At 42.0% G+C, this 230,686-nt stretch carries 188 protein-coding genes, 2 tRNA genes, 3 rRNA genes, 1 pseudogene and 1 riboswitch (2 of these 195 running past the window's edge); of the genes and pseudogenes, 79 read left to right on the top strand and 115 right to left on the bottom strand.

Going from position 1 to position 230,686, the window contains the following annotated elements; translation table 11 throughout:
* From ACWPW6_RS02220 to ACWPW6_RS02190, 7 genes are all read left to right on the top strand, one after another.
* Nucleotides 1-469, top strand: the 3' end of a protein-coding gene (locus tag ACWPW6_RS02220) for a hypothetical protein (protein WP_154621809.1). The gene continues 533 nt to the left of window position 1, outside the view; only the last 469 of its 1,002 coding nucleotides appear in the window; its start codon lies beyond the left edge, outside the window; its stop codon occupies nucleotides 467-469.
* Nucleotides 469-1,614, top strand: coding sequence for a BamA/TamA family outer membrane protein (locus tag ACWPW6_RS02215; RefSeq protein ID WP_154621808.1), 1,146 nt, complete (start codon nucleotides 469-471; stop codon nucleotides 1,612-1,614). The genes ACWPW6_RS02220 and ACWPW6_RS02215 overlap by 1 nt, the downstream gene beginning before the upstream one ends.
* On the top strand, nucleotides 1,614-2,759 hold the full coding sequence (locus ACWPW6_RS02210; protein ID WP_249999740.1) for a DUF4056 domain-containing protein: 1,146 nt from the start codon (nucleotides 1,614-1,616) through the stop codon (nucleotides 2,757-2,759). The genes ACWPW6_RS02215 and ACWPW6_RS02210 overlap by 1 nt, the downstream gene beginning before the upstream one ends.
* Nucleotides 2,760-3,232: 473 nt before the next feature.
* Nucleotides 3,233-4,039 (top strand): protein bax, encoded by an 807-nt coding sequence (locus ACWPW6_RS02205; protein WP_154621806.1) that lies wholly within the window; start codon nucleotides 3,233-3,235, stop codon nucleotides 4,037-4,039.
* A 257-nt stretch (nucleotides 4,040-4,296) separates the two neighbouring features.
* The gene (locus ACWPW6_RS02200; RefSeq protein ID WP_154621805.1) at nucleotides 4,297-5,715 is read left to right on the top strand and encodes an MBOAT family O-acyltransferase; all 1,419 of its coding nucleotides are present in this window, start codon (nucleotides 4,297-4,299) and stop codon (nucleotides 5,713-5,715) included.
* The gene (locus ACWPW6_RS02195; protein WP_196713977.1) at nucleotides 5,702-6,889 is read left to right on the top strand and encodes an SGNH/GDSL hydrolase family protein; all 1,188 of its coding nucleotides are present in this window, start codon (nucleotides 5,702-5,704) and stop codon (nucleotides 6,887-6,889) included. Before ACWPW6_RS02200 ends, ACWPW6_RS02195 begins: the two co-directional genes overlap by 14 nt.
* Nucleotides 6,840-8,072 carry an SGNH/GDSL hydrolase family protein gene (locus ACWPW6_RS02190; protein ID WP_163860596.1) on the top strand — a complete coding sequence of 411 codons (1,233 nt, stop codon included), beginning with the start codon at nucleotides 6,840-6,842 and terminating at the stop codon, nucleotides 8,070-8,072. The genes ACWPW6_RS02195 and ACWPW6_RS02190 overlap by 50 nt, the downstream gene beginning before the upstream one ends.
* 399 nt (nucleotides 8,073-8,471) lie before the next feature.
* Here the strand turns inward: ACWPW6_RS02190 and gntU are convergent, their stop codons facing one another.
* The 3 genes from gntU to gntR form a co-directional block, all read right to left on the bottom strand.
* On the bottom strand, nucleotides 8,472-9,830 hold the full coding sequence (gntU, locus tag ACWPW6_RS02185; RefSeq protein ID WP_154621802.1) for a gluconate transporter: 1,359 nt from the start codon (nucleotides 9,828-9,830) through the stop codon (nucleotides 8,472-8,474).
* Nucleotides 9,827-10,369: a gluconokinase gene (gntK, locus tag ACWPW6_RS02180; protein WP_154621801.1), complete on the bottom strand. Its 543-nt coding sequence runs from the start codon at nucleotides 10,367-10,369 to the stop codon at nucleotides 9,827-9,829. Before gntK ends, gntU begins: the two co-directional genes overlap by 4 nt.
* Nucleotides 10,370-10,562: 193 nt before the next feature.
* Complete coding sequence (gntR, locus tag ACWPW6_RS02175; RefSeq protein WP_154621800.1) at nucleotides 10,563-11,558, bottom strand: gluconate operon transcriptional repressor GntR; 996 nt, start codon at nucleotides 11,556-11,558, stop codon at nucleotides 10,563-10,565.
* Nucleotides 11,559-11,761: 203 nt separating this feature from the next.
* Here gntR and ACWPW6_RS02170 point away from each other — a divergent pair, with 203 nt between their 5' ends.
* From ACWPW6_RS02170 to ACWPW6_RS02135, 8 genes are all read left to right on the top strand, one after another.
* The gene (locus tag ACWPW6_RS02170) at nucleotides 11,762-12,799 is read left to right on the top strand and encodes an ABC transporter substrate-binding protein (protein WP_154621799.1); all 1,038 of its coding nucleotides are present in this window, start codon (nucleotides 11,762-11,764) and stop codon (nucleotides 12,797-12,799) included.
* A complete protein-coding gene (locus ACWPW6_RS02165; protein WP_249999739.1) occupies nucleotides 12,796-13,800 on the top strand; it encodes a FecCD family ABC transporter permease in 1,005 nt (334 codons plus the stop codon). Before ACWPW6_RS02170 ends, ACWPW6_RS02165 begins: the two co-directional genes overlap by 4 nt.
* Nucleotides 13,797-14,564, top strand: coding sequence for an ABC transporter ATP-binding protein (locus tag ACWPW6_RS02160; protein ID WP_247047407.1), 768 nt, complete (start codon nucleotides 13,797-13,799; stop codon nucleotides 14,562-14,564). Before ACWPW6_RS02165 ends, ACWPW6_RS02160 begins: the two co-directional genes overlap by 4 nt.
* Before the next feature lie 10 nt (nucleotides 14,565-14,574).
* Complete coding sequence (locus tag ACWPW6_RS02155; protein WP_249999737.1) at nucleotides 14,575-15,393, top strand: class I SAM-dependent methyltransferase; 819 nt, start codon at nucleotides 14,575-14,577, stop codon at nucleotides 15,391-15,393.
* Nucleotides 15,390-16,235, top strand: coding sequence for a ModD protein (modD, locus tag ACWPW6_RS02150; RefSeq protein WP_154621795.1), 846 nt, complete (start codon nucleotides 15,390-15,392; stop codon nucleotides 16,233-16,235). The genes ACWPW6_RS02155 and modD overlap by 4 nt, the downstream gene beginning before the upstream one ends.
* A gap of 125 nt (nucleotides 16,236-16,360) precedes the next feature.
* The gene (locus ACWPW6_RS02145; protein WP_249999735.1) at nucleotides 16,361-18,367 is read left to right on the top strand and encodes a TonB-dependent receptor plug domain-containing protein; all 2,007 of its coding nucleotides are present in this window, start codon (nucleotides 16,361-16,363) and stop codon (nucleotides 18,365-18,367) included.
* Between the two features lie 476 nt (nucleotides 18,368-18,843).
* Complete coding sequence (locus ACWPW6_RS02140) at nucleotides 18,844-19,824, top strand: winged helix-turn-helix domain-containing protein (protein ID WP_154621983.1); 981 nt, start codon at nucleotides 18,844-18,846, stop codon at nucleotides 19,822-19,824.
* Complete coding sequence (locus ACWPW6_RS02135; protein WP_154635631.1) at nucleotides 19,825-20,304, top strand: FidL-like protein; 480 nt, start codon at nucleotides 19,825-19,827, stop codon at nucleotides 20,302-20,304.
* Nucleotides 20,305-20,387: 83 nt separating this feature from the next.
* Here ACWPW6_RS02135 and ACWPW6_RS02130 read toward each other — a convergent pair whose 3' ends face one another.
* From ACWPW6_RS02130 to ACWPW6_RS02055, 16 genes are all read right to left on the bottom strand, one after another.
* A complete protein-coding gene (locus tag ACWPW6_RS02130) occupies nucleotides 20,388-21,440 on the bottom strand; it encodes an isoaspartyl peptidase/L-asparaginase family protein (protein ID WP_196713969.1) in 1,053 nt (350 codons plus the stop codon).
* 102 nt (nucleotides 21,441-21,542) lie between these two features.
* Nucleotides 21,543-22,319, bottom strand: a complete 777-nt coding sequence (locus ACWPW6_RS02125) for a fimbrial biogenesis chaperone (protein ID WP_163860589.1) — start codon at nucleotides 22,317-22,319, stop codon at nucleotides 21,543-21,545.
* 39 nt (nucleotides 22,320-22,358) lie between these two features.
* Nucleotides 22,359-23,567 (bottom strand): hypothetical protein, encoded by a 1,209-nt coding sequence (locus ACWPW6_RS02120; RefSeq protein ID WP_163860588.1) that lies wholly within the window; start codon nucleotides 23,565-23,567, stop codon nucleotides 22,359-22,361.
* Between the two features lie 58 nt (nucleotides 23,568-23,625).
* Nucleotides 23,626-26,181 (bottom strand): fimbria/pilus outer membrane usher protein, encoded by a 2,556-nt coding sequence (locus ACWPW6_RS02115; protein ID WP_163860587.1) that lies wholly within the window; start codon nucleotides 26,179-26,181, stop codon nucleotides 23,626-23,628.
* Between the two features lie 93 nt (nucleotides 26,182-26,274).
* Nucleotides 26,275-26,997 carry a fimbrial biogenesis chaperone gene (locus ACWPW6_RS02110; protein ID WP_163860586.1) on the bottom strand — a complete coding sequence of 241 codons (723 nt, stop codon included), beginning with the start codon at nucleotides 26,995-26,997 and terminating at the stop codon, nucleotides 26,275-26,277.
* Between the two features lie 10 nt (nucleotides 26,998-27,007).
* Nucleotides 27,008-27,571 carry a fimbrial protein gene (locus tag ACWPW6_RS02105; RefSeq protein WP_163860585.1) on the bottom strand — a complete coding sequence of 188 codons (564 nt, stop codon included), beginning with the start codon at nucleotides 27,569-27,571 and terminating at the stop codon, nucleotides 27,008-27,010.
* Between the two features lie 16 nt (nucleotides 27,572-27,587).
* On the bottom strand, nucleotides 27,588-28,169 hold the full coding sequence (locus ACWPW6_RS02100) for a fimbrial protein (RefSeq protein WP_163860584.1): 582 nt from the start codon (nucleotides 28,167-28,169) through the stop codon (nucleotides 27,588-27,590).
* A complete protein-coding gene (locus ACWPW6_RS02095) occupies nucleotides 28,144-28,890 on the bottom strand; it encodes a fimbrial biogenesis chaperone (protein WP_163860583.1) in 747 nt (248 codons plus the stop codon). Before ACWPW6_RS02095 ends, ACWPW6_RS02100 begins: the two co-directional genes overlap by 26 nt.
* A gap of 71 nt (nucleotides 28,891-28,961) precedes the next feature.
* Nucleotides 28,962-29,513 carry a fimbrial protein gene (locus ACWPW6_RS02090; protein ID WP_163860582.1) on the bottom strand — a complete coding sequence of 184 codons (552 nt, stop codon included), beginning with the start codon at nucleotides 29,511-29,513 and terminating at the stop codon, nucleotides 28,962-28,964.
* A 1,970-nt stretch (nucleotides 29,514-31,483) separates the two neighbouring features.
* Nucleotides 31,484-32,344: an MrpH family fimbial adhesin gene (locus ACWPW6_RS02085; protein WP_163860581.1), complete on the bottom strand. Its 861-nt coding sequence runs from the start codon at nucleotides 32,342-32,344 to the stop codon at nucleotides 31,484-31,486.
* 71 nt (nucleotides 32,345-32,415) lie between these two features.
* A complete protein-coding gene (locus ACWPW6_RS02080) occupies nucleotides 32,416-32,949 on the bottom strand; it encodes a fimbrial protein (RefSeq protein ID WP_154623779.1) in 534 nt (177 codons plus the stop codon).
* On the bottom strand, nucleotides 32,949-33,443 hold the full coding sequence (locus ACWPW6_RS02075; protein ID WP_154623778.1) for a fimbrial protein: 495 nt from the start codon (nucleotides 33,441-33,443) through the stop codon (nucleotides 32,949-32,951). The genes ACWPW6_RS02080 and ACWPW6_RS02075 overlap by 1 nt, the downstream gene beginning before the upstream one ends.
* 11 nt (nucleotides 33,444-33,454) lie before the next feature.
* Complete coding sequence (locus tag ACWPW6_RS02070) at nucleotides 33,455-33,949, bottom strand: fimbrial protein (protein WP_230085856.1); 495 nt, start codon at nucleotides 33,947-33,949, stop codon at nucleotides 33,455-33,457.
* Nucleotides 33,950-33,958: 9 nt separating this feature from the next.
* The gene (locus ACWPW6_RS02065) at nucleotides 33,959-34,696 is read right to left on the bottom strand and encodes a fimbria/pilus periplasmic chaperone (protein ID WP_154623777.1); all 738 of its coding nucleotides are present in this window, start codon (nucleotides 34,694-34,696) and stop codon (nucleotides 33,959-33,961) included.
* 33 nt (nucleotides 34,697-34,729) lie between these two features.
* Nucleotides 34,730-37,222 (bottom strand): fimbria/pilus outer membrane usher protein, encoded by a 2,493-nt coding sequence (locus tag ACWPW6_RS02060; RefSeq protein WP_163860578.1) that lies wholly within the window; start codon nucleotides 37,220-37,222, stop codon nucleotides 34,730-34,732.
* An 83-nt stretch (nucleotides 37,223-37,305) separates the two neighbouring features.
* On the bottom strand, nucleotides 37,306-37,887 hold the full coding sequence (locus ACWPW6_RS02055; protein WP_154623775.1) for a fimbrial protein: 582 nt from the start codon (nucleotides 37,885-37,887) through the stop codon (nucleotides 37,306-37,308).
* Between the two features lie 1,062 nt (nucleotides 37,888-38,949).
* Here ACWPW6_RS02055 and zur point away from each other — a divergent pair.
* The gene (zur, locus tag ACWPW6_RS02050; RefSeq protein ID WP_154623869.1) at nucleotides 38,950-39,465 is read left to right on the top strand and encodes a zinc uptake transcriptional repressor Zur; all 516 of its coding nucleotides are present in this window, start codon (nucleotides 38,950-38,952) and stop codon (nucleotides 39,463-39,465) included.
* Nucleotides 39,466-39,650: 185 nt separating this feature from the next.
* Here zur and lexA read toward each other — a convergent pair whose 3' ends face one another.
* The gene (lexA, locus tag ACWPW6_RS02045; RefSeq protein WP_154623870.1) at nucleotides 39,651-40,274 is read right to left on the bottom strand and encodes a transcriptional repressor LexA; all 624 of its coding nucleotides are present in this window, start codon (nucleotides 40,272-40,274) and stop codon (nucleotides 39,651-39,653) included.
* A gap of 136 nt (nucleotides 40,275-40,410) precedes the next feature.
* Nucleotides 40,411-40,785, bottom strand: coding sequence for a diacylglycerol kinase (locus tag ACWPW6_RS02040; RefSeq protein WP_154623871.1), 375 nt, complete (start codon nucleotides 40,783-40,785; stop codon nucleotides 40,411-40,413).
* Between the two features lie 114 nt (nucleotides 40,786-40,899).
* On the opposite strand from ACWPW6_RS02040, the gene plsB reads away from it, so the two are divergent.
* From plsB to ACWPW6_RS02020, 4 genes are all read left to right on the top strand, one after another.
* Complete coding sequence (gene plsB, locus ACWPW6_RS02035) at nucleotides 40,900-43,368, top strand: glycerol-3-phosphate 1-O-acyltransferase PlsB (RefSeq protein ID WP_454209255.1); 2,469 nt, start codon at nucleotides 40,900-40,902, stop codon at nucleotides 43,366-43,368.
* A gap of 753 nt (nucleotides 43,369-44,121) precedes the next feature.
* Nucleotides 44,122-46,218, top strand: a complete 2,097-nt coding sequence (locus ACWPW6_RS02030) for an inverse autotransporter beta domain-containing protein (protein WP_249999731.1) — start codon at nucleotides 44,122-44,124, stop codon at nucleotides 46,216-46,218.
* A gap of 41 nt (nucleotides 46,219-46,259) precedes the next feature.
* Nucleotides 46,260-47,027 (top strand): ZirU family protein, encoded by a 768-nt coding sequence (locus tag ACWPW6_RS02025; protein ID WP_249999729.1) that lies wholly within the window; start codon nucleotides 46,260-46,262, stop codon nucleotides 47,025-47,027.
* An 80-nt stretch (nucleotides 47,028-47,107) separates the two neighbouring features.
* On the top strand, nucleotides 47,108-48,187 hold the full coding sequence (locus tag ACWPW6_RS02020; RefSeq protein WP_249999727.1) for a hypothetical protein: 1,080 nt from the start codon (nucleotides 47,108-47,110) through the stop codon (nucleotides 48,185-48,187).
* A gap of 80 nt (nucleotides 48,188-48,267) precedes the next feature.
* On the opposite strand, the gene ubiA is transcribed toward ACWPW6_RS02020, so the two are convergent.
* From ubiA to pgi, 3 genes are all read right to left on the bottom strand, one after another.
* A complete protein-coding gene (gene ubiA, locus ACWPW6_RS02015) occupies nucleotides 48,268-49,122 on the bottom strand; it encodes a 4-hydroxybenzoate octaprenyltransferase (protein WP_167520930.1) in 855 nt (284 codons plus the stop codon).
* A gap of 32 nt (nucleotides 49,123-49,154) precedes the next feature.
* The gene (gene ubiC / locus ACWPW6_RS02010; protein WP_249999725.1) at nucleotides 49,155-49,661 is read right to left on the bottom strand and encodes a chorismate lyase; all 507 of its coding nucleotides are present in this window, start codon (nucleotides 49,659-49,661) and stop codon (nucleotides 49,155-49,157) included.
* Nucleotides 49,662-49,919: 258 nt separating this feature from the next.
* Nucleotides 49,920-51,566 carry a glucose-6-phosphate isomerase gene (gene pgi, locus ACWPW6_RS02005; protein ID WP_154623878.1) on the bottom strand — a complete coding sequence of 549 codons (1,647 nt, stop codon included), beginning with the start codon at nucleotides 51,564-51,566 and terminating at the stop codon, nucleotides 49,920-49,922.
* 265 nt (nucleotides 51,567-51,831) lie between these two features.
* Here pgi and lysC point away from each other — a divergent pair, with 265 nt between their 5' ends.
* Nucleotides 51,832-53,208, top strand: a complete 1,377-nt coding sequence (gene lysC / locus ACWPW6_RS02000; protein WP_154623879.1) for a lysine-sensitive aspartokinase 3 — start codon at nucleotides 51,832-51,834, stop codon at nucleotides 53,206-53,208.
* A 58-nt stretch (nucleotides 53,209-53,266) separates the two neighbouring features.
* Here the strand turns inward: lysC and ACWPW6_RS01995 are convergent, their stop codons facing one another.
* The 3 genes from ACWPW6_RS01995 to metH all read right to left on the bottom strand — a co-directional run bounded on the left by ACWPW6_RS01995 (nucleotide 53,267) and on the right by metH (nucleotide 59,202).
* Nucleotides 53,267-54,733, bottom strand: coding sequence for an SEL1-like repeat protein (locus ACWPW6_RS01995; RefSeq protein ID WP_154623881.1), 1,467 nt, complete (start codon nucleotides 54,731-54,733; stop codon nucleotides 53,267-53,269).
* Between the two features lie 143 nt (nucleotides 54,734-54,876).
* Entirely contained in the window at nucleotides 54,877-55,464 is a 588-nt protein-coding gene (locus tag ACWPW6_RS01990; RefSeq protein ID WP_154623882.1) for a hypothetical protein, read from the bottom strand.
* A gap of 54 nt (nucleotides 55,465-55,518) precedes the next feature.
* Entirely contained in the window at nucleotides 55,519-59,202 is a 3,684-nt protein-coding gene (gene metH, locus ACWPW6_RS01985; RefSeq protein ID WP_249999724.1) for a methionine synthase, read from the bottom strand.
* Between the two features lie 209 nt (nucleotides 59,203-59,411).
* On the opposite strand from metH, the gene iclR reads away from it, so the two are divergent.
* Nucleotides 59,412-60,242, top strand: coding sequence for a glyoxylate bypass operon transcriptional repressor IclR (gene iclR, locus ACWPW6_RS01980; protein WP_004925895.1), 831 nt, complete (start codon nucleotides 59,412-59,414; stop codon nucleotides 60,240-60,242).
* Here iclR and ACWPW6_RS01975 read toward each other — a convergent pair whose 3' ends face one another.
* The 3 genes from ACWPW6_RS01975 to ACWPW6_RS01965 form a co-directional block, all read right to left on the bottom strand.
* Complete coding sequence (locus ACWPW6_RS01975) at nucleotides 60,243-61,127, bottom strand: N-acetylmuramoyl-L-alanine amidase (protein ID WP_247047175.1); 885 nt, start codon at nucleotides 61,125-61,127, stop codon at nucleotides 60,243-60,245. It lies immediately after the preceding gene.
* Nucleotides 61,128-61,928: 801 nt separating this feature from the next.
* Nucleotides 61,929-62,204, bottom strand: a complete 276-nt coding sequence (locus tag ACWPW6_RS01970; protein ID WP_196713961.1) for a helix-turn-helix domain-containing protein — start codon at nucleotides 62,202-62,204, stop codon at nucleotides 61,929-61,931.
* A gap of 482 nt (nucleotides 62,205-62,686) precedes the next feature.
* Nucleotides 62,687-63,469 (bottom strand): N-acetylmuramoyl-L-alanine amidase-like domain-containing protein, encoded by a 783-nt coding sequence (locus tag ACWPW6_RS01965; protein ID WP_154623062.1) that lies wholly within the window; start codon nucleotides 63,467-63,469, stop codon nucleotides 62,687-62,689.
* 300 nt (nucleotides 63,470-63,769) lie between these two features.
* Here ACWPW6_RS01965 and edd point away from each other — a divergent pair, with 300 nt between their 5' ends.
* Both edd and ACWPW6_RS01955 read left to right on the top strand, forming a co-directional pair.
* Nucleotides 63,770-65,611 carry a phosphogluconate dehydratase gene (edd, locus tag ACWPW6_RS01960; protein ID WP_163860571.1) on the top strand — a complete coding sequence of 614 codons (1,842 nt, stop codon included), beginning with the start codon at nucleotides 63,770-63,772 and terminating at the stop codon, nucleotides 65,609-65,611.
* 26 nt (nucleotides 65,612-65,637) lie between these two features.
* Nucleotides 65,638-66,282 carry a bifunctional 4-hydroxy-2-oxoglutarate aldolase/2-dehydro-3-deoxy-phosphogluconate aldolase gene (locus tag ACWPW6_RS01955; RefSeq protein WP_154623064.1) on the top strand — a complete coding sequence of 215 codons (645 nt, stop codon included), beginning with the start codon at nucleotides 65,638-65,640 and terminating at the stop codon, nucleotides 66,280-66,282.
* A gap of 50 nt (nucleotides 66,283-66,332) precedes the next feature.
* Here the strand turns inward: ACWPW6_RS01955 and aceK are convergent, their stop codons facing one another.
* The 4 genes from aceK to metA all read right to left on the bottom strand — a co-directional run bounded on the left by aceK (nucleotide 66,333) and on the right by metA (nucleotide 72,443).
* The gene (aceK, locus tag ACWPW6_RS01950; protein ID WP_196713959.1) at nucleotides 66,333-68,084 is read right to left on the bottom strand and encodes a bifunctional isocitrate dehydrogenase kinase/phosphatase; all 1,752 of its coding nucleotides are present in this window, start codon (nucleotides 68,082-68,084) and stop codon (nucleotides 66,333-66,335) included.
* A gap of 104 nt (nucleotides 68,085-68,188) precedes the next feature.
* Entirely contained in the window at nucleotides 68,189-69,496 is a 1,308-nt protein-coding gene (gene aceA / locus ACWPW6_RS01945) for an isocitrate lyase (protein WP_154623066.1), read from the bottom strand.
* 53 nt (nucleotides 69,497-69,549) lie between these two features.
* Nucleotides 69,550-71,148 (bottom strand): malate synthase A, encoded by a 1,599-nt coding sequence (gene aceB, locus ACWPW6_RS01940; RefSeq protein WP_154623067.1) that lies wholly within the window; start codon nucleotides 71,146-71,148, stop codon nucleotides 69,550-69,552.
* A 365-nt stretch (nucleotides 71,149-71,513) separates the two neighbouring features.
* Complete coding sequence (gene metA, locus ACWPW6_RS01935) at nucleotides 71,514-72,443, bottom strand: homoserine O-acetyltransferase MetA (RefSeq protein WP_154623199.1); 930 nt, start codon at nucleotides 72,441-72,443, stop codon at nucleotides 71,514-71,516.
* A gap of 937 nt (nucleotides 72,444-73,380) precedes the next feature.
* Here metA and ACWPW6_RS01930 point away from each other — a divergent pair.
* Nucleotides 73,381-73,578 carry a hypothetical protein gene (locus tag ACWPW6_RS01930; RefSeq protein ID WP_249999720.1) on the top strand — a complete coding sequence of 66 codons (198 nt, stop codon included), beginning with the start codon at nucleotides 73,381-73,383 and terminating at the stop codon, nucleotides 73,576-73,578.
* Between the two features lie 6 nt (nucleotides 73,579-73,584).
* Here ACWPW6_RS01930 and rrf read toward each other — a convergent pair.
* The 4 genes from rrf to ACWPW6_RS01910 all read right to left on the bottom strand — a co-directional run bounded on the left by rrf (nucleotide 73,585) and on the right by ACWPW6_RS01910 (nucleotide 78,826).
* A 5S ribosomal RNA gene (gene rrf, locus ACWPW6_RS01925) occupies nucleotides 73,585-73,700 on the bottom strand.
* 119 nt (nucleotides 73,701-73,819) lie between these two features.
* Nucleotides 73,820-76,725 (bottom strand): 23S ribosomal RNA (locus ACWPW6_RS01920).
* 351 nt (nucleotides 76,726-77,076) lie between these two features.
* A tRNA-Glu gene (locus ACWPW6_RS01915) sits at nucleotides 77,077-77,152 on the bottom strand.
* Between the two features lie 134 nt (nucleotides 77,153-77,286).
* Nucleotides 77,287-78,826 (bottom strand): 16S ribosomal RNA (locus ACWPW6_RS01910).
* Together the 16S, 23S and 5S rRNA genes with 1 tRNA gene alongside form the textbook arrangement of a ribosomal RNA operon.
* An 809-nt stretch (nucleotides 78,827-79,635) precedes the next feature.
* On the opposite strand from ACWPW6_RS01910, the gene purH reads away from it, so the two are divergent.
* Entirely contained in the window at nucleotides 79,636-81,225 is a 1,590-nt protein-coding gene (gene purH, locus ACWPW6_RS01905) for a bifunctional phosphoribosylaminoimidazolecarboxamide formyltransferase/IMP cyclohydrolase (protein WP_154624805.1), read from the top strand.
* Nucleotides 81,226-81,244: 19 nt separating this feature from the next.
* Complete coding sequence (purD, locus tag ACWPW6_RS01900; protein ID WP_163860569.1) at nucleotides 81,245-82,528, top strand: phosphoribosylamine--glycine ligase; 1,284 nt, start codon at nucleotides 81,245-81,247, stop codon at nucleotides 82,526-82,528.
* Between the two features lie 232 nt (nucleotides 82,529-82,760).
* On the opposite strand, the gene ACWPW6_RS01895 is transcribed toward purD, so the two are convergent.
* From ACWPW6_RS01895 to nudC, 6 genes are all read right to left on the bottom strand, one after another.
* Nucleotides 82,761-83,384: a DUF1481 domain-containing protein gene (locus ACWPW6_RS01895; RefSeq protein WP_154624803.1), complete on the bottom strand. Its 624-nt coding sequence runs from the start codon at nucleotides 83,382-83,384 to the stop codon at nucleotides 82,761-82,763.
* A gap of 89 nt (nucleotides 83,385-83,473) precedes the next feature.
* Nucleotides 83,474-83,746, bottom strand: coding sequence for an HU family DNA-binding protein (locus ACWPW6_RS01890; protein WP_004924821.1), 273 nt, complete (start codon nucleotides 83,744-83,746; stop codon nucleotides 83,474-83,476).
* 200 nt (nucleotides 83,747-83,946) lie between these two features.
* A complete protein-coding gene (locus tag ACWPW6_RS01885) occupies nucleotides 83,947-84,534 on the bottom strand; it encodes a YjaG family protein (RefSeq protein ID WP_154624802.1) in 588 nt (195 codons plus the stop codon).
* 74 nt (nucleotides 84,535-84,608) lie between these two features.
* Complete coding sequence (nfi, locus tag ACWPW6_RS01880; protein ID WP_196714209.1) at nucleotides 84,609-85,280, bottom strand: deoxyribonuclease V; 672 nt, start codon at nucleotides 85,278-85,280, stop codon at nucleotides 84,609-84,611.
* A gap of 95 nt (nucleotides 85,281-85,375) precedes the next feature.
* Entirely contained in the window at nucleotides 85,376-86,440 is a 1,065-nt protein-coding gene (hemE, locus tag ACWPW6_RS01875) for a uroporphyrinogen decarboxylase (RefSeq protein ID WP_154624800.1), read from the bottom strand.
* 222 nt (nucleotides 86,441-86,662) lie between these two features.
* Nucleotides 86,663-87,442 (bottom strand): NAD(+) diphosphatase, encoded by a 780-nt coding sequence (nudC, locus tag ACWPW6_RS01870; RefSeq protein ID WP_154624799.1) that lies wholly within the window; start codon nucleotides 87,440-87,442, stop codon nucleotides 86,663-86,665.
* Between the two features lie 354 nt (nucleotides 87,443-87,796).
* On the opposite strand from nudC, the gene ACWPW6_RS01865 reads away from it, so the two are divergent.
* The 13 genes from ACWPW6_RS01865 (at nucleotide 87,797) to ACWPW6_RS01805 (ending at nucleotide 99,884) form a co-directional block, all read left to right on the top strand.
* Entirely contained in the window at nucleotides 87,797-88,849 is a 1,053-nt protein-coding gene (locus ACWPW6_RS01865) for an ABC transporter substrate-binding protein (RefSeq protein WP_154624798.1), read from the top strand.
* A 25-nt stretch (nucleotides 88,850-88,874) separates the two neighbouring features.
* Nucleotides 88,875-89,693 (top strand): alkaline phosphatase family protein, encoded by an 819-nt coding sequence (locus ACWPW6_RS01860; protein WP_154624797.1) that lies wholly within the window; start codon nucleotides 88,875-88,877, stop codon nucleotides 89,691-89,693.
* On the top strand, nucleotides 89,693-90,598 hold the full coding sequence (locus ACWPW6_RS01855) for an ABC transporter permease (RefSeq protein WP_257759951.1): 906 nt from the start codon (nucleotides 89,693-89,695) through the stop codon (nucleotides 90,596-90,598). Before ACWPW6_RS01860 ends, ACWPW6_RS01855 begins: the two co-directional genes overlap by 1 nt.
* Entirely contained in the window at nucleotides 90,585-91,403 is an 819-nt protein-coding gene (locus ACWPW6_RS01850) for an ABC transporter permease (protein WP_154624795.1), read from the top strand. The genes ACWPW6_RS01855 and ACWPW6_RS01850 overlap by 14 nt, the downstream gene beginning before the upstream one ends.
* Entirely contained in the window at nucleotides 91,403-92,419 is a 1,017-nt protein-coding gene (locus ACWPW6_RS01845; protein WP_163860566.1) for an ABC transporter ATP-binding protein, read from the top strand. Before ACWPW6_RS01850 ends, ACWPW6_RS01845 begins: the two co-directional genes overlap by 1 nt.
* 21 nt (nucleotides 92,420-92,440) lie before the next feature.
* Nucleotides 92,441-93,103, top strand: a complete 663-nt coding sequence (locus tag ACWPW6_RS01840; protein WP_154624793.1) for an HAD family hydrolase — start codon at nucleotides 92,441-92,443, stop codon at nucleotides 93,101-93,103.
* A 238-nt stretch (nucleotides 93,104-93,341) separates the two neighbouring features.
* A riboswitch (TPP riboswitch) is annotated at nucleotides 93,342-93,453 on the top strand.
* Between the two features lie 200 nt (nucleotides 93,454-93,653).
* Nucleotides 93,654-95,603, top strand: a complete 1,950-nt coding sequence (gene thiC, locus ACWPW6_RS01835; RefSeq protein ID WP_163860565.1) for a phosphomethylpyrimidine synthase ThiC — start codon at nucleotides 93,654-93,656, stop codon at nucleotides 95,601-95,603.
* Entirely contained in the window at nucleotides 95,587-96,225 is a 639-nt protein-coding gene (gene thiE, locus ACWPW6_RS01830; protein WP_154624791.1) for a thiamine phosphate synthase, read from the top strand. Before thiC ends, thiE begins: the two co-directional genes overlap by 17 nt.
* 62 nt (nucleotides 96,226-96,287) lie before the next feature.
* Nucleotides 96,288-97,046 carry a HesA/MoeB/ThiF family protein gene (locus ACWPW6_RS01825; protein WP_249999717.1) on the top strand — a complete coding sequence of 253 codons (759 nt, stop codon included), beginning with the start codon at nucleotides 96,288-96,290 and terminating at the stop codon, nucleotides 97,044-97,046.
* Complete coding sequence (thiS, locus tag ACWPW6_RS01820) at nucleotides 97,034-97,234, top strand: sulfur carrier protein ThiS (RefSeq protein ID WP_196714216.1); 201 nt, start codon at nucleotides 97,034-97,036, stop codon at nucleotides 97,232-97,234. The genes ACWPW6_RS01825 and thiS overlap by 13 nt, the downstream gene beginning before the upstream one ends.
* Before the next feature lie 2 nt (nucleotides 97,235-97,236).
* Complete coding sequence (locus tag ACWPW6_RS01815) at nucleotides 97,237-98,007, top strand: thiazole synthase (RefSeq protein WP_154624788.1); 771 nt, start codon at nucleotides 97,237-97,239, stop codon at nucleotides 98,005-98,007.
* Nucleotides 98,004-99,125, top strand: coding sequence for a 2-iminoacetate synthase ThiH (thiH, locus tag ACWPW6_RS01810; RefSeq protein WP_196714217.1), 1,122 nt, complete (start codon nucleotides 98,004-98,006; stop codon nucleotides 99,123-99,125). Before ACWPW6_RS01815 ends, thiH begins: the two co-directional genes overlap by 4 nt.
* A 108-nt stretch (nucleotides 99,126-99,233) precedes the next feature.
* Nucleotides 99,234-99,884, top strand: a complete 651-nt coding sequence (locus tag ACWPW6_RS01805; protein WP_249999715.1) for a hypothetical protein — start codon at nucleotides 99,234-99,236, stop codon at nucleotides 99,882-99,884.
* Between the two features lie 53 nt (nucleotides 99,885-99,937).
* Here the strand turns inward: ACWPW6_RS01805 and ACWPW6_RS01800 are convergent, their stop codons facing one another.
* Entirely contained in the window at nucleotides 99,938-101,251 is a 1,314-nt protein-coding gene (locus ACWPW6_RS01800; protein WP_247047220.1) for a uracil/xanthine transporter, read from the bottom strand.
* Nucleotides 101,252-102,033: 782 nt separating this feature from the next.
* Here ACWPW6_RS01800 and pepT point away from each other — a divergent pair.
* Together pepT and dcuC are read left to right on the top strand one after the other, a co-directional pair.
* The gene (pepT, locus tag ACWPW6_RS01795; RefSeq protein WP_249999713.1) at nucleotides 102,034-103,287 is read left to right on the top strand and encodes a peptidase T; all 1,254 of its coding nucleotides are present in this window, start codon (nucleotides 102,034-102,036) and stop codon (nucleotides 103,285-103,287) included.
* Nucleotides 103,284-104,657 (top strand): C4-dicarboxylate transporter DcuC, encoded by a 1,374-nt coding sequence (dcuC, locus tag ACWPW6_RS01790; protein ID WP_154624916.1) that lies wholly within the window; start codon nucleotides 103,284-103,286, stop codon nucleotides 104,655-104,657. Before pepT ends, dcuC begins: the two co-directional genes overlap by 4 nt.
* Nucleotides 104,658-104,939: 282 nt before the next feature.
* On the opposite strand, the gene rpoC is transcribed toward dcuC, so the two are convergent.
* From rpoC to fkpA, 17 genes are all read right to left on the bottom strand, one after another.
* On the bottom strand, nucleotides 104,940-109,160 hold the full coding sequence (gene rpoC / locus ACWPW6_RS01785; protein ID WP_163860562.1) for a DNA-directed RNA polymerase subunit beta': 4,221 nt from the start codon (nucleotides 109,158-109,160) through the stop codon (nucleotides 104,940-104,942).
* Between the two features lie 114 nt (nucleotides 109,161-109,274).
* On the bottom strand, nucleotides 109,275-113,303 hold the full coding sequence (gene rpoB, locus ACWPW6_RS01780) for a DNA-directed RNA polymerase subunit beta (RefSeq protein WP_154624917.1): 4,029 nt from the start codon (nucleotides 113,301-113,303) through the stop codon (nucleotides 109,275-109,277).
* 348 nt (nucleotides 113,304-113,651) lie between these two features.
* Nucleotides 113,652-114,020 carry a 50S ribosomal protein L7/L12 gene (gene rplL / locus ACWPW6_RS01775; RefSeq protein WP_004924778.1) on the bottom strand — a complete coding sequence of 123 codons (369 nt, stop codon included), beginning with the start codon at nucleotides 114,018-114,020 and terminating at the stop codon, nucleotides 113,652-113,654.
* Nucleotides 114,021-114,080: 60 nt separating this feature from the next.
* On the bottom strand, nucleotides 114,081-114,578 hold the full coding sequence (gene rplJ / locus ACWPW6_RS01770; protein ID WP_004924776.1) for a 50S ribosomal protein L10: 498 nt from the start codon (nucleotides 114,576-114,578) through the stop codon (nucleotides 114,081-114,083).
* Nucleotides 114,579-114,882: 304 nt separating this feature from the next.
* Nucleotides 114,883-115,584, bottom strand: coding sequence for a 50S ribosomal protein L1 (gene rplA / locus ACWPW6_RS01765; protein WP_154624918.1), 702 nt, complete (start codon nucleotides 115,582-115,584; stop codon nucleotides 114,883-114,885).
* Between the two features lie 3 nt (nucleotides 115,585-115,587).
* The gene (gene rplK / locus ACWPW6_RS01760) at nucleotides 115,588-116,016 is read right to left on the bottom strand and encodes a 50S ribosomal protein L11 (protein WP_154624919.1); all 429 of its coding nucleotides are present in this window, start codon (nucleotides 116,014-116,016) and stop codon (nucleotides 115,588-115,590) included.
* Between the two features lie 161 nt (nucleotides 116,017-116,177).
* Nucleotides 116,178-116,723 (bottom strand): transcription termination/antitermination protein NusG, encoded by a 546-nt coding sequence (gene nusG / locus ACWPW6_RS01755; protein WP_154624920.1) that lies wholly within the window; start codon nucleotides 116,721-116,723, stop codon nucleotides 116,178-116,180.
* Nucleotides 116,724-117,110, bottom strand: coding sequence for a preprotein translocase subunit SecE (gene secE, locus ACWPW6_RS01750; protein ID WP_154624921.1), 387 nt, complete (start codon nucleotides 117,108-117,110; stop codon nucleotides 116,724-116,726).
* A 622-nt stretch (nucleotides 117,111-117,732) separates the two neighbouring features.
* Nucleotides 117,733-118,917 (bottom strand): elongation factor Tu, encoded by a 1,185-nt coding sequence (gene tuf, locus ACWPW6_RS01745; RefSeq protein ID WP_154624778.1) that lies wholly within the window; start codon nucleotides 118,915-118,917, stop codon nucleotides 117,733-117,735.
* A gap of 77 nt (nucleotides 118,918-118,994) precedes the next feature.
* A complete protein-coding gene (gene fusA / locus ACWPW6_RS01740) occupies nucleotides 118,995-121,121 on the bottom strand; it encodes an elongation factor G (RefSeq protein WP_154624192.1) in 2,127 nt (708 codons plus the stop codon).
* Between the two features lie 83 nt (nucleotides 121,122-121,204).
* Nucleotides 121,205-121,675 (bottom strand): 30S ribosomal protein S7, encoded by a 471-nt coding sequence (gene rpsG, locus ACWPW6_RS01735; RefSeq protein ID WP_004262486.1) that lies wholly within the window; start codon nucleotides 121,673-121,675, stop codon nucleotides 121,205-121,207.
* Nucleotides 121,676-121,773: 98 nt separating this feature from the next.
* A complete protein-coding gene (gene rpsL / locus ACWPW6_RS01730) occupies nucleotides 121,774-122,148 on the bottom strand; it encodes a 30S ribosomal protein S12 (RefSeq protein ID WP_163860560.1) in 375 nt (124 codons plus the stop codon).
* Nucleotides 122,149-122,285: 137 nt separating this feature from the next.
* Complete coding sequence (tusB, locus tag ACWPW6_RS01725) at nucleotides 122,286-122,573, bottom strand: sulfurtransferase complex subunit TusB (RefSeq protein WP_154624190.1); 288 nt, start codon at nucleotides 122,571-122,573, stop codon at nucleotides 122,286-122,288.
* A gap of 20 nt (nucleotides 122,574-122,593) precedes the next feature.
* The gene (tusC, locus tag ACWPW6_RS01720; protein ID WP_249999711.1) at nucleotides 122,594-122,953 is read right to left on the bottom strand and encodes a sulfurtransferase complex subunit TusC; all 360 of its coding nucleotides are present in this window, start codon (nucleotides 122,951-122,953) and stop codon (nucleotides 122,594-122,596) included.
* A 111-nt stretch (nucleotides 122,954-123,064) separates the two neighbouring features.
* Entirely contained in the window at nucleotides 123,065-123,466 is a 402-nt protein-coding gene (tusD, locus tag ACWPW6_RS01715; RefSeq protein WP_163860558.1) for a sulfurtransferase complex subunit TusD, read from the bottom strand.
* Complete coding sequence (locus ACWPW6_RS01710; RefSeq protein WP_154624187.1) at nucleotides 123,463-124,167, bottom strand: helix-turn-helix transcriptional regulator; 705 nt, start codon at nucleotides 124,165-124,167, stop codon at nucleotides 123,463-123,465. The genes tusD and ACWPW6_RS01710 overlap by 4 nt, the downstream gene beginning before the upstream one ends.
* A 533-nt stretch (nucleotides 124,168-124,700) precedes the next feature.
* The gene (gene fkpA, locus ACWPW6_RS01705) at nucleotides 124,701-125,453 is read right to left on the bottom strand and encodes an FKBP-type peptidyl-prolyl cis-trans isomerase (RefSeq protein WP_154623262.1); all 753 of its coding nucleotides are present in this window, start codon (nucleotides 125,451-125,453) and stop codon (nucleotides 124,701-124,703) included.
* A 209-nt stretch (nucleotides 125,454-125,662) separates the two neighbouring features.
* Between fkpA and ACWPW6_RS01700 the strand changes: the two genes are divergently transcribed.
* Nucleotides 125,663-125,884 carry a SlyX family protein gene (locus ACWPW6_RS01700; protein WP_154623261.1) on the top strand — a complete coding sequence of 74 codons (222 nt, stop codon included), beginning with the start codon at nucleotides 125,663-125,665 and terminating at the stop codon, nucleotides 125,882-125,884.
* Between the two features lie 65 nt (nucleotides 125,885-125,949).
* Here the strand turns inward: ACWPW6_RS01700 and slyD are convergent, their stop codons facing one another.
* The 4 genes from slyD to kefG form a co-directional block, all read right to left on the bottom strand.
* Nucleotides 125,950-126,558: a peptidylprolyl isomerase gene (slyD, locus tag ACWPW6_RS01695; RefSeq protein WP_154623260.1), complete on the bottom strand. Its 609-nt coding sequence runs from the start codon at nucleotides 126,556-126,558 to the stop codon at nucleotides 125,950-125,952.
* An 87-nt stretch (nucleotides 126,559-126,645) separates the two neighbouring features.
* Nucleotides 126,646-126,849 carry a YheV family putative zinc ribbon protein gene (locus ACWPW6_RS01690; RefSeq protein ID WP_163860557.1) on the bottom strand — a complete coding sequence of 68 codons (204 nt, stop codon included), beginning with the start codon at nucleotides 126,847-126,849 and terminating at the stop codon, nucleotides 126,646-126,648.
* A gap of 11 nt (nucleotides 126,850-126,860) precedes the next feature.
* On the bottom strand, nucleotides 126,861-128,666 hold the full coding sequence (gene kefB, locus ACWPW6_RS01685) for a glutathione-regulated potassium-efflux system protein KefB (protein ID WP_154623258.1): 1,806 nt from the start codon (nucleotides 128,664-128,666) through the stop codon (nucleotides 126,861-126,863).
* Nucleotides 128,666-129,220, bottom strand: coding sequence for a glutathione-regulated potassium-efflux system ancillary protein KefG (gene kefG, locus ACWPW6_RS01680; protein WP_154623257.1), 555 nt, complete (start codon nucleotides 129,218-129,220; stop codon nucleotides 128,666-128,668). The genes kefB and kefG overlap by 1 nt, the downstream gene beginning before the upstream one ends.
* A gap of 300 nt (nucleotides 129,221-129,520) precedes the next feature.
* Between kefG and ACWPW6_RS01675 the strand changes: the two genes are divergently transcribed.
* Nucleotides 129,521-131,458 (top strand): ABC transporter ATP-binding protein, encoded by a 1,938-nt coding sequence (locus ACWPW6_RS01675; protein WP_163860556.1) that lies wholly within the window; start codon nucleotides 129,521-129,523, stop codon nucleotides 131,456-131,458.
* A 128-nt stretch (nucleotides 131,459-131,586) separates the two neighbouring features.
* On the opposite strand, the gene adiA is transcribed toward ACWPW6_RS01675, so the two are convergent.
* Both adiA and ACWPW6_RS01665 read right to left on the bottom strand, forming a co-directional pair.
* Nucleotides 131,587-133,863, bottom strand: coding sequence for an arginine decarboxylase (adiA, locus tag ACWPW6_RS01670; RefSeq protein WP_163860555.1), 2,277 nt, complete (start codon nucleotides 133,861-133,863; stop codon nucleotides 131,587-131,589).
* 118 nt (nucleotides 133,864-133,981) lie between these two features.
* Complete coding sequence (locus ACWPW6_RS01665) at nucleotides 133,982-134,842, bottom strand: MurR/RpiR family transcriptional regulator (protein ID WP_154623254.1); 861 nt, start codon at nucleotides 134,840-134,842, stop codon at nucleotides 133,982-133,984.
* A 236-nt stretch (nucleotides 134,843-135,078) separates the two neighbouring features.
* Here ACWPW6_RS01665 and murQ point away from each other — a divergent pair, with 236 nt between their 5' ends.
* Nucleotides 135,079-135,990 carry an N-acetylmuramic acid 6-phosphate etherase gene (gene murQ / locus ACWPW6_RS01660; protein WP_154623253.1) on the top strand — a complete coding sequence of 304 codons (912 nt, stop codon included), beginning with the start codon at nucleotides 135,079-135,081 and terminating at the stop codon, nucleotides 135,988-135,990.
* 27 nt (nucleotides 135,991-136,017) lie between these two features.
* On the top strand, nucleotides 136,018-137,490 hold the full coding sequence (gene murP, locus ACWPW6_RS01655; RefSeq protein WP_163860554.1) for a PTS N-acetylmuramic acid transporter subunit IIBC: 1,473 nt from the start codon (nucleotides 136,018-136,020) through the stop codon (nucleotides 137,488-137,490).
* A 69-nt stretch (nucleotides 137,491-137,559) separates the two neighbouring features.
* Here murP and ACWPW6_RS01650 read toward each other — a convergent pair whose 3' ends face one another.
* Nucleotides 137,560-138,165, bottom strand: a complete 606-nt coding sequence (locus ACWPW6_RS01650; RefSeq protein ID WP_154623251.1) for a LysE family translocator — start codon at nucleotides 138,163-138,165, stop codon at nucleotides 137,560-137,562.
* A 95-nt stretch (nucleotides 138,166-138,260) separates the two neighbouring features.
* On the opposite strand from ACWPW6_RS01650, the gene ACWPW6_RS01645 reads away from it, so the two are divergent.
* The 3 genes from ACWPW6_RS01645 to ACWPW6_RS01635 are packed head-to-tail and all read left to right on the top strand — an operon-like array spanning nucleotide 138,261 to nucleotide 140,385.
* Nucleotides 138,261-139,235: a hydrolase gene (locus ACWPW6_RS01645; protein WP_163860553.1), complete on the top strand. Its 975-nt coding sequence runs from the start codon at nucleotides 138,261-138,263 to the stop codon at nucleotides 139,233-139,235.
* A gap of 5 nt (nucleotides 139,236-139,240) precedes the next feature.
* On the top strand, nucleotides 139,241-139,459 hold the full coding sequence (locus tag ACWPW6_RS01640) for a YheU family protein (RefSeq protein WP_154623249.1): 219 nt from the start codon (nucleotides 139,241-139,243) through the stop codon (nucleotides 139,457-139,459).
* Between the two features lie 59 nt (nucleotides 139,460-139,518).
* Nucleotides 139,519-140,385, top strand: a complete 867-nt coding sequence (locus ACWPW6_RS01635; protein WP_154635710.1) for a phosphoribulokinase — start codon at nucleotides 139,519-139,521, stop codon at nucleotides 140,383-140,385.
* A 71-nt stretch (nucleotides 140,386-140,456) separates the two neighbouring features.
* On the opposite strand, the gene ACWPW6_RS01630 is transcribed toward ACWPW6_RS01635, so the two are convergent.
* Complete coding sequence (locus ACWPW6_RS01630) at nucleotides 140,457-140,861, bottom strand: OsmC family protein (RefSeq protein WP_154635684.1); 405 nt, start codon at nucleotides 140,859-140,861, stop codon at nucleotides 140,457-140,459.
* 306 nt (nucleotides 140,862-141,167) lie between these two features.
* Between ACWPW6_RS01630 and crp the strand changes: the two genes are divergently transcribed.
* Together crp and ACWPW6_RS01620 are read left to right on the top strand one after the other, a co-directional pair.
* On the top strand, nucleotides 141,168-141,800 hold the full coding sequence (crp, locus tag ACWPW6_RS01625) for a cAMP-activated global transcriptional regulator CRP (RefSeq protein ID WP_004923862.1): 633 nt from the start codon (nucleotides 141,168-141,170) through the stop codon (nucleotides 141,798-141,800).
* Between the two features lie 182 nt (nucleotides 141,801-141,982).
* Nucleotides 141,983-143,077, top strand: coding sequence for a hypothetical protein (locus tag ACWPW6_RS01620; RefSeq protein ID WP_249999709.1), 1,095 nt, complete (start codon nucleotides 141,983-141,985; stop codon nucleotides 143,075-143,077).
* Between the two features lie 66 nt (nucleotides 143,078-143,143).
* Here ACWPW6_RS01620 and ACWPW6_RS01615 read toward each other — a convergent pair whose 3' ends face one another.
* The 12 genes from ACWPW6_RS01615 to ppiA all read right to left on the bottom strand — a co-directional run bounded on the left by ACWPW6_RS01615 (nucleotide 143,144) and on the right by ppiA (nucleotide 154,445).
* Nucleotides 143,144-144,364, bottom strand: a complete 1,221-nt coding sequence (locus tag ACWPW6_RS01615) for an aspartate aminotransferase family protein (RefSeq protein ID WP_249999706.1) — start codon at nucleotides 144,362-144,364, stop codon at nucleotides 143,144-143,146.
* A 130-nt stretch (nucleotides 144,365-144,494) separates the two neighbouring features.
* A complete protein-coding gene (locus ACWPW6_RS01610) occupies nucleotides 144,495-145,070 on the bottom strand; it encodes an aminodeoxychorismate synthase component II (RefSeq protein ID WP_154622466.1) in 576 nt (191 codons plus the stop codon).
* A gap of 325 nt (nucleotides 145,071-145,395) precedes the next feature.
* On the bottom strand, nucleotides 145,396-146,544 hold the full coding sequence (nagA, locus tag ACWPW6_RS01605; RefSeq protein ID WP_454209254.1) for an N-acetylglucosamine-6-phosphate deacetylase: 1,149 nt from the start codon (nucleotides 146,542-146,544) through the stop codon (nucleotides 145,396-145,398).
* Between the two features lie 44 nt (nucleotides 146,545-146,588).
* A complete protein-coding gene (locus ACWPW6_RS01600) occupies nucleotides 146,589-147,443 on the bottom strand; it encodes a tagatose bisphosphate family class II aldolase (RefSeq protein WP_196713869.1) in 855 nt (284 codons plus the stop codon).
* A 9-nt stretch (nucleotides 147,444-147,452) separates the two neighbouring features.
* Entirely contained in the window at nucleotides 147,453-147,887 is a 435-nt protein-coding gene (agaF, locus tag ACWPW6_RS01595; RefSeq protein WP_249999701.1) for a PTS galactosamine/N-acetylgalactosamine transporter subunit IIA, read from the bottom strand.
* 11 nt (nucleotides 147,888-147,898) lie between these two features.
* A complete protein-coding gene (locus ACWPW6_RS01590; protein ID WP_250000482.1) occupies nucleotides 147,899-148,792 on the bottom strand; it encodes a PTS system mannose/fructose/sorbose family transporter subunit IID in 894 nt (297 codons plus the stop codon).
* Nucleotides 148,782-149,564 (bottom strand): PTS N-acetylgalactosamine transporter subunit IIC, encoded by a 783-nt coding sequence (gene agaW / locus ACWPW6_RS01585; protein WP_154622080.1) that lies wholly within the window; start codon nucleotides 149,562-149,564, stop codon nucleotides 148,782-148,784. Before agaW ends, ACWPW6_RS01590 begins: the two co-directional genes overlap by 11 nt.
* A 10-nt stretch (nucleotides 149,565-149,574) precedes the next feature.
* Nucleotides 149,575-150,057 carry a PTS N-acetylgalactosamine transporter subunit IIB gene (gene agaV, locus ACWPW6_RS01580; protein ID WP_196713870.1) on the bottom strand — a complete coding sequence of 161 codons (483 nt, stop codon included), beginning with the start codon at nucleotides 150,055-150,057 and terminating at the stop codon, nucleotides 149,575-149,577.
* 14 nt (nucleotides 150,058-150,071) lie between these two features.
* Nucleotides 150,072-151,226 carry an SIS domain-containing protein gene (locus tag ACWPW6_RS01575; protein ID WP_196713871.1) on the bottom strand — a complete coding sequence of 385 codons (1,155 nt, stop codon included), beginning with the start codon at nucleotides 151,224-151,226 and terminating at the stop codon, nucleotides 150,072-150,074.
* On the bottom strand, nucleotides 151,223-152,518 hold the full coding sequence (locus ACWPW6_RS01570) for a D-tagatose-bisphosphate aldolase, class II, non-catalytic subunit (RefSeq protein WP_154622083.1): 1,296 nt from the start codon (nucleotides 152,516-152,518) through the stop codon (nucleotides 151,223-151,225). Before ACWPW6_RS01570 ends, ACWPW6_RS01575 begins: the two co-directional genes overlap by 4 nt.
* Before the next feature lie 70 nt (nucleotides 152,519-152,588).
* Nucleotides 152,589-153,362 carry a transcriptional repressor AgaR gene (gene agaR, locus ACWPW6_RS01565; protein ID WP_154622084.1) on the bottom strand — a complete coding sequence of 258 codons (774 nt, stop codon included), beginning with the start codon at nucleotides 153,360-153,362 and terminating at the stop codon, nucleotides 152,589-152,591.
* 510 nt (nucleotides 153,363-153,872) lie between these two features.
* The gene (gene ppiA, locus ACWPW6_RS01560) at nucleotides 153,873-154,445 is read right to left on the bottom strand and encodes a peptidylprolyl isomerase A (protein ID WP_154622085.1); all 573 of its coding nucleotides are present in this window, start codon (nucleotides 154,443-154,445) and stop codon (nucleotides 153,873-153,875) included.
* Nucleotides 154,446-154,823: 378 nt separating this feature from the next.
* Here ppiA and yihA point away from each other — a divergent pair, with 378 nt between their 5' ends.
* Nucleotides 154,824-155,435 carry a ribosome biogenesis GTP-binding protein YihA/YsxC gene (yihA, locus tag ACWPW6_RS01555; RefSeq protein ID WP_154622086.1) on the top strand — a complete coding sequence of 204 codons (612 nt, stop codon included), beginning with the start codon at nucleotides 154,824-154,826 and terminating at the stop codon, nucleotides 155,433-155,435.
* A gap of 112 nt (nucleotides 155,436-155,547) precedes the next feature.
* On the opposite strand, the gene ACWPW6_RS01550 is transcribed toward yihA, so the two are convergent.
* Both ACWPW6_RS01550 and ACWPW6_RS01545 read right to left on the bottom strand, forming a co-directional pair.
* Nucleotides 155,548-155,595 carry a hypothetical protein gene (locus ACWPW6_RS01550; protein WP_438361642.1) on the bottom strand — a complete coding sequence of 16 codons (48 nt, stop codon included), beginning with the start codon at nucleotides 155,593-155,595 and terminating at the stop codon, nucleotides 155,548-155,550.
* Between the two features lie 372 nt (nucleotides 155,596-155,967).
* Nucleotides 155,968-156,750, bottom strand: a complete 783-nt coding sequence (locus tag ACWPW6_RS01545) for an SDR family oxidoreductase (RefSeq protein ID WP_454209253.1) — start codon at nucleotides 156,748-156,750, stop codon at nucleotides 155,968-155,970.
* A 455-nt stretch (nucleotides 156,751-157,205) separates the two neighbouring features.
* On the opposite strand from ACWPW6_RS01545, the gene ACWPW6_RS01540 reads away from it, so the two are divergent.
* Complete coding sequence (locus tag ACWPW6_RS01540; RefSeq protein ID WP_249999697.1) at nucleotides 157,206-158,345, top strand: TolC family outer membrane protein; 1,140 nt, start codon at nucleotides 157,206-157,208, stop codon at nucleotides 158,343-158,345.
* Between the two features lie 357 nt (nucleotides 158,346-158,702).
* On the opposite strand, the gene polA is transcribed toward ACWPW6_RS01540, so the two are convergent.
* The 4 genes from polA to ACWPW6_RS01520 all read right to left on the bottom strand — a co-directional run bounded on the left by polA (nucleotide 158,703) and on the right by ACWPW6_RS01520 (nucleotide 163,809).
* Nucleotides 158,703-161,492, bottom strand: coding sequence for a DNA polymerase I (gene polA / locus ACWPW6_RS01535; RefSeq protein ID WP_247046719.1), 2,790 nt, complete (start codon nucleotides 161,490-161,492; stop codon nucleotides 158,703-158,705).
* A 388-nt stretch (nucleotides 161,493-161,880) separates the two neighbouring features.
* The gene (dsbA, locus tag ACWPW6_RS01530) at nucleotides 161,881-162,504 is read right to left on the bottom strand and encodes a thiol:disulfide interchange protein DsbA (RefSeq protein WP_154624382.1); all 624 of its coding nucleotides are present in this window, start codon (nucleotides 162,502-162,504) and stop codon (nucleotides 161,881-161,883) included.
* A gap of 33 nt (nucleotides 162,505-162,537) precedes the next feature.
* Entirely contained in the window at nucleotides 162,538-163,533 is a 996-nt protein-coding gene (locus ACWPW6_RS01525) for a serine/threonine protein kinase (protein WP_249999695.1), read from the bottom strand.
* 6 nt (nucleotides 163,534-163,539) lie between these two features.
* Nucleotides 163,540-163,809, bottom strand: a complete 270-nt coding sequence (locus tag ACWPW6_RS01520; RefSeq protein WP_154624380.1) for a YihD family protein — start codon at nucleotides 163,807-163,809, stop codon at nucleotides 163,540-163,542.
* A gap of 215 nt (nucleotides 163,810-164,024) precedes the next feature.
* On the opposite strand from ACWPW6_RS01520, the gene mobA reads away from it, so the two are divergent.
* Together mobA and mobB are read left to right on the top strand one after the other, a co-directional pair.
* Nucleotides 164,025-164,618 carry a molybdenum cofactor guanylyltransferase MobA gene (mobA, locus tag ACWPW6_RS01515; protein WP_249999693.1) on the top strand — a complete coding sequence of 198 codons (594 nt, stop codon included), beginning with the start codon at nucleotides 164,025-164,027 and terminating at the stop codon, nucleotides 164,616-164,618.
* Nucleotides 164,615-165,136, top strand: a complete 522-nt coding sequence (gene mobB / locus ACWPW6_RS01510; protein ID WP_247046722.1) for a molybdopterin-guanine dinucleotide biosynthesis protein MobB — start codon at nucleotides 164,615-164,617, stop codon at nucleotides 165,134-165,136. The genes mobA and mobB overlap by 4 nt, the downstream gene beginning before the upstream one ends.
* A gap of 117 nt (nucleotides 165,137-165,253) precedes the next feature.
* Here mobB and ACWPW6_RS01505 read toward each other — a convergent pair.
* The 4 genes and pseudogenes from ACWPW6_RS01505 to ACWPW6_RS01490 form a co-directional block, all read right to left on the bottom strand.
* Nucleotides 165,254-165,328 (bottom strand): annotated as a pseudogene (locus ACWPW6_RS01505) (hypothetical protein); the annotation flags it as partial.
* A 961-nt stretch (nucleotides 165,329-166,289) separates the two neighbouring features.
* Nucleotides 166,290-170,975, bottom strand: a complete 4,686-nt coding sequence (locus ACWPW6_RS01500) for an NACHT domain-containing protein (RefSeq protein WP_249999689.1) — start codon at nucleotides 170,973-170,975, stop codon at nucleotides 166,290-166,292.
* 257 nt (nucleotides 170,976-171,232) lie between these two features.
* Nucleotides 171,233-172,588: a glutathione-disulfide reductase gene (gorA, locus tag ACWPW6_RS01495; RefSeq protein ID WP_249999687.1), complete on the bottom strand. Its 1,356-nt coding sequence runs from the start codon at nucleotides 172,586-172,588 to the stop codon at nucleotides 171,233-171,235.
* A gap of 259 nt (nucleotides 172,589-172,847) precedes the next feature.
* A complete protein-coding gene (locus ACWPW6_RS01490) occupies nucleotides 172,848-173,690 on the bottom strand; it encodes a 23S rRNA (adenine(2030)-N(6))-methyltransferase RlmJ (RefSeq protein ID WP_154624376.1) in 843 nt (280 codons plus the stop codon).
* A gap of 234 nt (nucleotides 173,691-173,924) precedes the next feature.
* On the opposite strand from ACWPW6_RS01490, the gene ACWPW6_RS01485 reads away from it, so the two are divergent.
* Both ACWPW6_RS01485 and yhjD read left to right on the top strand, forming a co-directional pair.
* Nucleotides 173,925-174,326 carry a DUF1090 domain-containing protein gene (locus tag ACWPW6_RS01485; RefSeq protein WP_196713878.1) on the top strand — a complete coding sequence of 134 codons (402 nt, stop codon included), beginning with the start codon at nucleotides 173,925-173,927 and terminating at the stop codon, nucleotides 174,324-174,326.
* Between the two features lie 177 nt (nucleotides 174,327-174,503).
* On the top strand, nucleotides 174,504-175,499 hold the full coding sequence (gene yhjD / locus ACWPW6_RS01480) for an inner membrane protein YhjD (RefSeq protein ID WP_249999685.1): 996 nt from the start codon (nucleotides 174,504-174,506) through the stop codon (nucleotides 175,497-175,499).
* Nucleotides 175,500-175,559: 60 nt separating this feature from the next.
* Here yhjD and ACWPW6_RS01475 read toward each other — a convergent pair whose 3' ends face one another.
* Complete coding sequence (locus ACWPW6_RS01475; RefSeq protein WP_454209252.1) at nucleotides 175,560-176,621, bottom strand: NAD(P)H-dependent flavin oxidoreductase; 1,062 nt, start codon at nucleotides 176,619-176,621, stop codon at nucleotides 175,560-175,562.
* 85 nt (nucleotides 176,622-176,706) lie between these two features.
* Between ACWPW6_RS01475 and ACWPW6_RS01470 the strand changes: the two genes are divergently transcribed.
* Together ACWPW6_RS01470 and ACWPW6_RS01465 are read left to right on the top strand one after the other, a co-directional pair.
* The gene (locus ACWPW6_RS01470; protein ID WP_454209251.1) at nucleotides 176,707-177,579 is read left to right on the top strand and encodes a LysR family transcriptional regulator; all 873 of its coding nucleotides are present in this window, start codon (nucleotides 176,707-176,709) and stop codon (nucleotides 177,577-177,579) included.
* Between the two features lie 108 nt (nucleotides 177,580-177,687).
* Entirely contained in the window at nucleotides 177,688-178,692 is a 1,005-nt protein-coding gene (locus ACWPW6_RS01465) for a serine hydrolase domain-containing protein (RefSeq protein WP_154624371.1), read from the top strand.
* Between the two features lie 56 nt (nucleotides 178,693-178,748).
* Here ACWPW6_RS01465 and ACWPW6_RS01460 read toward each other — a convergent pair whose 3' ends face one another.
* From ACWPW6_RS01460 to glyQ, 11 genes are all read right to left on the bottom strand, one after another.
* Nucleotides 178,749-180,245 (bottom strand): M16 family metallopeptidase, encoded by a 1,497-nt coding sequence (locus ACWPW6_RS01460; RefSeq protein WP_249999681.1) that lies wholly within the window; start codon nucleotides 180,243-180,245, stop codon nucleotides 178,749-178,751.
* Nucleotides 180,246-180,413: 168 nt separating this feature from the next.
* A complete protein-coding gene (locus ACWPW6_RS01455; RefSeq protein WP_154624369.1) occupies nucleotides 180,414-181,109 on the bottom strand; it encodes a HAMP domain-containing protein in 696 nt (231 codons plus the stop codon).
* 403 nt (nucleotides 181,110-181,512) lie between these two features.
* On the bottom strand, nucleotides 181,513-182,517 hold the full coding sequence (gene dppF, locus ACWPW6_RS01450; RefSeq protein ID WP_154624368.1) for a dipeptide ABC transporter ATP-binding subunit DppF: 1,005 nt from the start codon (nucleotides 182,515-182,517) through the stop codon (nucleotides 181,513-181,515).
* Nucleotides 182,514-183,494, bottom strand: a complete 981-nt coding sequence (gene dppD / locus ACWPW6_RS01445) for a dipeptide ABC transporter ATP-binding protein (RefSeq protein WP_154624367.1) — start codon at nucleotides 183,492-183,494, stop codon at nucleotides 182,514-182,516. The genes dppF and dppD overlap by 4 nt, the downstream gene beginning before the upstream one ends.
* A gap of 12 nt (nucleotides 183,495-183,506) precedes the next feature.
* A complete protein-coding gene (gene dppC / locus ACWPW6_RS01440) occupies nucleotides 183,507-184,409 on the bottom strand; it encodes a dipeptide ABC transporter permease DppC (RefSeq protein ID WP_154624366.1) in 903 nt (300 codons plus the stop codon).
* Nucleotides 184,410-184,420: 11 nt separating this feature from the next.
* A complete protein-coding gene (gene dppB / locus ACWPW6_RS01435) occupies nucleotides 184,421-185,440 on the bottom strand; it encodes a dipeptide ABC transporter permease DppB (protein ID WP_154624365.1) in 1,020 nt (339 codons plus the stop codon).
* A 177-nt stretch (nucleotides 185,441-185,617) separates the two neighbouring features.
* A complete protein-coding gene (dppA, locus tag ACWPW6_RS01430) occupies nucleotides 185,618-187,228 on the bottom strand; it encodes a dipeptide ABC transporter periplasmic-binding protein DppA (protein WP_154624364.1) in 1,611 nt (536 codons plus the stop codon).
* Between the two features lie 534 nt (nucleotides 187,229-187,762).
* Nucleotides 187,763-189,388, bottom strand: coding sequence for a ShlB/FhaC/HecB family hemolysin secretion/activation protein (locus ACWPW6_RS01425; RefSeq protein WP_196713881.1), 1,626 nt, complete (start codon nucleotides 189,386-189,388; stop codon nucleotides 187,763-187,765).
* A 293-nt stretch (nucleotides 189,389-189,681) separates the two neighbouring features.
* Nucleotides 189,682-189,758, bottom strand: a tRNA-Pro gene (locus ACWPW6_RS01420).
* Nucleotides 189,759-189,970: 212 nt separating this feature from the next.
* Nucleotides 189,971-192,040 (bottom strand): glycine--tRNA ligase subunit beta, encoded by a 2,070-nt coding sequence (gene glyS / locus ACWPW6_RS01415; RefSeq protein ID WP_154624362.1) that lies wholly within the window; start codon nucleotides 192,038-192,040, stop codon nucleotides 189,971-189,973.
* 9 nt (nucleotides 192,041-192,049) lie between these two features.
* On the bottom strand, nucleotides 192,050-192,958 hold the full coding sequence (glyQ, locus tag ACWPW6_RS01410; RefSeq protein WP_154624361.1) for a glycine--tRNA ligase subunit alpha: 909 nt from the start codon (nucleotides 192,956-192,958) through the stop codon (nucleotides 192,050-192,052).
* A 204-nt stretch (nucleotides 192,959-193,162) separates the two neighbouring features.
* Here glyQ and ACWPW6_RS01405 point away from each other — a divergent pair, with 204 nt between their 5' ends.
* Complete coding sequence (locus tag ACWPW6_RS01405; protein ID WP_154624360.1) at nucleotides 193,163-193,726, top strand: DNA-3-methyladenine glycosylase I; 564 nt, start codon at nucleotides 193,163-193,165, stop codon at nucleotides 193,724-193,726.
* 205 nt (nucleotides 193,727-193,931) lie between these two features.
* A complete protein-coding gene (locus ACWPW6_RS01400; protein WP_154622815.1) occupies nucleotides 193,932-195,188 on the top strand; it encodes a valine--pyruvate transaminase in 1,257 nt (418 codons plus the stop codon).
* 224 nt (nucleotides 195,189-195,412) lie between these two features.
* On the opposite strand, the gene ACWPW6_RS01395 is transcribed toward ACWPW6_RS01400, so the two are convergent.
* Complete coding sequence (locus ACWPW6_RS01395) at nucleotides 195,413-197,071, bottom strand: putative transporter (RefSeq protein ID WP_163860540.1); 1,659 nt, start codon at nucleotides 197,069-197,071, stop codon at nucleotides 195,413-195,415.
* Between the two features lie 356 nt (nucleotides 197,072-197,427).
* On the opposite strand from ACWPW6_RS01395, the gene ACWPW6_RS01390 reads away from it, so the two are divergent.
* Complete coding sequence (locus ACWPW6_RS01390; protein ID WP_154622813.1) at nucleotides 197,428-197,778, top strand: YceK/YidQ family lipoprotein; 351 nt, start codon at nucleotides 197,428-197,430, stop codon at nucleotides 197,776-197,778.
* 238 nt (nucleotides 197,779-198,016) lie between these two features.
* On the opposite strand, the gene ACWPW6_RS01385 is transcribed toward ACWPW6_RS01390, so the two are convergent.
* Nucleotides 198,017-199,345, bottom strand: a complete 1,329-nt coding sequence (locus tag ACWPW6_RS01385; protein ID WP_208852755.1) for a DUF3748 domain-containing protein — start codon at nucleotides 199,343-199,345, stop codon at nucleotides 198,017-198,019.
* 126 nt (nucleotides 199,346-199,471) lie between these two features.
* Between ACWPW6_RS01385 and ACWPW6_RS01380 the strand changes: the two genes are divergently transcribed.
* The gene (locus ACWPW6_RS01380; RefSeq protein WP_154622481.1) at nucleotides 199,472-200,086 is read left to right on the top strand and encodes a trimeric intracellular cation channel family protein; all 615 of its coding nucleotides are present in this window, start codon (nucleotides 199,472-199,474) and stop codon (nucleotides 200,084-200,086) included.
* A gap of 75 nt (nucleotides 200,087-200,161) precedes the next feature.
* On the opposite strand, the gene ACWPW6_RS01375 is transcribed toward ACWPW6_RS01380, so the two are convergent.
* On the bottom strand, nucleotides 200,162-200,347 hold the full coding sequence (locus tag ACWPW6_RS01375) for a hypothetical protein (protein WP_154622480.1): 186 nt from the start codon (nucleotides 200,345-200,347) through the stop codon (nucleotides 200,162-200,164).
* 407 nt (nucleotides 200,348-200,754) lie between these two features.
* On the opposite strand from ACWPW6_RS01375, the gene gmk reads away from it, so the two are divergent.
* The 6 genes from gmk to ACWPW6_RS01345 all read left to right on the top strand — a co-directional run bounded on the left by gmk (nucleotide 200,755) and on the right by ACWPW6_RS01345 (nucleotide 207,286).
* Nucleotides 200,755-201,378, top strand: a complete 624-nt coding sequence (gmk, locus tag ACWPW6_RS01370) for a guanylate kinase (RefSeq protein ID WP_154622479.1) — start codon at nucleotides 200,755-200,757, stop codon at nucleotides 201,376-201,378.
* 57 nt (nucleotides 201,379-201,435) lie between these two features.
* Nucleotides 201,436-201,711, top strand: coding sequence for a DNA-directed RNA polymerase subunit omega (gene rpoZ / locus ACWPW6_RS01365; protein WP_004262665.1), 276 nt, complete (start codon nucleotides 201,436-201,438; stop codon nucleotides 201,709-201,711).
* Between the two features lie 19 nt (nucleotides 201,712-201,730).
* On the top strand, nucleotides 201,731-203,854 hold the full coding sequence (gene spoT / locus ACWPW6_RS01360; RefSeq protein WP_154622478.1) for a bifunctional GTP diphosphokinase/guanosine-3',5'-bis pyrophosphate 3'-pyrophosphohydrolase: 2,124 nt from the start codon (nucleotides 201,731-201,733) through the stop codon (nucleotides 203,852-203,854).
* Nucleotides 203,855-203,856: 2 nt separating this feature from the next.
* On the top strand, nucleotides 203,857-204,570 hold the full coding sequence (gene trmH, locus ACWPW6_RS01355; RefSeq protein ID WP_154622477.1) for a tRNA (guanosine(18)-2'-O)-methyltransferase TrmH: 714 nt from the start codon (nucleotides 203,857-203,859) through the stop codon (nucleotides 204,568-204,570).
* 10 nt (nucleotides 204,571-204,580) lie between these two features.
* Complete coding sequence (gene recG, locus ACWPW6_RS01350; protein WP_154622476.1) at nucleotides 204,581-206,662, top strand: ATP-dependent DNA helicase RecG; 2,082 nt, start codon at nucleotides 204,581-204,583, stop codon at nucleotides 206,660-206,662.
* Nucleotides 206,663-206,737: 75 nt separating this feature from the next.
* Nucleotides 206,738-207,286, top strand: a complete 549-nt coding sequence (locus ACWPW6_RS01345) for an NADPH-dependent FMN reductase (RefSeq protein ID WP_154622475.1) — start codon at nucleotides 206,738-206,740, stop codon at nucleotides 207,284-207,286.
* Nucleotides 207,287-207,377: 91 nt separating this feature from the next.
* Here ACWPW6_RS01345 and gltS read toward each other — a convergent pair whose 3' ends face one another.
* Complete coding sequence (gltS, locus tag ACWPW6_RS01340; RefSeq protein WP_154622474.1) at nucleotides 207,378-208,592, bottom strand: sodium/glutamate symporter; 1,215 nt, start codon at nucleotides 208,590-208,592, stop codon at nucleotides 207,378-207,380.
* 235 nt (nucleotides 208,593-208,827) lie between these two features.
* Between gltS and ACWPW6_RS01335 the strand changes: the two genes are divergently transcribed.
* Nucleotides 208,828-210,210, top strand: a complete 1,383-nt coding sequence (locus ACWPW6_RS01335) for a uracil-xanthine permease family protein (RefSeq protein WP_163860537.1) — start codon at nucleotides 208,828-208,830, stop codon at nucleotides 210,208-210,210.
* Nucleotides 210,211-210,326: 116 nt separating this feature from the next.
* The gene (locus ACWPW6_RS01330) at nucleotides 210,327-212,126 is read left to right on the top strand and encodes an AsmA family protein (protein WP_249999677.1); all 1,800 of its coding nucleotides are present in this window, start codon (nucleotides 210,327-210,329) and stop codon (nucleotides 212,124-212,126) included.
* A gap of 62 nt (nucleotides 212,127-212,188) precedes the next feature.
* On the opposite strand, the gene fabY is transcribed toward ACWPW6_RS01330, so the two are convergent.
* From fabY to ACWPW6_RS01310, 4 genes are all read right to left on the bottom strand, one after another.
* Complete coding sequence (gene fabY / locus ACWPW6_RS01325) at nucleotides 212,189-213,112, bottom strand: fatty acid biosynthesis protein FabY (protein WP_154622471.1); 924 nt, start codon at nucleotides 213,110-213,112, stop codon at nucleotides 212,189-212,191.
* A gap of 22 nt (nucleotides 213,113-213,134) precedes the next feature.
* Nucleotides 213,135-213,572: a D-aminoacyl-tRNA deacylase gene (gene dtd, locus ACWPW6_RS01320; protein ID WP_154622470.1), complete on the bottom strand. Its 438-nt coding sequence runs from the start codon at nucleotides 213,570-213,572 to the stop codon at nucleotides 213,135-213,137.
* Nucleotides 213,573-213,632: 60 nt separating this feature from the next.
* A complete protein-coding gene (gene yihX, locus ACWPW6_RS01315; RefSeq protein ID WP_154622469.1) occupies nucleotides 213,633-214,247 on the bottom strand; it encodes a glucose-1-phosphatase in 615 nt (204 codons plus the stop codon).
* Between the two features lie 87 nt (nucleotides 214,248-214,334).
* Nucleotides 214,335-215,258, bottom strand: a complete 924-nt coding sequence (locus ACWPW6_RS01310) for a LysR family transcriptional regulator (protein WP_163860535.1) — start codon at nucleotides 215,256-215,258, stop codon at nucleotides 214,335-214,337.
* Between the two features lie 269 nt (nucleotides 215,259-215,527).
* On the opposite strand from ACWPW6_RS01310, the gene ACWPW6_RS01305 reads away from it, so the two are divergent.
* The 3 genes from ACWPW6_RS01305 (at nucleotide 215,528) to abgT (ending at nucleotide 219,911) form a co-directional block, all read left to right on the top strand.
* Entirely contained in the window at nucleotides 215,528-216,853 is a 1,326-nt protein-coding gene (locus ACWPW6_RS01305) for a M20 family metallo-hydrolase (RefSeq protein WP_163860534.1), read from the top strand.
* A complete protein-coding gene (locus ACWPW6_RS01300) occupies nucleotides 216,846-218,294 on the top strand; it encodes a M20 family metallopeptidase (protein WP_163860533.1) in 1,449 nt (482 codons plus the stop codon). The genes ACWPW6_RS01305 and ACWPW6_RS01300 overlap by 8 nt, the downstream gene beginning before the upstream one ends.
* An 87-nt stretch (nucleotides 218,295-218,381) precedes the next feature.
* On the top strand, nucleotides 218,382-219,911 hold the full coding sequence (abgT, locus tag ACWPW6_RS01295; protein WP_154624406.1) for a p-aminobenzoyl-glutamate transporter: 1,530 nt from the start codon (nucleotides 218,382-218,384) through the stop codon (nucleotides 219,909-219,911).
* Nucleotides 219,912-219,984: 73 nt separating this feature from the next.
* Here abgT and typA read toward each other — a convergent pair whose 3' ends face one another.
* Nucleotides 219,985-221,808 (bottom strand): ribosome-dependent GTPase TypA, encoded by a 1,824-nt coding sequence (typA, locus tag ACWPW6_RS01290; protein ID WP_163860532.1) that lies wholly within the window; start codon nucleotides 221,806-221,808, stop codon nucleotides 219,985-219,987.
* A gap of 421 nt (nucleotides 221,809-222,229) precedes the next feature.
* Between typA and ACWPW6_RS01285 the strand changes: the two genes are divergently transcribed.
* The 4 genes from ACWPW6_RS01285 to glnG all read left to right on the top strand — a co-directional run bounded on the left by ACWPW6_RS01285 (nucleotide 222,230) and on the right by glnG (nucleotide 227,349).
* Nucleotides 222,230-222,886: a PadR family transcriptional regulator gene (locus ACWPW6_RS01285; RefSeq protein WP_231131838.1), complete on the top strand. Its 657-nt coding sequence runs from the start codon at nucleotides 222,230-222,232 to the stop codon at nucleotides 222,884-222,886.
* Nucleotides 222,887-223,263: 377 nt separating this feature from the next.
* Nucleotides 223,264-224,673, top strand: coding sequence for a glutamate--ammonia ligase (gene glnA, locus ACWPW6_RS01280; protein ID WP_154624404.1), 1,410 nt, complete (start codon nucleotides 223,264-223,266; stop codon nucleotides 224,671-224,673).
* 171 nt (nucleotides 224,674-224,844) lie between these two features.
* A complete protein-coding gene (gene glnL, locus ACWPW6_RS01275; RefSeq protein ID WP_154624403.1) occupies nucleotides 224,845-225,894 on the top strand; it encodes a nitrogen regulation protein NR(II) in 1,050 nt (349 codons plus the stop codon).
* A gap of 9 nt (nucleotides 225,895-225,903) precedes the next feature.
* Nucleotides 225,904-227,349 (top strand): nitrogen regulation protein NR(I), encoded by a 1,446-nt coding sequence (gene glnG, locus ACWPW6_RS01270; RefSeq protein WP_154624402.1) that lies wholly within the window; start codon nucleotides 225,904-225,906, stop codon nucleotides 227,347-227,349.
* Between the two features lie 7 nt (nucleotides 227,350-227,356).
* On the opposite strand, the gene ACWPW6_RS01265 is transcribed toward glnG, so the two are convergent.
* The gene (locus ACWPW6_RS01265) at nucleotides 227,357-228,235 is read right to left on the bottom strand and encodes a LysR family transcriptional regulator (RefSeq protein ID WP_154624401.1); all 879 of its coding nucleotides are present in this window, start codon (nucleotides 228,233-228,235) and stop codon (nucleotides 227,357-227,359) included.
* A gap of 193 nt (nucleotides 228,236-228,428) precedes the next feature.
* On the opposite strand from ACWPW6_RS01265, the gene ampC reads away from it, so the two are divergent.
* Nucleotides 228,429-229,562 carry a class C beta-lactamase gene (gene ampC, locus ACWPW6_RS01260; RefSeq protein WP_410242007.1) on the top strand — a complete coding sequence of 378 codons (1,134 nt, stop codon included), beginning with the start codon at nucleotides 228,429-228,431 and terminating at the stop codon, nucleotides 229,560-229,562.
* Between the two features lie 38 nt (nucleotides 229,563-229,600).
* Here the strand turns inward: ampC and hemN are convergent, their stop codons facing one another.
* Nucleotides 229,601-230,686, bottom strand: the 3' portion of a protein-coding gene (hemN, locus tag ACWPW6_RS01255) for an oxygen-independent coproporphyrinogen III oxidase (protein WP_154624399.1). 288 nt of this gene lie beyond the right edge of the window; 1,086 of the gene's 1,374 nt are visible here — the last part of the coding sequence; its start codon lies beyond the right edge, outside the window — the gene reads right to left on this strand; it ends in the stop codon at nucleotides 229,601-229,603.

Here is a 230,686-nt window from a genome sequence, read left to right as displayed (position 1 = left end):
ATTAGATTATGAAGGGAAAACCTATGGTGGTGGCGTGACCTTTGCTGGGGGCTATAACCAATTCTTTACAACTCTAGATGCTAACTATACTAGAACAAATCTAGATATTTTAGATGGTAATATTTCAGCCCTAGTCATTACCCCACGTATTGGTTATGAGTTTATTTTTGATCCTCTGATCAGTGGTCAAGGAAATACAAAAATTCAAGTTTGGACGGGTGCTATGTACCAAGATATTACCCAACGTTTTAAAGGGGATGTCAGCAAACTTAATCTCCCTCCCGAGTTAAGTAAATTTATGGCATTAGCGCCTAATGACATGAAATTCGATGTCAAACAGCACCTTGCCCATAAATGGAATAACACGGTAGGGGCGCGTGTCGAACTAACACGTCACTTTAATGTGTTAACTGAAATTGGTTTCAATAACCGTAATAGCTTCTATATTTCAGGTGAGTTCCGTTTTTAATGCTCCAGCAACAATATTTGCAAAGGCTGACACTGCTCAGCCTTTTTATTACCCTACCCATTCAAGCGGAATTATTGCCTGATCGGCAAAAAATCGATGTTTGGTTAAACCAACTCGGTGGCTCAAATAGTTTTGATGAAAGCAAAACCATCGACTGGGGCATATTACCCGGTCCATTTTATACGCCAGAAATGGGCGTAGGAATTGGTACTGCACTCGTTGGTTTATATCGCATCGATAAAGACGATAAAACGACTCAGCCCTCCTCTGTTGGTTTAAGTGGATTTGCTTCCTCTACTGGCGCATTTGGCGTTAATTTCACCAATTATAATTTTATCGACCACGACCAGTGGCGATTATTTATTTCAGGTACTTTAAATAACATCCCTACTTATTATTGGGGGAAGGGGTATGCCGCGGGAAAAAATGACCATAATAAAGAAAAGTATCATTCCCAAGAATTCCAAATAACGCCCCGAGCGCTATATCGTCTGGCAGATGCTACCTATGTGGGATTAGGTTGGCAGTTCTCCTCTATTAATGCGAGTGATCCTGATGAAGGTGCTAAACGCTATTTTCAGCAAGCTATTGGGGGTCGTTCAGTGATCAACTCAGGTATCAGTGCTTATTTTAGCTATGATACACGCGATTTCTTACCTAACGCTCACCACGGGCAGACTTTCGAAGCCATCTATACCTATTTTTCCCCTAGCCTAGGCAGCGATACGCGTTTTCAGAGTACACAACTACAGTATGCTTATTATCATGAGATAACAGAAAAAACCGTCATTGCACTTGATAACTACGCACGATTTACCACTGGTGAAGTACCGTGGAATCAACTCTCTTTATTAGGTAACACGAATCGTATGCGAGGCTATTACGAAGGGCGCTATCGAGATAACAACATTTTTACGACCCAATTAGAGCTACGGCATAAACTTGATTGGCGTCATGGTGTCGTTGGTTGGCTCGGTACTGGAACGATGAGTGACAGTCCATCTGAATTAGGTGAAGGCCATTGGCTGCCGACTGTCGGTGTCGGCTATCGATTTGAATTCAAACCTAGAATGAATGTACGCCTCGACTTTGGTGTCGGCCGTAATAGCACAGGTTTCTATTTCCAAGTAGGGGAAGCGTTTTAATGCTGAAACCATTAATAGTCACTATTGGTATTCTGTTGCTCACAGCCTGTCAAAATAGTGCACCTTCTAAACTTGCAGCTGTATCACCTGAACTTAATAGTGATACTCATGAATTTGCGTCACAGTCATGGCCTGTCCTTGAGCCTTTAGAACCACCTCAAGGTTTACGCGCCTGTTGCGCTTTTGGCTATGACCTGCAAGCACAACTTTGGGGGATCCCAGTTCCTTTCTACACTATCGATAATATTGTTGAAGCCGATAAATTAGGTGAACATCATTACAATGATAGCTTCTTAGGTGCTACCGCCGCACTAATGGGCGTCAGTGATGAAAAAGTGGGCCTTTTATACACGGATAAAGGGGGATTCATTGATATTTCCCATGTTAGAGACACTGCTGACTATACCATCTTTTTGTTTAGCCAAATTTATCCAAGGCTCGGTGAAAGCTGGACGCTCAAATTAAGTGACGAACTCGCTAGCAGGCAAATTGTTTTTAAGCCGTTTACACCACCGGTTTCCACCGAACAGCGATATACTCTCAGTGCTTACTTAGCTGCAAAGCTCGCATTCCAACTTGCCGCTTGGCATGAAATAGCCCAATGGTATGGCTATCAATCTGTGCCCGGTTTTTCAGAAGGGATTTCTGCTTTTTCTCCGGAGGATTTATATTCCAATCTACTCGGCGCTCGCCTATCCATGACACTGATCTTACAAGGTAGAGCCCAGTCACTGCCTTTATTTTCCCAATCTATGGAAGATATACTCCCTACGGCATTGGAACAACTTGGTGCCAATACTAAGCAACAGACCCGCACTATGTTCGATAGAATCGATGGATTGTGGTGGAATAGCTACCAGCGCGTTCCTGAAAAATTCCTCGTATTAACTCGCGATTATGATACTAGCGATAACCGCTATCCTTTAATGCCTTTGCAAATGGTGCCAACAGAAAGCTTACGTTTAAGCTTACCTAATGAATATCAAGGATATTCTTTGCAAGAGCTTGCTCAATTTAGGTTATTACCTACATCAAAAATGGCACACTTACCGACTCCGCAGACATACTGGACAGTGGCTGATTTTTCAACGCTCTCTGAAGCAGCAAAACAACAAGATCAGCAGCAACAGATATTATCATTTTGACCGTTTTTAAAGGTAGGTAGAAATTGTACGATTGAACACTTTTTCGCCTACCCTTTCCTCAACACGACACACTTTTTCGTTTAATATCGAATCAACACAAAGAGACATTTTTGTATCTTCATCTTCTGACAAACGGTTAAATTTCTTATTTTGCCTAAAAAATAGGCTATCAACCGCTTAATAAATAACCAAATTAACCCCATAATAACTCATGTAACTGCATGTATTTTGACCACATTTAGGATAAGTAACATGTTTTCACTCGCATAAACGTTAGCATTATTTATTAATTTCAAATCAAACACAAAAAAAAGGAATTAAAACTGATTTTAAATCAATTAAATACAAAAGATACACTTTAAAGACAAAACAATACAGTAATTTAGCTAAAGTCAGCCGGATAAAAGTAGCTCCCCCAAAATTATTCTGCTACTATTCGCTCGATTTTTGTTCAGAGAAATTAGGAGAAGCAAATGCCCTCTCGAACGATGAGGACAAACGCCGTCTTCGCTTTCTTACTGTTATTGTTATTTTCGGGTTTGAGTTTCGGCTCAACAAGTACCAGTACCACACTCAAGAAAGAGTATTCTCACAAGGCCGTGCAGAGCTCAAATCAGGCTCAAACCTCTCTGCCTGATTTGCGAAAATACCCGTCCGGTACACCACGTAAGAAAGCGTTTTTAAAAACGATTGTCCCAGTGATTGAAAAGGTCAATCAAGAAATAATGGCGGAACGTAAATGGTTACTTTCTGTTCGCTCGAATAAAAAATGGAGCGCTCAGGAGCTACGCCGTCTTGCTCAAATTTGTAAAAGCTACGGTATGACCTGTACCACCCCAAATAAAATGAATTGGGATAAGCTATTGAGTCGTGTTGATATCATGCCTACCCATTTGGTTGCAACTCAAGCAGCGACGGAGTCAGGTTGGGGAACATCACAGCTAGCACAGCAAAATGGTAACCTATTTGGTATGAGATGTGGCAGCGGTTGCCAACTAAAACAAGGAAAGATTAAAGGCTATTCCGCATACGATTCTGTTGAAGAAACAGTTTCAGCCTACATGAAGAACATGAATACTCACAATGCTTATGAGTCGCTACGTTCGTCTAGAGCGAAACAGCGTCTATCAAAAGATGAGTTGGATACAACAAAACTTATCAATGATATGAAAGGGTATTCACAGTTAGGTTCATCTTATAACCGCTATCTACAAGAGATGTACGTGAGCAATGAAGAACTGATTACACAGGCTCAAAAAACGGCATCAAATCGTATTTAATTTGTATCACCAGGTACACGTTCCTACTAAAAATCCACTTTTTTATAAAGTGGATTTTTTCTTATTGCAACAATGCTGATTATTAATATGATGTAAATATTCATTTATACTTCAAATGATTCGAGATGCAGCTAAACAATCGAGGTAAAGGATCGAGAAAACATGTGGATGTCGACGATTCGAGAGTCTCCTCTATCAGTCACGCTACAGTTCGGCCTTAACGAGTATACAACAATAATTAACAACCTGAGTCTTATATGAATTTTTTCTCATTCGAGTTTCTTGGCTCTTTTTTGGTGTTTTTCCTCATTTATTGGAGTTGCCAGCCTAGTGCAAAGCTTCAAAATGGGCTATTAATTACCGCGAGTTATTTTTTTGTTTATTCATTTAATCCTGATTTCGCCTATATATTATTCGGCTATACCCTCTTTATTTATTTTCTCACTAATTGGGTTTCGAATTGGCTTTCCAACAAATGGGTATTTACACTCCTCGCGCTTGGCATCATCGGTTGTTTTACTGCGTTTAAATACTATTCATTCTTTCAAGAAACACTCCAACAAACTTTCGATAAATTAGGCCTTAATGTCGGGCTGCCTATTATCGAATTATTAGCTCCACTTGGACTGTCTTTTTATGCATTCCATTCTGTAAGCTATACCGTTTCCGTATGTCGTAAAGAAATTCCTAAAGCGGACTTTTTTGATGTTGTGCTATACCTGAGCTTTTTTCCTAGTATTGTTGCAGGCCCCATCAACCGCGCTAAAAATTTTATTCCCCAGATCCAAACAGAGAGTCGTGAGATACTCGACGCTAGAAAAGCAATTTTGCTGATTTCATTAGCGCTGGTTAAATTGTTTCTCTTTAGTGCTTATTTATCTGAAAACTTTGTGAACCCCGTGTTCGATGCTCCAGCAGGTTTCAAGGCAGGCGAAATCTTAGTTGCTACCTATGCTTATGCATGGAACATCTATTTTAATTTTTCGGGGTATACTAACTTAGTCACAGGTATCGCCTTACTATTAGGTTTCCGCGTTCCTGTGAACTTTAATGCCCCTTATATGGCCGCAAACTTAAAAGAGTTTTGGGCTCGCTGGCACATTAGCCTATCAACCTTCATTCGCGACTATATCTACATTCCATTAGGTGGCAATCGAAAAGGCTTCAGCCGTATGAACACCAATGTCTTTTTAGCCATGGTAATTTCAGGACTATGGCATGGTGCTGCGATGACCTTTGTCATTTGGGGAGCAATACACGGCTTAGGGATCGTACTGCTTAACCTTAAGAATTTATGTATGGAAAAGTTAGGGTGGACAAAAAGCTTTCCTAATAAAACCGTCACAACGCTATTATCGCGGATCATCACATTCCATTTTGTCTGTTTTGCTTGGATATTTTTCCGTAGCCAAACTTTTGATGATGCATTAATGATGGTGTCACAGTTCGCCTCTCCTGACCTTATTGCCTCCATTAGGGCAAGTATTGGTTTATTGGTCGCATTTTGGGCTTTACTGTTGCTTTATCCCTATTTCGTCCAGTCGTATCATTATGTTGCAAGGAAATACCAAAATATTGCTTGGTATTATTACCCTATACCACTGGCTATTGTACTAACGATTATGTTTATGCTTTCACCTTCTGGGATGCCGGGATTTATTTATGCTAACTTCTGAGTTTAAAAAAAATCTAATAAAAACCGGACAAGTCTTTTTTATTGTTTTGGTGGCAGGAATATTATTAGTTTGGCTGAATCAAGCCTCATTAGAACGCTTCTGGCAACAAAAATATCATCGAGATCCACCTTGGGCTGGCATGTCAGGTCATCCTGTTTGGGATTATGGTGCTTATTTGTATGATGGTACGCTGGCTGCGGGAAGTACCTTTGCCTACCACGCTTCGGGGCAGCATGCCAAAGACGTCGAAGAAGCTGAGGCGCTTGCTAATGCTTCTGCTCGCAGTAAAGCTGTTTTTCCTGAAGGTTATCAAGTTGGATTACATTTTCTAAATGGTTATATTTATCCTGCAAAATCATTGTCAGTGACCTTTCCTGAGCTATTGAAACGCCAACAGCAAAGAGCATCGTTGCAAACGGAAGGGGTCAGTCCAATAACCGTATTGCAAAACGATCCTATTGTCCCCAAAAGTATCGCGAAATTAGAAAAAGGTGACCAAGTTCTGTTTGCGGGCGACTCAATGATGCAAGGGGTCGCACCACATGTGAAGAACATGCTATTGAAAAAATATAATATAGATAGCATTAATCTTAGTAAGCAAAGTACTGGCCTTGCTTATCCGCGCTTTTTTAATTGGCCACAAACGATTGCGGACACATTGAATAAAAACCCTAAAATCAAAGTATTAGTTGTATTTCTCGGTCCTAATGACCCATGGGATATGCCACCCGATACGGGTTATAAGTATGTGAAATTTAAAAGTGAAATGTGGGAGCAGGTGTACCGTTCACGCATTAATGATATATTAATGACAGCGCGCCAACATCATGTTGATGTTATTTGGGTTGGCCCTCCCAACATGCGTAAAACGAGCCTATCAGAAGGTATGCAGTTCCTAAGAGATCTCTACCAGTCCGAAGTCAAAAATAATGGCGAAATTTATTTTTCTGTCAATGATGTCTTTAAATACAAGGACCTGACTTACTCTGATTATTTCGGCGATGAAAGCAGCAAAATTAAGCTTAGAAGTGGTGATGGGATCCATTTCAGTCCCAAAGGACAACAAGCGATTGCGGAAAAAGTGTTTTCATTAATTCATTTTGAAGAGGAAGAAAAGGTTCTTCATGAAGCAAAACAAACTGCGTCAGGCCAAGTCCAAATTAGCGGCAGCTAGTGCCATCGCATTGTTATCACTCAGCTTATTATCTTGTCAGCAGGATACAGAGCAGACACGTCACGGCTCGGCAGGCCATAGAACATCCATCAATGTGGATGTTCAAGGGCAGCTTATCAATAATGGGGAGCCGAATCTCCAGCAGTTTGCCAATAAGCTCAAGCAAGGTAATCAGCAGGTTCATATTGTCCAAATTGGCGATTCTCATACTGCCGCTGACTTTTTTAGTGGTGAGTTAAGAACGATGTTCCAGCAACGTTATGGTGATGCTGGCCCAGGATTTGTTCCTGCCATCTCAATACCCGGACAGCGTACCGCGACTATCAATCGTAAAAGTGATAAGCATCAATGGGAACTGTTCAGTAGCCGTAAAGATGAACGATTTGACTACCCTCTTGGAGGCTTAATCGCTCTACCCATGGCTTCACAGAGCTCTGTACAATTAATGCCATTACAGGTGGCTAATGGGACGTATCAGTTACAGGCTCTGTACCAAAACACCTCGGGTAGCCAGATGAGTATCTCTCCAGCTTCATCGTCTCCTATCGCATTACCAGCAACAGGGAACTCTTGGCGTTTTTCTTCCCCTGTTAGCACTCAGCTACCGTCTGACGTGACGGTGAGCAAGGATAACAATCTTAAATTAGGGGGTTGGTTGCTACGTGCCAATCATCCTGGGGTGATGTTATCAGCGATAGGAATTAATGGGGCGACCATCAATATGTTCGATAAATGGCAACCACAATGGGTGGATACGTTAGCACAGATGTCACCGGATATGGTGGTCTTAGCCTATGGGACCAATGAAGCATTTAACGACAATCTGGATTTAGTGGCCTATCAGCAAAGCCTACGTGAAAAAATTCATCTCATACGCCAGCGTATGCCTGAAGCCGTGATTCTGCTGATTGGACCTAATGATTCCATCAAATTTAGCAATGCGCCGAGCTGCGAAGCGAAAATGCCTGTTCACCTAACCAATGTGATCAAAATCCAAAAAGCTGTCGCAGCCCAAGAAAACGCTCTGTTTTGGGATTGGCAAGCCTTTATGGGTGGGCCTTGTTCAATACGCTCATGGGCAGCACAAGACCTTGCACGACCCGATAACGTGCATTTATCTGCCGATGGCTATAAGAAGAGCGCCCAAGGCCTCTATCGTCAACTTAGCCAAATGTTAAACTAATCAAATCAAAGATGGTGGGAAACTTTCTCGCCATCTTTGATTGCAACCTTTAAGATATCGCACGTTCCCCCCTTCAAGAGTCGCTATAGACTCTCAAACTCAGCAAAGAGTCATCAAGGCTTACTAATAAGTATCCTGTCGCGATGCCTGCCCTCAACAATTGCGGATTATTAGAGGAATACTAGAAAATTAACGTCCTTTATTCGTCATAGTCAATCCTAATGAAGATTGGGATGAACTATTACAAAGTCAGTTAGAAGAGCTGCAAAATACAGAGTTCGGTACTGCACTCGCTCAAGCTTACCGTTTTACTAGACGGTATTAACGATCAAAAACCCGCTCAATCCCCTCTGACTATCAGAGTAAATTGAACGGGTTACTGTTACTTAGAAATCTAAATTATAAGAAGGCAAAGAAAATCATTCCCACGATGGCACCTGTCGTACCCAGAATGGTTTCCATGACGGTCCAAGTCTTCAATGTTTGAGCTTCAGTTGCGCCGGTGAATTTACCAAATAACCAGAAACCAGAGTCATTCACATGGCTGAGGATTAAAGAACCACCAGAAATACAGGTCGCAAGCGCGGCTAACTGTGCACCTGAATACCCTAATTCACCAATCACAGGCAGGACTAGACCCACGGTCGTTAAACACGCCACGGTTGCCGAACCTTGAATGACACGAACAGCACCTGCCAGCACAAAACACGCGACTGCGATCGGTAAACCTGCACCGATTAATGAATCCCCTAGAGCAGGACCCACCCCTGAATCAACGAGTATTTGCTTAAACACACCACCCGCACCGGTGACTAATAAGATGATACCTGCGGGTTGAATCGCGGCTGAACACACTTCCATCACTTTTTCTTTATTCATGCCATAGCGGAAACCTAAACCATAGATAGCCAGCAAACACGCAAGCAACAAAGCAGTAAATGGATGTCCGATAAACTCTAGCCAATGTTCAAGATTCGAACCCTTTTCAACAAAATGGGTACCAATGGTCTTTAAACCCACCAAAACCAGCGGAAACAGGACTAAACTCAAGCTAAAGCCAAAACTAGGCATTTTGCCATGTTCCATGTTTGGCGCTTGATAATCAGCGGGAATATCGATGGTTACGTGTTTACTGATAAAGCTACCGAATAAAGGGCCCGCAAGTAGCATTCCGGGGATTGCCGCACACAAGCCAATCAGGATCATCCAACCATAGTCAGCTCCCATTTGCGAAGCCACCAACATGGGGGTTGGGCCTGGCAACAAGAAAGCCGCGGCGGCTGCGACCCCAGCAAATAAAGGAATTGCCATACGAACAACGTTATGGCCCGTACGGTTTGCCACCGCAAATACCACCCCAATCAAGAGAACAATGGCAACGTCAAAAAAGAGTGGTAATGCACAAATTAACCCAGCGATACCAACTGCGTAGTGAGCTCGCTTTTCACCGAACAAATTCAGTAACTTCGTTGCAACCTGATCGAGTGCACCGGTTTCATGTAAAATTTTACCGAACATGGCACCCAATGCGACAACAATCGCCAAGAAGCCTAACGTTCCTGCCATACCTTTTTGCATCGTTGCCGTAATATCTTGAATTGGCATACCTGAAAATAGCCCTGCACCAATCGATACAATCATCAGTGCAACAAAGGCATGCAAACGTGCATACATGACAAGGAACAATAATAAGACAACCGAGCCGACGGCCGTCAGAACTAAAGTGAGCGTGCTTAATGCTTCAACAGGGGGGTTCATGGATTGCCTCCAGATACGATTTGGTGAATAGCTGTACAAGTATTCTCAATTACTTCATCGAGAGATGGGCGAATATCAATAACATGAACATCCTGTTCTTCTAATGTAGGTTCTTGTAATGCCTGAAATTGTGAAATTAGCATTTCAGGTTTAAAAAAGTGACCTTTACGTACTTTGAGACGTTCCGCAATGAGCTCTGCATCCCCTTTCAGGTAGATAAAATAGAGATTTTTATTTCCCTCTCTTAATCTATCGCGATAACTCTTCTTCAGTGCTGAACACACAACGAGAGAAATAGGGTTAGTCCGCTGCATAGCAAAAATAGCGTCATTTAATGCGGCAAGCCAAGGCTGACGGTCTTCATCATTTAATGCATGACCAGAAGACATTTTCTGAATATTCGCTCTCGGATGTAAAAAGTCGCCATCTAAAAAAACCGCATTGGTTTTTTGAGCGACACCGTTCGCGACTGCCGATTTACCGCTACCCGATACCCCCATGAAAACAAATGTATAATTTTGTGTTTGGGTATCACTCATTGGAAACTCCTCAGGTGTTAAATAATAAAAGGTACTTATTTTTTTGTTTACCGATAGTAGACATTCGATTGTTACCGGTAACAGTTACCAGTAACATTATCGGCAGCGCTGTTATTTTTAGCAATTATCTTTATGGGGAAATAAAGAGATCTGTGATGCTTCTCTCACTAATGTGATGCATCATTTTTGAATTCTAAATACTTTCACCTGGTAGTAACTCAAAACCAACATCAAATAACGTCTGTGGTAACTTTTTACCATTAATACGCGCCAGTAAAACTTCGGCCGCTTTACGTCCAATACTATCTCTAGGGGTGAGAATACTGGCTAATTTCGGTGTCATCACTTGGCCAACATCATGGCCATGGAAGCCTGAGATGGCTAAGTCATTCGGCACTTTAATACCAAGGCGTTGGCATTCAAAGATCGCCCCGATCGCCAAGTCATCATTGGTACAAAATAAACCATCTGTTTCAGGGTATTTTTGTATGCAATCATGAAGTAGCTTAGCGCCTAATGAATAAGAAGAGCTCACCTGTGTCATCACATTACGCGGCTCGAGACCAGCATCACGCATAGCTTGCTCATAACCTTGTAAACGAATCACAGTTCGCTCATCATGACGGGCTCCGAGATAGACAACATGTTGGCATCCACGTGTTAACATTGCCGCCGTCATTTGTCGTGAGGCTTCAAAGTTATCAATACCAACCGCAACATCGAGACATGGAGAAACGCTATCCATGATTTCAACGACAGGGATCCCTGCTGTCTTTAACATCCTGAGCGTTCGCTCTGTATGGGTACGTTCCGCTAAAATGACCCCATCGATATTATAAGAGAGTAAAAAAGTGAGGCGCTCTTCTTCTTTTTCAGGGAGATAGCCATAATGCGCAAGCATTGTTTGGTACCCATGACGATCTGTCACAGCTTCAATGCCACGAATGACTTCCGCAAAAACTTGGTTAGTTAACGAGGGTAATAGCACACCAATAGCGTGACTCGTTGCATTGGAGAGCAGATCCGGTGCCTTATTTGGAATATAGCCTAATTCATCAACCGCTTGCGCTATTTTACCACGTAACACTTCAGAAACCTGCTCAGGGTTTCGTAGAAAGCGGCTAACGGTCATCTTCGTGACACCGACTTTGTCGGCAACATCCTGTAGTGAGGGTCTTTTTTTCTTCATATATTCCAATATTTCTAGCACATGCAATGTCTAAGACTATGTTCAGCGATCTTTTTATGGATAGCAATGTTTGTTACTGATTTACATCACAGAATAGTCGAGTTTTCCTATTAATGTCTCTTTTGTGGTTGACTCTAAGGTATGACTTCGCTAACTTTCCGCGCTATATACCAATAAATATAACGAACCTTATTTTTAATACTATGGGAATTAACCGCAGACAGTTTATCAAATCCTGTGCAGCGTTCATGGCACTTTATTATTTTCCTGCCTATGGGAAGAGAAATAATCACGTCGAACAAGCACTATTTGGTGTCATCCCCCAGCCAAGTAAAATCCAGCGCGTCATTAGTGCCGGTCCGCCTTCTGATCTGCTGTTGTTCGCTTTAGCACCTGAAAAAATGGTGGGATTTTCTTCAATTAATTTACAAAAAGGCCATTCTCATTTATTCGCTAAGCAATGGCGAAATTTACCTATATACGGACGCTTAGCGGGTCGTGGTAGCACATTATCGCTAGAAAAGCTGATTGATTATAACCCCGAATTGATTATAGACACTGGTAATATTGACGATACCTATCGTTCTCAAGCCGAAAAAATCGCGAAACAAACAGGAATTCCTTATTTGCTGATTGCAGGAGGGCTGCATGATTCACCACAGCAGTTACGCCAATTAGGTGAATTATTAGAGGTTCAGCAACCTGCCAAACAACTAAGTGAGGTTGCCCAACATTATCTCCAAGACGCCAAAACCTTTGCTGAAAAATACCATGCTAATGCGCCTAGTTTCTATCTAGCCAGAGGGGCCAAAGGGCTACAAACAGGTACTAAAGGCTCGATTCATACTGAAGCTATAGAAATATTGGGTTTACGCAATGTTGTCGACATCCCTAACTTTAAAGGTTTAACTGAAGTTTCTATGGAGCAGCTGTATGATTGGAACCCTGACATTATCATTACGCAATATCCCGAAGCCGCTGAGTTTATTAGGCATTCAACATTATGGAAAGGCTTGCATGCAGTCTCCTCTGAGCATTTGCTGACTTTTGGTGGTCTGCCATTTGGTTGGATTGATGGCCCTCCTGGCATTAACCGCTTGTTAGGCATGCGCCGTTTACAAAGTCATTTTGATCAACACGTAGAATCAATCATAGGTGATGACATAAAACAATTTTTCCATCTGTTTTATCACTCACCTCTGACTGACGCTCAAATTAATAAATTACTGGAAATGTCATGAGTCGCGTAATGATATCGGGTCTACTCTTAGTGGTTTTTATTATCTGTTTTGTCACAGCATTAAACAGTGGTAAGTATTCACTAACATTTAACCAGTTCCTCAATTTATTGATGGCTGAACTGAGTACTTCCACAACGATTGATGACCCACGTACTGCTACTGTATTTTGGCAAATTCGTTTTCCTCGAACATTAGCTGCCATCATCATCGGTGGCGGGCTAGCCATTGCAGGCGCTGCTTATCAAGGCATGTTTCGTAACCCGTTGGTTTCGCCTGATATATTAGGGGTATCTGCTGGCGCTGGGGTGGGTGCCGTCATTGCTATTTTTTTAGGGCAATCATTGGTCTATATCCAGTTAGCTGCCTTTATCGGCGGTTTACTCGCCGTGACCTTAGTCTGCTTGATCGCTCGAATGGCACGCCAACATGATCCTATCTTATCCCTCGTCTTAGTGGGTGTGGCGATCAGCGCGCTATGTGGTTCTGCCATCTCTCTTATGAAAATTTTAGCTGACCCTTATACACAACTGCCTTCGATTACTTTTTGGTTATTAGGTGGACTTTCATCGATCACACACCATGACCTGCTTTCCGCCTTCCCAATCATGCTGCTGGGCATTATCCCACTACTCCTGCTGCGCTGGAGAATGAATTTACTCAGCCTCTCCGATGAAGAAGCAAAAAGCTTAGGTATTAATGTCAGTTTGCTGAGGGCGGTCTTCATTATTTCCGCCACCTTAATTACTGCGAGTGCAGTGTCAATTGCGGGAATTATTGGTTGGATTGGATTAATCGTTCCCCATATCACTAGAATGATAGTAGGCGCTAACTTTCGCTATCAGTTACCAGCCTCTATGGCTATAGGGGCGATTATGCTACTTATCACCGATACATTAGCACGTAGCATCGCCGCCATTGAACTGCCCCTTGGTATATTAACCTCGGCTGTCGGTGCGCCTTTCTTTTTGGCTATCCTGTTGCAAACTCGGAGAGTCAAATGAACCTGATAACCTTAGAAAACGTGGCTATTGGCTATCATCGTCAAGCGATTTTAACGCAACTTTGCTTAGCACTAGAAACGGGCGCAATAACATGTCTTCTCGGGGCCAATGGTTGTGGTAAAACAACCTTAATGAAAACGTTGTTAGGACTTATACCTGCTATTGAAGGGCGTATTTTATTAAAAGAAAAACCGCTCAGCACTTATAAATCAAGCGATATCGCCAAAGTGATCGCTTACGTACCTCAAGCGCATGATACGCCTTTCACCTTTACTGTTATTGATATGGTGATGATGGGACTCAGCCCTCATATTTCATTATTTTCAGCGCCTAGAGCCAAAGAACGCGCACTGGGATTACAGCAACTCAACAAGTTGGGCATTGCTCACCTTGAATCACGTTTATACTGCACACTCAGTGGTGGTGAGAAACAGTTAGTATTGATAGCCCGCGCCTTAATCCAAAACCCAATTATGCTGATTATGGATGAACCCGCCGCGAGTTTAGACTTTGGCAACCAAATTCGTTTGTTAACACAAGTTGAACAATTAAAAGCGCATGGAATGACCATTTTCATGTCAACTCATCATCCACAACATGCTGCCGCTATCGCCGATAACGTCATTTTGCTTGATAAAGCGTATGGAGCAAGACAAGGTTCAGCTCAGAGTATGTTAACACTCACTAACTTAGCAAAACTCTATTCTACAGACGAAAAGAGTATTGCTACTCATTTTCAGTTTCCTACTCATTTTACTTGCTAAGGCCACAGTTATGCTTATTGACCAATTAGATTTTGCCAAAATGTATCAAGATCATATGCAAAAGGCACAACGTTCACGTAAAGAACCCGAGCATTGGGATAAAAAAGCCCAAAAAATGGCACAAACTTGTGCAAATCCACACGACCCTTATTTAATACATTTTCGTGAGTTAATGGATTTTACAGATGCAGAAACACTACTCGATGTTGGATGTGGCCCCGGTTCTGTGTGTTTAAATCTTGCAAACCAATTGACATCGGTCATCGGTATTGATTACAGCCAAGGCATGTTAGACGCGGCCAGAGAACGCGCTAGCGCGCTGAATATTAATAATGCGCAATTCGAACAATTAGCATGGGAAGACGATTGGACTCACTTACCAAAAGTCGATATCGCGATTGCATCACGCTCAACGTTAGTCGATGACCTTAAAGCTGCTTTACTGAAGCTTAACCGCCAAGCCAACTTACGCGTTTACACAACCCATACCGTGAACCCAACCTTTATTGATGAAAATATCATTCACTCTATTGGTCGTGAAGTGGTGCGCCTGCCAACTTATATCTATGCGGTTAATATCTTGCATCAGATGGGGATCAATGCTCGCGTTGATTTTATTAATAGCTCCGATAATAGCGGCTTTGCGAGTGTCGATGCTTTTATCGATAGCGTCAATTGGTCACTAAAAAACTTAACCACTGACGAGATAACTAAATTACATCAATACTATGCACAGCACATCAGCTCAGGAAAACGCATCCCTTATCCTTCACGTACTTGGGCGATGGTCTCGTGGGACGTGGTCGATGAAGCGAGTCTTACACTATGATATATCTCTCTGATAGCATAATCGATCAGTTGCTCCTTGATGATATTCTGTATGGTGATTTAACCACACGCTCTTTAGGTCTACACAACCAACGAGGTACTATGACGTTTACCTCTACACAAGGTGGTTGTATTAGTGGTATTGAAATCGCCTTACGAATGCTCAAGAAATTAGGTCTTGATTGCCAAGGCTATTTTCGCGATGGTGAAATCGTTGCAGAGAATAGCGGCCTCATTAAGGCCACAGGCGCTGTAGAAGCCCTTCATCAAGGATGGAAAGCGGTACAAAATATACTTGAATGGTGTTGCGGAGTCAGCCACTACACCCACCAAATGGTTTCTATACTTAAGCACCATCAGCCCAATGCACAATTAGCCTGCACAAGAAAAACCGTACCAGGAACAAAATTATTTGCCCTCACCGCAATACTGGCAGGCGGCGCAATGATTCATCGAGCAGGCTGTGCTGAAAGTATTTTATTATTTACCAATCATCGCAATTGTCTCGCAGCACCTAATGACTGGCATGCACATATTAATACATTAAAAATTGCCGCGCCCGAACAGCAAATTATTGTTGAAGCGGATGATATCGAACAAGCGAATCTAGCCATTCAAGCAGGGGCTGATATTGTGCAATTAGATAAATTTACACCACAACAGATCCGCCAGTTACAGCAAGATATTTATAAACAAAACAGCTTATGCCGTTTATCCGCGGCCGGTGGCATCAATTTACAAACAATAGAAGAATATGCGCAAACAGGCATTTCTTTATTTGTCACATCGGCTCCCTACTACGCCCCACCGAGAGACATTAAGGTAAAAATTTCCGTAGCGTGAACCTAGCAATCATACAAACCCAGAGCATCATCCACCTAATTTGATGGATGATCTCGCTTATCAATAAACACCAACATCGTTATATAAAAAGTTACATATTGCATTTAATCAACTGGAATTTAACTATGAAAATAAAAAAGATTAGCTATTTGATTGGGATGGCATTATTCACAGCATCGAGTTTCGCCGCCACAGAAGACCAAACAAGCCGTGATGTCATGACGGTTTGGAGTACGCCTCTTGCTGCTGATGCGAATGTCATTACACAATCGCAAATGCAACAATTAAATCGAACGAATGTTGCACAAGCCCTGAATACCATGCCAGGCGTTGTGATTCAAAAATCAGGTAATCGTAATGAAACTCAGGTGAATGTGCGTGGCTTCGACAGTCGCCAAATACCTGTTTTTTTCGATGGCATCCCAACCTACGTCCCCTATGATGGCACATTAGACCTCGGGCGTTTTATGACCAGTGAACTCGCAAGCGTCGAGTTATCCACCGGGTATACATCTCTGTTGCAAGGCCCAAACTTGATGGGGGGCGCGATAAACTTAACAACGGCAACACCGAAAAAACCTCTTGAAGTGAATATTAACCTGAATCAAGGTTTTGCTCGGGGTGCAGATAATGCACATAATATGAGTGCCCGCTTGGGTGGACGTAACGACCTTGGCTTTATTCAAGTCAGCGGTAGTCAATATCAGCAACGGTTTATGGGATTACCTCATTCCGCTGATAATAATCCGTTGGCGGGGAGCCATGGGAGACGCACTAACTCTGCAACTGATGATAAACGCCTAACGCTAAAGATGGGTTGGACACCACGTGAAACTGACGAATATGTGCTGACTTATTTAAAACAAGATGGTGATAAAAATAGTGCGCCAAGTGCAGATAATAAGAAACAACAAATTTGGCAATGGCCAGAATATAATAAAGAGAGTCTTTACTTTAATGGCACCACACAACTCACCAGTGATATTGCCTTACAAAGTCGACTCTATCACGATAAGTTCAAAAATACGCTGCACCAATATAAATCCGTTCAAGACTATAAAGCCGGCAAGTACAACTACAGCCATTATGATGATTACAGTAATGGTGTTGATATGCGAGTGGACTTTACGTTACGTGAATTAGACATGTTATCTTTTGCGGCGCATTGGAAAGAAGATACCCATCGCGCACGTAGCAATAAAGTCGTTCCTTATGATCGCTATCAAGATCAAACATGGTCAATCGCCACCGAATATCAATGGGTCGCAACGGATAAGCTCGATATTATTGGTGGGATAAGTTATGACTGGCGTCGCAGTGATGAAGGAAAACGTTATTTATACAATAACAAGAATGTAGTGACTGGCATTGAGAATTATGAAGATAACCACCAGCAGGCTTTTAACTGGGAATTCATGGCTCGTTACCACTTAGAAAATAGCGACACCGTCCAGCTCTCGGTTTCAGATCGGAGCCGTTTCCCAACACAAAAAGAGCGTTATACTAAAAACAAGATGAAAAATAATGACAGCTTCATCATTAACCCTCATCTTGATGCAGAACGCGCGCTGACCTTTGATGCCACTTATAAAGGCCATATCACACCAACTTGGTTTTATAATGCTAGCGCCTATTATAATCATGTCTCTGACGCCATTATGGCACACCATATGTATTATGATAGCGTGGCAGGTTCTGACGTATATCAAAATCGTAATAGCGGTAAAATTAACTATGCTGGTATTGATCTAGGCACTCATGGAGAAATCACCGATTGGATGAGTGTAGGCATAAATTACAGCTATATTCATGCAGATCCCAAACATAAAAGTGTGAAACATGTTGCGGAATTGCCAACACATAAAGCTTTTGCTTGGGTGCAATTTACCCCATATGAATCTCTCAGTATCACGGCAACAGAAGAAGCAAGAAGCTGGGCTTTTAATTATATTGATAAAGATGACAAAATTCACGATTTTGCAAAAACAGATATTCGCATGGATTATGATCTAAATCATGGTTTATCTATAAATTTATCAATTAACAATTTGTTTGATAAATCATACCAATACACAAAAGGGTATATTGAAGAAGGGCGTAACTACTGGTTAGGTATTGAATACAACTATTAAATAAAATTAAATTAGGCGAGATATTCTCCCTCTCGCCTAATAATAAAAAAAGCACTTATCATTTTTATTAAATTGACATTTTCAAAAACAATTTAATAATTAAGCAGTATCACTTAGGATTTCTCTCAATTAATCTCCTTTTTTAAGACCGCTAACTAACCAAAAGCCACATTTTAGAAATATATTGTTTTTTACACACAAAAAATGCACCTCGACAAAATATAAAACTAAAAAACAATAAAAAAACAAACCATAGCTCCATTACATCACTTAGATCAATATATTTGATAGCAAGATACAAAAAAGCTCACTTCTATATACTTGAAGTTAATTCAATCCGTATTTAGACTATATGCATTAAAAATATTTATAAAAATATAAATTAATTAAATTTTTCTAAAAATTATAAACTGATTCAGTTGATTATAATAATTTCGCTGTTCTAGAGTTAGAATTAGAGAGAGCAAACCGTGTTTATGACAAATAACAAAGATTATCTGATTAACGATACATTTATCTTTGAGACAAGCAAAAGTATTGTTTTCTTAAAAGATGAAAGCGATAAATTTGTAGAGTTATCAAAGCCTGCATCACGCTTATTGAGTGAAATCATCACTCTTAATCAACGTGCAAAAATCGCCACAAGAGAAGAATTACTGACTAATGTTTGGGAGGAGTATGGCCTTGTAGGGTCAAACAATAATCTCAATACTTATGTTAGCGAGATAAGAAAAAAATTCGAACTCATCGGCTTAGATCCTAAATCTATCATCACTGTTCCTAAAAAAGGTTTTCGCTTTGATTGTGAGTCATTAGAAATAATCACTAATGAAAACAATTCTGACCTTTTACAGGAAGAAATGGTGGTTCACAATGACAACAACATTATTTTAAGTAAAAATAATTATATATTGTCAGACCCTTCCCCTCAGCAAAATATTGAGCATAGTCGCGAAGAATTGCTCACTAATCCCATTGATAGTCAGCCACCTGTGACTGAATATCCCCCAAGGAACACACAGCATCATGAACCATTAGAATTAACATTAACAGAACAAAAAGATACAAAAAAAATAAGAAAACAAAGTAAGTTAAAAAGTAGTTATATGGTAGTTGCTTTTATTGCTCTCTTCTCAGTTTCATTAACTTTTGCCTTTCATTTTATAACAAGCTCTAACGCGAGCATGAAAGAGAATGACTATATTACGGTCAGTGAGAGAGATAAATGTTTAATACAAGTTCCTGTTCATTTAGTGGAAAGTTCAACAAAAGATAGTATCGATTATGTCAACAAGAAACTCGATAAATACAATGTTAACTGCCAAGAACCTAAACGCGTTATCTTACTTTCAGAACTAAACACCATCCAACCTGTTGATAAAAACATATCCATTAGTATCTGTAAGGAAAAAAATACTCAATACGACTGCGTATCAATTAATGATCAGAGAATTTAAATGAAAAAATACATTTTATTGCTTTTATTTTCTTTCACTTTAGTGTTAATAACATCATTTGCCCTGCACACTGAGAGTGATGACGTAAATCTTTGTCACTCTGATATTCTCTGGATAAAAGATAACGGTACTGATGACGGGCTAATGCTAAAATCAAAAACAAGTATTCTGGTTACCAGTGATAATATGGGAAGAATGAATATGTATGGTTACGTCAAAGAGAATAATGTTTTCTATCGCCTTGATAGAGCGCTCTATTTTAATTACCAATCGATTGATAAAAAAAATAATTACTCTATTCGTTTTAAAACATTATCTATTACCAGCTCAGATAACGTCCCTCAAGCCCTCTTCGCTAACTTCATTCAATTAGAAGAAGAGAAAATAAATTATTACATTAATGTGACAAAAATGAATGATAATATTTATATTATTAAAGATGAAGCTTATTCATCGTTCACCTGTTATGCAGATAAATAAAAAAAAGCCTACTAACATTGCTGTTTTAAGTAGGCAAATCGCCAACATGGAAAACTATTCAAAACTGGTTGTGCGGTGGCTAATCAATGGCTATTAGAATTAAAAATAGCCACTTGAGGAATTCCATCTTCTGCAATTGTTCCTCTAAACATGCCTTTGGTATTAAATTGCATAATAAAGTTGCCATTTTTATCTATTGCGATAAGGCCCCCCGTTCCACCTAGGTTGCGCACCGTATTTAAGGTATTCATACCCGCTTCAGATAATGGGATGCCTTGGTATTGAATTTGTGCGGCGACATCATAAGCAGCCACAGAACGCATAAAAACTTCACCTAGCCCCGTTGTAGAGATCGCTATTGTCTTATTATCCGCATACGTGCCTGCACCAATAATGGGTGAATCGCCAATACGGCCATAATGTTTATTGGTACTACCGCCAGTCGATGTGGCGGAAGCTAAGTTTCCTCGAGTATCAATAGCCACAGCGCCTACCGTTCCATATTTGTAATCGTACATCAGCGGATCAACAAATAAAGCGGCATTCGCGCCTTTCTCATGATCGATTTTACGGCTAATTTCTTTGACTTTATTTAACTGTTCAACGCGTTGTTCAGTCATAAAATAAGTGGGGTCTACGATATCAAGCCCTTCAGACTTAGCAAATTGTTCAGCGCCAACCCCGCCCATCATCACATAAGGCGTTTTAGTCATGACCTTGTAAGCTGCCATGATGGGGTTTTTAACATTCGACACCCCCGCGACAGCACCTGCTTTCCGAGTTCGCCCATCCATAATGGAAGCATCTAATTCCACTTTATTATCTGTCGTTAAAGAGGCTCCTTTACCTGCATTATAAAGTGGTGAGTCTTCCATGACGATCACCGCTGCCTGTACGGCATCAACACTGTCGCCGCCTTGAGCAAGGATACCGTATCCCGCTTGCAAAGCTTCTGTCAGTTTTTCTTCGTGCGCTTTTTTCTGCTCAATAGAAATATGTTGCTCTGTAATATCCCCAGCCCCACCGTGGATCACTAGACGAAAGTTATTTTTTTGAGCGCTTGATGGAAATGCCAGAAGAATGGCAGATAATAAAATAGAGCCTGAAATATATTTAAATAAATTTAATTTTTTCATAGGTTATTTATTATTAACCTTATTTGATGCAATAAATTCCTATCAATTTAGGGTAAGTCATCATTACCCTAAACGAATATCTCATTTATTTTTCATCGCAAGCTATTGCAGCGTGCCTGTTTGTTCTTTCATTGGCAACACTAATTCATCTAAAACAGTCCATTTTAATTGGTTGCCATTCATCGTTTTTGGTAATTTAAAGCGTTGCTCACTCAGAGGTTTAAGTGGTTTGAATAACTCATTGCTATCGATATTACTTCCCCCTACACTGACGCTATCAAATGCCAGATATATTGGAGAGTTATTCATAACAACCAATTCATTGCCCTCTTTTCTAAAGCTTAATTTTTTTTGTGCATCTTCAAGTGTCAGATTATTTATGCTTTTAGGGCGGTAATACACTTTAAAATGCAATGCTTGAATGGCATCAAATTCGGTCGTGTCTTGACTACCTTCTGTGTTTGGTGTTGATGGCGGTATCGCTCTAAATTTTGCAATATAAACCGTTTCTCGGTCACTGGGCATTTTCGCTGTATCACCAACAAACATAACTCGCCAATCATAACGCTGGCCAGGTTCTAGTTTATGTAAAGGAGGGGTAATCATAAACGGAAAATCATCCGCTTTACCCAAGGTGTTTACCCCTGTCACTTCATCTAACTTTTCAATACTCGCTTGCACCAAATAGGGTGTTGTAGTTGTTGCATTCCGTAAACGGAATGAGACACTTTTATCCCCTTCAATAAAGGTTTTTCGCTCATAAGGAAAAACAAGGGTATCTGAACTTGCACTTTCGAAATCAGATGCAGACGATGGCATGACACCGAAGAGTAATGATAGCATGAAACCCGTTATCAAAAGACTTGCCCAGTTTTTCATCAGTAAACCTTCATTAATTTATTGAATTATTAGTATAAGCTAAATTTTTGTATAAACAGCGACTTCAACACGAGCACGGTATTTACCTGGATCAACATTATCATTTGCACAAATCGCCCATTTAATGTTGAGACTTTCATCCTTATTTGATACCGAATTCTGACCAACCGCTTGGTCACTATTATTAAATTTCATTAATTTAGTATTAGTTTCATTGCTGCATAAAAGCGTAGAATCATCGCCATCTTTGTAAGGGAGAGCGAGTAACCAAGGCGACTTACTGTTATCAAGTTCCGTTCCATCAACCTTATTGAACCACAGTTTTCTTGGGTTATTCGAATCCACACGTCCTTCACGAGGGATTGCTGTAATATAAATAGGCTTATTATCAGCCGTACAAGTATATTGGAAGCGTGATTCTCGTGTTTCTTGGTTATTACGCCCCATCACGATATCAAAAGTTGACTGTGTCACATTTTTAATTTTACAGATACGTACCACACGTATGTTGGTCTCAAATTGAAGACGCTCGGAATCCTTGGCTCCATGCGGAGTAAGTCTAGGGCCATCAGTGCGTACATATACCACTTTTTGTAATTGAAAACGTCCGGGCCGCATTGGAAAGTTGGTATATAACTCAAATTTCTCACTGATATTAAATGTGATATATTTCCGCGTCGTATCATAAGCTTGCTGATAGGCCCTTGATGGATACATACAGATATTTGCTCTGGTATAAGTATCGACTAATCCAGGAGTGGGCCTAAAAAAGGTGCCTGTATAATTACGCTCTAAATTACGCCATTGACTATTAAACTCTTCATCACTCCCGAGAATACTCACATTGTAGTTAATTGTTGGAATAATCCAAGCTTCTGCGCCTGAAGGTTTTGTTCCATCAGGAAGGTAGAAATCTAATGCAAATCCTTTTTTATTGGTACCGGGTATTGAGACAACAAATCCTGAGTTTTCTTTTTGGCAATAAGTACCACTGCTCGTTAAACCAACAAGAGCCCATTCCTGATCCCAGAAACCATGATTACCATAGGTTCCTTGAGTACTTAGGTAGGTTCTACCGGTTAAACGGGCTTCAACAAGATAGGGATCACTCGGGGCTTTCGGTATATCTAAATCCAGCAATCCATCTAAAATGATATTCATCTCCGCATGCACTTGACCAGAGGACAAGCCCATCAGTAGCGTCATCACACTGAGCTTTCGATAAATTTTAGACTTAGCACTGACCATATTGCATCCTTCCATAATTTTTTATACAGCATGACATACAAGTTCTGCGATGATATGTTTATTGGCAAACGGCCGAGATTGTACGCACGGGTTGCGATTGACTAACTTTTAATGTATCTAATCCTGAGAAAGTGGCAGTACAGCGTTGGCTGTTATTACTACCCCAGCTAACATTTAGCTTACCATTTGCCGGCAACCCGCTCATAAACACTTGATTGTTATCACCAACAATTCCCGTATTTACATCTGTTACATTAAGCTCTTCTAAAACCGCCACCGCTCCAAATGGAATCGGTGTACCTGATGGCGTTTTTAAATTAATAATGGCTTGCAAACCGAGTTTGGTATCAAACTTCACCTTAACAATTGAACCCTCGGTCGGATAAATCGTTTTACTTGTTTCTTTGAGCATGACATCGTTAGGCAACGTGTTTACATCCATATTAATAATATTGGCATTGTATGGTGAGGTATAAGGATATAACGCATAACCAGAGCTATTAATCACCGTATCCTTACTTCCAACTTCAGCTCCCGCGGCTCCATCAGCTTCAATAATTGCCATACTGCTACTCACTGGCCTTCCAAGTAATACCCCACCAGAGTGAATCAATGCACCGCCACTCACGCTTGCATTCATGCTTCGATTATCTTTACTGTAACTATAACCTGCGGAAACACTTCCTTTAGAACCAGAGTAACTAGCATTCACTGAGCCTGTGTTACCCCCCCCTTTATTTTCATATCCTTGGGAAATGCCATATGACAATTTATTGTCTAAAACGCTACCATTGACCGCGAGTTGATTCGTCATTCTATGGTTATTATCTTGAGTAAACATATAGCTGCTACTCATATTTCTTGCCATTTCATGGTTCGAAAAGAGACTAAATGGGACATTGACATTAATGGAAATTTGACGGTTTTCCGGCCAAGCAGATTCACCTTTCACTCGGTCAATGCTATAACGAATCGAGTAGTTAATTTCTCTGAAACTCCCATTATAACCAAATGCAACTTGGCGTACTTCACGGTTAATATCCCAATAATCAGAAATACTTCCAGATAAGAAAATACTGCCGTATTTACCTAATGATTGAGAGATAGATGTAGTGAAGCTCGCACGTTGACGTTGATTTAACCATGGTGCGACATCATCTTTTAACCGATGGTCATAAGTATTAAAGTCAGAGAAACTAAAATACGAACGCGTCGAATAACGTAACGCCGTTAAATCTATTGAGGTTCCTGTTGTCGTCATACTTTTAGAATAACGAATACGATAAGATTGGCCGGATTTATCACCTAATGCACCATCCATATTTGCCGTTGCATGCGTTACATCCGCAGATAATGCACCAAACGAACCTAATGATATTCCCACCCCTCCAGCAACAGAGAAATAGTTTTTCGCCATCAATAAACCGCCATATAGCGTGGCATTGGTGGGTAAACCATAAATATAAGAGCCTAAGAAAAAATCTGATTCTCTGGATGTTTTTGTATAACCGCCATTAAAACGACCTACACTTGTTTCATATTTATAGCTTCCTGGACGCAACATGACAGGTAGGGATGAGTAAGCCACGGTAAATGTTTTTTCAGTTCCGTTTTCTTCCGTTACAGTAACATCGAGGTCACCCGCATTTCCTGTCGCATACACATCTTTTAATTTAAATGCACCAGGGGACACATAGGTTTGATAAACAATATAACCATTCTGCCGAATAGTGACGCGTGCATTCGATGACGCTATTCCATTAATTTCAGGGGCAAAACCACGCTGGCTACTTGGTAGCATATCTTCATTAGATGTCAGCTTTATCCCTTTGAAAGGGATACTGTCAAAAACATCACTCCCAGTAGTAATCTCCCCTACCATAAATGTAGAGCGAATAGAGTGTATTGCTCGCATCATATAGGTGTTATTAAAATTCGTTGAAGATTGGGAGCCATAATCACCACTACTACGGGAATAAGACATATTTGAGCGTAGCCGCCATGCACCTATATTTAAACCACTAGCGATAGTCGCAAAAATATTGTCTGAGTTATTGACGCCAGAATAGCCAGAATCATTACGGCTTTTATTACCACTAATAAAGTAGTTAAGGAATAGTGCTGATACACCATCATCTAATAATTTAGGATCAATATAGCCCCGTGATTTTTCCAACATAGCAATTTGAGGAATTTCAACACGTACTGTTAATTTAGACATATCCGTAATAACAGAAGCGTCTTTAATATATTCGCCAATATTTAAAATTTTAGTATTCGGCTCAAGAGCCTTTAAACTTGGAATAGCTTTAACATTGACACCCCATTCTTCTAATAAAGCAGGGGTGACAACAAGGACAACATCTCCTTGCTTATTTGGCGAAAATGTTAATAGTTTATCCCCCAAGCTATTTCTATTAACTTCAAGATCGGCATGATAATCACCGGCAGGAATGCTATTAGAACGACTAAACTGAGAAAGATCTAATTGGCTAGGATCAACCCCCAATTGGCTTTCTAACATACTAGGGTCAAAATAGTCATCACCATAAGAATATAGAGATAGACATATCAATGAAGATAATAAGCTTGTTTTAAATAATTTGTTGTCCATTTCTATAGCCTTTATTCATCTTTATATTAGTTTCACATCAACATTTAATTGGATATTAAAGTGTTATATATGTACCTAGTATTAGCTATGACCCTATTTATCCTTAACTGTTGAGTCTTTCGCTATTTCAGTTTCTTTTTTAATTAGTTGTTTTTCTGTTGTTGAACCAAAATCATTTAAAAAATACCAACTGACACTTGATGGATCTTTAATATTCTTATTTATCTCATAGCTGCTAAATGGTTTTAATAGCAATGAGTTTTGCTCTACACTCCCATCTATACTTAAACCAACCACAGTCATGTAATATGGTGTTACGTTTTGGAACTCCCACTTACCATTTTTCCTGACTAAATTAACTTTTTTATAATCCATCAATCCTGGAGCACTAATTACGTCTGGTCGGTAAATTAATTTAATAACAAATGCCGTTACAAAAACCAAACTAGGTTTATCTTTTTCTTCTGTTTTATTTATGGCAGGAATCACCCTTGCTTTTAAATAAAATATGGATTCCCTATCTTCAGGTAAAGATACAATATTATTGGGTAAAACTCTTGATGCAAATTCACTCTTTGCATCAACTCTAAATAGAGGTGGAGTCAAAATAAAATTATCAACCGCCTTACCATCAACCTCTTCTAAAACAGTAAGCTGCGCTAAAACTGGCGATGAGGTACCATTATGTATTTGTAATACTTGACTTTTATCTTTCTGTGAAAAGACAATACGACTTTGATTTAATGACACGCCATCCGCATTGACAACACATGTTACAAAAGAAGTAAAGATTACTATTAGAAATCGAAATAACATATTATTTCTCTTAATCAGAAATATAGGTCAAGGTCAGTGTCGCTTTAAAATTACCCGTGTTAACATCATCCGCGCACTCTGTTGCACCCGTTTGACACATAACATAGGCATAAAAAGTTCTTGATAAAGTTGTACTCTCTATCTTAGGGAATAACTTGTTATTTTTATCGGTAATAAAATCAGGATCATCTTGTGTTGCATTATCTTTACTCGATATTCTAATCGCAAATGTTTTTCCTACATCATCCAAGAAGCCATTTTGCTCCTCTTTATAATTACCAGTTAACGTAATATAAGCTCCATCATAATTTTTAGTTTTACAGTTTAGAACCGTAACTTTAAATGGCAGCTTTAAATTACCTTTAGGAACATCATCTTTAAATTTATTCATCGGGATATTACCAAAATCCACTTCATTCGCAGATGTTCCTTCAATGTTAATATCACAGGTATTCTTAGGAATAGTAAGATTAAAGGTAAAATCATGTAAGCCATCATTTCTAGCCTGAGAATTATTAAGAATACTGCTAAATAAAAATAAGCTTCCACCGATTAAAAAACTTAAAGCTTTCATTATTTATTCCTTTTTATTATGGTTGAAGCAATGTAATATCAACCGCAGCAACTAATTCTCCAGGCGTTGGCTTACTGGCTCCGAGTTGAACAACACTAACTTCAAAATGACTTTCTAAACTTGCATTTTCCGTAACTTGAAAAGGAACAACCCCACCACCATTAATATCGACAATATTACAATTCGCCTTGCTATCATCACATTTTTTCAATACAAAAGCGGCTTTTGTATTGTTTGTTGTTGGGTAAATTTTGTTACTTGTATCTATTGAAGTTCCCGTACTCGCTGTAATTTTCATTAAATATGGAGCTGTTCCTGTTGATAAATCAAACCCAGAACAGTTATATTTTAACGAAAATGGCTTTAAAAAAGTTTTATCGTTAATATCTTCTTTTACTTCAGGAATAAAAATAGGTTGATTAAATTTAACTTCCATACTATCGACGTCAACAACGCAAGTACCTTTAATCACCTTACCAATAACCTTCATTTCAACGGCTTGAACACTCTGAATCGTATAACCAAAGGTCAGCATGGCAAATAACAGCGTACTCCCTACACTTATTAATGATTTAGTGAACTTGTCCGTGATAAACATCTTCACCTCCCAAATCATTAATAACAGTCCATTTTGCAACGCCTTTACGACCATTCGCAGGAGTGATATAACTAAATGAATCATAAGGTGAAATCATGGTATTACGTTTTTTCATACTCATATCAACCTTAACACCGTTCACGCTTAAATTACTCAATGAGATGTAATAAGGGGAGTTATTCACTACTGTTATTCCTGTAGCGCTAGACTCTATCTTTAATTGTTCATGTGCTTCTTTCGGAGAAACCGGTAATTTTCCAGGACGATAAAACAATTTAATGACATTGTTATAGCCAATATTGAGCGCTGCACCATTCACTGGCCCATTAGTCGCTGGGATCATCGTTGCGCTAAAATAAAAAATTGATTCTCTATCCGTTGGCAAATTATGTGTTTGCCCATAAATTTTAACTTCTTGAGTTTTACCGCTATCAACCTTAACCAATGGAGGAGTCACCGTAAATGGTGCATCTCCCTTTAAACCATCAGGTGATTTATTCACCATAAATTTTGCTAAGTAATTAATGTCAGTATTATTTCTAGCACCAATAGAAGCACTCTTCTCACCTTGATTATAAATAATGCGTGTCGAGTTTAATCCAACACCACCACCTGCGGAATAAGCTGAAATAGAAGTTAATGAAAACAGTAGAATTAAAAGATTTTGCTTAAAACCACCTACTTTACTTAGTCTATTTTTTTTAGTTTCTATTGTTTGCATTATCTTATCTCATATATAAAAATCTTAATAAGAGGCTTAAAATAAGCCTCTTTAACAATTAACTAAATTTATTAGTTATAAGATACAGTGAAAGTAACTGGAACTTGTAAAACGTCTGGAGCAACGCCATCTGCTTTAGTTAACAGCAGAGAAGCTTTCATTGGAATAGTTGCACCGTCGTTAGCTTTTACGCCTTCAGCTAAAGTTACCGCTGAATCCGTATTTGGCAGAATTGGAGTAGCGCCTGATTCTAATTTAACGGCTAAAGATTTAGCATCTTTGTTAGCAAATAGCTCAGGGAAACCTGTTGCTTCTTGACCTTGAGCATAAACGCTCATAGTGGTGTCAGAACCATCTTTTGAACAGTTAGTCAGAACTAAGTTAAACTCTTTAACATCACCTAAAGTATCTTTAACGCCTTTACCAGCAGCTTGATCAACTGTAAAAACACCCCAGTCAATTACTGAGCCTTTAGTTGTAGAAGTTACGTCACAAGAAGCCGCACGCAGTTGTGCTTTAAACGTTACTTCAGTTCCTTTTTTACCATCATCTGCGAGTGCAGAACCAGCTACCATTGAACTTGCTAATACTGCTAGAACTGCTAATTTTTTGTTGAATAACATTTTAAATACCTCTGTATTTATATCATGTAGTAGTGAAAGACACATTGTTGTCAATGTTCAAATTTAAATTCATTACATCCTTGTAGATCCTTTCCTAATAATGTTGAATATAAATTTGAATAAACGTTCGTTAGCCTAAAAGCTAACGTTTTGGGGTAAAAAATCCTTTTAATCCCTTTTTTGAAAATCAAATTACTAAGAGAATCTGATTATAAAAAAAGACACTAACATTTCCCTTTATGCATTGATAAGTATGCTGTAAGCAATCATGACATCTTATATATGCATCTATCTTTTAAGGGATATATCAATAAACCGATAAGGTTTATCTAAAATTGAGATAGCTAAAAGTACTATTTCTATACATGAATAGCATAACTATTCTATGAATAGTATATCGACTTTCTAGCTAACATAATTAGTTAACTCATTAACTACTTTTCTGGCAAAGATAAATCCCAATAACGGAAAGACAGCTCATGTTAGGAATACCTTTTATATGTCAATGCACTAGAATCTATAAGTATTAAATCTTCCTAGAATCTTCTTTCCTAGTTTTATAGCCCAGCGTCGTAATATAATAACCATTTTAAATATGAGGAAACCTTCAAATATCTCCCCGACTGATTTCAATATTACTCAATCAATATTCCTTGTCAAAAAAACACAAATAAAGAATTACAATTAGAATTTAAAAACAAAAACAAGACAACAAACAAAATTTTCATCCAACCAAAGCTAAAGATATTTTTTTTATGCAAAAATAATTAGAGCAATTTATCTTTATAGAATAAAAAAATTTATAAATGTTTTGATCTATGTCAATTTATTTAAAGTTATTTCATTATAAATAAAACTATATACAACGACATTCTCATTAAAAAAAACCAAAATGTAGGCCACAAAAAGAATTTGAGGCGATAAAAACACTTAAATTTTAGAATATAAAACTATACGAAAAAACTTAGGTCAGAAAACTCTTAATTAACATTTAACCTAAAACATAACATTTATTTATTTTTTATAGCATAAGTTGATGTATATCAGATTACATATAATATAGAGGCTTAACTTTATCATTAATAAATCAATAGGTTAATTAACATTCACACCACAAAACTTACTTTATTCACACTCTTTCGATTTTCAAATTCTCAATATACGCGTCAGAAAAACAACACGTGGTAAGGAATAACGCTCAATCACCCAATATTCATATTTTATTATATTCCATTTCATTAGCTTATTATCACGATATAAATGGCCATGTATAAAGCCTAATACCCAATGAATACTTTGCATTTAAGCTAATACAAGTGTTTTTCTCGTATTAGATCACGAGCTAAAATGAAACAGCGATAATGAGATTTTCACCCTCTCAAATGACAGAGTGGGTGATAAAAATGTGGTTTTACGGAAGCTCATACCCGTTACTATTTTAAAACTAACGGATTCAGGCACGCACTCGAAGATATAGATTGTTAAAAGGATGACAACAGTGGAGGGGATTGAAGAATAATGTATGGTGGTGGTACAGAAATAAATGATGTAAAAGATGAGAAGAGTCTCAGAGGAAAATAGCAAGATGAGAAAAAGTCGTATGCGCAATCATAAAAATAAGCTAAAGATGACTGAAACAAACTCATGTAAGTAAGGGTAATGCATGGGTCGTTATTGCTTTACTCGGTTGTTGTAAAATAATCAAAGAATGATGTCAAACCCAATACATCACCATAAAATAACTTTATGGAACGAGTTAATCGCATATTTCGCTGTCAATTTTAAATACCGATTGTTCAAACTCATTAAGCTAAATAAGAAAAGCAGCTTGGTTTTGGCTACAAGATGATAACCAAAACCAAACACGCTAACATTTCAATCATTTCCCTCAGAGAATGTTTCGTGAACGCTTAGAGAACACTGAATTGAAGCATTTCAATAATAGGGAAATAGACAATAGCCACAAATGATTATGGTACAACCATAACTAATGTAATGCGCCCGCTGAATTTGCCCGGTTTGACTTCGCCATGAGTGATTAATGTTGACTCAGTAAAGACAGGCGTTTCCATATTGGCCTGCATGTTATAAACCACTCCAGCTGATGCTGGTGAGCCATTTAAGGTAATATGCGATTTTAATGAACCATCGGGACGTAAATTAACGTAGTCGCCGTCCATGTTAGACATAATTTTAATCGCCATATCTTTGTTGCACATTACCGAAAACCAACTATTTTTTTGATTACCATTCAGCTCATCCGGATTTAATGCCCCGTGATCTAAGACTAACTGTTGATTATTGATATATTTAAATGCGCATTTTCCTGCTGGTGGCGGTACAATCCCACAGACACCACCAGGTAGCATCGTTGCTCCGCCTTTTTTGTCTGTTGTCGCAACAAATATACCGACACACTCTTCTGTTGTTATGGGCCCACTATGGCGAGTTTTACCACTTTTTGGAAATGCTAAACCACATTGAGATTGGGCATCCCTAATAATTGCGGCCATCGAGGTATAGTTAATAAAATTTATTGAGCAAGACCAGTCAATACGACTCGCCGTTCCCCCTTTTGAAGGGGCTGCATGTAAGTGGTTAATCGAGAAATAACACCCTCTCGCATTGCTACCTAATATCGTTTTGCACGGATTAGGCTCATAAGGAGAACTTACCTTCCAATTTTCAATCACATAATGGTAGGTATTTTCGGTTTTACTATGACTTTCAACCTCTTCTACATACGAAAAATAAGTTGATGCATAAACCATTGCTGAAGAAGAAAGTGCTAGTAATAGCCCGACTCCAAAATTAGCAATTATCTTGAACATAACTCTCTTCCCATAAAACAAGTTAGTGATAAAAATAAGGCATGACTTAGGATGTAAAATGGTTTATCTGCCTATTCGTATTGTATTAAAAATGTTGCAGCGGCCGAAAAACGACCAGGTTTAATTGATTTATTGTTGATGGCGTCTTGGCTTGCCTTTAAAAAGGTATTGAATTTCAACTCATTGCGGCCATTTTTTTCAATTAGTATTAAATCAGTATTTTCATTAAGTAATACAGGTTTTCCATCAACCGTCTCAAAGCCAATGCCTAAGCCAGGATTTGTATCATTACCATCAAGTGATAAAAAACCTGCTAACTGGTGATGTGGAGTACCAATAAATTTAACTTTTAATTTTTGCGCAATACTTAAATCACATTCAGAAATAACCAGTATTAACTCTTTCTTGGAGAACTCAAAACCACGCTCATAGATATCTAATAGCCTGATATCACCAAAATTAATTTCAACATTCTTATCTTCAGGGGCGATAGTACAAGGAGCATTCACTAAAGTGCCTTTTACTTTAAGATCATTCGCCAGAGAAAATGCGGACCAACTACTCATGAAGATAATACAGGTATAAGCTAGCCATTTTTTCAACATTACTGATACTCCACAACTAATGAACCATTAGCAATAAAGTTACCTGTAGCAAGTTCATTGTTTCCATTACGAATTAACACCGCCCACAATACCCCTGGTGAGCTAGGATTAATTAAATATTTTTTACCGAGTTCCAATTCTTGATCTGCTAATTGAAATTTCACTGCTAAATTATCAATACCAGTATTTAATCCATTAATATCGAACTTACTTTTCACGCCATTAAGCGTTAAGTACATTGCCCAGTTATTTTTGTTTTCACCACACTCAATTTGGTAATTAACCTGTCGTTTTTGCTCTTTTCCTTGAATCGACTTAACGGGCACATTACCAAAATCAACTTCGATTTCTTTACCGTTATCAATCTTGCAGGGTGGAGGTGTGATCAAATTACCTTTAATGCGTATATCTGCTTCGCCATCTTTTGCGGTCGCATGGTGAGACACAATGAATAGGCAGAGTACGGCATACACTAATTCTTTTACCTTTTGCATATATTTCGCCCTTATTGGTATTCAACTTTAAGCGTTGCATTGGCTGTAAATTTACGTGCAGGCAAATTAACACCACTTTGTTTTACCAAAACAGCAAATAATTTAGGCGGAGTATCTAAATTAAAAGGGCGTTTTTTCTTAATAGGTAAGTCTTCCGTACCCGCTTTAAACAGCACCGCTAAACCATCAACATCTGTCTTTAAAGAACGTTGGTCAAAAGTGGAAGGGGTACCATCAACAAACAACGTTAAATTCGGCTTTCCACCACCAACACAACTCACTTCATACTCTAAAGGTTGCTTATAGAGGTCGCCTTCGATACGTGTCGTCATAACATCACCAAAGTCAACCTCAATGGCGCGTCCATTATTAATTGAACAGGGTTTTGCTAAAACTTCACCTCTCACTTCCACAAATAAATACCCTGAAAAACCTAAGGTATAAGGCGTATGGAAAATAAGCCCTAGCAGTAATAACCGTGTAAAATATTTAATAGACATCATCATGTTATAACCTTATTTTCTAGGTACCACAGAGCATTGACTAGCATTACAAGTAAATTTCAAATCAACGGTGCCACCAAAGTCATTAAGATAAACCAGGGTCGGGGACATCCCAATATCGCCAGCGCTACTGCCTAATGCCATTTCTCCCTTAGGGGGAACCATAATCGGTTCAAATTTATCAACGTCGCTATTCCCTTTTTTCAATCGGGTAATAGACATAAAGAATGGAGAAGGGTTTTTCACTACATAGTTTTGGCCTTGCTTAACAATTTTTATCTCATTCTCTTGAGGAATAATTTCCATTCTTTCTTTTTTAACAATGTCTTTCGGACGATAAAAAAGTTTAATTTTTGTTTGTAAGGCAATTTGCAAAACATTAGGTTTATCGCTACGGGGAGGAATTTCTCTAACGTTCAAGTAATAGACACTTTCACGGTCTTGGGGCAACTGTGAAATAGCGGGTACCGATTGTACTTTAATCTGACTTTTCGCATCGGCTTCAATACGATGTACAGGAGGTGTCACAATGAAAGGAGAATTCACCTTCTCGTCTTTTTCATTCTCAATCCATGCTTGTGCTAAATAAGGGTTATTTTTATTTTCATTTGTTAAAACAATGCTGACAGATTTTTCTCCCTCATTATAGATAACACGAGTTCTATCCAATGCAATTGCTGAATAAGCAGATTGTACAAATAATGACGCACTTATTGCAGTTAATATCGGTATAATTTTTGATAAATACATATTTTCACCATTGACCGTAAAATCTATTTTTCATTATTTACATGGCAACAACATAACATTTGCCATGGTTCCATCTATTTTTTCGGGTAATTGAATATGGCAGCGAGTATCGTCTCCCCAAAGAACGTCAAGTGACTCAAGAGGATTAATGCCCGCTAAGTATACAAACCCTTTATCAGATACAATCCCAACTTCCTTATTGGATTTGTTGGTTACCGATGCCCCAAAAGGAGGGTAACTATTATCAGCTAATGTAATGGTCGCTAATATTTTTTGACCTTCTATCACATTAAATTTTCGGTAACCAATTGCGCCTTCCGTTAATGTTGCATACTGAGTTGACTGCACCGCTTCTGCATTATCAGGCAATTTATCTAAATCAATTTTTAGGTTGTTACGGTTATAATCCATCACACTGGTAATAACGGCTTTACCGTATTTATTTGTTCTTACCGGCGTAACAGAATTATGTATTGGAACACCTTCAATCCCATTGGTATCAATTAAAATACGTGAACCACCACTTACTGAGTTGTTTCTATGCAATGCTCCACCTTCAGGAGTGATTGTCATCCCTCCCTTAATTTGCATAGATAGTGCACTTTGTTCATCTTGAATATAAGTACCACTCGCATTTAATTGCGTCGCATCCCCTTCGTAAGTATACATACCTGAAGTGGTGAGCTTATCTTTATCCCATGTTCCCGCGGAAATGTTATAACTTTGCCTGTTATCAATTCGACTAAAGTAGTTAACATTATTACTGTGCGTACCTCTGGAATAAGAGCCAGAATAACTGATACTCGAATCGTTATTTTCTAATGGAATATTTAAGTTAACGTACACACCATCATCAGTCGTTTCACGGCTTTTAGTTCGATAAGCAGTCAAACTTAAACTGACGTTTTTCATCTTACCAATATCGAAATAATTAGATACCGTCATATTATATTGATTCGATGAAGGACGGTTCCAATAAGTTTGGTGTGAATAGTTTAAATACAGGTTCGTGTTATAGTCAGGAAGCGCTGTACCAAAAATAATGGTATACAACTCTTTACCGCTATCTATCGTATCGCCGTTATAACGACGATCAATAAACTGAGGCATGCTCATATAGTTTCTTTCAGAAAAGCGGTAACCAGCAAACGTAATTTGGCTATTAATTTCATCGAACTGTTTGGAGTAGGTAATGTTATAAGAGTTACCACTTAACGTACGATTATTATCAATATTGCCCATTTGCGCCCGAGAGATATTGATGTTCCCCGATAACACACCAAACGGCGCAAAGTCACGACCAAAACCAATCGCTACGTTTTGATATTCTGAAGAAGCTAATAAGCCACCATAAATTGTTGTATTATTTGTCGCCCCCCAAGATAACGAACCTAAACTAAACTCAGGGCCTTGCGTATTATGTTCGTCTTTGGTCGGTTTTCCCAAGACGAATTGATAAATAAGTTGTCCTGGGCGAGTCAAAGTCCCCAGTTTTGATGTTTCCACTTTATAGCTCGTGACACTTCCATCCTGCTCTTGAATAGTCACATCCATGGTACCGCCACCAAACGAGTTAACGTCTTGGATACGGAATGGCCCAGGACTCACTTCTGTTTGATAAATAATACGGCCATCTTGTTTAACGATAACGGTGGCGTTAGTTTTTGCTACCCCTGCTATTTCAGGTGCATAACCCTGTAAGCGAGGCGGGAACATTGATTCATCCGTTTCTAAACTCACCCCGAGATAGCGAAAACTATCAAACAAGGTTGAGGATAGATATTGTTCACCGAGAGTTAAACGAGCACTGAGTGAACGAATTGCACGGTAAGCATAGAGTTGGTTCCAAGCCCATGATTGGCTACGTTTATTGAGCTCTCCGTTTTGTGATTGCCAATCCGCTCTGAAACGCCATGGGCCGATATTGGCGCCCATAGTCCCTGTTGCAGTGATACCTGTTTGCGTTCCCTTCCCATTGCCTTTTTGCTCTTTGACCAAACGGCCTGTTGCGTTATAGTCAAGAAAAGCGCCTAAAATACCATCATCCCAACGTGTAGGGGGATCCCAGCTTGCATCTTGGTACTCCATATATGCTTGCGGTATTTTAATTTTTAACGTGTTTTTAGCTAAATCCCCCTGAAAACTCATTTCAGGGATGCTACGAATATCTAAACATTGCCCATCTTTCAGCCATTGAATTTTATTTTCCCACTCCTCTTTCAATCCTAGCAGTGGATATATTTCTGGCGTAATACAAGCCAAAGAGACTTTCTTATCGTAATTAGGATTAAAAAAAATGACTGGCTGTTCAGCAATTATTTTCGTGTTATTAACTTCAAGATCTAAAGAATAATCACCAGGGGGAACATAATTGGCATGAGAAAACTTACTGAAATCTATATTTTCAGTTCCCTCACCATCTAGAAAATCCGTATTAAAGTCGATAGCCTCTTCAGACCAAACTATCGTTGGAATTAGCATCAAAAGCATTATTTTTGTTATTACATTTAATTTCATGCTTTTCATTTAACTAACCCACTAATAAGAATAGATAAAATAAGGTCATCAACATATGGCGCAAATACGCCATATGTTGGACACATTAAGTCTTATTGATAAATGATTTTGAAGTTAGCAACAGTATCGAAACGACCTGTTGTTGCTTTGTTATTAGGATCTTCGTTACCTTTCACATAAGCTTCGAAATGCAGAGTTGTTTCTGAACCATCACCGTTATTTAGGTCATAGCCATTACCAGTACCTGGGAATGGTTTACCGAACTCAACGATTTTGCTTCCACCATCAGTGATAACAATACCCGCGTTCTGTACTTTACCTAAACCAAGTAATTCACCGGTAAAGCCTGTGAAACCAGAAATTGTTCCACCCGTAAAGGTGATTTTTGCGTTTTTGTACGTTTCAGTTGAGCAATTTTTCAGCACGATATCAAATGGACGGCTATCTGAACGGAACTTACCAGATGTTAATTCGTGCAATGCGATTTCACCAAAACGAACAGTTTGATTCAGGTTATCATCATCAATTGAACAAGGTACATCATTGATGAAACCAGTGAATTGAATTTTACCTTGTGAGCTTTCAACTGGAGCAGGATCATCTGCCATCGCAGTCATAGAAACACCCATAGTTAAACCTAATGCCAAACTTACCGCTAATTTATTAAATTTCATAAAGATTTCCTTTAGATATGTAGGAAGTAGCATTCTCTATCCCGATAAACTCTAAAGAAATGAACCCATAAGCTCATTTTCGATTAGAATTAGCATTAGTGAAAATTTCCTTATTCCACTAGAACCTTTTAGGAAGAGATTTTTTTAAAATAAATAAATTAATTCATTTAATTTATTTTTATAAAAAGAAAAAATTGAAATATTCAATTTGTTACTTTAAACATGGAATATTTAATGAGGTAAAATCCTTTTTTCTCCAACCTTTTTCAACGTTGAAGTAAATAATCAATATATATTCCACAAAACTCAAACAGAACTGGATTACCCATACTTTGATGACCCATATTTTCTATAGACAATCCTACACACACGATATTTTTTGTCAAAATTAACCGGAATACGAAACACGGACAGTCAATTATGTTGTTATTTTCTTATTTTCAGTTTTCAACCATTAAAAAAGGCAGCACCAACTCCTAAAAGTAGTAATAATTAGAAAAATATATATAAAAATGTAAGTTTGTATTTATAAAAACTTAATAATTTTTTCTAAAAAGAAAGTCGTTTTTTTATAAGGAAACACGCAGTAACAGCAAAAAACAATGACATCAATAGATTAAAAACAAAAAATAAGAATTAAAAAATAAAAAAGCAATAAAAACAAAATAAAAATCTATAGGGAAAAATTTAGATAAGAAAACTCCCAATTGAAATGTGTTACTGAAGGTTACTTTTTAAATTTAAAGTTACATTTTAATTGTTATTATTTTGTATTGGTTTTGTTTTTATCGTGATAATAAATTACTTATTGCACCAGAGTATAATGGTGCCATTTATAACCCTATTTCACTCACTTTTAGTAACATGCTTAAAATACAATATTAACGTATATTGTGAGATGTGATTTATTTATTTGAATATTAAATGGTTGTGATTTTTTCCTAATACGCTTTTTTCTAAGCCTCACTTTTTATTCATTCTCATTTCAGTCTCTATGTATCATAAAGTTATGGTAAACTTGTCTTCACTATCATTGGGATTTTTGCTGTGGGGTCAACGACCATGAAAATAATGAGTGAGGATAAGCTGCTAGTGATGGCCGAAAGAATTTGCCAATCAAGAGGTGTTAGGCTAACGCCTCAGCGGGAAACCGTTCTACGGCTAATAGCGCAACAACACGGTGCAATAAGTGCTTATGACCTGCTCGATTTGCTGCGTGAAGTCGAGCCTCAAGCCAAGCCACCAACAGTCTATCGTGCGCTTGAATTTTTAATGGAACAGAGCTTTATTCATAAAATCGAATCGACAAATAGCTATGTTATCTGCCATCACTTTGACAATCCTAGCCATATCTCAGTCATGTTGATTTGTGATCATTGCGGTGGCGTAGCAGAAAGTGATTGCGGAACCATAGAAGCTGCTATTTTAGATTTAGCTAATCAAAATCAATTTCAACTCCGTCATACCGTCGTTGAGAACCATGGTTTATGCCGAGTATGCAGTGAGTTAGCTAGCTGTAAAGACCATGAGCATTGTCATCATGACCATGAACAACCTATTAAGACAAAGAAAAAGTAATCACTAAGACAATAAAATAGACAAAACACACTATAGTAGAGTGTAATATTTTATGTCTCTTAATAAGTCGGGTGCACAGATAAACTCACTAATGAGTAAAAGAAAGGTATCGCAGGCAGACTCCTAAAATAGATACATAGTAAATCTGCCAGCAATATTTTTGAGGGTATTTTATGGCGCTAACATTAGCACCAGTCACCATTACGGATCACGCCAACCGCTAGCCCTTCAATTGTAAAATTCTGCTGACGCAGATCAACAATAATCGGAGCAAATTCTGCATTTTCAGCGATTAACTCAACACGGTTACCTTGCTGCTTAAAGCGTTTCACAGTCACTTCATCTTCAATACGTGCAACAACCACTTGCCCATTACGGACATCTTGTGTTTTATGCACAGCTAAAAGGTCGCCATCCATAATCCCAATGTCCTTCATTGACATACCATTAACACGTAATAAAAAATCAGCATGGGGCTTAAATAGAGCAGGATCCACTTGATAATGACTTTCAATGTGCTCTTGAGCCAATAGAGGTTCGCCAGCAGCAACACGTCCAATCAAAGGAAGCCCCTGAACTTCAGCATCATTTTCTTCTTCAAGTAGTAAACGGATACCACGAGAAGCCCCTGAAACAATCTCAATGACCCCTTTACGTGCCAAGGCTTTAAGGTGCTCTTCTGCCGCATTAGGCGAACGAAAACCAAGGCTTGCTGCTATTTCAGCGCGTGTAGGTGGCATACCCGTCTGAGAAATGTGATCGCGCACCAGATCATAAACCTGCTGTTGTCTAGCCGTCAGTGCTTTCATCTCGTTCCCCTGTTTGTTTATACAGTCAGACTGTGAGTATATACAGGTAAATGAAGTTTTGAAACACTTAAATCACTGAAGTGCCATATTTGTTGAAAGCTCATCAAGGATTTATCGATTTGCGACAATTTCTACATTAGCCAGCAAAATAGTGTTGCCATAAAACGGTTGCCCAAATAACCAACGCGAGTCCAATGGTCACAAACACCGCGGCAGAACCGATATCTTTAGCTCGACCAGACAATTCATGATATTCACTGCCCACGCGATCAACCACCGCTTCAATTGCACTATTCAGTAATTCAACAATCGCCACCAGCACAACAGAACTGATCAACAATAATCGATCGATATAACTCACATCCAACCACAGCGCGATAATGACGGCAATCAATGCCGCAACAGATTCCTGCCGAAAGGCCGCTTCATTAATCCAAGCCGCCTTTAATCCTTTAAGGGAATACCCCGCAGCCTTTATTACACGAGTCAATCCCTTAGTTTGGTTCGCCATATTTATTCCTCAAAATTACAAACAATAATCATTTTTTGCGGTCAAAGTTAATCATTTGCCAGTTGATTTCTGGTATGCTTGCGAAGCATTGTTAACAAGAGGCTATAATCATTTATGTCACTATGGCGTAAAATATATTACAACACGTTGAATTTACCACTTAAATTACTGGTAAAGAGTAAACTCGTTCCAACAGACCCGATATCAGAACTGGAATTGGACACCAGCCGGCCCACGTTATACGTGTTGCCTTATCATTCCAAGTCTGACCTTTTAACATTACGTCACCAATGCTTATCGATCGGTCTACCTGACCCGTTGGTCGATAATGACATTAATGGCACTAAATTACCGGCCTATGTCTTCATTGATGATGGTCCGAGAGTCTTTCGCTACTACTCACCAAACCCACGTAAAGAGTCAGTAAGAATATTCCATGCATACCTAGACTTGCATCGTAGTAATCCGAATCTCGATATTCAAATGCTACCTGCATCCGTGATGTTTGGTCGTGCACCTGGACGAGAAGGCCATACACCGGCTCCCCCCTTACGCTTACTCAACGGTATCCAAAAATTCTTTGCCGTGATTTGGCTTGGGCGAGATAGTTTTGTCCGTTTTTCGCCAACCGTATCCATGGGAGTGATGGCGCAAGAGCATGGTACCGATACGATTATTGCGAATAAACTAGCACGTGTTGCCCGTATCCATTATTCACGTCAACGCCTCGCGGCGGTTGGTCCGAAACTGCCTGCCCGCCAAGATCTTTTCAATAAGCTATTAACCTCAAAAGCGATTGAAAAAGCGGTTGAAGATGAAGCACGTAGTAAAAAAATTCCACTGAAGAAAGCACAGCAAAATGCCGTCAATATGATGGAAGAAATTGCGGCTAACTTCTCTTATGAAGCAATACGCTTGACGGATAGAGTATTAGGCTGGACTTGGAACCGTTTATATCAAGGGATCAATGTTCAGCATGCGGAACGCGTTCGTCAGTTAGCGCAAGATGGCCATGAAATTGTGTATGTGCCATCACATCGTAGTCATATGGATTACTTATTGCTTTCTTATGTTCTGTATCATCAAGGGTTGGTCCCCCCTCATATCGCGGCAGGTATCAACTTAAACTTTTGGCCAGCAGGTCCAATTTTCCGCCATTTAGGCGCTTTCTTTATACGCCGTACGTTTAAAGGAAACAAACTTTATTCGACCGTATTTCGTGAATATCTCAGTGAGCTGTTTGCACGGGGTTATTCCATTGAATACTTTGTTGAAGGTGGACGCTCTCGCACAGGTCGCTTGTTGCAACCCAAAACAGGCACACTGTCGATGACACTACAGGCCATGCTACGTGGTGACTCTCGCCCTATTACTATCGTACCGATTTATATTGGTTATGAACATGTCATGGAGGTAGGGACCTATGCAAAAGAGCTACGAGGTGCTGAAAAGGAGAAGGAAGGCTTCTTTTCGATGGTACGAGGCCTGCGTAAATTACGTAATTTAGGTCAAGGCTACGTTAATTTTGGCCAGCCGATTTCGTTAACACAGTATTTAACGAAACATGTGCCTCATTGGCGTGATTCTATCGATCCTATTGAGCCTCAAAGACCAAGTTGGTTAAACCCTGTTGTGAGTGGTTTGGCCGATAATATTATGGTGAATATCAATAACGCAGCGGCTGCCAATGCGATTAACCTTTGTTCAACGGCACTACTGGCTTCACGTCAACGCTCTCTAACGCGTGAACAACTGATTGAGCAAGTCGAATGTTACCTGCAATTATTACGTAATGTTCCTTATACTGCGGATACAACGACACCCAATAAAACCGCCGAGCAATTGTTAGAACATGCTTTGCAGATGGATAAATTTGAAGTCGAAAAAGATAGCATGGGGGATATTATTATTCTGCCTCGTGAAAATGCTGTTTTAATGACCTATTATCGCAATAATATCCATCACCTTTTGGTCTTACCATCACTGATATCAAGTATTGTGCTACACCATGAGCGCATCAGTCGCCAAGATATCCACTATCAGGTTGGGCAAATTTACCCGTTCCTCAAAGCGGAACTATTTATGCGCTTTGATAACGAATCTTTGATAGAGGTCGTTAATACTTTAATTGATGAACTCAACCATCAACAGTTGGTATGCGTGAAAGAAGACGGCGTCGTGGTACTCAATCCTCGTCGTATTCGACCGTTGCAGCTACTCGCCGCAGGTGTCCGTGAGACATTACAACGCTATGCGATTACGCTTTCTCTACTCAATGCGAGCCCTGAAATTAGCCGTAATACCTTAGAGAAAGAAAGCCGCATGCTTGCTCAGCGACTTTCTGTGCTGCATGGCATTAATGCACCGGAGTTCTTTGACAAAGCTGTCTTTTCAACTTTAGTGGAAACACTCCGAGAAGAAGGCTATATCGATAACGATGAAAACGACATTTTTACGGCCAACGCGAAAAAACTGTATTCTGTTATTTCACGTTTAATGTCGCCAGAAATACGTTTAACTATCGAAAGCGTCAGCCAGCCAGAAGAGCGTTCTGCTGAGAAAGACCCCGCAAAAGAAGATTAGTTAGTTTACTCTACAACCCTAAACTAAGGGGGAATGCGTCTAACATTCCCCCTTATTTGTATCCATCCCGTCAGCTATACCGACTTAGCCCAAAATCACATACCGCTTCATCAAGACCCACTTAAATAGGAATATGTCACTTGTTGAAGGTGCTGACGATAAGCGTTCTTACCGTTTCTGAATGAGTCCCTATTATTTTAAGGTTCAATATTCCTGACAGAAAACGAATTCAACATATCGCGACGTGATTTTGAATTAATAGAAGAAAACGTCAATCACCTAAAGACACATTGGCTAAGAGGTTGTGAATTGATTAGTGCAAATGAACATAGCTAATAATACGCGGCTTGGAATATGACGAGTATAAAAAAGTGATCTTAATTGATAATACATTCCCCTTCCTTAATTCATCCCACCGTTTCTGACTTCCTATTTAATCCAAACAAGTACGTTCTCATTATTAGCCTGAATATATACATTACACGTCAAAACGAGACAGCAATATTGAGTCAGGTTTTAATATCCACAAACCAAATAAAGCACAGACTTATATAGCAATCAATTATAGATACACAACTCAATATCTGCCTATCGCACTTTATTATTGGTGTTTAGCACTCTGGAGCGTTCAGCTATCGTTATTGTTGAAATAACCTAATAACTGATCTCTCTAAGTAAGGTAATTAGCATTTATTACCCAGCTATCCGCAATGGAAATACCTTCCTAAAGGAAGGAATAAAAGGAATAGATCAATGATTTTTGGTATTAACCATCACAGTATCAAATCATCTCAGAGGCACTTATTACTTCCCGTTTTACTGTCCGTCTCCATCATGCCCGCAGCGACAGTATTTGCGACGGACTTTGTGGGTGAGGTGGAAGTGAAACCTTACTATTTGCGAGCAGGAGAGACCGTTTACAGCGTGGCTCATCAGTATGATCTGACTGTGGAGGAACTGAAAACCCTGAATCAAATGCGTCAGTTTCCCCGCGCTTTTGAACAGCTATCGGCAGGAGATGAAATTGATGTTCCAAGCACACACGCAATAAAGGCAGCTAACAAAAAAGCGACAACAAAAGAGCAGGCTGACCAACAAGATCATGAAATACAGAACTGGTTGTCTCGTACTGCTCCCGACTTTTTTGAGTCTATGAACACACAAAGTCCTAACGAGTATCTTTCCAGACAAGCCAAAAATATGGCCGTTACCAAAGCCTCATCAACCGTAGAAAACTGGCTGAATCAGTATGGCACTGCACAGATTGGTGTGCAGCCGGGAGACAAACTGTCACAGAGCACCCTATCTGCTGACATGCTGCTCCCCCTGTATCAAAACCCGGATTGGCTCGTCTTCACCCAGTTCGGTGGGCGAAACCTTGATGAGCGCACCACGCTAAACTTAGGGGGTGGAGTTCGTCGATTCAATGACCAATGGATGTATGGTGTAAACACCTTTTATGACATCGATATTACTGGTAATAACCGTCGAGCCGGTATCGGGGGAGAGTTGTCGTCCGATTACCTACGTTTCTCTGCTAATGGTTATCTACGACTCAGCAACTGGCATCAGTCACGGGATTTTGACGACTATGATGAACGACCAGCCAATGGGTTTGATATGACCGCCAGTGGCTGGTTACCGTCTTATCCACAGCTTGGCGGCAAACTGAAATATGAACAATATTTCGGGGATGAAGTGGCGCTGAAAGATAAGGATACGCGTAGTCAGACTCCAAAAGCGATCACGGTGGGAGTGAACTATACCCCTTTCCCATTGGTCACCCTCGGCGCTGACTGGCGTAAAGGAAACGGGAGCGATGAACTTCAGCTGCAAGCAAAACTGACCTATTCATTAGGCGTGCCTTGGAAAGATCAAGTGTCATCTGCCGCAGTAGCGAATCTACGCACGCTCTCAGGCAACCGTATGGCACTGGTAGAGCGCAATAACAACATCGTGCTCGAATACCGTAAACAGGAACTTATCAGTCTGATACTGCCACAGGTCATCCGCGGCCGTGGCGCTAGCCAGCAGTTAGTTAACGCCATTCTGAACGCAAAATACGGCGCTGAACGCGTGGAATGGGGAATGCTTAGCGCATTCTCATCCAAAGGCGGGAAAGTGCAGTCTGCTGGCAAAAGTCTGACTGCTTGGCAGATACGCCTACCAGCTTGGCAAGCGGGGTCAACGAATACCTATACCCTGAGTGCCAGCGCATGGGATGGAAAGGGAAATGCGTCAAAACCGGTCTATGTCACGATCATCGTGGACGCTGGGCTTTCTAACCGCTACTCACGTCTAACAGTGGGGTCAGATTCACTGAATATCGCTCAATCCGAAATATTGACTCTGACGATGCGAGATGAACAAAACGCACCGGTAACGGGGCTAGCTTCTTCTATTCAGTTGCCATTTACCTTCAAAACAAAGAAAGATGGGCCATCCCTGTCGCCTTCGCAAAGTGGTATTAAGTTGGCGGCATTGAAAGAAACGGCTCCCGGTGTTTACACCACCACCATAACAGCTGGAAAGCTTCCCGGCACTCTTACCCTGACCCCACAGGTAGATGGTATCAGTATCGCGTCGACGACAGTAGAAGTGATGGCAGCCCCCGTGGGGATACAGATATTTCGAAACGGTACCGCCATGACAGGGCATCCTGTGGTTGGTGATGTCCTGACTGCCACCCCAGACTGCCAAGATAACTGTATTTTGCCAACCGCGTGGCAGTGGGAAGTAGAGACAACTCAAGGGTCAGGACAGTATCAGCCTATAAGTGGCGCGACAGCCATTACGTATACCGTCACGACAGAGATGCAAAAGCGCAGACTGCGAGTAACGGCACAATAAATACGCCCATCGGGCATTTAAAAATATGAGGTAACAATCAGATGAACAAAAATCAGCAACCAAACCTAATAGCAGGCAAAGGCAAACTCGCTCTCCTGATAACGGGTGCAGTTCTGAGCATGGCTGTCAGTACGCCTGTACTCGCAGCCTTCACGACTACTCCTGTCTCGGTGACCTCCCCCGCGACAAAATCGGTTATCGGTCATGCGCCAGTTCTGAAAACAGATGGGCAAATCAAAGCCAATGACAAAAACGGTGACAATGTGTTAGGAGAAAATGACACTTTGGAGGCTTCAGGCTTTGCGTTCGACGATGCAGATGGCGATAAAGTCACCATTAGCTATGAGTGGCTTGCAGACGGAACAACGATTCCAAGCGAGACCAGTGACAAGCTAATACTGACAAATAAGTTGCTGGGGAAAACTATCACAGTCAAAGCAATTGCGCACACTGATCCAAATGCTACCGATCCCGCAGAGAGCAAACCCGTGGGAGCGAAAACCTACCTAGATATTAAAGGAACCAAGCTACCGGACGGTAGCGGAATTACAACAGTGAATGGTAGTGTCGTGAAAGCCGTGACCATCTCCGGTCTCACTTCAGGAAAACCAGAGGTTGGTAAAAAGCTGACAGCAGATGTTACCTGTCATGGCACTTGTGACAGTAGCAAATTGACTTACCAGTGGCAGATTGAGAATGCGGCGGGTTCAGGCTTATACAGTAATATTCCGAGCGCAACCACGAAAGAGTACACCGTTAAGGGTACTGACCAGAAACGAAAAATTCAAGTTATCGTCTCTAACAAATAATCAGTATGAGCCGCGGCGGGTTGCTCCCGTTGCGGTCATTTTTATCACAAACGACGACACTAGAAGAGGATATTCATGAAATGGCTAAGAGGACAAAAATCAACCATCTTATTTGTCTGGTAACACTAGCAATAGGACTGATCATCGGAGGAAGTGTGTCCGCTTCTGTGAGCGAGGTTAATACAAGAACAGCTCCCGTTATAGGGCACGCACCCGTCGTGAGTGATGTGACATTTGATCAGATGACACCAGCCGTCCATGATACCGTCACGGCCACTCCAACGATAACAGATGAGGATCATGACACGCCAGTGACATCACTTTATCAGTGGCAACTGGATGGTAAAGATATTCCAAAGGCCACAGAAAATAGCTATCGACTGGTGCCCGGAGATGGCAACGGGAAAAAACTGACCATCATGGTCACACCGCAAACCGATCCTGCAATCACGGAACCAGCAACTGGCATAGCATTCACTTCATCCCCTATCATCACCCAAGGGCTGGCACCTGAGGCCGTCGCAGTGAAAATTTATGGCAAACCAGAAGTAGGACAATTGCTGACTGGATCTTATCTCTACCATGATAGTGATACCCCAAAAGACCTTGAAGATACCTCAAGCAGCGGTACCCAATTCGAGTGGATTTGTTCCCGTAGCAGTAGTAAAAAAACACTAGCAACAGCTAAGACTTATACCCTACAAGATGCAGATGTCGGGTGTGAAATTTCTTTTAACGTCACCCCTCGTTCAATCAGTGGGATACCGAATACCGGTGCGCAAGCTCAGTCAAAGGCGCTCAATGTGATTAAAGCAGTACCACCACCGGAAATTCGGCTATTTAACGGCAACCAGATAGGGGATCGTTCCGGCCCTGGATACAATATAGAAATAAATTATGTGAACCCTGGTTATGGGGCTCTTAAATCAATAGTATTTCAAGAGCATAAAGGAGGTTCAGAGAAAAATTATCCTTTAGATGAGGTTAAAGTTGGCGAACTCACTAACAGTCATTCACTTGTTACTGATTCTGGAAGCGCTATAAAGTTTGGAAAAAATGCACGAAGTAGTACAGGGGCTATAATTTCTGTTTATGCCACCCTTCATTTTCAAAATGGAAAAAGATTACAAGGCAGTTCGGGTTATATAACACTGGAGTAGCCAAGCAGCATCGTTAATTTAATTAGCAATCTGAGGGGTAATGTAAGTCGCATTACCCCTTTGACTAATCAAAAACTGGTTTACCAGTAACTGACTAAAATCCCGACAAATAAGATAAAACCCACATAATTATTATTCATAAAGGCTTTAAAACAGGGAGCGCGCTCTCTATTGACCATCAGTTTTTGCTGATAAACAAACAATAACGCAGCCAGTAATAACGAAATATAATAAGTGACACCTAAATTGGCGAGTAGCCCAATCGCCACCAGCAAGCCAATCATCACCACTTGTAAGATACCGATGATCAATTTGTCATACTGACCAAATAAAATAGCCGTCGATTTCACACCAATTTTTAAGTCGTCATTGCGATCCACCATCGCATACTGGGTGTCATAAATCACCGACCATAAAATATTGACAAGAAACAGCAGCCAGCAAACCAGTGGTAATGATTCACTAACCGCAGAGAATCCCATCGGAATAGACCAACCAAATGCGGCCCCTAAAACGACTTGAGGTAAATGGCTAACACGTTTTACAAAAGGGTAAACCCATGCCAACGCTAATCCAGCAATAGAAAGCCAAATAGTCATGGCATTCAATGTCAGAACGAGCAAGAACGATAACCCGACAAGGCCAGCAAACAACATTTTGGCTTCTTTTTCGGTCACATCACCACTAGGTAATGGGCGATGTTTCGTGCGTTCAACATGTCCGTCAAAATGGCGATCAGCAAAGTCATTAATCACACACCCTGCTGCCCGCATCAAAAACACGCCAGCGGTGAACACAATCAGAATATGTAAACTGGGTATACTTTGAGCTGCAATCCATAGTGCCCAATAGGTTGGCCATAACAACAGTAATGAACCAATGGGCCTATCAATACGCATCAAACGGCTGTAGGCATGCCATTTACTTAGCGCCATACTTCCCTCCATTTGTCGTGCTCCTTTATTTTTTATCTTTTATATGCAGGTGATTCAGGTAAAAATAGTTCGGTTAATAATAACGGTTTTTCTGATAATCTTAATAGGGAGCGCCGGATCCATCGTAAATTTTGCTGCCCTATATGGATATAATCACGAGTAAGATTATCATGACTGAAAAGATAACGCCCTAATGGAACGGCACCAATGTCAATCAATTGACGATCTTCTCCGGTCAATGTTTCTTGAGGAATCAGGGTTCGCCCAAGCAACCACGGGATATTATCCCCATACATAATGACCTCTCGTAACCAATAATATTCACTGGGAGGCAAACACTGGACTTCTTCTTCACTTAAAGCTTCTTTGGTCACATAACGTTGTGTATAAGGCACGACGGTGACACGTTGGCAGTGCTGCTCTAAGCGTTTTGTCATTGACCCGAGTTCATATAACCAGTCTAAAATATTTTCAGGAACAAGGTTATCCGTTTCTGACAGCCAAGTTATCGAGTGAGAGGTAAAAAGCGTTTCATCCATTACTCATAATTCCACCACTAAAATATGTGGTTGTGCATCATATTGGTTCATACTATGAAGGATATCACGTTGTTTTGCTGTAAGGTTAAAGTTAGCTAACAAATTAGTTAAAAACTCACAAATTAAACATGAATTGTGAAAATTTTTTGAAATAATTTTTAATAACTAATGAGTTATCAACAATAAAAGAATTATTAATATTGAAATGACTAAACCGCAATAGCCTGCTAACTTAGCAGGCTATCACTGATAGGTTAATTAACGCCATGCTTTATAACGATTAATTAATCCATTTGTTGAACTATCGTGGCTACTGACATCATCGGTACTTTCTAGCTCTGGCAAAATACGGCTTGCCAGTTGTTTACCCAGCTCGACACCCCATTGGTCGAACGTGAAGATATTGAGGATCGCCCCTTGAGTAAAGATCTTATGTTCATACATTGCAATTAATGCACCCAATGAATAAGGCGTTATCTCTTTGAGTAAAATCGAGTTAGTTGGACGGTTGCCTTCAAACACTTTATAAGGCGCAACATATTCCATATCTGCTGGGTTTTTACCTTGTGCTGCGAATTCCGCATCAACCACTTCACGAGTCTTACCAAATGCTAGGGCCTCGGTTTGAGCGAAGAAGTTAGACAGCAGTTTATCGTGATGATCACCTAATGGATTGTGCGTTACCGCCGGGGCGATAAAGTCACAAGGGATCATTTTCGTTCCTTGGTGAATTAATTGATAAAATGCATGTTGCCCATTAGTCCCCGGTTCACCCCAAATAATCGGGCCAGTCTGATAAGAGACTTTATTGCCATTGCGGTCAATATACTTACCATTCGATTCCATATTGCCTTGCTGGAAGTAAGCGGCAAAACGATGCATATATTGATCATATGGCAGAATCGCTTCAGTTTCCGACTCAAAAAAGTTGTTATACCAAATGCCAATAAGCCCAAGTAGCACAGGAATGTTATTTTCAAAGGCGGTTTGAGTGAAATGTTTATCCATCGCATGCGCACCTTCAAGGAGTTGCACAAAATTGTCATAACCTACGGATAAAATGATGGATAACCCAATTGCAGACCATAGAGAATAACGACCACCAACCCAATCCCAGAACTCAAACATATTGGCTGTATCAATACCAAATTTAGCAACTTGTTCACCATTCGTTGATAGCGCAACAAAGTGCTTAGCCACATGCTGTTCATCTTTTGCTTGTGCAAGTAGCCAGTCACGCGCGGAATGCGCATTGGTCATGGTTTCTTGAGTCGTAAATGTTTTCGACGCGATAAGAAAGAGTGTTGTCTCTGGATTCAATGTTTTCAACGTTTCAGCTATCTGAGTCCCATCAACATTGGAAACGAAGTGCATATTGAGATGGTTTTTATAAGGTCGTAGTGCCTCTGTCACCATAAATGGGCCAAGATCAGAACCACCAATACCAATATTCACGACATCCGTAATTGCTTTCCCTGTATACCCTTTCCAGTCACCCTTAATGATACGCTCACTGAATTGATGCATCTTTTCTAATACTGCATTGACATCCGGCATCACATCTTTGCCATCAACATAGATAGGCGTGTTGTCGCGGTTGCGTAACGCAATATGTAAAACGGCACGGTCTTCCGTACGGTTAATTTTTTCGCCGCTGAACATACTTTCAATCGCACTTTTCAGCGCTGTCTCTTCCGCCAGCGCTAATAATTTGTCCAGGGTCTCTTCAGTAATTCGGTTTTTGGAGTAGTCCACCAAAATTTGGTCGCCGAATGTCGCGGAAAATTTATGAAAGCGATCATTATCTTGTTTGAACAGGTCACGCATATGAGTCTCTTTCATTTGCGAAAAATGTTGCTCTAGCGCCCGCCATGCTGCCGTCTGGCTTGGATTAATACTCTTCATGGATAACACTCTCCAAAAGATTTGAAATAAAAGTCAATTGTAACTCGCCGAGACATCTCGACCTATCAGTTTCCTGTGATCTAATCATCCTAATGATATTGGTCAATTTTTTACAATTTTTCCAGAGCTTATTACAGCCATCGAGAAAAGCGATAATCAATTAGCCATCATTAGAATTACTGATTTGTATCGATTCTTCATTGACGCCATCGAGCTAACCCGATATTTCTATATAAAAAATAGATTGCCAAAAGGGATTGATACCATGAATGCAGTAGCGTCTTTATCAGAAAGTACCCCGTTCGTTATCGCTAAATTTGGTGGAACGAGTGTCGCCAATTTTGAAGCGATGAACAAAAGTGCTGATATTGTTCTTTCAAATAATCATGTCCGTGTTGTGGTTCTTTCTGCCTCAGCAGGGATCACGAATTTATTGATTGAACTTGCCGAAGGTTGCGACACTGATAAACGTAATGAGCTACTGCAAAAGGTCAAAGACATTCAATACGCAATTATTGATAAGTTACAGCATGCTGACGTTATTCGCGAAGAAATTAATCGTTTACTGGATAATATCGCCCATTTAGCGGATTCCGCTTCACTTGCAACATCAGACGCCTTAACGGATGAAATGGTCAGTCATGGTGAATTAATGTCAACACTACTGTTTGTTGAAGTGATCCGTCAGCGTGGTACCGATTCACAATGGTTCGATGTCCGCAAAGTCATGAAAACCAATGCAAACTTTGGCCGTGCAGAACCTGATTTACAGCAGTTAAAAGAGGCTGCGCGTCAACAATTGCTGCCGCGTTTACAAAATACAGTATTCATCACCCAAGGTTTTATTGGTCAAGACAGCAAAGGCCGTACCACTACCCTTGGCCGTGGTGGAAGTGATTATACTGCGGCTTTACTCGCTGAGGTTCTCGACCTATCTCGCGTTGATATTTGGACCGATGTACCGGGTATCTACACGACCGATCCCCGTGTCGTACCGGCTGCTCAACGTATTGATGAAATTGCTTTTGATGAAGCGGCTGAAATGGCCACTTTTGGGGCAAAAATTCTACATCCCGCGACCTTATTGCCAGCAGTACGTGCAGGCATCCCTGTGTTCGTTGGCTCGAGCAAAGACCCGGATGCAGGGGGGACATTAGTCTGCGATAAAACAGCGAATGCTCCACAATTTAGAGCATTAGCTTTACGCCGCAAACAAACATTACTGACATTGCATAGTTTGAAAATGCTCCACGCACGCGGCTTCTTAGCTGAGATATTCACGATTTTATTGCGTCACAATATTTCTGTTGATTTGATCACCACGTCAGAAGTGAGCGTCGCGTTAACACTCGATACGACAGGCTCAACAGGCACTAATGGGAGCTTACTCACGAACGCACTGATGACCGAACTTTCGACCTTGTGTCGCGTTGAAGTGGAAGAAAATCTCGCGTTAGTTGCTATCATTGGTAATGAGTTATCTCAAGTGAATGGACTGGGTAAACAAATTTTTGGGGCTTTAGAATCATTTAATATTCGCATGATCAGCTACGGGGCTAGCAGCCACAATATTTGCTTACTTGTACCGGGTAACGATGCGGAAGAAATCGTGCGGACTTTACACTCAAATCTGTTCGAATAAGCCATTATTTTATTTTTAACAAGAGGGTCATCACCCAATGACCCTCTTGTTATATCCATCACCGCTTATTCATTATTAATTGAACGTTATCACTGTATTTTAGCATTGATGCTTTCGCTTCTTTATTTTCCTGTAATAGCTGTAAGTTTTTGATCGCAACGGCATTACCTGATTGTGCCGCGCGTTCAAACCACCTCATCGCACGGAAAATATTTTTCTCGCCGCCTAGCCCTCGCGCATACATTACTGCAAGGTTATTTTGAGCCTCACTGATATCTTTAAATGCGGATTGCTGCAAAAGCTCTCGTGCCTTTTGGACATTTTGTTGTACGCCTGTGCCCGTCAAATAAAAAAGCGCTAACTGGTTTTTTGATTGAATATTATTCTGTTCGGAGGCCAATAACCAACTCACGATCTTTTGACTGTCAACTTTAGGTAACTGTCCTTCCAGATACCATTCCGCTAATTTAACTTGAGCCTCGGGAATATCATCATCGGCCATACTCATATACCATTCAATGGCCTTTCCATGATCGGCTGTTACACCACCTAAGCCTTGCTCATAAAATTCAGCCACTTTCATTGCAGCCGCAACAGAACCATTTTCAGCACCTTGCTGATACCAATCGAACGCACTCGGCAGATCTTTACCTATTCCATCCCCTGATTCATAACCTCGCCCCATGGCAAATTGCGCGTCAGCATTTCCCTGTAATGCGGCACGTTTGTACCAATAGATAGCTTGATAATGGTTTTTCTCAATTAAGCGATGACCTTCGTAGTAAAAGTCGCCCATATTGGTTTGTGCTGTTGCTGAGCCCATATTTGCCGCTTGGCGATACAAGTTGATGGCCCGTTCTTCATCCTTTTCAACGCCTTCACCGTTTTCATATAACACAGCCAGATTATTCACTGCGGAAGCTACGCCTTGCTGCGCACTCTCCTCATACCATTCTCGGGCTTTTTGATAATCGACATCTCCGCCTAATCCATCATGGTAGAACATGCCTAGCGCAAATTGCCCATAGGCTTGCCCCTGCTCCGCGGCTTCTGAATACCATGCTTTCGCTTGCTGGTAATCTTGTTTTACGCCATAGCCACGCTCATATAAAAATCCTAGGCCATACTGGCAATAGGCATCGCCTTTTTCAGCCCCTTTACGATACCAACGAGCAGCCTCTGCATATTTTTCCTGATTTTGTGCTAATAGCCCCAAATAATAATCGCCATCGGTATTACCCAGTTTGGCGGCTTTTTTAAACCAAATAGCCGCCTGCTGACTGTCCGCAGGTAAATAGTCCGTACCGTCCATATAAACGAGGCCAATATCCAAAATAGCGTCAATATCGCCGGACTCAGCTTCTTTCAATCGATGAGTAAAATCTTCAGGCAGGTTATTTGAAGGTGAAACTTGAGATGCTGGTAATGATTGTTTTTCTTTGACTGACAACGGTTCTGTTGTCTCAGCTTGCACAAAAGTCACATTGCTCAAGCAAAGCAATACTATTAAAGATCGTAAATTCATTAGCTCTATCCATTCACCAGCGTTATGCATATAACATAACACTCCTAATGGAAAAGAATAAGTGTGCCGAATCTAAAATCGATAAAGAATAGCGTCTATTCGCGAATAAAGGTGGTGAGATAACATTCACCACCTTTGTTCCATTAATTCACTCGATATCCGCCATGTTTACTGGCAAATAAATTAAACTTACCCCATTCAACAAGCATTGACTCCAATGTTTCATGGTTTACTTTGCATAAGTTGGCAATTTGTGACACCACAAATTGGTTTTCCCCGACTAACTCAGCCGAGAAAACTTCAGCAATCCAGCCGCACTCTTTGACCGTCACCAACCAACCATCATTCGTCGCAAACTTATGAACTGGGATCATCCCTTCTTTTGGGCTTTCCTTGGACAATAATGCATCTTCCTCGCGCTGCGCTTGATGAAATGCTTCAATTTCTTCTTGTGAAGGAATAGGCTCAACCACTTTCGCATCTTCTAAATAAAGATAGATTTCCTCTGCTCGAGCCGGTGTCAATTCACTCTTTAGCCAAACTTGATTAAAACAGTGATCACTGAGCATCTCGTCAGTATCCAGCTTATCCATGATTTGCAGAATGCTCATCATCGCGCTCACGAAATCTTCGCTCATGAAAAACGTCTCAGGTGCCGCACTGTTTTGGATTTTATAAGGATAGACCGCCGTATCCGGCAGCCTATCTTCAATCATAAATTCGTAGCTCATCATTCAGCCTCTTTAAGTGTCTTACTGATAAGATGGTGTCGAACTCACTAAAAATCAATCCTCTGGGTCATAACCTAAGTTAGGGGCAAGCCATCGTTCCAGCTCACTCACCGACATCCCCTTACGTTTAGCGTAATCCTCTATTTGGTCACGTTGCAGTTGAGCGACTGCAAAGTACTTGCTATCTGGGTGGCTAAAGTACCAGCCTGACACTGAGGCTCCAGGCCACATCGCGTAAGAGCTTGTCAATTTCATCCCTATTTGATTTTCGACATCTAACAGCCGCCAAATTTTTTCTTTTTCCGTGTGTTCAGGACAAGCAGGATAGCCTGGCGCTGGACGAATACCTTGATATTTCTCACGAATAAGCTCTTCATTCGCTAAATTTTCTTCTGGCGCATAACCCCAATACTCTTTTCTCACCTGCTGATGTAAATACTCAGCAAATGCTTCGGCTAGCCTATCCGCCAAGGCTTTTAGCATGATCTTATTATAGTCATCATGTTGCTGCTCATACTGTTCCGCCAGCACATCCTCTTCTAAACCACCAGTAACGGCAAAAGCACCGATATAATCGGCTTTACCACTGCTTTTCGGTGCCACGAAATCAGATAAACAATAGTTCGGAAACTCTTTTTTCTCTGTCTGCTGACGTAAATTGAGTGCAACTGACTGCACGCTATCACGGGCAGTAGAGTGATATATTTCAATATCATCCCCCACACGATTGGCAGGGAATAACCCTAAAATGCCTTTAGGGGTCAATGATTTCTCTTTAGCTAATTTATCTAACATATTATTAGCGTCACTTAGCAGTTTGCGCGCTTCTTCCCCTACCACCTCATCTTCTAAAATACGTGGGTACTTACCAGCAAGAGACCACGTCATAAAGAAAGGTGTCCAGTCAATATAGTGACGTAATGTCTCAATGGATGCCTTAACTTCTTTTACGCCTAAAAAACGCGGTACTGGCGGTTGATAATCTTGCCAGTTAATTTTCACAGGATTAGCACGGGCGACATCAAGAGAAACCGGCGGTGTTTTGGTTTTTTTACGGCCATGCTGTTCACGCACCACTTCATATTCACGACGGGTTCGTGCCACAAATTCGTCTTTTTGAGTGTCTGATAGTAAAGCAGAAACCACCCCAACAGTGCGTGATGCATTTTGCACATACGTGACGGAATGGCTGTAGTTTGGCTCTATTTTGACAGCGGTATGGGCTTTCGATGTCGTGGCTCCACCAATCATCAACGGTAGAGTAAAGCCTTGGCGCTCCATCTCTTTAGCAACATGCACCATTTCATCTAATGAGGGAGTGATTAATCCTGAAAGCCCGATAATATCGACATTCTGCTCTCGAGCCGTTCTTAAGATTGTTTCACAAGGCACCATGACGCCTAAGTCTATAATTTCATAGTTATTACACTGTAAGACGACACCAACAATGTTTTTTCCAATGTCATGAACATCACCTTTTACCGTTGCGAGTAAAATTTTACCCGCGCTACTTCCCGCTTGCTTAAGCTCTTGAATATAAGGCTCTAAATAAGCAACGGCTTGTTTCATCACCCGAGCAGATTTTACCACTTGCGGAAGAAACATTTTCCCTTCACCAAATAAGTCTCCCACCACATTCATGCCATTCATGAGTGGCCCTTCAATCACTTCAATCGGGCTTGCCGCACGCTGACGTGCTTCTTCGGTATCTTGTGTAATAAATTCAGTAATGCCTTTAACTAAGGCATATTCTAAGCGCTTTTCAACATCCCATGAGCGCCATTCCGCCTGTTGAATCTGTTGTTCATCACTGTTGGTTTTACGGTATTTTTCAGCGAGTTCGAGTAGACGTTCCGTACTGTCATCACGGCGGTTTAAAATGACATCTTCGACCGCCTCTTTTAACTCTGCGGGAAGATCATCATAGATAGCCAATTGTCCCGCATTGACAATTCCCATATCCATACCATTACGGATCGCGTAATAGAGGAATACGGCATGAATAGCCTCTCGCACAGGATCATTTCCTCTAAAGGAAAACGAAACGTTAGACACTCCACCAGAGATCATGGCATGCGGTAATTGCTGTTTGATATCCTGACAAACCTCAATAAAATCGACCGCATAGTTATTATGCTCTTCGATACCGGTTGCTACCGCAAAAATATTGGGGTCAAAAATAATATCTTCAGGCGGAAAACCAATCTGTTCGGTCAACACTTGATACGCACGGCGGCAAATTTCAATTTTTCGTTCGCGGGTATCTGCTTGGCCCACCTCATCAAAGGCCATCACAATAACGGCAGCACCGTATTTACACACTAATTTGGCATGTTCAATAAAGGCGGCTTCCCCTTCCTTCATCGAAATTGAGTTAACAATGCCCTTGCCTTGAATACATTTAAGGCCCTTTTCAATCACATCCCACTTAGACGAGTCGATCATGATTGGCACACGTGCAATATCTGGCTCACCAGCAATCAGATTCAAAAAACGGACCATGGCCGCTTCTGAATCCAACATACCTTCATCCATGTTGATATCAATGATTTGAGCACCATTTTCCACTTGCTGACGAGCGATATCTAAAGCTTCTTGGTAATTACCCTCTTTAATGAGGCGTTTAAATTTTGCTGAACCCGTCACATTGGTCCGTTCACCCACATTAACAAATAATGATCCTTTACCAATATTCAGGGGTTCTAAGCCTGATAAACGACATTCAACAGCAAGTTCTGGCAATACTCTAGGGGGAATTCCTTTAACTGCTTCAGCCATCTTTTTGATATGTAAAGGTGTTGTTCCACAACAACCACCAACAATATTGAGAAAACCCGCCTGCGCCCATTCATGAATTTGAGCCGCCATGTTTTGTGCATCAAGGTCATATTCACCAAACGCATTTGGCAACCCCGCGTTAGGGTGTGCACTCACATAGCACTCAGCAATACGCGATAATTCAGAAACATATTGGCGTAATTCATCCGGCCCCAAGGCACAGTTCAAACCAAATGAAATAGGTTTAGCATGACGTAATGAGTTATAGAAAGCTTCGGTCGTTTGTCCCGATAACGTCCGTCCAGAGGCATCCGTGATCGTGCCTGAAATCATGACCGGCAACGTGATCCCTAAAGCTTCAAATTCGGTTTCAATCGCGAAAATAGCCGCTTTGGCATTTAACGTATCAAAAATGGTTTCGATCATGATCAAATCAACACCCCCTTTGATCAGTGATCGCGTTGATTCGCGGTATGCTTCAACCAGTTGATCAAAACTAATGTTTCGAAATGCGGGATCGTTAACATCCGGAGAAATAGACGCTGTTCGATTGGTCGGCCCCAGTACTCCCGCAACATAACGCGGTTGTTCGGGGGTTTTACGAGTCCACTCATCAGCACATTCACGAGCGATACGCGCGGCGACTTCATTAATTTCAGCAGACAAGGATTCCATTTTATAGTCCGCCATTGCGATCGTTGTTGAGTTGAAAGTATTAGTCTCAACAATATCAGCGCCTGCTTCAAAATATTGGTTGTGGATCTCACGAATGATTTCTGGCTGAGTTAAAACAAGTAGATCATTGTTTCCTTTTAGATCGCTAGGCCAATCCGCAAATCGTTCACCACGAAATTGTTCTTCAGTGAGTTTATGGCGTTGGATCATTGTCCCCATCGCCCCGTCCAGTACTAGGATTCTCTTTTGTAATTCTTGTTCTAACCTACTGATTTTATAACTCACTTTCCCTGCCTCCTAAAAAACAACAACCTTAGTCATAAGTTAAATTAGCGCTATGATAATCCTACCATAGTTTTTAGGTCGAGAAGCCCATGCCATGATGAGAGTTTCTCAGGTTGCATCAGATCTAATTTTTCACTGATCCGATGAGTATTTTGGGGTGAGATCATTCATAATAGAAACAAAAATTCATTCCAGTCAGGAGAGACTTAATGGCGACTGCATCAATCAGTAAAAAAATAAAAAAGGCAAAAGGGCCAGCAAGTGGCGCACCTGCGGCAGGTCAAGTCCAGTCATTAAGTCGTGGACTAACACTTTTGGAATACATTTCTGAATCAACGGGGGGAATTGCTTTAACGGATTTAGCCCTACAAGCAGGTTTACCCAATTCCACCACGCACCGTTTGCTTATGACGCTCGAACAGCATGGCTTTGTACGCCAAACAGGGGATCTTGGATTATGGGTTATTGCTTCTAATGCCTTTATTATTGGTAGTAGCTTCCTTGAGAGCCGTAATTTACTTGCTTTAGTTCACCCTATATTGCGTCGTTTAATGGAAGAGTCGGGTGAAACCGTCAATCTTGCCATTTTAGATCACAGTGAATTCGATGCTGTCATCGTCGATCAAGTACAATGTAATGCATTAATGCGCATGTCAGCGCCGATTGGGGGTAAACTACCGCTACATGCCTCAGGTGCGGGTAAAGCGTTTATTGCCAATCTTCCAGAAGAACAGCTGATTCCTTTGCTGAGTAAAAAAGGCCTCCACGCCTATACACCCTATACATTAACCACCCCTTCGGCCTTAAAAGAAAACTTGCAACAGGCGAAAAAACAAGGGTTTTCCTACGATGATGAAGAGCATGCGTTAGGGTTAAGGTGTATCGGCGCGTGTATTTATGATGAGCACAAAGAAGCCTTTGCTGCGATTTCAATCTCAGGGCCACTGTCACGTATCACCGATGATCGCGTGACTGAGCTGGGTGCGATGGTGATCAAAGCTGCGAAAGAGATCAGCCGTGAATATGGCGCAATCCGTTAACTAATCACCCACATGCTGAACCTGTGGCCGCTCAAATTGGTTAGAAGAGAGAAAACGTGACATATCACGGTACTTTTCAATTAATGCTAACGCAATAGCCTCAGTTTCAGCATCAGCTTTCCCCTCAATATTGCGTGGACGGAAGTGCATTTGAAAAGCACGAATAATCTTTTGTGTCTGCGCATCAAGCTGACCGGATAACGGTACTTCGGCATAACCATAAAATCTCAATGCTTTCTGTAGCAACAACACATTACCGGGTTCATAGGCACTTCGACCCGATAAATAATTTGTGACCGTTGCTGCATCAGGCCAAGCACCAATGCCCTGTTTCGCTAATGTTTCCCAAGGAAAGGCTCTACCAGGATCTTCTTTACGCAATGGCGCAATATCACTATGACCAACAATATTCTGAGCCGGAATATTGTATCGCTGCATAATATCTTTAACTAATGGGATCAACGCTGAAATTTGAGACTGATTAAAAGGTGCCCATGTCTTATTACCTTTTTTGTCAACACTAAAACCCGCATTCACAATTTCAATACCAATGGAAATATCATTCAAGCCACTATGATACCGCCAGTGGCTATCACCCGCATGCCATGCTTTCAGTTCTTCTGGAACTAATTGTAATACGACGGGTTGGTTATCTTTCTGTGTAGGCTGACTAGGGATCAGATAATGGGAACTCACTTGCCCTTTAGTGAGCAAATAAATGGAATAATCATCATTAGAGACAGTGTAATGCAAAACCACATATTGAACTCTCTCACTGGTGTTACGTGATGGATAACTCGTATCAACATAATACCCCTGCCGTGAAGAGAGTGTCGAACAGCCTGAAATAATAAACACAAATAAAATTAATAAATTACGAGTCATTTGTTCAGCCCTTTATGGCGCGCCATCACACCGATACCTATTCTACCTTTTTATCAGATCACAAAAAATATACAAAGCATCAATAGAACGCGAGGTTCGCTGCAAATGGCCTCAAAATGCGGCTACACCGCCTTGAGAATTTTGATGTCCAAATTTTAATATGATGTTTTCTTGAACTCATTGAAGAGTATTAATACATAGACTCGCTATCAATATTTGCCATTTTGATGCTCAATTTCACTTTTATGCAATGAGTCACATCGACTAAATACGGAGATAAGGATTAAGAATTAGCAGTCAATCATTAAGTAGAAGTGCGAGAATATACAAACAGAAAACGGCAAAGCAATGACAAGATAAATCGCGAGGATGTGGAACAACTATTTTCAAACAATGATTATTTATTAAAATATAATAGCAATACAGGGTCATTAATTAAGTAGAAACCGAATGTCAATTAACTTATCTGTCCTTTTAACGCTTAAGAATAACACTGTTAGTGTAAGATTTAAGCGTATCATTCATACTAAAGTAGTACTGAGATTAAAAATATATTTATTGAATAATAACCACTCTATTAAATTAATGGGTTGATATTATTTACATGAGTAACTGATTATTTAACACCAGTTACTCATCGATAAGATCAAACGCCTGTTAAGCATCGATGACCGAGCATATTGACTATCTTAGGTACAAAGAGGGATCTTGCCTCACGCTTAAGAAGCTTATTCAATTTCACACTAATTAATTATATTAATAAATATTAGATAGGAATAGTAATATAATGAATACAATATCCTATCTTATTGTTGAATAAATCGTCCGTTTTTCGTGCTCAATTTCGTTCGTGATGATACTCATGATATCTTTTATATCGATATCTAAAAAAACAACAATTTCAATAAGTTTATCTAAACTTAGCTTATTCACTCCACGCTCATAACGCGAAACTTGTTGCTGACTTAAATTAATAATATCGGCTAATTCGTTACCCGATAGCCCTCTTTTCATTCTTGCTTGCCGCAAATGATGACCTAATAAGGTATACACATCTTCTCTTTCTCTTATAGCCATACCCCTCTCCTAGAAAAAGAAATAAATAATTATTTTTTTATATTTTCTATTATAGGATCTCCATTTTTTATTAAAAATAGTTATCAACAATCAAACTTTAATAAATTGATAGATGATAATTATCATTTAACGTTTTTAAACTCTCATCTCTATTTTTTAAAAAGCAATTCATTGCTTTTTAATCATTTTTTATTTTCATAATCTTTTGAAATATTTTTATAGTTAATTATTTATACTTAACTTATTCATAACTGTTTACACTTTAAATAAGTCTAGAAATAGTTAGACACTTAAAACAATATTTCTAAAAACAAAAAATAGCTAATAACATATTTATAATATGACATAGATCATGATTTTAAATTCAATAGTAATAAAAGCCTCAGGAGTAAAAAACTTAACGCCAATAGAAATAAATGCTTCCCCTAACTTAAAATCAAACGATCACACACAAACCAATGTTATGTTTTTAAAATACCCTCTTAACCAAAATTGACGCCTTTCGACCTTATAACGATGATCCCCACTTTATCTTGTAAGTAGCGGTTTAACTCTACATCCACAACTTTTAAATTTAATTTCAACGAGGATGCATTTCTAAAATAGATTTTATTGCCTTCACGAATCGCAATACCGACATGACTCACATCCAATTCCGGTTTATTCGAGTAAATACCAATATAGTCACCTGTTTGGAGTTTTTTCAGAACAGCCTCATCAATATACTGAGTTGGAATATAACTGATCGTTCGTGATGTAACAGGGAGGCCTTGAATCAGCAATTGGCCATTGCCTTTTTGATTCAAATGCTTATGTACTTGTATCGTATGAGGGCTAATCTCCTGAGTCATATCAGACATCGCTTCATCAGCGGCCAACAGCCAATCAGTAAAAAAATGTCGCCGAGTGATATAGGCGATATTTTCTTCGCGGTATCGAGTCTTTTTTAAATTAGAAATAAAATCATCATAATTATCTGACTGCTTTAATGCTTCGGTATACTCAATGAATGTCATACAATCCATTGATTTTAAATTGACAACCAAGCTTTCCTTCTCTGAATCATGCGAATTCAACGTACGGTCATTATACGGTGTGCCTAGGAACATGGCTGTTATTAATTTCACGCGCTGCTCAGAGTCGAGCCCTTTGATATTATGTTGGATATCCTTCAATATTGATAACGACCCTGATTCTAAGACCGTTTCAGCCTTCGTTACCGAGCACATTAACACTAAAGCCACCGCAATAAATCGTTTAAGCATTGTATTCCTATTATTGGTGTTTTTATGAATAGAACGATATCTATCACTAGACAACAAATATCAGCGTAAATTCAGCCGCACAGCAATAAAACAACACCGTTTCACCTTTTCCTGAGACCTCAATAATCTTGATTCAGATCACAGATAGCTCGAAATTTGCATATCATCCATTGCAACTCTTACGATTTCAATAAACAATGTTACCGGTAACATTTGGTGTAAAAAGAATATCATCAACACACTGAGTCGATAAAAACAGTGTTGGCTGATAGTAAAATCTCTATTGTGAGGTCTGTAATTATGAGCAATTCCAAAAAGATAGCGAGTAGCGTTCATCCAGAAATAATGCGAATAACCAAGCGTATTATCGAACGTTCAAAAAACACAAGGGAACAGTATCTACACAAAATTGAACAAGCTCAGCGTACAACAGTGCATCGTGCTGAGCTCGCTTGTGGTAATCTCGCCCATGGTTTTGCTGCCTGCCAACCTGAAGATAAAAACATCCTCAAGAGCCTGACACACTCCGATATCGCGATTATTAACGCCTACAATGACATGCTATCCGCCCATCGCCCTTACGATACCTATCCAGAGCGCTTGAAAGCCGCATTACGTGAATCGGGTGCTATTGGCCAAGTCGCTGCGGGTGTACCTGCAATGTGTGATGGTGTGACCCAAGGTCAGGATGGTATGGAACTCTCTTTACTCAGCCGTGATGTCATTGCAATGTCCACCGCAATAGGGCTTTCACACAACATGTTCGATGGCGCTTTATATCTTGGTATTTGCGATAAAATTGTTCCGGGCCTCATGATAGGCGCCTTATCTTTCGGGCACCTACCGGCCATTTTTGTTCCAGCAGGGCCTATGACCACAGGGCTACCAAATAAAGAAAAAGTGAGGATCCGCCAGCAATATGTTGAAGGGAAAGTCGATCGCAGTGCTTTACTCGAAGCAGAAGCGGCCTCTTATCACAGTATAGGCACCTGTACCTTCTACGGCACGGCTAACTCTAATCAAATGGTCATGGAGGTGATGGGGCTTCATTTACCCGGTTCATCATTTGTGCAGCCTGACACACCATTACGCCATGCTTTAACAGATGCCGCGGCTCGCCAAATTACTCGCCTAACCAAACAGTCAGGCAACTACCTACCTATCGGACAGCTAGTTGATGAAAAAGTGATTGTGAATGGCATCATAGCCTTACTCGCAACAGGAGGCTCAACCAATTTAACGATGCACCTGATTGCTATCGCTAAGGCCGCAGGTATTATGATTAATTGGGATGATTTCTCTGAATTATCCGCCATTATTCCCTTAATCTGTCGTATCTATCCGAACGGACAAGCGGATATCAACCAATTTCAAGCGGCAGGCGGAGTTGCCCTGCTTGTTCATCAGCTGCTATCAAAAGGCCTACTTCATCATGATGTTAATACCGTTGCTGGTTATGGCCTTTCACACTACACCTTGGAACCATGGCTAAATAATGGGCAGTTAGAGTGGCGTGATGGTGCCAAAACCTCTTTTGACTTACAAGTCATCGCAGATATTCATCACCCCTTTTCTCAGCATGGCGGCACAAAGGTACTCTCTGGTAACTTAGGACGTGCGGTAATGAAAACGTCCGCTATACCTGAAGAAAACCAAATAATTGAAGCGCCTGCCGTCGTATTTAATGATCAACACGCTATCCTCCCCGTTTTTGAATCCGGAGCATTGAATCGCGATTGTGTCATTATCGTTCGTTTCCAAGGCCCATCTGCAAATGGTATGCCTGAACTCCATAAATTAATGCCACCATTAGGTGTTTTAATGGACCGAGGCTATCAAGTCGCCTTGGTTACAGATGGTCGTTTATCTGGCGCATCAGGCAAAGTTCCATCAGCCATTCATGTCACTCCTGAAGCCAACAAAGGGGGCTTGCTCGCCAAAGTACAAGATGGAGATATGATACGTGTTAATGGTCTAACGGGTGAGCTAACGCTATTAGTCGATGAACATGAACTTGCGAAACGTCAAGCGTATCAACCTGATTTAAGTACCCAATATTCAGGTTGTGGCAGAGAACTATTTGGTGCACTGCGCCAGCATTGTTCGGGTGCGGAAGAAGGCGCTTGTAGTCTCAATTTTTAACTGTTTCAGTGGATTAGGAAAAGATTATGCAAAATTGGAAATTGTCGGCTGAGGATGTACTAAATACAGGTCCTGTCGTTCCCGTTATCGTCATTAATCAACTTGAGCACGCAATCCCTCTTGCAAAAGCACTCGTCAAAGGGGGGATTAAAGTACTCGAAGTGACGCTACGAACAGAATGTGCCATTGACGCGATTCGGCTTATCGCAAAAGAAGTTCCGGAAGCCATTATTGGTGCAGGCACTGTAATTAACGTTCAACAACTTGAAGCAGTCACCGAAGCTGGAGCGCAATTTGCTATTAGCCCAGGGCTAACGGAAGAGTTACTCTGTGCGGCAACTCAGGGCTGTATTCCTTTAATTCCAGGTATATCCACCGTTTCTGAATTAATGCTTGGAATGAATCATGGTTTGAAGGCGTTTAAGTTCTTTCCTGCTGAAGCTAATGGCGGAATTAAAGCTCTGCAAGCCATCGCTGGCCCGTTCCCGCAAGTAAAATTCTGCCCGACGGGAGGGATATCTCCTGCCAATTATCGCGATTACCTCGCATTAAAAAGCGTACTATGCATTGGCGGCTCATGGCTAGTACCAGAGGATGCCTTGAAAGCCGGTGACTATCCGCGCATCACTCAATTAGCTGAAGAAGCCATTAAGGGCGCTAAGCTAGCATAAAATCTATACCGAGCCAGAGTTGATGACGACAGTGGCTCGGTATCTTAAGCTCAGTCACTATTTATACACACTTTTTCATGCGTAACACATCGGCAAAAGCGCAGTTCCTCTTGATACGCATAAACGTCCTCTATATGCCCACTACGAATCCTATTTTGTAAACTTTGCCAATACTCTGCCGTAAATAGATTTCCGTGCCGTTCTTGCAGATAGCCTCGTATTTTGGGGTCTTGGCATAAAAACAGCGCGAATTCCTCAGGAAAAACATCATGCTCTCCTACGCTATACCAAGGCTCTCCCGACAGCTCCTGCTCTGGATACATTGGCTCAGGGATACGTCGGAAATTCACCTCGGTCATATAACAAATTTCATCATAGTCATAAAAAACAACACGCCCATGCCGTGTCACGCCAAAGTTTTTAAACAACATATCACCAGGAAAAATATTCGCTGCGGCAAGCTGCTTGATTGCTTGACCGTATTCATCAATAACATGGCGTAATTCCGCTTCATTGGCATCATCCATATAAATATTGAGAGGCGTCATCTTTCTTTCCATATACAAATGACGGATCAATATTTTGTCTCCTAAATCTTCAATTAATGACGGAGTTTCCTTTCGCAACTCCTCCATTAACTCATCACTGATATAGCGTTTATCTATGATAAAATTTTCAAATTCTTGGGTATCGGCCATGCGACCAACTCTGTCATGCTCCTTCACCAACCGATAGCACTCCTGTACGCGCGCTCTTGTGACCTCTTTTTGGGGGGCAAACTCGTCTTTAATCAACTTAAATACCCGATCAAATGACGGTGAAGTGAACACCAACATCACCATTCCTTTAACCCCCGGCGCTATCGTAAATTGTTCTCGAGAAAAATTAATAAAAGCCAAGTATTCACGGTAATATTCTGTTTTACCATGCTTTTGGCAGCCAATTGCCATATACAACTCAGCAATGGATTTACTGGGTAAAATTTCTCTTAACCAAAAAACTAATGCCGCAGGAAAAGGGGCATATACCATAAAATAAGAGCGAGCAAACCCAAAAACAATACTTGCTTCGTCAAATCCCGTTAAACAGGTGTCCACATAAAGGCTATTATCAGCGTCATGGTGGATAGGTAATAAAAATGGATGAACCTCATCATTAATAACGAGTTTACCCACTAGCCAAGCCGCTTTATTTCGATAAAATAATTCATTAACTATATGAAAAGAAACGCTTTCATCTTGAATGTTCGGGAAGCGGGAAATTAAGCTATCAACAATACATTGCACATCCCAATTTAAAGAACGCCACCGTAATCGTAATGGCAGCGCACTGAGTATCTCTTGTAACACAGTAAATAAACTGCCATTGACCAAATATTGCCGATCGAGTGGCCGGGGAAGATCACTAAAACGCCGTGCAGGTTGAGATGTGAATATAAACAAATTTTCTTGTGTCAGCTCGCGATGCTTAAACAGACGACAATATACTGAATTAAAAAAACTTTCCGCTATTTCAAAACGAGGGTAATTAGGTAACAGAGTGGTATAAACACGTTTGATGCTGGATAACATTTCCGGTGTTAATGACTGAACTAATCCCATAAATTGCAACTGAGCCACCACCAATCCAACATGATGGTCATAAAGTTGTATTCTTTGCTTCATCGCATCTTGGATTGCATGCCAATCAGCCCGCTCAAATCGTTCTTGTGCACCCGAGGTTATTTCTAAAAAACGACCATACTGAGCATCAAAACCCTGCAAGATTGTCTGAGCAATTATCTGTTCAGTCGATAGTGTCATAGTAGCTCCCGACAAAAAACGGCACTCGAAAGTGCCGAAAAAATAAAAAACAGATACACGTGAACAAAAGGAATCGATGTGTCACTTAGGCAAAAATTTGCCTTTTAGAACTGTTCTTCTTCTGTCGACCCCGTCAAGGCAGTGACTGACGATGTGCCACCTTGAATGACGGTTGTGACCTTATCAAAGTAACCCGTGCCCACCTCTTGTTGATGCGAAGAGAAAGTATATCCTTTATTAATAGCCGCAAATTCACGTTCTTGTACCTTCTCAACATAATGCTTCATTCCCTCTCCTTGCGCATATGCATGAGCTAAGTCAAACATGTTAAACCACATGCTATGAATCCCCGCTAAGGTGATAAATTGGAAACGGTACCCCATCGCTGAAAGTTCATCTTGGAAGCGTGCAATCGTTGCATCATCTAGATTCTTCTTCCAATTAAATGAAGGTGAACAGTTATAAGCCAATAATTTACCTGGGTATTTTGCATGAATCGCCTCAGCAAATTGGCGAGCAGCTTCCAAATCTGGCTTTGACGTTTCACACCAAACTAAATCGGCATATGGTGCATAAGCTAATCCACGGCTAATCGCTTGTTCGATCCCTGCTTTCGTACGGAAAAAGCCTTCATTGGTTCTTTCCCCTGTAATAAATTCAGCATCATAAGGATCACAGTCCGATGTTAAAAGATCAGCCGCATCCGCATCAGTTCTAGCGATCAGAATAGTTGCCACCCCTGAGACATCTGCTGCCAGTCGAGCGGCAACTAGTTTTTGTACCGCCTCTTGAGTTGGAACTAATACTTTTCCTCCCATATGGCCACACTTTTTAACCGCCGCTAGTTGATCTTCAAAGTGTACCGCCGCAGCCCCAGCTTCAATCATGCCTTTCATTAATTCAAAGGCATTAAGAACGCCACCAAAACCAGCTTCTGCATCAGCGACAATCGGTAAAAAGAAATCGATATATTCTTTATTTTCAGGTCCAATACCATTAGCCCACTGAATTTGATCCGCTCGACGGAACGTATTATTTATCTTTTTAACGACTGAAGGCACCGAATCCACGGGATATAACGATTGGTCAGGATACATACTTGAAGCCGTATTGGCATCCGCAGCGACTTGCCAACCAGAAAGATAGATAGCTTCAATGCCTGCTTTCGCTTGTTGTAATGCTTGACCGCCGGTTAATGCGCCCAACGCATTCACATAACCTTTTTTAGACTGGCCGTGAAGCTGCTCCCATAATCTTTGTGCTCCCTTGGTCGCAAGCGTATGTTCTGGGTTAACTGAACCACGCAGCTTCACCACTTCTTCAGCACTATAAGGGCGAGTAATGCCTTTCCAACGTGCTTTTTTCCATTCGTTCTCTAATTGGGTAATCTGCTCTGCGCGTGATATCGTCATGTTCGTATTCCTTATAATTTATGTAGGGTCTATGATGTTTTGTTCTATATTGATTACTGAATAAGTTGGTAGCCCGGCACAGTTAAAAATTCTATTAATTCGTCCTGTGTTGTTATCCTGCGCATTAAATCTGCTGCTTCACGGAAACGACCATGTTGGAATTTTTGATCGCCAAGCTCTTGTTGAATGACTTGCAACTCTTCATCTAGCATCTCTTCAAACAGTGCTTTCGTGACTTTTTCACCATTTGAAAGTGACTTTCCATGACGTATCCATTGCCAAATAGAGGTACGAGATATTTCAGCCGTCGCGGCATCTTCCATCAAACCATAAATAGGTACACACCCATTCCCAGAGATCCAAGCTTCGATATATTGCACCGCAACACGGATATTGGCTCTCATACCGGCTTCAGTTCTCTCACCTTCACAGGGCTGTAATAGCTGTTGAGCACTAATCTCTTCATCGGATTCACGAGACACATCTAATTGATTTTTGCGTTCACCTAAAACGTGATTAAAAACGTCCATGACAGTGTCAGCCAATCCTGGATGTGCAACCCAAGAACCATCATGCCCATTGCGTGCTTCCAGCTCTTTATCCGCTTTAACTTTCGCTAAGATAGCCTTGTTTTCTTCCGCGTCTTTACTTGGAATAAAGGCCGACATGCCTCCCATCGCAAAAGCGCCTCTACGATGGCAGGTTTTAATTAATAAACGCGAATAAGCACTTAAAAAAGGTTGTGTCATCGTCACTACCTGACGATCAGGCAAGACTCTATCTGAATGCTCTTTTAATGTTTTGATATAACTAAAAATGTAATCCCAACGGCCACAGTTAAGCCCAACAATGTGATGACGCATGTGATATAAAATTTCATCCATTTGAAAAACAGCAGGCAGTGTTTCAATAAGAACGGTCGCTTTAATCGTTCCTCTTGGTAAACCAACGGTATCTTCAGCCGCGCTAAACACATCACTCCACCACTTAGCCTCTTGCCAAGACTCAAGTTTCGGTATGTAAAAATAAGGGCCACTTCCTTTTGCCAGTAACGCTGCATAGTTATGGAAAAAGTAGAGAGCGAAATCAAACAGGCCACCAGGAATTGGTTTTCCCTCGAGCAATACATGTTTTTCATCTAAATGCAGGCCACGCACACGGGCAATCAGGACTGCTGGATTAGATTTTAATTGGTAGACCTTTCCATTTTCATTGGTATAGGAGATATCCCCACGAATTGCATCTCTTAAATTTATTTGACCATCAATCAATTTATCCCATGACGGAGAAAGGGAATCTTCAAAGTCAGCCATAAAAACTTTTACATTGGCATTCAGTGCATTAATCACCATTTTGCGTTCAACAGGGCCAGTGATCTCGACTCGGCGATCACGCAAATCCTCAGGGATATTTTGAATTTTCCAGTCGGAATTTTTAATGGAATCACTTTCTGAAATAAAATCAGGTAACACGCCTGAGTCAATTTGCTGCTGTTTAACCTGCCGTTCTTTTAATAAAGATTCTCTTTTAGCTGAAAATTTTTCTGCAAGATCCGACAGAAAAGCGATAGCATCAGCCGTTAGCACCTCGCTATCTTGCTGATTAAAACTGTTTGTAAACGTTAATGTTGATGCTGATAACTGCTGGTCCATTAGTCAATCCTCATTCATGTCCGCCGATAGAATTAAGATTAACCTAAAATAAAAATAAATCAAAAACGGTTTCCATTTCATTTTAAAACCAACATAACCACTTGATAATAAACATAATTTAAATAAATTTACTTATGATTACACATTCCCTTTTAAGATGATAAGATGTTAAACGTAAGTTAAATCAATGTGTTATAAGAATAACAACTCATTATCAATTTATCGTAAAAAACAAAAAAGCAGCCAATAAATGGCTGCTTTGATTCTTCCAAAAACACATAACTTAGTTTAACTAACTAAAAATACTTACAACTCACATTTAATACTCTTTTAAATCGCTATTTTACTAGAATATTGACTGTTTTTTAGTCTAAAGTAGGTTCCATATGGCTAAGATCAAAAGGTGTGATCTGATACACATAATAATTCAACCAATTAGAGAAAAGTAGGTGACCATGACTACGCCAGCTAACAATGGGATCCTTTTCCGGATCATTTTCTTTAAAATAATTACACGGTATTTTAGGTGAGAGGCCTGCATCCATATCACGCCAATATTCCTGAGCAAGGGTTTCGGCATCATATTCCGGATGACCTGTAACAAAAACCAGTCGTTTATCTTTCGATGCGAATAAATATGCGCCCGCTTCTTGTGAACTCGCCAATATTTCTAAATCGGTATACTCGCGAATAAGTTTTTCAGGAAAATCAGCATAACGTGAATGTGGTGCATAAAAAGAGCCATCAAATCCCCTTGTTAACAAGGCGAAAGGTTCAAGGGTATCATGCTGATAGATACCAGATAGCTTTTCTTCTCGAGTCCATTTAGGGAGGTCATAAAGTACTTTAAGCGCCGCTTGCACAGCCCAGCAAACAAATAGGGTCGATGTCACATGATCCTTCGCCCAGTGAAGAACTTTTTCTATTTGTTCCCAATACGCCACATCACAAAACTCCACTAGGCCAAGGGGTGCACCCGTGACGATTAATCCATCAAAGTTTTGGTCTTTAATATCGTCAAAGTCACAATAAAACGTATCCAAATGTTCTGCTGGAGTATTTTTAGATTCTCGCTGGTCAATACGTAATAATTGAATATCGACTTGAAGCGGAGTATTCGATAGTAAACGTAAAAATTGGTTTTCAGTTTCAATCTTTTTAGGCATTAAGTTAAGCAGTAATACTTTCAAGGGACGGATCTCCTGAAGGCTTGCTCTTGTCGTTGTCATGACAAAAACATTTTCTTCTCGCAAGAAATTTACCGCGGGCAACTCATCTGGTAAACGAATTGGCATCCTTTATCCCCTTTTATACATTTATACGTTTAGACTTCTAGAATGCCAAACAATTTAACTAAAATTGCCCCCAATGTCGAGACTTTCACGACCAATTGAAATAATTTCAAGATATTAGATTAAATTCACTTCTCCTTATAAATATATAAGACTTATAATTAATTGATTATAAAGATATTATTATAAAAACCATCAGGTTATATAACTCAAAATTTATTAGAATTTGTATTTATATAATATGTAATTTATCGAATCTGGAAGAAGTAGCTGATTGGATAGAAAGATGGCAGGAAGGAGTGAGACTCGATGCTGTAGCGAATGATAAATAGCAATTCAATAGCAGTAAAATGTAAGCGGCCAATCATCACTCATGCAACTCTACACCTATATCTCGTATTCGAACTAGCCCTCATAAAGGATGCGTGACTCGTTTATCGCTAACCGATATAGCAAGCAGGAATGGCATAAGATCAATAAACTGAATGACTTTTACTTTATGAGTTGATTTTATTGATATTATTAGTTGTCGTATTTTAATAAAAGATGCAGAAAAAAACGGTTTAAACGACTGATTCATTCTTTAAATTAATTAATTTTCAAAAATTTAATTGTTAAAGTGTTAAAACTTACTTATAGATCGCTAAATTATTATCGATACTCAATAAATATTCGTTTCCTTCTATTATGGTCAGAATAAGAAAAAACCATCCTTAACAAGAATGAGATAAAGGTCGTCAATGATCTCTACCGCTATTTGACTCTCCCCTAACAGCCTCTGAGGCCAGAGCTTATAAGCTAGCGAGTTATTTACCTATAAGTTGATGAGATGGATATCGAGTACTCAGTATGATAAAGCGATCTAAACCATGATGTTATTTAGATACCGATTGCGATTCATAAAAATAAACACCAGTCATCCTATAAAATGGTCTCAACCATGAAAATAAGTCGAATAGTGAGCCATTCCTTTATCTCTACTCAATGTGTTGGCTATCAATATGCGGTTCGCTGGTGCAGGATTGGCAAGGAAGCGCCGTGGATGGGGTTGGTGGTGACAGTAAGGCAGAAGGATGATAAAACGGTATCACATCCCCCAAACGCAAAAAAGCCACCCGATGGGTGGCTTTCTCACTAATTTAATGTCTGGCAGTTCCCTACTCTCACATGGGGAGACCCCACACTACCATCGGCGCTACGGCGTTTCACTGCTGAGTTCGGCATGGGGTCAGGTGGGACCACCGCGCTATTGCCGCCAGACAAATTCGGTTTTCGTTCCCGTTGGCTTACACCAACCAGAACAGCAATCTTGAACAAGCTAATTTCTCGCACTCTGCGTGCGCTTCACAACGTTCTCTCTAAAACACCTTCGGTGTTGTCAGGTTAAGCCTCACGGTTCATTAGTACTGGTTAGCTCAACGTATCGCTACGCTTACACACCCAGCCTATCAACGTCTTAGTCTTAAACGTTCCTTTAGGACCCTTAAAGAGTCAGGGAAGACTCATCTCAAGGCAAGTTTCCCGCTTAGATGCTTTCAGCGGTTATCTCTTCCGCACTTAGCTACCGGGCAGTGCCATTGGCATGACAACCCGAACACCAGTGGTGCGTCCACTCCGGTCCTCTCGTACTAGGAGCAGCCCCTTTCAATCTTCCAACGCCCACGGCAGATAGGGACCGAACTGTCTCACGACGTTCTAAACCCAGCTCGCGTACCACTTTAAATGGCGAACAGCCATACCCTTGGGACCTACTTCAGCCCCAGGATGTGATGAGCCGACATCGAGGTGCCAAACACCGCCGTCGATATGAACTCTTGGGCGGTATCAGCCTGTTATCCCCGGAGTACCTTTTATCCGTTGAGCGATGGCCCTTCCATTCAGAACCACCGGATCACTAAGACCTACTTTCGTACCTGCTCGAGCCGTCACTCTCGCAGTCAAGCTGGCTTATGCCTTTGCACTAACCGCATGATGTCCGACCATGCTTAGCCAACCTTCGTGCTCCTCCGTTACTCTTTGGGAGGAGACCGCCCCAGTCAAACTACCCACCAGACACTGTCCGCACCCCAGATGATGGGGCCACGTTAGAACATCAAACATTAAAGGGTGGTATTTCAAGGTTGGCTCCATGCAGACTGGCGTCCACACTTCAAAGCCTCCCACCTATCCTACACATCAAGGCTCAATGTTCAGTGTCAAGCTATAGTAAAGGTTCACGGGGTCTTTCCGTCTTGCCGCGGGTACACTGCATCTTCACAGCGAGTTCAATTTCACTGAGTCTCGGGTGGAGACAGCCTGGCCATCATTACGCCATTCGTGCAGGTCGGAACTTACCCGACAAGGAATTTCGCTACCTTAGGACCGTTATAGTTACGGCCGCCGTTTACTGGGGCTTCGATCAAGAGCTTCTCCTTACGGATAACCCCATCAATTAACCTTCCAGCACCGGGCAGGCGTCACACCGTATACGTCCACTTTCGTGTTTGCACAGTGCTGTGTTTTTAATAAACAGTTGCAGCCAGCTGGTATCTGCGACTGGCTTCAGCTCCATCCGCGAGGGACTTCACCTAGCGCCAGCGTGCCTTCTCCCGAAGTTACGGCACCATTTTGCCTAGTTCCTTCACCCGAGTTCTCTCAAGCGCCTGAGTATTCTCTACCTGACCACCTGTGTCGGTTTGGGGTACGATTAATGATAATCTAGAGCTTAGAGGCTTTTCCTGGAAGCGGGGCATGAGCTACTTCGCCACCGTAGTGACTCGTCATCAGACCTCAGCATGTAGTGAACCGGATTTGCCTAATTCACCTGCCTACATCCTTAAACCGGGACAACCGTCGCCCGGCCAGCCTAGCCTTCTCCGTCCCCCCATCGCAATTATCACCAGTACAGGAATATTAACCTGTTTCCCATCGACTACGCATTTCTGCCTCGCCTTAGGGGTCGACTCACCCTGCCCCGATTAACGTTGGACAGGAACCCTTGGTCTTCCGGCGTGCGGGTTTTTCACCCGCATTATCGTTACTTATGTCAGCATTCGCACTTCTGATACCTCCAGCATGCCTCGCAGCACACCTTCACAGGCTTACAGAACGCTCCCCTACCCAACAACATCTAAATGTCGCTGCCGCAGCTTCGGTGCATGGTTTAGCCCCGTTACATCTTCCGCGCAGGCCGACTCGACCAGTGAGCTATTACGCTTTCTTTAAATGATGGCTGCTTCTAAGCCAACATCCTGGCTGTCTGAGCCTTCCCACTTCGTTTCCCACTTAACCATGACTTTGGGACCTTAGCTGGCGGTCTGGGTTGTTTCCCTCTTCACGACGAACGTTAGCACCCGCCGTGTGTCTCCCGTGATAACATTCTTCGGTATTCGTAGTTTGCATCGGGTTGGTAAGTCGGGATGACCCCCTAGCCGAAACAGTGCTCTACCCCCGAAGATGAGTTCACGAGGCGCTACCTAAATAGCTTTCGGGGAGAACCAGCTATCTCCCGGTTTGATTGGCCTTTCACCCCCAGCCACAAGTCATCCGCTAATTTTTCAACATTAGTCGGTTCGGTCCTCCAGTTAGTGTTACCCAACCTTCAACCTGCCCATGGCTAGATCACCGGGTTTCGGGTCTATACCCTGCAACTTAATCGCCCAGTTAAGACTCGGTTTCCCTACGGCTCCCCTATACGGTTAACCTTGCTACAGAATATAAGTCGCTGACCCATTATACAAAAGGTACGCAGTCACACCTAAAAGGTGCTCCCACTGCTTGTACGTACACGGTTTCAGGTTCTATTTCACTCCCCTCGCCGGGGTTCTTTTCGCCTTTCCCTCACGGTACTGGTTCACTATCGGTCAATCAGGAGTATTTAGCCTTGGAGGATGGTCCCCCCATATTCAGACAGGATAACACGTGTCCCGCCCTACTCGTCGAGTTCACAACACCAACACCTTCGGATACGGGGCTATCACCCTTTACTGCCGGACTTTCCAGACCGTTCTCCTGATGCTGATGCTGATTAAGACTCTGGGCTGCTCCCCGTTCGCTCGCCGCTACTAGGGGAATCTCGGTTGATTTCTTTTCCTCGAGGTACTGAGATGTTTCAGTTCCCTCGGTTCGCCTCGTTTGACTATGGATTCATCAAACGATAGTGCAACGAATTGCACTGGGTTTCCCCATTCGGACATCGTCGGTTATAGCGGTTCATATCACCTTACCGACGCTTTTCGCAGATTAGCACGTCCTTCATCGCCTCTGATTGCCTAGGCATCCACCGTGTACGCTTAGTCGCTTAACCTCACAACCCGAAGGTGTCTTTTCGTGTCGTTCTGACCGGTAATGGCTGCGCGTGGTGAACTTCTGCGTTGGGCAGTGCTCGCAATGCTCACGTACCCATGTACGCTGCGCTTGCTGTGCGCTGTCCGCCTTGAATTTCACACTGCTCGCTCATTACAGTTGCCATCATGACAAAACAGCATTCGCGTTGAGATTTTTGAGAGACTCTCACATTGTTTAAGCGATAAACAATGTGCGTTGTTTCAATTTTCAGCTTGTTCCAGATTGTTAAAGAGCATAATTGTTAAACTAACTCAGTGAATTAGTTTAATCATTATTGAGGACATCGTCTTTCACTCGATATCGGCGCAATTGGCGTCCCCTAGGGGATTCGAACCCCTGTTACCGCCGTGAAAGGGCGGTGTCCTAGGCCTCTAGACGAAGGGGACACGAAATATTGCACAACCATGTTGTGGCCTATTTCATGCAAGTCTTACCTTTTGGTAAGTCTCCCACGTATAGCCTATTGCTCTACTTTTCATCAGACAATCTGTGTGAACACTTCACAAGAACACTTCAATGGTAAGGAGGTGATCCAACCGCAGGTTCCCCTACGGTTACCTTGTTACGACTTCACCCCAGTCATGGATCACAAAGTGGTAAGCGCCCTCCCGAAGGTTAAGCTACCTACTTCTTTTGCAACCCACTCCCATGGTGTGACGGGCGGTGTGTACAAGGCCCGGGAACGTATTCACCGTAGCATTCTGATCTACGATTACTAGCGATTCCGACTTCATGGAGTCGAGTTGCAGACTCCAATCCGGACTACGACGTACTTTATGAGTTCCGCTTGCTCTCGCGAGGTCGCTTCTCTTTGTATACGCCATTGTAGCACGTGTGTAGCCCTACTCGTAAGGGCCATGATGACTTGACGTCATCCCCACCTTCCTCCGGTTTATCACCGGCAGTCTCCTTTGAGTTCCCGACCGAATCGCTGGCAACAAAGGATAAGGGTTGCGCTCGTTGCGGGACTTAACCCAACATTTCACAACACGAGCTGACGACAGCCATGCAGCACCTGTCTCAGAGTTCCCGAAGGCACTAAAGCATCTCTGCTAAATTCTCTGGATGTCAAGAGTAGGTAAGGTTCTTCGCGTTGCATCGAATTAAACCACATGCTCCACCGCTTGTGCGGGCCCCCGTCAATTCATTTGAGTTTTAACCTTGCGGCCGTACTCCCCAGGCGGTCGATTTAACGCGTTAGCTCCGGAAGCCACGCCTCAAGGGCACAACCTCCAAATCGACATCGTTTACAGCGTGGACTACCAGGGTATCTAATCCTGTTTGCTCCCCACGCTTTCGCACCTGAGCGTCAGTCTTTGTCCAGGGGGCCGCCTTCGCCACCGGTATTCCTCCACATCTCTACGCATTTCACCGCTACACATGGAATTCTACCCCCCTCTACAAGACTCTAGCTGACCAGTCTTAGATGCCATTCCCAGGTTAAGCCCGGGGATTTCACATCTAACTTAATCAACCGCCTGCGTGCGCTTTACGCCCAGTAATTCCGATTAACGCTTGCACCCTCCGTATTACCGCGGCTGCTGGCACGGAGTTAGCCGGTGCTTCTTCTGTCGGTAACGTCAATCGTTGATGATATTAGCATCAACGCCTTCCTCCCGACTGAAAGTACTTTACAACCCTAGGGCCTTCTTCATACACGCGGCATGGCTGCATCAGGCTTGCGCCCATTGTGCAATATTCCCCACTGCTGCCTCCCGTAGGAGTCTGGGCCGTGTCTCAGTCCCAGTGTGGCTGATCATCCTCTCAGACCAGCTAGGGATCGTCGCCTAGGTGAGCCATTACCCCACCTACTAGCTAATCCCATATGGGTTCATCCGATAGCGCAAGGCCCGAAGGTCCCCTGCTTTGCTCCTTAGAGATTATGCGGTATTAGCCACCGTTTCCAGTAGTTATCCCCCTCTATCGGGCAGATCCCCATACATTACTCACCCGTCCGCCGCTCGTCAGCGGGAAGCAAGCTTCCCCTGTTACCGCTCGACTTGCATGTGTTAGGCCTGCCGCCAGCGTTCAATCTGAGCCATGATCAAACTCTTCAATTAAAAGTAGTCTGATGCTCAAAGAATTAAACTGTTTATCAATTCGCTTCTGTTCGGCTAACTTTGTCGGCTTCGCTGCGCTTTCCTCGCCGTACCTCAGTACTGTCTCGGAAATGCTCACTCGCCTTCGCGTTATCCTTCCACAATCGAATTGCACATTGTTAGTTCATATATGAATTAACGTGTTAGTCACTCTTCAAGACTTAAAATCAAATATTTTTTTGATAGTGTCCTGTGAGTGCCCACACAGATTGTCTGATAAATTGTTAAAGAGCGTTGCGACTTTATCTTTCGATATTAACCGTTTAGGTTGTTGTCGCGAGGTGTCGTATACTACGTTTTTCTGTCAGAAAGTCAAGTGATTATTTTCAACTTTTTCTCTCTTTTTCACCTCAGTCATCACGAGGGTTTCTTTTTCAACCTGACCACCGAAGCGGTTTGTCGTGACAACGGATGCGCATTATAGGGAGTCAGGAAATTCTGGCAACTCTTTTTTTCACTTTTTTGTTTGATTGATGCATTCCACAGCAAAACACCCCCTTATACAGTCTTATTCACAATGTTATCCACAATCATAAAAATAATTAAAATATAACGCGCATTACGCAAACGTTTGCGTTACAATTAGCCTGAAAATTCATCGTTGATTTTGTTTTTATGTTCTGAAATTGTTAGTAGGTTATCTCTATCTATTACGATGTTGATGCATTTAAGCGATGGCAACACACAATAGATATATATAAGAAGAGTCATTTTACTCTTTCCACTAACTCTTACGGTTTTATTGCTTTCTTATCCAAGGGATCTATCTCATGCAACAGCTTCGTCCTATTCGTCGTGCCCTTCTCAGTGTTTCTGATAAAACAGGTGTTGTTGAATTCGCTAAGGCGCTTTCTCAGCGAGGTGTTGAACTGCTCTCTACCGGTGGAACCGCAAAACTGCTTGCAGAGTCAGGGTTAAACGTTACCGAAGTTTCAGACTATACGGGGTTCCCTGAAATGATGGATGGGCGAGTAAAAACACTACACCCTAAAGTGCATGGCGGTATTTTAGGCCGCCGAGGTATAGATGATGCTATCATGCAACAGCATGCTATCGAGCCGATAGATATGGTCGTTGTAAATTTATATCCATTCGCACAAACAGTTGCCAAACCTAATTGCACTTTAGAAGATGCTGTTGAGAACATCGATATTGGTGGGCCAACAATGGTTCGCTCTGCGGCTAAAAACCATAAAGATGTCGCGATTGTTGTTAACTGCCTCGATTACGAAAAAATCATAGAAGAACTCGATAATCACGATAATTCATTAAATTGGTCCACACGTTTTGACCTTGCAATTAAAGCATTCGAACATACCGCTGCGTATGACAGCATGATTGCTAACTATTTTGGTGAGCTAGTCGCTCCTTATTATGGTGATACAACACAGCCCTCCGGACGCTTTCCTCGTACCTTGAATTTAAATTTCATTAAAAAACAAGATATGCGCTATGGCGAAAACAGCCATCAAGATGCCGCTTTCTATATAGAAGAAAATCCTCAAGAAGCGTCTATCGCAACAGCGACACAGATCCAAGGCAAGGCATTGTCTTATAATAATATAGCGGACACAGATGCCGCTTTGGAATGCGTAAAATCTTTTGAAGAGCCTGCGTGTGTGATAGTCAAACACGCTAACCCTTGTGGTGTTGCAATCGGTAACAACATCCACGCGGCGTATGAACGTGCATTTAAAACCGATCCAACTTCGGCTTTTGGTGGCATTATCGCATTTAACCGTATGCTAGATAAAACGACCGCCGAAGCCATTATTGAACGTCAATTCGTTGAAGTCATTATCGCGCCAACCGTTGCAGACGATGCGCTTTCTATATTAGCAACAAAGCAAAATGTTCGAGTTCTGACCTGTGGAGAGTGGAATAAACCTATTGCGGGGCTAGATTTCAAACGTGTTAATGGCGGTTTGCTAGTACAAGATCGTGATTTAGGCATGGTTCAGGCCGATGAGCTACGTGTAGTCACAAAACGTCAACCGACTGAACGTGAATTAAAAGATGCTATGTTCTGCTGGAAGGTGGCTAAATTTGTGAAGTCCAATGCGATTGTGTATGCCAAAAACGATATGACAATTGGAATTGGTGCAGGCCAAATGAGTCGAGTCTACTCAGCCAAAATAGCGGGTATCAAAGCCGCCGATGAAGGCTTAGAAGTCGCAGGTTGTGCAATGGCATCCGATGCCTTTTTCCCATTCCGAGATGGTATTGATGCAGCAGCAGCAGTTGGTGTCACTTGCGTGATCCAGCCTGGAGGCTCTATTCGCGATAACGAAGTCATTGATGCCGCTAACGAACATGGTATTGCCATGATTTTCACGAATATGCGTCATTTCCGCCATTAATTTAACGTGGGGTAACAGTATGAATATTTTAATTATTGGTGGTGGCGGCCGCGAACATGCTTTAGCGTGGAAAGCGGCACAATCTCCGCTTGCAGATAAAGTTTATGTCGCTCCAGGTAATGCAGGTACTGCATTAGAACCATCACTGGAAAATGTTGCTATTTCTGCAACTGATATTGATGGTTTATTAACGTTTGCAAAAGAAAAGCAAATTGGCTTAACCATTGTTGGGCCTGAGGCGCCTTTAGTACTTGGGGTGGTTGACGCATTTCAAAAAGCAGGCCTAACCATTTTTGGGCCGACTCAAGGAGCGGCTCAGCTAGAAGGCTCTAAGGCTTTTACTAAGGACTTCTTAGCTCGCCATAATATCCCAACCGCTGCCTATCAAAATTTTACCGAGGTAGAACCAGCATTAGCCTACTTAGATAGAGTCGGTGCCCCTATCGTAATTAAAGCCGATGGACTTGCTGCGGGTAAAGGTGTGATCGTCGCGATGACGCTCGAAGAAGCTAAAGATGCCGTACAGGATATGCTTGCGGGTAATGCATTTGGTGATGCAGGTCATCGTATCGTTATTGAGGAATTCCTTGATGGCGAAGAAGCCAGTTTTATCGTCATGGTGGATGGTGAAAATGTTATTCCTATGGCAACCAGTCAAGATCACAAACGTGTTGGTGATGGTGATACCGGATTGAATACCGGCGGTATGGGGGCATATTCCCCCGCTCCTGTTGTGACAGATGAGATCCACCAACGCGTTATGGAACAAGTTATCTATCCAACAGTGCAAGGGATGGATGCAGAAGGTCATCGCTATCAAGGTTTTCTCTATGCAGGACTCATGATTGACAAAGCAGGCAATCCAAAAGTTATCGAGTTTAACTGCCGTTTTGGTGATCCTGAAACTCAGCCAATTATGATGCGTCTACAATCTGATCTCGTTGAATTATGTCTTGCTGGCGCAAAAGGTGAGTTAGCAGGTAAGGGTTCATCATGGGATGAGCGCCCTGCATTAGGCATTGTTATTGCTGCGGGTGGTTACCCTGGCGACTATCGTAACGGTGATGTGATCCTCGGTTTACCAACCGAAGAAGCGACAGATAGCAAAGTGTTCCATGCGGGAACAAAACTGAAAGATGGCGATGTCGTAACGGCTGGCGGGCGCGTACTGTGTGTCACAGCCCTCGGTAATGATATTGCTCAAGCACAGCAAAAAGCCTATCAAGCCGCGGCAAATATCCATTGGGATGGCAGTTTTTACCGTAAAGATATTGGCTATCGTGCCATTGCACGTTTGAAGTAACGACCACAAAAAACTCAGTCCATTAAGCTGATAAACAGGTTTCAACAAAACCGCTTTATCAGCTTTTTTATTGTATTTCTGTTTTTGTTTCTAACAGACAAAAGCTCTCAGTATTTCGTTGCCTAACTAGGCGGCACAGTAACTTATCTTCAGGAGTATACACAGGTATGTGACTGGGGGTGAGTTGCTGAAGCCAACAACGTGAGAATGCGAAAGACGACAAGCGGTGAGATTACAATGAATCTTTACTAGGTTGCCAGCGACAAAAATCCGTATCTGCTACCATCAAAAGCTGATTTCCTTCGGGCGATTCCAACCAAGCAATATTTAATTGTTTATGCCACACCTTTGCCCGATTTTCTAACCAATTCTGAGCATAAGGCTCAAAGATGACTTTTTTGGTATCGCCTTCACAAGTAACCACTTTGTCTTGTGACCAGTGACCTTGATACAACTTAACATCACCAACAACTAGGGCTGTATTAATATCGAGAATACGTTTCGCTTCAAAACGCCAGCGGATAATATCATCAGACGACAGGGCTGTTTTGCGATCTTTTTCTACGCGTTGCATAAAAACGACATCATCGTTTTTATCAAAGCGAAGCTGTTCCATGATTTCTTGTTCGCCTGCATTTAAGATCTGGCTACGGATTTGCCAAAGCTGACCTGAACGGTATTCAAAGAAATTAACTGAGGTATCGGTGCCTTTATAGGGGCTGTAAACCACCATTAGCACTTGAGGATCATGTTTAGCATCGTTCAGACGCCACATACGGATTACGCCATTATCAGCGATAAATCCACTTGCACTAAATTCAGGGAAGTTAGAGCGAGAAGAACAGGCGCTGAGCATTGAGAGTGCTCCCAATACCAGCAACCCTTTCCGAATGAACAAAAGGGGTCGTAGTCTCCCCCTCCTGATAATTCTTGTTTGCAACTTTCTTATTTTACCGCTTCTTTCAGTGCTTTACCGGCAGAGAAAGCAGGAACGTTAGTTGCTGGGATAGTGATTTCTTCGCGAGTTTGCGGGTTACGACCGGTACGCTCTGCACGGTGGCTGACTTTGAAAGTACCGAAACCGACCAGTTGTACTTGCTCGCCTTTTTTCAGCGTTTCTGAGATAGCATTCAGTGTTGATTCTAATGCTGCTTTTGCCTGTACTTTAGTCAGATCTGCTGATTCTGCGATAGCATCAACTAATTCAGTCTTGTTCATAAATTATCCTTACACAGTGTGTTTATCGTTTGCAAAGCATCGAGTGCGTCGGATATGCCAAATTGACAGCCCCTGATACACGCCCCCGATAGCCACTTCTCTTCTTGCCCCTAAATGTAGACCAGTCTAGGGGCAAATGTGAAGTCTTAGTCATCAGCATTACTGCTCTAAGTCACGTTTTATCAATGAAAACGCGAAAATTAGCTGATTGCAATGCCAATATTACTGACTCCCGCCTCGCGGAGGTCAGCTTTTAATCCATTAATTAACTCTAAGTCTCGCTCTTCACAGGCAGCCAGTAAACGGAAAATTTCCCACTGGATATCCCATTCCTCCTCAACAGAGGATAATTCTTTTAGTTCCTGCTCTGACATTTCCTTTCCGGCTTGCGTCATTTCGAGCATAGCAACGGTACGAATCGACACTTCACTAACCGCAATAGCATGACTCAGGGTCTCACCGCTTAATTTAGAGTGAATGACTTCGCCTAAGGCAATACAAGCATCAATCGCTGGATAAACGCCATACATGTCAAAATCATCAGCAGATGGGATGATTTCCTCTAATTTTTCTAACTGATTGTCGAAATTAATTTTGCTATCTTTTACGACCAGTGTTTCCCAAACCAAATCAAGTATGGCGCGGTAAACTTTTGCATCAGCAAACGAACTTTGTTGGCAAAACATTTGAAAGTTGGGGTACATTCTTTCGCACAAGCATGCCATAAAAGTAACATGTTGCCAGCTTTCTAGTTTTTCCAACCTCAAATGAATGGGATTTCTTAACATAATTTCTGACTCATCAATCTTAATGCTTCGCAGTTTACCTGAAAATCGGACAATGCCACATATTTTGCTGATAATTAGCTAGATTTCCCTTTCATTCGCTCAAAAAACGCTCGATTCGAGGCAATTCCATCCGCAAAACGTGTTGGCTCTGGGAGTCTGTAGCCCTTCAAACAACCTTCGACCCATTTTAAGGAAGAGTCAACACTCACTTTGTGACCTGGCGAAATAAACAGTGGGTTACAACGCTTTTTGCTTCTCAGCACCCATCCAAGTGGTTCTTCTCCATGGGTCAGTGGTTGGACACTGTCTTTTTCCTCATCGACCAATTTATAGTCGCCATACAATCGACTTTTAGCAACCCCGATTGTGGGAATATCAACTTGTAAGCCAAAATGGCATGCAACACCAAAACGTCGAGGATGAGCGATTCCTTGCCCATCAACTAACACTAATTCAGGTTTATGATTGAGTTGTTCCCAAGCCGCTACCAACCCGGGCACTTCACGAAAAGAGAGTAATCCAGGGATATAAGGTAACTGAGTCGGTATTCGTGCAATCTGATATTCAACCAATTGTAAGTCGGGCCAAGATAAAACCGCTATCACCGCACGTGTGATAGCGCCTTGTTGTTCAAAACCAACATCGGCTCCACCAATCAAAGTCGGTTGTAAATCCTCATCACGTAATACAACCCGTTGTGCGTTTTCTATTTGCTGTTGTCGCAACAAGTGGGTATCTATTGTCATGGTGAACTCAATACTAAATATGATTAACGATTAATGATAGAAGATAACAGCGTACTTACAAGAATATATCAGTACGCTGTTTAAAAACCGATCAACTATTGATGGTATTGACGTGAAAAACGATGAACGGCTTCTACGAATGCTCCCGCATGCTCAGGCGGAACATCTTGATGAATACCATGGCCTAAGTTAAAGACATGCCCATTACCTTGACCAAAGCCCGCAAGTATATTTTTAACTTCTTCTTCGATACGCGGTACTGGCGCATATAACATTGATGGATCCATATTGCCCTGCAATGCAACTTTATCACCAACACGACGGCGCGCATCGGCAATTTCCGTTGTCCAATCCAATCCTAAAGCATCACAACCCGTTGCCGCCATCTCTTCTAGCCATTGCCCGCCCCCCTTTGTAAATAACGTCACAGGCACACGGCGACCTTCGTTTTCACGCTGTAGGCCATCAATGATCTTATGCATATAGTGGAGCGAGAATTGTTGGTAATCACGCTTTGTCAGTACACCACCCCATGTGTCAAAGATCATCACCGATTGAGCACCCGCACGAATTTGCGCATTTAAATATAAAATAACGCTATCCGCTAGCTTATCGAGCAATAAGTGAAGGGCATTTGGCTCTTCATACATCATTTTTTTGATTTTAGTGAATGCTTTACTGCTTCCACCTTCAATCATGTAAGTGGCAAGGGTCCAAGGACTTCCCGAAAAACCAATAAGAGGTACATCGCCATTCAGCGCTTTACGGATCGCTCTAACCGCATCCATCACATAACCCAGTTCCATTTCAGGGTCAGGCACAGGAATCTTTTTAATATCACTCAGGCTCGTAATGGGCTTTTTGAAACGAGGGCCTTCCCCAGTCTCAAAATAGAGACCAAGCCCCATTGCATCGGGAATAGTCAGAATATCAGAAAAGAGAATTGCAGCATCTAATGGAAAACGGCGTAATGGCTGAAGTGTCACTTCACAGGCCAGTTCAGTGTTTTTGCACAGAGAAATAAAATCACCAGCCTGTGCGCGAGTTGCTTTGTACTCCGGTAGGTAACGCCCTGCTTGACGCATCATCCATACAGGGGTGGTATCTACAGGCTGACGTAGCAAGGCACGTAGATAGCGGTCATTTTTCAACTCAGTCATTATTTACTCCATTATAATCAGTGGCCGCCGCAAATGGCTAAGGGTGACACTCGTATACTCCAAAAATTTGAGATGCTGCTAAGCAACAAGAGGGTGAGTCACTCGATCATTGATAGTTATACAACGCAAACACATGAACATAGTCAACAACACGACAACTTGAAGCAAGCTCAGTATATCATGTTAAAGATAACAATATCAGCGCCTAGGCAATTTAGGCGCTCAATAGTCCTCTTGGCGACAGAGTGCCACGGTATCCTCAATTAAACGTCTCGCAATAGTGTCACTCGGAGGGATTTTCGGTAAATTGTTGTAGTGATACCACCCAGCACTGACTAATTCCTTCGGATCAACGTTGATTTCACCGCTTTCATAATCGGCAAGAAACCCCATCATCAAAGAGTGTGGAAATGGCCAAGGCTGAGAAGACACATAGCGAATATGGCGAACTTTGATACCACTTTCTTCCATGACTTCGCGCGCAACAGCTTCTTCTAATGTTTCACCGACTTCAACAAACCCCGCAAGCACAGTAAAGAGAGGGTTTTGAGTATGGCGACGATGCTGAGCCAGTAATATGTGGTCATCACGACGAATAGCGACAATAATGCAAGGAGCAATTTGTGGATAGTAGCGCTCATGACAATGGTCACAAAGACATGCCCATTCGGTTGTACTATGGCGCATCGCCGTTCCACAGTATCCACAATAGCGATGTGAACGGTAAAATTCCGCGAGTTGTACCCCTCTTCCTGCTAAACGAAACAACCCTTCATCTTGTGAAGCGACCAAACGAGGCGATGCCATATCTGCGGGCATTTTTTCAGCAATCAGCCAAACGGTTTCACCTTGCCACTCACCAATCGGCGTTGCAATTTTTCCGGATAATAACCAGTCACTTGCCGTTCCATGCGGCACATCGCCTTGTGGTAACCATAAACGTCCAGCAAAACAAACAAACCACCAGCCTTGCTCTGTTCCAACTAATGTTACTTTTTTCATTTTTCACATCTTTTATTGATATAAACAATTTTTACTCTTTCTCTATTAAATATCTGGAGGAGCAACTAGGCAACCTGTAAATGAAGCATCACACTATCGCTGCTAGTGAAAAAGGGAGCGTGCACGCCGTCAATCCATGATCTATACGCTGTCGGTAGTTAACGTCATGAATGGATGTAAAAACGCGTGGCCTAATACGATGTAATGCGTCATTTTTAGTGGTTATTTTTGACACTTTTTAGACAATTTCTTCCACAAAATATCGAAAAAGTGTCACAAAACCGTCAACTCACTGTCACGTTAGAAAATTAGCATGCTAATTAACCAATACGCCTCCACTATAGTGAGAAGAAAATGAAAGCGATCGTACCTGCTGTTTTGATTTCTCTAACAACATCAAGCCTTGCTTTAGCGAATGATGCTGATTTAACCCCATTAATTAATGCAGCCAAACAAGAAGGACAAGTTTACAGTGTTGGTATGCCAGACACTTGGGCTAACTGGAAAGGAACTTGGCAAGATCTCGAAAAAACCTACGGATTGAAACATCAAGATACGGACATGAGCTCTGCACAAGAAATTGCAAAGTTTGCCGCAGAGAAAAACAACGCCACTGCCGATATTGGTGATGTGGGTGCATCATTTGGCCCTGTTGCCGTACTAAAAGGGGTTACTCAGCCTTACAAACCTACCACATGGTCACAAATTCCTGATTGGGCAAAAGATAAAGAGGGTCACTGGGCCCTCGCTTATACTGGAACGATCGCCTTTATGATTAACAACGATCTCGTCAAAGATGCCCCAAAAAGTTGGGATGACCTATTGAAAGGCAAATATAGAGTGACTGTGGGTGATGTGGGTATTGCCGCCCAAGCGAATAATGCTGTCTTAGCCGCTGCTTTTGCTCGTGGTGGTGATGAAAACAATTTACAGCCTGCTATCGAGTTTTTTGGTGAATTAGCCAAACAAAAACGTCTATCCGTTAATGACCCTACGGTCGCCAATATCGAAAAAGGCGAAGTTGAAGTTGGTATCCTCTGGGATTTCAATGCGCTAAATTATCGTGACCAAATCAATCGTGATCGTTTTACGGTTGTCATTCCCTCTGATGGCTCTGTTATTTCTGGCTACACCACCATCATTAATAAATATGCAAAAAACCCTAATGCAGCAAAATTAGCGCGTGAATTTATCTTTAGTGACAAGGGACAAATCAATTTAGCGGAAGGTTATGCGCGTCCTATTCGTGCCGAATATCTAACATTACCCGATGATATTAAAGCTAAATTGTTACCGGATGAACAATATAAGAATGTGCACCCCATTAAAGATGCCGAAGGGTGGGAAAAATCTTCTCGCACATTACCCAAAATGTGGCAACAACAAGTCTTAATTCACCAGCAATAATGTGCCTTTAGGAATAAAATTTCTCATGTCTGATAAAGTTATACTTGTTGTCCTTGACGGCCTAACCTATTCAGTAGCCCATGATTGCATGGGCTATCTCAATGCATTGATTGAAGCTGACCAAGCCACGCTTTATAAAATGGAGAGTGAGTTGCCCTCGATGTCTCGGCCTCTATATGAATGCATTTTGACGGGGATTTCTCCTGCAAATAGCGGCATTGTCAATAATGACATCGTACGTTTATCCCACTTTGAAAGTATTTTTTCACTTGCACGAAAAGCAGAAAAAACCACTGCCGCTGCGGCCTATTATTGGGTTAGTGAACTGTACAATAGAGCGCCTTTTGTCGCCACTCGAGACCGCTTTACTTGCGATACACAACTCGCAATTCAATATGGCTGCTTTTATCAAGCGGATCATTACCCCGATGATCATCTGTTCGTCGATGCTGAATATCTACGTACCCAATATCATCCTGATTTCTTATTGATCCATCCAATGAATATTGATGATACCGGCCATAAATTCGGACTGGACTCCTCACAATATCGTAATAGTGCACGGAAGGCGGATATTATCCTCGCGAATTATCTCCCAACATGGATTGAGCAAGGCTATCAAATCATCATTACCAGCGATCATGGTATGAATAAGGATCATAGCCATGGTGGCATACTCCCAGAAGAACGACATGTTCCATTGTTTGTTATTGGGGATAAGTTTTCACATCATGCGCAATGCCATATTGAACAAACCGCGCTCTGTGGAACCATTTGTACTCTACTCAATATTGATCATGCAGATAAACAAGTCTGTAACGAATTATTGGTAGGAGGTAACTAATGGCGGATGTTAGCCCCCCTTGTGAGCAAGCCAGCCCCCCGCTGGGGAGAATACTGATGGGCAAAAAATGTTTCTCGCGTTTGCGCTGGCAAGCGGCACTTTTAACCGTACCTTTTTTCATTTTATTTTGTCTATTTCAAATCGCACCAATGATTTGGGTATTGGTTAATAGTTTTATCTATGAAGAAAGTTGGTCTTTTGCGAATTATGCTGAGATTGTTAGCAACGATTTTTATTTGCAGGCCTTTGAAAATACATTATGGCTATCAGTCATTTGTAGTATCGTTGGGTTGCTCGTTTCCGCTATCACTGCCTTTTCTATTTATAAAATGCAGGGGCGAATTCGCAGCATGATGATCTCTTTTACTACCATGGCCAGTAATTTCAGCGGTGTCCCCCTCGCGTTTGCCTTTATCATTATTCTCGGTTTTAACGGTGCGATTACTTTACAACTCAAGGCGTGGGGGATCATTGAAGAGTTCAATATCTATAGCGCTAGTGGGTTAATGGTACTGTATATTTATTTTCAAATTCCACTTGGGATCCTATTACTCTACCCTGCTTTTGATGCGCTAAAACCGGAATGGGAAGATGCCGCCAAAACAATGGGAGCCAGTAAATTGGCCTACTGGTGCAAAGTCGCAATCCCTGTCCTCGCGCCTGCATTACTCGGTACATTTATTATTTTAGTCGCTAATGCGGTTGGAGCCTATGCCAGTACTTACGCACTGACGAGTGGAAACTACAACCTAATTACGATTCGTATCGCTAGCCTTGTATCAGGTGACCTCTACTTAGAACCTAATATGGCGGCTGCATTATCGGTATTGCTGATTGCGATCCTTGGTTTTATCACCGCCATCCATCATTGGCTGTTAAAACGGAGCTATCATGCCAAGTTATAGCCTTACGACCAAATCACACCAAACGTCTGGCCTTTGGTTACATAAATTAATCCTGATTAGCGTCGCGAGCCTGCTTGCCCTGCCTATCGTGGCGACATTTATTTATTCTATCGCGACACAATGGGGAGCAACGGTGTTACCCGATGCCCTCTCGCTAAAATGGTATTTACAACTCTGGCAAGACCCTCGATTTTTGTTGGCCTTCGGACGCTCTCTGATTATCTGTTTCGGCACGCTGTTGGTGAGTACGCTAGTTATTTTACCGATGACATTTGCCGTGTTTTATCGTTTCCCGAAACTAAAAGGATTGATGGATCTCCTGATTATTCTTCCTTTTGCAATTCCACCGGTGGTTTCATCCGTCGGATTATTACAAATTTTTGCCGATGAACCTTTTATGTTGGTCGGCACTCCGTGGATACTCATCGGTACTTATTTCACTATCACCCTACCTTTTATGTACCGTGCGTTAGCAAACAGTTTTCAAGGGATCAACCTGCATGATTTGATGGATGCGGCACATTTGTTAGGTGCAAGTACTTTCAAGGCTTTTTTATTGATTGTGTTACCGAATATTCGTAAAGGCCTATTGGTATCTCTATTAATTTCATTTTCATTTTTAATGGGTGAATTCGTCTTTGCCAACATTTTGGTCGGTACACGTTATGAAACCCTGCAAATCTATCTATTTAATATGCGTCAAACCAGTGGGCATTTTACCTCTGCGTTAGTGATGTCTTATTTCCTATTTACATTGCTTCTCACATGGTTAGCAACTCGAATGAGTCGCTCTGGAGATAAATAATGAGTTATGTCATTGCTGAAAATTTGAGTAAATCATTCGGCCAAAATCACGTCTTCTCAAATATCCAATTCACAATTGAAAAAGGTGAATTCATCACCTTACTCGGGCCCAGTGGCTGCGGAAAATCGACATTATTACGCTGTATTGCAGGACTCGAACAACCGGATCATGGTGAGCTGTATATTAATCGTCAAAATATAACCCACCAAGCTGCTCAGCAACGTGGGATCGGTATGGTTTTTCAAAGCTATGCCTTATTTCCGAATATGACTATTGAAGATAACATCGCTTTCGGCTTAAAAATGCGCAAAGTAGAGTGTCAGGAACGAAGAAAAGCAGTAGCAGAAGTTATTGAAATGGTTGAATTACAAGGTAAAGAACATCAGTTTCCTCATCAGCTTTCAGGGGGACAACGTCAGCGGGTAGCCCTTGCACGAGCACTGGTGATGAAACCACAGATTTTACTCTTAGATGAGCCATTATCAGCACTTGATGCACGTATTCGTAAACATCTGCGACAACAGATTCGCCATATTCAACGTGAATTAAAACTCACGACGATTTTTGTGACTCATGATCAAGACGAAGCGATGATCATGTCTGATCGCATCTTTTTAATGAATAAAGGCGCTATTATCCAGAGTGATACCGCTGAAAATATTTATACCCAGCCAGCGAATGAGTTTGTGGCACGTTTTATGGGTCACTATAACCTTGTCGATGCAGATAAAGCGAATGCCTTATTGGGGCTAAATTTACAAGGCACACTCGCTATTCGCCCTGAATCCATCTATGTTAAGGAGACAGGACGCCACTACGGCGATCATATTTCACACCCTGTTGATGCAATCATTCTTGATCATCAACTACTAGGAAACATTATTCGTTACTCAGTCAATACGGCTGCGGGTAACATGACGGTTGATTTGCTTAATCGTTCGTCTGAACGACTCTTTGAACCCGGTACTCGCCTAGAGTTAATGTTTAACAAGAATGAAATTCGTGCATTTAGTTAGCGAATCGTAAAAAGAGGCATAATGCAAAATAAATTAGCCGTTTTTGATTTAGATGAGACCTTAATTCAAGGTGATAGTAGCGTGTTGTGGACACAATACCTGTGGGATCAGCAAATTATCACAGATCCTCGCTTTGTCGAAGCGGATAAACAGATGATGGCACAATACAATGCGGGTACGCTGGATATGGCAACTTACCTGCGTTTTAGCCTACAGGCTTTAGCTGGGATCAGTACCTCACAAATTGATCTCTGGTTAGCCGATTTTGTTGACACTATGGTGGTACCGCGCATCTACCCTGAAGGGATCCGTACTATCGAAAATTATCGACAACACGGCATTCCGATCATAGTGATCTCCGCAACAGTCTCATTTATTGTGAAAAAAATCGCCGAACGTTTAGGCGCTGACGTTGTAATGGGGATCGATATAAAGCAGCAAAATGGCTGCTATACCGATGAAGTCGAAGGTATTGCGACATTTAAAGAAGGTAAAGTCAAACGGCTCCTCCAGTGGATCCGCCACCAGCCAATTACCGATGCCTATATCTATTTTTATACTGATTCCGCTAACGACCTTCCTATGTGTCAATTTGCGGATGAAGTGTTTATTGTTAATGGCGATCAAAAACTACAACGGGCAGCGGAAGAAAATAACTGGCGACAATATACGTGGCAACTTTAACCTTATTTTTAGTTTGAATACGCCATTATTAAAATATTCTTTTCCTTTAAGCCATGTATATGCCATTCCTCGAAACCATGCATATGTCACTTCCTCTAAAGCGCATATAGGAAAGCAAAGATATCCCAAGGAGCATACACACGTATGTGACTTGGGTCGCTGAGCGCAGCCAACACACTTATCGTGTGAAGGATGACAAGGAAAATGCTTGAGAATAACCCAGAGAACACTATACTGGAGTCTCTTGTCGGAGTGCTCAGTGGTGTATACCACGAGCTGAGACCGTTAATTCGGGATCCGCGGAACCTGATCGGGTTAATACCCGCGAAGGGAACAAGAGTAATCATTTAGCGCCCAATTTTGTTTATTTCGCAGCTCATATTGATATTGATGAAAAAACTCACAATATGGCGAAACTAACAGCACAGCAAAATGAAAGCGCAACATCTTACTATTACTCCATCCGAACTCCAGACAAGCAACTTTCTTACGATAAACCAGAACGCTATGCATACCGCATAATCGTTCGTGACAATGTCAGGAAATTGCTATGTCCCAAAATAATATTATCCCTACAACTGACCTTTCACCTAAAGCTGCACCTGCACGAACGCGAAAAGCGCAACGTGATGCTGCTGAAAACTTCATTAACACGGTTTCTGGCGTCTCATTCCCTAATTCCAAACGTATCTATTTAACGGGATCGAGAGAGGATATTCAGGTACCTATGCGAGAAATTCAACTCTCGCCAACACTGATTGGTGGTGATAAAGATAATCCACAATTTGAAGATAATGAAGCGGTGCCCGTTTATGATACGTCGGGTCCTTATGGTGACCCAGACTCGGAACTGAATGTCCATAAAGGATTAAAAAAGATCCGTGAAGGTTGGATCCGCGAACGTAATGATACTGTTCAGGTTGATAACCTCAGCTCTGATTTTACACAACAGCGACTCGCTGATGCGGGGCTAGACCATTTAAGGTTTAATCATCGCCCTCGCCCATTAAAAGCGATCTCTGGCAAGCGTGTCACTCAGTTACACTATGCTCGCCAAGGTATTATTACCCCGGAAATGGAATTTATCGCCATTCGTGAAAATATGGGCCGTGAACGTATTCGTGGTGAGGTATTAAGGCAGCAGCATCCAGGACAAAGTTTTGGGGCGAATCTACCGGAAAACATCACGCCTGAATTCGTTCGTCAAGAAGTCGCAGCGGGTCGTGCCATCATACCCGCCAATATCAATCACCCTGAATCAGAGCCCATGATTATCGGCCGTAACTTCTTAGTGAAGGTGAATGCCAATATCGGTAACTCATCGGTCACTTCATCCATTGAAGAAGAAGTCGAGAAACTGATTTGGTCTACTCGCTGGGGGGCAGATACCGTGATGGATCTGTCTACTGGACGCTATATTCATGAAACTCGCGAATGGATTCTACGCAATAGCCCTGTGCCTATCGGTACTGTTCCTATTTATCAAGCATTAGAGAAAGTCAACGGTGTCGCCGAAAACCTAACATGGGAAATGTTCCGTGATACGTTACTTGAACAGGCAGAACAAGGCGTCGATTACTTCACCATCCATGCAGGCGTATTATTGCGTTATGTTCCAATGACCGCGAAGCGTTTGACAGGCATTGTCTCTCGCGGTGGCTCGATTATGGCGAAATGGTGCCTCTCTCATCATCAAGAAAATTTCTTGTATGAAAATTTCCGTGAAATTTGCGAAATCTGTGCGGCTTATGATGTTTCTTTATCATTAGGGGATGGTTTACGCCCTGGCTCCATTCAAGATGCAAACGATGCTGCACAATTTGCCGAGTTACACACGCTTGGTGAATTGACAAAAATTGCATGGGAATATGATGTACAGGTGATGATTGAAGGGCCGGGGCATGTGCCAATGCAGATGATCCGTCGTAACATGACTGAAGAGCTTGAGCACTGCCATGAAGCACCATTTTATACATTAGGCCCTTTGACTACCGATATTGCACCGGGCTATGACCATTTCACATCAGGCATTGGAGCCGCCATGATTGGTTGGTTTGGTTGCGCAATGCTGTGTTATGTCACGCCTAAAGAGCATCTGGGTTTACCCAATAAAGAAGACGTTAAGCAAGGGTTGATTACCTATAAAATCGCAGCGCATGCCGCTGATCTTGCCAAAGGCCATCCCGGTGCACAAATTCGTGATAATGCCATGTCCAAAGCACGTTTTGAGTTCCGCTGGGAAGACCAATTCAACCTCGCACTCGATCCTGATACTGCCCGTGCTTATCACGACGAAACCTTACCGCAAGCTTCTGGGAAAGTTGCTCATTTCTGCTCTATGTGCGGCCCTAAATTCTGCTCAATGAAAATTTCGCAGGAAGTACGTGACTATGCGGCACAAAAAGAAGCGGGAATGGAACAAATGTCCGAAGCTTTCCGAGCCCATGGTAGTGAGTTATATCATAGCGCTGAGGTCGTGTCCGATGACAAAATTGCCTAATACACCTTTTGCCCCCACAGAACATCGACTCGGCCTGTATCCCGTAGTCGACTCTGTCGAATGGATTGATCGTCTACTCAATGCAGGCGTCACAACCATACAGCTCCGTATAAAAGATAAGCGTGAAGATGAAGTTCGTGATGATATCCAACAAGCGATAGCTTTAGGCAAAAAACATCATGCACGGTTATTTATCAATGACTATTGGCGTTTAGCCATTGAGTTTGCTGCCTATGGTGTGCACCTCGGTCAAGAAGACCTAGAAACCGCCGATCTACTTGCTATTCATCAAGCGGGGCTACGTTTAGGTATCTCAACCCATGATGAGCATGAACTCGCCATCGCAAAATCAGTGCGTCCTTCTTATATTGCGATGGGGCATATTTTCCCGACACAAACTAAAGAAATGCCGTCATCTCCTCAAGGATTAAACACGCTAAAAGCCATGGTGGAGGCGACTCCAGACTATCCAACCGTTGCTATCGGTGGCATTTCTATCGATAAAGTGCCCGCCGTACTCGCAACTGGGGTGGGTAGTGTTGCCTTAGTAAGTGCAATTACCAAAGCGGACGATTGGCTAGAGGCAACAAAAACACTTTTGCGCCTCGTAGAAAATCATTGATTACCTGAATCAAACCTACAGCATACTTTCTTGTAGCTGTAGGTGAATTCGAGGAGTTTATCATGTTAAATGATCACGAATTTATGCGTTACAGCCGCCAGCTATTGCTTGAAGATATTGGGCTAGAAGGTCAAGCCAAGCTGAAAAACAGTAAAGTGCTCATTGTTGGTCTCGGTGGTTTAGGTGCCCCAGCATCCCTTTATTTGACAGCTGCTGGTGTGGGTGAATTGTGGCTTGCTGACCACGATGAATTGCATCTCTCTAATTTACAAAGGCAAGTTTTATACGGTACCGAAGACATCCCACAATCAAAAGCTAAGCTGGCCTCAGAACGACTGCAACACCTTAATCCATTAGTGACAACCCATGTTTTACAAAAGAAATTAGATAGTCAAAGCTTATTGCCACTTGTCGAGCAAGTCGATCTAGTCCTCGATTGTTGCGATAACATGGCGACGCGTCATGCTGTGAATGAAGCCTGTGTGATAGCCAATAAAACACTCGTTAGCGGGAGTGCTGTTGGGTTTGGTGGACAGTTAATGGTGCTCGAGCCTCCTTTTAATCATGGTTGTTATGCCTGTTTATATCCAGACCAAACGGAGCCTCAACGTAACTGTCGTACCGCTGGTGTTCTTGGGCCTGTCGTTGGTGTCATTGGCACCTTACAAGCCTTAGAGGCGATTAAGCTATTAGTTGGGTTACCTTCCTCTTTAAGTGGAAAATTGCGTTTATTTGATGGCAAACAGCAACAATGGAATACATTGCAGCTAACCCCTTCTATTCAATGTCCTATCTGTCGAGAAGAAACATGCGCCTTATAATTAACGACCAACCAATGGAGTTCGAGGCGCCATTAACGGTGTCTCAATTACTTACCGCGATAGAACGTAGTACCGTTGGTACGGCTTTGGCCATTAACCAAGTTATCATTCCTCGTCATCAGTGGGATTCACACCATCTAAATGATCAAGACAATATTTTATTGTTTCAAGCTATCGCTGGAGGCTAATCATGTTAAAAATTGCCGATGTCACTTTTCAATCACGTCTATTTACCGGAACAGGGAAATTTGCCAACCCAACCTTAATGCAAGCGGCAATAACGGCATCAGGTAGCCAGCTCGTTACTATGGCGATGAAACGTGTTGACTTACGTGGCAATGACGATGGAATTTTAAAACCTTTACAAGAACTTGGCGTAAAACTACTCCCCAACACGTCGGGGGCCAAAAATGCTCAAGAAGCCATTTTCGCGGCACGTCTTGCTCGGGAAGCTTTAGGTACGAATTGGGTAAAGTTAGAAATCCACCCAGATGTCAAATACCTACTGCCCGATCCCGTTGAAACCCTTCTTGCAGCAGAGCAGTTGGTCAAAGAAGGCTTTGTGGTACTTCCCTATTGCAGTGCAGATCCGGTTCTCTGTCGACGGCTCGAAGAGGTGGGTTGTGCGGCCGTAATGCCTTTAGGTGCGCCGATTGGAACCAATAAAGGGTTAGTAACCAAGGAGATGCTACGGATCATTATCGAGCAAGCCGCCGTTCCTGTCGTCATTGATGCGGGGATTGGTGCTCCTAGCCATGCCCTTGAAGCCATTGAAATGGGCGCCGATGCGGTATTAGTCAACACGGCCATTGCCGTTGCTAATGATCCGGTACTGATGGCAAACGCATTTAGAGTTTCCCTAGAAGCAGCAGAACTCGCTCGGCAAGCCGGTCTTGCTAGACCTAAACAACATGCTGAAGCATCCAGCCCCTTAACCGAATTTTTGGGAGCACTGCAATGAGTACAAGCTTTCGTCAACGCTGGCAACAGCTCAATTGGGATGACCTTACATTACAAATCTATGCCAAAACAGCTCAAGATGTACAACAGGCACTTGCTAACGACACCCTAACACTCAATGATTTTATGGCGTTACTTTCGCCTGCCGCTCGTCCTTTTCTTGAACAGCTGGCACAGAAAGCTCAAAAGTTGACACGACAACGTTTTGGAAACACGGTCGGATTTTATGTCCCGCTATATCTATCAAATTTATGCGCGAATGATTGCACTTATTGTGGTTTTTCGATGAGTAATCGCATTAAACGAAAAACCTTAGATAAACATGAAATCATTAATGAATGCGAAACGATCCGTAAAATCGGTTTTGATAGCCTGTTACTGGTGACGGGTGAACATCAATCTAAAGTTGGGATGGATTATTTTCGTGAACACTTGCCTACTATACGCAGCTACTTTAGCTCCTTGATGATGGAAGTTCAGCCACTCGCAACTGAAGAGTATGCCGAACTTAAAGCTTTAGGGCTAGATGGCGTCATGGTATATCAAGAAACCTACCATGAACCGGCTTACCAGTTGCACCACCTAAAAGGTAAAAAGCAGGATTTTCACTGGCGATTAGAAACTCCAGACCGTTTAGGACGGGCCGGAATCGATAAGATAGGACTCGGAGCATTAATTGGTTTGTCTAATAGCTGGCGAACTGACTGCTATATGGTGGCAGAACATCTGATTTACCTCCAAAAACACTATTGGCAAAGCCGCTATTCAATCTCATTTCCGCGATTACGTCCTTGTGCTGGTGGCATCGAGCCGGCTTCTTTAATGAATGAAGCTGAACTCGTGCAACTAATTTGTGCCTTTCGTTTATTAGCCCCAGATATTGAGTTATCACTTTCCACTCGTGAATCCCCTTATTTCCGCGATCATGTTGTCCCTCTAGCCATTAATAATGTGAGTGCGGGCTCCAAAACACAACCGGGCGGCTATGCCGATGACCATGCGGAATTAGAACAATTTTCCCCACACGATAATCGTAGCGCTGCCCAAGTTGCCGAATCACTGATCCGTTCAGGATTACAACCTGTTTGGAAAGATTGGGATGGCTACCTAGGCCGTTAAATTATCAGAGATAAACTTCATGGATGAGGTTTATCCCTTTTTTAGCTACTTTTTAACTAGGCTTGTCAGTCTATACTGCATTCTCTTTCCACTATTATCAAATCCACTATGACTGCTAAAAAATGGCCTCTGTGGCTCTTTGCCGCATTATCAGTATGCTTATTGAGTGCCTGTGCGAATGTGCGTTGGCAGCATCCAACACCTTCAACAGAAATCGTCCAATTAATGATGGCGGAAATTCAAGGGGCCAGAAATATAGATGGCGAGGAATATACCGTAGAAGAGACCTTCTCTCGCTTACAGGCACAAAAAGAGATTAAGGGAACTCGCCCTTTTCAGGCCATTACTATTAGTCAAAATCATGAAATAACCATCGAAGGTTATAGTGAGTATTTCGATTCTATTGGCTTGATAACCGATGCGGATTTTGCACGTTTTTCTATTCCGAATAAGCACAACATCCAAGGGTACTACTATTCCTACCGTGGGCAAATGGTCGCCGTAAACTATAGCCTTCCTCATATGGTAAGGGATGCAAACAGTAAAGATAGCTTAGTTCTCCAGACCAAACCAATCACTGATTATCACATCACCGTCGTCTATTTAGATGGTACTCAATACCCATTTAAGTACCGTTCAACATCAGTATCCGCCGGCATGTTTGGTCGTTATAAATCTTACAAAAATAGCTTTGATGGCCGCTTTTATATTCCTACTCATTACCAAACCGGTCGTTATGAGCTCTATGCTCCCCTGTAGCGAATAGGCTTTAGCCTCATTATAAAAATAACATAATGAGGTTTTTACCACTTCTAATGAATATGATCCCACTTAATGCTGTTTTCGAGGATCAATGACAGAATAATCCCCATTAACAAACCGTTTCCTAGCAGTGAACTGAACATCATCGGTAGCGAACTCATTACCGCATCAGGTGCTGACATCAAAAAAATCCCAATAAACAGGGGAAGAGCCAAACGATAAATATTACGCGCGTTCAGTTTAATTTCGGCTAAAAATGAAAAAGAAGAGAATAACAGGGGTAAATAGGTTGCTAACATGACAGCACTGCCAATCGCGAGAGGCAATGAGCGAAAAAATTGGGTTAATGCGGCGATAGCCCCAACCAATAACAACAACACGCTACCGATAGTAAAAGAGACTCGTGAAGTGTCTTTCGTTTGTGTAATCAAGCCAATAGATGATACAAAAGGCGAAAATGGCACCACACCTAACGGAGCCGAAAATAAAGTCAAAACACCCGACGCCACAAAACTCCGACGGTAAATAGACTTTGTTAATCCCTTTTGCTGATAAAAAACATCACTTCCACGTATTGCCCCAAAAGTATTTGACGTGTTCAAAATACCGGCCAATATCGCCGTAATCACGATGCTGGGTTGGACTTCATCTGCACGTCCAAAAGGAAACAACTCCCACTTAACTTCCGAAATGGCTGAAATTTTGCCATCAAATAACAGACTATATGCAATCCATCCAATAATGGTTCCACATAATAAGGCGTATTGACTCACGCTTGCGGGTAAAAACACAATCATCGCAATCACCAAAATTAGCACCGCGAATGCTAAAAAGAATACCGGATAATTAACCTCGACATTGGTATCTATGACGCCAAATGGAAGCCCAAGCATACCTTTTAGAAAAATCGAAACTAATTGGGCTCCAAGGAGAAACATAAATACCACTAAAACACCGGGTTTGAACAAACTGGATAACCCATTGCCAATACCTGTGATACCGATTAAAAGGGTAACAATCCCCGACAAAAAAATACCGACGGTTAGACTCCACCCAATGGTTGCTAAAGCGGTTCCTTGCATTGATTCCGAGAGGGTGACGGTCAATATTGTGGCCCACCATAGCCCTGTCGACCCCTCCATCAATGAGCGCTTATGACCTAAAAAAGCTTGAATTAAACAAGCCACAGCGATCAGTAAGAAAGCGTATTGTGTGATAACAAATGTGGTTTCAGCTGTTAAATGAAAAGCCGATTGTAAGGTAGGTGGAATCACGACTGTGTTACAAAAAATAAAGAAGAACCACTGGAAACCTGAAATAAAACTACTCTTTGTTATTATACTTTTTTGCACTGAAAACCTCATGACTTATTATCATTGATTGTTAACAGTCTAGTAGCATTTAAATCAAATTTCTAATGATTATTTTTAACTTATCGTTTTGGTTTTTATAGCGTATATAACGCCATATAAGACTATAAGTATATTTTAAATTTTAATCATACTTAGATTTCGGTTATAAATAGAAAATAACCACACCTAATCCTATTTTACTAAAACTTTATTCTATTTCGATTAGCCTTGGCTATTTAAATAATAACATTGTCTATAGACGTCCCTCTCAATTAATTTAACAAAAGCAAAAACAATCAAAAATAATTGAATAAAACACGCCTCAGCAAAAACAAAAGACATTTCAAATCAATATGTTAATAGAAATTAAACGCCTGAGTTTTAGTTAAAACTAGCACTGCATCAAGTTAACTCTCTGTTTTAGAATTAAATAAAATTAACCCATTAAATTTATTTAAAAATTTAACCTAAATTATGGGTTTATTTTGATATCATTAACTACCAATAGACAAAAAGACAATACAAATGAAAGGCTATCTATTTCTCAACAAAAATATTAGATTAAAATCACTAATAAACTTAAAGCCCAGCATCTTAATCTATTAATCGAATAATGTCCTCTACTAATTATCATTTTTCTACACTCGGTGGCATTTTGAAAAAAAATTCACTGGTCAGATATTGGTTCTTTCATTATTCATGATAAAAAAGATTGTGATAAATATGAAAACGACATTTATAACCACAATCATAAAAGAAAACATTCATCATAGTGATGTTGGAGAATGAATATAATGAATATTGTTGATCGGTTTATTTCTTATACCCAAATTAATACCACCACCAATAGGGAAAATGGCGCTGCGGGTATTATGCCCTCTTCTGAAGGTCAGCGCGTTTTAGCCAAAAAACTCGTTCAAGAGCTGGAAGCATTAGGTCTTGAAGAGATTAAACTACGTGATACCGCCATTGTCACTGCAACCTTGCCCTCAAATTTAGATTATGACGTCCCTACCGTTGCTTTCTTTGGTCATCTTGATACGAGTGCTGAACAAACTAATGATACTAAAGCACAAATCCTGCACTATAACGGTGAAGACCTGTGCTTAAATAAACAGCTAAATATCTATCTTCGTCAAAGTGAGTTCCCTGAACTCGCTAACTATCTAGGTGATGATATTATTGTCACGGACGGCACGAGTCTATTGGGTGCCGATGACAAAGCAGCCATAGCCTCTATTATGGATATGCTGCAATACTTCAAACAGAACCCTCAAATTAAACATGGCACCATTAAAGTCGGCTTTGTTCCCGATGAAGAGCAAGGTTTGCGTGGCGCAAAAGCCTTTGATGTACAAGAATTTGGGGCAGACTTTGCCTATACCCTTGATTGCTGTGGTATTGGTGAATTAGTGTATGAAAACTGGAATGCGGGTGACGTTGAAATCGTCTTTACAGGTAAATCCGCCCACCCAATGTCCGCCAAAGGCAAACTCATTAACTCATTATTAATGGCGCATAAATTTATCGCCATGCTACCGGGCGGTGAAGCTCCTGAATACACTACGGATCGTGAAGGTTACTATTGGGTAAAACAGTTATCAGGTAATAGCGCTCGTACCGTACTCAAAATGGATGTACGTGATTTCACAGAAGATGGTTATCGTGCGCGTATGGCATTTTTGAAAAAATTAGCCGCACACTGTGAAGACTTATGGGGCAAAGAGAGTGTCACTTGTACCCTAGCAGACCGTTATTCTAACGTTTATAACAGCTTACAAGGTGAAAATCGTTACCCTATCGACATCGCTGTAGAGGCTTATCACGCTTGTGGTATTACCCCAAAAGTGATCCCAATGCGTGGTGGCTACGATGGTGCAGCACTATCGCAAAATGGCTTACCTTGCCCAAATATTTTTACTGGTGCTCATAATTTCCATTCTATTTATGAATATCTTCCAATTAAATCATTATACGCTGCAAGTGATGTGCTAAAACAAGTCGTTCAAATCACTGCTGAACGCTTCAAATCAGGAGCAAAAGCATGATCCCAATTCTAACGGTTCTTATTATCGTTATTTTGGTAGCACGTTTCATTCTGAAAGGTTATAAGGCTGAACCTGTATTATTTATTGCCGGTTTAGCGTTAATGATTATGACCCTCGCCTTAGGTTGGGGTCCTATCTTGCCCAAAAATGTCGCGTCTACTGGTTTAACATGGCTCGATCCCTTTGAGGTTATGCGTGATCTCTTCAGTAGTCGTGCTGCCGATCTCGGTTTAATGATCATGGCTCTAATGGGCTTCGCTCATTACATGGATCATATTGGTGCTAACGAAGCCGTCGTGCGTGTTGCAACTAAGCCATTAAAAAATATGCGTTCTCCCTATGTTCTGCTGTTTTTTTCATTTTTACTGGCCAGTATTTTGCAACTCGCGATCCCGTCAGCAACAGGTTTAGCCGTGTTATTGATGGGAACCATGTTTCCTATCATGATTGGATTGGGCTTATCGCCAGCATCAGCTGCGGGGGTCATTGCCACCTCATTAGGCGTTGCTTATACCCCAACCGCTATCGATGCTATCCGTGGCGCCAAAGCGGTTGATATGTCAGTTGTTGAATATGTATTGTATTATCAAGGACCTGCTGCATTAGTTACCGTCTTAGCGGTTGGTATTACACATATCTTCTGGCAACGTCACTGCGATCGCAAAGCAGGCTTTATCCCTGAGATTGGTAAAGCCGTTCAATCTCATGAAAAAGAACCGACAAGCAAAAATATTCCTGGCTACTATGCCATTCTTCCTATGTTGCCCATTATCATGGCGGTAGGTTCTTCGAACCTCTTTTTTGAAGGCATACACCTTGATGTTGTCACCATCGTATTGATTGCAATGGCTATCTGTATGCTTATCGAAACATTACGTATTCGTAATTTCAAAACGGTATGTAATGGCTTCCAGCACTTCTTGAATGGAATGGGGCAGGCTTTTAGTCACGTTGTTGGGCTACTCGTTGCAGCGGGCGTTTTCGCACATGGGATTAAAGTCAGCGGTGCCATTGACCAGTTGATCTTAATGGCGGAATCCGTTGGTTTACCCCCCTTTGCAATGGCACTCGTATTTGCATTGGTCACTCTAGCTGCTGCTGTGATCATGGGTTCAGGTAATGCGCCATTCTTAGCTTTTGTCGAATTGATCCCACAGATCGCACACAGTATGGGGGCTAACCCGATCGCCATGATCTTACCTATGCAGCAGGCTTCTCATATGGGGCGTGGTATGTCACCTGTTGCTGGCGTGATCATTGCCGTTTCCAGTGGCGCTAAATTACAACCTTTTGATGTGGTTAAGCGTACCGCCATCCCACTCATGGTCGGTTTTGTGATTCATTGCACGATCATTGGCGTATTCTATTAGCCCATTTTTACATCGCGGTGATATCACTCAAATGGGGAAATAAATTCCCCATTTTTCTCATCACTGAACTCAGCGACTTTTTAAAATAATAAAAGCAACAGGCTAATTTCATGATCCACTGAATACCTGTGTGAAGTCACGCATACTCACATGCCATTTGTTATCACTGTAAAGCAAAGTTCAGGCTGTATGGCTTTTGCTTGAACACACGTTTAAATAAAAAAAAACCGGCGCTATTACAGCGCCGGTTTTATGATTGTGTTCCAATCTGACGAATACGTCTTAATTGTTATCGCTGCTGAATCCTGCATTTAACAATTCAGCCAAGTTAGCCGTTGCTTCATCCGCACTAACTTGTGGAGCTTCCACAACATCGTTCAGATGACGACGACGGATACGGTCTTGGTGATACGCAAAACCAGTACCTGCTGGGATCAAACGACCCACAATAACGTTTTCTTTCAGACCACGCAGTTCGTCGCGTTTACCTGCAACGGCTGCTTCTGTCAGTACGCGTGTTGTTTCTTGGAACGATGCTGCTGAGATGAAGGATTCTGTTGCCAGAGATGCCTTCGTGATACCCAATAGGTCGCGATCGAACTTAGCTGGGATTTTACCATCCAGCTCAAGTTTACGGTTAGAAACTTTAACACGTGAGTACTCGACCTGCTCGCCTTCAAGGAACTCAGAACTTCCCGCATCAGCAATAGTCACCTTACGCAGCATCTGACGAACGATAACTTCAATGTGTTTATCGTTAATCTTAACGCCTTGTAAACGGTAAACTTCCTGAACTTCGTTAGTGATATAACGTGTCACTGCATGTACACCACGCAGACGCAAGATATCATGTGGCGACTCAGGGCCATCAGAAATTACATCACCGCGTTCAACGATCTCACCTTCAAATACGTTGAGCTGACGCCATTTAGGGATCATCTCTTCATACGGATCAGAACCATCCATCGGTGTAATCACCAGACGACGTTTACCTTTGGTCTCTTTACCGAAGGAAACAATACCGCTGATCTCAGCCAAAATAGCTGGCTCTTTCGGACGACGCGCTTCAAACAGGTCAGCAACGCGAGGTAGACCACCCGTGATATCTTTAGTTCCCACAGATTCTTGTGGAATACGTGCTAAGGTATCACCGACGTTGATAGCGATGCCATCATCTAACTGAACAATTGCCTTACCTGGTAAGAAATACTGAGCAGGCATGTCGGTGTTAGGGATCAGAACATCGTTACCATTCGCATCAACAACACGAAGTGCTGGACGTAAATCTTTACCACCACTAGTACGCTCTGCTGTATCCAGAACAACGATTGAAGACAGACCGGTTAATTCATCCGTCTGACGCGTCATTGTTTGGCCATCAAGCATGTCTGAGAAGCGAATAATACCGGATACTTCACTGACAACTGGCATGGTATGTGGATCCCAGTTAGCAACGGTTTCACCGCCAGTAACTGCCGCGCCATCGCCTTTAGTCAGGTGCGCACCGTAAGGTACTTTATAGCTCTCTTTAGTACGACCGAACTCATCAATCAGGCGCAATTCGGTATTACGTGAAGTAATAACCAGTTTGCCTTCTGAGTTAGTCACAAATTTCGCGTTAACCAGTTTTAGTGTACCTGGGTTACGAACTTGGATGCTAGATTCTGCTGCCGCACGAGATGCCGCACCACCGATGTGGAACGTACGCATCGTCAACTGTGTACCTGGTTCACCGATTGACTGTGCCGCGATAACCCCGATAGCTTCACCTTTGTTGATGATATGACCACGAGCAAGGTCACGACCATAACAGTGAGCACACACACCGAAGTCAGTTTCACAGCTAACGACTGAACGGACTTTAACGCTGTCGACAGAGTTTTCTTCTAACAGGTCACACCATTTTTCGTGTAGCAACGTATTACGTGGAACCAGAATGTCCGCAGTACCTGGGATCAGAATATCTTCTGCCGTCACACGACCCAATACACGCTCACGCAGTGGTTCTTTAACATCACCACCCTCGATAACCGGAGTCATCAAGATACCTTCGTGTGTACCACAATCGTCTTCAGTCACCACCAAGTCCTGAGCAACGTCAACGAGACGACGAGTCAGATAACCGGAGTTCGCTGTTTTCAATGCCGTATCCGCAAGACCTTTACGAGCACCGTGCGTAGAAATAAAGTACTGGAGAACGTTCAGACCTTCACGGAAGTTTGCCGTGATTGGTGTTTCGATGATTGAGCCATCTGGCTTAGCCATCAGACCACGCATACCGGCTAGCTGACGAATCTGAGCAGCAGAACCACGAGCACCGGAGTCGGCCATCATAAAGATACTGTTGAAAGAAACCTGCTGTTCTTCTTCACCGTCGCGGTTAATCACCGTTTCAGTAGACAGGTTTTCCATCATCGCTTTAGCAACACGTTCGTTAGCCGCAGCCCAGATATCGATAACTTTGTTGTAACGTTCGCCTGCTGTCACCAGACCAGACTGGAACTGTTCCTGAATTTCTGCAACTTCTGCTTCGGCTTCGGCGATGATCCCTGCTTTTTTCTCAGGAATAACCATATCGTCGATACCAACCGATGCACCAGAACGTGCCGCATAGGCAAAACCGGTATACATGATTTGGTCAGCAAAAATAACCGTAGGTTTCAGACCCAGAACACGGTAACAAGTGTTCAGCATTTTAGAGATCGCTTTTTTACCTAACGCTTGGTTAACCAGCGAGTAAGGCAGACCTTTCGGCACGATCATCCACAGAATTGCACGACCAACAGTAGTATCAACCATACTGGTGTTAATCGTAATGTTACCTTCACCGTCTTTCACTTCTTCAGTGATACGGACTTTAACACGGGCATGCAGTGAAGCATGGCCAGAACGGTAAACACGCTCAGCTTCTTTAGGGCCGGCCAGAACCATCCCTTCGCCTTTCGCGTTTACACAGTCACGAGTCATGTAATAGAGACCCAATACAACGTCCTGTGAAGGAACGATGATAGGCTCACCACTCGCTGGTGACAGGATGTTGTTGGTTGACATCATCAACGCACGCGCTTCTAACTGAGCTTCCAGAGTTAGAGGAACGTGTACCGCCATTTGGTCACCATCGAAGTCGGCGTTATATGCCGCACACACCAGAGGGTGCAACTGGATCGCTTTACCTTCGATCAAAATAGGTTCAAAGGCTTGGATACCCAAACGGTGAAGTGTTGGCGCACGGTTCAGCATAACTGGGTGTTCACGGATAACTTCATCCAAGATATCCCATACTACCGCTTCTTCACGCTCAACCATTTTCTTCGCAGCTTTGATGGTTGTTGCCAGACCACGGAGTTCTAATTTGCCATAGATGAATGGTTTGAATAACTCAAGCGCCATTTTCTTAGGCAGACCACACTGATGCAGACGCAGGTATGGACCGACAGTGATAACCGAACGACCTGAGTAGTCAACACGCTTACCAAGCAGGTTCTGACGGAAACGACCTTGTTTACCTTTGATCATATCAGCCAAAGATTTCAGAGGACGTTTATTAGAACCGGTAATTGCACGACCGCGACGACCGTTATCTAACAGAGCATCGACCGCTTCTTGTAACATACGTTTTTCGTTACGTACGATGATGTCTGGCGCAGCCAGATCCAGAAGACGTTTCAGACGGTTGTTACGGTTGATCACACGACGGTAAAGATCGTTCAGATCCGATGTTGCAAAACGGCCACCGTCGAGTGGAACTAATGGACGCAGATCAGGTGGTAGAACTGGCAGAACATTCAAGATCATCCATTCTGGTTTGTTACCAGACTGAATAAATGCTTCTAACAGTTTAATACGCTTAGTCAGCTTCTTACGTTTAGTTTCAGAGTTCGTTTCGTTCAACTCTTCACGTAACGTTTCACACTCGTTCTCAAGATCGAGGTTTTTCAGCAGACCTTGGATTGCTTCCGCACCCATTTTCGCGTCAAATTCGTCACCGAACTCTTCCAACGCATCTAAGTATTGCTCTTCTGTCAGAATCTGTGAGCGTTCAAGGCTAGTCATACCACCTTCAACAACCACGTAGGATTCAAAGTACAGAACACGCTCGATATCACGCAAAGGCATATCAAGTAGCAAACCGATACGGGATGGCAATGATTTTAAGAACCAGATATGAGCTGTCGGAGAAGCAAGTTCAATATGACCCATGCGCTCACGACGAACTTTAGTCTGGGTGACTTCAACGCCACATTTCTCACAAATCACACCACGGTGTTTTAAACGTTTGTACTTACCGCACAGACATTCGTAGTCTTTTACTGGCCCGAAAATACGTGCACAGAAAAGGCCGTCACGCTCAGGCTTGAACGTACGGTAGTTAATGGTTTCTGGCTTTTTCACTTCACCGAATGACCATGAACGGATCATATCAGGCGATGCCAGAGCAATTTTGATCGCATCAAACTCTTCGGTCTTGGTTTGCGCTTTCAGAAACTTAATTAAGTCTTTCACAAAATGGCTCCTGTCGGAGTTAGACCTGTCAGGTGAGAGGCCCCTGCCTCTCTCCCCTAATCCCAGTACTTATACTGGCCGGAAGGCTAAACCTAGCCTTCCGGTACAAACGAATTACTCGTCTTCCAGTTCGATGTTGATACCCAGTGAGCGGATTTCTTTCAACAATACGTTGAAGGACTCCGGCATGCCAGGTTCCATCTGATGGTTGCCATCGACGATGTTTTTATACATCTTCGTACGGCCGTTAACGTCATCCGACTTAACCGTTAGCATCTCTTGGAGTGTATAGGCTGCACCATATGCTTCCAGTGCCCACACTTCCATCTCCCCGAAACGCTGACCACCGAACTGAGCTTTACCACCCAACGGTTGCTGAGTAACCAAGCTGTAAGAACCAGTAGAACGGGCGTGCATTTTATCGTCAACCAAGTGGTTCAGTTTCAGCATATACATGTAACCAACCGTTACCTGACGCTCAAACTTCTCACCTGTACGGCCGTCGAACAATGTAATCTGACCTGAAGTTGGCAGACCACCCAATTTCAATAGTTCTTTAATTTCAATCTCTTTTGCACCATCGAACACTGGTGTTGCGATTGGCATACCTTTTTTCAGGTTTTCAGCCAGACGCATAACTTCTTCGTCAGAGAAAGTATTCAAATCTACTTTCTGGCGAGGGTCATCACCAAGATCGTAGGCTTTCTGGATGAACTCACGCAGTTTGGCGACATCTTGCTGCTGTTTAAGCATAGCATTAATTTTATCACCAATACCTTTCGCAGCCATACCCAAGTGGGTTTCCAGAATCTGACCGATGTTCATACGCGATGGTACGCCCAGCGGGTTCAGAACGATGTCTACAGGGTTACCGTTTTCATCGTAAGGCATATCTTCAACTGGGTTGATTTTTGAGATAACACCTTTGTTACCATGGCGACCCGCCATTTTATCACCCGGTTGGATCTGACGTTTAACGGCCAGATAAACCTTAACAATTTTCAGTACGCCTGGTGCCAAGTCATCACCTTGAGTGATCTTACGGCGTTTAGCATCCAGTTTCTTCTCGAACTCAGATTTCAGTTCATCGTACTGCTCAGCTAATTGTTCTAACTGATTTTGCTTCTCTTCATCAGCCAGAGAAAGCTCTAACCAACGATCGCGAGGCAATTTGTCCAGTTTCTCAGCTTCAATACCGCCGTTAACCAGCACAGAGCGGATACGCGCAAACAAACCTGCTTCGAAAATACGTAACTCTTCCGTTAAGTCTTTCTTCGCTTCACGTAACTGAGTTTCTTCAATCTCTAGCGCACGTTTGTCTTTTTCTACACCATCACGGGTGAAGACTTGTACGTCAATGACGGTACCGGAAACACCGTTAGGTACACGCAGAGAAGAGTCTTTAACGTCAGATGCTTTCTCACCAAAGATAGCGCGCAGCAGTTTCTCTTCTGGTGTCAGTTGGGTTTCACCTTTCGGTGTCACTTTACCAACTAGGATATCGCCACCTTTAACTTCAGCGCCGATATACACAATCCCAGACTCATCGAGTTTAGAAAGTGCAGCTTCACCAACGTTAGGAATATCAGCCGTAATTTCTTCAGGCCCCAGTTTTGTGTCACGAGACACACAAGAGAGTTCCTGAATATGAATCGTTGTGAAACGGTCTTCTTGAACAACACGCTCAGAAACAAGGATGGAGTCTTCGAAGTTATAACCATTCCATGGCATAAATGCCACGCGCATGTTTTGGCCAAGAGCCAATTCACCGAGGTCAGTTGAAGGACCGTCAGCTAACACGTCACCACGTTCAACTGGCTCACCTAAAGATACACAAGGCATCTGGCTAATACAGGTGTTCTGGTTAGAACGGGTATATTTAGTCAGGTTATAGATATCGATACCAGCTTCACCTGGATACATCTCATCTTCATTAACTTTAATAACGATACGAGAAGCATCAACGTACTGAACAGTACCGCCACGTTTCGCAACAGCCGTTACCCCTGAGTCAACCGCTACTGCACGTTCCATACCTGTACCGACTAAGGGTTTATCAGCACGTAAAGTTGGAACCGCCTGACGTTGCATGTTTGCACCCATCAATGCACGGTTAGCATCATCGTGTTCAAGGAATGGAATCAGTGACGCACCAACAGAAACGACCTGCTGAGTCGAAACGTCCATATATTCAACTTGATCACGGCTGAACAAGCTTGATTCACCATGGTTACGGCAAGTGATCAGCTCTTCAACAAAGCTACCATCTTCCGCTAATACGGTGTTTGCCTGAGCGATGATGAAGTTACCTTCTTCAATGGCAGACAAGTAATGAATTTCGTCAGTAACAAGGCCATCACGCACTAAGCGATAAGGTGTTTCAAGGAAACCGTACTCGTTTGTCTGAGCATACACAGACAAGGAGTTGATCAGACCGATGTTCGGACCTTCAGGGGTTTCGATTGGACAAACACGACCATAGTGAGTTGGGTGTACGTCACGTACCTCAAAGCCCGCACGTTCACGAGTCAGACCACCTGGGCCCAACGCTGAGATACGACGTTTGTGCGTAATTTCAGACAGTGGGTTGTTTTGGTCCATAAACTGAGAAAGCTGGCTGGAACCAAAGAACTCTTTCACTGCCGCAGAAATTGGCTTCGCGTTGATCATATCTTGTGGTACTAATGCATCAAGGTCACCCAGAGAAAGACGCTCTTTCACTGCACGCTCAACACGGACCAGACCAACACGGAATTGGTTTTCTGCCATCTCACCAACAGAACGAATACGACGGTTACCTAAGTGGTCAATATCATCGACTTCGCCTTTACCGTTACGGATATCGATGAGTTTACGCATAACATCAATGATGTCTTCTTCACTCAGGATACCAGAACCTTCGATTTCATCGCGGCCCAGTGAACGGTTAAACTTCATACGACCAACAGCTGATAGATCATAACGATCTTCTGAGAAGAACAGGTTATCGAACAAGTTCTCAGCAGCTTCACGTGTTGGTGGCTCACCAGGACGCATCATACGGTAGATTTCTACCAACGCGCTCAGGCGGTCATTCGTTGGATCGACACGCAGCGTTTCAGAAATGTAAGCACCGTGGTCTAAGTCGTTGGTAAACAATGTTTCAATTGTTTTATGACCCGCTTGGCTCAGACGTGCCAACATATCCAATGAAAGTTCCATGTTAGCTGCGCAAATCAGCTCACCTGTACTTTCATCAATGTAATCTCTTGCGACCACTTTACCAGCGATGTACTCAACAGGCACTTCGATGCTGTTGACTTCTTCTTTTTCTAGTAAGCGGATATGACGAGCAGTGATACGACGGCCTTTTTCAACATACACTTTGCCGTTTGCTTCAATATCAAAAGAAGCGGTCTCACCACGCAGACGCTCAGGAACTAGCGTCATCATCAGTTTGTTATCGCGGATTTGGAAAACAGTTTTCTCGAAGAACAAATTCAAGATGTCTTCAGTGCTGTAATCCATTGCACGTAGAATAATGGTCGCAGGTAATTTACGGCGACGGTCGATACGTACAAACAGGTTATCTTTCGGATCGAATTCGAAATCAAGCCATGAACCACGGTAAGGGATAATACGCGCGTTATACAGGACTTTACCTGAAGAGTGTGTTTTCCCTTTATCGCTGTCGAAGAAGACACCAGGACTACGGTGTAACTGAGAAACGATAACACGCTCAGTACCGTTGATAACGAAGGTTCCGTTTTCAGTCATGAGTGGAATTTCACCCATGTAGACTTCTTGCTCTTTGATGTCTTTTACGGTGCCTTCTGGTGCTTCACGCTCATAAACAATGAGGCGCAGCTTAACACGCAGTGGTGCAGAGTATGTGACGCCACGGATTTGACATTCTTTAACATCAAATACAGGCTCACCCAGACGATAGCTGACGTATTGCAGTTCAGCATTACCGCTGTAGCTCTGAATAGGAAACACAGAACGGAAAGCTGCTTCCAGCCCGTTCTGACCATCAGGATCTTGCTCGATAAACTTCTGGAACGAGTCAAGTTGGATAGAAAGGAGATAAGGTACATCCAAAACTTGTGGACGTTTACCAAAATCCTTACGAATACGTTTTTTCTCGGTATAGGAGTAAACCATAGGGTTCCTCAGCTCGCTGATCAGTGACCCACTCTGTCCGTCCATAAGGACAGCATCGATAACGCTATTTTTTGAAATGGAAAATGAACACTTTCCGTAATACTCATTGCTATTACTCTTAAATCATTTCATTGTGCCACTCTGACTACCGAGCTACCCGAGCGGGTCGTAGCTGAGAACACAGTATATTAAGTCGTCAATAGAAAGAAGTATTGGAGGGTTTGTTAACATCAAAATTGCGTGAAAAAGCTGTTAACACCCAATCACGCTTTACAGCGCAAAAAGGCTGGTGATTAAAAAATCACCAGCCATCAGCCTTTAAGTTAGGCTGCAAACTGAAAGCTGAACTTATTTAAGCTCAACAGAAGCGCCTGCTTCTTCAAGAGATTTTTTCAGAGCTTCAGCTTCGTCTTTGCTAGCACCTTCTTTGATGGTTGCTGGCGCAGATTCTACCATATCTTTAGCTTCTTTCAGACCCAGACCGGTCGCACCGCGAACTGCTTTGATAACAGCAACTTTGTTACCGCCAACAGAAGCCAGAACAACGTCGAACTCAGTTTTTTCTTCAGCAGCTTCAGCAGCAGCACCTGGAGCAACAGCAACAGCCGCAGCAGCAGAAACGCCGAATTTTTCTTCCATCATAGTGATCAGTTCAACAACGTCCATTACAGACATTTCAGCAACTGCGTCAAGGATTTGGTCTTTAGTGATAGACATAACAAGTGTTCCTAAAATTCAGAAATAGTTTATACGTTAAAAAGCAACGAAGGAAAGGGCTTATGCAGCTTCTTTCTGATCGCGCAGAGCAGCCAGAGTGCGAACCAGTTTGCCTGCAGCGGCTTCTTTCATGGTTGCCATCAGGCGTGCGATTGCTTCTTCGTAAGTTGGGAGTGTTGCCAGACGATCGATATCTTTAGCCTGGATTAACTCACCTTCAAAGGCCGCAGCTTTAATCTCAAATGCTGGATTCGCTTTCGCGAACTCTTTGAACAGACGAGCAGCAGCGCCCGGATGTTCGTTAGAGAAAGCAATCAAGGTTGGACCAACAAACGCGTCTTTCAGGACTTCATAAGAAGTTCCTTCAACAGCACGGCGAATCAGCGTGTTACGAACAACACGGATGTAAACGCCAGCTTCGCGACCTGCTTTACGCAGTTCAGTCATTTTTGCTACAGTTACGCCGCGTGAATCAGCAACAACTGCAGAAAGCGCGCCTTTGGCTACTTCGCTGACTTCAGCAACAATCGCTTGTTTGTCTTGAAGATTTAGTGCCATTAGCTTCTTGCTCCTGGATTAACCGGGAAACCCCGGGGACTCACATCACTCAAACACGACATGTGTTGAGCGCTAAAACACGGTGAGCAGAAGCCAGAATAAAATTCTTGGTATCTCTGTCACCGTCTACGCAGGTAGATTAAGTATCGCTACACCTGCGGTCTTGGACGGGGTCTGGAAAGGCCAGACTCCATACCGAAATTTGTGGTTTATTGATACTAATAACAGTACGAATAAACTCAAGGCGTCAGATTTTATACAAATCTGACGCAAAGGTAAAGTTTAATTACTAAAAGTATTAGTATTAAACTGCTGCTGATAGACCAGCTTGGTCAATAGCAACACCTGCACCCATGGTAGTAGACAGGCTAACTTTCTTGATATACACGCCTTTAGCAGAAGCTGGTTTTGCTTTTTTCAGCGCGATCAGCAGTGCTTCTAGGTTTTCTTTCAGTTTGTCAGCATCAAAGTCAACTTTACCGATAGTGGTGTGGATGATACCGTTCTTGTCGTTACGGTAACGAACCTGACCCGCTTTAGCGTTTTGAACTGCTTCAGCAACGTTAGGTGTTACAGTACCTACTTTCGGGTTTGGCATCAGGCCGCGTGGACCCAGGATTTGACCTAATTGGCCAACAACGCGCATTGCATCTGGAGAAGCAATAACAACGTCAAAATCCATTTCGCCAGCTTTGATTTTGTCAGCCAGATCGTCCATACCAACCAGCTCAGCACCTGCTGCTTTAGCAGCTTCTGCGTTTGCGCCTTGAGTAAAGACAGCAACGCGAACTGAACGGCCAGTACCGTGTGGCAGTACAGTTGCACCACGTACGTTCTGGTCAGATTTACGAGCGTCGATGCCAAGGTTAACAGCAACGTCAACGCTTTCGACGAATTTAGCAGTCGCTAATTCTTTCAGCAGAGCAACGGCTTCGTTGATGTCATACTGTTTAGTTGCATCAACTTTTTCACGGATATTGCGCATGCGCTTATTCAGTTTAGCCATTGATTAGTCCTCCACAACCAGGCCCATGGAACGAGCAGTACCTTCGATTGAACGCATCATAGCGTCAATGTCAGCACCAGTCATGTCCGCAGCTTTAGTTTCAGCGATTTCGCGAATCTGAGCAGAGGTCACTTTACCCACTTTGTCTTTGTTCGGCTTACCAGAACCAGACTTAACGCCAGCTGCTTTTTTCAGCAGAACAGCAGCAGGTGGAGTTTTCGTAACGAAAGTGAAAGAACGGTCTGCATAAACAGTGATAACAACAGGAATTGGTAAACCTTTTTCCATGCTGTCTGTTTTTGCGTTGAACGCTTTACAGAATTCCATGATGTTCACACCTTGTTGACCCAGTGCTGGACCAACCGGTGGGCTTGGGTTAGCCATACCAGCTGCAACTTGCAGCTTAACGTAGGCTTGTACTTTCTTAGCCATGAATATTTCCTCTAGATGGGTGATAGCGCCTAGCGATTAGGCTCCCCGTTAATTAACGCCCCTCGCAACTGACTAAACACGTGTGCGAGGCGCAAAAAACAAAAGGCGCGAAATTGTAGTCAAATTTCACACCTTTTGCAAGCCAGTTTTTGTCGTTAAAGTTATACTTTTTCGACCTGACTGAAATCCAATTCGACTGGTGTCGCACGGCCAAAGATTGAAACCGAGACTTTCAAGCGGCTCTTTTCATAATCCACTTCTTCGACAACACCATTAAAGTCAGCAAATGGACCATCGCTAACGCGAACCATTTCACCTGGCTCAAACAATGTTTTCGGACGTGGTTTATCGCCAACTTGTTGCAGACGATTCATAATCGCGTCGACTTCTTTATCACTAATTGGTGCTGGACGATCCGACGTTCCGCCGATGAACCCCATAACACGTGGTACGCTACGTACTAAGTGCCATGAGTCATCATTCATTACCATTTGAACTAATACATAGCCTGGAAAAAACTTACGTTCACTTTTACGGCGCTGACCACTACGGATCTCAACAACTTCTTCTGTTGGTACCATGACTTCGCCGAAAGAGTCTTCCATACCGTGTAATTTGATATGTTCACGCAAAGACTGCGCTACGCGACCTTCAAAACCAGAGAAAGCCTGAATGACATACCAGCGCTTTTTAGGTGAATCTGACATTTAGAATAACCTCAGGCTTGTAATAAATGAAACTAAACGCACTAGGATACCATCTAATCCCCACAGTATTAATGACATAACAGCCGTTACTGCGGCAACAATCAAAGTCGTTTGTAATGCTTCTTGGCGAGTTGGCCAAATCACTTTTCGCATTTCAATGCGAGCTTCACGCGCAAACGCTAATGTTTGTTTGCCCTTTGTAGTCCACAAAGCGACAGCACCTGCAATGGCGACAACAGCCACAACAGCAAAAGCACGCAGCGCGAGATTATATTGACGGAAGTAATAGTTGCCAACTATAGCAATCAGTAGCAGGACAGCAACAACGACCCACTTAAAGATGTCTACACTGCGTCCACTTCCTTGAGCTTCGCTATTCGCACTCATAATTCAACCTGTTACCATGAAGTATGTATAAAGCCTGTGCCCTACCAATGAAGGCAAACAGACCGAACCAATAGAATATGCCAACATATCCCTTATGTACTACGAGCCGAGCTTGCTAAGTCAAACAAGGAGAATTGTTGACAACGCCTACGAAACTCAAAGAGCAGTCGACTAGCAAAAGGCGATGATGTGCTCACTCGCTATTCCGTAGGTAAATTTAAGGCATGCTCAACAAATTTTTTGCCGCGATTATTATGAAAATTAATTTCTAAATGCGGCAGCAGTAAAATATACCATATCTTCTGAGCAAAACCTTAATAAATCTCATATAACTGCATAAAGCTAATGATGCAGTTGCTATATTCGTTGCATCAGAGCCTATCTCACCAATAATTTCCACAACCATTGATGAGATAGGTTCTTAATTTTACAACGTTATACCCTTCATAGTTTAAAATATTGCATGGTGATGGCTCAAATCGCTATCGCGTCGCGACATTTTACACTATTGAGGCATTGAGATAACTCAAGATAACCAATTGATTAATAATATATTACTTGAATTATTTTGAGTATAAAAAGGGCATCTTAAAGATGCCCTTTTTACTAAAGTGGGTTGTTATTATGCAATGATTTTTGCAACAACACCCGCACCTACAGTACGGCCACCTTCACGGATTGCGAAACGCAAACCATCATCCATCGCGATTGGGTGGATCAGGGTAACTTTCATGTTGATGTTGTCACCTGGCATTACCATCTCTACGCCTTCTGGCAGTTCGATAGTACCGGTTACGTCAGTTGTACGGAAGTAGAACTGTGGACGGTAGCCTTTGAAGAATGGAGTGTGACGACCACCTTCATCTTTGCTCAGGATATAAACTTCTGATTCGAAAGTAGTGTGTGGCTTGATTGAACCTGGTTTCGCCAGAACTTGACCACGTTCGATTTCTTCACGCTTAGTACCACGCAGAAGAACACCAACGTTCTCACCTGCACGACCTTCGTCTAGAAGCTTACGGAACATTTCAACACCAGTACAAGTGGTTTTCGCGGTCTCTTTGATACCAACGATTTCAACTTCTTCACCCACTTTGATGATACCACGCTCAACACGGCCTGTTACTACTGTACCACGACCAGAGATTGAGAATACGTCTTCGATTGGCAGCAGGAATGGCTTGTCAATTGCACGCTCTGGCTCTGGAATGTAGCTGTCCAGTGCTTCTGCTAATTCAACAATTTTCGCTTCCCACTCTGGGTTGCCTTCCAGCGCTTTCAGAGCTGAACCACGGATAACTGGAGTGTCATCGCCTGGGAAATCGTACTGAGACAGAAGCTCACGAACTTCCATTTCAACTAGCTCTAACAGCTCTTCGTCGTCTACCATGTCACATTTGTTCAGGAAAACGATGATGTAAGGAACACCAACCTGACGACCTAACAGGATGTGCTCACGAGTTTGTGGCATTGGGCCATCAGTTGCAGCAACAACCAGGATTGCACCATCCATCTGCGCAGCACCGGTGATCATGTTTTTAACATAGTCGGCGTGTCCTGGGCAGTCTACGTGTGCGTAGTGGCGAGTTGGTGTATCGTACTCTACGTGAGAAGTAGAGATGGTGATACCACGCGCTTTTTCTTCTGGTGCGTTATCGATTTGATCGAATGCACGAGCGCTACCGCCGTAAGTTTTTGCCAGAACAGTAGTGATTGCTGCTGTCAGGGTAGTTTTACCGTGGTCAACGTGGCCGATTGTACCAACGTTAACGTGCGGTTTGGAACGTTCAAATTTTTCTTTAGACACGACTCTATTCCTTATGGAGTTCCCTCTTCACTATAAAGAGGGAACTTAATTAAAGTAGTTAAATCGATTAAAACCGATTACTTAGCGTTACGAGCTTCGATAACAGCTTGTGCAACGTTGTTAGGTGCTTCATTGTACTTCAAGAACTCCATTGAGTATGAAGCACGACCTTGAGTTTGTGAACGCAGGTCTGTAGCGTAACCGAACATTTCTGACAATGGTACTTGTGCACGAACAACTTTACCAGTTGCCATGTCATCCATACCTTCAATCAGACCACGGCGACGGTTCAAGTCACCAATAACGTCACCCATGTAGTCTTCTGGTGTTTCCACCTCAACTTTCATGATTGGCTCAAGCAGAACAGGTTTAGCTTTTTTGAAGCCATCTTTAAACGCGATTGATGCCGCCAGTTTAAATGCCAGTTCAGATGAGTCAACATCATGGTAAGAACCGAAATGCAGACGAATACCCATGTTAACAACAGGATAACCAGCCAGTGGGCCAGATTTCAACTGCTCTTGGATACCTTTGTCAACCGCAGGGATGTATTCACCAGGGATTACACCACCTTTGATTTCGTTGACAAATTCGTAGTCCATAGGAACGCCGTCTTTATCATTTTTGTCAAGTGGGTACATATCGATAACCACATGACCGTACTGACCACGACCACCAGACTGTTTCGCGTGTTTACCTTCGATGTCTGTCACTTTAGCAGTGATAGCTTCACGGTAAGCAACTTGTGGTTTACCAACGTTCGCTTCAACTTTAAATTCGCGACGCATACGGTCAACCAGAACGTCCAAGTGCAATTCACCCATACCAGCGATGATGGTTTGACCCGTTTCTTCATCACTTGATACGCGGAATGATGGATCTTCTTGAGCCAAACGACCCAATGCGATACCCATTTTTTCTTGGTCAGCTTTAGTTTTTGGTTCAATTGCAACAGAGATTACTGGCTCTGGGAATTCCATACGTTCTAGGATGATTGGCGCTTCAACAGCACACAGAGTATCACCTGTAGTTACGTCTTTCAGACCGATAGCTGCCGCGATGTCACCAGCGCGAACTTCTTTAATCTCTTCACGCTTGTTAGCGTGCATCTGAACGATACGACCAAAACGTTCTTTCTTAGATTTAACTGGGTTCAGAACCGTGTCACCTGAGTTAACAAAACCAGAGTAAACACGGAAGAACGTCAGGTTACCAACGAACGGGTCAGTTGCAATTTTAAATGCTAAAGATGAGAACGGCTCATCATCACTTGCGTGACGTTCAGCTGGCGTATCTTTACCATCGTCCAGAATACCATTGATTGCAGGTACATCTGTTGGTGAAGGTAAGAACTCGATAACTGCATCCAGCATTGCCTGAACACCTTTGTTCTTAAATGCAGAACCACAGGTAACCAGGATAATTTCGCTTGCAAGAACGCGTTGACGAAGAGCAGCTTTGATTTCTTCTTCAGACAGTTCATCACCGCCTAAATATTTTTCCATCAGTTCTTCTGATGCTTCAGCAGCAGATTCAACTAGGAAGTTATGCCATTCTTCAGCTTGATCTTGCATATTCGCAGGGATATCTTCGTATTCGAAGGTAACGCCTTGATCTTCATCGCTCCACTTGATCGCTTTCATTTTGATCAAGTCAACAACACCAGTGAAGCCTTCTTCTGCACCAACTGGTAATTGAAGTGGAACTGGGTTTGCAGCCAGACGTGTTTTTAATTGTTCAACAACACGCAGGAAGTTTGCACCCATACGGTCCATTTTGTTAACGAACGCGATACGTGGAACTTTATATTTGTTAGCTTGACGCCATACAGTTTCAGACTGTGGCTGAACACCACCAACAGCACAGTAAACCATAACTGCACCATCAAGAACACGCATAGAACGTTCTACTTCGATAGTGAAGTCAACGTGTCCTGGGGTGTCAATAATGTTGATACGGTGTGGCTCAAACTGTTTTGCCATACCGGACCAGAATGCTGTAGTCGCAGCAGACGTGATAGTAATACCACGCTCTTGCTCCTGTTCCATCCAGTCCATTGTTGCAGAACCTTCGTGGGTTTCACCAATTTTATGGTTTACACCTGTATAGAACAGAATACGTTCAGAAGTTGTTGTTTTACCGGCGTCGATGTGTGCACTGATACCGATGTTACGATAGCGTGATATGGGCGTTTGACGGGCCATTTTTTCCTCTCTCGTGGGCGTTCAATTCATCATATAAAGGGTAGCGGAAGGCTACCCTAAGAAGCATCACTAATGCGGTGAAATTACCAGCGGTAGTGAGCGAACGCCTTGTTAGCTTCTGCCATACGGTGAACGTCTTCACGTTTCTTAACAGCAGAACCTTTGTTCTCAGCTGCATCCGATAATTCGTTTGCCAGGCGCAGAGCCATTGACTTATCACCGCGTTTACGAGCAGCATCAACGATCCAACGCATTGCCAGAGCATTACGACGAACCGGACGAACTTCTACAGGAACTTGGTAAGTAGAACCACCAACACGGCGGGATTTAACTTCCACAGTCGGACGCACGTTATCCAGTGCGAGTTCGAATGCATCAAGTTCAGTCTTACCAGAACGCTGAGCCAGGGTCTCAAGCGCGTTATATACGATTGCTTCAGCAGTAGATTTTTTCCCGTCTACCATCAGGATGTTCACAAATTTGGCCAGTAATTCTGATCCGAACTTAGGATCTGGAAGAATTTTACGTTGACCAATTACGCGACGACGTGGCATGGATATTACTCCGTTGTTAATTCAGGTTTGCCCAAAACTCTATTAGAGTATTTTGACATTAAGATTAAAAATGTTTGGCCTTACTTAACGGAGAACCATTAAGCCTTAGGTTTCTTAGCACCGTATTTAGAACGGCCTTGTTTACGGTCTTTAACACCAGAACAGTCCAGTGCACCGCGAACGGTGTGATAACGCACACCTGGCAAGTCTTTAACACGACCGCCACGGATCAGGATTACGGAGTGTTCCTGCAAGTTGTGGCCTTCACCACCGATGTAGGAAGAAACTTCATAACCGTTAGTTAAACGAACACGGCACACTTTACGTAGTGCTGAGTTTGGTTTTTTAGGAGTGGTAGTATATACACGAGTACATACGCCACGTTTTTGCGGGCAAGCTTCCAGTGCTGGAACGTTGCTTTTAACAACTTTCGAGCTACGTGATTTGCGTACCAGCTGATTAATAGTTGCCATTATTAAAAAAGCTCCTGGTTTTTTTTGCTTCGTAAACACGGATTTCGACCTCGTTCGCCAACATGACGATACACGAGGACGCGAAATTTTATTGCTGACTGGCTCAGGTGTCAAGAAATATACAACTTTTAACGCTTTTATAGGGCAAAATGTTGTTTATGGCTCACAGTTAGCTGAACAAAATCGCGATATGAAGCTAAAGAGACCTGTTCTGATAGCATATTCTGCAAACCTCGAGCATTGACATCTGCATCTAACGCATAGATTTGTGCACCTTTTTTTTGCAGTTCACAAAGATGAGTGGATTGATGAATGGCAGCAATAACGCCATCTTGTAACAATAATACCGCATCATCCGGCGTGATCAGTCGTAGAAACGCGGTGAGATCACAGTGAAAAGGTGACTTTGCTATAGTATAAAGCATAGAAAAGATCCTACAACAGATCAAAATTTAAGCACAACATCATATTCGGATAATTTATCGCGAATTTGTGTCGAATTGATGACATTTACCTCAATGACCCACTCACTATTTTCGCAAATCCCTCTTTCTTTTAGTGAATCCGCACACACGAAAATATTATTGATATCGTAAAGTGGCAAAATTTTAAACGTGGAAATATAGTCTCTCGCTAAAATTTCTTTTGGATTTTGATTAGCAAGTAACTGGCAGACACCATCTGAAAGGAAAAAAACATCAATATCTTCAGTGAGTGCCGATGTGGCAAGTAGCGCATCTAGCCCTTCTCGACCACTCGCATTTCCGTGAGGCATGGAGGTAAAAACAAAGGCAAACTTTTTCATATATCCACTAAATGATGCAAAGCGTTGCTAAACCGCCCCCCGCAACCGGCTGAGTTTGAGTTTACTCAGGTCGCCATGATGAAGGGGGGTGAATCGCATAATAAATTGGTTTTAAAAACGAATGGTTCTATCCGCTGTTATCATCGCCTCAGCTAAACTTCCGAGCCCACTCATCATAAAACCCTCTCCTAAATTGCTAACGGCAAGTGATAAAAGCTCAGCCTGTTCTTTATCCACCACCCCGCGGCGCAACGCGGCAGAAACACAAACATGCATTTCACAACCCGATTTCATCGCTAATTGCTGCCATGCTTTCACTAAATTGAATTCATCATTGGCAGGTGACGTTAGCGCATTCGCATTCGTCACACCTTCACTGTAAAAAAAGAGCGTTTTTAAGCAATGCCCTTCCTCAAGAAGTGCATTCGCAAATTGGTAAGCACTGGCTGCTTGCTGTGTACCATAAGCGGGTCCAGTAACTAGCAAGCAGTATGTGAGAGATTGTTTACTCATTCCCCACTCTTAAACTGGCGAATATAGAGATACACGGTATGTTTAGAGATATTTAAGCGGTCAGCCACCTGGTTAATGGCATCTTTAATATCAAAAATACCTTTTTCATACAGATTAAGTACAACTTGTTTATTTTTCGCATTGTTCGACACATTACGATCGGCCCCCACCTCTTCAATCGTAAATTCTAATGTCTGAGCCACCAGATCATCAACGGAAGAGGCAAAGTTAACATCTGAAGTCACATCTTGTTTTTCTTCAGGCACAAAGCTTTTAATAATCTCTGAAAATGGCACATCTAAATTCATATTAATGCACAAAAGGCCTATCACGCGTTGATTGCGGTTACGAATGGCAATCGTAACCGATTTCATCAGGTCGCCACTTTTCGCTTTCGTAAAATAGGCTTTTGAAACATTTGATTCTTCATCCGCCATATCGTGAAGCATACGCAATGCAAGATCCGTAATGGGTGAACCAATTTGACGTCCAGTATGTTGCCCGTTGGCTATTCTGACGGCTGAACATTTTAAATCTTCCAGAGAGTGAAGAACGATTTCACAATGTGCACCTATCAACATAGCTAAGCCATCTACGGCAGCTTCGTACGATTTTAGAATTTCATGATCAGTCTGAGTAAAAGGCTCATTATTTAATAAATTAATATCATTATGATCATTTGAAAGTACTGAGTTAGACATTTTTAAACACCATCCTTCAAGTGTACGAAAAATCGCCTTACTGACTCATGAAGCGTTAATTGTTGGAGGCTTTTATACTCGTCATATTTCAAGTTGCGACATTGCTGGCGACGTTCAATCGCACTAGTTGTATAGTTTCCTATATGCCTAGCGAGTCATTCACTTGCCGCCCTGCTGCACCTCAAATTATTTAGTGTATAGCTTCATTGCATATGTTTGGTCAGCAAATGTGGCGATAAATAATTAGGTCGAATACAGTGAAGTTAAAACTACGAGGCGCCGCCGTCAAGCAATTGCATGCAAGAGAGTTTGTCTTATCACAAGTTTTCAGCAAAATAAGCATTATTTTTAACACATAATCCATCAACTAATGCCAAATAAGCTTATGGGTCCCTTTTCTTAAATATATAAGAGTTATCAATAAATTAATTATTATATTTTGCTTAACTCTTTTTTTGAAGAAAATAAGTTGATCACGCCTTAACGTAAAAAACCCAGACATCGCTGGGTTTTTTATGACAACTTAACAGTTATTATTTTGCTTCTGGCTTGATGTCTAATAGTTCAACATCAAATACCAGTGTGGAGTTAGCAGGAATTCCTGGAACACCATTTTCACCGTATGCCAGTTCCGCTGGGATTACGAGCTGGATTTTGCCGCCTTTCTTCACATTAACCAGACCTTCTGTCCAACCTTTAATCACTGAATTCAGTGGGATGGTCAGAGGCTCATTACGTGAATATGAGCTATCAAATTCAGTACCATCCGTCAGCATACCTTTATAGTGAACGACAACGGTATCATCTGCTTTAGGTTTAGCACCTGTACCTTCTTTTTCAATTTTGTACAGTAGGCCTGACTTAGTTTTCACTACGCCTTTTTCTTTCGCGTATTTTTCACGATACTCAGCACCTGCTTTTTCATTCGCAGCTGACTCATCTTTCATTTTTTTCTCAGCCGCTTGTTTAACTTGGCCTTCAAACTGGCGTAGCGTCTCTTCAACTTCTGCATCCGTCATTTTACTTTTGTTGTTGAAGGCATCTTGAACACCAGCAAGCAACTGAGCTTTGTCTAGATTGATACCAATCGCTTTTTGCTCTTCCAATGAGTTTTGCATATAGCGGCCCAAAGACGCGCCTAATGCATAGGCATTACGCTCTTCGGCTGATTTAAATGCGCTACTTGTTGGCGCTTTAGCAGTGGTCTCAGCCGCCATAACTTGAGGGGCTCCAAAAGCCAATGCTAATGTCGTTGCCAGAAGACTTGCCTTAAACAGTGATTTCATCCTAATCTCCGATATCTATTATAAGTATGCGTTGTTACTCACTTATTAAAATTCAGTGTAGAATAGTAAGCAACAGAATGACTACTTAGACAACATTAACAAAAAGAGGTTTCATCGCCTATCTCTTTAACTAAAACTTATCTATTGATTTGTAATGTTCAGTTATTATGATGGCTTTTTTATGATAAAAAGCCATAAGGGGCTCCAAAATGGATTCATTTGACGCTTTTGAACAACGCCTTGAGCTTTTAGAAAGCAAAGTGGCTTTTCAAGAAATTACGATAGAACAACTTAACCAAGTGATTACCGACCAACAAATGCAGTTGTCCAAGTTACAAGAGCACATACGTATTGTGGCAGAGCGATTAAAATCATCTCAATCCTCTCACCTCGCAAGGCCAGAAGAAGAGACACCTCCTCCACATTACTAATTCGTTATCAACTTCAGACGCAAAAAAGGAAAGCTAGCGCTTTCCTTTTTTTGTTATTTAACCACTTAGTGGCAACCACAACCGCCGTGTTTGTGGCCATGGCCGTGACCTTCACCGCCACCACAACAACCGCCAGCATCACCATGGCTATGGTCGTGACCATGACCGCCGCCACAGCAACCACCTTCATGGTCGTGATCGTGGCCATTTGCACCGTGAACATGACCATGAGCCAATTCTTCTTCGGTGGCTTCACGAATCGCGATGATCTCAACATTAAATTTCAAGTTTTGACCCGCTAACATGTGGTTACCATCGACGATGACTTCATCACCTTCAATACCGGTAATTTCAACTGGCACCGGTCCCATATCTGTATCTGCCAAGAAGCGCATACCAACTTGCAGTTCTTCAACGCCCATGAACACATCTTTTGGAACACGTTGAACTAAGTTTTCGTCGTATTGACCGTATGCGTCATCAGAGGCGACTTCAACATCAAAGTGATCACCTACAGCACGACCTTCCAACGCTTTTTCCAGACCAGAAATTAAAGAACCACGGCCATGTAGATAGTCGAGTGGCGCATTTGCCGGGGACTCATCAACTAAAACACCGTCTTCTGTTCTTACTTGATAAGCCAAGCTGACTACCAAATCGTTTGCTACTTTCATGACATCTCCTACAACCCATAGAGGGGAAAAATTTTGCTAATTGTACCGGAAAACAAAACAGCTGTATTGAGAATTGACAAAATTCTCTTATTCAGGCGTAAAAATTCCGATCACTTGCTCTTGTTTTCTCACATGAGGAGTCGCACTATCATCAACTTGGCGCTGCTGATCCCCACAATTAACGCACTCAACAACATCAATTTGATCTTCACACCACATCATGAGGGTGTCTTGTGATTGACATTTAGGGCAGATTGCCCCTGCAATAAACCGCTTACGTGTTGACGACATTAATCTATCCTTTATTTATCATGATTCCAGCTATGTGGCTGGCGATGTTCTCTTAGCATCTCTTTTTCGAACAACTCATTTAACTCTCGGCGCGCTTCTTTAACACGGGAAATTTGGCCGCTATCACCTTCATTTTCTGGGATTATCTCCCGTAATACTCGCATATCCAATCGTCGAAAATGCTGTTTGGCGCGATAGGCTTTATGCGGGTGCATGCCTGTACTAATGAGTGCTTTACTCCCCAACTCTAATGCGCTGGAAAAGGTTTCACGACTAAAATCGGTGACGCCACGCTGCAATAATTCATGCGCCTCAACGCGCCCTTTTGCTCGAGCAATAATATGTAGGTTTGGAAAGTTTTCTTGACATAATTGCACGATTTCCATCACCTCTTCAGGAACGTCACTCGTAATGACAATCGCTTTCGCTTTCTCGGCTCCCGCTGAACGCAATAGTTGTAGCTCACGCGCATCACCATAATAAACGGTATAACCATAACGACGCATGGTGCTAATTGCCGTGACATCCTGCTCAAGAACCGTAATTTTCACTTTATTAGCCATTAGTAAGCGACCAACAACTTGGCCCATGCGCCCAAAGCCAACTAAAATCACATGGGGATCATTGTCTTCAACGAATGGTTTCTCATGGGAAACAGGCTGGCGATTATAACGATAATTCAAATAGGCATCGATCAATTGCATCACAAGTGGTGTCGTCATCATCGATAACGTGACGACCACTAACAGTAAATCCATCTGCCTTTCATCAATCACACTGGCACCCGATGCCGTCGCAAAAATAACAAACGCAAACTCACCACCTTGGCTTAATACGCCAGAAAATTGCGCTCTAGCGCCATTGCGTAATCGCGCTATCCAACTGAGGGTGTACAGCACTAGAGCCTTCACCGAGACTAAGACCAGAACACCGAATAAAACTTGTGGAAGATATGACCAGAGTATTTGTAAATTTAGCGACATACCCACTGAGATAAAAAAGAGTCCCAGCAATAAACCTTTAAATGGCTCAATATTAATTTCTAACTCATGGCGAAATTCTGTTTCAGCGAGCATCACTCCCGCCATAAAAGTTCCGAGTGCCATGGAGAAGCCGAGGCTTTCCATAATAAGCGCAGAACCAAGCACAACCAACAGTGCTGCCGCGGTAAAAATCTCATGGACACCTGATTTTGCCGCCAGACGGAACATCGGGCGTAATAAGTAACGTCCCACCACCCAAAGGCCTGCAAATGCAGCAACCTTCAAGCCAATACGATACCAATCACTGCTCGCGGTATCACCAGCCAATAATGGGATTAATGCCATTATTGGGATCACGGCCATATCTTGGAATAACAATACCGAGAACCCTAACTGCCCGCTCTCTTTATTGGACATGCCCTTTTCATTCATGAGCTGCAAAGCCATTGCGGTTGATGACATTGCCATACCTAGCCCGCCAACAACCGCAGCTTGCCAAGAGAATTTTGCTAAAAAAAGTAATCCCGCCATGATTGCGGCCGTGACGACAACTTGTGCTGTCCCAACGCCAAAAATGGAACGACGTAACTCCCAGAGTTTCGATGGCTTCAGTTCTAAGCCAATTAAGAACATCAAAAATACAACGCCCATTTCCGAAAAATGGAGAATATCGTCAACGTTATGAATGAAACCAAAGACAAACGGTCCAATCATGATACCCGCTAATAGATACCCCAGCACCGCACCTAAACGAATTTTTTGGGCGATGGGCACCATGACGACCCCAGCACACAGGAACACGATGACAGCTTCAAAGATATCGAGTTGTCCCATTAGGAGAGGCCCCCTGTTTGTAATGGTTGTTGTAACCACTCACGGTACCCTGAGATGATCTGCTGTAAATGGTGTTTATCTTGCCTACGCGCAGCATAAATAATGTTGGGTTCTAACCATTGCATGTCACACATTGCCGCTGTCAGTTCGAAAGGACGTAAAATGTCGTTTAAGGGATAACGATTATAGCCTCCATATTGATAGGCTTCCTGAGGCTCTCCCGTAGTAATGACTGAGCGCCAATATTTCCCTTTTAATTTTTGATACCCCATATCTGTCGCAAAACGTCGCGTTAATACTCTATCAAACCACTCTTTTAATAACGCTGGGCAACTATAGGTATAGAGGGGATGCTGAAAGACAATGACGTCATATTGGCATAGCAGTTTTTGCTCTGCGGTCACATCAATAAAATAGTCAGGATAAGTCGCATACAGATCATGTACAGTCACATGGTCTAAATCTTTGACGGCTTCGAGCAAAGCTTTATTGGCGACGGATTCTTCAGGGTCAGGATGTGCGTAGAGCACTAATACTTTCAGCTTATTTGACATCTTTCCCTCCTCAAAGGCGTGTCAGACGGATAATTTTCCGTTACCATGCAGCTTGGATATCGCTTTTATTTTACACCTACACATTTTCGTATGGTCGTATACCAGCTGAAAATTCTAGGGTATTCACTGTATATACTCTTAATAATTCGAATTGCAGCGAGGCAGCAAGTGAATGAATCGCTAGGCACCTAGAGAGCTAGGTAACTAGTGTGGATAAACTAGCTAGCATGCCTTGACAACACGCGCTGCAACTTGAAGTATGACGCGTATAATTTAACATATTTTCAACTGACGGCATCTATGATTGTTTTCTCTTCATTACAAATTCGCCGTGGCGTTCGCGTTTTGCTGGACAATGCCACCGCGACAATCAACCCAGGTCAAAAAGTTGGGTTAGTGGGTAAAAACGGCTGTGGAAAATCAACCCTGCTTGCATTGCTAAAAGGCGAATTACAAGCAGAAGCAGGTTCGGCTACCTTCCCAAATACATGGGCGCTCGCTTGGGTTAACCAAGAAACCCCCGCCCTCGATCAGCCTGCACTTGAGTATGTGATAGATGGTGATCGCGAATTTCGTACTCTCGAACAACAACTGCAATTGGCCAATGAAAAGAATGATGGCCATAAAATAGCCGCCTTACATGGTCAACTTGATGCGATTAATGCATGGAGTATCCGTTCACGCGCTGCAAGTCTGTTACATGGCCTTGGTTTCAATCAACACCAATTACAAGAACCGGTAAAATCATTTTCAGGTGGTTGGCGCATGCGCCTTAACCTTGCGCAAGCATTGCTATGCCGTTCTGATTTATTATTACTGGATGAACCAACGAACCACCTTGATTTAGATGCCGTCATCTGGTTAGAGAAATGGCTGAAAAGCTATCCTGGCACATTAATATTAATTTCTCATGACCGAGATTTCCTCGATCCGATCATTGATAAAGTATTGCATATTGAGCAAGAAAGTATGTTCGAATATACCGGCAACTATTCTTCCTTTGAACGGCAACGCGCCACCAAACTGGCTCAGCAACAATCTTTATATGAGAGTCAGCAAGCTAAAGCCGCCCACCTACAAAGCTATATCGATCGCTTTAGGGCACAGGCAACCAAAGCGAAACAAGCTCAAAGCCGTATTAAAATGTTAGAGCGGATGGAAATGGTGGCACCGGCCCATGTCGACAATCCCTTTCATTTTTCCTTCCGTAAGCCTGAAAGCTTGCCAAATCCATTACTGAAAATGGAAAAAGTCAGTGCCGGTTATGGTGATACCATCATCTTAAAATCGATTAAATTGAATCTGGTTCCCGGTTCGCGTATTGGTTTGTTAGGCCGCAACGGTGCGGGTAAATCGACACTGATTAAACTACTTGCTGGAGACTTACAGCCATTACAAGGCACTGTTTCGTTAGCTAAAGGTATAAAATTAGGCTATTTCGCGCAGCATCAGTTAGAGTATTTGCATGCTGACGAATCCCCTTTGCAACATCTCGCAAGACTGGCACCACAAGAAACCGAGCAGCAATTACGTGATTATTTAGGTGGGTTTGGTTTTAAAGGGGATCAAGTGACTGACCCAAGTGGCCGTTTTTCTGGCGGCGAAAAAGCCCGTTTGGTACTCGCCTTAATTGTTTGGCAACGACCTAATTTGTTACTGCTTGATGAGCCCACGAACCACCTAGATTTAGATATGCGTCAAGCGCTGACAGAAGCATTGATTGATTTCGAAGGGGCCTTGGTTGTGGTATCTCATGATAGGCACTTATTACGTTCCACAACCGATGACTTATATTTAGTGCATGATGGTTTGGTTGAACCTTTTGATGGTGATTTAGAGGATTACCAACAATGGCTAGCCGAACAAAATAAAATGGAGTTACAGCAGGCTCGCGATCAACAAGAAAAAGAACGCCCAGCGAACACAACGACAGTCACTGCGCAAGATAGAAAAGATCAAAAACGCCGCGAAGCCGAGTTTCGCCAGCAGACTCAACCTATTCGTAAAAAGTTGGTGGAGTTGGAAAAGAAAATGGAGAAGCACGCTAGCGCCTTAGCCGAACTGGAAGCGATGCTTTCTGATGCCTCCATCTATGAGCAGGCTCGCAAGAATGAGCTATCAGAATGTTTGAAAAGCCAAACCGAGCAAAAAAATGCGTTAGAAGAGGTGGAAATGGCATGGATGGAACTGCAAGAGCAGCTCGAAGCCATGACCACTGAATTCGAATCCAACGCGTAGCCGATTGATTTATCGCTTCCAAAGAACCGTAGTGGGAACAAATAGGTGTTGAATAAACAGACATTCACCTCGTTGTTCCCTCGGTTCTCTAAAGATAGCGCGTTAATATTCGCGCTCCCCTATTTCACTTATTGCTCTCGTGCTGTCACACACATCACATGATATCGGCCATCAATCACTTCCGTGCCTTCAGTTTCATGCTCAAAACCAGGGAACGCACTATCCCATGCCTGTAAACCTTGTAAATAACGAATATGGGGGCTATTTTCATCACCAAAGTTTTCCCCCGATAAAAGCATTGGGATACCGGGTGGATAAGGAATAATCGAGTTAGCGGCCACTCTACCGACTAATTGATCAACCGGAACCGCTTCAACACGATTCGCCACAATTTCTTGATAAGCATCTCGCGGGCTCATCATCACCTGAGGTAAATGCGAATACGCCTGATTGAGTAATCCGCCTGGGTTATTTTTCTGTAAATAAGCAAACATATTATCCCCTAGGTCACGTAACCCCATTTCACCATAAATTTCAGGGGCAGACTGCACAACCTCAGGGAGCACCTTTTTCAACGCGGTATTACTATCATAGTGACGCTTAAAGGAAAGCAGGGTATTCACTAATGTTCCCCACTTCCCTTTGGTGATCCCCATCGAAAAGAGAAACATGATTTGAAAGTCAGTAGTGCGTGTCGGCACAATGCCATAATGATTGAGCCACGCGGTCACCAGTGCAGCAGGCACCCCTGTATCCAATAAGTTACCATCATCCCCCATCCCAGGAGAGAGAATACTCACTTTAATAGGGTCTAACATGGCCCAATTATCAGGAATATCATTAAAGCCGTGCCATTTATCCTCTGGATGCATGACCCAACAGCTTTGCTCTTTCATGAGTAGTTCAACAGGGGCATCTTCAAAGGCATATCGTTTACCCGTGGCAGGGTCTTTCACCATTTCCTGATTCCAAGGCTTAAAGAACCATTCCCCATCATTGATAAATTCTTTATACAAATAAGCCAAAGACTGCCTAAAATCGATAGATTCACGGATCACCTCATCGGTCAGTGACCGCCCGCTATTACCATCCATCATATCCGCGGCGATATCATTGGATGCACAAATCGCGTATAGCGGTGAGGTGGTTGAGTGCATTAAATAGGCTTGATTGAAACGATTAAAATCAATCGCGTTACGACCATTACGTACGTGAATAAAAGAGGCTTGTGATAAGGCATTCAGTAACTTATGCGTAGAATGCGTGGCAAAAATAGTGGGCTGGTTTTCTGTTCTTTCTTCATCACGCATTGCAAAATGGTCACGATAAATAGGGTTAAAACGCGCATAGCCATACCAAGCTTCGTCAAAATGAATACGGTCTAAAGAGCCATCCAGCAAGTCTTGTACCTTACGTGCGTTATAACAAACGCCATCATATGTACAATTGGTCACAACACTATAAGCCGGTTTCTGTTTAACTTTCGCCTTCGTAAGCGGGTTATGCGCGATTTTAAATTTAATCGCATCTGGCGTCATTTCTTTGGGATAAATTGGCCCAATAATGCCATAACGATTGCGACTCGGGATCATATAGACGGGTTTCGCCCCCGTTAATATTAATCCTTGCTCAATAGATTTATGACAATTACGGTCAATCACCACGACATCTTCATCCGTCATGCAGGCTTGCATAATTGTTCGGTTAGAGCCGGAGGTGCCCACAACCACAGAATAAGACTGGTCAGCACCAAACACACGAGCTGCATTCTTTTCACACTCGCCGAATGCCCCTGTATGGTCAAGTAACGATCCGACAGCCACGCGCTCTATTCCGATATCTGTACGGAAAAGATTTTCCCCAAAAAAATCATGATAAATACGCCCTGCTGGCGTTTTGGTAAACCCTACACCGCCTTGGTGACCCGGCGCTGCCCATGAGTATTCATGCACATCGCTGTACTTGATTAGGCTTTTCATTAACGGTGGGAGCAATTGAGAGCGATAGCGTTGAATAGCCGCCAGTACTCGGCCTGCAATGAAGTCGGCTGAGTCTTCTAAAATCCAAGCAAATTCATCAACTTGCTCCATCATATTACGATCAAAAGCAACCAGCGCTTCTTCACGATCACTGAGCAAGAAGACGGGAACATCTTCTTGCCTACGATGTAATTGGGTAATTAAGCGATGCGCTTGAACCTGTTCATCACGGTCAGACATATCTCGACCGTACAATAAGCAATCAATACTGGTATTTGAGCGGATATAAGCGAGGCCGTCTTCAAAGTCGCGAATGATGACTGTTTCGACATGTTCATCATTGAGTTCACTGGCAAGTCTTGCTACTGCATGGCTAATGACGGAGTCGTCATCCGTTAGCTCCGTATAAACAATTAATGCCCTCATTAATAATGCCCTTATTATATTGCGTCATATTATTTATTCATTATATTAGTCTTAACTCAAATAAGGGCATTTTGCAAAGAACAAGCAAGTGACTTATTGATAAAAAACAATTTTGCCTTTACTCGTCTAATTTATTGATCATGACTCGCGCATTCATTACCAACATTTTCGCTCGTGCTTCACGTTTTTGGAGCAAAGCCATAAACAGCAGGTCTGTCAGCGTATTTTGAGCCGTTCTCGATGAAATTGATGAGCTACGCCATTCGTTTTCTTCCGCAATACTTTCCAGTACATAATCTGATAATTGTGCTAAAGGAGAAAGCCTACTACGCGTAATTGCCACCACATTAGCGCCTTGTTTACGGGCAATGCTGGCAGCAGTCAGCATATCTTTACGTTTACCTGTAAACGAAATCACGATTTGAGTATCCTGCGGGGTCAAGGTCAGTGCGGCTGCAATTTGCACATGGTGATCCGATTCTACCAAGGTGGTGATACCAATCTTTTGTAATTTGTAACTTAAGTCTTTGGCCGTTAAGCCTGATCCCCCAATACCCACAATCTGTACACGTTGTGATTTATCAATGCTATCCACAATTTTTTCAAACATTTTAAAATCGAGATGACGCGTTGTTTCGGTGATGGAATAGTTTTTTTCCAGAGCCAACTTTTGTGCGACAACCATTAGGTTATCGCTCTGAGTGATACGATTATGCAACGCCACATGGGGGTTCGCTTCATCAAGTTGTTGACGACCAATAATTTCACTGAGTGCTAATTTGAGTGCCGGATATCCCTTCACGCCGACCTTTTGGCTAAATTTAACAATAGCAGATTGACTCACATTCAACGTTTCCGCCAGTTGCTGAGAAGATAAGCTAAGTACGCGCTCGGGTTTTTCGAGGATGTACTGAGCGATCTTACGTTGATTTTCAGCAAGCCTTGGCAGCAAACACGTGATGGTATCCAGTAAAGTCATCCTTATTCCTTATTCATTGCCTATGATTAAAAATAAATTATTCCTCGTAGAAAAATAGCATTACTTAGTATTAATCCCTTAAATTCAATAAGTAACTAATCACCTCTATCTAAATCATACAGAAATATTCTTTCATATTGACAATTCAGAATAGAGAGCACCGTGATCATTATCACATCACTGGAATAAATAATTCCTTAATATCCTTCCATTAACCGAAGTAGGAGTAATTTATTATGACCATTGACTTAAGCAAAATGGTAACGGAAAGTCGTAACGCAGCGAGCACCCATATCGATCAGTTGTCTACTCTTGATATGTTGCAAGTCATCAATAATGAAGATAAGCAAGTACCCTTTGCTGTCGAAAAAGTACTGCCACAAATAGCACAACTTGTCGACAAAGTCGCCCAAGCATTTCTCAATGGCGGTAGATTGATTTATTCAGGTGCAGGCACATCAGGTCGCCTCGGTATTTTGGATGCGAGTGAATGCCCTCCTACCTATGGCACTCCCCATGAACAAGTGATTGGTTTAATCGCTGGCGGTCACCAAGCCATTTTCCGTGCTGTTGAAAATGCGGAAGATAAACCAGAGCTGGGAGAGCAAGATCTGATTAACATCCAATTTAATCACAAAGATGTACTTGTCGGTATTGCCGCTAGTGGCCGTACACCTTATGTACTCGGTGCGCTGGCCTACGCACGCACAGTCGGCGCTGTGACAGCTTCCATTAGCTGTAACCCAAATAGTCCGGTCGCAAATGCAGCCGATATCGCTATTACACCTATTGTCGGACCAGAAGTCGTGACAGGTTCTTCACGCATGAAGGCAGGAACAGCACAGAAATTAGTGCTCAACATGATCACGACGGGTGCAATGATCCGTATTGGTAAAGTCTTCGGCAATTTAATGGTCGATGTTGAAGCAACCAATGCCAAGTTAGTTGAGAGACAAGTCAGAATCGTCATGGAAGCGACTGAATGTGACAGGGAAACCGCAGAATCCGCGTTACAACAATGTCAAAGACACTGCAAAACAGCAATTTTGATGATCTTATCTGGGCTAAATGCACATGAAGCACGTCAATTGCTATCAGACAATAATGGGTTTATTCGTACGGCGCTCAACGTCGCAAAGTCCGTTTAATAAACGGAAACTGATAGGGTAAATGGCATGGCTAAAATCACAAAAGAAATGATGCAGGAGATCCTGCAAAAGGTCGGCGGCAGTGCAAATATTAAGCAAGCGGGAAACTGTATGACTCGCTTGCGTTTAACACTCAACAATGACCAACTTGTCGATAAAACAGCAATTAAACAAATCGCTGGCGTCCTTGGCGTCATCGAAAGTGATGAGCAATTACAAATTGTTCTAGGGCCAGGTAAAGCTCAAACTGCTGCTGACCTAATGAATCAAATACTCGAAAGTGGTGAGCAGGTCGTTGACGAAAAAACAGATCCTTCATTAGCAACGAACCTAAGTGCACTTGCCTCATCGAATAAGCAACAGATGAAGCAGAAACAAACAAGTGCAGTGCATCGTTTTTTATCTAAGTTTGCCACCATTTTTACTCCCCTTATTCCTGGGTTTATTGCTGCCGGTCTACTACTCGGTTTCGCAACATTAGCGACTCAAACCTTCTATCCGGAAGGGTTACCTAAAACCCCAGAGCAACAGACATTTGGCGTGCACTTAATTCTTTATATGTCGGTGTTCAGCAAAGGGTTATTTAGCTTTTTAAGTATTTTAATTGGCTATAATGCCCAAAAAGCCTTCGGTGGTAGTGGAGTCAATGGCGCGATTATTGCCGCACTCTTTGTATTGGGTTATGACCCCAATGCAACCACTGGGGTGTTTTCAGGAATGACCAACTTTTTTGGTTGGGATATAGACCCTAGAGGCAGCATTATCGGTGTGTTAATCGCCTGTATTTTTGGTGCATGGGTTGAAAAACAGGTACGTAAAATTATTCCTGCTAACCTTGATATGATTTTAACTTCCACCATTACCTTACTGATTGTTGGTGCGGCGGCTTATGTGGTCATCATGCCATTAGGTAGCTGGTTATTCAGTGGTATGTCATGGCTATTTATGCACCTCAATGGTAATCCATTTGGAACCGCCGTATTAGCAGGTTTATTCTTGATCGCCGTGATGTTTGGGGTACACCAAGGATTTGTTCCCGTCTATTTTGCCTTAGTGGATGCCCAAGGCTTCAACTCATTATTCCCAATTTTGGCCATGGCGGGTGCTGGGCAAGTGGGTGCCGCTCTCGCACTCTATGCAAAAGCGAAAAAAGATTCGGTTTTACGTAATCAAATTCGCGGTGCCATCATTCCGGGCTTCCTTGGTATTGGAGAACCCCTGATCTATGGCGTCACCTTACCACGCGTGAAGCCTTTCGTGACGGCCTGTTTAGGGGGGGCTGCGGGTGGTTTCTTTATTGGTTTAATTGCTTGGATGGGCTTACCTGTCGGACTGAACACGGTGTTTGGCCCATCAGGTTTAGTTGCCATTCCGCTCATGACCTCTGCCCAAGGTGTGTTTGCAGGTATGTCGGTTTATGTCGGTGGCATTGCCGTCGCTTATGTGTGCGGATTTATTTTCACTTACTTCTTTGGTAGCAAAAATATCGATTTGGATTAAATGATAGGGGGAGCCACAATGATTAGGCTCCCCCCTTCATAAAGGTTTTTTGCCGTTTACCGCACATTTTTATTCAAGCCAAATCAAGAGGACGCAAGCTGCCGTTAATAGTCCCATCACTATATTAAAAATAAACCACGCACGACGGCTTCTTAAAAAATGGCCAATGAAGACTCCGCCAGCCATCCAAATTACCCCTGCCACTAAATTAACCATGACCACGGCAATACTCATTATAATAATCGATTGAGTAAACAGTTCTCCGGGGAGACTATAACTACCGACAGCACCGAGCCCCATCATCCAAGCTTTTGGATTTAAAAATTGTAACAACCCACCTTGATACCATTTGATGTTTTTGGCAACGGTACTCTCTGTTTTCAATGGTGAATAGCTGGCGGTTGCGGTTTTCCATGCCAACCACAATAAATATATACTACCAACGATTTTCATGCCGATATGTAATGCGGGATAAAGCAATAAAAGCGCTGCAACACCAAACGCGGAAAGGTAAAGTATAGACTGCATACCCAACATGATCCCCAATAATAAGGGAACACTGCGACGGAAACCATAATTGGCAGTGCTTGATGTTAACAACATGTTGTTAGGACCGGGTGTTATTGCTGCAATAAATAGAAACGTAAAAAGTGAAAAAACTAGTCCTAGACTCATTTATAATCAATCCTAACGATTAAGTGCACTTGCATCACAAAAAAATAACAGTATGTTATGTGCCCCACAAGGGTATTACTAAATTAAATAAGGCTATGTCAGAAAACTTTCGACCAATCAACTGGGCTAAGAATCCACACCTTCAAACATTATTGCCAAGGATCTTTCGACGTACACCGAAAATTAAGCCTATTTGGCAACGACTTGAGTTACCTGACGGTGACTTTATCGACCTTGCTTGGAGTGAAGCCCCTGAGCTGGCACGCGATAAACCGCGTTTAGTGATATTTCATGGCTTAGAAGGTAGTTTTAAAAGCCCTTATGCTCATGGCATGTTAGAAAGCGCCCAGAATCACGGTTGGTTAGGGGTGATCATGCATTTCCGAGGTTGTAGTGGTGAACCGAATCGTCAAAAGCGGATTTATCACTCAGGTGAAACCAGTGATGCGCGGTATTTTTTGCATTGGCTAAAACAGACTTGGGGAAATGTTCCAACCGCTGCTGTTGGCTATTCTCTTGGTGGTAATATGCTTGCTTGCTATTTAGCGGAAAGTGGTGATGAGGCAGACCTTGATGCAGGGGTTGTCGTATCTGCTCCTTTGATGCTAGAACCTTGTTCGATTCGCATGGAAAAGGGGTTTTCCCAATTCTATCAACGTTATTTACTGAATGGATTGAAACGTAATGCCACACGCAAACTGGTGCGTTACCCAGGTTCATTACCCCTAAATTTAGCGCAACTGAAGCAACTAAAACGTATTCGTGAGTTCGATGATGTGATCACGGCTAGGATCCATGGTTTCGAAAATGCGACAGATTATTATCAAAAATGCAGTGCGTTACCAAGGTTACCCCGTATTACCAAACCGACATTAATCATTCATGCCAAAGATGACCCTTTTATGGCACCTGATGTCGTGCCTGATTTAGCACATTTACCCGCGAATATCGAATATCAAATGACTGAACATGGTGGACATGTTGGTTTTGTTAGCGGTTCCTTTAGGAAACCAGAAATGTGGTTAGAAAAACGTATTCCTCAATGGTTAACAGCATATTTAAGTAAATAAACGTCATGATTATTCCTTGGAAAGATTTAGACCCTGACACTTTAGAAAACCTGATCGAAGCTTATGTCTTACGTGAAGGAACAGATTATGGTGAACATGAAAAGTCGTTACAACAAAAGGTAGACGACGTAAAACGGCTGTTAGTTTCAGGAGAAATTGTGCTAGTCTGGTCAGAATTACATGAATCTGTTAATTTTATGCCAAAAAGTCAGTTTCGCCCGTAAACCCGTTTCGCTCATGATTTTAATAAGCATGGACGCAAACGCAGCACAGGGAGTCCATGATGTCAAAAAAGCACCCAATTATTGCAATTACTGGTTCTAGTGGTGCCGGAACCACCTCCACAAGCTTAGCATTTCGTAAAATATTCCATCAGTTAAATATCCAAGCGGCAACATTAGAAGGGGATAGTTTCCACCGTTATACGCGTCCAGAAATGGATATGGCGATTCGCAAAGCAAGAGAACAAGGCCGCCACATCAGCTATTTTGGTCCCGAAGCGAATGATTTTTCATTGTTAGAACAGACCTTATTAGATTACAGCTTACAGGGTGGAGGTCAATCACGTAAATACCTTCATACCTATGATGAAGCTGTACCCTATGGGCTTCAGCCTGGCACATTCACACCGTGGGAACCCTTACCTGCAAATAGTGATGTTTTATTCTATGAAGGCTTGCATGGCGGTGTCGTCACGCCTGAAAACGATGTCGCACAGTACGTCGATTTATTAGTGGGTGTGGTTCCAATCGTTAACCTTGAATGGATCCAAAAATTGATCCGCGATACAACAGAACGGGGGCATTCACGAGAAGCCGTCATGGATTCCGTCGTACGTTCAATGGGTGACTATATTAATTATATTACCCCTCAATTTTCACGTACCCATATTAATTTCCAACGTGTACCGACTGTCGATACATCCAATCCATTTTCCGCTAAAGCGATTCCTTCACAAGATGAAAGTTTCATTGTCATTCGTTTTAGGGGGCTAGAACAGATCGACTTCCCTTATTTATTGTCGATGTTAAATGGTTCTTTTATATCCGCAATGAACACTATCGTTGTACCAGGTGGAAAATTAGGATTAGCGATGGAGTTAATCATGACACCGTTGGTCGAAAAACTCATAAAAAGAAAACATGATTAATAATAAATGATGCTTATTATTATTTAAAATAAGCATCATAAATTAAAAAATTTATATAATTAATAAATAAATTATTGGTTTTTGATTTCAAAACTGTGGGTAACAGTGACGGCTTTTTCTAACATTAATGAGACCGAGCAATATTTTTCAGCAGAAAGCTGAACAGCGCGTTCAACCGTTTTTTCCGTTAAATCCGTTCCCGTTACAATAAAGTGCAAATTAATATGGGTAAAATAACGAGGTGCTTCATCCCTACGCTGTGACGTTAATTTAACTTCACAACCCCTCACGTCATTACGGCCTTTTTGTAAAATAGAAACAACATCAACAGCACTACAACCGCCCGCAGCCATCAAGACCATTTCCATTGGGCTAGGCGCTTTATCACCGGAATTACCGTCCATCATAACTTGATGACCTGAAGCTGATTCGCCTAAAAAAGAGAGCCCTTCAACCCATTTAACTCTTGCTTCCATATTTTATTCCCCTAGGAAAAAGTTTATCTAAAAGATTACATTGTTACATAAACCCTTTCAATCAAATAGGCGCTTTATGATGCTGAATCGATAAAAACAAGACTTTCTGAGTTTAATATGTTACAAACAAAGTTCCACCTGATAGGGTTAAGATCAAAACTCAAGGTTTCAATTGATTATATTATAGTGTTGGTATTAACTTGCTCTATAATGCGAATTAATATGCTAAGCTAGTGACTTTAAAAAACCAGCTATTCTGGTGACGATTAACCGAATGGCTGTATTAACATACAGAGGATAACGCTAATGGTTCTCGGCAAGCCACAAACAGACCCTACTCTTGAATGGTTTTTGTCACACTGCCATATTCATAAATATCCATCCAAGAGCACTCTGATCCATCAGGGTGAAAAAGCAGAAACCCTTTACTATATCGTTAAAGGCTCAGTGGCTGTTTTAATCAAAGATGAAGAAGGCAAAGAAATGATCCTCTCCTATTTAAATCAGGGAGACTTCATTGGTGAACTAGGGTTATTTGAAGAAGGGCAAGAACGTTCAGCTTGGGTCAGAGCAAAAAGTGCCTGCGAAGTCGCTGAAATTTCTTATAAAAAATTTCGTCAGCTTATTCAGGTTAACCCTGATATCCTTATGCGCCTTTCCGCGCAAATGGCAAGCCGCCTACAAACCACATCAGAAAAAGTCGGTAATCTGGCTTTCCTTGATGTCACAGGCCGTATTGCTCAAACGCTACTTAATTTAGCGAAACAACCCGATGCGATGACGCATCCAGATGGAATGCAAATTAAGATCACACGCCAAGAGATTGGCCAAATTGTCGGTTGTTCCCGCGAAACGGTTGGTCGCATCTTAAAAATGCTAGAAGACCAAAACCTTATCTCCGCGCATGGTAAAACTATCGTGGTGTACGGTACTCGATAAACCTATAATTCGTCTGACCTCAATTGCATAATGGCTTTATATCTTTGATATAGAGCCATTTTCCTTCGATATCACCACAAAACCAGCAAATAGCATAAGTATCGTTATTTTATATTATTCATATCCACTAAAAAATAAAATCTAGAATAATTAATATACTATTATTTAAAGGTTTTATTAAAATGAAAACAAGTCAACATCACCCATCCGTAAAATATATCAACCAAACAGTAGCGGCTCATGCAGAGATGCTCAAACGTGGCAATCTGACAACTGAAACAATCGCTGAATCATGTCGTATAAAAAGAAATAATCTAGAAGCAAAGTATAAGTTTCTTAACGAAATACATAGCACTAAGCCAACCTCAATCACCTTATCGACACCCGTAAAATACGATGATAACGCATGTCAGGTACAGCAAACTAAAATCGATGTAGCAATCAATACCGCCAATATTCTCAATAAGAGCCAGCTCCCTTCTTTACCCTCATTATCGTTACCCTTTTCCTATTCATTAAAACCAAGCATGTCAAAAAATACGATTAAAACAAATGAGCGTCATATCTGTGATAACCAATCAACCTCCCCATTAAATGTGAAGAGACCGACGTCTGAATGTCATCTTCAACAAAAACTTGAGCAGTTGAAATCTAAATGTCATCACGTGTTAGATAAATTAGAGGCTAATCGCTATTCTGCTGAATCTCTAAAAGATCGCTCAATGCTCTACCTGAAAAAATCAGAACTCAATGCAAGCCTTATTGGTACAAACTATTCAGAACTGGATTTAGTTTGGTATATGGATAAAAAAGAACAAACTCAATCCGAGAAAGACACCATTATTAAACACTTCACTCAACCGAAACCAATTTCATATCAAAAAGGAAGTCGCATTCCCCTCAAAATAGCCACCACGACTAAGGAACTCAATCCACCGAAAAAGGAACAGTCAATTCATCAGACCGCTCATGTCATCTCTTCTCATTATCAAGGCACTGGACGCGTCATTATAAATGGGCAAGTTAAAAGAGGTCTGACTGAAATAGCATTATCCCCTTGCGTTTCTGAAACTCACAACAAGGCAGATCCCCAACAAATACAAAATAAGGGAAACCGCATTAATCACACAAAAAATATAAGCACGCAAAGTTCTCGTAAAATAAAAAAAACGATTACTCCAAATAATGCTCAAAATGCTCCTGTTATTATTCGAAAAACATTTGCGACATTAGAGGAACAGCAGGCGTCAGTAGAAAGGTTATACAAAAAAAGATAATGATCTAATCTACTCATCAATGGTTAAAAACTCAAAGAGGTTAATACCTCTTTGAGTAAAAGACATTTATTTATTTTTTAATACGTTTTCAATCACTGTTTCTAATTTTTTCATACCACTATTAATTTCTTCCTCAGAAATAATTAATGATGGAGTAAAGCGTAATACATTTGGCCCAGCATTGAGCATCATTAATCCCTCAATGGCACACGCCTGTAAAATCTCTTTCGAACGATGATTGAGTTGGTTTTTCAATTCTGCACCAATTAATAACCCTTTCCCTCTGATCTCAGCAAAAATATCATATTTTTCATTGAGCTTATTCAAGTGGGAAACAAATAGCTCATGTCGCTTGATGACACCATCCAACACTTTTGGTGTATTGATAATATCAAACGCCGCATTACCGACAGCACAAGCTAACGGATTTCCACCATAAGTCGTACCGTGTGTACCAAGCCCCATTTCTTGCGCTATTTCATGGGTGGTCAGCATCGCACTAATAGGAAAACCGCCACCAAGAGCTTTCGCAGTGGTCAGAATATCGGGTGCCACACCATAATCCATATAAGAGAATAACTTACCAGTACGCCCCATACCACTTTGCACTTCATCAAAGACCAATAGAGCCTTATTATCATCGCATAACTGACGTACGCCTTGTATAAACGCTTGCGTTGCAGCAGTGACGCCCCCTTCCCCTTGTACAGGTTCCAATACGACCGCACATGTATTTTCATCAATGACCGCTTTGACCGCATCAAGGTCATTAAATGGCACATGAATAATATCAGCGGGTTTTGGTCCAAAGCCATCCGCATATTTGGCTTGCCCTCCAACTGATACGGTAAAAAAGGTACGACCATGAAAGGCTTGCTTAAAAGCGATGATCTTCGTTTTATATGGATTGTATTTAGTGATAGCGTAATGACGCGCTAATTTAAATGCGGCTTCATTGGCTTCAGCACCAGAGTTTGCAAAAAAGACACGTTCAGCAAAAGTGGCTTCAATTAGCTTTTGAGCCAATCTTAGCGCAGGCTCATTGGTAAAAATATTACTCACATGCCACAGCTTTTCGCTCTGTTCACGAACTGCATCAACTAAAGCAGGATGGCAATGACCGAGTGCTAACACCGCAATCCCACCAGCAAAGTCGATATACTCTTTATCTTGCTGGTCCCAAACTCGGCTACCTTCCCCACGAACAGGAATGAATTCTGCCGGAGAATAAATAGGTAACATCACCTCATCATAGGTCTGCCGATTTACTGCTTGTTGTTCTTTCATACCCCTCACCTGCTTTTGCTTAGTGCTTAAGTGAAAATATAAGCAATAAATATGAATAAAAAATCACAAAAGAGCAATAGCTAAGCGAGTGATGAAGTGAATTTTATTTTTTTGTTGAAATAAGCAAAATCTAGTATTTTAGGAAATTATTCAGTAGATCATGACCTTGCTCACTCAAAATACTTTCTGGGTGAAACTGAACACCTTCGATTGGTAGGGTTTTATGACGTATTCCCATAATTTCATCCACATCACCGTTATTCAGTGACCATGCGGACACATCAAAAGATGCTGGCAATGTTTCCGCGGCAATGACGAGGGAATGATAACGAGTTACCGTAAGCGGCCTATTTAACCCTTTAAAAACCCCTTGATGATTATGATGAATAGCAGAAGTCTTGCCGTGCATCACTTCTCTTGCTTTCACAACCGTGGCTCCAAAGGCTTGACCGATCGCTTGATGACCAAGGCAAATCCCTAAAATTGGAATTTTACCTGCAAAATATTTAATGGCTTCAAGAGAGATCCCTGCCTCATCAGGCGTGCAAGGTCCTGGTGAGATCACTAGGTGTGTAGGCGCTAATAATTCTATCTCTTCGATAGAAATTTCATCATTACGTTTAACGAGTACTTCTGCGCCTAATTCGCAAAAGTATTGATATAAGTTATAAGTAAATGAATCGTAATTATCAATAAGTAAAAGCATAGTAGCCTATCCGACTGATTTTTATCATTATATATTATATCCCCAGCATAGTTTACTACCATTAGCAATCAGAATACGAGCTAAAAAGCAGTGAAAAATAATAAGGGGCGGGTATCATAACACAGCCGAGGCAGGAAAATAGCCTATTTAAATCAAGTAATCCAATTTATCTAAACCATTTTCCATATAAAAATCATGGGATTATATTTACATACTGATAACAAATTATTCTTAATTAATAAAATAATAATTCTTAACTCTACAAGCATTCATTCGATTAAACGATTTCAGCTTTAGGGTATGACATCACATACCCTAAATCAGTTTATCGCTGAAAAACCAACTTACCCTGCACAAAAGTAGCCTGTATTTCTCCTGCGGTATCACAGAGTGTTAAATTCGCTTGCTTACCAGGCGCGATGGAACCCAAACGGTCAGCAATCCCTAACGCTTTTGCCGGATATAAACTGCCATGTAGCCATGCTTGTGCGAAAGATATATTGCAAGCTTGCTGTAGCGTGCTCACTCCCCGTTCTAAGGTCAAGGTACTCCCCGCGAGACTACCGCTTTCAGTTCGAACGACACCATTTTTCATCTGAACCGTCATTTCACCGAGAGAGTATTCACCATCTGGCATACCGGCCGCACACATTGCATCTGTAATCAACAACAAACGTTCCCCACAACAACGGTAAACCACGTTGATTGCAGCTGGATGCACATGGTGACCATCACAGATTAATTCCACCTGATATTGGTCGTGAGTTAATGCAGCACCAACCATACCCGGCTCACGGTGGTGTAGACCATTCATTCCGTTGTAGCAATGGACAACCCCATCCGCACCTTGATTTAACCCTTGTTGCGTTAATGCATAATCTGCGCTTGAATGACCAATCATGACACGCACTCCCTGTGACTTTAACCAAGGTATTAGCTCAAGTGACGTTGGATGCTCAGGGGCTAGCGCCACACATTTTAAACTACCTTCTGCAACCGCTATCCATCGCTGTAACAAGGCTTTTTCCGGTTGATGTAATAAATGTTGTGGATGAGCCCCTTTATGTTGTGCCGTAAAAAATGGCCCTTCAAGATAGCTCCCTAAAATTTCGGCACCATCCACACCTTGTTTTTGGCTGTTTTTAACTTGAACCAATGCTCGTTCAATAGCGTTATGATGAGCAGTAACTGTTGTTGCCAAAAACGCACCAACACCTTTTGATGCTAAGAAACGAGAGATATTATTGAGTGATTCATGGGTCGCATCCATCACATCAGCACCCGCGCTTCCGTGAATATGGGTATCAATAAGTGCAGGTAATAATGTGAATGGCGACGGCTGTTCCGCAGACTGCGTATTCGGGATCACACGCTGGATACCCCCATGATCATCCAATATGACTAAAACATTATCCGCCCACCCCGAAGGCAATAATGCCCTACGAACATATATCTGCTTATTTGATTTAATCATCTTACATCCTATCAATGCCTCTTGTATGTATAAGTGAGTGCCACTTACATCATACCGGCACTCCCACAAATCGTAATTTTACTTTCAACAACTTTGCGCATGGCCTCTTTACCCGGTGTGATATATTTGCGAGGGTCGTTAGCATCTGGATGCTCGGCAAAATGCGCTTTGACAGCATCAGCAAAAGCAATTTTTAAATCTGTTGCCACGTTGACTTTACACACACCAAGCGAAATAGCCCGTTTAATCATGTTTTCAGGGATCCCTGAAGCCCCATGTAATACCAGAGGAATATCAACCTGCTGCTTAATCGCTGCTAGGCGCTCAAAATCAAGGTGAGGTTCGCCATGGTACAAACCATGCGCTGACCCTATCGCGACGGCTAAGGAATCAATGCCTGTCCGCGTGATATACTCTTTTGCTGCCATCGGATCAGTATAGAAGCTATCTTTACTGTCGACGACCAAATCATCTTCTTGCCCACCTAATCGTCCTAGCTCAGCTTCAACGCTAACATCATAGTTTTGACAATACCTCACCACTTTCTTGACCGTTTCGATGTTTTGCTCAAAAGCAAAGTGAGAACCATCAATCATCACAGAACGAATGCCTGCTCTGACTTTATGGCAAATATCGTCATACTCTTCATGATGATCAAGATGCAACGCAATAGGTAGACGGTTCACCCGTGCCGCTTCACGACAAATTGAGACCATGTATTCCAAACCCGCATAAGTAAAAGTGCTTGGTGTGCCGGCAAGAATAACGGGGGATGACATCGCTGCTGCCGTTTCAACAACAACTTGAACCGTTTCTAGGTTATGGACATTAAAAGCCGGTACCGCATAACCACGGTATTGTGCTTTTTTCAGCATTTCACGGTTAGAAATTAAATACATATACTCTCCTTAAATGCCATCATAATTCACAACAGCGTCTTTTTCACGTTGTTGCTCATGCCACAAACTGGTTAAACCGCGGTGCCCACATTCCAATGCCATATCTCGAAATTCGGCGACTGACATACCGTCGCGCTCTAGCATCATTTCTGCTGCCATTTGCATATTGGTTCCGGTGATAACTTGATAATTTTCATTTTCTAGCGCCATCAATGACGCCTGCCGAAATGGAGATCCCCCTAATAAGTCAGTGAGAAAAACAACCCCCTCCCCTCGGTCACATTGCTGGCTCGCCTTTTTTAAGGCCTGCTGGAGCGTGTCGGTACACATACCTTCAGGAAAATCGATAGCAACACATTGTTCTTGCGGGCCTATCACCTGTTGTACTGCTTGTAATAGGCCACTCGCAAATCCCCCATGACCTGTAATCACTACACCTAACATTTGCCAACCCCTTATAAGAATCCAACTAATTTACCAAGCACGCCAAATACCACAGTGACACCAATGAGTTTCACGGGTGAAAAGCCCTTTTTCATTAGCCAGTAGACAAGCAATGTAAAACTGAGAGGCAATAAATTTGGCATCAGTTTGTCTAATACGTCTGTTTGTAGCGCCACTTTAGCTTCACCGGCCGTCATGACTAACGGTGTAGAGAGATGCACATAAGAAGCCACGAGGGCACCGATCACCGTCATCCCAACAATGGAAGCAGCATGAGAAATATTCTTTGTGTGTGCTTTTAGCATGGCTATCGCTTTTGTTCCTGCTCGATAGCCGTAATGAGCCAATCCAAAACGTAACGCAAAATGCACGATGTTAAACATCAGCAGGAAAATGATGGGACCAAATAAACTTCCTTGCAGAGCGAGTGAGGCGCCAATACCGGCACAAATGGGCAATAACGTCAGCCAGAACAGCGCATCCCCAATGCCACCTAACGGCCCCATTAACGCTATTTTCACAGCGCGAATCGTCGAGATTTTCTCTTTACTGCGCTCCATCGCCAGCACTAAACCCGATAAAAATGTCACATCAAACGGGTGCACGTTGATAAATTCCATGTGCATTTTCATCGAATTCGATAAGTCTTCCGGCTTTTTATGAATTTTACATAGTGCTGGGATCAGCGTATAAAGCCAGCCGCCCGCTTGCATACGTTCATAGTTAAAAGAAGCCTGTAGTAGTAATGAGCGCAGCGCCATAACGTTAATATCACGGTTAGTGAGCCCTGTTGCAGGTTCGCTATCAAGGTAATCATCACGCTCTACCTGACTCGTTGCCATCGCTTGAGCCATTCGCTGCTCCGCTTTTGCTGCCAGAGCTTCATCATTGTCATTAAATGCCATCATTCATCTCCTGAGCAACTTTCGGTGAGCTGCCGTTATCATTGTTGTCATTGCGAGTACGGTTGAAGAAATCAATCAGTGCGATTGCGAATGCCCCCAGCGCGACCGCGATAATAGGCATGTTTAAGAACGTCACTGAAATAAAACCAAGAATAAAATAGGCAACATAGGTCTTTTTCATCATGATTTTCATCAGTAATGAGAAACCAATCGCTGGCATCATTCCACCGGCTACGGCTAACCCATCCAAAAGCCATTGCGGCGCTTTTTGTACCATGGCACTTGCGGCATCAGCACCAAAGTAAATGGGTAAGAAAGCAACAATAAAGTAGAAAGAAAATAGAATAAGGATCCCAAAATAGTTCACCATCTCAATACCGCGCCAATTGAGCTTTTTCACCATTTCGTCGCATTTATGCATCATAGGCGAATAAAGTGTGAACAACAGTGTGATACAACCTTGTACGGCGATAGAAAATGGAACCGCAATACCGATAGCAACTTTAGGATCAGCCTGTGTCATGATGGCAAATGTTGTTCCAATAATGCCGCCAATAACGACGTTAGGTGGTTGAGCCCCAGCAAGTGGCACCATTCCCATCCAAACCAATTCCAATGTTCCGCCGACTAATAATCCAGTTTGAACATCTCCTAAAATCAATCCAACAATGGGGCCAATCACCACGGGTCGATGAAAGTGCGTCAAGCCATTAAATAAATCGACCCCAGCAATCCCCGCAATTAAAGCGATAAGTAGTGCGTCAGCCAGCATACTGACCTCCTTAGCTAATTAGCTTAGAGACGGCTTCACCCGCCTCATCCGGTACACGACGAATTTCACAAGTGATCCCTAATTTTTCTAATTCGCGAAAGGCATGAATATCGCTATCATCCACAGAGACCGTTTTATGAATTTGTTTTTTACCTTCAACGAAATGCATATTGCCAACATTGACAAATTTGATAGGAACACCGCCCTGAACTAGGGTGAGTACATCTTGAGGAGTTTTACAAACGATGAAAATCTTTTGACGATCCGCGGCCTTATGGATCACATCTATAGTTTTTTGCAGGGTAAAATAACGGGTTTGCACACCATCAGAAACCACCATGTCCATTAAAGATTGGGCGACAGGATCGACAGCGGCTTCATCATTTGCAACAACCACCAAATTGGCGCCAAGCGAATTCGTCCATGTCACACCAACTTGGCCATGAATCAAACGATTATCGATACGAGTCATCAATATATTTGGGGTAGACATACTCACTCCTATTATTATTTTGTTGATTTGTATGGGTATAGCTGAACACCTTTAACAACACGATTCACTTCACCAGTCGGGCAAGGGTTATCCGGTGATAAACCATGATGAAGAGAGGCTTCAAATGCCAAAAGTTGCAAAAAGACAAGGTAAGGAAATATCAACCAAATATCATTCAGTTGGCTATCAAGCTCGACGGCCTGTACTAAAGGCTGGCTGCTCAGTGCCACAATATTCTTTGCTCGTTGGTCATGTTTCAGCTCATTTAGCAAATCTATATCATAGCGGCGGCAATACTCTTCAGCCGATAACATCACTATTACCAATGTTTCTTTATCAATCATAAATTTAGGACCATGGCGTACCCCCAATGTTGAGTCAAAGCGTGTTGCCACTTTCCCTGACGTTAGCTCTAACATTTTCAACGCCCCTTCTTCGGCTATGCCCGTAAAGCAACTTGAGCCAAGCACAACCAAGCGACTAAAACTATCCTCTGTTATGCTTTGAATCATCGGTAACCATTGTGAAAGGCCTGTTTCTGCCAATGTGGCAATCTCTTCAACATGGTTAAGTGATTGTGTGAAGTCTTGAACACCAAAGAGTAATAAGGTTGCTAATGTCATACAGCTAAAGCTTGAGGTCATGGCAAAACTGCTGTCATGAGAGCCATCCGGCATGATTAAAGAACAAACATGCTTTTTCCCTTCCGCATAACGTGCTAGCGCGCCGTCGGGATTACAGGTCAACATCAAGTGATAGACATCGTCGAGTAGCTCATCGGCCAGTTCGATGACCCCCACACTTTCAGGGCTATTACCTGAACGCGCATAAGAAACTAATAATGTCGGCTTATGTTTATCAAGGTAGTGCCAAGGGGTTGGGACGATATCGGTAGAGGCATATGCATGTACGTCTAACCCACAGTATTCGCGTAGCCAAGGTGCCATTGCTTTCCCTGCAAAAGCCGATGATCCTGCACCGCATAACACAATTTGTAAGTCTGGCTTGGCGAATAATTTGGCCAAAAAAGGCTGCCATTGTGCTGATTTTGCTGCCAACTCTCGATACAGTTCACGCCACAGTCGAGGCTGGTGTGTAATTTCTTGCGCGGTAAACAGAGCACCATGCTGTTCTAACCAAGATGGTGAATATGACAATATGGTTTTCATGCCATCACTCCTTGTGATTGAGACTCACACGCCTGTGCATATTGAAGGAGCACCCCTCGAACTTTATCCATAACCCAAGCTTTTGGGTCATTCTCTAAATCGCCGACTTTAACGGCTTCTGCCTGTTCAGGTAGGTATTGGCTTAACATTGAAATAGGAACGGGATTGCGCCTTAAATTGTCTAATAATTTAGCGACCGCGGTTTCCACTTCAGGTTCTGCCCAGTAATAACGAATACGGTCACTTAGGCTATATTGTCTGTCGATGTACTGCTGGTGAGCACTACCTTTGTAATAAGGGCGCCAACGCTCTGGCTGCTCATTCATAATTTGTTCGAGAGTGGCGTGTAAATGAGCGGCATCACGTTCACCATTCCATTCACGATCTAATTTATCGAGTGCAAATAATCCTTCACGCAGAGCAAACGTTAATGCCGGTCCGACTTTTAAGATTGCAAAGTGATCACGCACTAACTGACGATAAGCCTTTAATGCTTGGTAATCGGTAGAGTGGGCTTCATAAACGATATGAGGAACTGATTCGATAAATTGGCTAAGTGCCTTCGCTTTTTCGGGGTGATAATGTTCAACATTGTGATGGTCAAATTCGACGCCAGGTTGTACAACCAATGCAATCACTCGCGGCCACACATGAGCTAACCCATGCTCTTGCCACTTATTTTCATGGATAGACAATGTCGCTTTAGCCGCTTCAGGCGATGTCACCTGTAAGCCATCCATCGATTCTTTAGCACCGCCCGGAACAGGAACCTCTGTACCAATAACATAAACAGGCGCTTCACCACCATGATCTTGCCAGCTACGTTCCGCCACTTGGCATAGTCTTGCCGCACGAGAAGCGACCACTTCATCACTCAAAGGGATGGGATCATCCGCACAAGACATTGAGCAATCAAGGTGAATTTTACGAAAACCTGCCGCAACATAATCATAAATTAGCGTTTCTGAAAGTTGCATCGCCTCATCAGCACACCGATTTTGCCATGCATTTGGACCTAAATGATCGCCACCTAACCATACTCTCTCACGCGGGAATGCTAATTGATCCGCAATGTGCCAAACCATTTCACGAAAATCGCTAGGCAACATGCCAGTATAGCCACCAAACTGGTTAACTTGATTAGACGTTGCTTCAATTAATACGGAAGTATTTCGCTGTTTAGCAAAACGAATCGCACTTTCTAATACCCATGGATGTGCGGAACAGACAGAGTAAACCCCAACGTCCTCGCCCGATTTATGGCGATGGATCAGCTGTAATAGCGGCTGCATAATTTCTCCAAATAACTCAGATATGATTAAAAACGTTGCGTTTTTAATTAAGAATTAAAATAGATATGCCTTATTCATCAACAACAATGACTTCTACACCAAATGCCGTCAAAGCTTGGCGATAATGAAGTGGAATGCGGCTATCAGTAATAAGACGATGGATCAGTCTAGCTTCGCGTATTAAACAAAAACTCTTACGTCCAAATTTAGTCCCATCTGCCACGGCAATAATTTGATGAGCAACATCACACATCACACGGTTTAGATGTGCTTCTCCGCTATTCGGCGTTGTGATCCCTGCTTCAAGATCAAAGCCATCCACGCCAAGAAACAAAGTATCAAAACGATATTGCGATAACTGCTGTTCAGCAGCTGGCCCATAAAGAGAATAAGAATTTTTGCGCACGTGTCCGCCAAGAACCATAACATCTACGCTGTCGAAACCGGCCAGTTCGTATGCGATATTGAGAGCATTAGTCATCACGACTAAATCACGGTGCTGTTTTAGAAAAGGAACAATTTCGGCTGTGGTTGAACCTGAATCAATGATGAGAGAATCCCCATCATGAACAAACTCCGCCGCTTTTTTAGCGATACGAGTTTTAATTTCACGGTCCATGCGCCCCTTGACCTGTAACGGTCTATCGAAAGCAAATTTATGATTGACCATTGCTCCACCATAAGAGCGCAAGGCACACCCTTTTTTTTCCAGATAACGTAAATCATTACGAATAGTGACGCTAGAAACATTAAATTGTTTGCTTAACGCATCGACACGTACACTCCCTTCTTGGCACAACATATCCATGATGCATTCACGCCTTTTTACAGTATCTGTACTCATGCATATCACTCCTAAAAAACAGTACCTTGTTATCACGATTGACCATGCTAACAACATAGATGAATTACAGCAGAGTGAGCTAATCGAAAATGTGATCCTTGTTAAAGTTCATTTTTAGAACAAAAAACCACTAAAAACCTTTCGTTTCCATTCAAATCGAAAGGTTGACCTTTCAATTGATTAATTTACTTTTCAACGAAAATGCCTAATAGAGGCCAATATTTAGGTTAGTGAATGTATTAACAACGAAACGCCCCGAAAGAACGTCAAACAAACCATTTTCAAATCACGCAGTGATTAAGGTCACAAAATTGAATTTAGTTGCAATAGCTGGCGGGCTGATAAGCAGAAAAACATAGCGAAGGGAAAGGGAGAAAAACGATCAATCCTCATGGATTGGCAATGTCTCTGTGAATACACCACTCAATCAATGTCACGCATCGTAATCTCATTTGATTTATTGGAAAGAATATAAGTGGGTAAATACTCACGACCTACCCACCCTATCCATTATGGCTTTTTGATCACTTCAGCAGAAATGATAGAAATTGGCTCAACGGGCACATTTTGGTATGGGCCAACGTTTTCGGTTTTTACTTTAGAAATTTTATCAACCACATCCATTCCTTTGACAACCTTACCAAAAACGGCATAACCAAAGTCACGCTGGCCATGGTCTAAGAAGGCATTATCAGCAACGTTGATAAAAAACTGGCTGGTCGCACTGTCTTTATTCGCTGTACGAGCCATCGAAATCGTTCCACGCAAATTACGTAGACCGTTATCTGCTTCATTTTTAATGGGGCCACGTGTCTGCTTTTGCTGAAGATCTTTGTTAAAACCGCCGCCTTGAATCATAAAACCAGGAATAACACGGTGGAACGTGGTCCCGTTGTAATAACCTTCATTCACATATTGAAGGAAGTTTTCAGTGGTTACGGGTGCTTTTTTATCATTCAGTTCTAATTCAATGTTTCCCGCGGAAGTCACTAATTTGACATAGGTTTCACCCGCAGCTAATGCCAGAGAAGACGCGCTGATAGCACAGACCGCGAGTAAAGGCACAAAAATTCGTTTTAACATTCAAGATCCCTTTCGCTATAGCTTAATGACTTAATTATACTCTAAATAATTCAAGGTACAGCTAATACACCAAAAAATTGATGGCTAGACGTATAAGTGTGAGCCTGAAAGCATCATCAGCAATGCTGTAAACTTGGACTATGATGAGTGTAATTCACCAATTCTAGAGCGAAGCTAAATATATTGCTAAAGATTTACCTTTATTTACGTCAGATAATCTACAAACTCTCGACAATAGTTAAATTACTACAAATATGAGATAAAAATAGCAAATTTAAACGCATATCATCAATTGTATAGATTAATTTTGGCTTTGTTTGTCAGCCTTCAATAGCTATAATCCCTCAGCCTCAAAGGTCAACTCAGGGAGAACCACCTATGACAATCAAAAACCATAACTATCACATGACAAAATTTGTCATCAGTGCGCCCGATATCCGTCATCTACCAAAAGATACCGGTATCGAAGTTGCCTTTGCTGGCCGCTCCAATGCAGGAAAATCTAGCGCATTGAACGCGCTGACACAGCAAAAAAGCTTAGCCCGTACCAGTAAAACACCGGGACGCACTCAATTAATCAATCTATTTGAAGTCGAAGAAGGCATTCGTCTTGTTGACTTACCGGGCTACGGTTATGCCGAAGTGCCTGAAGAGATGAAGCGCAAGTGGCAAAAAGCACTCGGCGAATATCTGCAAAAAAGAGAATGCATTAAAGGCTTGGTGGTATTGATGGACATTCGCCACCCCCTGAAAGACCTAGATATGCAAATGATTGAGTGGTCTATCGCGATGGAAATTCCTGTTTTAGTGCTCCTCACGAAAGCTGATAAACTCGCGTCTGGTGCACGGAAAAAACAATTAATGGAAGTTCGTCAAACATTACAACCATTAGGGGGTGATGTGGAAGTCGAATATTTTTCCGCACTGAAAAAGATTGGTATTGATAAATTACGTATCAAACTCGATAGCTGGTACAGCACACCCGTTTAATCCATTTCCATCCTTGTGCGTCAATCGGCGCACAACGGCAAATATCATCAATTAGCTCAAATTTTGAATAAAAAAATGCTCCAGTCAAAATATTGACTGGAGCAGCTAATATTCAGCTAAATCCGATTACGTGAAGTAAAAGGTCTGAAAGATAGAACATCTTACCTCTGTACCCTACGCCGTATACTCTACTTGATTTTTTGCGCAAAAAAAAGCTTTTATGTAATTTTTTTTCAATGCTTACTACGATTCAGCGAATATAAAACCGCAATATGCGTTAAAAAACGTATTTTTATTACATATTTATGAGAGATAGGTCGCATTAATATGTAATGTAAATTTTTATTCCACTCAGCTAAAACACGTAGTTTTGCACAAATAACACACAAAAAAGGGAGTTCTCCGCCAAATAAAAACAGCAGGAAAAACCCAAAAAGATAAAGGATGTTTTATGGCATGACACTTTCAAATTGCGCAAAAGAAAACAGAGCAAACATCATCGGTGTCGAGCATCGAGCGAGATCAGGTTCACCTACAAAACAATTTCAGGCAGTAATGCCCCACCATCAACGACAATCGTCTGTCCCGTAATATAGCCTGCGGCTTGCGAGGCTAAAAATACCATCGCAGCAGCAATATCCTCTGGTTCACCTAAACGGCCGAGAGGCACTGCCCTAGCTATATTTTGATTAAGTTGGTCATCCCCTAAATTGGCCATGGCAGGTGTACGGATCATTCCCGGTTCAACGCCATTTACCGTGATCCCAAAAGGCGCTAACTCCAATGCAGCTGACTTAATAAAACCATTAACCCCCGCTTTAGAGGCCGCATAATGCGTAAGTCCTGGATAAGCAACTCTAGGGCCAGTGACAGATGAGGTGATTAAAATACGTCCACCGCCCTGCCTTTGCATAATCGGTTGAGCCGCTTGAGCCAAATAAAAAGGCGCCATTAAATTAACACTGAGTGTCTGTTGTAATAACGCCTCATCTATTTGCATAAATTCTGTTAGCGGAAAATAGGCGGCATTGTGTACCACAACATCTAATCGATGATATTGGCACTCTATTTTGGCTATCAAAGCGGTGATTTGTTGCCGCTGTGCACAGTCACAACCTTCCGCTTGAACGTTAAACCCTTTTGCGACCAATGAAGCTGCGGCTGCTTGCGCCTTTTGTAACTGCAAATCAGCCATCATCACGCAAGCCCCTAATTGAGCAAAGGCTTCAACAATCGCTAAACCAATACCTTGAGCTCCACCAGTAACTAGCACGACCTGCCCTTGAAATGCAGTTGGAGAAAATAAGCGTTCCATGATTCATCCTTTAGCTCTGAAATAAGCCTGTCGCCATAAAAGATATTAGATTACATAAACGCTATATTGAGGGAAAAAAATGGACTGTGACAATCGTTCTTAGGTAGTAAATGCACATTATATTTGATAGTAAAATAATTTCATTTTGTACACTAACTTAATTAAGTTGGCTCACATAGTAAAACAGATACATTAAATTAAATTAAATTTTTAAATGTGATTTTTTATATTTACATTTTAATGGCTGATCTATAATTTAATTAAAATTTCTTTCTGACATCTCATTTATACGAAACTGTAAAAAACGCATTAGGAATTAATACCAATGAATAAAATAATTAAATTATTTATTTTAATAATCTCAATAATTATAGGTTTTAATTGTAACGCAGAGGATTTATTGGATATTTATAAAATAACGAAAGATAACAACCCCACATTAAAAAAAACAGAAAGTGAGCGTTATCAACGCCTATAAAAAAATAGATGAAGAGCGTAGCTCATTACTACCTCAATTAAAATTAAACGCGAATTCAAGCTATAAAAACAATGATGAAACAGATAATAATAAAAATATTAAAAACTCCGCATTATCCCTACAAATGACACAAGCTATAATCGATAGTTCCCAGTGGAAATCACTGTCTATTCAAGAAAAACAGGCCGCTATTTCAGATATTAACTATCAAATAAGCCAGAAAGATCTTCTTTTAGAAACGGCTATCTCTTACTTTAATATCTTAAAGTCTATTGATGCCCTCACTTACATAAAAGCCCATAAACTCGCGGTTTATCATCAGTTAGATCAAACCACACAACGCTTTAATGTAGGGCTAACGACCATCACTGACGTGCAAAATGCGAGAGCTAATTATGACAGCATCATTGCTCAAGAGGTTATAGGTTACAACGAATTGAAGAACTCAATTGAAATATTAAGAAAAATTAGTGGCGTACGATATACTCAATTAGCAAAACTCAATATTAATAAGTTACAACTCGCCAAACCCGATAATATCACCTTTCTACTTGAAAATGCTCGAATGAAAAACCTTAGCTTATTAAAATCTCGCCTGATACAAGAAATATCAAATGATAAGATATCCCTCGCCAAAAGCGGGCATTTACCTATAGTCACTTTAGAAGCTTCTACAGCCATCAATAACACTCGGCTAGACAAGAATAATATCGAAAACCAACATCGAATACATAACCATTCAGGGAAAAATAATGCAGCCCTCTCGTTAAATTTACCAATCTATCAAGGAAATACGGTTAATTCCCAAGTTAAGCAAGCTCAGTATGGTTTTCAGGCAGCAACAGAGCAGCTTGAAAGTGATTATCGCAACGTCACCCAGCAAGTTAGCTCTTCATACAATAATATATTGTCGTCGATAAGTAGTATTAGAGCCTATAAGCAACTAATCATTTCGACACAAAGCTCATTAGATGCCACAGAAGCGGGTTATCAAGTAGGAACGCGCACTATTGTCGATATGCTGTCTGCCACTTCCGCCCTCTATCAGTCAAAAAAAAATTTATCGAATACCCAATATGATTATTTAATCAACCAATTAAAAATGGAGAAGCGTTAATCATTTCGCCTTCACCACAAAAACGGAAAATAACCATTCCAAAATTAATGGCATCGAGTCGAGGGTAAAAAACAAAAGCTCATCACCGTCTAGATATTAATGGAAAGCAAGTTGCAATTGCTGAAGTTGATACTCGTTAGAATCAATATGGGGTTACTGTCATCAGTATATCATCTTGGTCTGGAATGATTGAGCCTAATACCCAAATGCAAATCATGGCTAATGAGAAAACATCCAAACATTCGTCTGTACTTAGTTATGTATTAGTATTAATAGAATAATATATAATTTCACAATAGATAATATAACTAAATAAAACTGAGTCGAATTAAGCATTCGACTCAGTTCAGACTCTCACTAGTGGGCTTCATCCCAGTTATCGCCAATACCGACATCAACCTTCAACGGTACATCAAGTTGCATACTTTGTTCCATCAACTCACGTATTTTGGCGGTCACACTATCAAGCGCTGACTCTTTGACTTCAAAAACCAATTCATCATGTACTTGCATGAGCATGTCAGCATGTGGTTTTTCGGTCTGTAACCAAGCATCCACCGCGATCATCGCTTTCTTGATGATATCGGCTGCCGTTCCTTGCATAGGTGCGTTGATCGCCTCACGTTCAGCCGCTTTTCGGCGCATACCATTGCTTGATTTAATATCCGCAAGATACAGACGACGTCCTTCTAGAGTTTCAACATAGCCTTGTTCAGAGGCTTGATGGCGTGTATTTTCCATATAACGCAACACGCCTGGGTAACGCTCAAAATAGAGGTCCATATAGCGTTGCGCTTCACCACGAGGGATCCCCAATTGGCGCGCTAATCCAAATGCGCTCATGCCATAAATCAAACCAAAGTTAATTGCTTTTGCGCTACGACGCTGATCACTCGTCACTTCATCCAAAGGCACACCAAATACTTCAGATGCCGTTGCACGGTGAATATCCTTACCTTCCGCAAATGCAGTTAACAACCCCTTATCTTGTGATAAGTGAGCCATAATCCGTAATTCGATTTGCGAATAGTCCGCCGCCACAACCTTATAGCCCTGACGTGCAATGAAAGCCTGTCGAATACGACGGCCTTCTTCCGTTCTAACAGGGATATTTTGCAAGTTAGGGTCACGAGACGATAAACGCCCTGTCGCTGTCACTGCTTGGTGATACGAGGTGTGTACCCGTTGAGTTTGCGGGCTGATCATCAACGGCAACTTATCTGTATAGGTTGACTTCAGTTTTGCAAGACTCCGATGTTCAAGTAACAACTTAGGCAATGCGTGATTCAGTGCTAACTCTTCAAGGACTTCTTCATTGGTGGAAGGTGCGCCGCTTGGCGTTTTCTTCACAACAGGCAATTGCAGTTTCTCAAAGAGAATCGCTTGTAGTTGTTTTGGTGACGCAAGATTGAACTCTTCACCCGCAAGCTCAAAAGCCTCTTTCTCCAATTCCGCCAAACGTGCAGTGATCTCTTTCGATTGAGCCGCTAGCACCGCCGCATCGATTAATACCCCTTTACGCTCCATTCTGACAAGAACAGGCACTAAAGGCATTTCGATTTCACGGAAAACTTTATTCAACTTAGGCTCAGCTTCTAGCTGTGGATACAGAGCTTGATGGAGTAGCAAAGTCACATCGGCATCTTCTGCTGCGTAATTCGCCGCTTGTTCCAATGCAATTTGATTGAATGTCAGTTGCTTTTTGCCCTTTCCAGCGATTTCTTCGAAAGAGACGGTTTTATGGTTAAGATGGCGTTCCGCGAGGCTATCCATATCATGGCGCCCCATGCCCGCAACGCTGTTGAGTACATACGACTCCAACATCGTGTCGAATTCAATACCTTTAAGCTCAATATCGTAATTGAGTAACACCTCAGCGTCATATTTTAAGTTTTGCCCTACTTTCAAGATTTTTTCACTTTCCAGTATCGGCTTTAATACAGCCAAAACATCATTTAATGGCAATTGAGCTGGTGCATCGAGATAATCATGACCTAAGGGTAGATAAGCCGCATAACCAGGTTCAATCGCAAAGGACATGCCGACTAAGTGAGCTTCTTGAGTATCTAAACTGTCGGTTTCAGTATCAAAAGCAAATAGAGATGCTGACGCTAATTTTTCTACCCAACGATCTAAATCTGCTTTTTCTAAGATCGTTTGGTAATTTTCCGCACTCAGTGTCGGAGCAGACATGACAGCTTCAATTTTCTTTTCTGTTTTACTTGCTGCTGCACTACTCTTCGCGCTTTTCCCCTCCATCCAAGTGCCATTTTCGACATCGGCTAACCAACGTTTAAATTCATAGCGGCTAAACAATTGATGAAGTTTTTCTGCATTTGGTTTGGTAATGGCAAGCTCTTCACAGCTTTTGTCTAACTCAACATCCGTTTTAATGGTTGCAAGTTGATAAGAGAGGAATGCAACTTCTCGATTTTCTTCCATTTTAGGGGCAAGTGTTTTTGAGCCTCTAAATCCAAGCGCCGCAATCTCATCTAAAGAATCATAAATCTTCTCTAAACTGCCGATCCCCTGTAATAAGGCAAGCGCTGTTTTTTCGCCAACCCCCGGAACCCCTGGGATGTTATCAGAGGAATCCCCCATTAAAGCCAAAAAGTCGATAATCAATTCAGGTGGTACACCATATTTATCAACCACTTCCTGTGGCCCTAATATCGTATTGGTCATGGTATTGATCAGCGTAATATTGGGTTCAACCAACTGCGCCATATCTTTATCACCAGTGCTGATCAAGACAGGGATCCCTTTTTGACTCGCTTGTCTTGCAAGAGTACCAATCACGTCATCAGCTTCTACCCCAGAAACCACCAATAATGGTAAACCCATTGCTTCTACCATTTCGTGCAGTGGTGCTATTTGCTCACGCAAATCATCCGGCATGGGAGGACGGTGTGATTTATAACTTTCAAACAGTTCATCACGAAATGTTTTTCCCTTGGCATCAAAGACGACAGCCACATGGCTTGGCTGATATTGCATAATCAAGCTACGCAACATATTGAGCACACCATACATGGCGCCTGTCGGTTCGCCTGCACTGTTAGTCAGAGGTGGAAATGCATGATAAGCGCGGTATAGGTAAGATGAGCCATCTACCAATATAAGAGGATTTTCTGCTATCTGAGCCATAATCTGTCATCATCTTTTTGTCAGGAATGAATAATGAATAGGATGCCACAATGTGGGCTTAGATACACGTTGAGTTTCAATTTCACCGACGATCCTTGCGACAATGTTGCCATTACGATGACAGGAATTGAGTGATTATTTTCCCTTTATCGACGATGAAACCTAACAAAATAACCTGTGGATAACTCTGTGGGCAAAATAATGTTATGCCTTAGATTCAATAACTAAGAAAAGATCAAGTAGTTAAACAAGAAAATGAAATCAATAAGTTAGAGCAAAGTCCATTGATCTAGCGCAAAAATAGTGTATGCGAGACATTGTGGATATTGATAACGGTGCGTAAAGAATCGTGAAATGTGGCGGCAAGTCCCGCCGCCACAAGGATAGGCTATTTTTTGTTGATCAAATAGTTCACAACATTGGAGAACTCTTTTCCATAATCAGCCGCATTCTCTACCGCAATCCCGTTATTGCGGATTTGATATTTGCCATCAACAAACATCGCTGGGACTCCACGTAGCTTCAGATCTTGCGCAGCATTCTGCTGTTTAGACACCAGTGATTTGACGACAAAGCTGTTCAACGCAGCATCATATTCTTCACCACTCACACCAGCCTTAATGAAGGCGTTACGAATATCTTCTGGTGTATGAATAGATTGCGTTTTTTGGATACCTTCGAACAGAATAGGTGTCACTTTGTCTTCAACTTTTAATACCATCGCCACAGCCCAAGCTTGGGTCAGATTTGGACCTAACGGGCCTAAGAAATCAACATGATAGCGTTCCATTTTCACGCCTTCAGGCAGATTTTTTTCTACTGTCTGCGGTACTTTATAGACATTTTCAAACTGATAGCAATGTGGGCAATAAAAAGAGAAAAACTCTAATACCTGTGGCAGGTTTTGTACGGGTTGTTTGATCTCCGTATATTCTTTACCTTCAGAGTAATTTGCGGCAGCAGCCCCAAATGACATGGCAATACCAATTAAAGCCAACATGATTCTTTTCATATACTACGTTCTCCAAAAATAGTATTTATTTAATTAAAATTGAGAGTTCAACTGCAAAGGGGCTTCTTGCAATCGTTCAACTTGCAAAGCAAATTCGATTGATTGTTTTTGCCAGAAATCATCATCTTGTAACCATGAAAACGCCTTTGGAAAAGCAGGATCTTGCCAGCGACGAATGATCCATCCCAAATAATGCACCATTCGCATCGCTCTGAGTGGCTCGATCAATTTCAGCTCTTTGACATCAAAATCACAAAATTCATTATAGGCTTCCAGTAGCGTGTCCAACTGAATTAACTGTTCCTGACGAGAGCCATTTAACAGCATCCATAAGTCTTGCACCGCAGGGCCATTACGCGCATCATCAAAATCCACCAGCCAAGCCTCATCACGCCACAAAATATTGCCGGGGTGGCAATCCCCCTGTAAGCGTATTGCAGCCAATTCCGTTGGCCAAAGCCGTTTCGTCTGCTCTATCAATCTGTCGAGTGATTCAATGAATGCCGGTTTCCATCTTGGTGAAATCAATTCACTCTGAGCCATGATGTGCCTAGGTTGCTCGAGATACTCGGCAATGCCTAATGTAGGACGAAACGTGAAGTTGTTTTTCTTGCCCACTTGGTGGATCCGGCCTAATAAGCGTCCAACATCTTCAAGCTGAAATAAGTTATCAGTTTCATATTGACGCCCACCAATACTTGGAAAAACAGCAAACATGAAACCACCAAATTCCAATACGGTTTGCCCTGAAAATTCGATGGGAGCAGCAACAGCTAATTCAGCCTCTTGTAATTCAAGCGTAAAATCATGCTCTTCTTGAATTTGTGAGCGATTCCAACGTTCGGGTCGATAAAACTTCACCACAAACCGTTTACGGTTTTCGTCCTGAAACTGGTAAACCCGATTTTCATAGCTATTAAGCTCAGTCAGGCCTGATTCAGGGTAGATACCCGCTTCCATGAGTGCATCAAGGATCAGGTCAGGAGAGATGCCACTAAAATGAAAATGAGAATGTTCAATATTATTCATGACGAATTAATCTTTTATGATACCACGAGCCCGCAGTAACGCGGTTTTGAAGTCTTCTTCATAATCTTTTTTCAAACCAGGTATAGCTTCATCACTGCTTTTATCACGCATTTTCAGATGATATATCAGCACATCATCCGTGAGGTCAGATAAAGGGCCTTTAAAACCCGCCTCATCTGCAAGCTTTTGCAGTAATTCCACTAAGTTCAGATCTGAATTGTCCTTCCATACAGGATGTAGAAGCTCAATAACTTCATTTAAACGATGGCATTTCATGTTTATTCCTTCATCACGAATATTGGGGCCAAATTACTTGCTATCATACAAGAGAAAAAGCGAATGGATGTCAATCTAAGTAAAGTTTAACTTTAATTCGCATGTACATTCGTTGATTTTATAGGAAAATGAAATAAATTTTAGCGAATACTATAACGAAATTTACTTTCATCTGTGTTGAAACCTTTTATTGAAGATAGTCAGGAAAATTGAATATGTTAGATAAGCAATCAATAACCGGTGTGATACTCGCTGGTGGGCTAGGCCGCCGTATGGGGGGGGTCGATAAAGGTTTAATATCACTTCGCGGTAAACCGCTTTATCAACATATTCTTGAACGCCTTCAGCCTCAGGTCGGAAAACTGGCGATCAATGCGAATCGTAACCAAGAATGCTACCAACAAAGTGGTTTTCCTGTTATTTCTGATCTCAATGCGGATTTCGCCGGACCATTAGCTGGCATGCAGGCTGGATTACATCATGCGACAACAGAATGGTTATTATTTGTTCCTTGTGATGTTCCTGATTTTCCGCTCACACTAGCTTCAACCCTGTTTCAATCAAAAGGCGATAGCCTCGCTTGTTATGCTAATGATACAGTACGTGATCATCCGACTTTTGCCTTACTCCATCGTTCTTTAACACCTTCGTTGGATGAATATCTCGCAAAAGGGGAACGAAAATTAATGTTATTTATGCGGGAAGTTGCAGCAAAATGTGTAATTTTCCCTCCACAATCGGGCTCTTTTGCTAATTTAAACACACCAGAAGATAGCCGCAACTGGGAACAGCAACAAAAAGAATCATGAACCAAAAATCTCTACCTCTACTGGGTATCACGGCCTACAGTGGTACTGGCAAAACAACGCTATTAAAAAAAGTGATCCCATTACTACGGCAACGTCACCTCCGTGTCGGCTTAGTCAAGCACACGCATCACGATATGGATGTTGATAAACCGGGTAAAGACAGTTATGAATTGCGTAAAGCAGGTGCCGACCAAACACTCGTCGCCAGCCAAAAACGTTGGGCGCTCATGACGGAAACGCCAGATAATGAAGAAGAATTAGACCTACATTACCTCGCGAGCCGTTTTGATCCACACTCACTGGATCTCATTTTAGTGGAAGGTTTTAAGCATGAGGCGATCAGTAAGATCGCTCTGTTTAGAGCTGAGGTGGGCAAACCCCTCGATGGCTTAATTGATCAACATGTGATTGCTGTAGCAAGTAATCAAATTATTGATACTGTCTTACCGCAACTGGATATTAACAATCCTGAACAGATCGCTGACTACATTGTTTCTTGGTGGCAAAAAAGCCAATAAATTTAAGCGTATTATTAAAATAATATGCTTAATGTCTTATCAGCATGAACCATTAAATAACAAAGGCTGAACCTACACGTTCAGCCTTATCTCGTTGAATGACCTAAAACGGGTGTTTTAACGCATTGTCACGAACTCTTCCGCCGCTGTTGGGTGGATAGCCACAGTATTATCGAAATCTTTCTTGGTTGCATCCCTCGGCGTCCTGATGAGCAAATCTGTAGTTTTATCCAGAAATTTAAGCATCATATAAGCCTGCATGTCGCTTCTCTGTATTCTTACAAATTCGATTTCGAGGGGTTTGTGTTTTTCGCTGATGTTGTAATAACGTTCATGTGCTGCCCATAGGTGAAACTGGACGACATGAGTCATATACCTATTGGCAATTGAGTATGCCAGCTCACCAACTTTAATACTCTTGAGTAATTTGTCGTTCCGATATCGATATGTCGGCTTTAAACCTTTTGCTAACGGGAATACATCCCAGATTAGCTTTTCTAATTCTATAAAATTCCAATAATGCAAAGTTCTTGCGTAGGAACTTAGATTTTCAAGCCGTTTATTCGCCTTGAGATGAATGAATCAGTGATTTACTGATGCAACATATCTCCAATTTTGGTCATAAAGAGTTGGCAATGCCCCTAGATTACGGCCACTCAGAAACTCTATAGAGTCTGTTTCAGTGATTATTTTACTGCCTATATGTACGTCGTCTGATTTGATCAAGTAAGCCATTGGATGAACTATGTAATAACAGTTAGCTCATCCAGTTTCTGCTACAGTTATCGTGCTCCTAAGGCCTGTAATGTACTAACTTGGGCAGTTTAAGCGCTTTCATTGAATAGTAAAAGTTGCTAGCACTTTCACATGTGAAAGCTTTTGGGGTATATGCAGGAAAGAGATATAAATTCACACTGGTCGTAGACATCCTATCAGATCCTGACCACAGCTGAGTATTAAAGTATCATTCTAGCTGTAGCTCAGGTTTAGACATTTCCAAGTTAGCGGTTTTTCTAAATTAGCTGCATACGGATCACTTCCAAGTATCAAAAGCAGATTTAACTTACTCCAACTTTAATCCTCTTTATTAACCAGACTAGGTCTCATTTCGAGACGGAACTTAAATGCTTTGAGCTCATTTATCTAAACATTTTTAACCAAGCATGCCTGTGCTTAGTTTAGTTGTTGCGTTAATTGCTGAGTAAACTTGACCTTTTAGCAAAAGGTCCCAAATATCTAAACATTGGTTAATAACCCCATCATCTTCATCATCTGCTGCTGCTTCATACAATCGCTGGAGAACTTTGATTAAGTCTGAATCCCTAATACTCCTAGCTCGCTGGTTTTTATCAACAGCATCAGAATTTACGATATTTTTAACGAGCTGTAATAACTCGTTAGAGATACCAACAAGGTTGACTTTGTTTTCATCTAGGTAGTGAAATATTGCCCAGAGGTTATGTAACGCAGCTTTTGAATTTGCTAACACTGAGAAGAATGATGCAGTATCAGCTCTTGACCAATAATTTTTGTTGCTAACACTTCTACCAATTTTTTCCAATATAAGCTTATCATCATCATTCGACAAAATATCATACAATGGAAGTAACTTTTTTATTGTTACATTATAACGAGATTCTGTTAAAAATTGTGAAATCACGCTTGTTGCACCACTTTTTAATGGCGTATCCCACCTTTTAAGCACATGAATTTCTTCACTAAACAGTTCATAGAAAAACCAACGAGCAGCAATTTGACGACCTGCTTCTTTCTTCACTTCATCAAAAGGCGAGCACTTCATTCTTAAAGTTAAATTTATATACTGTTCACGAAACAAACTATCTTCTGTGAAGCCATCGTTAAAAAAATAATGATTACCCCTGATACAGGACATTCTCAAATCTTTATTACACAACTCTAAGAATTTTTGGTGCGCCAACTGTCGGTTGTAATTGTATATTGGCAACAGAAGTTCAGAAGCTGAATAATTCACTGCTGGATGAGGATCATTAATTACGTCATCCAAAGAGTTAATTAATTCACTTGCCAACCTTTCACTTTTCCAATATAAGCGACCAATTGCACTAAAAGCAACGCCTCTGCAACAATTTATTGCATTGGAAGCTAAGGTTTTAACAAGAACATCTTCAACTACATTAGGTTCGTTATTCACTATTACATTTAGCTTTTCTGGTTCAGGATCTTTAGCTGTTTTTGAAAGCATAACCAATAGATCAATCATTTTGTTTGACCAGCCATCTTCAGCTATTCGGCTATCAAAAATTCTAACTATTTGATATTCATATCCTTCATGTCCAAAGTGATTTATAACTTTTTCTATAAATTCTACAGGGCAAAGTTGCCATCCACTTCTATATTGTTCACTAACTCTGTTTTGATCTGTATTAGATAAACCATAATAAATCCACTCAATATAATCTGAATCTATATTGGAAGGCAGTGTTAATGCTAAACTAGCAAACCTTTCTGGCTCATTAATTACGGCAGTTTCTAGGCTTCTAGCAAATTGTTTTACGCTTGATTCATGAACAACTTGCTTGCTTGCTTGACGCCAAGTTTTCCTATTGGTTCTCTCTTTGGGAGTTAAAATCAACTTAGCCCAAGTAAGGTTTGATAAAACATTACCTAATGGAAGTGGTGAAGTTACCATGCCTCCTGAGTGCCTTAAATGGACAGCATGACAAAAGTCCCTTTCGGTGTATTCAATAAATTTTCTATTCAAAACGTCGATTAACTGATTTGATTTTTCAGAGCGTCTTGATTGCGATAACTTAGGTAATAAGAAGTATTGAAGCTCACCCCAATATGAATAATAAATACCTTTTCGGCTGTATTCTAAGCACCATTTATAGTAATCAATAGATCTATTGGGTGTGTAGTTGTAAATTGTTTCTTCTAACTTTAGGAATAAGTCTTCACTACAATGGGGAGAAAATTTTTCAATTAACTCACTTGGTAGTTTCCATTCCGGTTCAATATAGGTATTTCCACAATTCAATCTTTTTTTCGGAGTATAGAGCAACCAACTAACAACTATATCGGCTTCACTAGCGGGGTAACATTTTAGAACTTTTGCTATCAGGTGGTTCAATACTGGGCTTGTAGAGTTTAAGTGTGTAGCAATCGCTTCAGCGAGTTTTTCAGGTTGCTCTATAAGGCATTCTGCGGAACGCTCTATCACTGAAAAAACACAATGAGTAATGCTTTCAAAGGCATCATAGTTTGATTGTCTATCTTGGCACAGCCATGCCTCATCTATTTGCTCATCATCAATATCGCGAACAATAGAATGGACTATATTAAGTAAGCGGTTTAATGCTTCAAAAGGTATTTGGTTTGAAATTTTTACAATACTTTCTAAGTCAGACTCGGTAAATATATCTCGGTAAGATATAGCATCGACTTTATCTCTAGATATATATTTATTTGTATCCAAAACTTTCTTGTAATGATTAAGAAACATTTCGAGAAGATCTAAGGTTCGTATAGGTGCTTTCTTAGCTAATGTTCCCCAATGTATGAATGAAGCGTTTACGCCTGCCGTTAATAGCTGCTTTCGGAGCTCAAACATATCATCAGAATCGTTTTCAATATCCCAGCATAAGGACTCATAAACTCTATTGTTCCATTCTTGGGATTTACCAATGTATGGAACTACCGTTTTCAATACAACGTCAGGCTTTTGGTCTGCTATAGATCTTAAGATTCTCAGTAAGTTCGATACAAGACCTTCATCTGTAGCATTATCCAACCATGCGTTTAGAGCGCCTTGTTCTGACAAATAATGGACTAGCTCAGGATTTGAGTAGCATGTTGATGATAATAGGTGGGGGAAAAGTTCAGGTGATTTAACAATGCTATCAACTAAATTTTTTGCTGGAGCTTTAAAGTTTTTAATTTCTTTAAGTGAGTTAAATAGCAAATACTTTAAGTGAAACCTTATATTTTTACTTTGAAGTAGTGAAGACGCTATTTTGCAAAAATCTTTTTGGCTTTCTGTAAGCAACATGCTCATTGCGTACTTTAAGTGCTCTCTTCTTGTTAATGTTTGTTGCGAAAAGTCACCAATCTCTTCTAGAAGTTTATCGAATGAGTCCTGTGCGGCGCTAAATAACCTAACACCTACTTGGTAATCGAAGAGTGCTTGATGGCTAAAGCTTATTTGCTTGTTTTGTTTTGTAATCAGACCGACAGACAGCAATGCGCTCAATGCAGTTAGCGATATATTGTGTAGGGATGTCTCTGATACAGAGAACTTTGATTTACTAATCATTTGATGTAAAAGTTCATTTATCACCAACAAATTTTGGTTGGGATCCGTTATTTTATTTGCCTCTAATACTCTGTTGTCCCAATAGCGTTTAACAAGTTCAAGCTTGTTCGTAAAGTCAGGGGCTCGTTCTTCCGAAAGAGCTATAGATATGTATATGCTAAGCCAAAGCGGAATTTTAAGTGTATCTTGTTGCTCAGCTGATAAAGTCTCATATTTCTCATAAGGTTGAACTAATTTTTTAACCGTTTCGTCTGAAAGACTAGACAGTTTTACTGTGTTTAACTCATCATTTATCGAACTTAACCAAGCATTTAAAGCAACATCTTCGCTGATATCAAAATCTCTTGAAGCAAATACTATACTAATATCGACATTAGAATCCCTGAGTGTTAATACTTGTCTTACGATCTCTTGACACACATGAAGAGCATTGCCTGAATGAGCAGCTGTCCACCTAATAGCATCTAATTGGTCTAACACTAGTACAATTTTATTATTCAAAGCATATTTTGCTAGAGAATACGTTGGGGTATATGAAAAACCTAATGCTTGGCCAAAAGCATCAGCACTAGTTTCTACCTTACATCTGTCTAGCCTAATTGGTACAACAATTGCACTTTGCAACTCCAGCTCATTCTTTAATTCGAGCAATAGGGCACTTTTACCCATTCCAGCCTCAGCCATTAAAAGAGTTATTGCATAGCTTTGCGTAGACTGAATGAGCTCATCTAGTTCAGGTCTATGAATATTGGTATTTGCAATCAAATAAGGGGTTATTGACTGTTCAAAGTTGGTGTTTAAATTGTTAATTATTGGTGATATTCTATCGTCAGCTTCAAGTACTTTAGCCTCAAAGCCTGATTTTTGTAAATCTTGAAAAAGGTCGTGCGCGGTTATCTTAGTTCTCAATTTGTCATCATTGTCAGCGTAGTGTTTTAGAAAGCTGACAAGTTTGACTGGATTTCCTACGAATAGCTTATTCGCATAATCGTTGAGCTGTTCATTAGAGTGGGTGTCGATTGTATATGGTAATACATGAAACTTGGCTAGGAATTGACGAGCACTATCTAAATGCAATTCATTATTAGAATTTAATCCTAATTTGTCGCAAATATAGTCAAAGTCTTTTTTACGAGTTTTGCTTGTTGATATTTGATACTCGTAATATTGATTGACATTTTCTGGGCTATTTCGGGAACTATCCCTTAAATCGGACATCTGCTTTGATGAGAGTGGAGAAATTACATAAAACTCTCGTTTACCTCTTTCAATTTGTTCAAAGGCATTTTTTAGTATCCCTTTCTCATAAAGAAGAGCAACACTCCAATGTTCCGCATCACCAGCACCAACTTTACATTGATGATGTTCAAGGCTTGCGTCTGAATTTTCAACTATGACATCGGTACCAACTTCATCATTACCTAATGGCTCAACCGTTACAGATGCTATCTTTTCATCTAATAAGCGCAGTAACTGATAAGCAACCCAATTTGCTTCGTAGCGATTACCTAATTTTTCGGCATACCCGCCTGCTTCCATTGCCATGTTAATCTCCAAAGAGTAGTTGCATTGGCTTAACTTATGTCACTCTAAGCCATTAATAGTAAAAACTTATTTCATTACTAAAATTCGCTTAAATCAGTATGGCAGAGTCAGCCCCAAGTCACTCTGCTAACTCGAAATGGGGTATAAACGTGTTAAAGAGGCTGTGTATCGATGAGTCGATAAATGAAGGCCAAAGAACTAGGCTTCGGCCGCTCAGTTTTCCTACAGTAAGAACGTGTGTAGGTGGGTTTTCTACATTAACCCCTCATTGTCACGAACTCTTCCGCCGCTGTTGGGTGGATAGCCACAGTATTATCGAAATCTTTCTTGGTTGCCCCCATCTTCAGCGCAACAGCGAATCCTTGCAAGATTTCATCCATACCAAATCCAATACCATGAATACCAACAATTTTTTCATCCGCCCCCGCACAAACTAATTTCATGCGGCATGGCTGACGATGGGAGGTCACTGCTGTATACATAGCGGTAAAGGACGACTTATAACATTTAACCTGATCAGCACCGTATTTCTCAATAGCTTCAGGCTCCGTTAAACCAACGGTTCCAATAGGTGGATGGCTAAATACAACGGTTGGAATATTACTATAGTCTAAATGCTCATCAGGTTTGTTATTAAACAAACGTTCTGAAAGGCGACGACCCGCGGCAACCGCGACTGGCGTTAATTCAACCGCGCCCGTGTTATCACCTACGGCATACACGCCAGCAACATTGGTATTTTGATATTTATCGACTTTGATGTAGCCTTTTTCATTCAGCTCAACACCTGTCGCTTCAATATTCAAGTTATCTGTCATTGGTTCACGCCCAATAGCCCAGATCAAGGCATCAACAGTGTGTTGTTTGCCATTTTCGAGTTTCAACGTCAGTGAGCCATCTGCATTTTTCACAACTTCTTTTGGCACTGACTCTGTATGCAAAGTGGGGCCTTCGGTATTCATGACTTCAACTAAAGTTTCAACGATCAGCGGGTCGAATGAGCGTAATGGAGCGTGTTTACGCACAAACAAGTGTGCTTCGCTACCAAGACCATTTAATACCCCAGCTAACTCAACCGCGATATAGCCCGCACCAACAACAGCAACACGTTTTGGCAACGCTTCTAACTCAAAGAAGCCATCTGAAGTCATGCCATATTCAGCACCAGGGATGGCAGGGATCACTGGACGACCACCTGTTGCAATCAAAATATGGTCTGCTGTATAAATTTCACCATCGACTTCAACGGTATGTGCGTCAACAAAACGAGCAAATCCCTTGATCACATCAACCTTATTATTGCCTAACACACGATCATAAGACTGGTGGATACGATCAATATAAGCAGTACGACTTGCAATTAATGTTTTCCAATCAAAACGATTAATTGTGGTGTCAAAACCATAGTCAGGGCCGTAAGCACGGATAGCTTCAGAAATTTGTGCGGCATGCCACATCACTTTTTTTGGAACACATCCTACGTTTACACAGGTTCCACCTAATTCTTTCGCTTCGATCAGGGCACACTTTTGTCCATACATCGCTGCACGGTTCATAGAAGCAATGCCGCCACTACCACCACCAATTGCAATATAGTCGTAATGTTTGCTCATAACTTGGTTATCCCATTTTGATTAATTAAAAAGCTATACTCGTTGACTTCTTCAAGTAGCAGCGCTACACGCTAAGATAGGCTATTGACGCCTAATGGCACTCATCACACAACTGACCCTATGCTTAGCCACTTGTTCACTGATCACCTAGCTACACGTCGAATTATTTAGCGTAAAACATGTCCGATTATGCTAATTATCCCTCTAAGCACAATAGTTTCAATAGGTAGGTATTACCTCTCAATGTAATAGCTTTTACCTATTCTGGTACGATCCATTCGACCAATGTATGCCCAGTTCCCTCTGGAACAAGAGTTTGATGCAACCAAGGCAGCACTTTTTTCATCTGCTGTTCTAGCTTCCAAGGGGGATTGATCACAATCATACCTGACGCGGTCATGCCTCGTTGATCGCTATCAGGACGCACCGCTAATTCAATTTGTAGAATTTTACGGATCCCAGTCGCCTCTAATTGGCTGATCATTCTTTTGATCTGTTGACGCAATACAACGGGATACCATATCGCATAAGTCCCCGTCGCAAAACGTTTATAGCCCTCAACAATGCCCTTCACTACCGCTTCATAATCTGATTTCAACTCATAGGGTGGATCCATCAACATAAATCCACGGCGGCTCGGAGGTGGCAATTTTGCTTTTAATTGCTGATAACCATCTTCTTTCGAGACTTGGGCACGATTGTCACGAGAAAACTCTGCACGCAATAAGGGATAATCTGTAGGGTGTAATTCAGTCAGTACGAGTTTGTCTTGCTCACGTAATAAGTATTTCGCTAATAGCGGTGAGCCGGGATAATAACGTAGTCGCCCATTGTCATTCATGCGACGCACGATATTCATATAAGGGAGTAATTCCTCTGGTAGGTCTGGTTGTTCCCAAATACGTGCGATCCCTTGCAGATACTCACCTGTTTTCTCTGCATGTTCTCCCGTCAATTGATAACGGCCAGCCCCTGAATGAGTATCCACATACAGGAAAGGTTTTTCTTTCTCTTTAAGAGATTCAATAATGAGGCTTTGAACAGTGTGCTTTAACACATCCGCATGATTGCCTGCGTGAAAACTATGGCGGTAACTTAGCATGACACTCTTATTTCCTGAGGACATTCAACACTAGCCACGTATGGCTACTATCAAATAGATTCTTTAAAGACAGCCTGTTGAATAAAAATAGACCGAATGATTTGTTCTGATTCTGCACCATTATAGCCAACTTTTTATCAAATTAGCACCATTCCTATTTTGACAAAATAGTGATGACGTCAATACAATAAAAAGCTATCCTAACTAAAATTTCAATATAATTAAGGACAGAAAATGCGTAAAACACTCATGACCACAATGACTACGGTATTAATTTTAGCAGGGACATCCGCAATGGCCGCGAGTCCAAATAATGGCTGCCAAATTAAAAAGCAGAAGATTGAAACGCAAATCGAATATGCTAAAAAGCACGGTAACACACATCGTATAGCTGGGCTACAAAGAGCGCTTGATAATGTTAATACCTACTGTACTCCTGAATCACTTTACCGTGATAGCCAAAAAAATGTCGCGGAAAAACAAGAAAAAGTGCAAGAAAGGGAAGCTGAATTACTCGAAGAAAAACAAAAAGGCGATAGCGGTAAAATTGCCAAACGCGAGCGTAAATTAAAAGAAGCTCAAGAAGAGCTAAAAGAAGCACAAGCGGAATTAGAAACCTATAAAACAGGTTTATAATACTGTGTAATCCTCCCATATTCTTTGTCTAATTGCGCCTTATTTTACAACAATATGACTCCCCTTAATGCCTACTTAATCGATAAAAATAGGCATTAAGGTGAAAAATTTTACCAGTTTGAGCTATAGTATGGTGAAAATTAAGCGAAATTAGACAAGATGTAGAAAGAGGAACGAATGTCGAATATGCAGGATAAAGAGCAAAAAGACGCTGGTAAATTAAAATCTTCACTAAATAAAAGTATCGATAATAGTAAAAAAGCGCTTACCTTTTCGATGAAGGTCGTGAATTTTATTTGTGCGATACCTTTTATTGCACACCTTATTCGCACCGCCCAACGGTTTACTGACCGCATGGGGAATCAGTTCGGTGCTGCTATTACCTATTTTTCGTTCCTCTCTTTAATTCCTGTATTGATGTTCACCTTTGCCGCTGCCGGTTTTGTGTTAGCCAGTAACCCTGAATTACTTGAACGTTTAGTGCGTGGTATCTCAGCCAATATCAGCGACCCAACCTTGGCAAATACTTTAGAAAGAACAATAGATACCGCAATTCGCCAACGTACCACCGTGGGTTTAACCGGTTTAGCGTTAGCCGTCTATTCTGGAGTCAATTGGGTGAATAATTTACGCTTGGCAATTTTAGCGCAATCCCGCCCAGTCTGGGAGCGTAATGAAGATGAACACGAAAAAATTTATTTCCGCTACTTACGTGATTTTCTTGCTTTAATTGGTTTACTGATCGCCTTAATCGTGACAATTACACTAACCTCTGTCGCGGGTTCAGCGCAAGCCACCATAGTAAGAACACTAGGTTTAGACAGCATCGAATGGTTAAGACCTGTTTGGACATTGATCGGCCTTACTATTTCAATTACAGCTAACTTCTTGCTCTTTTTATGGATCTTCTGGATTTTACCACGCATGCAGCATCGCCGTTCATCATTATTGAAAGGCACTTTACTGGCGGCAATTGGTTTTGAAGTGATTAAATCAGTGATGACATGGATTTTACCAAATTTGGCTTCATCACCGTCCGGAGCAGCTTTTGGTTCTGTTTTAGGCCTAATGGCATTTTTCTATTTCTTTGCCAGACTCACACTATTCTGTGCTGCATGGATAGCCACAGATGATCCAAAAGACACGACAGATAAAGAAGCAGTAACCCCTTAACACCATGCGGGATGGCGAAAATAGCCATTATTGCCATCCCGCTGCTGCCTTAAATATCGTTCAATTTTCCATCTCTGACACCAGTGTTTCTATCAACCTTTTTGCGGGCATCTCTCGTGCTTTCATTGCATTTTTCCCTGCCCAATGTGCGGCAAAACCCTCATTACCTATTTTGCTGGCTGCTGCATGCAACTGTTTTCCGATATCATAGGCGATGGGATAATCAGGTATGCGTGGGCACTCATCAACCTGTGTCATTTGTATGAACTGATTAACAATACCTCTGGCTGGTCGGCCTGAAATTGCCGCGGTTAAGGCCGTATTCTCCGCGTTTTTACTGTTTAAATTCCGCCGATAACCTTCATTCGCGGCTGATTCAGGACATAATATAAATGCTGTTCCCAATTGAGCGGCTGCGGCTCCACGCTCCAAAACAGCGATAATATCTTGTCCACTCATTAATCCCCCCGCCGCAATAAGAGGAAGCCGAGTGTGTTGAGCCAACAATTCAACCAAAGCTAATGTGGTAATGCCTTCATCCTGAGCCTGAACATCAAACATACCTCGGTGCCCACCCGCTTCAATACCTTGTGCTACAATTGCATCAATACCGGCTTGTTCAATCAACTGTGCTTCTCTTAAATTAGTTGCTGTCGCTAGCGTGTAAATCCCTTGAGACTTGAGCTGACTAATAGCCTGTTTGTCAGGAATGTTGAAATGAAAACTGACCACCGCGGGCTTCATTTCAAGTAGCAAAGCCAACATATCAGGATCATCCAAGAATGAGGTATACACGTGGTTTAATTGCTTGGGGGGTAATGCATTGAATTTGCTGAATTGATCAGCAAAATAGTGGATCCAGGCTTGCTCTATTTCAGTGTTGCGTACCGGCGTTGCATGGCAAAATACATTTACATTGAAAGGCTTGGTTGTTAAGGCTTGAGTTTGAGCAATTAGCTGACGGGCTTGAGATAGCGAGCTGGCACCAAGTCCCAATGACCCTAAACCTCCAGCCTCAGAGACTGCCGCTGCTAATGCTGGTGTTGAAACACCCGCCATAGGTGCTTGAATTATCGGATATCGCAAGCCTAAACGCTGTAGAAATAATGTTGAATGAACCATTGTCTTTCCTTTATCACAAAGTAGGGTTACACTTATTATTCTCTTATTAAGAATAAATATAGCATCATATTCACAAAAAAAGAAAATGAACTCTGAATCGCTAAAAATATTTTGTATGGTTGCTGAGGAACTCAGCATTACACGGGCAGCGACTCGCTTAGGCAGAGTGCCATCGAACATTACCACTCGAATCCAGCAGCTTGAAACGGATTTGGGGGAACAGCTGTTTATTCGCCAAGGCAAACAGATGCAATTGTCGCAGGCAGGCTTACGCTTTTTGCAATATGCATACCGATTACTTGCCTTAGAACAAGAAGCACGTCATGTCACCAGTTTAGGTAAGGAAGGCGGTCAACTCAGAATAGGCAGTATGGAAAGTACCGCGGCATGTCGTTTGCCACAACCTTTAGCGACCTACCATAAACAATATCCTGAAACACAGCTTTGCTTAACCACAGGCACTACCCAAGCGTTAATAGATCAAATACGCACTGAAAAATTGGATTGTGCTTTTGTCGCTTTACCACCTGATTTGTATGACCTCTCCCAATTCAATGAAATAGGGATACAAACAGAAAAATTATGGCAAGAACGACTTGTTCTCTTACTTCCTGAACAAGATAAAACCGCTAAGACTGCTGAAGATATCCAAACTCGCTCACTGGCTACTTTTGCTCATGGCTGTAGCTACCGCTATCTTGCTGAGCAATGGTTAAACATTCCAAACCAACTAAATTGGCATATTCAGCAACTCAATTCCTACCATGCCATGGTCGCTTGTGTCAGTGCAGGAAGTAGTGTTGCCCTGCTACCTGAACAATTACTCGAATCCATGCCCCATGAGAAACTCGCGCTTGCAACGCTTGATGTTGCCTTATGCCATACTTATTTGATTTATCGCTCAGATTATCATGTGCCTGCATTCGCTGCCTTTAAAGCATTAATGTTAGCTGAATAAAACACAATAGAGCCTTTCTGAACACATGCTAAGCTGATTATTCCAGTATGTTATAACTAGACGAATACACTCAGGTCATCTCGGAATATCAGAGGCATTGGCATAAAAATGATAACAACAGACTCTATTCAGCAATTAGAAAATTTATCCTGCGGCGTTGTGCTGTACTATCACAATCAAGCAAAAGCCACTACCGGCACTTTTTGTGCGAGAGGTAGTGATTTGGCTGGCCATCCCCTAACCGTTGACACACCGTTACGTATTGCCAGTAATACAAAAACATTTACAGCAGCTGCGGTGCTTCGATTAGCCGAAATGGGAAAATTGTCGCTAGATGATGCGATATCACAACATATCGCCACCGAATTTAATCAATTACTTTGTCATCGTTATGCGACAGACCACATTAGCATTCGCCACTTACTCAATCATAGTAGTGGACTTTGTGATCATGCCGATGAACATTATCTCAAACGAGTACTCGCAAGACCTGACTATCAATGGACTCGACTGGAGCAAATGCAAATATACGCCCGTAAATCGTTTCCATTTGTCGCTCCTTCAGAAACATTCATCTATTCAGATACCGGCTATATTTTATTAGGTGATATTATCGAACGCATAACGGGTCAATCACTCGGTCATGCCGTGAGAACACTATTAAAGTTCCATAAAATCGGACTAGATAGCGCTTATTGGGAATGCCTTGAGCAACCGACAACGCAAGCGCCCCGTGCTCGCCAATATTTGAAAGATTTTGAAGGAACACATATTCATGCGTCTATGGACCTCTACGGCGGTGGCGGTCTCATTACCTCTTCTCGACAAATGGCTCGCTTTCTCGAAGCGCTATTTAATGGTGAGATATTTGATAACCCAGAGACACTCAATACGATGCTGAGCGTGGGAACCCACGAAGGTGCACAAGCGTATCGTTTAGGTCTAATGGCAAGTGTCGTCAATGGCGTAACGCTTTATTCGCATCTTGGCTTTTGGGGCTCAGCCGCCTATTACGCCCCTGAAAGCAAAATAAGTGCAGCAGGTTTTGTCGATGACAGAGAGTCTCGTGAAACGTTAATTCAGGTTATTGAAACATTACTGACACAACGCTAACAAACATACCATGTGATAAGTCAATAGCCCCTTATTAGGGGCTATCCGGAAACTCACTATTGTGTCGCTTTAGCGGGTTCAGTGGCTACCGTAGGCTCAGTTTCAACAGCCGAAGCCGGCTCTGCTTGTGGCCACAACACTTTGGTAAATTTCTGACGAATTTGTTCTGCATCCATCAGCTGTTTATCTTTTGGTTGAGTCAAAACAAACGCCGCTTCTTGAGACAATAAACGACGCACTTCCATATTTACTTGCTCAAGCGTTTGGCCAGCAAGGAAAGATTGGCGTAAACGTTGATACTGCTCAGGTGCAATATCAACCACTCCATTTTGCTGAGAAATCAGACGCTGGCCGGCTAATACATCCGTACTGGTACGCGCATATGCGGCAAAGAGTTGTGATAACTGAACTTGCTTCTCATTGATCATTTCATTAAATAATTCAGGTGAAATGCCATTTTGGTCAACCGTTGAAAGCTCATTCAGCACGACATCAGCAACTGCCATCATTTTTTCAGGTGGCGCGTTAACGGTAAGTGTACAGCTTGCCTTTTGATACTGTACTCGGCAATCTAAATTAGAGGAGACCTCATCTTGACTAAACTTTTGATTAAAGGTTTTTTGCAAGGAACGATACAGTGCTTCACGCGCCAAATCACTACCCCAGTAACGCAATAGCACCGCAGAATCATTAATCGGTTGCCAGTCGATATCCCAAATCAATGACAAACTATCCTTCGATTGTTTATCTTGCAAAATATCAATGGATTGAGGCTTAACCTGTGATAAAACCGCTACTGAGACAGGCTCTGAGCGCTTGCCTTCTAAAGATGAAAACGTTTGTGTGATATAGTCAGACAGCATGCGAGCATCTACATGGCCTGCAACATAGAGTGTCATCACATCCGGTGTGTACCATTTTTGATAAAAAGCGTTCACACTTTCTAAATTCACATTATCACTAATCTTTTGGCCGGGATCATACCCCATCATCGCAGAACCTTTTAAACGAGCACGCCAGACAGGGTCTGTAGCATCAAGAGGTAATGTGGCAACAGGTGCATTTGTCACTGTTAACCCATTATGCAATGATGTTTCTGTATAGATTGCGCCCGCAGCAGAAGTTGCCAACCAGTTTAGCGCTTGTTTAAGAAGTTCAGGCTTATTATGCGGTAAACTTAAACTGTAAATTGTGTAGTCATACGAAACAACCGCTGGGGGAATGGGTACATCAGGATCAGTCGCCTGACGCCAAAAATTTTGTAATGTCGCCGCTGGAAATGCTTCAGTTTGGTGTAGTAATGCCATTTTCGGGATTAAATAGCTATACCCCTTTTCACTCGCTTTTTCTGATAGTGAGCCAGCCTTGATGGCTAACCTAAGCTGAATTCGGTCATTTGGACGTTGTGGTGTTTGTAGCAGTTGCCAACTGAAGCCATTCTCAAGCTTTCCTTGTTGCCATGCTGGATCAGGCTGTAATGGTTCAGCACTCGCAAAGCCAGCGACTGACAATAGCACCACACTGAAGATATACCGAATTTTCGAACCCTGCATGTAGACCCCTATGTATTTTCTATCCTTGTATTTAACCGCAAAAAATGACTGACAAATTAACGAAAAGCGTTAATTATAGGGTTAAATGATATGGTTGGGTCGCATACAATATTAATGACACCAACTATTTACGATATTAGACCACAAAGCTCATCACATGTTCATGACTTAGTCTGAATTTTGCTTTTTTCTTTGGCGGTTATAATTCTTCGCCAAAAGACCAATCTCGTCATCCTCATGATAATTTGGCACTGCGATATCGTGATTATCATCATCCTGTAATTCTAGCGCAATTTTGCGTAATGGCCTGACGATCATTCTACTGACACACCATGTCATTGCTATCGCGATAATTAAGACCAATAGCAAATAGGTTGTAATCATCAGCGCTAATGTATTAACCGCGAAACGATAGACCCGATTAGAATCAACTTGGAGTGTTAAATACCCCTGTGGTTTTGCTGTCAGAATGGTATTCCCATATGCGTACAAAGGTACCGTCATTTCTACTGGAATACCTGCAAATTTTATTGCCCAATCAGGAATTGGCCTAGCGGTTGCAAAATCTAAATTCATAACGGTTGCACCATCTACCGTCACAATGGCTTTCCCCATAATACCCGATGTTTTCAGGCTTACGAGTAACCTTTTAACCTCGTTCAGATCTGAACTGAGCAACGAATCCGTTAATGGTTTTTGGATCTGCACTACAGCATTGCTCAATTGGTCAAGATAGTCATTTTTTCTTTGATCAAGTAAGTAACTAAATTGAATTCCCAAAAAAAGGGCGAGTGAACTTAACGTGATCACAAAAAATACGATCATGCTTTTTAACGTTAGTGAACGCTGAACTCGGGCCTTCATTTTTCCGAAACCTTATTTATCAAGCTTCTTTTCAATTTAATATTCTTGCTGCTTAAATGGCTATGTTTTCAACAAGGACAAATGGCTTCTGACCGTTATCCTTTTGACCCAGTATATAGCAACCTATATACAGGCACGCTTCACCCATATTATCTTATAGCAACTGAATACAGATAGTTATTTAAGCTAAATAATGAAAGTTTAGGTACCGTTACCAGAAGATAAGTTTACGGGGTATAGGATATCGCTAGCCAAAACCCAGTATACTTGATTTTATCGGGAAAAGAGCAGTTAAAAATGAAAGTTTATGTAATTAGGACAAAGGGGCAGTTGGCATCGGTATCTATAACGGCATAACGCTGGATAACGGCAAAAAGAGCACACTTTTTGCCGTCTTAACCCCTTAACTCACTACTAACGTATTTTTTTCATCTTCTTCTACTGCAAAACACGCCACTAACTGACCATCATACTCTTTAAGTGAAGGCTGGAATTGCGTGCATTGCCCAAACGCTCTGCGGCAACGAGCAGCAAAAGCACATCCTGGCGGTGGATTCAATGGACTTGGTAATTCTCCAGTCAGCTTTATACGCTCACGGCGTGAACTTGGATTCAAGCGTGGCGTTGCGGATAGCAAGGCTTGCGTATAAGGGTGCAAAGGATTATTAAAAATTTGCTCTTTGGTTCCCTTTTCTACACAGCGCCCTAAGTACATCACCATGACTTCATCAGCAATATGCTCAACGACTGAAAGATCATGTGAAATAAACACATAAGAAAGCCCAAGCTCCTGCTGTAAATCCATCATTAAGTTAAGTACTTGAGCACGGACAGAAACATCCAGCGCAGAAACAGGTTCATCTGCAACGACGACATCAGGATCAAGCATTAACCCTCTTGCAATCGCAATACGCTGACGCTGCCCGCCCGAAAACATATGCGGGTAACGCTCATAATGCTCTGTTTTTAAACCGACTTTTGCCATCATTGATAAGACTTTTTCTCTACGTTGCTCTTTAGACAATGGCGTATTAATCAATAACGGCTCTTCCAGTATTTGCCCAACTTTTTTACGTGGATTCAACGAGCCATAAGGATTTTGGAACACAATTTGAATTTTTTGACGGCGTAATTTTTCTGCTGTTTTATCTTTTACCAATAAATTTTGATCTTGATAATACAGCTCACCTTCCGTCGGTTGCTCAATCATGGTTAATAAACGACCTAGTGTCGATTTACCACAACCAGACTCCCCAACCACCGCAAGCGTTTTACCTTTTTCAAGTTCAAATGAAACGCCATCTAATGCTTTTACTAGCTTTTCAGCCGAAAATAGACCGCTTTTTGCGGAGTAATATTTTTTTAAATTGACGGCCTGTAGTAATGGTTTATTTTGCTTTTCGCTCATAATGTCGGCCTCCCCATATCATCCAAAGGCATGTGACATTTCACCTGCCTATCCCCAATAGAGCGCAGCTCAGGCTCCTCTATACGGCAACGTTCTGTCGCATATGGACAGCGAGGATTCAACAAGCAACCTTGTGGCCGATCATATTTGCCAGGAACAACGCCAGGTAAAGAAGCGAGCCGAGATTTATTCGTTGAAAACTCGGGTAATGCACGTAATAACGCTTGAGTATAAGGATGTCGTGGAGATTTAAAGATATCGGAAGCTTTTGCAGATTCAACAACTTGACCTGCATACATCACAATAATGTGGTGTGCCGCTTCCGCGACTAAGGCAAGGTCATGTGTAATCAAGACCAATGCCATATTTTCTTGCTGCTGTAATTCAAGCAATAATTCAATAATTTGAGCTTGAATGGTTACGTCAAGAGCAGTCGTGGGTTCATCTGCGATCAAGAGTTTTGGTCGACATGCAATAGCCATTGCGATCATCACACGCTGACTCATCCCTCCGGACAGTTGGTGAGGATAAACGTCAAGCCGTGATTGCGGATCAGGGATCCCCACCATCGTCAGCAAGTCAATCGCACGTTGCTTGCGTGTACTCTTGCTACCACCTTGGTGCACTTTCAGGGCTTCCATAATCTGATAACCCACAGTAAAGCAAGGGTTAAGACTCGTCATAGGATCCTGAAATATCATTGCGACATCTGCACCAACAATCTGTCTACGCTCTTTTTCTGGAATCGACAGTAAATCCCGTCCATCAAATTGCAATGCATTTGCCATCACTTTGCCGGGGTAGTCAATCAACCCCATAATTGCCAAGGAACTCACCGATTTCCCTGAACCGGATTCACCAACGATACCGACAACCTGACCTTTCTCAACGCGATAGCTAATGCGGTCAACGGCGCGGAACGGAGTAGCTTCATCACCGAAGTGTACCGAAAGTTGTTCTACATTTAACAATGCCATTAGATTACCTCATTACTGCTTGAGTTTTGGATCAAATGCATCACGTAAACCATCACCCATCAGGTTAAACGCTAATACAGTCAACAAAATTGCTAAACCTGGAAAGGTGACCACCCACCATGCACTTTGAGCGAATTGCAGCACATCCGATAACATTGTGCCCCACTCTGGTGTTGGTGGTTGCGCCCCCATACCAAGGAACCCTAAAGCAGCCATATCTAAAATAGCATTAGAAAAACCAAGCGACGCTTGAACAATTAACGGTGCCAAACAGTTAGGTAAAATATTGACAAACATCTGGCGGACAGCACCTGCCCCCGCAACACGAGAAGCCGTCACATAATCGCGATTAACTTCAACTAGTACAGCAGCACGGGTCAATCGAATATAGTGTGGCAGTGCTACGAAGGTTAAAGCAATCGACGCATTCACAATAGACGGGCCAAAAATAGCGACCAACACAAGTGCCAGCAGTAAGCTTGGTAGTGCTAACATGATATCAACGACACGCATAATAATGGCATCGACCACACCACCGAAATAACCCGCAATCACTCCAAGCGCCACCCCAGAAATTAACGACAGGACGACGACTAGGCAGCCGACCAGCAGAGATAAACGGGCGCCATACATCAAACGTGATAACAGGTCACGCCCGACATCATCCGTACCTAAAATAAATTGCCAACTTCCTCCATGTTCCCAAACAGGTGGAACCAATAAGAAGTCACGGAATTGTTCATCGGGTGCATGAGGTGCCAGTACCCCAGCAAAAATAGCAATTAAGATCATTAAGATGATATATATCATCCCAATAACAGCGCCTTTATTGCGTTTGAAATAATGCCAAAACTCTTGAAATGGTGTCATCGGCTTAGGGGCGCTGACAACCGTTGGCTCAGTAGATTGAGACATTTTAGCGCTCCTTATTTTTTATGGCGAATACGTGGGTTAACAATGCCATACAGCACATCAACCACTAGGTTAACAAAAATAATCAGTGTCGCGACTAACAGAACACCACCTTGCACAACGGGGTAATCGCGGCGTTGCAACCCTTCAATCAACCATCGACCTAGGCCGGGCCATGAGAAAATCGTCTCGGTGAGGATTGCCCCTGCTAGCATTACGCCAACTTGGAGGCCAATCACAGTCACAACAGGCAACAATGCATTACGCAATGCATGGATCAGAATAACGCGTGCGCGGCTAACGCCTTTTGCCCTAGCTGTACGAATATAGTCTTCACCAAGTACTTCTAACATTGAGGAACGAGTCATACGTACAATGACCGCTAACGGTATCGTCCCCAAGACAATCGATGGCAGTATTAAATGCTCAACAGCATCAATAAAGTTGCCTTCTTCTCCCCAAATAAACGTATCAATTAACATAAAGCCAGTAAGTGGATATGAATCATCAAGGAAAACACTATCACTCACACGTCCAGATACTGGGGTCAAATCCCAGTGCACAGACACGAGCATGATTAGCATGATGCCCCACCAAAAGATTGGCATGGAATAACCCGTCAGTGATAGACCAATCGCTGTGTGATCAAAAATAGAACCACGTTTAACCGCAGCTAATACACCAACAGGGATCCCGACAGAAACAGCAAAAATCATCGCACAAATAGCCAGTTCCATTGTGGCTTTAAAGCGAGGGAAGAACTCATCCCACACCTCGATACGGCTCTTCAATGAAATTCCCAAGTCGCCATGAAATATGCCGTTAATATAATGAAGATACTGTTTCCAAAGAGGCTGATCTAAGCCCAATTCAGCCATTAGGTAAGCATGCCGTTCAGGCGATAAGCCCCTTTCTCCTGCCATAATCATCACAGGATCACCTGGAATCATATGCACAAAAGCGAAAGTGAGTAATGTAATACCGATAAACGTTGGGATAACTAATCCCAAGCGTCGGAGGATAAATTGCAACATATCCCGAATCTCTTTAATAATGCCTTTGACGGCTCTAAGTCCGTTTGGCTAATCAGAAGGGTGCTATTTCTTCTGCCTGCTCACAAAGAACTAAGTTTTCTGTTTCCCTGAAATTCAGAGGCGAAAACGCCCTTCGTTATCAGAGGATGACGAAGGGCTGTGACAAATTAACAACGATTATTTTTCAATATCGACGTTTTCAAAGTGGTGTTTGCCGAGTGGATCGACAACATAGCCCTTCACTTCTTTACGTACTGGTTCAAATACTGTTGAATGCGCAATGATTAAGGCAGGAGCTTGTTCATTCATAACAACCTGTGCTTGTTTGTAGAGGTCAACACGTTTGTTATGATCCGCAGTCATACGAGCAGGTTGGATCAGGTCTTCAAAACCTTGATAACACCATTTCGAATAGTTAGAACCTTGTTCTTTTGCCGCGCAGCTAAACAGCGTTGCAAAGAAGTTATCTGGGTCACCATTATCACCGGTCCATCCCATCATCACCGTTTGTGGCTCACCATCTTTGGCGCGTTTGAGGTATTCGCCCCACTCATAGCTCACAACTTTCGATTTAACACCAATTTTTGCCCAGTCTGCTTGGATCATTTCAGCCATACGGCGCGCATTTGGGTTGTATGGACGTTGTACAGGCATTGCCCACAGATCAATCTCAAATCCATTAGGGAAACCTGCTTCAGCTAACAGTGCTTTCGCTTTTTCAGGATTATATTCATAATCCTTCACATCATCGTTGTAACTCCACATCGTTGGTGGAATTAAGTTTTTCGCTTTTTGGCCAGCGCCTTGGTAAACCGCATCAATGATGGCATCTTTATTAACCGCCATTGACAAAGCTTGGCGAACTTTTTGGTTATCTAATGGTTTCTTCTCAACGTTGAAAGAGAGATAACCCACGTTCAAACCTGGCTGTTCCATTAGCGTGATATTTTTGTCTTGCTTCATGCGCTCTAGGTCAGCCGGATTTGGATACGGCATCACTTGGCATTCATTTTTTTGTAACTTCGCGTAACGGACAGAAGCGTCAGGTGTAATGGAGAAGACTAAACGATCGATTTTCGGTTTATTGCCCCAATACTCTTTGTTCGCTTTGTAAAGGATACGAGAGTCTTTCTGATACTGTTGTAACTGGAATGGACCTGTACCGATCGGGTTCAAGTCAACTTTTTGTGGTGTACCTGCTGCCAGCATTTGATCTGCATATTCAGCAGAAAGAATCGATGCGAAATCCATTGCCATATCGGCAAGGAATGGCGATTCAGGACGAGTCAATGTAATACGAACGGTATTGTCGTCGACTTTCTCAACTTTATCGATGATCTTATCCATATCCATTCCCATAAAGTATTCATAGCTACCGCCAGAAATTTTATGGTATGGATGATTTGGATCTTTTTGGCGCATAAAGGAATAAATCACATCATCCGCATTGAAATCACGACTCGGTTTAAAGTCCTTACTGGAATGCCATTTAACGCCTTTACGTAAATGGAAAGTATAAACTTTACCATCTTCACTGACTTCCCAGCTCTCTGCTAATCCAGGCTCAATCTCTGTCGTGCCCAGTTTAAACTCAACAAGCCGATTATATAATGGAATTGAGCTAGCATCGTATGTTGTACCTGAAGTGAATAGCTGTGGATTAAAACCTTCAGGGGATCCTTCTGAACAATAGACCAATGTTTTTGCTTGCACAGAGGCAGAAACTGCAAGTGCTGAAAGTGTAAGCCCTACTGCCAATAAACCTGTCTTTTTGATTGAGAGCGCCATCTGTATGCTCCTGTGGTGTTCATGTGTTATTTGCTTAATGCCCTACCCATCATAGGAATGACAGATAAGGAATCTGTATTTTTTAGTTATTCATAGTGCAATTAATCAACTGTCACCCACTTCGTCAATAGTATGTCTCACTCCCTTCTCTACTAACTTATAACATTTTAGAAACATATATGGCGTGTTATTAGTCTATTGTATAGATACTCAACCAATAACGCAGAAGTAATAACCACAAAAACAGTATAGAATAGCTTTTTATCACGTGGTGATTTATTTTTATATTTGTGATTAAGTGCTGAATTACTGAACGAAAATAGTGTAACTTCTCAGAGAGTGCGGCATAAAGTTCTGAAGCATTATCGGCTAATAATCTGCTTAGCTTATTATTGTTTTGCTTATTTTTTATTCACATAAAAATGAGCGCGCCATGATAATTTAACAATTTGTTCATTAGTTAATAACTTCAAAAAATGAATAACCCTCTTGATTCTATTCTTCCTACCTATTTTCATCTATTTAAGTCATGAGCTAATAATCAAAACTGACTTTAACCCCAAAGTTCACGTCATTAACCTTTAGCGCATCGGGATACCAAAGTGGAGCCTCAATAAAGAGCTTATAATCCATCCTTGCAAACCGCCCTTTTAGCCCTATCTCTGTACCGATTAAATGGTTTTCTTGCCACAAATTGGCTCGATCTGTTGACCCCGTTGCATAATCTAGCGCGCCATACAACTCAACGCCAAACCATGGTGAAAACCACCCCCATTCATTTTTGAATTTGAATGTATTATCCCCTCCATTTTCAATGCCTAAGCTATTTGTAAACCCTCGAATACCCAAATTTCCTGAAAGGCTATTCAGTTCAAGTAACGGATCAAGTTTTGAATGGCTGAGTTGAACTTCAAGTTCATGCCGGTGATACATGGATTGCCCCATTAAATTGAATATGCGCTGATAGTCTATTGATAATAAGTAGATTCGGGCCTGTTCTAGACCAGTGACTTGTGCTCGTGTGGAACCAAACCAATCAACATCTTGTTTAACGCTAAATGAAAATACCGCATTACCTTGTACAAAATCGCGCTTATGGCTGAGACCCAGTAAGAGATAACTGCTAAAACGTCGCTGAGTTTCTAAACGATACTGTTCTAAGAAAATATCAAGTGTTTGAATTTGAGTGCCTATACTCGCGGAGGTGGAACCCGTCCGTGTTCGATGAAGAAGGTACTCTGCTTGTAATGACAGCAAACGACTTCTCGAATCATAACGGATTTCCATTGCTTCGTTAGATTGTAGATATTGGTTCATGCTGTTTTCTTGATAACCCGCATATAAGGTCCATAACCAATAGTGGTAGGGTACAGAATATAAGATAGACGCTGACTTTAATGTCTTCTCTGCGCGACTTCCTATATCACTATCTAAGCGGCCAAAAAAGAAATCATTGAGTAACAGTGGATTGGCAAGCATAACGACGTTGCTAACTCTATGTTTTGGCAACTGCTGTGATGCTTTCGACTCTAATAATAATCTCCCTTTAAAAGCCCTTATCGCCTGACGTTGAATAACTAATTGATTCAAATTATTGTTTTGGTTATCTGAAATAATATGAATTTGATGTCGAATCAATTGGGTATTATGAAGATTAGCAAGCCCTTGGTTGATGGGGTGAAGATGAATCACTTCCCCTTTTTGCAAAGGGAATGCAGAAAATAACGAATGGCTCTCATGACCCGTTTCTTGATGCACGATACTGCCGAGTTTTCCAGGCACCAATTCAACGCGTAATACCCCCAATAACAACGCTTGTTTTGGGTAATGAATATAGGATGTGATATAACCCAGTTCCGTTAATTGTGCATTCAAAAAATCGGCATATAACAGTAACGCTTCATCATTCACACATTGCCCTTCTACCCTTCTTTTCCATTGGCTCAAGCGTTTCTGTGTAATTAATGGAAATAGCGATAATGCCGAGAAATGAACTTGGTGGATTGCCACACAGGCCATTACAGGTTGCTGCATAACAGATCGAACGGTTGGAGTCTGTTTAAGCAAATGCTGTGCTGACATAGAATACTTATCAGCATAACAAGATGTGCACCTCAACAACACAAACAGCCCAATAAGCAGTATAGGTATCTCTTTCATTGACAGTATCCTTGTCATAAAAATTCCGTATAGAGGTCATCTACGACTAGCTACTGCATAGCGCATGACGATTGCGCCAACTAATGGTTAAGCAGACAGAGTACATCACTATAAGAACAGATTATGAGCAAGAAAGACAACAAAGTTACTCCGAAAGATTGCGGTGAACCCATCGGTGTAAAATAGCAAGGTTATTGCGATAATTTGTATTATCACGAGAGGACAGTTCGAAAAACGCATATGCGTCTATAAAGCAAAAAACCCCACCTCATTTGAGGTGGGGTTTTGGAATCTGGTCGGCGAGAGAGGATTCGAACCTCCGACCCACTGGTCCCAAACCAGTTGCGCTACCAAGCTGCGCTACTCGCCGAAAACGGTGTGAATCATACTGTTGCGAGCTCTCGCCGTCAACCCATTTTTCACTAAATTTGTTTGCATGATGATAAAACCATCAACTTGATGTGGTTTTTTAATCAATCCACCAATTTAGAGAGTCATAAGCGCTCACAAGTCTAACTTAATGAGCGCTTATCCGCATTGATGTGGTGATATGAACCATGCCTACCACCAACTCGTAACCACTTATTGCAGTAAAGAAATATCGGCTACTTTCAGGAACAGCTCACGCAATTGGCTCAGTAGAGTCAGACGGTTAATACGTACAGCCTCATCTTCGTCCATCACCATGACATCGACAAAGAATGCATCAACAACTTCACGTAGTGATGCTAACTCAACCAATGCATCTTGATAGTTACGCTCAGCGAACATTGGCTCTAGTTTTTCTTGTAATACAACAAGATGAGTAGCCAACTTCACTTCCTGTGGTGCTTTGAGCACAGATGCCAACACTTTATCAGCCAGTTTTTCATTCGACTTGCTCAAAATGTTAGACACACGTTTATTCGCTGCGGCCAATGCTTCCGCATCTTCTAATGTACGGAAGTGAGTTACCGCTTTCACGCGCGCATCAAAATCTGCGGGAGAGGTTGGGCGACGTGCCAACACAGCTTGAATAGTGTCAATGCTGTAGCCAAGCTCTTGATACCAAGAACGGAAGCGACCAAGCATAAATTCAACAACGTCATTAACCACATTCTTGTTCGTGAGCTTATCACCGTAAAGACGTACTGCTTCTTCTGTCATTTCAACCAGATCAAGCTGATAGCCTTTTTCTACGATAATACGCAAAACACCGAGTGCGGCACGACGTAATGCGAATGGATCTTTATCACCTTTCGGATGCTGCCCAATGCCGAAAATACCCGCTAAGGTATCCATTTTCTCTGCTAAGGCGAGTGCCGCAGAAACATCGGTAGAAGGGAGTTCATCACCGGCAAAGCGTGGTTGATATTGTTCTTTCAGTGCTAATGCGACATCTTCTGACTCACCATCGTGACGTGCATAATGCATACCCATTACGCCTTGAGTATCTGTAAACTCAAACACCATGTTAGTCATAAGGTCACATTTCGCCAATAAACCAGCACGTGTTGCATGATTGACATCAGCACCAATCTTAGCAGCAATCCAACCGGATAATGCTTCTAAGCGCTCGGTTTTATCACGTAATGTCCCTAGCTGTTGTTGGAACAGCACGGTCTCTAAACGCGGTAAGTTATCTTCAAGACGTTGTTTACGGTCGGTTTTAAAGAAGAACTCAGCATCTGCCAAACGAGGACGCACAACTTTCTCATTACCTGAAATAATTTGTTGTGGATCTGAAGACTCGATATTTGCCACGAAAATGAAGTTCGGCATTAATTTGCCTTCATTATCATAAACAGGGAAATATTTTTGGTCCCCTTTCATGGTATACACCAATGCTTCAGCAGGTACTTCTAAGAACTTTTCTTCAAATTTTGCGGTCAGTACAACTGGCCATTCAACCAATGAAGCAACTTCTTCTAATAAACTGTCTGTTAAATCCGCTTTACCCCCTAAAGCAAGTGCCGCTTTTTCAGCATCCGCTTTAATAACCGCTTTACGCTCGGCGTAGTCCGCAATAACCTTACCGCGCTCACGCAAGATCTCAGGATATTGGTCAGCACTGTCAATGGTAAACTCCGCTTCACCCATAAAACGGTGACCACGGATTGTACGACCACTTTTGATCCCCAGCACTTCCCCTTCAACAACATCGCTACCTAGCAATAATGTGACGGTATGAACAGGGCGAACAAAATGGGTTTCTTTATCCCCCCAACGCATCAGTTTAGGAATAGGTAATTTAGCCAAAGAGCGAGCCACCATATCCACTAATAATTCGCTCACGGCAACGCCTTTGACTTGAGCACGATAAAGGAGCCACTCGCCTTTATCTGTTTTTAAACGCTCAGCTTGGTCAACGGTAATACCACAACCACGCGCCCAACCTTCAGCGGCTTTAGTTGGCTGACCTGCTGCATCGAAAGCCGCAGAAATCGCTGGACCACGCTTTTCAACTTCACGGTCAGGTGAAGCATTGGCCAGATCTGCAACCTTTAACGCTAAACGGCGAGGAGCTGCAAACCAGCTAATCTCACCGTGTGCAATATCTGCACTATCCAATTCTGTCGTAAAGTTTGCCGCAAATGATTCAGCTAATGAACGAAGAGCCTTCGGCGGTAACTCTTCTGTGCCGATTTCCACTAGGAAAGTCTGTTGAGTCATGACAGCCTCTTAATTCTTGTGACACATAGGGAATCCGAGCGCCTCGCGAGAAGCATAATAAGCTTCGGCGACCCCTTTTGTCAGGGTACGGATACGTAAAATATAACGTTGACGCTCTGTCACTGAGATTGCTTTACGTGCATCCAGTAAGTTGAACGTATGAGCCGCTTTTAGAATGCGCTCATAAGCAGGAAGCGGTAGTGGCGTTTCCAATGACAGAAGGTGCTGAGCTTCTTTTTCATACTCTTCAAAGCATTTGAAAAGAAAGTCCACGTTGGCATATTCAAAGTTATAAGTTGACTGTTCAACTTCATTCTGGTGATAGATATCACCATAGGTTGTTTTGCCTAGCGGGCCATCACACCAAACGAGATCATAAACACTATCAACCCCTTGAATGTACATGGCAAGGCGTTCAAGACCATAAGTAATTTCGCCCGTAACAGGCTTACACTCGAGACCGCCAACTTGTTGGAAGTAAGTAAATTGCGTGACTTCCATCCCGTTTAGCCACACTTCCCACCCAAGGCCCCATGCACCTAATGTTGGATTTTCCCAGTTATCTTCAACAAACCGAATATCATGAACTGTTGGGTCAATTCCCAACTCTTTCAAAGAGCCGAGATAAAGCTCTTGAATATTGTCAGGCGACGGTTTGATGATCACTTGAAATTGATAGTAATGCTGAAGACGGTTTGGGTTTTCGCCATAACGGCCATCGGTTGGACGACGGGAAGGCTGAACATAAGCCGCTGCAATTGGCTCAGGCCCTAACGCGCGCAAGCACGTCATTGGATGAGATGTTCCGGCGCCGACTTCCATGTCCAATGGTTGAACAATGGTACAGCCTTGACGCGCCCAGTAATCCTGTAGTGTCAGGATAAGACCTTGGAAGGTTTTGGTATCAAACTTTTGCATGTTAGATCCGCACGCGATACATATGATTTAAATGAAAGTATGTCAGTATACCCTTTGACCGCCAGATATACAGCACTGAATCTACGTCTATTTAGCCTATAAATAAAAAAACTTTACTTTCTCTCTTTAAAACTGGATATTTATCCAGTATAAATGAGCAACATTCTGCCCTAAACCGCTAGCCAATCCCCAAAAGGAGATCGTATGGATTCATCACTAACTCGCTGCCGATGGGTCAATCAAGACCCTGAATATATTGCATACCACGATAATGAATGGGGAAAGCCAACGAAAGATAATCTACAGTTATTTGAAATGATCTGCTTAGAAGGCCAGCAAGCAGGGCTGTCTTGGTACACTATATTAAAAAAACGACAAGGTTACCGAGAATTATTTTATCAATTTGATCCCAGCCGAATTGCCATCATGAATGAAGAAGATGTTGAGCGTTTAATGCAAGATACTCGCATTATTCGTAACCGCGCCAAAATTAATGCGATCATTGCTAATGCTAAAGCCTACTTACAAATGATGGAAAATGGAGAAGACTTTTCCACTTTCCTCTGGCAATTCGTCAACAATACCCCCATTGTCAACCAGTGGCAGTGCCATTCTCAAGTTCCCGCCGAAACAGAACTTTCAAAAACACTCTCGAAGGCGCTTAAAAAACGAGGCTTTAAGTTTGTTGGCGCGATTACTTGCTATGCCTTTATGCAAGCGACTGGCATGATTAATGACCATTTAGTGGGATGCCATCAATATAAATAAATTAGAACTAAGCGGCGCTAGCTTCTTCATCAAAAGCAATATTCACTATACTTTAACTAATTTTAACATATATTAAACTTATAAATAATAAATACTTGGTTCTTTATCTGGAAGAGTGGTCACTTTCAGCTGTTGAACTCTCTTGTCGAGCGGAGTATGTTTTAAATTCCATTAACAAACTACTTAACATATGTGAATAAATGAGATGATATTTTCTAAATTCGGTAATAAGTTCGCTCAGAATTCAGGGATTTCAACCTTAATGAAAGACTTGAACGACGGTCTGAGAACCCCAGGTGCAATTATGCTCGGTGGCGGTAATCCTGCGCATATTCCAGAAATGGATGAGTATTTCCAAACTTTATTGTCAGAAATGTGTGCTAACGGCAAATTAACTGAAACTTTGTGCAATTATGATGGTCCACAAGGTAAAGATGCCATGTTGAAAGCGCTAGCAGCAACTCTAAAAGCGAAACTCGGCTGGAATATTAGTGCAAAAAATATCGCGCTATCCAATGGTAGCCAAAGTGCGTTTTTCTATCTATTTAACTTGCTTGCTGGTCGTTTTGAAGATGGTATCACGCGTAAGGTCCTATTTCCGCTAGCACCAGAGTATGTGGGTTATGCTGACTCTGGTTTAGATGATGATTTGTTTGTCGCAAATAAGCCTCAGATTGAATATTTACCCAATGGTCAATTTAAGTATCGCGTTGATTTCAATACATTGGAAATCACGGATGATATTGGTGTCATTTGCGTCTCTCGTCCAACAAACCCAACGGGTAACGTGATCACCGACGAAGAAGTTGAACATCTTGATCAATTAGCCAAACAACACAATATCCCCTTATTGATTGATAATGCATACGGCGTACCTTTCCCTGGCATTATCTTCAGTGAAGCAACCCCTTTTTGGAATGACAATGTCATTCTCTGTATGAGCCTATCAAAACTTGGCTTACCGGGAACACGTTGTGGGATCATTATCGCTAATGAAGAAATCATCAACGCTGTCAGTAATATGAATGGCATTATTAGTTTAGCACCAGGTGGTGTTGGACCAGCGCTAGCGTTAGAAATGCTGCAACGTGATGAGCTGATTTCTCTATCTAAAAATGTTATCGGTCCTTTTTACCAACAACGTGTCAAAGACGTGATTCAAATCATTCGTCGTTACATACCTGAAGATAGGTGTTTGATTCATAAACCTGAAGGCGCTATTTTCTTGTGGCTTTGGTTTAAAGACCTACCGATTACAAGTTTAGAGCTCTATCAGCGACTGAAAAAACGCGGTGTTTTGATGGTTCCAGGCCATTACTTCTTCCCTGGGCTTGAGGAAAACTGGCCTCATGCTCACCAATGTATGCGTATGAACTATGTACCTGAGCCGGAGAAAATTGAGAAGGGTATCGCTATTTTGGCTGAAGAATTAGAACTAGCTTATCAAACAGTTGAGTGCTAATACGTAAAAGTTAAATAAAAAAATAGCCCTTTTATTGAAGATAAAAGGGCTGAAAAAATTAGCGAGAACTCCGTAATCAAGTATTACATTACGAATATCATTCAACGATATTAAAGCACCTTTTGAATAAGTTCATTGCTTGAATAAGCACCATTTTTACCTCTATATACTCTCATACCCTATTTCTTCACAATCAGACTTAAGATTTTAAATAGTTCGTTATGTCACATCGCCCAAAATAAAATCGCCAGTAATTGCGGGGAAATGATACGTAAAAACATCGCTAAGGGATAAACTGTCGCATAAGAAAGTGCGGGCGCTCCACTTGTTGGATGAATATTATTCGCAAATGCTAGCGCTGGTGGATCCGTCATTGAGCCCGCTAGCACACCACACAGACTGAGATAGTTCATTTTGCCAAAAATTCGAGCCACAAGACCGGTAATAAATAAAGGTACGAAAGTAATCAACAAGCCATAGCCAATCCATGTCAATCCGTCACCTTTAACTAAAGTGTCAATAAAGCCACCACCGGAATTCAGCCCCACAACGGCAAGGAACATCACGATACCAAGCTCACGCAATGCAAGGTTCGCACTTGGAGGCATAAACCAATATAAACGCCCTATTGTCCCAATACGCCCTAAAATCAGTGCGATAACTAATGGGCCTCCTGCTAAACCAAGTTTTAATGCAGCGGGAAACCCCGGTATAAAGAGCGGTATTGACCCCAAGACCACACCAAGGCCGATCCCGATGAATACAGGCAGCATTTGTACTTGCTGTAATTTATGTTTTGCATTACCGAGTAGAGCACTAACCGCCTCGATAGACTCAGGACGCCCGACTATATTGAGGATGTCACCAAACTGGAGAATCGTATTGTTATTAGCCACAAGCTCAACACCAGCGCGGTTCAATCGTGTTACCACGACATCATATTTCTGTTTTAAATTAAGGTCGCGTAGGCGTTTGCTGAGTACTGCATCATTTGTTACAACCACCCGCACTGAGTGCAAGACGGAACTTGATGTCGATAAGGAAGCATCAACTTCTTCCCCTAAGATTAAACGTACTTTATTCAGATCTTCTTTCTGCCCAACAACATGCAGTAAATCGCCTAACTGAATTTCTGTTGTGGGTTGAGGCACCATCAGCATTTCACCTCTTTTCAGCCTTGAACAAACAATCTCTTCACTTCCCAATAGCGGGATATCTTGCATCATGAGACCATCAAGGTTGGTGTTGCGAACAGCGATATTCATTGTTTGTAACGTTTCTCGTTGATGCATATTTTGATTGCTAAACGCAGACGCTTCTTTATCAACAGCAATCCTAAAAATGATACGTATCAACCACATCACAAGTAAAATACCGCAGATCCCCATAGGGTATGCCATCGCATATCCCATCCCCATTTGGCCGACTAAAGCAGGATCTGAACCTAAGTCAGTCAATATTTGCTGACCCGCACCTAATGAAGGCGTGTTCGTTACCGCTCCTGAAAAAATACCTAAAATAATCGGTAAAGGGATATCGGCTAATTGGTAAATAATCGCCGTCACCACAGCACCCAGAACAACGATTAATAAGGCAAAACCATTCAGTTTTAATCCCGATACGCGTAGCGATGAGAAGAATCCAGGCCCAACCTGAATCCCAATTGTGTAAACGAATAGAATCAATCCAAATTCTTGGATGAAATGCAGCATGTGGGCATTTAGTTGTAAATCATAGCTTTGCGCAAAATGACCCACAATAATACCGCCAAATAATACCCCTCCTATACCAAGCCCAACATTACGGATTTTCCAATTACCTATCCATAAACCTAATGCAGCCGCTAACGCCAACAAACTCACAGTAAGAGCTAATTCACTCATAGACCGCTATCCTTTTGACGAACCGTCACTTACAAAACGTAACTTGAAAGGTGGTAAAACATACAACTGAATCGATTATGTCAAATAAAAACAAAGTAATATGTGCATTAGCCCACAGTTCAAAAGGAATTACATTTTGTTCAGGACACCTTTGATCAGCAATTCACTTAGTTAGGAAATAGTGACTTATATTTGTTAACTTTTCTTACAAATGAGGATATTGGTTTAAATCTTTATCTACACTTATAATACAAAAATAACGATTTGTATTATGCTCTGATTGTTAATTTTGCATTTTTAGCTATTATTGACTCAGGAAACAATAATAAATTTAAAGGGTAGGTTAAATAAATTATATGGCTGGGTTATTACTAACGAGAATATTGATCTGTACTCCTCTTCTTTTCTTAACTGGTTGTTCCAGTATTATGACTCATGCTGGTCCTTCGGATGGTTATTACCCCGGTTCTAAAAACAGTTTAGAAATGCTTAAAGATGAAAACACGGGCTGGGTAATGCGCCCATTACTGGCGATTGACCTACCTTTTACCGCCATTATGGACACCCTATTAATCCCTCTTGATTACGTAAAATCAGACAGTAACCCTGAAGAGAGTTCACCTAAAAAGCGTATTGAAGCATTAGACAAACAAACTAATACGACATTGAACCATAATCAAATTCATTCAGAGAATAATCTAGAATAATGTATTCAAATAACGAGTATTATTGTTTTGGTGATGACCTCTTTATTTATATAATTAGTTAAATAAATCATCTAATTAATACTATTTAATAATGATTTAATAAATCGGCCATTCTTATTGACACCGATTGTCGATATATCGAATAACAAAAATAGCTTTATTAAAGATGAATACATGATGAAGAGGCAAAATCACCTCTTCATCTCAAAAACAGATTGCCGTCATCTTTTTGCCAATATCAACCACCCAAGCCCGTTTCTACCGTATAAATCTGTCTAAAGCCATCGGCTTCATCACGCATAAAAGCAATCAGACGATCATCCGGTGAGAATACAACCGCATCAGCAACGGGGGAAACGTCACTACGAACCGTTAATCTGTGTAATTCCCCTGAAGTCATATTGCAACGCATCACGCTGTTATCACAAATAAAAGCAATATGCTGCCCTTGGCTATCCCAGCTAAAGGCGGATTGAATTGGCATTCTACTATGCGTAATTTGTGTTAGCGCCCCTGTACAGGTATTCACTAACCACAGCTGAACAATGCCATCATCATCTTTCATCAGGCAAGCAATTGAGCGGCCGTCGGGTGATGAGCGTAACCAGTGTCTAGGATGTTTAGCTAACCCAGGATATCGGCGCTCATGAGTATATGTCAGCCTTTTTTGCTGAATGTTTTTCGGTGGGAAGGGCATTCGTGACTCAGTACCTTGTAATGGAAATTCACCTTGTTGAGTGAACGCATTTTCGTCGTCAGGCAAATTAACGAGGAAAATTTCTGGGATAATCTCGCCATTAGCAGCATGAGTATCACCAATAAAGGTAATCGCCTTATTTTGCCATTGTCCGTTTTCCATTAAGTAGCCTTTCTGCCCTACCCAACCCTCTTCATAAGCTCGACTAATATCGTCACTTCCAAGGCGAGGCGTAGGTACCGTCTGGGAGATAACACAACAAAAGTATTCGCCATTATACTCACGCTCATGGCCTTTAGGTTCAACGAGTACTTTTTTTATCGGCACAGCTATAGCTACATTTCGTTGGTCTAATCGAACATCAACTTCATGCATCACATGATCATTGTATGTAAAACTTAACCATTTACTGTCAGGGCTAAAGACATGAACGTGTGTCCCTCCTCTTAATGCCCCAGCGATGTATGGCGGAGTGATACACATCGCATCGATAGAATATGCCGTTCCTAAATGATCATCCCTAACATATACGCCTCTGCGATGGTGAAAATCATATTTCCACTGCTCATTAGGGAATTCCGGCCCATGTATAAAGGCATAACGAGGTGGATTTTCAGCACTGACGGTCACCACTCCAACGTGAGCACCATGATGAGCACGATAAATTTCTATTTGTTTTTGCGTATTAACATGAATTTTTTCTATCGTTAATCCAGTAAACGAACTCGCACTCGGCCGAACATCATAAACTAGCCATTGGCTATCCGCTGTCCAAACATTAATATTTGTAAGTTGATGACTTCGTTTATCATCTGTTATTTGAGTTTCTTTATAAGGCAATTTACTGTTCAATCTGTTATCCTGTGACATCTTTTAATATGGGCTATCGGATTACTTTAACTAATCTATTTTGTAAGGCACTAGAAAAACTCAGTCGAGAATTTCTACAAGTAATATTACCCTTTAGCAATAACTTTAGTGTCGAATAGAATCATCATGTTATTAAGTGTTCTTTATATTATTGGTATCACCGCGGAAGCCATGACTGGCGCTCTTGCAGCGGGACGGCGTAAAATGGACGTCTTCGGCGTCATTATTATTGCATCAGCAACTGCGATTGGCGGGGGCTCGGTTCGTGACGTCCTACTTGGCCACTACCCATTAGGCTGGGTACAAAACCCCGAGTATATTCTTACTGTTGCTGGCGCTGCTGTTGTCACCATTTGGATAGCGCCAATGATGAAGCATTTACGACGTTTGTTCCTTATCCTAGATGCAATCGGCTTAATTGTCTTTTCAATTCTTGGCGCCCAAATTGCTCTTGATATGAATTATAGCCCAGTCATAGCTGCAATTGCGGCTGTGATTACGGGGGTATTTGGTGGCGTTCTTCGCGACATGTTATGTAATACCATTCCTCTCGTATTCCAAAAAGAAGTCTATGCGGGCGTCTCATTTGCTGCCGCATGGTTGTATATCGGGCTTTTATACACCCCGCTCCCACAAGATATTGTTGTGATTATTACCTTAATTGCAGGCCTAAGCGCCCGACTTATCGCCATCCGTTATCGTTTAGGCTTACCGATCTTTAACTATGAAAGCCAAGATTAATGATTCATGCCATCACATAATTAAAAGGGTGGCATGTTTTTTATATCGCTAACGATATTAAGTACATTCCGTATTTCAGGTATCAATAGCCATTGATTTCATTTTACCTTGCGCGTTTGCTGAGTGTTGCACATTGAAATCATTCAGAATGGCTTTCTTGCTGAGACAATAAATAGCGACAACTGAAAGCACCATTAATGATATAAAAAGCGTTAACCTCAGCGTCAGTCTAAGCCCATTCGCTTTTTGCCTAAATGACATAAACCATTCTTATCATCTTATTTGGTTATCTCAGAACGCTATCATCTTGAAGCGATATTCTTTAATTTACCGTACATTTTCATTGGCTTTGCGAAACATTTCGCAAAAAGTATGCACTTTGTATAAATAGAGAAATATTTTATCGCATCGCTTCGCAATTCATCTATTTATTAAATAAATTGCGCTGTATACTCTAGATGATATGAAAGGTAATAAAGGAAGACGTCGCTAAAGGGATAGCTCGTTGGCTATCGATATAATAAATCACTACAGCCATGTCGCAGCGATAAATGACGAGATAATTTATGCTTTATTGATAACGCTGCATGTTCGCTTAAGTCCGTGTATACTATGTGGGGTTTATTATCATCATTTATGTTTAATCCTCGACTATTCAAGAAACCATCATGATACAAGGCACGTTATATATTGTTTCTGCCCCAAGCGGTGCGGGTAAATCTAGCCTGATCCAGGCGTTGTTGAAAACACAACCGTTGTATGACACGCAAGTTTCTGTCTCTCATACAACACGAGCTGCACGACCTGGTGAAGTTCATGGTGAGCACTATTTCTTTGTCTCTGAAACTGAATTTTTGACGATGGTCGAAAATAATGAATTCTTAGAACATGCTTGTGTATTTGGCAATTACTATGGGACTTCTCGACCTGTTATTGAAGAAGTGCTCAAAAGTGGTGTAGACGTTTTTCTCGATATTGACTGGCAAGGTGCTCAACAAATTCGCGCTACAATGCCTGAAGCCCGTAGTATTTTTATACTACCACCATCAAAAGATGAACTTTATCGCCGCTTACGTGGCCGAGGCCAAGATAGCGATGAGGTCATTGAAAAACGTATGTCACAAGCGGTTGGTGAGATTGAACATTACAATGAGTATGACTATCTCATTGTAAATGATGATTTCAATACTGCATTAAGTGATTTGCAATCTATTATTCGTAGCGAACGTCTAAGATTAGAGCGTCAAATTCAACGACATGGTGCTTTAATCAGCAAATTACTGGCAGACTGAGAATAGTTTCAGTATCATATCAGGTCATTTTTTTATTTCTTTTGGAGTAGCACATTTATGGCACGCGTAACTGTTCAAGACGCAGTAGAAAAAATTGGTAACCGCTTTGACCTCGTACTGGTCGCGGCTCGCAGAGCGCGTCAGTTACAAACTGGCGGTAAAGACCCTCTAGTTCCTGAAGAAAACGATAAATATACTGTTATCGCACTCCGTGAAGTAGAAGAAGGTTTAATCAACGGTCACATACTGGATGTACGTGAGCGTCAAGAGCAGCAGGAACAAGAAGCGGCTGAAATGCAAGCAGTTTCTGCTATAGCTGAAGGTCGTCGCTAATCACTAAGGTGGGTCTGCCTTGTATCTGTTTGAGAGCCTAAATCAAGTAATTCAGAAGTACCTTCCTCCGGAACAGGTTGAATTACTGAAAAAAGCCTATGTTGTCGCCCGGGATGCCCACGAAGGACAAACCCGCTCAAGTGGTGAGCCATATATAACTCACCCAGTTGCTGTGGCCTGTATTCTGGCTCAAATGCGCTTGGATCATGAAACATTGATGGCAGCGCTACTTCATGATGTCATTGAAGATACTCCAGCGACATTTCAGGATATAGAAGAGCTATTTGGCACAACTGTTGCGGGTCTCGTTGAAGGTGTATCTAAACTCGATAAACTAAACTTTCGAGACAAAAAAGAAGCTCAAGCAGAAAACTTTCGCAAAATGATCATGGCGATGGTCAAAGACATTCGCGTCATTTTGATAAAACTGGCAGACCGCACTCATAATATGCGCACGCTAGGCTCATTAAGGCCTGATAAGCGTCGACGTATTGCAAGAGAAACATTGGAAATCTATAGCCCTCTTGCTCATAGATTAGGTATTCATCACATCAAAACTGAGCTAGAAGAGCTTGGGTTTGAAGCCTTATATCCAAACCGTTATCGCGTTATCAAAGAAGTCGTTAAAGCAGCTCGCGGCAACCGTAAAGAGATGATCCAAAAAATCCTCTCTGAAATCGATGGTCGCCTAACCGAAGCGGATATACCTTGCCGAGTCAGTGGCCGCGAAAAACATCTTTATTCTATCTATCGCAAAATGCACCTTAAAGAGCAGCGCTTCCATTCAATTATGGATATTTATGCTTTTAGGGTGATAGTCAAAGATGTCGATACCTGCTATCGCGTATTGGGACAAATGCATAATTTGTACAAGCCGCGCCCAGGCCGTATCAAAGATTATATCGCTATCCCAAAAGCTAACGGCTATCAATCGCTACACACCTCATTAATTGGCCCACACGGTGTTCCTGTCGAAGTACAAATCCGTACAGAAGATATGGATCAAATGGCTGAAATGGGGGTTGCTGCACATTGGGCTTATAAAGAACAAGGCGAGCAAGGCACAACCGCTCAAGTACGTGCTCAACGTTGGATGCAAAGTTTACTTGAGCTACAGCAAAGTGCAGGTAGCTCTTTTGAATTTATCGAGAGCGTTAAATCTGATCTATTCCCCGATGAGATTTATGTCTTTACACCAGAAGGCCGCATTGTTGAACTGCCAACGGGCGCGACACCTGTCGATTTCGCCTATGCCGTGCATACGGATATTGGCCATGCTTGCGTTGGAGCTAGGGTTGATCGTCAGCCTTATCCATTATCTCAAGCCCTCACCAGTGGGCAAACTGTCGAAATTATTACCGCGCCAGGCGCTAGACCAAATGCCGCTTGGCTCAATTTTGTCGTCAGTTCAAAAGCACGCGCTAAAATCCGTCAGTTACTGAAAAATCTCAAGCGTGAAGATTCAATCAACTTAGGTCGCCGCTTATTAAACCACGCTCTTGGCGCAGGTCATAAATTAACGGATGTCCCCCAAGCCAATATTGATCTTGAATTAGCCCGCATGAAGCTCAACTCTATCGACGACTTACTGGCCGAAATAGGTTTAGGAAATGCAATGAGTGTTGTGGTTGCGCGTAATTTACAAAGCAATCCACAAGTTTCCCCAGAGGAAGAGGATGAGCCCGTCATCACAACACGCAATAAGCTGTCCATAAAAGGGGCAGATGGTGTTCTCATCACCTTTGCGAAATGCTGTCGCCCTATCCCTGGCGACCCTATTATCGCTCATATCAGTCCAGGTAAAGGACTCGTGATACACCACGAATCTTGTCGAAACATTCGTGGCTACCAGAAAGAGCCCGATAAATTTATGGCTGTAGAATGGGATAATGATACCGATACTGATTTCATCGCCGAAATCAAAGTCGATATGATTAACCATCAAGGGGCGCTTGCTAATTTAACAGCTGCTATCAATGATGCTAACTCAAGCATTCAGAGCATGAATACCGAAGAAAAAGATGGCCGTGTTTATTGTGCCTTTATCCGCCTAACAACCAAAAACCGGGTTCAGTTAGCAAATGTTATGCGCAAAATTCGGATCATGCCTGATGTATTACGAGTTAGCCGGAACCGTAATTAACTATGAATGAACGCCGCTATCGCCGCATTTGCCAAATGATGGCGATGCGGCAGCCAGACCTCACCATTTGCCTCGAAGAAATTCATAAACCCCATAACGTATCTGCCATCGTACGCAGCGCAGATGCCGTTGGCATCCATCAAATTCATGCTATTTGGCCAGACCAAAAAGTTAAACTTTCCGTTTCTTCTGCCGCAGGAAGCAATAGCTGGGTCAAAGTCATTTCACATCAATCCACTGAAGAGGCTATTTCACAGATAAAATCACAGAACATGCAAGTTCTTGTAACGAACTTATCTGAACAAGCCGTCGATTTCCGTGAAATTGATTATACTCGCCCGACCTGTATTATGATGGGGCAAGAAAAAAAAGGGATCTCTTCAACAGCACTGAAATTAGCCGATCAACACATTATTATTCCAATGGTTGGTATGGTTCAATCCCTGAATGTCTCTGTCGCCTCGGCACTGATTCTCTATGAAGCACAGCGCCAAAGGCAACTTGCTGGTATGTATTCCCGCGAAATAAGCCAACTTTCAGAGCAAGAGCAGCAAGAGTGGCTATTTGATGGCGGCTATCCCGTTCTTGCAGAGGTTGCCAAGCGTAAAGGCTTACCACGGCCTTATATCAATGAACGAGGAGAGATAGAAGCCGATGCGTCTTGGTGGGCACAAATGCAGCTAAGTGAAAAAATGAAAAAACAGCAGCTAGGTTAAGGGAGAAACAATGAACAGTGGCCTACTTGATACGATTTCATTGACCACGCTACATGGCGTTGGGGCTAGCCAATCTGAAAAACTAAGTAAGATAGGGCTAAATACTGTTCAAGATTTATTATTACACCTCCCTCTTCGTTATGAAGATCACACTCGTCTTTACCAAATTCGTGACCTATTGCCAGGTACAACCGCAACTATTTTAGGGGAAGTATTACAAACTAAGGTCGTCTTTGGCCGTAAGCGCATGATGACTAGTCTTATCACCGACGGAACAGGCAACTTAACTCTACGATTTTTCAATTTTTCGGCGGCAATGAAAAATAGCCTTGCAGAAGGTCGCCATGTTATTGCTTATGGCGAGGTGCGTCGTGGCAATACTGGTCCAGAAATCATTCACCCTGAATATAAAGTCTCTCAAGATACGACCAATATTTCTCTCCAAGAGAACCTCACCCCCGTTTATCCCACAACAGAAGGGGTAAGGCAGGCAACACTGAGGAAATTAATTGAGCAAGCGTTAGCGCTATTAGATAACGGGCAGATCAAAGAACTATTACCTGAAGAACTTAGCCGTGGTTTAATCAGCCTTCCTGAGGCAATTCGCTTATTACATACTCCACCACCTAACGTTGCCTTAAGTGAGCTAGAAAAAGGTCAGCATCCCGCTCAAAAACGTTTAATACTCGAAGAGCTTTTAGCACATCATTTAAGTATGTTGGCGATCCGTGCAGGCAATCAACGCCTTTATGCTCAGCCTATGACACTGGACGGCAAACTCAAAAAACAATTTTTAGCCCAGTTACCTTTTTCCCCAACTAACGCTCAAAATCGTGTGGTTGCCGAGATAGAACAAGACCTTGTCAAAGATGCACCGATGATGCGTTTAATTCAAGGGGATGTTGGCTCAGGAAAAACACTCGTTGCCGCATTAGCGGCTTTATCTGCGATTGAAAATGGTCAACAAGTGGCTTTGATGGCACCAACCGAGATTTTGGCTGAGCAACATGCTAATAATTTTAAATTATGGTTTGAACCTCTCGGGATCAATGTGGGTTGGCTTGCTGGCAAGCAAAAAGGTAAAGCGCGCCAGCAGCAGCAAGATGCCATTGCAAATGGTGAGGTGAGCATGGTCATTGGGACTCACGCCCTATTTCAAGAGCATGTCTCCTTTAAAACTCTTGGTTTGGTTATCATTGATGAGCAACATCGGTTTGGTGTGCATCAACGCCTCGCTTTACGTGAAAAAGGTGAACAACAAGGGTTTCACCCCCACCAATTAATTATGACCGCCACACCGATCCCCAGAACTTTGGCAATGACCGCTTATGCTGATATGGATACCTCTATCATTGATGAGCTGCCTCCTGGGCGAACACCTGTTACGACAGTGGCCATTCCCGATACTCGGCGTAAAGATATTATTGAACGTGTCAGGCAAGCCTGTATTGATGAAGGCCGCCAAGCCTATTGGGTCTGCACTTTAATTGATGATTCTGATGTTTTAGAAGCGCAAGCAGCACAAGCGACGAGCGAAGAGTTATCATTAGCATTGCCCGAATTAAAAGTAGGTCTCGTGCATGGAAGAATGAAACCCGCCGAAAAACAGAGTGTGATGACGGCATTTAAAAATAATGAGATTCAGCTACTGGTTGCAACTACCGTTATCGAAGTGGGTGTTGATGTTCCTAATGCAAGTTTAATGATTATTGATAATCCAGAACGACTAGGGCTAGCTCAATTGCACCAATTACGAGGCCGAGTAGGTCGAGGTGCTATCGCCTCTCACTGTGTACTGCTTTATAAAACACCGTTAACCCATGTCGCCAAACAACGTTTACAAGTATTACGTGACAGTAACGATGGTTTCGTCATTGCTCAAAAAGATCTGGAAATCAGGGGGCCGGGGGAATTATTAGGAACACGCCAAACCGGCAATGCTGAATTTAAAGTCGCTGATTTACTGCGAGATCAGCATATGTTGCCTGAAGTACAACGTATCGCGCGCCATATTCAGCAGAACTATCCTGAAAATGCCAAATTGATTATTGAAAGGTGGCTACCTGAACGCGAGCAATACAGCCAAGCTTAATGCAATCGTAGCACTATAAAGACCTTAATACGTTTTGTAAAAATTAAAAGCCATAACAACAAGGGATAGTGGAACATGAAGATACAAATCTTAATTGGTAGTGTTCGACAAGCACGAATAGGACCTCAGATAGCACACTGGGTCAAGGATGTCGCTGCGAAAAATTATCCAACTGAAATCCTTGATCTCAGAGATTGGCATTTACCAATGGATGATGAGCCCTATCTCCCCGCCGAAGGAATATATACCCAAGCACATACCATTGCTTGGAGCAAAAAAATCGCTGAAGCCGATGCTTATATTTTCGTTTTTCCACAATATAACTGGGGCTATCCAGCCGCACTAAAAAATGCGATAGACCATTTGTATAAAGAGTGGAACAACAAACCTGCCTTAATGGTCAGTTATGCCAATCGAGGTGGTGGAAGAGCTGCGGAGCAGTTGCAACAAGTTTTGCAAGGTATTCATATGCGTACCACAGAATCTCATTTAGAAATTAAGCTATCTGAGGTTAATTTCTCACCTTCCAACAGTGATACCTCTTACCCTGAAACACTTGACCATTATGAAAATGAGCTTGTTTCAGCGCTACATCAGATGAGCCTGTTACACACATCGCGCTAATTTCATTATTTATTATGTGCCCTATAAACGAAAATTGCCGTGAATAAATTCACGGCAATACCTGCTATTTACCTTTATCTATTTTTATCTGTTATCCCGTTATTGAAGGAAATACCGGTAACATTAAATACAGTTTGATCACAATCGCATTGACGATATCAATAAAGAATGCACCAACCATTGGAACAACTAAGAATGCAAGATGAGATGGACCAAATCTATCCGTTACTGCCTGCATGTTAGCGATTGCTGTCGGTGTTGCACCTAGACCAAAACCACAGTGACCTGCCGCCAATATCGCTGCGTCATAGTTCTTACCCATCACACGGAAGGTCACGAAAATGGCATAGCCTGCCATCACACAAGCTTGAACAGCCAAGATCACTAACATTGGGATTGCTAGAGATGCCAGTTCCCAAAGTTTCAGGCTCATCAGTGCCATCGCAAGGAATAGGGAAAGGCTCACGTTACCGACAACAGAAACCGCACGGTCGAATACACGATAAAAACCCGCAATAGATAAGCTGTTGCTTAAAATAACGCCCACAAATAGCACACAAACGAATTTAGGTAGAGCAAACGCTGTGCCCGCTAATAACTCTGCAATATAGCTACCTGCCATTAAACAGATCGCGATCATAGCAATCGTTTCGATCAGTACCATCGAAGTAATCATACGGCCTGATTGCGGTTTTTCAAAAGCAGTAGGGACATCTTTATCATCATCCCCAGTACCTGGCGTAGGAATATTGCGGATCAGGAAACGTGCAACTGGACCGCCGATTAATCCACCGAGTACCAAACCAAATGTTGCACATGCCATCGCAACTTCAGTTGCACTTTGGAAACCGTAATTTTCAGTGAAGATCTTACCCCATGCAGCTCCGGTACCGTGACCACCTGATAAGGTAATCGAACCAGCAAGCAGCCCCATAAGAGGATCAAGACCAAGTAATTCCGCTAAGGCAATACCAACCGTATTTTGTACTAGCAGTAAGCCTACAACCACAAAGATGAAAATAAAGAGTGCCTTACCACCAGCCTTCAAGCTGGCTAAGTTTGCGTTTAAACCGATTGTCGCGAAGAAGGCTAACATCATCGGTTCTTGTAATGATAAATCGAAAGATAAGCTCCAATCGAATACTTGCTTGATCACTAATAAGCTAAAAGCGACCAGCAACCCGCCTGCAACAGGCTCAGGGATAGTATATTTCTCTAGGAAAGGAACTGTTTTTACAAGTTTACGTCCGAGCAATAGCACAAGGGTAGCTGCCACAAGCGTACCGTAGACATCGAGATGATACATTTATGTACCTCGTCTGTTGTTAATATTATTTAAAACTAGTAAGACGTTAATTTCTTCCTTAAAACGCCAAAAGCAGGTAACTGAATTAGAAAAAAAATTGGCGATAAACACAAGTTAAAACATATAAAAATGTGACATTCCTTATCTAACAATGAAGAAATATTTTTCGCGCAAACGATTGCTTTTTAAATTAGTCGCTTTACAATGCTTTTTTTGTTGGCAGAGAAAGACCAAAATGACCACCGAAGTATCTCAAAAACAGGCTGTTGACGTCGCACCTAAAAGTGAACTCATTTACCGATTAGAAGACCGACCTCCTCTCCCCCAAGCATTATTTGCAGCTGGACAGCATCTTTTAGCGATGTTTGTTGCAGTGATCACCCCGGCAATGCTCATTTGCCAATCATTGGGGCTTCCAGCGCATGACACTCAGCGTATTATTAGCATGTCTCTATTTGCTTCTGGTATTGCCTCTTTAATACAGATCCGAGCATGGGGTCCTGTGGGGTCGGGGTTACTCTCAATACAAGGTACAAGCTTTAACTTTGTTGCACCTTTGATTATGGGAGGGGTTGCACTTAAACAAGGTGGTGCTGATATTCCTTCGATGATGGCAGCACTTTTTGGCACACTACTGGTTGCAGCGCTCACTGAGGTGGTACTCTCTCGCTTCCTACATTTAGCACGACGGGTAATTACTCCTCTCGTTTCGGGTGTTGTTGTCATGATAATTGGTTTATCACTCATTCAAGTCGGATTAACGTCTATTGGTGGTGGTCATACCGCAATTTCTGATAATACTTTCGGTTCCCCTGATTATTTATTGCTAGCGGGTATTGTGTTGGCTGTTATCATTTTACTTAACCGCCAAAAAAATCCTTACTTGCGTGTTGCCTCTTTAGTTATCGCCATGGCAATTGGTTATATTGCTGCTTGGTGGTTAGATATGTTACCCACAGCTCAAGAGACAAACGCGGAACAATCCATGATAACGATACCTGAGCCGTTTTATTATGGGTTGTCGTTTGATTGGAATCTGTTAATTCCGCTGATGCTAATATTTATGGTGACCTCTTTAGAGACGATTGGTGATATTACGGCAACATCCGATGTTTCAGAACAACCGGTACGTGGTCCAATCTATATGAAGCGAATTAAGGGTGGCGTCTTAGCGAATGGTTTGAACTCGATGGTATCTGCCGTCTTCAATACTTTCCCTAACTCCTGTTTTGGTCAAAATAATGGGGTGATACAGCTTACTGGCGTCGCCAGCCGTTATGTCGGCTATATCGTAGCGTTAATGCTTGTTTTATTAGGGTTATTCCCAGCTGTTGCCGGTTTTGTACAACAGATCCCTGAGCCTGTACTTGGCGGAGCAACAATTGTGATGTTCGGAACCATCGCGGCATCTGGCGTACGTATTGTCTCCCGTGAACCACTTAATCGTCGAGCGATCATGATTATTGCATTATCCCTTGCCGTCGGAATGGGGGTTTCGCAGCAGCCGTTGATTTTACAGTTTGCGCCGGACTGGCTGAAAACTTTATTTTCATCCGGTATCGCGGCAGGCGGTTTAACTGCAATTATTCTGAATTTAATTTTCCCTCACGAAAAGTAACCTATCATTTACCGCCAGAGTTGAATACACTGGCGGTTATTCTGTATTCTATCTTAGTCATTTACCCGGCAGCGCTTTCATCCAAACAATCCAATATATGGAGAGGCAGATAAACCATGAGGTGGTTAACTAAGCTCATCACGACCCTTTTACTACTGTTGTTATTAGTGGTTATATTTACTTACGCTGGGCTGCAAACACGCTGGGGTGCATCCTATGCCAGTCAGTTGTTAAGTAAATTCACTGATTATGATATTAAAGTGGGTATCATGGGGCATGAGTTTGCCAATGCTGGAGAATTTATCTTTCAAGACGTCAACATTGTGTCACGTCATAAAGATATGACTTTGGATGCTAAGCAAATGATTGTTGATATAAACTGGCGTAATTTATTGAGTGGCACCGCCATTCGTCGATTAGTCATCACCGAAGGGAATTTAGATATCTCATCTGTAGAGACTGCCACGCCAATACCTTTAAATGCCAATATCCTGCAATTTGAAAATAGCCGTATTCAACTAAATCAAGCAAATAATAAGTTCAACGTATTTGGCTTTACGGGTGGCATTACACCATGGCACCCCACGACTAACCATCCTTTCGGCTACGGAGACTTTCGATTTACCACAAAAGAATTGAATATTAATGAGTTACCATTAAAAACGGTTGCAGTCACCGGTAAGCTCGAAAAAAATCTTACTGAATTTACTCAAGCCAGTGGCTACCTCAATAATGGTTATATTAAAGGCTCAGGAAAGGTGTTAACGGACAGCACCATCACAGTTGATTCTTTAGTCATGGACAAAGTTGGTTGGCAAAATAATATTCCCTTTGCTTCATTAAATCAGGCTCTCAATAGTCACCGTACAGTGTCCTTGAAAAATGTCGCTCTCACTAATGTGGATATCCAAGGAAAAGATTGGGCAATTTCAGGGCTCAATACTGAAATCGACCACCTTGACTGGGTCAGAAGTAGTTGGAGTAGCCCAGAAAGTCATATTAATTTCAGCATTAATCAACTCGTTATTAATGATCAACAACTTGATACGCTGATTGGCAATCTCAACCTTCAAGGCGATAACCTCAATATCGAGAAACTTTCAGGTTATTATTACAAAGGGGTATTTAGCCTTAATGGTGTATGGCAACGTAATAATAAAACGCTGACACTCAATGACGGCAAATTAGCCGGTATTTTATATACCTTGCCTGAAAATTGGCTACACTTCTTCAGCCAACCCTCACCTGATTGGTTATCCGGCTTAACGATCAAACAATTTACCTTATCGCAGTCTTTATTGATGAATATTGCCCCTAGTTTCCCATTCGAATTCACTGCACTGAGCGGCAAAATAGAAGACGTCAGCCTTATTAAACAAAAACAATGGGGGATTTGGAGTGGCAAGGCCACCTTTAATGCCGATAGTGGAACCATCAATCAAGTCATGATACGTCGGCCTTATATGGACTTACGCCAAAGTGGTCAAAGTTCTGCTGCGGCTTCATTCACTACAAGCACAGACAAAGGGCTGGTGAAGTTAGGGTTATTAGTCAAGCAATCCCCTAAAAAAATCCCCTTTTTACTCCGAGCCTCAGGGACTAATATTGAGCTTTCCGCTTTAAATCAATGGGGTTGGCAAGGCTTCCCATCTCAAATCGTGGGTGATTTTGATGCCTCATTGCAAGGTGACTTGTTAGCACCATCATTAGCTAGCAGCTTAAATGGTGAATTAGTGGCAATACCATTACAAGGGAAACAGATGTATCGAACCGTTGTGAAAGGCGTCGTCACCTCATCAGTTGAAAATGAGGCCTCACCGATGGAGCCTCAGCCCGCTCCTGCTACGGCTCCCGACGCTATTCCCACGAATATTTTGCCAACAAATGAGCAAATTCCCGCGCTGATTACTCAATAAATAACAAGGCAGGCCAGCGATCACGCTTGGCCTGCCTTTAAAATCAGTATATACGAAAGGCATTACAGTGACTTTACTGTTTTCTCAACAGGTAACACCATATACACACCGCTAAAAACGGCCCCCGCCTCGCCGTTAGTTCCACTCACTGTCACTTCAAGTTTTACCCTTGCTTTACTCCCTCTCGCAAGACGGTCAAGGTCACCACTCATTTGCGACATATCCGCAATAGCGGTGGGTCTACCACTCACTGGCTTGCTATAACGAATATTGGCATCCACTAATACAATATCACCACCGAGTTGATGCTCTTGCATTAATAACCAAATCAATCCCCAACCTGTCAGGGTGGCTAACGAAAATTGGCTTCCTGCAAAAATCGTTTCGTGAGGGTTTTGGTTGCCAGCTTCTGGCATAGTGGTAATAAACTTTTGCCCTGTATATTGTTCAATTCGAACCCCCATTTTTTCACTTAATGGGATATATTTATACCAAGCTTGTTGTAACTCTCCACACCAATCAGGGCGATGAAGGATCTGGTCAAGTGTCTCGATCGGTTTGATCATTAAATAGTGACGAACAGGTGTTTTGAGCTCACCGGCAATCAGACCTCGGCTTTCAAAGCCTATCTTACGAAAAAAGGGAACGGCTTCTTCTCGGACGCTCGACACAATACGTTTGACACTTTCTTGCCGCGCAATTGATTCTAACGCCATCAAAATGAGTTTACCCAGCCCTTTTCCTTGCATTGCTGGATTCACCGCTAAAAAACGAATCGCGCCTTCGTTATCGGCATTAATATAAAGCCGACCAATAGCTAAGATACGATTTTTATCATCAACAACCATTTGATGGTAAGCGGTAAGATCATAACCATCTTTTTCAGAACCAAATGGTTGATTAAAGGGTTTACGTAACATCTCCCAGCGGAACTGGTAATAAGCATCAAATTCCGCTTCATCTTTCGGTGCACGCAGATGGTACATAGTCTCCCCCTTAATAGTAGAATTAGACTTGCAACCAGAAAGTCACAGGACCGTCATTGGTCAGGCTGACTTGCATATCCGCGGCAAATTGCCCTGTTTCAGTGATCACACCTTGTTGGCGACTTTGCTCAACAAAATATTCATATAATTGTTCAGCCCGCGTAGGTTCAGCTCCCCCAGAAAAACTAGGTCTCATTCCTTTTTTAGTATCAGCTGCCAATGTAAATTGAGAGACAACTAATAAGCTCCCACCCGCTTGTTGAACATTCAGGTTCATTTTTCCCTGTTCATCACTAAAAATCCGATAGCCAAGTACTTTTTCACACAACCGTTTTGCTTTTTGTTCATCATCATCTTTTTCAACACCGAGCAAAACAAGTAACCCAGAATCAATTTGACCAACCACCTGCTCATCAACAACCACTGCTGCATGAGCGACTCTCTGTATTAATGCAATCATGATAACTCGACAAAAATATGGAGTAACAGTTTAGGTTACTCCATGGTGATAATTCATCAATTATTCGACTTCAGCACTGAAGTCATAAGTGCGGAAATATTCAGGTACCGTGTCTTTATTCACGACATGGACACCTTTAATACCTAATGCTTCGGCAGCCTTAATATTGTCCTCGACATCATCAAAGAAGATAGCATCAGCTGCATCAAACCCTTCAGATTCAAGAACATATTGGTAAATAGCTGGATCAGGTTTGCGCATCCCCAGGTCTTGAGATAAGTATAAAAAGTCTGAGGAAGCTGCAATTTCAGGATAATGTTCAGGCCAGTAATCAAGGTGTAGGCGGTTAGTGTTAGATAAAACAACCACACGATGCCCCTGTTCACGAAGGCGTTCCATGATATCAATCACTTCTGGTCTTACTGACATAAATATCGCATGCCAGCCTTCCGCGAATTCTTCAAAACTGAGTGTAATGCCAAGTTCTTCACATAACATTTCTGCAAATTCGATATCTGAGATTTTGCCACATTCATGTTGTTGGAAGATATTCCCAAAAGTAAACCGCGACTTGATTTGCTCAGACGGTATTCCACTGAGTTCTGACCATTTATCAAATACACGATTAAAGTCGATATCAATAATCACATTACCCATATCGAAGATATACAGCATACCGTTTCCTCGTTGTTATTAACTAAATTCACTTTAATCATTATTCATACAACTGAACAGCCCTAATTACAGATTATTTTTTGTTTTTTATGAATACACGTGACCATCATCTCTATCGTGACAGTAGATACGGAATAATCTCGCCAAATGTTCACCTGCTGGCGATAACGTATGATCCCGACGTCGTACAAGAGCAAAAGTCGCATAAGGAAGCTTTTCAGCGAGATCGAGCGCAATGAATTGTTGTTCAAATAGAGGGTCATCAATAGTATCGATAGACACTATCGTCAAGAAATCACTCTGCGCCACTAAACTCATACAACCGATCAAGGTTTCACACGTCACACTAAAGCTCATCGGTTTATCCATCCTAGAGAACACCTCAGACAGTTGCTTATAGTAAGTGCCTTTCGGTGTTGGCATCGTCCAATCACAGTGGGTGAGCTGCTCTAATGAGGTGGCATGCTTCATTGGGTGATCTTTACGCATGATCACCTTGTATTCCTTGCTCATTAAACGTTCAAAATTGAATTCCGCATCTAGGCTACCGGGATAATACGTATTTACAGTGAAATCGAGCTCACCTTGGCGTAACTGAGGTAACATCGTCAAGAGTTGTCCTTCCATAATCCGAATTTTGATATTTGGAAAGTCACGATGGAATTGAATAATCACTTTTGGCATCACTGAACGCGCAATACTGCCTGCAACCCCAATATTAATCGTGCCGCTGGATAAGCCTATACGCTGCTGTATCTCTTCTTGCCCGACACGTAACTCTTCAAGAATGATACTGGCACGACGCAAAAAACTTTCTCCACTTTCCGTCAGATAGATCCCTTGATTACTGCGAATAAACAATTTTGCGCCTAAAGAAGCCTCTAATTCACGAATAGACTTCGTTAATGCGGGCTGAGAAAGCTGTAAAAAACGACTAGCCGCTCTAATACTGCCATGGCGACTTACCTCGACAAACGCTCTCAACTGATTCAGTTTTATTGGCAAAGCCATATGAATTCCCTGATAACCATTAGTTATATAGGCAAAGATAATTGTATCTTTTTTACCCTATTTTGATTGTGTACAGTCAATGCATGACGATAACAAATAATTAACATCAATACTTATTAACTATTTTTATTTATTAAAATAAAGAAACACAACATATTAAATTATTTTGAAATTATTAAATAAAATTTAATTTCACCGAAATCAAATCGTACTGGGTATTTATACCGAGCCATTCTATTTTATCGTGATAACTAAAAGAGATAACAATTATGGAGATTTCTTTAAATAACGCCATTGAGTCCATCACACATCAACTACAACTTTGGCGCCGTGACTTCCATCAATATGCAGAATCAGGTTGGTTTGAATTTCGAACCGCAACACGAGTCGCAGATGAACTCGCTCGCCTTGGCTATCAGCTACAACTCGGAAAAGACGTTATTAAAGCGGAAGATCGTATGGGGTTGCCGACACCAGAACAGTTTGCCGAACAAGAAAAACGCGCTATTGAGCAAGGTGCGTTAACAGAATGGCTTCCCCATTTTTCTGGCGGATTTACCGGTATCGTTGCCACATTAGATACCGGTAAACCAGGACCGACACTCGCCTTTCGTGTCGACATGGATGCATTAGACCTTAATGAGGATCTCACCGCACAACACCGCCCTCATGCAGAAGGCTTTGCTTCTTGTAATTCACACATGATGCACGCCTGTGGTCATGATGGACATACCGCTATTGGCCTTGGTTTAGCTCATATATTGAAGCAGTTTCAATCACAGCTAACAGGTCGAATTAAACTGATTTTCCAACCGGCTGAGGAAGGAACTCGCGGCGCAAAATCAATGGCAACCGCGGGTGTGGTCGATGATGTGGATTTTTTTGTCGCAATACATATCGGTACAGGTGTTCCGAAAGGGGAACTCGTGTGCGGTAGCAAAAGTTTTCTCGCTACGACTAAATTTGATGTCACATTTCATGGTAAAGCAGCCCATTCGGGAGCAAGGCCCGAAGAAGGTAAAAACGCATTAGTGGCTGCGGCTCAAGCGACACTTGGCCTATATGCTATCCCTCGTCACAGTGAAGGTAGCTCTCGTATTAATGTTGGCGTACTGAATGCAGGTATCGGACGTAATGTGATTGCCGATCACGCCTTAATGAAAGTCGAGACACGCGGCGAAACGAATGAAATCAACGAATTTATGTATCAAAAAGCACTTAATGTCATCGAAGGTGCAGCAAAAATGCAGGATGTTGATTTCAAAATCAACTTAATGGGAGCGGCACAAAGTAGTCACCCTAGCCCTGAATGGGTCGATTTTATTATGGGTCTTGCACAGAACAAAATCCCTGAGCTGACCTCCGTCATCAAAGATAAACCTCAAGCTGCGGGTTCAGAAGATGCGACCTATTTTATGGAGCGTACAAAAGCACAAGGTGGACAAGCAACCTATATGATTTTCGGTACTGAATTAAGCGCGGGTCACCACAACGAGCGCTTTGATTTTGATGAAGATGTCATGCCTGTTGCCGTCAAAACCTTAGCGACCATCGCGCTTTCGCTACCTGAATTTGGAGGCAAAACTCATGAGTAAGACATTCACATCCTTTATTAATAATTATATTGAGCAAAATCGTACTCGTTTTACCCAGTTAAGTGATGCGATTTGGGACCACCCTGAAACGCGGTTTGAAGAGACCTTTTCTGCTAATCTTCTTGCCGATGCGCTGGAGCAAGAGGGCTTTCAGGTTGAAAGAGGGGTTGGTGATATAGAAACCGCGTTCATCGCCAGTTTTGGCTCAGGTACCCCTGTTATTGCTTTACTCGGTGAATACGATGCACTTGCAGGTTTAAGTCAGCATTCGGCTTGTAGTCAACCTAATCCTGTTATTGAAAATGGTAACGGCCACGGTTGTGGGCATAATTTACTTGGCACTGCCGCATTATCCTCAGCCTTTGCTGTAAAAGCGTGGCTCGAAGAAAACCAGTTGTCAGGCACCGTACGTTTCTATGGCTGCCCTGGAGAAGAAGGCGGTTCTGGTAAAACTTTCATGGTAAGAGAAGGCCTCTTTGATGATGTAGATGCTGCTGTCACCTGGCATCCTGAATCTTTCAGTGGCGTTTTTAATGTGCAATCACTTGCCAATATCCAGACAGCGTTCCGTTTCAAAGGTATTGCAGCACATGCGGCAAACTCACCTCATTTAGGACGTAGTGCGCTGGATGCCGTCAGTTTAATGAATGTGGGTGTTCAATTCTTACGTGAGCATGTTATTCAAGAAGCACGTATTCACTATGCAGTGACGAATACAGGGGGCGCCTCCCCAAATGTCGTTCAAGCCGATGCTGAAGTCTTGTACCTTGTACGCGCTCCTCAACTAGACCAAGCTCAAGATATATATCAACGCGTTATTGATATCGCTAAAGGTGCCGCCTTGATGACAGGTACAGAACTCGATATTCGTTTTGATAAAGCATGTTCAAATTATGTACCAAATCGTACGATTGAAAAAGCGATGTACCAACATATTACCACTTACGGCATTCCTGAATATGACTCGCAAGAACGCCAATTTGCCGAGGAGATCCATGCCACACTCACTAAAGATGATTTACGCAATGCCAAATTAAATGCAGCGCGTAGTGGTGGTGAAGAAGCGGTTCATTGGGGTGAACGTCAAGGCAATAAAGCGCTAACAGATGAGGTTTTACCTTATGTTGAATCAAAAGAGCTGATGTACGGCTCCACCGATGTGGGCGATGTCAGTTGGGTGACCCCGACCGCACAGTGTTTTAGTCCCTGCTTTGCATTCGGTACGCCTCTACATACATGGCAATTAGTTGCACAAGGCAGAACATCCATTGCGCATAAAGGCATGTTATTAGCAGGAAAAATTATGGCCGCTACTGCCGTCGAACTATTAACGACACCCAGCTTACTTGCTCAAGCAAAAAATGAATTCCAACGTCAGCGTGATGAACAACCTTATCACTGTCCAATTCCATCTGACGTGAAGCCGTCAAAATTGCAGTAACGTGACATTGGCGGGCAAATAACAATCATAACGCCCGCCATCACAATTATAAAAATAACAATAATTGCAAATACATAGGAAAACATCATGAATCAAACTGCAACTTCAATGAATAAAAGTCCAGGTGCTATTTTTCGTTGGATAGAGCGTGTCGGGAATAAAATACCTAATCCTTTTATTCTCTTCGTCTATCTTCTCGCGATCCTAATGGTTGCTACTGCAATACTGTCTTGGTTCGATTTATCCGTCAAAAATCCCGCTAACGGTGAACTGGTTTCGGTTAAGAATTTATTGAGCGTTGAAGGCATTCAATGGATATTGCCTAATATCGTCAAAAACTTTAGTAGCTTCGCGCCTCTTGGGGCAATTCTCGCATTAGTTATCGGGGCGGGTCTCGCTGAGAAAGTAGGTTTATTGCAAGCCTTAATGTACAAAATGGCGTCAGGAATTAATAAACGCTATGCCAGTTACATGGTGCTCTTTATCGCGTTTTTTAGCCATATTTCATCAGATGCGGCTCTTGTCGTTATGCCCCCATTAGGCGCATTAATTTTTATTGCGGTAGGGCGTCACCCAGTTGCAGGCTTACTCGCCGCTATTGCCGGCGTAGGTTCGGGATTCACCGCTAACTTACTCATTGTCACCACCGACGTTTTACTTTCAGGCATTAGTACTGAGGCGGCAATGATCATTGACCCTAACTTACATGTTAGTGTGATTGATAACTGGTATTTTATGGCGACTTCCGTGATTGTCTTAACGATTGCTGGCGCATTACTCACGGACAAATTTATTGAGCCTAGGCTACCAAAATGGGAAGGAACCTCTAATGACCGCTTAGAAAAACTGACACCATTACAAAACCGTGGGTTATTAATGAGCGGACTTTCAGCACTCATCTTTATCGCTATTGTTGCGTTAATGGTTGTGCCGGAAGGCGCCCCGCTTCGTGACCCTCAAACTGGCTCAGTTATTCCATCTCCTTTCATTAAAGGCATTGTTCCTGTCATTATTATTTTCTTCTTTGTGGTATCTATTACTTATGGTATTTCGACAAAGCAGATTAAAAAACCAAACGATATCCCTGATTTATTAGTTGACCCAATGAAAAGCATGGCAGGCTTTATTGTTATGGTTTTCCCACTTTCCCAGTTTGTTGCTTTTTTCAATTGGAGCAATATGGGGAAATTTATGGCAATAGGTTTAACTGACTTACTTGAAAATTTAGGGATGACAGGTGTTCCTGCGTTTATTGGCTTGATGTTTTTATCCGCATTTTTATGTATGTTTATTGCGAGTGGCTCGGCGATTTGGTCTATCCTAGCGCCTATCTTTGTGCCCATGTTTGTTTTATTAGGCTTCCACCCAGCTTTTGCCCAAATAGTTTTCCGCATTGCAGATTCTGCCGTATTACCGCTAGCGCCTATGTCCCCTTTCTTGCCACTATTTTTAGGGTTCTTGCAGCGATATTACAAAAATGCCCAACTCGGCACCTATTACACCTTAATTTTGCCTTACCCATTAGTCTTCTTTGGCGTTTGGATATTGCTACTCGTAGGTTGGTACTATGCCGGCTTACCAATAGGCCCAGGGGTTTATCCTCTACTCCATCCTTAACGCATCTGCCTATACGGATAAAAAAGGCGCCTTTTGGGCGCCTTCTTCATGATAGCTATCTCGCTAACGATAATTAGTCATCTTTTGAACGATTTGCACGGCGGCGATCGTTTTCAGTCAAGTGACGCTTACGTAGGCGAATAGACTGTGGAGTGACCTCAACTAACTCGTCATCATCAATAAACTCAAGCGCTTGTTCCAGAGTCATTTTGATTGGTGGCGACAGCGTTGTGGCTTCGTCAGTACCCGATGCACGCATGTTAGTCAATTTCTTACCTGTTAAGCAGTTAACAGTCAGGTCATTTGAACGTGAGTGAATACCAATGATTTGGCCTTCATACACTTCTGCACCGTGACCTAAGAACAGCTTACCGCGGTCTTGCAGGCTGTACAGTGCATAAGCAACCGCTTTACCTTGACCGTTTGAAATCAATACGCCATTTTGGCGGCCGCCGATTTCACCCGGACGAACATCATCATAGTGGCTGAATGTTGAATACAGTAAGCCAGTACCTGATGTCATCGTCATGAACTCAGTACGGAAGCCAATCAGGCCACGGCTAGGAATGATGTAGTCAAGACGTACACGACCTTTACCATCTGGCATCATATCGCGTAGGTCACCTTTACGTTCACCCAACGCCTTCATGACATCACCTTGGTGTTGTTCTTCAACATCTAAGGTCACTTGTTCAAATGGCTCTTGTTTACGACCATCAACTTCACGGAAGATAACTTTTGGACGAGAAACCGCCAATTCGAAACCTTCACGACGCATATTTTCGATCAGAACAGATAAGTGCAACTCACCACGACCAGAAACACGGAATGCGTCTGGATCTTGGGTTTCTTCAACACGCAACGCCACGTTATGAACGAGTTCTTTATTCAAGCGGTCAAGAATCTGACGAGATGTCACAAACTTACCTTCACGACCACAGAATGGTGAGGTGTTAACACAATAGAACATGCTAACTGTTGGCTCATCTACCGCTAATGCAGGCAGCGCTTCCACATTCCCCACGTTACAAATCGTGTCGGAGATATTAAGTTCACCTAACCCCGTCAGCGCAACGATGTCACCAGCTTCAGCTTGTTGAGAGTCAATACGCTCTAAACCTAAGTGAGTCAGTACCTTACCAATTTTACCATTGCGAGTGTTACCTTCGCTGTCGATCACCGTCACTTGCTGGTTTGGTTTCACTGTACCACGCTTGATACGACCAATACCAATAACACCTAAGTAGCTGTTGTAATCTAGCTGTGATACTTGCATCTGGAAAGGGCCTTCCAGATCAACTTTTGGTGGCTCAACGTATTTTACGATAGCTTCGTAAAGTGGGGTCATGTCTTCAGCCATATCAGTATGGTCAAGACCCGCAATACCGTTTATTGCAGATGCATAAACAATAGGGAAATCAAGCTGTTCATCCGTTGCACCTAAGTTAACGAATAAATCAAATACTTGGTCAACTACCCAATCAGGACGTGAGCCTGGGCGGTCAACTTTATTGATAACAACAATGGGTTTTAAGCCATTATCAAACGCTTTTTGGGTAACGAAACGCGTTTGAGGCATAGGACCATCAGTCGCATCAACCACCAGCAGAACGCTGTCAACCATTGACATAACACGTTCAACTTCACCACCGAAGTCGGCGTGGCCTGGGGTATCTACGATGTTAATGCGATAGTCATTCCATTTGATCGCGGTGTTTTTAGCAAGGATGGTGATACCGCGCTCTTTCTCCAAGTCATTGGAGTCCATAACACGCTCATCTACAGTTTCACGTTCACCGAACGTGCCTGATTGCTGTAGTAATTTACCAACCAGTGTTGTCTTGCCATGGTCAACGTGAGCGATGATGGCGATATTTCTTAAGTTTTGAATTGACAAGGATTTTTACCGTTTAATTGACAGGAAAGGAATATGCTTTATTGCGCCTAAATCGATATAGGAAGCATACTTTCTACGTTAATTTGCTGTTATTTTACACGTTTTTCCGCACAAGTGGAATAAATGTGAAACCCATCACTGTATAAAAAGTTTTTAACTAAAAAACATTCAGTTGCGTAACAATCGCGGAATATATCAGAAAATAACCCGTATCAGTACTGAAAAACCACAAAGTAGCAGAATAATACACTTTGTACCATTAATTATCCGCCTAAAAAAAGAATAAAAAATAGATTTTTTTGCACAATATCTAGTTTTCGACCCTTTTAATGTGATTTAGATATATCTAAATTGACCAATTAGATATATCTATTTATATTTAACTCAAGCTAATTCGATATATCTAATTAAGGAGGATTATATGCGAATTCATACCTGCCGTCATGTTTATCATTCACGCCATGAAGACGGCCATGGACATCAATGTTGCCACGGCGAAGATCATGGTCATGGTGAAGGTCGTCATTGTCATGGTAAGGGCCGTAGACATGGCGAAGGTCGTCATAAAGGTCGTGGACGTGGATTACGTCGTTTATTCGACCATGGTGATTTGCACATTATGGTGCTGTCATTAGTTGCCAAAAAACCAAGCTATGGCTATGAAATCATTAAAGATATTCAAGAAGCGTCCAGTGGTTTATATGTACCAAGCCCTGGGGTCGTTTACCCAACGCTAACATTACTTGAAGAGCAAGGTTTTCTTGAATCAGAAATAATTGAACGTAATCGTAAAAGCTTCAAAATTACCGCGGAAGGTGCCGAACATTTAAAAGCGAATCAAGAGATTGAGGCCACTATTTTCCGTAAATTAGCCAAAGCTCGCGACATGCAGCACGGCGGTAATTTATCCGAAGAAATCGAAATGGCGGTTCACCGTTTCAAAGCATTATTGCGCCATAAAATGGTGCTAAAGCAACTAAATGAAACCCAAACACGCCAAATCGCACAGATCATTAATGATGCAGTACAGCAAATTGAGCAAGTAAACACATTACTGACTGACAATGTCGATGAATAATGTTGTTATTTAGCCATTTTTATAAAATGAACAGCCTTGGGCTTAGACGTCAAGCACAAGGCTAAATAGCCAATCAATCGACTTTATTACGTCAATTTAAATCCCATCCTAGTCAAATTGCACTACATCTGTGCAATCAAAAAGTAAATTGCACCATATTAGTGCAATTACTGCTGTTTATTTCCTTATCCGTTTGTCATAACGTTGTAATATGCCGTATTTAGGCTATTTTAAAAGTTGGCACGTTTTTCGCTTATATTTTTATGTAAGAAGTGACACCTTGATTAACTGACGCTGAAAAGCCAGAAATAATGGCAAAAAATAATCCAACTGCCTGTGATTATTTTGCAAAACCGACCTGACCAGGAGAGCCGACGATGTCCTCAGAACACGTTTTATCGCTGATAGAAGAGCACAAAATAAAATTTATCGATTTGCGTTTTACTGATACCAAAGGTAAAGAGCAGCACATCACCATCCCTGCTCATCAAGTCAACGAAGACTTCTTTGAAGAAGGCAAAATGTTTGACGGTTCATCGATTGGTGGCTGGAAAGGCATTAACGAATCTGACATGGTGCTCATGCCAGATCCATCAACTGCAATGCTTGACCCATTTTTTGCGGATCCAACATTGATCATTCGTTGCGATATCCTTGAGCCAGGTACCATGCAAGGTTACGACCGTGACCCTCGTTCTATCTCTCAACGCGCGGAAGATTTTTTACGTTCTAGTGGGATCGCGGATACCGTGTTATTTGGGCCAGAACCTGAATTCTTCATCTTTGATGACATCCGTTTTGGTAATAGCATGCACAGCAGCTACTATCATATCGATGATATTGAAGCGGCATGGAATACCGGCACTAAATATGAAGGTGGTAACAAAGGTCATCGTCCAGGCGTAAAAGGCGGCTATTTCCCTGTTCCGCCTGTCGATTCTTCACAGGACTTGCGTTCTGCAATGTGCACCACAATGGAAGAAATGGGCTTAGTGGTTGAAGCGCATCACCATGAAGTCGCTACTGCTGGACAAAACGAAGTGGCATGTCGCTTTAATACAATGACGAAAAAAGCGGATGAAACTCAGATTTATAAATATGTCGTGCATAACGTCGCACATGCTTATGGTAAAACAGCGACCTTTATGCCAAAACCTTTAGTTGGCGATAACGGTTCAGGTATGCACTGTCATATGTCACTGTCAAAAGATGGTATCAACCTATTTGCAGGCGATAAGTACGGCGGGTTATCTGAAATGGCGCTTTACTACATTGGCGGTATTATCAAACACGCTCGTGCGTTGAATGCCTTCACTAACCCAACAACCAACTCCTATAAACGTTTGGTTCCTGGGTTTGAAGCACCCGTTATGTTGGCTTACTCAGCACGTAACCGCTCAGCATCTATCCGTATTCCTGTTGTTGCTAGCACCAAAGCGCGCCGTATTGAAGTTCGTTTCCCAGACCCTGCTGCTAACCCTTATTTGGCGTTTGCTGCCCAGCTAATGGCGGGTCTTGATGGCATCATCAACAAGATCCACCCAGGTGATGCAATGGATAAAAACTTGTATGACTTGCCACCAGAAGAAGCGAAAGAGATCCCAACGGTTGCGGGTTCATTAGAAGAAGCGCTGAATGAATTAGATAAAAATCGCGAATTCTTAACGCGTGGTGGTGTCTTCACTAATGACGCTATCGACGCCTACATTGAATTACTGCGTAACGATATTCAACGTGTCCGCATGACGCCGCATCCACTAGAATTTGAAATGTACTACAGTGTGTAACACGCCGTTCCACTGCTAGTCTTTGTTGCCGTGAAACATTTGCCCCATCTTTGATGGGGCCTTTTCTCTGACTTTTTAGTAATAGATAAATTAACGGCATTGTTATTCAAGTTGCAGCTTTGTTGGGTAAATCAAGTATAATGCACCAAAATAGTGCAGGAGCAGAATTACATGAAAGCCGAACATTTGCCAGCACCAGAACACATCCTCAACTCACTGTTAAACAGCGTCTTAATTGTCGATTATGACCTTGTGATTCATTATGCTAATCACGCGGCTTTGCAAATACTTGCGCAAAGTCAACGCAAGATATATGGCACACCATTACCTGTTCTTTGTAGTTATTGCTCTTTAAATGACGAGTTAATGTTAAACAGTTTAAAAGAAGGCCACAGTTTTACCGATAACGAGGTCACGCTGGTGTTTAATAATCACTCCCATGTGATGGCGTTAAGCGCACAGCCTTTTTCTAGCCAATTTATTTTATTAGAGCTTTATCAATTAGACAGTCAACGTCGGCTAAGCCAAGAACAAGTACAAAATGCCCAACAATTAGCAGCAAGAGAGCTCATCAGAGGGCTTGCTCACGAGATCAAAAACCCCTTAGGCGGCCTAAGAGGAGCGGCTCAGTTGCTCTCTAAAGCCTTGCCGGATCCACAATTAAACGAATATACACAAGTCATTATTGAGCAAGCAGATCGGCTAAGAGCCTTGGTTGACCGGTTACTAGGCCCACAATACCCCGGTCCTAAAACACAACAAAGCATTCATCATAGCGCTGAAAATATCGTCCGATTGGTGTCGTTAGAAAAACCAGACAACATCACATTAGTCCGCGATTATGATCCAAGCTTGCCTGACCTTGAATACTATCCTGACCAAATTGAGCAGGTTCTGCTAAATATTATTCGTAATGCGTTACAAGCGCTTTCTGAGACAGGTGGTACGATTACATTACGAACTCGCACCGCATTTCAAGTGATGTTGCAAGGTGAACGTTATCGCTTAGCGGCACGTATCGATATCGAAGATAATGGCCCAGGCATTCCATTAGCTATACAAGACACCTTATTTTACCCCATGGTAAGTGGTCGCTTAGGTGGCACGGGATTAGGTCTATCCATCGTTCATAGTTTAGTTGACCAACATGCAGGAAAAATTGAATTTACCAGTTGGCCCGGTCATACCGAGTTTTCTATTTATCTACCAATTAAAAAATAGGAGATAACAATGCAACAGGGAAAAATCTGGGTTGTTGATGATGACAGTTCTATTCGTTGGGTACTTGAGCGTGCATTAAATAGTGCCTCTTTTCATTGCACCTGTTTTGATAGCGCAGATAGCGTCCTCGCGGCGCTAACACATGACCAACCTGATGTTTTGTTATCGGATATTCGTATGCCTGGTGTGGATGGTTTAGCCCTTCTCACTCAGCTAAAACAGTCACACCCATTATTACCCATTATTATTATGACAGCGCACTCTGACCTTGATGCCGCGGTGAATGCATACCAATCGGGCGCTTTTGATTATCTACCTAAGCCTTTTGACATTGATGAAACCGTTGCGTTGGTTGAACGCGCCTTAAATCATAGTCGTGAACAAAATCATGTCGAACGTGACCCCAAACAAAAAATGGAAAGCGTCTCTTCAACCATGATAGGTGAGGCTCCTGCTATGCAAGAGGTCTACCGTATTATCGGTCGTCTCTCTCGCTCATCAATTAGTGTGCTAATTAATGGTGAATCAGGAACAGGTAAAGAATTAGTGGCTCATGCGCTACACCAACATAGCCCTAGAGCCAACGGGCCTTTTATTGCACTAAATATGGCGGCCATCCCTAAAGACCTGATTGAATCTGAACTTTTTGGTCACGAAAAGGGGGCATTCACCGGTGCCACACAAGTTAGGCAAGGTCGTTTCGAACAAGCAAATGGCGGTTCTCTATTCTTGGATGAGATTGGTGATATGCCACTCGATATCCAAACGCGGCTACTGAGGGTACTTGCGGAGGGGCAATTTTATCGTATAGGTGGCTATACTCCTGTAAAAGTGGATGTCCGTATTATTGCTGCGACTCACCAAGATCTTGAGAAAAGGGTTAAAGAAGGGTTGTTCCGTGATGATTTATTCCATCGCTTAAATGTCATTCGTGTGCAACTCCCACCATTACGAGAAAGAATCGAGGACATTCCCCGCCTTGCATACTATTTCTTGCAAAATACCGCCAAAGAGCTTGGGGTTGATAGCAAATTGCTGCATCCAGAGAGTGAACGTCTTTTACAACACTATCATTGGCCCGGTAATGTCAGGCAATTGGAAAACGTGTGTCGCTGGCTCACCGTGATGGCGGCAAGCCAAGAAATTTTGCCACAAGACTTACCTGAAGATTTACTCGGTCACCAGCAGCAAAATGATGCATCCACTGAATCCACGACACGCCATTATGTCGCAAGCAATAATACAGCATGGTTTGAATTACTTGAGCAATGGACTCAAGACGCTCTCGCGGAAGGGAAAGAAAATTTGCTTGCACAAACAGTACCGTTAATGGAATACACCATGCTGAGCTGTGCACTTAAGCATACTCATGGACATAAACAAGAGGCTGCTCGTTTACTTGGATGGGGTCGCAATACATTAACTCGAAAATTAAAAGAGCTAGGCATCGAGTAACCCTTTATCACGATTTAACTTCAGTCAGTAACCAATTTTGAAAAATCACCATTGCTGGGGTTATTGGGCGAGATTTTAAACGGCTCAGCCAATATCCCCCGAGTGTTACACTGATATCAAATGGTTGAACTAAGGTTCCCGCACTTAATTCATGCTCAAACATGCAACTTGGTGCAAGGGCTACGCTGTCGGTCAGCAATGCTGCTTCAACCATTAAGCGCGAGGAATCAAATATGGGTCCTTTGACACGCCACGGCTCAAGTCCCGCTACAATCTGCCATTTTTCCCATTCATCTTTACGATAAGAACGCATTAGACGGTGCTCTTTTAGGTCCAAAGGATGGGTCAATTTATGGGCTATTTTTTCAGAACAAAGCACAGTATGGGCGGCCGGAAATAACGGCGTATTTTCAGCTAATGGCCATAACCCCTCACCGAAACGAATAGCGAAATCAACCCCTTCTGCGGCTAAATTGACCACGTTATTATGGGTCATAATACGCAAATCAATATAAGGGTATAACTCAGTAAAAGCAGGTAAACGGGGTAACAACCAGCCTACAGCAAAAGTTCCCACGACTGACACACTCAGTACTTCGTGATAATGACCATCCTCAAACTGTTGCAATAATGACTCTATTTGGTCAAAAGAGCGACTCAAAACAGGAAGTAAAGCAAGCCCCTCATCGGTTAATGCCAGCCCTCTAGGTAAACGAACAAATAACTCTAATCCAAGTTGCTCTTCCAGTAGGCGAACCTGCTGGCTTACCGCCGCTTGCGTGACATTCAGTTCCAAACCTGCTCGCGTAAAGCTTAAATGTCTGGCAGAAGCTTCGAATGCCCTCAACGCATTTAGAGGAAGGCGATGACGATAATTTCCTGACATAAGTTTTTCTTTTGCCTCATCGAATTTTATATCGTTTTAAATCAGAGTTGGAAATAGGCATACTTTCTACCAATCACCAGTACATGCAGAATTCATCGACTCTACAACAAATTTGATGTTGAAGGATTAGCATACCTGAATTTTGTCAGTAACAACGAAAACTTTTACTTTAACGGATAACTCTATGAAAAATATTTTTCGTCAGGGACGGCTTTTTGTCGCTTTGAGTTTAGCCTTTACTTCACTTTCAGCGTCAGCGATGACACAACAAGCGGTTGATGACATTATCAAACCGCTGATGAAGCAAGAAAATATTCCCGGGATGTCTATTGCTATTTCTGTGGATGGACAGCAAAGAATTTACCACTATGGTGTACAGTCAAAGCAGACCCAACGACCTGTTTCGGATAGAACATTGTATGAAATCGGGTCATTATCAAAAACTTTCACAGCAACGCTTGCCGCTTATGCTCAAACACAAGGTAAGTTAGATTTCAGCCAACCTGTCAGCCATTACTTACCTGAGCTAACAGGCAGTGCTTTTGATAATGTTAGCGTGATGAATTTAGCAACCCATACGTCAGGTCTATCGTTATTTGTGCCAAATGGTGTCACTACTGACAAGCAACTGATCGAGTACTATCAAAAGTGGCTTCCTGAGCACAACGTTGGGCAATATCGCGCTTATTCAAACCTTGGCGTTGGGTTGCTCGGCATCGTAACAGCCAAACAACTTGATATGCCATTTTCTCAAGCGATGGAAAAATTGATGCTTCCTTCACTTGGATTAAAACATACTTATATTCATGTCCCTAAAAACCAAGAAAAATATTATGCACAAGGGTATAACAAGCAAGATCAACCCGTTCGAGTTACCCCTGAAATCCTTGATGCTGAAGCCTATGGCTTAAAATCAAATGCTAAAGATTTGATCCGTTATTTAGAGATCAATATGCAGACCATTAAAGTGGCTAAACCTTGGCAAGAGGCGGTTGAAAATACGCATACAGGCGTTTATCTCACAGATTCTTTTGTACAAGATATGATGTGGGAAAGCTATCCATGGCCAGTTTCTTTGGCGCAATTGCTTCAGGGTAATCGTGATGATATGGCACTAAAGCCGCAAAAAGTTGAGTTGATCAAACCCGCTATGGCGCCAGAAATACGTGCTTATTATAACAAAACGGGTTCAACGAATGGCTTCGCCACATACGCTGTATTTATTCCAGAAGAAAAAATTGCCATTGTGATGTTATCCAATAAATGGATACCTATCCCTCAGCGCATTACAGCGACTTATCAACTATTAGAAAAGATCGCTCGTTAAAAGACAATGGCTCCGTCATAACACGGAGCCACAATCGGTTATATCACTCGAGAAAATTGACGTTGACGCATTTGATTGCGTAAATAAACATCGAAACACATACAAATATTTCGAATCAACAAACGGCCTTGAGGGGATACCTTAATTGCTGTATTTGTTATTTCAACTAACCCATCTTCCGCCATCGGTTTTAACAAGGCTAAGTCTTCCGAGAAATATTCTTTAAAGTTAATGGGATAAAGAGATTCAATTTGTGCATATTGAAGCTGAAAATTACAAATTAGCGTCTTAATCACATCTCGACGCAAACAATCGTCATCGGTTAATACTAAACCACGCCACAACGCATGACCTTGCTCTTCAACCTGCGCATAATAAGTTTTTAAATCTTTTTGGTTCTGAGCGTAGCTATCCCCAAGCATGCTGATAGCAGACACGCCTAAACCTAACAAATCACAGTTCCCTTGCGTGGTGTAACCTTGGAAATTACGGTGTAAAACGCCTTCGCGCTGTGCTATCGCTAACTCATCTTGTGGCTTCGCAAAGTGGTCCATACCAATAAATTGATAGCCTTGTGACGTTAATGTCGCGATCGTTTCTTGCAAGATATCGAGTTTTTGCTCTGCGCTCGGTAAATCGTCATCTTTAATTTTACGCTGTGCAGCAAAGAGGTTTGGTAGATGTGCATAATTGAATACGCTCAGGCGGTCAGGCGACAACTCAATCACTTTTTGCAGAGTGAAAGCAAAGCTTTCTGGTGTCTGTTTGGGTAACCCATAAATAAGGTCAATACTCGTTGATGTAAACCCCGTTTCTTTTGCTCGATTAATCAACGCAAAAATGAAATCCTCATCCTGCTCGCGGTTCACCAAGACCTGAACTTCTTTATTAAAATCTTGCACGCCCATACTTAGGCGATTAAATCCTTCACTCCGCAAGTGATCGATCATGTCGAGTTCAATTTCACGCGGATCAACTTCAATCGACATTTCAACATCGTTTGAGAAATGAAAATGTTTTTTTAATAGTGCGACAAGATGGCTCACTTGAGCTTTATCGAGATAGGTTGGAGTTCCTCCTCCCCAATGCATTTGCGTCACAGTGCGATTTTTTAATAGTGCGGC

This window comes from Providencia sp. Marseille-Q8014 (assembly GCF_965112055.1).
This window is presented reverse-complemented; position numbering and strand designations above follow the sequence as displayed.

Bases quoted from the DNA above. Each gene is read 5' to 3' on its own strand.
- ACWPW6_RS02155 (WP_249999737.1), top strand. From the start codon at position 14,575: ATGCTTATTGACCAATTAGATTTTGCCAAAATGTATCAAGATCATATG.
- ACWPW6_RS01400 (WP_154622815.1), top strand. From the start codon at position 193,932: ATGATATTTTCTAAATTCGGTAATAAGTTCGCTCAGAATTCAGGGATT.
- gntR (WP_154621800.1), bottom strand. From the start codon at position 11,558: ATGAAGAAAAAAAGACCCTCACTACAGGATGTTGCCGACAAAGTCGGT.
- gorA (WP_249999687.1), bottom strand. From the start codon at position 172,588: ATGAGCAAACATTACGACTATATTGCAATTGGTGGTGGTAGTGGCGGC.
- dcuC (WP_154624916.1), top strand. From the start codon at position 103,284: ATGATCCCAATTCTAACGGTTCTTATTATCGTTATTTTGGTAGCACGT.
- ACWPW6_RS01500 (WP_249999689.1), bottom strand. From the start codon at position 170,975: ATGGCAATGGAAGCAGGCGGGTATGCCGAAAAATTAGGTAATCGCTAC.
- ACWPW6_RS01265 (WP_154624401.1), bottom strand. From the start codon at position 228,235: ATGTCAGGAAATTATCGTCATCGCCTTCCTCTAAATGCGTTGAGGGCA.
- ACWPW6_RS01975 (WP_247047175.1), bottom strand. From the start codon at position 61,127: ATGACTCGTAATTTATTAATTTTATTTGTGTTTATTATTTCAGGCTGT.
- ACWPW6_RS02200 (WP_154621805.1), top strand. From the start codon at position 4,297: ATGAATTTTTTCTCATTCGAGTTTCTTGGCTCTTTTTTGGTGTTTTTC.
- ACWPW6_RS01380 (WP_154622481.1), top strand. From the start codon at position 199,472: ATGTTATTAAGTGTTCTTTATATTATTGGTATCACCGCGGAAGCCATG.
- ACWPW6_RS01850 (WP_154624795.1), top strand. From the start codon at position 90,585: ATGCCAAGTTATAGCCTTACGACCAAATCACACCAAACGTCTGGCCTT.
- fkpA (WP_154623262.1), bottom strand. From the start codon at position 125,453: ATGAAATCACTGTTTAAGGCAAGTCTTCTGGCAACGACATTAGCATTG.
- nusG (WP_154624920.1), bottom strand. From the start codon at position 116,723: ATGTCAGATTCACCTAAAAAGCGCTGGTATGTCATTCAGGCTTTCTCT.
- mobA (WP_249999693.1), top strand. From the start codon at position 164,025: ATGTTAGATAAGCAATCAATAACCGGTGTGATACTCGCTGGTGGGCTA.
- gntU (WP_154621802.1), bottom strand. From the start codon at position 9,830: ATGAACCCCCCTGTTGAAGCATTAAGCACGCTCACTTTAGTTCTGACG.
- ACWPW6_RS01860 (WP_154624797.1), top strand. From the start codon at position 88,875: ATGTCTGATAAAGTTATACTTGTTGTCCTTGACGGCCTAACCTATTCA.
- yihA (WP_154622086.1), top strand. From the start codon at position 154,824: ATGACAATCAAAAACCATAACTATCACATGACAAAATTTGTCATCAGT.
- agaR (WP_154622084.1), bottom strand. From the start codon at position 153,362: ATGAGTACAGATACTGTAAAAAGGCGTGAATGCATCATGGATATGTTG.
- ACWPW6_RS01590 (WP_250000482.1), bottom strand. From the start codon at position 148,792: ATGGCATTTAATGACAATGATGAAGCTCTGGCAGCAAAAGCGGAGCAG.
- ACWPW6_RS02190 (WP_163860596.1), top strand. From the start codon at position 6,840: ATGAAGCAAAACAAACTGCGTCAGGCCAAGTCCAAATTAGCGGCAGCT.
- ACWPW6_RS01885 (WP_154624802.1), bottom strand. From the start codon at position 84,534: ATGTTAAGAAATCCCATTCATTTGAGGTTGGAAAAACTAGAAAGCTGG.
- ACWPW6_RS01525 (WP_249999695.1), bottom strand. From the start codon at position 163,533: ATGAATAATATTGAACATTCTCATTTTCATTTTAGTGGCATCTCTCCT.
- ACWPW6_RS01895 (WP_154624803.1), bottom strand. From the start codon at position 83,384: ATGCTCAGCGCCTGTTCTTCTCGCTCTAACTTCCCTGAATTTAGTGCA.
- ACWPW6_RS02040 (WP_154623871.1), bottom strand. From the start codon at position 40,785: ATGGCGAACCAAACTAAGGGATTGACTCGTGTAATAAAGGCTGCGGGG.
- glnG (WP_154624402.1), top strand. From the start codon at position 225,904: ATGCAACAGGGAAAAATCTGGGTTGTTGATGATGACAGTTCTATTCGT.
- glyQ (WP_154624361.1), bottom strand. From the start codon at position 192,958: ATGCAAAAGTTTGATACCAAAACCTTCCAAGGTCTTATCCTGACACTA.
- ACWPW6_RS02215 (WP_154621808.1), top strand. From the start codon at position 469: ATGCTCCAGCAACAATATTTGCAAAGGCTGACACTGCTCAGCCTTTTT.
- yihX (WP_154622469.1), bottom strand. From the start codon at position 214,247: ATGCTGTATATCTTCGATATGGGTAATGTGATTATTGATATCGACTTT.
- ACWPW6_RS02105 (WP_163860585.1), bottom strand. From the start codon at position 27,571: ATGAAAGCTTTAAGTTTTTTAATCGGTGGAAGCTTATTTTTATTTAGC.
- ACWPW6_RS01330 (WP_249999677.1), top strand. From the start codon at position 210,327: ATGAGGTGGTTAACTAAGCTCATCACGACCCTTTTACTACTGTTGTTA.
- ACWPW6_RS01615 (WP_249999706.1), bottom strand. From the start codon at position 144,364: ATGAAAGAACAACAAGCAGTAAATCGGCAGACCTATGATGAGGTGATG.
- nudC (WP_154624799.1), bottom strand. From the start codon at position 87,442: ATGAAAAAAGTAACATTAGTTGGAACAGAGCAAGGCTGGTGGTTTGTT.
- zur (WP_154623869.1), top strand. From the start codon at position 38,950: ATGAAAATAATGAGTGAGGATAAGCTGCTAGTGATGGCCGAAAGAATT.
- adiA (WP_163860555.1), bottom strand. From the start codon at position 133,863: ATGAGGGCATTAATTGTTTATACGGAGCTAACGGATGACGACTCCGTC.
- ACWPW6_RS02090 (WP_163860582.1), bottom strand. From the start codon at position 29,513: ATGTTATTCAACAAAAAATTAGCAGTTCTAGCAGTATTAGCAAGTTCA.
- rpsL (WP_163860560.1), bottom strand. From the start codon at position 122,148: ATGGCAACTATTAATCAGCTGGTACGCAAATCACGTAGCTCGAAAGTT.
- ACWPW6_RS01405 (WP_154624360.1), top strand. From the start codon at position 193,163: ATGGATTCATCACTAACTCGCTGCCGATGGGTCAATCAAGACCCTGAA.
- ACWPW6_RS01855 (WP_257759951.1), top strand. From the start codon at position 89,693: ATGGCGGATGTTAGCCCCCCTTGTGAGCAAGCCAGCCCCCCGCTGGGG.
- ACWPW6_RS01965 (WP_154623062.1), bottom strand. From the start codon at position 63,469: ATGCTTAAACGATTTATTGCGGTGGCTTTAGTGTTAATGTGCTCGGTA.
- lexA (WP_154623870.1), bottom strand. From the start codon at position 40,274: ATGAAAGCACTGACGGCTAGACAACAGCAGGTTTATGATCTGGTGCGC.
- ACWPW6_RS01645 (WP_163860553.1), top strand. From the start codon at position 138,261: ATGTCAGAAAACTTTCGACCAATCAACTGGGCTAAGAATCCACACCTT.
- ACWPW6_RS02205 (WP_154621806.1), top strand. From the start codon at position 3,233: ATGCCCTCTCGAACGATGAGGACAAACGCCGTCTTCGCTTTCTTACTG.
- ACWPW6_RS02025 (WP_249999729.1), top strand. From the start codon at position 46,260: ATGAACAAAAATCAGCAACCAAACCTAATAGCAGGCAAAGGCAAACTC.
- ACWPW6_RS01665 (WP_154623254.1), bottom strand. From the start codon at position 134,842: ATGACTTTACTGGATACCATCACGTGTTTGCTGCCAAGGCTTGCTGAA.
- iclR (WP_004925895.1), top strand. From the start codon at position 59,412: ATGGCGACTGCATCAATCAGTAAAAAAATAAAAAAGGCAAAAGGGCCA.
- ACWPW6_RS02075 (WP_154623778.1), bottom strand. From the start codon at position 33,443: ATGCAAAAGGTAAAAGAATTAGTGTATGCCGTACTCTGCCTATTCATT.
- ACWPW6_RS01485 (WP_196713878.1), top strand. From the start codon at position 173,925: ATGCGTAAAACACTCATGACCACAATGACTACGGTATTAATTTTAGCA.
- ubiC (WP_249999725.1), bottom strand. From the start codon at position 49,661: ATGGATGAAACGCTTTTTACCTCTCACTCGATAACTTGGCTGTCAGAA.
- ACWPW6_RS02070 (WP_230085856.1), bottom strand. From the start codon at position 33,949: ATGATGATGTCTATTAAATATTTTACACGGTTATTACTGCTAGGGCTT.
- ACWPW6_RS01890 (WP_004924821.1), bottom strand. From the start codon at position 83,746: ATGAACAAGACTGAATTAGTTGATGCTATCGCAGAATCAGCAGATCTG.
- ACWPW6_RS01345 (WP_154622475.1), top strand. From the start codon at position 206,738: ATGAAGATACAAATCTTAATTGGTAGTGTTCGACAAGCACGAATAGGA.
- dppF (WP_154624368.1), bottom strand. From the start codon at position 182,517: ATGAGCGAAAAGCAAAATAAACCATTACTACAGGCCGTCAATTTAAAA.
- ACWPW6_RS01710 (WP_154624187.1), bottom strand. From the start codon at position 124,167: ATGTCTAACTCAGTACTTTCAAATGATCATAATGATATTAATTTATTA.
- hemE (WP_154624800.1), bottom strand. From the start codon at position 86,440: ATGACTGAGTTGAAAAATGACCGCTATCTACGTGCCTTGCTACGTCAG.
- ACWPW6_RS02130 (WP_196713969.1), bottom strand. From the start codon at position 21,440: ATGAAAAAATTAAATTTATTTAAATATATTTCAGGCTCTATTTTATTA.
- agaV (WP_196713870.1), bottom strand. From the start codon at position 150,057: ATGTCTACCCCAAATATATTGATGACTCGTATCGATAATCGTTTGATT.
- aceK (WP_196713959.1), bottom strand. From the start codon at position 68,084: ATGACACTATCGACTGAACAGATAATTGCTCAGACAATCTTGCAGGGT.
- thiE (WP_154624791.1), top strand. From the start codon at position 95,587: ATGACAAAATTGCCTAATACACCTTTTGCCCCCACAGAACATCGACTC.
- rpoZ (WP_004262665.1), top strand. From the start codon at position 201,436: ATGGCACGCGTAACTGTTCAAGACGCAGTAGAAAAAATTGGTAACCGC.
- ACWPW6_RS01285 (WP_231131838.1), top strand. From the start codon at position 222,230: ATGCGAATTCATACCTGCCGTCATGTTTATCATTCACGCCATGAAGAC.
- thiS (WP_196714216.1), top strand. From the start codon at position 97,034: ATGCGCCTTATAATTAACGACCAACCAATGGAGTTCGAGGCGCCATTA.
- modD (WP_154621795.1), top strand. From the start codon at position 15,390: ATGATATATCTCTCTGATAGCATAATCGATCAGTTGCTCCTTGATGAT.
- agaW (WP_154622080.1), bottom strand. From the start codon at position 149,564: ATGCTGGCTGACGCACTACTTATCGCTTTAATTGCGGGGATTGCTGGG.
- ACWPW6_RS01395 (WP_163860540.1), bottom strand. From the start codon at position 197,071: ATGAGTGAATTAGCTCTTACTGTGAGTTTGTTGGCGTTAGCGGCTGCA.
- ACWPW6_RS02165 (WP_249999739.1), top strand. From the start codon at position 12,796: ATGAGTCGCGTAATGATATCGGGTCTACTCTTAGTGGTTTTTATTATC.
- ACWPW6_RS02210 (WP_249999740.1), top strand. From the start codon at position 1,614: ATGCTGAAACCATTAATAGTCACTATTGGTATTCTGTTGCTCACAGCC.
- kefB (WP_154623258.1), bottom strand. From the start codon at position 128,666: ATGGGACAACTCGATATCTTTGAAGCTGTCATCGTGTTCCTGTGTGCT.
- dtd (WP_154622470.1), bottom strand. From the start codon at position 213,572: ATGATTGCATTAATACAGAGAGTCGCTCATGCAGCAGTGGTTGTTGAT.
- ACWPW6_RS01845 (WP_163860566.1), top strand. From the start codon at position 91,403: ATGAGTTATGTCATTGCTGAAAATTTGAGTAAATCATTCGGCCAAAAT.
- ACWPW6_RS01545 (WP_454209253.1), bottom strand. From the start codon at position 156,750: ATGGAACGCTTATTTTCTCCAACTGCATTTCAAGGGCAGGTCGTGCTA.
- ACWPW6_RS01335 (WP_163860537.1), top strand. From the start codon at position 208,828: ATGACCACCGAAGTATCTCAAAAACAGGCTGTTGACGTCGCACCTAAA.
- ACWPW6_RS02080 (WP_154623779.1), bottom strand. From the start codon at position 32,949: ATGTTGAAAAAATGGCTAGCTTATACCTGTATTATCTTCATGAGTAGT.
- ACWPW6_RS01635 (WP_154635710.1), top strand. From the start codon at position 139,519: ATGTCAAAAAAGCACCCAATTATTGCAATTACTGGTTCTAGTGGTGCC.
- ACWPW6_RS01300 (WP_163860533.1), top strand. From the start codon at position 216,846: ATGAGTAAGACATTCACATCCTTTATTAATAATTATATTGAGCAAAAT.
- ACWPW6_RS01490 (WP_154624376.1), bottom strand. From the start codon at position 173,690: ATGCTAAGTTACCGCCATAGTTTTCACGCAGGCAATCATGCGGATGTG.
- rplA (WP_154624918.1), bottom strand. From the start codon at position 115,584: ATGGCTAAACTGAATAAGCGCATGCGCAATATCCGTGAAAAAGTTGAT.
- crp (WP_004923862.1), top strand. From the start codon at position 141,168: ATGGTTCTCGGCAAGCCACAAACAGACCCTACTCTTGAATGGTTTTTG.
- rpoB (WP_154624917.1), bottom strand. From the start codon at position 113,303: ATGGTTTACTCCTATACCGAGAAAAAACGTATTCGTAAGGATTTTGGT.
- aceA (WP_154623066.1), bottom strand. From the start codon at position 69,496: ATGACGATATCACGCGCAGAGCAGATTACCCAATTAGAGAACGAATGG.
- ACWPW6_RS02020 (WP_249999727.1), top strand. From the start codon at position 47,108: ATGGCTAAGAGGACAAAAATCAACCATCTTATTTGTCTGGTAACACTA.
- metA (WP_154623199.1), bottom strand. From the start codon at position 72,443: ATGCCAATTCGTTTACCAGATGAGTTGCCCGCGGTAAATTTCTTGCGA.
- glyS (WP_154624362.1), bottom strand. From the start codon at position 192,040: ATGACTCAACAGACTTTCCTAGTGGAAATCGGCACAGAAGAGTTACCG.
- fabY (WP_154622471.1), bottom strand. From the start codon at position 213,112: ATGTACCATCTGCGTGCACCGAAAGATGAAGCGGAATTTGATGCTTAT.
- slyD (WP_154623260.1), bottom strand. From the start codon at position 126,558: ATGAAAGTAGCAAACGATTTGGTAGTCAGCTTGGCTTATCAAGTAAGA.
- ACWPW6_RS01690 (WP_163860557.1), bottom strand. From the start codon at position 126,849: ATGTCGTCAACACGTAAGCGGTTTATTGCAGGGGCAATCTGCCCTAAA.
- ACWPW6_RS02140 (WP_154621983.1), top strand. From the start codon at position 18,844: ATGACAAATAACAAAGATTATCTGATTAACGATACATTTATCTTTGAG.
- ACWPW6_RS01570 (WP_154622083.1), bottom strand. From the start codon at position 152,518: ATGCAGCCGCTATTACAGCTGATCCATCGCCATAAATCGGGCGAGGAC.
- nfi (WP_196714209.1), bottom strand. From the start codon at position 85,280: ATGACAATAGATACCCACTTGTTGCGACAACAGCAAATAGAAAACGCA.
- plsB (WP_454209255.1), top strand. From the start codon at position 40,900: ATGTCACTATGGCGTAAAATATATTACAACACGTTGAATTTACCACTT.
- ACWPW6_RS02125 (WP_163860589.1), bottom strand. From the start codon at position 22,319: ATGAAAAACTGGGCAAGTCTTTTGATAACGGGTTTCATGCTATCATTA.
- ACWPW6_RS01390 (WP_154622813.1), top strand. From the start codon at position 197,428: ATGGCTGGGTTATTACTAACGAGAATATTGATCTGTACTCCTCTTCTT.
- purD (WP_163860569.1), top strand. From the start codon at position 81,245: ATGAATATTTTAATTATTGGTGGTGGCGGCCGCGAACATGCTTTAGCG.
- ACWPW6_RS01610 (WP_154622466.1), bottom strand. From the start codon at position 145,070: ATGCTTTTACTTATTGATAATTACGATTCATTTACTTATAACTTATAT.
- ACWPW6_RS02135 (WP_154635631.1), top strand. From the start codon at position 19,825: ATGAAAAAATACATTTTATTGCTTTTATTTTCTTTCACTTTAGTGTTA.
- ACWPW6_RS01575 (WP_196713871.1), bottom strand. From the start codon at position 151,226: ATGAAAACCATATTGTCATATTCACCATCTTGGTTAGAACAGCATGGT.
- ACWPW6_RS01995 (WP_154623881.1), bottom strand. From the start codon at position 54,733: ATGAATTTACGATCTTTAATAGTATTGCTTTGCTTGAGCAATGTGACT.
- ACWPW6_RS02030 (WP_249999731.1), top strand. From the start codon at position 44,122: ATGATTTTTGGTATTAACCATCACAGTATCAAATCATCTCAGAGGCAC.
- ACWPW6_RS01375 (WP_154622480.1), bottom strand. From the start codon at position 200,347: ATGTCATTTAGGCAAAAAGCGAATGGGCTTAGACTGACGCTGAGGTTA.
- ACWPW6_RS02085 (WP_163860581.1), bottom strand. From the start codon at position 32,344: ATGTTCAAGATAATTGCTAATTTTGGAGTCGGGCTATTACTAGCACTT.
- tusB (WP_154624190.1), bottom strand. From the start codon at position 122,573: ATGCTTTATACTATAGCAAAGTCACCTTTTCACTGTGATCTCACCGCG.
- polA (WP_247046719.1), bottom strand. From the start codon at position 161,492: ATGGCTCAGATAGCAGAAAATCCTCTTATATTGGTAGATGGCTCATCT.
- glnA (WP_154624404.1), top strand. From the start codon at position 223,264: ATGTCCTCAGAACACGTTTTATCGCTGATAGAAGAGCACAAAATAAAA.
- ACWPW6_RS01930 (WP_249999720.1), top strand. From the start codon at position 73,381: ATGAAAATAAGTCGAATAGTGAGCCATTCCTTTATCTCTACTCAATGT.
- ACWPW6_RS01425 (WP_196713881.1), bottom strand. From the start codon at position 189,388: ATGAAAGAGATACCTATACTGCTTATTGGGCTGTTTGTGTTGTTGAGG.
- ACWPW6_RS01955 (WP_154623064.1), top strand. From the start codon at position 65,638: ATGCAAAATTGGAAATTGTCGGCTGAGGATGTACTAAATACAGGTCCT.
- abgT (WP_154624406.1), top strand. From the start codon at position 218,382: ATGAATCAAACTGCAACTTCAATGAATAAAAGTCCAGGTGCTATTTTT.
- ACWPW6_RS01620 (WP_249999709.1), top strand. From the start codon at position 141,983: ATGAAAACAAGTCAACATCACCCATCCGTAAAATATATCAACCAAACA.
- secE (WP_154624921.1), bottom strand. From the start codon at position 117,110: ATGAGTGCGAATAGCGAAGCTCAAGGAAGTGGACGCAGTGTAGACATC.
- ACWPW6_RS01305 (WP_163860534.1), top strand. From the start codon at position 215,528: ATGGAGATTTCTTTAAATAACGCCATTGAGTCCATCACACATCAACTA.
- murQ (WP_154623253.1), top strand. From the start codon at position 135,079: ATGACCATTGACTTAAGCAAAATGGTAACGGAAAGTCGTAACGCAGCG.
- gntK (WP_154621801.1), bottom strand. From the start codon at position 10,369: ATGAGTGATACCCAAACACAAAATTATACATTTGTTTTCATGGGGGTA.
- recG (WP_154622476.1), top strand. From the start codon at position 204,581: ATGAACAGTGGCCTACTTGATACGATTTCATTGACCACGCTACATGGC.
- ACWPW6_RS01840 (WP_154624793.1), top strand. From the start codon at position 92,441: ATGCAAAATAAATTAGCCGTTTTTGATTTAGATGAGACCTTAATTCAA.
- gltS (WP_154622474.1), bottom strand. From the start codon at position 208,592: ATGTATCATCTCGATGTCTACGGTACGCTTGTGGCAGCTACCCTTGTG.
- thiC (WP_163860565.1), top strand. From the start codon at position 93,654: ATGTCCCAAAATAATATTATCCCTACAACTGACCTTTCACCTAAAGCT.
- ACWPW6_RS01465 (WP_154624371.1), top strand. From the start codon at position 177,688: ATGATAACAACAGACTCTATTCAGCAATTAGAAAATTTATCCTGCGGC.
- purH (WP_154624805.1), top strand. From the start codon at position 79,636: ATGCAACAGCTTCGTCCTATTCGTCGTGCCCTTCTCAGTGTTTCTGAT.
- ACWPW6_RS02100 (WP_163860584.1), bottom strand. From the start codon at position 28,169: ATGTTTATCACGGACAAGTTCACTAAATCATTAATAAGTGTAGGGAGT.
- ACWPW6_RS01630 (WP_154635684.1), bottom strand. From the start codon at position 140,861: ATGGAAGCAAGAGTTAAATGGGTTGAAGGGCTCTCTTTTTTAGGCGAA.
- ACWPW6_RS01470 (WP_454209251.1), top strand. From the start codon at position 176,707: ATGAACTCTGAATCGCTAAAAATATTTTGTATGGTTGCTGAGGAACTC.
- ACWPW6_RS01640 (WP_154623249.1), top strand. From the start codon at position 139,241: ATGATTATTCCTTGGAAAGATTTAGACCCTGACACTTTAGAAAACCTG.
- aceB (WP_154623067.1), bottom strand. From the start codon at position 71,148: ATGGACCAGCAGTTATCAGCATCAACATTAACGTTTACAAACAGTTTT.
- ACWPW6_RS02195 (WP_196713977.1), top strand. From the start codon at position 5,702: ATGCTAACTTCTGAGTTTAAAAAAAATCTAATAAAAACCGGACAAGTC.
- ACWPW6_RS02055 (WP_154623775.1), bottom strand. From the start codon at position 37,887: ATGAAATTTAATAAATTAGCGGTAAGTTTGGCATTAGGTTTAACTATG.
- ACWPW6_RS02095 (WP_163860583.1), bottom strand. From the start codon at position 28,890: ATGCAAACAATAGAAACTAAAAAAAATAGACTAAGTAAAGTAGGTGGT.
- yhjD (WP_249999685.1), top strand. From the start codon at position 174,504: ATGTCGAATATGCAGGATAAAGAGCAAAAAGACGCTGGTAAATTAAAA.
- ACWPW6_RS02170 (WP_154621799.1), top strand. From the start codon at position 11,762: ATGGGAATTAACCGCAGACAGTTTATCAAATCCTGTGCAGCGTTCATG.
- ACWPW6_RS02120 (WP_163860588.1), bottom strand. From the start codon at position 23,567: ATGGTCAGTGCTAAGTCTAAAATTTATCGAAAGCTCAGTGTGATGACG.
- ACWPW6_RS02145 (WP_249999735.1), top strand. From the start codon at position 16,361: ATGAAAATAAAAAAGATTAGCTATTTGATTGGGATGGCATTATTCACA.
- ACWPW6_RS01520 (WP_154624380.1), bottom strand. From the start codon at position 163,809: ATGAAATGCCATCGTTTAAATGAAGTTATTGAGCTTCTACATCCTGTA.
- ACWPW6_RS01865 (WP_154624798.1), top strand. From the start codon at position 87,797: ATGAAAGCGATCGTACCTGCTGTTTTGATTTCTCTAACAACATCAAGC.
- rplL (WP_004924778.1), bottom strand. From the start codon at position 114,020: ATGTCTATCACTAAAGACCAAATCCTTGACGCAGTTGCTGAAATGTCT.
- ppiA (WP_154622085.1), bottom strand. From the start codon at position 154,445: ATGTTAAAACGAATTTTTGTGCCTTTACTCGCGGTCTGTGCTATCAGC.
- ACWPW6_RS01970 (WP_196713961.1), bottom strand. From the start codon at position 62,204: ATGGCTATAAGAGAAAGAGAAGATGTGTATACCTTATTAGGTCATCAT.
- ACWPW6_RS01650 (WP_154623251.1), bottom strand. From the start codon at position 138,165: ATGAGTCTAGGACTAGTTTTTTCACTTTTTACGTTTCTATTTATTGCA.
- kefG (WP_154623257.1), bottom strand. From the start codon at position 129,220: ATGTCAAATAAGCTGAAAGTATTAGTGCTCTACGCACATCCTGACCCT.
- agaF (WP_249999701.1), bottom strand. From the start codon at position 147,887: ATGTTAGGTGTAGTGATTACAGGTCATGGGGGATTTGCGAGTGGCCTA.
- ACWPW6_RS01800 (WP_247047220.1), bottom strand. From the start codon at position 101,251: ATGAGGTTTTCAGTGCAAAAAAGTATAATAACAAAGAGTAGTTTTATT.
- rplK (WP_154624919.1), bottom strand. From the start codon at position 116,016: ATGGCTAAGAAAGTACAAGCCTACGTTAAGCTGCAAGTTGCAGCTGGT.
- tusD (WP_163860558.1), bottom strand. From the start codon at position 123,466: ATGAGTAAACAATCTCTCACATACTGCTTGCTAGTTACTGGACCCGCT.
- ACWPW6_RS01310 (WP_163860535.1), bottom strand. From the start codon at position 215,258: ATGGCTTTGCCAATAAAACTGAATCAGTTGAGAGCGTTTGTCGAGGTA.
- lysC (WP_154623879.1), top strand. From the start codon at position 51,832: ATGAATGCAGTAGCGTCTTTATCAGAAAGTACCCCGTTCGTTATCGCT.
- dppB (WP_154624365.1), bottom strand. From the start codon at position 185,440: ATGTTGCAATTTATCCTCCGACGCTTGGGATTAGTTATCCCAACGTTT.
- dppD (WP_154624367.1), bottom strand. From the start codon at position 183,494: ATGGCATTGTTAAATGTAGAACAACTTTCGGTACACTTCGGTGATGAA.
- ACWPW6_RS01805 (WP_249999715.1), top strand. From the start codon at position 99,234: ATGACTGCTAAAAAATGGCCTCTGTGGCTCTTTGCCGCATTATCAGTA.
- ACWPW6_RS02115 (WP_163860587.1), bottom strand. From the start codon at position 26,181: ATGGACAACAAATTATTTAAAACAAGCTTATTATCTTCATTGATATGT.
- ACWPW6_RS01600 (WP_196713869.1), bottom strand. From the start codon at position 147,443: ATGTATTTAATTTCTAACCGTGAAATGCTGAAAAAAGCACAATACCGT.
- ACWPW6_RS01815 (WP_154624788.1), top strand. From the start codon at position 97,237: ATGTTAAAAATTGCCGATGTCACTTTTCAATCACGTCTATTTACCGGA.
- ACWPW6_RS02160 (WP_247047407.1), top strand. From the start codon at position 13,797: ATGAACCTGATAACCTTAGAAAACGTGGCTATTGGCTATCATCGTCAA.
- ACWPW6_RS01990 (WP_154623882.1), bottom strand. From the start codon at position 55,464: ATGAGCTACGAATTTATGATTGAAGATAGGCTGCCGGATACGGCGGTC.
- ACWPW6_RS01455 (WP_154624369.1), bottom strand. From the start codon at position 181,109: ATGAAGGCCCGAGTTCAGCGTTCACTAACGTTAAAAAGCATGATCGTA.
- ACWPW6_RS01825 (WP_249999717.1), top strand. From the start codon at position 96,288: ATGTTAAATGATCACGAATTTATGCGTTACAGCCGCCAGCTATTGCTT.
- dppC (WP_154624366.1), bottom strand. From the start codon at position 184,409: ATGTCTCAATCTACTGAGCCAACGGTTGTCAGCGCCCCTAAGCCGATG.
- rplJ (WP_004924776.1), bottom strand. From the start codon at position 114,578: ATGGCACTAAATCTTCAAGACAAACAAGCGATTGTTGCTGAAGTCAGC.
- glnL (WP_154624403.1), top strand. From the start codon at position 224,845: ATGAAAGCCGAACATTTGCCAGCACCAGAACACATCCTCAACTCACTG.
- mobB (WP_247046722.1), top strand. From the start codon at position 164,615: ATGAACCAAAAATCTCTACCTCTACTGGGTATCACGGCCTACAGTGGT.
- ACWPW6_RS02060 (WP_163860578.1), bottom strand. From the start codon at position 37,222: ATGAAAAGCATGAAATTAAATGTAATAACAAAAATAATGCTTTTGATG.
- ACWPW6_RS02065 (WP_154623777.1), bottom strand. From the start codon at position 34,696: ATGTATTTATCAAAAATTATACCGATATTAACTGCAATAAGTGCGTCA.
- murP (WP_163860554.1), top strand. From the start codon at position 136,018: ATGGCTAAAATCACAAAAGAAATGATGCAGGAGATCCTGCAAAAGGTC.
- fusA (WP_154624192.1), bottom strand. From the start codon at position 121,121: ATGGCCCGTCAAACGCCCATATCACGCTATCGTAACATCGGTATCAGT.
- edd (WP_163860571.1), top strand. From the start codon at position 63,770: ATGAGCAATTCCAAAAAGATAGCGAGTAGCGTTCATCCAGAAATAATG.
- ACWPW6_RS02110 (WP_163860586.1), bottom strand. From the start codon at position 26,997: ATGTTATTTCGATTTCTAATAGTAATCTTTACTTCTTTTGTAACATGT.
- gmk (WP_154622479.1), top strand. From the start codon at position 200,755: ATGATACAAGGCACGTTATATATTGTTTCTGCCCCAAGCGGTGCGGGT.
- rpsG (WP_004262486.1), bottom strand. From the start codon at position 121,675: ATGCCACGTCGTCGCGTAATTGGTCAACGTAAAATTCTTCCAGATCCT.
- thiH (WP_196714217.1), top strand. From the start codon at position 98,004: ATGAGTACAAGCTTTCGTCAACGCTGGCAACAGCTCAATTGGGATGAC.
- ACWPW6_RS01460 (WP_249999681.1), bottom strand. From the start codon at position 180,245: ATGCAGGGTTCGAAAATTCGGTATATCTTCAGTGTGGTGCTATTGTCA.
- trmH (WP_154622477.1), top strand. From the start codon at position 203,857: ATGAATGAACGCCGCTATCGCCGCATTTGCCAAATGATGGCGATGCGG.
- ACWPW6_RS01675 (WP_163860556.1), top strand. From the start codon at position 129,521: ATGATTGTTTTCTCTTCATTACAAATTCGCCGTGGCGTTCGCGTTTTG.
- ubiA (WP_167520930.1), bottom strand. From the start codon at position 49,122: ATGGCGCTAAGTAAATGGCATGCCTACAGCCGTTTGATGCGTATTGAT.
- tusC (WP_249999711.1), bottom strand. From the start codon at position 122,953: ATGAAAAAGTTTGCCTTTGTTTTTACCTCCATGCCTCACGGAAATGCG.
- nagA (WP_454209254.1), bottom strand. From the start codon at position 146,544: ATGATTAAATCAAATAAGCAGATATATGTTCGTAGGGCATTATTGCCT.
- dsbA (WP_154624382.1), bottom strand. From the start codon at position 162,504: ATGAAAAGAATCATGTTGGCTTTAATTGGTATTGCCATGTCATTTGGG.
- dppA (WP_154624364.1), bottom strand. From the start codon at position 187,228: ATGGCGCTCTCAATCAAAAAGACAGGTTTATTGGCAGTAGGGCTTACA.
- pepT (WP_249999713.1), top strand. From the start codon at position 102,034: ATGAATATTGTTGATCGGTTTATTTCTTATACCCAAATTAATACCACC.
- ACWPW6_RS01700 (WP_154623261.1), top strand. From the start codon at position 125,663: ATGGATTCATTTGACGCTTTTGAACAACGCCTTGAGCTTTTAGAAAGC.
- pgi (WP_154623878.1), bottom strand. From the start codon at position 51,566: ATGAAGAGTATTAATCCAAGCCAGACGGCAGCATGGCGGGCGCTAGAG.
- ACWPW6_RS01385 (WP_208852755.1), bottom strand. From the start codon at position 199,345: ATGTCACAGGATAACAGATTGAACAGTAAATTGCCTTATAAAGAAACT.
- ACWPW6_RS01475 (WP_454209252.1), bottom strand. From the start codon at position 176,621: ATGGTTCATTCAACATTATTTCTACAGCGTTTAGGCTTGCGATATCCG.